At 42.3% G+C, this 230,686-nt stretch carries 213 protein-coding genes, 7 pseudogenes and 2 other annotated features (1 of these 222 cut by a window edge); of the genes and pseudogenes, 164 read left to right on the top strand and 56 right to left on the bottom strand.

Annotation, left to right across the window (positions count from 1 at the left end; genetic code table 11):
• The 5 genes from FJU10_RS05330 to hxlB form a co-directional block, all read left to right on the top strand.
• Positions 1–263: the 3' portion of a PTS sugar transporter subunit IIB gene (locus FJU10_RS05330; RefSeq protein ID WP_087664593.1), read on the top strand. Its footprint begins 34 nt before the window's first position; the window shows 263 of its 297 coding nt (coding positions 35–297); the start codon falls outside the window, past its left edge; it ends in the stop codon at positions 261–263.
• A 196-nt stretch (positions 264–459) separates the two neighbouring features.
• The gene (locus FJU10_RS05325; RefSeq protein WP_140965339.1) at positions 460–1,710 is read left to right on the top strand and encodes a PTS transporter subunit IIC; all 1,251 of its coding nucleotides are present in this window, start codon (positions 460–462) and stop codon (positions 1,708–1,710) included.
• A 41-nt stretch (positions 1,711–1,751) separates the two neighbouring features.
• Positions 1,752–2,399 (top strand): ribulose-phosphate 3-epimerase, encoded by a 648-nt coding sequence (rpe, locus tag FJU10_RS05320; RefSeq protein ID WP_140965338.1) that lies wholly within the window; start codon positions 1,752–1,754, stop codon positions 2,397–2,399.
• Between the two features lie 79 nt (positions 2,400–2,478).
• Positions 2,479–3,231 (top strand): SDR family NAD(P)-dependent oxidoreductase, encoded by a 753-nt coding sequence (locus FJU10_RS05315; RefSeq protein ID WP_140965337.1) that lies wholly within the window; start codon positions 2,479–2,481, stop codon positions 3,229–3,231.
• Between the two features lie 16 nt (positions 3,232–3,247).
• Positions 3,248–3,802 carry a 6-phospho-3-hexuloisomerase gene (hxlB, locus tag FJU10_RS05310; protein WP_140965336.1) on the top strand — a complete coding sequence of 185 codons (555 nt, stop codon included), beginning with the start codon at positions 3,248–3,250 and terminating at the stop codon, positions 3,800–3,802.
• 218 nt (positions 3,803–4,020) lie between these two features.
• Here hxlB and FJU10_RS05305 read toward each other — a convergent pair whose 3' ends face one another.
• Positions 4,021–4,596 carry a helix-turn-helix transcriptional regulator gene (locus FJU10_RS05305; RefSeq protein ID WP_140965335.1) on the bottom strand — a complete coding sequence of 192 codons (576 nt, stop codon included), beginning with the start codon at positions 4,594–4,596 and terminating at the stop codon, positions 4,021–4,023.
• Between the two features lie 548 nt (positions 4,597–5,144).
• On the opposite strand from FJU10_RS05305, the pseudogene FJU10_RS05300 reads away from it, so the two are divergent.
• From FJU10_RS05300 to FJU10_RS05275, 6 genes and pseudogenes are all read left to right on the top strand, one after another.
• Positions 5,145–5,745 (top strand): annotated as a pseudogene (locus FJU10_RS05300) (MptD family putative ECF transporter S component).
• The gene (locus FJU10_RS05295; RefSeq protein ID WP_086337864.1) at positions 5,742–6,443 is read left to right on the top strand and encodes an energy-coupling factor transporter transmembrane component T; all 702 of its coding nucleotides are present in this window, start codon (positions 5,742–5,744) and stop codon (positions 6,441–6,443) included. The pseudogene FJU10_RS05300 and the gene FJU10_RS05295 overlap by 4 nt, the downstream one beginning before the upstream one ends.
• Positions 6,440–7,873 carry an ABC transporter ATP-binding protein gene (locus tag FJU10_RS05290; RefSeq protein ID WP_140965334.1) on the top strand — a complete coding sequence of 478 codons (1,434 nt, stop codon included), beginning with the start codon at positions 6,440–6,442 and terminating at the stop codon, positions 7,871–7,873. The genes FJU10_RS05295 and FJU10_RS05290 overlap by 4 nt, the downstream gene beginning before the upstream one ends.
• A 144-nt stretch (positions 7,874–8,017) precedes the next feature.
• On the top strand, positions 8,018–8,725 hold the full coding sequence (locus tag FJU10_RS05285) for a response regulator transcription factor (RefSeq protein ID WP_008379528.1): 708 nt from the start codon (positions 8,018–8,020) through the stop codon (positions 8,723–8,725).
• Positions 8,715–10,073, top strand: a complete 1,359-nt coding sequence (locus tag FJU10_RS05280) for a sensor histidine kinase (protein ID WP_140965333.1) — start codon at positions 8,715–8,717, stop codon at positions 10,071–10,073. The genes FJU10_RS05285 and FJU10_RS05280 overlap by 11 nt, the downstream gene beginning before the upstream one ends.
• Positions 10,074–10,180: 107 nt before the next feature.
• Positions 10,181–10,819 (top strand): PepSY domain-containing protein, encoded by a 639-nt coding sequence (locus FJU10_RS05275; protein ID WP_010750007.1) that lies wholly within the window; start codon positions 10,181–10,183, stop codon positions 10,817–10,819.
• A 68-nt stretch (positions 10,820–10,887) separates the two neighbouring features.
• Here FJU10_RS05275 and FJU10_RS05270 read toward each other — a convergent pair whose 3' ends face one another.
• Together FJU10_RS05270 and FJU10_RS05265 are read right to left on the bottom strand one after the other, a co-directional pair.
• Complete coding sequence (locus FJU10_RS05270) at positions 10,888–11,058, bottom strand: hypothetical protein (RefSeq protein WP_008379536.1); 171 nt, start codon at positions 11,056–11,058, stop codon at positions 10,888–10,890.
• Positions 11,059–11,148: 90 nt separating this feature from the next.
• Positions 11,149–11,583 (bottom strand): acyl-CoA thioesterase, encoded by a 435-nt coding sequence (locus FJU10_RS05265; protein WP_008379539.1) that lies wholly within the window; start codon positions 11,581–11,583, stop codon positions 11,149–11,151.
• A gap of 189 nt (positions 11,584–11,772) precedes the next feature.
• Positions 11,773–11,977, top strand: a binding site (T-box leader).
• A gap of 402 nt (positions 11,978–12,379) precedes the next feature.
• On the opposite strand from FJU10_RS05265, the gene hisS reads away from it, so the two are divergent.
• The 4 genes from hisS to FJU10_RS05245 all read left to right on the top strand — a co-directional run bounded on the left by hisS (position 12,380) and on the right by FJU10_RS05245 (position 18,564).
• Positions 12,380–13,678, top strand: coding sequence for a histidine--tRNA ligase (gene hisS, locus FJU10_RS05260; RefSeq protein WP_140965332.1), 1,299 nt, complete (start codon positions 12,380–12,382; stop codon positions 13,676–13,678).
• Positions 13,679–13,689: 11 nt separating this feature from the next.
• Positions 13,690–15,465 carry an aspartate--tRNA ligase gene (gene aspS, locus FJU10_RS05255; protein WP_140965331.1) on the top strand — a complete coding sequence of 592 codons (1,776 nt, stop codon included), beginning with the start codon at positions 13,690–13,692 and terminating at the stop codon, positions 15,463–15,465.
• Positions 15,466–15,621: 156 nt separating this feature from the next.
• Positions 15,622–16,497, top strand: coding sequence for a YitT family protein (locus FJU10_RS05250; RefSeq protein WP_005233887.1), 876 nt, complete (start codon positions 15,622–15,624; stop codon positions 16,495–16,497).
• Between the two features lie 198 nt (positions 16,498–16,695).
• Positions 16,696–18,564 (top strand): acyltransferase family protein, encoded by a 1,869-nt coding sequence (locus FJU10_RS05245; protein WP_096741702.1) that lies wholly within the window; start codon positions 16,696–16,698, stop codon positions 18,562–18,564.
• Between the two features lie 77 nt (positions 18,565–18,641).
• Here the strand turns inward: FJU10_RS05245 and dhaL are convergent, their stop codons facing one another.
• The 4 genes from dhaL to FJU10_RS05225 all read right to left on the bottom strand — a co-directional run bounded on the left by dhaL (position 18,642) and on the right by FJU10_RS05225 (position 23,175).
• Positions 18,642–19,247 carry a dihydroxyacetone kinase subunit DhaL gene (dhaL, locus tag FJU10_RS05240; protein ID WP_005233893.1) on the bottom strand — a complete coding sequence of 202 codons (606 nt, stop codon included), beginning with the start codon at positions 19,245–19,247 and terminating at the stop codon, positions 18,642–18,644.
• A gap of 14 nt (positions 19,248–19,261) precedes the next feature.
• Positions 19,262–20,245 (bottom strand): dihydroxyacetone kinase subunit DhaK, encoded by a 984-nt coding sequence (gene dhaK / locus FJU10_RS05235; protein WP_081119301.1) that lies wholly within the window; start codon positions 20,243–20,245, stop codon positions 19,262–19,264.
• A complete protein-coding gene (dhaM, locus tag FJU10_RS05230) occupies positions 20,242–20,646 on the bottom strand; it encodes a dihydroxyacetone kinase phosphoryl donor subunit DhaM (protein ID WP_005228160.1) in 405 nt (134 codons plus the stop codon). Before dhaM ends, dhaK (FJU10_RS05235) begins: the two co-directional genes overlap by 4 nt.
• Before the next feature lie 204 nt (positions 20,647–20,850).
• The gene (locus FJU10_RS05225; RefSeq protein ID WP_140965330.1) at positions 20,851–23,175 is read right to left on the bottom strand and encodes an HAD-IC family P-type ATPase; all 2,325 of its coding nucleotides are present in this window, start codon (positions 23,173–23,175) and stop codon (positions 20,851–20,853) included.
• 258 nt (positions 23,176–23,433) lie between these two features.
• Between FJU10_RS05225 and queG the strand changes: the two genes are divergently transcribed.
• Positions 23,434–24,609 (top strand): tRNA epoxyqueuosine(34) reductase QueG, encoded by a 1,176-nt coding sequence (queG, locus tag FJU10_RS05220; RefSeq protein ID WP_034872140.1) that lies wholly within the window; start codon positions 23,434–23,436, stop codon positions 24,607–24,609.
• Between the two features lie 39 nt (positions 24,610–24,648).
• On the opposite strand, the gene FJU10_RS05215 is transcribed toward queG, so the two are convergent.
• The gene (locus tag FJU10_RS05215; RefSeq protein ID WP_008379558.1) at positions 24,649–25,005 is read right to left on the bottom strand and encodes a hypothetical protein; all 357 of its coding nucleotides are present in this window, start codon (positions 25,003–25,005) and stop codon (positions 24,649–24,651) included.
• 164 nt (positions 25,006–25,169) lie between these two features.
• Between FJU10_RS05215 and FJU10_RS05210 the strand changes: the two genes are divergently transcribed.
• From FJU10_RS05210 to FJU10_RS05150, 13 genes are all read left to right on the top strand, one after another.
• Positions 25,170–26,045, top strand: a complete 876-nt coding sequence (locus FJU10_RS05210; protein ID WP_008379560.1) for an SPFH domain-containing protein — start codon at positions 25,170–25,172, stop codon at positions 26,043–26,045.
• 3 nt (positions 26,046–26,048) lie between these two features.
• Positions 26,049–26,546, top strand: coding sequence for an LURP-one-related/scramblase family protein (locus tag FJU10_RS05205; protein ID WP_005233908.1), 498 nt, complete (start codon positions 26,049–26,051; stop codon positions 26,544–26,546).
• Positions 26,547–26,800: 254 nt separating this feature from the next.
• On the top strand, positions 26,801–27,649 hold the full coding sequence (locus FJU10_RS05200) for a PRD domain-containing protein (RefSeq protein ID WP_140965329.1): 849 nt from the start codon (positions 26,801–26,803) through the stop codon (positions 27,647–27,649).
• A 25-nt stretch (positions 27,650–27,674) separates the two neighbouring features.
• The gene (locus tag FJU10_RS05195; RefSeq protein ID WP_081119296.1) at positions 27,675–27,971 is read left to right on the top strand and encodes a PTS sugar transporter subunit IIB; all 297 of its coding nucleotides are present in this window, start codon (positions 27,675–27,677) and stop codon (positions 27,969–27,971) included.
• 17 nt (positions 27,972–27,988) lie between these two features.
• Positions 27,989–29,347, top strand: a complete 1,359-nt coding sequence (locus FJU10_RS05190) for a PTS galactitol transporter subunit IIC (protein ID WP_140965328.1) — start codon at positions 27,989–27,991, stop codon at positions 29,345–29,347.
• A 230-nt stretch (positions 29,348–29,577) separates the two neighbouring features.
• Positions 29,578–30,612 (top strand): zinc-binding dehydrogenase, encoded by a 1,035-nt coding sequence (locus tag FJU10_RS05185; protein WP_140965327.1) that lies wholly within the window; start codon positions 29,578–29,580, stop codon positions 30,610–30,612.
• 12 nt (positions 30,613–30,624) lie between these two features.
• Complete coding sequence (locus FJU10_RS05180) at positions 30,625–31,104, top strand: PTS sugar transporter subunit IIA (RefSeq protein ID WP_140965326.1); 480 nt, start codon at positions 30,625–30,627, stop codon at positions 31,102–31,104.
• A 10-nt stretch (positions 31,105–31,114) separates the two neighbouring features.
• Entirely contained in the window at positions 31,115–31,945 is an 831-nt protein-coding gene (rhaD, locus tag FJU10_RS05175) for a rhamnulose-1-phosphate aldolase (protein WP_140965325.1), read from the top strand.
• Positions 31,946–32,022: 77 nt separating this feature from the next.
• Positions 32,023–33,783: a dihydroxyacetone kinase subunit DhaK gene (dhaK, locus tag FJU10_RS05170; protein ID WP_140965324.1), complete on the top strand. Its 1,761-nt coding sequence runs from the start codon at positions 32,023–32,025 to the stop codon at positions 33,781–33,783.
• A 149-nt stretch (positions 33,784–33,932) separates the two neighbouring features.
• Entirely contained in the window at positions 33,933–34,805 is an 873-nt protein-coding gene (gene scrK, locus FJU10_RS05165) for a fructokinase ScrK (protein WP_140965323.1), read from the top strand.
• A 98-nt stretch (positions 34,806–34,903) separates the two neighbouring features.
• On the top strand, positions 34,904–35,653 hold the full coding sequence (locus FJU10_RS05160) for an alpha/beta fold hydrolase (protein ID WP_015510359.1): 750 nt from the start codon (positions 34,904–34,906) through the stop codon (positions 35,651–35,653).
• Positions 35,654–35,760: 107 nt separating this feature from the next.
• Positions 35,761–36,723: a rhodanese-related sulfurtransferase gene (locus FJU10_RS05155; RefSeq protein ID WP_010749997.1), complete on the top strand. Its 963-nt coding sequence runs from the start codon at positions 35,761–35,763 to the stop codon at positions 36,721–36,723.
• Between the two features lie 266 nt (positions 36,724–36,989).
• On the top strand, positions 36,990–37,928 hold the full coding sequence (locus tag FJU10_RS05150; protein WP_005228196.1) for a 2-dehydropantoate 2-reductase: 939 nt from the start codon (positions 36,990–36,992) through the stop codon (positions 37,926–37,928).
• 107 nt (positions 37,929–38,035) lie between these two features.
• Here the strand turns inward: FJU10_RS05150 and FJU10_RS05145 are convergent, their stop codons facing one another.
• Positions 38,036–38,824, bottom strand: a complete 789-nt coding sequence (locus tag FJU10_RS05145) for a PHP domain-containing protein (RefSeq protein ID WP_060791485.1) — start codon at positions 38,822–38,824, stop codon at positions 38,036–38,038.
• Positions 38,825–38,956: 132 nt separating this feature from the next.
• On the opposite strand from FJU10_RS05145, the gene FJU10_RS05140 reads away from it, so the two are divergent.
• The 6 genes from FJU10_RS05140 to FJU10_RS05115 all read left to right on the top strand — a co-directional run bounded on the left by FJU10_RS05140 (position 38,957) and on the right by FJU10_RS05115 (position 44,647).
• Positions 38,957–39,823 (top strand): AraC family transcriptional regulator, encoded by an 867-nt coding sequence (locus FJU10_RS05140; protein ID WP_140965322.1) that lies wholly within the window; start codon positions 38,957–38,959, stop codon positions 39,821–39,823.
• 233 nt (positions 39,824–40,056) lie between these two features.
• Complete coding sequence (locus tag FJU10_RS05135; protein WP_005228203.1) at positions 40,057–41,130, top strand: Gfo/Idh/MocA family protein; 1,074 nt, start codon at positions 40,057–40,059, stop codon at positions 41,128–41,130.
• A gap of 30 nt (positions 41,131–41,160) precedes the next feature.
• Positions 41,161–41,913 carry a sugar phosphate isomerase/epimerase family protein gene (locus tag FJU10_RS05130; RefSeq protein WP_077452144.1) on the top strand — a complete coding sequence of 251 codons (753 nt, stop codon included), beginning with the start codon at positions 41,161–41,163 and terminating at the stop codon, positions 41,911–41,913.
• Positions 41,910–42,629 (top strand): ThuA domain-containing protein, encoded by a 720-nt coding sequence (locus FJU10_RS05125; protein ID WP_077452142.1) that lies wholly within the window; start codon positions 41,910–41,912, stop codon positions 42,627–42,629. The genes FJU10_RS05130 and FJU10_RS05125 overlap by 4 nt, the downstream gene beginning before the upstream one ends.
• A complete protein-coding gene (locus FJU10_RS05120; protein ID WP_077452140.1) occupies positions 42,626–43,594 on the top strand; it encodes a sugar phosphate isomerase/epimerase family protein in 969 nt (322 codons plus the stop codon). Before FJU10_RS05125 ends, FJU10_RS05120 begins: the two co-directional genes overlap by 4 nt.
• 24 nt (positions 43,595–43,618) lie before the next feature.
• Positions 43,619–44,647 carry a Gfo/Idh/MocA family protein gene (locus tag FJU10_RS05115; RefSeq protein WP_140965321.1) on the top strand — a complete coding sequence of 343 codons (1,029 nt, stop codon included), beginning with the start codon at positions 43,619–43,621 and terminating at the stop codon, positions 44,645–44,647.
• Positions 44,648–44,924: 277 nt separating this feature from the next.
• On the opposite strand, the gene FJU10_RS05110 is transcribed toward FJU10_RS05115, so the two are convergent.
• Entirely contained in the window at positions 44,925–45,836 is a 912-nt protein-coding gene (locus FJU10_RS05110) for an ArsR/SmtB family transcription factor (protein ID WP_077452136.1), read from the bottom strand.
• A gap of 242 nt (positions 45,837–46,078) precedes the next feature.
• Between FJU10_RS05110 and FJU10_RS05105 the strand changes: the two genes are divergently transcribed.
• The 10 genes from FJU10_RS05105 (at position 46,079) to FJU10_RS05060 (ending at position 58,254) form a co-directional block, all read left to right on the top strand.
• Positions 46,079–47,344: an extracellular solute-binding protein gene (locus FJU10_RS05105; RefSeq protein ID WP_140965320.1), complete on the top strand. Its 1,266-nt coding sequence runs from the start codon at positions 46,079–46,081 to the stop codon at positions 47,342–47,344.
• Positions 47,345–47,406: 62 nt separating this feature from the next.
• Positions 47,407–48,312, top strand: coding sequence for a carbohydrate ABC transporter permease (locus FJU10_RS05100; protein WP_086291699.1), 906 nt, complete (start codon positions 47,407–47,409; stop codon positions 48,310–48,312).
• Positions 48,313–48,327: 15 nt separating this feature from the next.
• Positions 48,328–49,164 (top strand): carbohydrate ABC transporter permease, encoded by an 837-nt coding sequence (locus FJU10_RS05095; protein WP_086291700.1) that lies wholly within the window; start codon positions 48,328–48,330, stop codon positions 49,162–49,164.
• Positions 49,165–49,168: 4 nt separating this feature from the next.
• The gene (locus FJU10_RS05090) at positions 49,169–49,579 is read left to right on the top strand and encodes a hypothetical protein (RefSeq protein ID WP_140965319.1); all 411 of its coding nucleotides are present in this window, start codon (positions 49,169–49,171) and stop codon (positions 49,577–49,579) included.
• 12 nt (positions 49,580–49,591) lie between these two features.
• Positions 49,592–51,385 carry a glycoside hydrolase family 2 protein gene (locus tag FJU10_RS05085; protein ID WP_140965318.1) on the top strand — a complete coding sequence of 598 codons (1,794 nt, stop codon included), beginning with the start codon at positions 49,592–49,594 and terminating at the stop codon, positions 51,383–51,385.
• A gap of 404 nt (positions 51,386–51,789) precedes the next feature.
• The gene (locus tag FJU10_RS05080; protein ID WP_077452123.1) at positions 51,790–53,565 is read left to right on the top strand and encodes a glycoside hydrolase family 2 protein; all 1,776 of its coding nucleotides are present in this window, start codon (positions 51,790–51,792) and stop codon (positions 53,563–53,565) included.
• A 149-nt stretch (positions 53,566–53,714) separates the two neighbouring features.
• Positions 53,715–54,641: an alpha/beta fold hydrolase gene (locus FJU10_RS05075; RefSeq protein ID WP_140965317.1), complete on the top strand. Its 927-nt coding sequence runs from the start codon at positions 53,715–53,717 to the stop codon at positions 54,639–54,641.
• 125 nt (positions 54,642–54,766) lie between these two features.
• Positions 54,767–55,846 (top strand): 3-phosphoserine/phosphohydroxythreonine transaminase, encoded by a 1,080-nt coding sequence (serC, locus tag FJU10_RS05070; RefSeq protein WP_005228215.1) that lies wholly within the window; start codon positions 54,767–54,769, stop codon positions 55,844–55,846.
• On the top strand, positions 55,847–57,031 hold the full coding sequence (locus tag FJU10_RS05065) for a phosphoglycerate dehydrogenase (RefSeq protein ID WP_140965316.1): 1,185 nt from the start codon (positions 55,847–55,849) through the stop codon (positions 57,029–57,031).
• The gene (locus FJU10_RS05060; protein ID WP_140965315.1) at positions 57,031–58,254 is read left to right on the top strand and encodes a DUF1015 domain-containing protein; all 1,224 of its coding nucleotides are present in this window, start codon (positions 57,031–57,033) and stop codon (positions 58,252–58,254) included. Before FJU10_RS05065 ends, FJU10_RS05060 begins: the two co-directional genes overlap by 1 nt.
• Before the next feature lie 43 nt (positions 58,255–58,297).
• On the opposite strand, the gene FJU10_RS05055 is transcribed toward FJU10_RS05060, so the two are convergent.
• Together FJU10_RS05055 and FJU10_RS05050 are read right to left on the bottom strand one after the other, a co-directional pair.
• Positions 58,298–59,647: an Nramp family divalent metal transporter gene (locus tag FJU10_RS05055; RefSeq protein WP_077452117.1), complete on the bottom strand. Its 1,350-nt coding sequence runs from the start codon at positions 59,645–59,647 to the stop codon at positions 58,298–58,300.
• Between the two features lie 156 nt (positions 59,648–59,803).
• Positions 59,804–62,146 (bottom strand): ABC transporter ATP-binding protein/permease, encoded by a 2,343-nt coding sequence (locus FJU10_RS05050; protein WP_140965314.1) that lies wholly within the window; start codon positions 62,144–62,146, stop codon positions 59,804–59,806.
• Between the two features lie 138 nt (positions 62,147–62,284).
• Here FJU10_RS05050 and FJU10_RS05045 point away from each other — a divergent pair, with 138 nt between their 5' ends.
• The 8 genes from FJU10_RS05045 (at position 62,285) to FJU10_RS05010 (ending at position 72,821) form a co-directional block, all read left to right on the top strand.
• Positions 62,285–62,770 carry a MarR family winged helix-turn-helix transcriptional regulator gene (locus tag FJU10_RS05045; RefSeq protein WP_008380390.1) on the top strand — a complete coding sequence of 162 codons (486 nt, stop codon included), beginning with the start codon at positions 62,285–62,287 and terminating at the stop codon, positions 62,768–62,770.
• 160 nt (positions 62,771–62,930) lie between these two features.
• Positions 62,931–64,718 carry a glycoside hydrolase family 13 protein gene (locus FJU10_RS05040; RefSeq protein ID WP_034872136.1) on the top strand — a complete coding sequence of 596 codons (1,788 nt, stop codon included), beginning with the start codon at positions 62,931–62,933 and terminating at the stop codon, positions 64,716–64,718.
• A 304-nt stretch (positions 64,719–65,022) separates the two neighbouring features.
• On the top strand, positions 65,023–66,075 hold the full coding sequence (locus tag FJU10_RS05035) for an aspartate-semialdehyde dehydrogenase (RefSeq protein WP_140965313.1): 1,053 nt from the start codon (positions 65,023–65,025) through the stop codon (positions 66,073–66,075).
• A 122-nt stretch (positions 66,076–66,197) separates the two neighbouring features.
• Positions 66,198–67,880 carry a ribonuclease J gene (locus tag FJU10_RS05030; protein ID WP_010749981.1) on the top strand — a complete coding sequence of 561 codons (1,683 nt, stop codon included), beginning with the start codon at positions 66,198–66,200 and terminating at the stop codon, positions 67,878–67,880.
• 241 nt (positions 67,881–68,121) lie between these two features.
• Positions 68,122–69,561 (top strand): MFS transporter, encoded by a 1,440-nt coding sequence (locus FJU10_RS05025; protein WP_140965312.1) that lies wholly within the window; start codon positions 68,122–68,124, stop codon positions 69,559–69,561.
• 199 nt (positions 69,562–69,760) lie between these two features.
• Positions 69,761–70,444 carry a metal-dependent hydrolase gene (locus FJU10_RS05020; RefSeq protein WP_005233945.1) on the top strand — a complete coding sequence of 228 codons (684 nt, stop codon included), beginning with the start codon at positions 69,761–69,763 and terminating at the stop codon, positions 70,442–70,444.
• Between the two features lie 37 nt (positions 70,445–70,481).
• Entirely contained in the window at positions 70,482–71,813 is a 1,332-nt protein-coding gene (locus FJU10_RS05015; RefSeq protein ID WP_005228249.1) for a DRTGG domain-containing protein, read from the top strand.
• A gap of 54 nt (positions 71,814–71,867) precedes the next feature.
• Positions 71,868–72,821, top strand: a complete 954-nt coding sequence (locus tag FJU10_RS05010) for a DHH family phosphoesterase (RefSeq protein WP_140965311.1) — start codon at positions 71,868–71,870, stop codon at positions 72,819–72,821.
• A gap of 145 nt (positions 72,822–72,966) precedes the next feature.
• On the opposite strand, the gene dapD is transcribed toward FJU10_RS05010, so the two are convergent.
• The 3 genes from dapD to dapA are packed head-to-tail and all read right to left on the bottom strand — an operon-like array spanning position 72,967 to position 75,343.
• Positions 72,967–73,680: a 2,3,4,5-tetrahydropyridine-2,6-dicarboxylate N-acetyltransferase gene (gene dapD / locus FJU10_RS05005; RefSeq protein ID WP_140965310.1), complete on the bottom strand. Its 714-nt coding sequence runs from the start codon at positions 73,678–73,680 to the stop codon at positions 72,967–72,969.
• A 12-nt stretch (positions 73,681–73,692) separates the two neighbouring features.
• Positions 73,693–74,448, bottom strand: a complete 756-nt coding sequence (gene dapB, locus FJU10_RS05000) for a 4-hydroxy-tetrahydrodipicolinate reductase (protein WP_005233953.1) — start codon at positions 74,446–74,448, stop codon at positions 73,693–73,695.
• Between the two features lie 13 nt (positions 74,449–74,461).
• Positions 74,462–75,343, bottom strand: coding sequence for a 4-hydroxy-tetrahydrodipicolinate synthase (gene dapA, locus FJU10_RS04995; protein WP_140965309.1), 882 nt, complete (start codon positions 75,341–75,343; stop codon positions 74,462–74,464).
• A gap of 222 nt (positions 75,344–75,565) precedes the next feature.
• Here dapA and FJU10_RS04990 point away from each other — a divergent pair, with 222 nt between their 5' ends.
• The 8 genes from FJU10_RS04990 (at position 75,566) to FJU10_RS04955 (ending at position 83,152) form a co-directional block, all read left to right on the top strand.
• Positions 75,566–76,735: a M20 metallopeptidase family protein gene (locus FJU10_RS04990; protein ID WP_140965308.1), complete on the top strand. Its 1,170-nt coding sequence runs from the start codon at positions 75,566–75,568 to the stop codon at positions 76,733–76,735.
• 4 nt (positions 76,736–76,739) lie between these two features.
• Positions 76,740–78,056 carry a diaminopimelate decarboxylase gene (lysA, locus tag FJU10_RS04985; RefSeq protein WP_010749977.1) on the top strand — a complete coding sequence of 439 codons (1,317 nt, stop codon included), beginning with the start codon at positions 76,740–76,742 and terminating at the stop codon, positions 78,054–78,056.
• A 23-nt stretch (positions 78,057–78,079) separates the two neighbouring features.
• The gene (gene dapF / locus FJU10_RS04980) at positions 78,080–78,913 is read left to right on the top strand and encodes a diaminopimelate epimerase (protein ID WP_016621701.1); all 834 of its coding nucleotides are present in this window, start codon (positions 78,080–78,082) and stop codon (positions 78,911–78,913) included.
• 93 nt (positions 78,914–79,006) lie between these two features.
• Positions 79,007–79,241, top strand: a binding site (T-box leader).
• A gap of 50 nt (positions 79,242–79,291) precedes the next feature.
• Positions 79,292–80,146, top strand: coding sequence for a MetQ/NlpA family ABC transporter substrate-binding protein (locus FJU10_RS04975; protein WP_140965383.1), 855 nt, complete (start codon positions 79,292–79,294; stop codon positions 80,144–80,146).
• 12 nt (positions 80,147–80,158) lie between these two features.
• Positions 80,159–81,184 carry a methionine ABC transporter ATP-binding protein gene (locus FJU10_RS04970; protein WP_140965307.1) on the top strand — a complete coding sequence of 342 codons (1,026 nt, stop codon included), beginning with the start codon at positions 80,159–80,161 and terminating at the stop codon, positions 81,182–81,184.
• A complete protein-coding gene (locus FJU10_RS04965; RefSeq protein ID WP_081117871.1) occupies positions 81,177–81,836 on the top strand; it encodes a methionine ABC transporter permease in 660 nt (219 codons plus the stop codon). Before FJU10_RS04970 ends, FJU10_RS04965 begins: the two co-directional genes overlap by 8 nt.
• A 181-nt stretch (positions 81,837–82,017) precedes the next feature.
• Positions 82,018–82,350, top strand: coding sequence for a zinc ribbon domain-containing protein YjdM (locus FJU10_RS04960; protein ID WP_005228268.1), 333 nt, complete (start codon positions 82,018–82,020; stop codon positions 82,348–82,350).
• 94 nt (positions 82,351–82,444) lie between these two features.
• Positions 82,445–83,152 carry a zinc metallopeptidase gene (locus FJU10_RS04955; protein WP_016612795.1) on the top strand — a complete coding sequence of 236 codons (708 nt, stop codon included), beginning with the start codon at positions 82,445–82,447 and terminating at the stop codon, positions 83,150–83,152.
• Between the two features lie 56 nt (positions 83,153–83,208).
• Here the strand turns inward: FJU10_RS04955 and FJU10_RS04950 are convergent, their stop codons facing one another.
• The 4 genes from FJU10_RS04950 to FJU10_RS04935 all read right to left on the bottom strand — a co-directional run bounded on the left by FJU10_RS04950 (position 83,209) and on the right by FJU10_RS04935 (position 86,153).
• Complete coding sequence (locus tag FJU10_RS04950; protein WP_140965306.1) at positions 83,209–83,898, bottom strand: hypothetical protein; 690 nt, start codon at positions 83,896–83,898, stop codon at positions 83,209–83,211.
• Positions 83,888–84,373, bottom strand: a complete 486-nt coding sequence (locus tag FJU10_RS04945; protein WP_140965305.1) for an RNA polymerase sigma factor — start codon at positions 84,371–84,373, stop codon at positions 83,888–83,890. Before FJU10_RS04945 ends, FJU10_RS04950 begins: the two co-directional genes overlap by 11 nt.
• Positions 84,374–84,672: 299 nt before the next feature.
• Positions 84,673–85,365, bottom strand: a complete 693-nt coding sequence (locus FJU10_RS04940) for an HAD family hydrolase (RefSeq protein WP_081117874.1) — start codon at positions 85,363–85,365, stop codon at positions 84,673–84,675.
• Positions 85,366–85,367: 2 nt separating this feature from the next.
• Positions 85,368–86,153 (bottom strand): DeoR/GlpR family DNA-binding transcription regulator, encoded by a 786-nt coding sequence (locus FJU10_RS04935; protein ID WP_140965304.1) that lies wholly within the window; start codon positions 86,151–86,153, stop codon positions 85,368–85,370.
• Between the two features lie 236 nt (positions 86,154–86,389).
• Between FJU10_RS04935 and lacG the strand changes: the two genes are divergently transcribed.
• The 5 genes from lacG (at position 86,390) to FJU10_RS04910 (ending at position 93,598) form a co-directional block, all read left to right on the top strand.
• Positions 86,390–87,790 carry a 6-phospho-beta-galactosidase gene (lacG, locus tag FJU10_RS04930; RefSeq protein ID WP_140965303.1) on the top strand — a complete coding sequence of 467 codons (1,401 nt, stop codon included), beginning with the start codon at positions 86,390–86,392 and terminating at the stop codon, positions 87,788–87,790.
• 24 nt (positions 87,791–87,814) lie between these two features.
• The gene (locus FJU10_RS04925) at positions 87,815–88,132 is read left to right on the top strand and encodes a PTS lactose/cellobiose transporter subunit IIA (RefSeq protein WP_010749967.1); all 318 of its coding nucleotides are present in this window, start codon (positions 87,815–87,817) and stop codon (positions 88,130–88,132) included.
• A gap of 12 nt (positions 88,133–88,144) precedes the next feature.
• Positions 88,145–89,818, top strand: coding sequence for a PTS lactose transporter subunit IIBC (locus FJU10_RS04920; RefSeq protein ID WP_140965302.1), 1,674 nt, complete (start codon positions 88,145–88,147; stop codon positions 89,816–89,818).
• Between the two features lie 15 nt (positions 89,819–89,833).
• Positions 89,834–91,465, top strand: coding sequence for an arabinogalactan endo-beta-1,4-galactanase (locus FJU10_RS04915; RefSeq protein WP_140965301.1), 1,632 nt, complete (start codon positions 89,834–89,836; stop codon positions 91,463–91,465).
• 525 nt (positions 91,466–91,990) lie between these two features.
• Positions 91,991–93,598, top strand: a complete 1,608-nt coding sequence (locus tag FJU10_RS04910; protein WP_140965300.1) for a CTP synthase — start codon at positions 91,991–91,993, stop codon at positions 93,596–93,598.
• A gap of 261 nt (positions 93,599–93,859) precedes the next feature.
• On the opposite strand, the gene FJU10_RS04900 is transcribed toward FJU10_RS04910, so the two are convergent.
• Entirely contained in the window at positions 93,860–94,267 is a 408-nt protein-coding gene (locus FJU10_RS04900) for a YehR family lipoprotein (RefSeq protein ID WP_223272973.1), read from the bottom strand.
• 415 nt (positions 94,268–94,682) lie between these two features.
• Here FJU10_RS04900 and FJU10_RS04890 point away from each other — a divergent pair, with 415 nt between their 5' ends.
• From FJU10_RS04890 to FJU10_RS04875, 4 genes are all read left to right on the top strand, one after another.
• Positions 94,683–95,552, top strand: coding sequence for a class II fructose-bisphosphate aldolase (locus tag FJU10_RS04890; RefSeq protein ID WP_005228297.1), 870 nt, complete (start codon positions 94,683–94,685; stop codon positions 95,550–95,552).
• 173 nt (positions 95,553–95,725) lie between these two features.
• Positions 95,726–96,985 (top strand): UDP-N-acetylglucosamine 1-carboxyvinyltransferase, encoded by a 1,260-nt coding sequence (locus FJU10_RS04885; RefSeq protein ID WP_060791464.1) that lies wholly within the window; start codon positions 95,726–95,728, stop codon positions 96,983–96,985.
• Positions 96,986–96,987: 2 nt separating this feature from the next.
• Positions 96,988–98,283 carry a transcription termination factor Rho gene (gene rho, locus FJU10_RS04880; RefSeq protein ID WP_005228301.1) on the top strand — a complete coding sequence of 432 codons (1,296 nt, stop codon included), beginning with the start codon at positions 96,988–96,990 and terminating at the stop codon, positions 98,281–98,283.
• Between the two features lie 99 nt (positions 98,284–98,382).
• A complete protein-coding gene (locus FJU10_RS04875) occupies positions 98,383–98,646 on the top strand; it encodes a type B 50S ribosomal protein L31 (RefSeq protein WP_005233979.1) in 264 nt (87 codons plus the stop codon).
• 187 nt (positions 98,647–98,833) lie between these two features.
• On the opposite strand, the gene FJU10_RS19665 is transcribed toward FJU10_RS04875, so the two are convergent.
• From FJU10_RS19665 to FJU10_RS19280, 3 genes are all read right to left on the bottom strand, one after another.
• The gene (locus FJU10_RS19665; RefSeq protein WP_262984551.1) at positions 98,834–99,037 is read right to left on the bottom strand and encodes a tyrosine-type recombinase/integrase; all 204 of its coding nucleotides are present in this window, start codon (positions 99,035–99,037) and stop codon (positions 98,834–98,836) included.
• 20 nt (positions 99,038–99,057) lie between these two features.
• On the bottom strand, positions 99,058–99,309 hold the full coding sequence (locus FJU10_RS19660; RefSeq protein ID WP_262984553.1) for a tyrosine-type recombinase/integrase: 252 nt from the start codon (positions 99,307–99,309) through the stop codon (positions 99,058–99,060).
• 248 nt (positions 99,310–99,557) lie between these two features.
• Positions 99,558–99,620, bottom strand: coding sequence for a hypothetical protein (locus FJU10_RS19280; RefSeq protein ID WP_241508708.1), 63 nt, complete (start codon positions 99,618–99,620; stop codon positions 99,558–99,560).
• A gap of 392 nt (positions 99,621–100,012) precedes the next feature.
• Between FJU10_RS19280 and FJU10_RS04865 the strand changes: the two genes are divergently transcribed.
• Positions 100,013–100,300, top strand: coding sequence for a hypothetical protein (locus FJU10_RS04865; RefSeq protein WP_140965297.1), 288 nt, complete (start codon positions 100,013–100,015; stop codon positions 100,298–100,300).
• Between the two features lie 325 nt (positions 100,301–100,625).
• Here the strand turns inward: FJU10_RS04865 and FJU10_RS04860 are convergent, their stop codons facing one another.
• Together FJU10_RS04860 and FJU10_RS04855 are read right to left on the bottom strand one after the other, a co-directional pair.
• Positions 100,626–101,510, bottom strand: coding sequence for a hypothetical protein (locus tag FJU10_RS04860; RefSeq protein ID WP_140965296.1), 885 nt, complete (start codon positions 101,508–101,510; stop codon positions 100,626–100,628).
• A 119-nt stretch (positions 101,511–101,629) separates the two neighbouring features.
• The gene (locus tag FJU10_RS04855; protein ID WP_140965295.1) at positions 101,630–102,616 is read right to left on the bottom strand and encodes a choloylglycine hydrolase family protein; all 987 of its coding nucleotides are present in this window, start codon (positions 102,614–102,616) and stop codon (positions 101,630–101,632) included.
• A 303-nt stretch (positions 102,617–102,919) separates the two neighbouring features.
• Between FJU10_RS04855 and FJU10_RS04850 the strand changes: the two genes are divergently transcribed.
• From FJU10_RS04850 to FJU10_RS04845, 3 genes are all read left to right on the top strand, one after another.
• The gene (locus FJU10_RS04850) at positions 102,920–103,285 is read left to right on the top strand and encodes a YopX family protein (RefSeq protein ID WP_223272981.1); all 366 of its coding nucleotides are present in this window, start codon (positions 102,920–102,922) and stop codon (positions 103,283–103,285) included.
• Positions 103,286–103,518: 233 nt separating this feature from the next.
• Positions 103,519–103,668, top strand: coding sequence for a hypothetical protein (locus FJU10_RS18995; RefSeq protein WP_189372243.1), 150 nt, complete (start codon positions 103,519–103,521; stop codon positions 103,666–103,668).
• Positions 103,652–103,867 (top strand): hypothetical protein, encoded by a 216-nt coding sequence (locus FJU10_RS04845; RefSeq protein WP_140965293.1) that lies wholly within the window; start codon positions 103,652–103,654, stop codon positions 103,865–103,867. The genes FJU10_RS18995 and FJU10_RS04845 overlap by 17 nt, the downstream gene beginning before the upstream one ends.
• 1,296 nt (positions 103,868–105,163) lie before the next feature.
• Here FJU10_RS04845 and FJU10_RS18990 read toward each other — a convergent pair.
• The 4 genes from FJU10_RS18990 to FJU10_RS04830 form a co-directional block, all read right to left on the bottom strand.
• The gene (locus FJU10_RS18990; RefSeq protein ID WP_189372240.1) at positions 105,164–105,331 is read right to left on the bottom strand and encodes a hypothetical protein; all 168 of its coding nucleotides are present in this window, start codon (positions 105,329–105,331) and stop codon (positions 105,164–105,166) included.
• Positions 105,332–105,548: 217 nt separating this feature from the next.
• The gene (locus tag FJU10_RS04840; protein WP_140965292.1) at positions 105,549–106,322 is read right to left on the bottom strand and encodes an ABC transporter permease; all 774 of its coding nucleotides are present in this window, start codon (positions 106,320–106,322) and stop codon (positions 105,549–105,551) included.
• 5 nt (positions 106,323–106,327) lie between these two features.
• The gene (locus FJU10_RS04835) at positions 106,328–107,131 is read right to left on the bottom strand and encodes an ABC transporter permease (RefSeq protein ID WP_140965291.1); all 804 of its coding nucleotides are present in this window, start codon (positions 107,129–107,131) and stop codon (positions 106,328–106,330) included.
• A complete protein-coding gene (locus FJU10_RS04830; protein WP_140965290.1) occupies positions 107,128–108,102 on the bottom strand; it encodes an ATP-binding cassette domain-containing protein in 975 nt (324 codons plus the stop codon). Before FJU10_RS04830 ends, FJU10_RS04835 begins: the two co-directional genes overlap by 4 nt.
• Before the next feature lie 390 nt (positions 108,103–108,492).
• On the opposite strand from FJU10_RS04830, the gene FJU10_RS04825 reads away from it, so the two are divergent.
• On the top strand, positions 108,493–109,161 hold the full coding sequence (locus FJU10_RS04825; protein WP_096741662.1) for a CPBP family intramembrane glutamic endopeptidase: 669 nt from the start codon (positions 108,493–108,495) through the stop codon (positions 109,159–109,161).
• Between the two features lie 46 nt (positions 109,162–109,207).
• On the opposite strand, the gene FJU10_RS04820 is transcribed toward FJU10_RS04825, so the two are convergent.
• Positions 109,208–109,999 carry a helix-turn-helix domain-containing protein gene (locus FJU10_RS04820; protein WP_140965289.1) on the bottom strand — a complete coding sequence of 264 codons (792 nt, stop codon included), beginning with the start codon at positions 109,997–109,999 and terminating at the stop codon, positions 109,208–109,210.
• A gap of 233 nt (positions 110,000–110,232) precedes the next feature.
• Here FJU10_RS04820 and FJU10_RS04815 point away from each other — a divergent pair, with 233 nt between their 5' ends.
• From FJU10_RS04815 to FJU10_RS04805, 3 genes are all read left to right on the top strand, one after another.
• Positions 110,233–111,246, top strand: a complete 1,014-nt coding sequence (locus tag FJU10_RS04815) for an acyltransferase family protein (RefSeq protein WP_140965288.1) — start codon at positions 110,233–110,235, stop codon at positions 111,244–111,246.
• 177 nt (positions 111,247–111,423) lie between these two features.
• On the top strand, positions 111,424–112,488 hold the full coding sequence (locus FJU10_RS04810) for a DUF1002 domain-containing protein (protein ID WP_081117899.1): 1,065 nt from the start codon (positions 111,424–111,426) through the stop codon (positions 112,486–112,488).
• A 162-nt stretch (positions 112,489–112,650) separates the two neighbouring features.
• Positions 112,651–113,022: a YccF domain-containing protein gene (locus FJU10_RS04805; RefSeq protein WP_010749951.1), complete on the top strand. Its 372-nt coding sequence runs from the start codon at positions 112,651–112,653 to the stop codon at positions 113,020–113,022.
• Between the two features lie 256 nt (positions 113,023–113,278).
• Here the strand turns inward: FJU10_RS04805 and FJU10_RS04800 are convergent, their stop codons facing one another.
• Entirely contained in the window at positions 113,279–114,130 is an 852-nt protein-coding gene (locus FJU10_RS04800; RefSeq protein WP_005228428.1) for a MurR/RpiR family transcriptional regulator, read from the bottom strand.
• A 149-nt stretch (positions 114,131–114,279) separates the two neighbouring features.
• Here FJU10_RS04800 and gnd point away from each other — a divergent pair, with 149 nt between their 5' ends.
• The 11 genes from gnd to FJU10_RS04745 all read left to right on the top strand — a co-directional run bounded on the left by gnd (position 114,280) and on the right by FJU10_RS04745 (position 123,558).
• A complete protein-coding gene (gnd, locus tag FJU10_RS04795; protein WP_081117900.1) occupies positions 114,280–115,179 on the top strand; it encodes a phosphogluconate dehydrogenase (NAD(+)-dependent, decarboxylating) in 900 nt (299 codons plus the stop codon).
• An 11-nt stretch (positions 115,180–115,190) separates the two neighbouring features.
• On the top strand, positions 115,191–116,192 hold the full coding sequence (locus FJU10_RS04790) for a D-isomer specific 2-hydroxyacid dehydrogenase family protein (protein WP_140965287.1): 1,002 nt from the start codon (positions 115,191–115,193) through the stop codon (positions 116,190–116,192).
• A gap of 15 nt (positions 116,193–116,207) precedes the next feature.
• Positions 116,208–117,311 carry an iron-containing alcohol dehydrogenase family protein gene (locus FJU10_RS04785; protein ID WP_140965286.1) on the top strand — a complete coding sequence of 368 codons (1,104 nt, stop codon included), beginning with the start codon at positions 116,208–116,210 and terminating at the stop codon, positions 117,309–117,311.
• An 11-nt stretch (positions 117,312–117,322) separates the two neighbouring features.
• Positions 117,323–118,156 carry a PTS mannose/fructose/sorbose/N-acetylgalactosamine transporter subunit IIC gene (locus tag FJU10_RS04780; protein WP_081117903.1) on the top strand — a complete coding sequence of 278 codons (834 nt, stop codon included), beginning with the start codon at positions 117,323–117,325 and terminating at the stop codon, positions 118,154–118,156.
• 19 nt (positions 118,157–118,175) lie between these two features.
• Positions 118,176–119,033 (top strand): PTS system mannose/fructose/sorbose family transporter subunit IID, encoded by an 858-nt coding sequence (locus tag FJU10_RS04775; protein ID WP_008380577.1) that lies wholly within the window; start codon positions 118,176–118,178, stop codon positions 119,031–119,033.
• Between the two features lie 17 nt (positions 119,034–119,050).
• Positions 119,051–119,557 carry a PTS system mannose/fructose/N-acetylgalactosamine-transporter subunit IIB gene (locus FJU10_RS04770; protein WP_005228434.1) on the top strand — a complete coding sequence of 169 codons (507 nt, stop codon included), beginning with the start codon at positions 119,051–119,053 and terminating at the stop codon, positions 119,555–119,557.
• 250 nt (positions 119,558–119,807) lie between these two features.
• Complete coding sequence (locus FJU10_RS04765) at positions 119,808–120,536, top strand: hypothetical protein (protein ID WP_223272972.1); 729 nt, start codon at positions 119,808–119,810, stop codon at positions 120,534–120,536.
• Between the two features lie 24 nt (positions 120,537–120,560).
• On the top strand, positions 120,561–121,016 hold the full coding sequence (locus tag FJU10_RS04760; RefSeq protein WP_140965285.1) for a PTS sugar transporter subunit IIA: 456 nt from the start codon (positions 120,561–120,563) through the stop codon (positions 121,014–121,016).
• A gap of 20 nt (positions 121,017–121,036) precedes the next feature.
• Positions 121,037–122,125 carry a mannonate dehydratase gene (gene uxuA / locus FJU10_RS04755; protein ID WP_140965284.1) on the top strand — a complete coding sequence of 363 codons (1,089 nt, stop codon included), beginning with the start codon at positions 121,037–121,039 and terminating at the stop codon, positions 122,123–122,125.
• Complete coding sequence (locus FJU10_RS04750) at positions 122,122–122,739, top strand: bifunctional 4-hydroxy-2-oxoglutarate aldolase/2-dehydro-3-deoxy-phosphogluconate aldolase (protein ID WP_140965283.1); 618 nt, start codon at positions 122,122–122,124, stop codon at positions 122,737–122,739. The genes uxuA (FJU10_RS04755) and FJU10_RS04750 overlap by 4 nt, the downstream gene beginning before the upstream one ends.
• A gap of 96 nt (positions 122,740–122,835) precedes the next feature.
• Positions 122,836–123,558 carry an HAD family hydrolase gene (locus FJU10_RS04745; protein ID WP_140965282.1) on the top strand — a complete coding sequence of 241 codons (723 nt, stop codon included), beginning with the start codon at positions 122,836–122,838 and terminating at the stop codon, positions 123,556–123,558.
• 263 nt (positions 123,559–123,821) lie between these two features.
• Here FJU10_RS04745 and FJU10_RS04740 read toward each other — a convergent pair whose 3' ends face one another.
• Complete coding sequence (locus FJU10_RS04740) at positions 123,822–124,616, bottom strand: AraC family transcriptional regulator (RefSeq protein ID WP_185938616.1); 795 nt, start codon at positions 124,614–124,616, stop codon at positions 123,822–123,824.
• Between the two features lie 266 nt (positions 124,617–124,882).
• On the opposite strand from FJU10_RS04740, the gene FJU10_RS04735 reads away from it, so the two are divergent.
• From FJU10_RS04735 to FJU10_RS04720, 4 genes are all read left to right on the top strand, one after another.
• A complete protein-coding gene (locus FJU10_RS04735) occupies positions 124,883–126,499 on the top strand; it encodes a glycoside hydrolase family 43 protein (protein WP_140965281.1) in 1,617 nt (538 codons plus the stop codon).
• Entirely contained in the window at positions 126,496–127,821 is a 1,326-nt protein-coding gene (locus tag FJU10_RS04730) for an ABC transporter substrate-binding protein (protein ID WP_140965280.1), read from the top strand. The genes FJU10_RS04735 and FJU10_RS04730 overlap by 4 nt, the downstream gene beginning before the upstream one ends.
• A 128-nt stretch (positions 127,822–127,949) precedes the next feature.
• Positions 127,950–128,861, top strand: a complete 912-nt coding sequence (locus FJU10_RS04725) for a carbohydrate ABC transporter permease (protein ID WP_042890501.1) — start codon at positions 127,950–127,952, stop codon at positions 128,859–128,861.
• Entirely contained in the window at positions 128,862–129,695 is an 834-nt protein-coding gene (locus tag FJU10_RS04720) for a carbohydrate ABC transporter permease (RefSeq protein ID WP_005228444.1), read from the top strand.
• A gap of 55 nt (positions 129,696–129,750) precedes the next feature.
• Here FJU10_RS04720 and FJU10_RS04715 read toward each other — a convergent pair whose 3' ends face one another.
• Positions 129,751–130,929: an ROK family transcriptional regulator gene (locus FJU10_RS04715; RefSeq protein ID WP_016621651.1), complete on the bottom strand. Its 1,179-nt coding sequence runs from the start codon at positions 130,927–130,929 to the stop codon at positions 129,751–129,753.
• Positions 130,930–131,179: 250 nt separating this feature from the next.
• Between FJU10_RS04715 and xylB the strand changes: the two genes are divergently transcribed.
• The 8 genes from xylB to FJU10_RS19650 all read left to right on the top strand — a co-directional run bounded on the left by xylB (position 131,180) and on the right by FJU10_RS19650 (position 141,925).
• Positions 131,180–132,676 (top strand): xylulokinase, encoded by a 1,497-nt coding sequence (xylB, locus tag FJU10_RS04710; RefSeq protein WP_077452032.1) that lies wholly within the window; start codon positions 131,180–131,182, stop codon positions 132,674–132,676.
• A 117-nt stretch (positions 132,677–132,793) separates the two neighbouring features.
• Positions 132,794–134,101: a xylose isomerase gene (gene xylA, locus FJU10_RS04705; RefSeq protein WP_008380597.1), complete on the top strand. Its 1,308-nt coding sequence runs from the start codon at positions 132,794–132,796 to the stop codon at positions 134,099–134,101.
• A 141-nt stretch (positions 134,102–134,242) separates the two neighbouring features.
• Positions 134,243–135,709, top strand: coding sequence for a glycoside hydrolase family 1 protein (locus tag FJU10_RS04700; RefSeq protein ID WP_074535428.1), 1,467 nt, complete (start codon positions 134,243–134,245; stop codon positions 135,707–135,709).
• Between the two features lie 36 nt (positions 135,710–135,745).
• Entirely contained in the window at positions 135,746–137,155 is a 1,410-nt protein-coding gene (locus FJU10_RS04695; RefSeq protein ID WP_077452030.1) for a response regulator, read from the top strand.
• Between the two features lie 138 nt (positions 137,156–137,293).
• Positions 137,294–138,193, top strand: coding sequence for an ROK family protein (locus FJU10_RS04690; protein WP_081117913.1), 900 nt, complete (start codon positions 137,294–137,296; stop codon positions 138,191–138,193).
• Positions 138,190–140,460: an alpha-xylosidase gene (yicI, locus tag FJU10_RS04685; protein WP_140965279.1), complete on the top strand. Its 2,271-nt coding sequence runs from the start codon at positions 138,190–138,192 to the stop codon at positions 140,458–140,460. Before FJU10_RS04690 ends, yicI begins: the two co-directional genes overlap by 4 nt.
• Positions 140,461–140,793 (top strand): family 43 glycosylhydrolase, encoded by a 333-nt coding sequence (locus FJU10_RS19655; protein ID WP_262984550.1) that lies wholly within the window; start codon positions 140,461–140,463, stop codon positions 140,791–140,793.
• The gene (locus tag FJU10_RS19650; protein WP_262984549.1) at positions 140,744–141,925 is read left to right on the top strand and encodes a family 43 glycosylhydrolase; all 1,182 of its coding nucleotides are present in this window, start codon (positions 140,744–140,746) and stop codon (positions 141,923–141,925) included. Before FJU10_RS19655 ends, FJU10_RS19650 begins: the two co-directional genes overlap by 50 nt.
• A 58-nt stretch (positions 141,926–141,983) precedes the next feature.
• Here the strand turns inward: FJU10_RS19650 and FJU10_RS19760 are convergent.
• Positions 141,984–143,779: pseudogene (locus tag FJU10_RS19760) on the bottom strand (sensor histidine kinase).
• The gene (locus tag FJU10_RS04670; RefSeq protein ID WP_077452020.1) at positions 143,776–144,381 is read right to left on the bottom strand and encodes a YesL family protein; all 606 of its coding nucleotides are present in this window, start codon (positions 144,379–144,381) and stop codon (positions 143,776–143,778) included. Before FJU10_RS04670 ends, FJU10_RS19760 begins: the two are co-directional and overlap by 4 nt.
• A gap of 234 nt (positions 144,382–144,615) precedes the next feature.
• On the opposite strand from FJU10_RS04670, the gene FJU10_RS04665 reads away from it, so the two are divergent.
• From FJU10_RS04665 to rbsK, 11 genes and pseudogenes are all read left to right on the top strand, one after another.
• The gene (locus tag FJU10_RS04665) at positions 144,616–145,557 is read left to right on the top strand and encodes an ABC transporter permease (RefSeq protein ID WP_005228459.1); all 942 of its coding nucleotides are present in this window, start codon (positions 144,616–144,618) and stop codon (positions 145,555–145,557) included.
• Between the two features lie 15 nt (positions 145,558–145,572).
• Complete coding sequence (locus FJU10_RS04660) at positions 145,573–146,505, top strand: carbohydrate ABC transporter permease (RefSeq protein WP_005234069.1); 933 nt, start codon at positions 145,573–145,575, stop codon at positions 146,503–146,505.
• Positions 146,506–146,526: 21 nt separating this feature from the next.
• On the top strand, positions 146,527–148,275 hold the full coding sequence (locus FJU10_RS04655; RefSeq protein WP_077452014.1) for an ABC transporter substrate-binding protein: 1,749 nt from the start codon (positions 146,527–146,529) through the stop codon (positions 148,273–148,275).
• A 138-nt stretch (positions 148,276–148,413) separates the two neighbouring features.
• Positions 148,414–149,070, top strand: coding sequence for an SGNH/GDSL hydrolase family protein (locus tag FJU10_RS04650; protein WP_096741638.1), 657 nt, complete (start codon positions 148,414–148,416; stop codon positions 149,068–149,070).
• Positions 149,067–150,534, top strand: a pseudogene (locus FJU10_RS04645) (alpha-L-fucosidase). The gene FJU10_RS04650 and the pseudogene FJU10_RS04645 overlap by 4 nt, the downstream one beginning before the upstream one ends.
• 10 nt (positions 150,535–150,544) lie before the next feature.
• On the top strand, positions 150,545–151,354 hold the full coding sequence (locus FJU10_RS04640; protein WP_016621637.1) for an alpha/beta hydrolase: 810 nt from the start codon (positions 150,545–150,547) through the stop codon (positions 151,352–151,354).
• Positions 151,355–151,504: 150 nt separating this feature from the next.
• Positions 151,505–152,518 (top strand): LacI family DNA-binding transcriptional regulator, encoded by a 1,014-nt coding sequence (locus tag FJU10_RS04635; RefSeq protein WP_008380606.1) that lies wholly within the window; start codon positions 151,505–151,507, stop codon positions 152,516–152,518.
• Between the two features lie 140 nt (positions 152,519–152,658).
• On the top strand, positions 152,659–153,579 hold the full coding sequence (rihC, locus tag FJU10_RS04630) for a ribonucleoside hydrolase RihC (RefSeq protein ID WP_081117921.1): 921 nt from the start codon (positions 152,659–152,661) through the stop codon (positions 153,577–153,579).
• Between the two features lie 12 nt (positions 153,580–153,591).
• Positions 153,592–154,962, top strand: coding sequence for a C4-dicarboxylate transporter DcuC (dcuC, locus tag FJU10_RS04625; RefSeq protein ID WP_140965278.1), 1,371 nt, complete (start codon positions 153,592–153,594; stop codon positions 154,960–154,962).
• Positions 154,963–155,016: 54 nt separating this feature from the next.
• Positions 155,017–155,460, top strand: coding sequence for a GNAT family N-acetyltransferase (locus FJU10_RS04620; protein WP_140965277.1), 444 nt, complete (start codon positions 155,017–155,019; stop codon positions 155,458–155,460).
• A gap of 4 nt (positions 155,461–155,464) precedes the next feature.
• Positions 155,465–156,394 carry a ribokinase gene (rbsK, locus tag FJU10_RS04615; protein ID WP_140965276.1) on the top strand — a complete coding sequence of 310 codons (930 nt, stop codon included), beginning with the start codon at positions 155,465–155,467 and terminating at the stop codon, positions 156,392–156,394.
• Between the two features lie 91 nt (positions 156,395–156,485).
• Here the strand turns inward: rbsK and FJU10_RS04610 are convergent, their stop codons facing one another.
• The gene (locus FJU10_RS04610) at positions 156,486–157,700 is read right to left on the bottom strand and encodes an amidohydrolase family protein (RefSeq protein WP_140965275.1); all 1,215 of its coding nucleotides are present in this window, start codon (positions 157,698–157,700) and stop codon (positions 156,486–156,488) included.
• 175 nt (positions 157,701–157,875) lie between these two features.
• Here FJU10_RS04610 and FJU10_RS04605 point away from each other — a divergent pair, with 175 nt between their 5' ends.
• The 15 genes from FJU10_RS04605 to FJU10_RS04535 all read left to right on the top strand — a co-directional run bounded on the left by FJU10_RS04605 (position 157,876) and on the right by FJU10_RS04535 (position 175,390).
• Positions 157,876–159,987 (top strand): glycoside hydrolase family 65 protein, encoded by a 2,112-nt coding sequence (locus FJU10_RS04605; RefSeq protein WP_140965274.1) that lies wholly within the window; start codon positions 157,876–157,878, stop codon positions 159,985–159,987.
• 203 nt (positions 159,988–160,190) lie between these two features.
• On the top strand, positions 160,191–162,071 hold the full coding sequence (locus FJU10_RS04600; RefSeq protein WP_077452004.1) for a BglG family transcription antiterminator: 1,881 nt from the start codon (positions 160,191–160,193) through the stop codon (positions 162,069–162,071).
• A gap of 3 nt (positions 162,072–162,074) precedes the next feature.
• Positions 162,075–162,860 (top strand): tyrosine-protein phosphatase, encoded by a 786-nt coding sequence (locus FJU10_RS04595; protein ID WP_077452002.1) that lies wholly within the window; start codon positions 162,075–162,077, stop codon positions 162,858–162,860.
• A gap of 15 nt (positions 162,861–162,875) precedes the next feature.
• Positions 162,876–164,141, top strand: coding sequence for a PTS sugar transporter subunit IIC (locus tag FJU10_RS04590; protein WP_008380631.1), 1,266 nt, complete (start codon positions 162,876–162,878; stop codon positions 164,139–164,141).
• A gap of 28 nt (positions 164,142–164,169) precedes the next feature.
• The gene (locus FJU10_RS04585; protein WP_010749922.1) at positions 164,170–164,469 is read left to right on the top strand and encodes a PTS sugar transporter subunit IIB; all 300 of its coding nucleotides are present in this window, start codon (positions 164,170–164,172) and stop codon (positions 164,467–164,469) included.
• Between the two features lies 1 nt (position 164,470).
• Complete coding sequence (locus FJU10_RS04580; RefSeq protein WP_061053195.1) at positions 164,471–164,812, top strand: PTS lactose/cellobiose transporter subunit IIA; 342 nt, start codon at positions 164,471–164,473, stop codon at positions 164,810–164,812.
• Between the two features lie 156 nt (positions 164,813–164,968).
• Positions 164,969–166,303 (top strand): hypothetical protein, encoded by a 1,335-nt coding sequence (locus FJU10_RS04575; protein WP_140965273.1) that lies wholly within the window; start codon positions 164,969–164,971, stop codon positions 166,301–166,303.
• A 169-nt stretch (positions 166,304–166,472) separates the two neighbouring features.
• Entirely contained in the window at positions 166,473–166,841 is a 369-nt protein-coding gene (locus tag FJU10_RS04570; RefSeq protein WP_060791427.1) for a type II toxin-antitoxin system RelE/ParE family toxin, read from the top strand.
• Entirely contained in the window at positions 166,828–167,103 is a 276-nt protein-coding gene (locus FJU10_RS04565; RefSeq protein ID WP_005228477.1) for a helix-turn-helix domain-containing protein, read from the top strand. Before FJU10_RS04570 ends, FJU10_RS04565 begins: the two co-directional genes overlap by 14 nt.
• Before the next feature lie 252 nt (positions 167,104–167,355).
• Positions 167,356–168,720 (top strand): guanine deaminase, encoded by a 1,365-nt coding sequence (gene guaD / locus FJU10_RS04560; protein WP_140965272.1) that lies wholly within the window; start codon positions 167,356–167,358, stop codon positions 168,718–168,720.
• Between the two features lie 40 nt (positions 168,721–168,760).
• Entirely contained in the window at positions 168,761–170,044 is a 1,284-nt protein-coding gene (locus tag FJU10_RS04555) for a uracil-xanthine permease family protein (protein WP_077452248.1), read from the top strand.
• Between the two features lie 328 nt (positions 170,045–170,372).
• Complete coding sequence (locus FJU10_RS04550; RefSeq protein ID WP_008380639.1) at positions 170,373–170,990, top strand: LysM peptidoglycan-binding domain-containing protein; 618 nt, start codon at positions 170,373–170,375, stop codon at positions 170,988–170,990.
• Between the two features lie 287 nt (positions 170,991–171,277).
• Positions 171,278–171,679 carry an MmcQ/YjbR family DNA-binding protein gene (locus FJU10_RS04545; protein WP_140965271.1) on the top strand — a complete coding sequence of 134 codons (402 nt, stop codon included), beginning with the start codon at positions 171,278–171,280 and terminating at the stop codon, positions 171,677–171,679.
• A 229-nt stretch (positions 171,680–171,908) separates the two neighbouring features.
• The gene (locus FJU10_RS04540; RefSeq protein ID WP_140965270.1) at positions 171,909–173,618 is read left to right on the top strand and encodes an ABC transporter ATP-binding protein; all 1,710 of its coding nucleotides are present in this window, start codon (positions 171,909–171,911) and stop codon (positions 173,616–173,618) included.
• A gap of 2 nt (positions 173,619–173,620) precedes the next feature.
• Positions 173,621–175,390: an ABC transporter ATP-binding protein gene (locus FJU10_RS04535; RefSeq protein WP_140965269.1), complete on the top strand. Its 1,770-nt coding sequence runs from the start codon at positions 173,621–173,623 to the stop codon at positions 175,388–175,390.
• A 206-nt stretch (positions 175,391–175,596) separates the two neighbouring features.
• Here FJU10_RS04535 and FJU10_RS04530 read toward each other — a convergent pair whose 3' ends face one another.
• Both FJU10_RS04530 and FJU10_RS04525 read right to left on the bottom strand, forming a co-directional pair.
• Positions 175,597–175,914, bottom strand: a complete 318-nt coding sequence (locus tag FJU10_RS04530) for an RNHCP domain-containing protein (protein ID WP_010749914.1) — start codon at positions 175,912–175,914, stop codon at positions 175,597–175,599.
• A gap of 661 nt (positions 175,915–176,575) precedes the next feature.
• Complete coding sequence (locus FJU10_RS04525) at positions 176,576–177,367, bottom strand: L-threonylcarbamoyladenylate synthase (RefSeq protein WP_189372235.1); 792 nt, start codon at positions 177,365–177,367, stop codon at positions 176,576–176,578.
• A 324-nt stretch (positions 177,368–177,691) separates the two neighbouring features.
• On the opposite strand from FJU10_RS04525, the gene FJU10_RS04520 reads away from it, so the two are divergent.
• Both FJU10_RS04520 and FJU10_RS04515 read left to right on the top strand, forming a co-directional pair.
• Positions 177,692–178,612 carry a cation transporter gene (locus FJU10_RS04520; protein WP_140965266.1) on the top strand — a complete coding sequence of 307 codons (921 nt, stop codon included), beginning with the start codon at positions 177,692–177,694 and terminating at the stop codon, positions 178,610–178,612.
• A 65-nt stretch (positions 178,613–178,677) separates the two neighbouring features.
• Positions 178,678–179,515, top strand: a pseudogene (locus FJU10_RS04515) (YitT family protein).
• A gap of 97 nt (positions 179,516–179,612) precedes the next feature.
• Here FJU10_RS04515 and FJU10_RS04510 read toward each other — a convergent pair.
• Positions 179,613–180,281, bottom strand: a complete 669-nt coding sequence (locus tag FJU10_RS04510; protein WP_140965264.1) for a GntR family transcriptional regulator — start codon at positions 180,279–180,281, stop codon at positions 179,613–179,615.
• Positions 180,282–180,469: 188 nt separating this feature from the next.
• Between FJU10_RS04510 and FJU10_RS04505 the strand changes: the two genes are divergently transcribed.
• The 5 genes from FJU10_RS04505 to FJU10_RS04485 all read left to right on the top strand — a co-directional run bounded on the left by FJU10_RS04505 (position 180,470) and on the right by FJU10_RS04485 (position 185,719).
• Positions 180,470–182,065: a mannitol dehydrogenase family protein gene (locus FJU10_RS04505; protein ID WP_140965263.1), complete on the top strand. Its 1,596-nt coding sequence runs from the start codon at positions 180,470–180,472 to the stop codon at positions 182,063–182,065.
• Positions 182,066–182,068: 3 nt separating this feature from the next.
• Complete coding sequence (gene uxuA / locus FJU10_RS04500; RefSeq protein WP_140965262.1) at positions 182,069–183,145, top strand: mannonate dehydratase; 1,077 nt, start codon at positions 182,069–182,071, stop codon at positions 183,143–183,145.
• 16 nt (positions 183,146–183,161) lie between these two features.
• Complete coding sequence (gene uxaC, locus FJU10_RS04495; protein ID WP_140965261.1) at positions 183,162–184,550, top strand: glucuronate isomerase; 1,389 nt, start codon at positions 183,162–183,164, stop codon at positions 184,548–184,550.
• Positions 184,551–184,688: 138 nt separating this feature from the next.
• On the top strand, positions 184,689–185,015 hold the full coding sequence (locus FJU10_RS04490) for an MGMT family protein (protein WP_008380664.1): 327 nt from the start codon (positions 184,689–184,691) through the stop codon (positions 185,013–185,015).
• Positions 185,012–185,719, top strand: coding sequence for a GntR family transcriptional regulator (locus tag FJU10_RS04485; RefSeq protein ID WP_077451974.1), 708 nt, complete (start codon positions 185,012–185,014; stop codon positions 185,717–185,719). Before FJU10_RS04490 ends, FJU10_RS04485 begins: the two co-directional genes overlap by 4 nt.
• A 95-nt stretch (positions 185,720–185,814) precedes the next feature.
• Here FJU10_RS04485 and FJU10_RS04480 read toward each other — a convergent pair whose 3' ends face one another.
• A complete protein-coding gene (locus FJU10_RS04480) occupies positions 185,815–187,014 on the bottom strand; it encodes an enolase C-terminal domain-like protein (RefSeq protein WP_140965260.1) in 1,200 nt (399 codons plus the stop codon).
• A gap of 290 nt (positions 187,015–187,304) precedes the next feature.
• On the opposite strand from FJU10_RS04480, the gene FJU10_RS04475 reads away from it, so the two are divergent.
• Positions 187,305–189,134, top strand: coding sequence for a glucose PTS transporter subunit IIA (locus FJU10_RS04475; protein ID WP_140965259.1), 1,830 nt, complete (start codon positions 187,305–187,307; stop codon positions 189,132–189,134).
• 52 nt (positions 189,135–189,186) lie between these two features.
• Here FJU10_RS04475 and FJU10_RS04470 read toward each other — a convergent pair whose 3' ends face one another.
• The 3 genes from FJU10_RS04470 to FJU10_RS04460 form a co-directional block, all read right to left on the bottom strand.
• The gene (locus FJU10_RS04470) at positions 189,187–189,957 is read right to left on the bottom strand and encodes an ABC transporter permease (RefSeq protein ID WP_005228499.1); all 771 of its coding nucleotides are present in this window, start codon (positions 189,955–189,957) and stop codon (positions 189,187–189,189) included.
• The gene (locus tag FJU10_RS04465; RefSeq protein ID WP_005234114.1) at positions 189,950–190,885 is read right to left on the bottom strand and encodes an ABC transporter ATP-binding protein; all 936 of its coding nucleotides are present in this window, start codon (positions 190,883–190,885) and stop codon (positions 189,950–189,952) included. The genes FJU10_RS04470 and FJU10_RS04465 overlap by 8 nt, the downstream gene beginning before the upstream one ends.
• Before the next feature lie 175 nt (positions 190,886–191,060).
• Positions 191,061–191,309, bottom strand: coding sequence for a helix-turn-helix domain-containing protein (locus tag FJU10_RS04460; protein ID WP_077451962.1), 249 nt, complete (start codon positions 191,307–191,309; stop codon positions 191,061–191,063).
• Positions 191,310–191,502: 193 nt separating this feature from the next.
• Here FJU10_RS04460 and FJU10_RS04455 point away from each other — a divergent pair, with 193 nt between their 5' ends.
• Both FJU10_RS04455 and FJU10_RS04450 read left to right on the top strand, forming a co-directional pair.
• The gene (locus FJU10_RS04455; RefSeq protein ID WP_005228502.1) at positions 191,503–191,766 is read left to right on the top strand and encodes a hypothetical protein; all 264 of its coding nucleotides are present in this window, start codon (positions 191,503–191,505) and stop codon (positions 191,764–191,766) included.
• A gap of 13 nt (positions 191,767–191,779) precedes the next feature.
• Positions 191,780–192,697, top strand: coding sequence for a LacI family DNA-binding transcriptional regulator (locus FJU10_RS04450; protein ID WP_081117944.1), 918 nt, complete (start codon positions 191,780–191,782; stop codon positions 192,695–192,697).
• Positions 192,698–192,757: 60 nt separating this feature from the next.
• Here FJU10_RS04450 and FJU10_RS04445 read toward each other — a convergent pair whose 3' ends face one another.
• Positions 192,758–193,531: a MerR family transcriptional regulator gene (locus FJU10_RS04445; protein WP_096741619.1), complete on the bottom strand. Its 774-nt coding sequence runs from the start codon at positions 193,529–193,531 to the stop codon at positions 192,758–192,760.
• A 116-nt stretch (positions 193,532–193,647) separates the two neighbouring features.
• Here FJU10_RS04445 and FJU10_RS04440 point away from each other — a divergent pair, with 116 nt between their 5' ends.
• The 5 genes from FJU10_RS04440 (at position 193,648) to FJU10_RS04420 (ending at position 199,482) form a co-directional block, all read left to right on the top strand.
• Positions 193,648–194,529: an HAD-IIB family hydrolase gene (locus FJU10_RS04440; protein WP_140965258.1), complete on the top strand. Its 882-nt coding sequence runs from the start codon at positions 193,648–193,650 to the stop codon at positions 194,527–194,529.
• Positions 194,516–194,872: a DUF1827 family protein gene (locus tag FJU10_RS04435; protein ID WP_077451954.1), complete on the top strand. Its 357-nt coding sequence runs from the start codon at positions 194,516–194,518 to the stop codon at positions 194,870–194,872. Before FJU10_RS04440 ends, FJU10_RS04435 begins: the two co-directional genes overlap by 14 nt.
• A 243-nt stretch (positions 194,873–195,115) precedes the next feature.
• Positions 195,116–196,582 carry a nicotinate phosphoribosyltransferase gene (locus tag FJU10_RS04430; protein WP_140965257.1) on the top strand — a complete coding sequence of 489 codons (1,467 nt, stop codon included), beginning with the start codon at positions 195,116–195,118 and terminating at the stop codon, positions 196,580–196,582.
• A 62-nt stretch (positions 196,583–196,644) separates the two neighbouring features.
• Entirely contained in the window at positions 196,645–197,469 is an 825-nt protein-coding gene (gene nadE / locus FJU10_RS04425) for an ammonia-dependent NAD(+) synthetase (RefSeq protein WP_140965256.1), read from the top strand.
• 192 nt (positions 197,470–197,661) lie between these two features.
• Entirely contained in the window at positions 197,662–199,482 is a 1,821-nt protein-coding gene (locus FJU10_RS04420) for an LTA synthase family protein (RefSeq protein WP_140965255.1), read from the top strand.
• 67 nt (positions 199,483–199,549) lie between these two features.
• On the opposite strand, the gene FJU10_RS04415 is transcribed toward FJU10_RS04420, so the two are convergent.
• A complete protein-coding gene (locus tag FJU10_RS04415; RefSeq protein ID WP_140965254.1) occupies positions 199,550–201,199 on the bottom strand; it encodes a MutS-related protein in 1,650 nt (549 codons plus the stop codon).
• Between the two features lie 41 nt (positions 201,200–201,240).
• Entirely contained in the window at positions 201,241–201,690 is a 450-nt protein-coding gene (gene nrdI / locus FJU10_RS04410) for a class Ib ribonucleoside-diphosphate reductase assembly flavoprotein NrdI (protein WP_005228511.1), read from the bottom strand.
• A 136-nt stretch (positions 201,691–201,826) separates the two neighbouring features.
• On the opposite strand from nrdI, the gene FJU10_RS04405 reads away from it, so the two are divergent.
• Together FJU10_RS04405 and FJU10_RS04400 are read left to right on the top strand one after the other, a co-directional pair.
• Positions 201,827–202,204: a VOC family protein gene (locus FJU10_RS04405; RefSeq protein WP_005228512.1), complete on the top strand. Its 378-nt coding sequence runs from the start codon at positions 201,827–201,829 to the stop codon at positions 202,202–202,204.
• Positions 202,205–202,297: 93 nt separating this feature from the next.
• Entirely contained in the window at positions 202,298–202,864 is a 567-nt protein-coding gene (locus FJU10_RS04400; protein WP_005228513.1) for a GNAT family N-acetyltransferase, read from the top strand.
• Between the two features lie 4 nt (positions 202,865–202,868).
• Here FJU10_RS04400 and FJU10_RS04395 read toward each other — a convergent pair whose 3' ends face one another.
• Positions 202,869–203,390 (bottom strand): LURP-one-related/scramblase family protein, encoded by a 522-nt coding sequence (locus tag FJU10_RS04395; RefSeq protein WP_005228514.1) that lies wholly within the window; start codon positions 203,388–203,390, stop codon positions 202,869–202,871.
• A gap of 39 nt (positions 203,391–203,429) precedes the next feature.
• On the bottom strand, positions 203,430–204,299 hold the full coding sequence (locus FJU10_RS04390) for a Cof-type HAD-IIB family hydrolase (protein WP_015510246.1): 870 nt from the start codon (positions 204,297–204,299) through the stop codon (positions 203,430–203,432).
• A gap of 132 nt (positions 204,300–204,431) precedes the next feature.
• Between FJU10_RS04390 and FJU10_RS04385 the strand changes: the two genes are divergently transcribed.
• The 5 genes from FJU10_RS04385 to FJU10_RS04365 all read left to right on the top strand — a co-directional run bounded on the left by FJU10_RS04385 (position 204,432) and on the right by FJU10_RS04365 (position 207,982).
• Positions 204,432–205,121 (top strand): uracil-DNA glycosylase, encoded by a 690-nt coding sequence (locus FJU10_RS04385; protein ID WP_016608882.1) that lies wholly within the window; start codon positions 204,432–204,434, stop codon positions 205,119–205,121.
• A gap of 141 nt (positions 205,122–205,262) precedes the next feature.
• Complete coding sequence (gene pta / locus FJU10_RS04380; RefSeq protein ID WP_005228517.1) at positions 205,263–206,246, top strand: phosphate acetyltransferase; 984 nt, start codon at positions 205,263–205,265, stop codon at positions 206,244–206,246.
• A 214-nt stretch (positions 206,247–206,460) separates the two neighbouring features.
• Positions 206,461–206,934, top strand: a complete 474-nt coding sequence (gene tsaE / locus FJU10_RS04375) for a tRNA (adenosine(37)-N6)-threonylcarbamoyltransferase complex ATPase subunit type 1 TsaE (protein WP_140965253.1) — start codon at positions 206,461–206,463, stop codon at positions 206,932–206,934.
• Positions 206,927–207,451: a GNAT family N-acetyltransferase gene (locus FJU10_RS04370; RefSeq protein ID WP_010749888.1), complete on the top strand. Its 525-nt coding sequence runs from the start codon at positions 206,927–206,929 to the stop codon at positions 207,449–207,451. Before tsaE ends, FJU10_RS04370 begins: the two co-directional genes overlap by 8 nt.
• A gap of 15 nt (positions 207,452–207,466) precedes the next feature.
• Positions 207,467–207,982, top strand: a complete 516-nt coding sequence (locus tag FJU10_RS04365; RefSeq protein ID WP_074535476.1) for a GNAT family N-acetyltransferase — start codon at positions 207,467–207,469, stop codon at positions 207,980–207,982.
• A 75-nt stretch (positions 207,983–208,057) separates the two neighbouring features.
• On the opposite strand, the gene FJU10_RS04360 is transcribed toward FJU10_RS04365, so the two are convergent.
• Both FJU10_RS04360 and FJU10_RS04355 read right to left on the bottom strand, forming a co-directional pair.
• Positions 208,058–208,591 carry a 3'-5' exonuclease gene (locus tag FJU10_RS04360; RefSeq protein WP_010749886.1) on the bottom strand — a complete coding sequence of 178 codons (534 nt, stop codon included), beginning with the start codon at positions 208,589–208,591 and terminating at the stop codon, positions 208,058–208,060.
• 84 nt (positions 208,592–208,675) lie between these two features.
• Positions 208,676–209,427, bottom strand: a pseudogene (locus FJU10_RS04355) (exodeoxyribonuclease III).
• Positions 209,428–209,649: 222 nt separating this feature from the next.
• Here FJU10_RS04355 and murB point away from each other — a divergent pair.
• Positions 209,650–210,534 carry a UDP-N-acetylmuramate dehydrogenase gene (gene murB, locus FJU10_RS04350; RefSeq protein WP_370447898.1) on the top strand — a complete coding sequence of 295 codons (885 nt, stop codon included), beginning with the start codon at positions 209,650–209,652 and terminating at the stop codon, positions 210,532–210,534.
• 116 nt (positions 210,535–210,650) lie between these two features.
• Complete coding sequence (locus FJU10_RS04345) at positions 210,651–211,868, top strand: hypothetical protein (protein ID WP_140965252.1); 1,218 nt, start codon at positions 210,651–210,653, stop codon at positions 211,866–211,868.
• A gap of 66 nt (positions 211,869–211,934) precedes the next feature.
• Here FJU10_RS04345 and FJU10_RS04340 read toward each other — a convergent pair whose 3' ends face one another.
• Genes FJU10_RS04340 through FJU10_RS04325 form a run of 4 tightly spaced genes read right to left on the bottom strand, consistent with a single transcriptional unit; the run spans position 211,935 to position 214,907 of the window.
• Positions 211,935–212,579 carry an ECF transporter S component gene (locus tag FJU10_RS04340; RefSeq protein WP_077451927.1) on the bottom strand — a complete coding sequence of 215 codons (645 nt, stop codon included), beginning with the start codon at positions 212,577–212,579 and terminating at the stop codon, positions 211,935–211,937.
• A 2-nt stretch (positions 212,580–212,581) separates the two neighbouring features.
• A complete protein-coding gene (coaC, locus tag FJU10_RS04335) occupies positions 212,582–213,139 on the bottom strand; it encodes a phosphopantothenoylcysteine decarboxylase (RefSeq protein WP_140965251.1) in 558 nt (185 codons plus the stop codon).
• 32 nt (positions 213,140–213,171) lie between these two features.
• On the bottom strand, positions 213,172–213,921 hold the full coding sequence (coaB, locus tag FJU10_RS04330; protein WP_077451922.1) for a phosphopantothenate--cysteine ligase: 750 nt from the start codon (positions 213,919–213,921) through the stop codon (positions 213,172–213,174).
• Complete coding sequence (locus FJU10_RS04325; protein ID WP_140965250.1) at positions 213,918–214,907, bottom strand: acryloyl-CoA reductase; 990 nt, start codon at positions 214,905–214,907, stop codon at positions 213,918–213,920. Before FJU10_RS04325 ends, coaB begins: the two co-directional genes overlap by 4 nt.
• A 387-nt stretch (positions 214,908–215,294) precedes the next feature.
• On the opposite strand from FJU10_RS04325, the gene FJU10_RS04320 reads away from it, so the two are divergent.
• The 13 genes and pseudogenes from FJU10_RS04320 (at position 215,295) to FJU10_RS04270 (ending at position 228,183) form a co-directional block, all read left to right on the top strand.
• Entirely contained in the window at positions 215,295–215,837 is a 543-nt protein-coding gene (locus FJU10_RS04320; protein ID WP_015510239.1) for a helix-turn-helix domain-containing protein, read from the top strand.
• Between the two features lie 16 nt (positions 215,838–215,853).
• Positions 215,854–216,942: an ABC transporter ATP-binding protein gene (locus tag FJU10_RS04315; RefSeq protein WP_016608869.1), complete on the top strand. Its 1,089-nt coding sequence runs from the start codon at positions 215,854–215,856 to the stop codon at positions 216,940–216,942.
• Positions 216,943–216,954: 12 nt separating this feature from the next.
• Positions 216,955–217,764, top strand: coding sequence for an ABC transporter permease (locus tag FJU10_RS04310; protein ID WP_005234157.1), 810 nt, complete (start codon positions 216,955–216,957; stop codon positions 217,762–217,764).
• A complete protein-coding gene (locus FJU10_RS04305) occupies positions 217,761–218,597 on the top strand; it encodes an ABC transporter permease (protein WP_005228535.1) in 837 nt (278 codons plus the stop codon). Before FJU10_RS04310 ends, FJU10_RS04305 begins: the two co-directional genes overlap by 4 nt.
• The gene (locus FJU10_RS04300) at positions 218,594–219,667 is read left to right on the top strand and encodes an ABC transporter substrate-binding protein (protein WP_010749877.1); all 1,074 of its coding nucleotides are present in this window, start codon (positions 218,594–218,596) and stop codon (positions 219,665–219,667) included. Before FJU10_RS04305 ends, FJU10_RS04300 begins: the two co-directional genes overlap by 4 nt.
• 651 nt (positions 219,668–220,318) lie before the next feature.
• Positions 220,319–220,444: a MerR family transcriptional regulator gene (locus FJU10_RS19805; protein WP_223272979.1), complete on the top strand. Its 126-nt coding sequence runs from the start codon at positions 220,319–220,321 to the stop codon at positions 220,442–220,444.
• A 1,319-nt stretch (positions 220,445–221,763) separates the two neighbouring features.
• On the top strand, positions 221,764–221,925 hold the full coding sequence (locus FJU10_RS18985; RefSeq protein WP_189372233.1) for a hypothetical protein: 162 nt from the start codon (positions 221,764–221,766) through the stop codon (positions 221,923–221,925).
• Between the two features lie 201 nt (positions 221,926–222,126).
• Positions 222,127–223,165, top strand: a pseudogene (locus tag FJU10_RS19255) (AAA family ATPase).
• Positions 223,162–225,402 carry a S8 family peptidase gene (locus FJU10_RS04285; RefSeq protein ID WP_140965248.1) on the top strand — a complete coding sequence of 747 codons (2,241 nt, stop codon included), beginning with the start codon at positions 223,162–223,164 and terminating at the stop codon, positions 225,400–225,402. The pseudogene FJU10_RS19255 and the gene FJU10_RS04285 overlap by 4 nt, the downstream one beginning before the upstream one ends.
• 131 nt (positions 225,403–225,533) lie before the next feature.
• Positions 225,534–225,911: a hypothetical protein gene (locus FJU10_RS04280; protein ID WP_140965247.1), complete on the top strand. Its 378-nt coding sequence runs from the start codon at positions 225,534–225,536 to the stop codon at positions 225,909–225,911.
• 1,185 nt (positions 225,912–227,096) lie between these two features.
• Complete coding sequence (locus FJU10_RS19250; protein WP_223272969.1) at positions 227,097–227,351, top strand: hypothetical protein; 255 nt, start codon at positions 227,097–227,099, stop codon at positions 227,349–227,351.
• Positions 227,348–227,683, top strand: coding sequence for a hypothetical protein (locus FJU10_RS19245; protein WP_223272968.1), 336 nt, complete (start codon positions 227,348–227,350; stop codon positions 227,681–227,683). Before FJU10_RS19250 ends, FJU10_RS19245 begins: the two co-directional genes overlap by 4 nt.
• Positions 227,684–227,733: 50 nt before the next feature.
• Positions 227,734–228,183 (top strand): annotated as a pseudogene (locus FJU10_RS04270) (ATP-binding protein).
• Positions 228,184–228,823: 640 nt separating this feature from the next.
• Here FJU10_RS04270 and FJU10_RS04265 read toward each other — a convergent pair.
• Both FJU10_RS04265 and FJU10_RS04260 read right to left on the bottom strand, forming a co-directional pair.
• Complete coding sequence (locus tag FJU10_RS04265) at positions 228,824–229,531, bottom strand: dihydropteridine reductase (protein ID WP_140965246.1); 708 nt, start codon at positions 229,529–229,531, stop codon at positions 228,824–228,826.
• The gene (locus FJU10_RS04260; RefSeq protein WP_140965245.1) at positions 229,506–230,312 is read right to left on the bottom strand and encodes an alpha/beta hydrolase; all 807 of its coding nucleotides are present in this window, start codon (positions 230,310–230,312) and stop codon (positions 229,506–229,508) included. The genes FJU10_RS04265 and FJU10_RS04260 overlap by 26 nt, the downstream gene beginning before the upstream one ends.
• Positions 230,313–230,686 lie beyond the last annotated feature (374 nt).

The raw sequence follows: 230,686 nt of genomic DNA, 5'->3' as shown, positions 1-230,686 counted from the left end.
GCGGGATCGCAACGTCAACAGTAGCAGCAGATGAAGTGAAGGCTTTATGTAAAGAAAACGATATTCACATCAGTTTAAACAAATGTAGTATGACGGAATTACCATCAATGAGTCAAAATGCCGATATCGTGTTAACAACCAACAACTATAAAGGCGACATTGATGTACCAGTGATGAGTATCATGGGATTTGTGACAGGGATTAATGAAGCCAAATTAAAAGCAAATCTGCTAGAAAAACTAAAAGAGATTCAAAATTCATAAAAAAAGTATACCTGTTCCGCTTTTGCCTCGAAACCAAAGCGGAACGGTATACCAATCTAAAACTGACTTCATAGTATCATATTCAATCAGAAAAGTATTCTGATTAAACATTAAGTAAATAAGACAAGAATTTAAATAATAGCAGTTATTTCAATCTTTTACTCATTAAAACGAAAAACGAAAAAGGAGAATGGGAATGGATACATTAATTAATATCGTACAAACCATTACTAGTATGGGTGCTTCAGCAATCTTACCAATCATAATCACGATTTTAGGGTTAGTTTTCCGAATGAAATTAGGTGATGCTGTAAAAGCTGGTTTAACAGTTGGCGTTGGGTTTATCGGACTAACTTTAGTTGTGGGATTGTTGAATACGTCTTTAGACCCGGCAGTTGATTACTATTCTAGTATGGGTTCAGGATTTACGATCACGGATATTGGTTGGCCAGCCGTTGGGGCGGCATCGTGGATGGCACCTTTTGCCGGCTTGGCGATTCCTATTGGTTTAGTAATCAATTTAGTTCTTGTCCGTTTGAAATTAACTAAAACATTAAATGTTGATATTTGGAATTATATGCATTTTCTAGTACCTGGTGCATTGGCTTACTTTATTTTCGATAACTTCTTTATTGGTCTTGGTGTAACAGTTGCTTTGTCAGTCTTAGCCTTGTTTGTTGGTGACTGGGTAGCACCAATGTGGCAGGAATACTATGGTTTAGAAGGCACGACTTGTACGACGATCATTCATACTGGCTGGACGTTGATCATTGCTTGGTTGTTGAATAAGTTGATTGATTTTATTCCTGGTTTAAATAAATTGGATGTTAGCTTAGAAGGCGTAAATAAAAGGATCGGTGTGCTGGGAGAACCGGTGATCATTGGTACGATTGTGGGTGTTCTCTTAGGATTACTGACGCGTCAAGGAATCACTGAAATCATTCCAATGGGGATGGGCGTTGCAGGTGTAATGGTTCTAATGCCACGAGTAGTAGGCGTGTTGATGGATGGTTTATCGCCAATTGGAAAAGCTGCGAAAGACTTTATGACGAAACAAATGGGTGAAGATGCTGATTTGAATATCGGGATGGACGTAGCACTAGGATTAGGCGACCCGACAACAACGACGACAACTGTTATTTCGATCCCCTTAGTAATGCTTTGTGCATTGGCTTTACCTGGGATCAAAACATTCCCAATCGGAATCTTGATGTCGATTATTTATATGTCCGTCATGACAGTTATGGCGAGCAAAGGAAACTTATTGCGATCGATTATTACAACAGTATTATTTTGTGTCATTGTCATGTACTTGGGAGGTTATGTCGCTCCGGGAGCAACTGAAATGCTGAATGGGGCAGGTGTTGGCCTGCAAGGTCAAGGAACTGACTTTGTATTGACAGGACCTTGGAGTATCTTTACTTACTGGTTATCGACAATTTTTTAAAGAAATGTTCTAGATAAAAAAAGAAAGAGGCGTATATAAAAATGGCACAAATATTACCATCGATTTTTGGAGCAGATATCATGCATTTACAAGACGATATCCAGTTTTTAGAAGAAGAAAAGACAGAAATTTTACACGTAGACTTGATGGACGGCAATTTCGTTTCTAATATTGCGTTTGGTCCGAATCAGATCGCTGAAATGAAAAAGAATTCAAAAATGGTCTTCGATGTCCATATGATGGTTCAAAATCCTAAAGATCATATTGATGATGTGATTGCTACAGGGGCAGAAATGATCTCTGTTCACTACGAGTCAACACCACATATCCATTCGATTTTGCAAAAGATTCGTAAGGCTGGAAGAAAAGCCGGTGTAGTCATCAATCCTGGCACGCCAGAAGCTATTTTAGAATATTTGCTGGATGACATCGATTATATTTTGATTATGACCATCAATCCTGGACAACCAGGTCAAACATTTATTCGCAAAAGCCTAGAAAAAATTTGTCAGACAAAAGAGTTGATTGGCGATCGCAAGATTCAGATCGAAGTCGATGGCGGCGTAAATAAAGAAATTGCTAAAGAATGTGCCGAAGCTGGGGCAGAACTGATCGTAGTCGGTGGAGCACTGTTCTCAGGCGATAAAAAGGCTCAATATCAAGCGCTAAGAGAAGCGATAAATAGCTGATTCTTGATACGATTCCCACTTTTAGTTTTAAGTGGGAGTCGCTATCATCAACAAATATAAGAAATGAGGAGAAAGATCAATGGAAAATTTTGAAGGAAAAGTTGCATTAATAACAGGAGCAGCACACGGAATTGGAAAAGGGATCGCCGAAAAATTTGCAGCCGCTGGAGCGAACACAGTGATCGTGGACTATAATCCAGAAACAGGGACGAAAACGGCTGAAGAAATTACTGAAAAATACGTAAAATCATTGTTTGTTCAAGCGGATGTCTCGAATCCGGATGCTTTGGTAGAAGCTCGTGAAAAAGTTCTCAAAGAATTTGGCCGAATTGATTTCTTAGTGTTAAATGCGGGTGTGGCCTTTGCCAATAAAATGAATGATATTTCTTTTGAAGAATGGAATAAAACGTTAAGTATCAATCTTACAGGGTTGTTTAATACAGTCAAAGCTTTCTACAATGACTTTCTGACAAACGAAGGGTCGATCGTCTATATTAGTTCAGGTTCTGCATTAAGCGGAACGGGCGGCGGTGTTTCCTATCCGGCCTCTAAAGCAGGAGGAGAAGGACTAATTCGCGGATTAGCAAAAGAATTAGGACCAAGAGGTGTCAATGTCAATGCGATCGCTCCACGTTTGATCGATACTGGTGAAATGATGCGAGTGAATTATCCAACACAAGAAAGCTTGGATGCGGTCATTGAAAAGATTCCGGTTCGCCGTTTTGGGACGATCGAAGATGTTGCGAATTTAGCAATCTTTTTAGCTGATCCGGCGAATTCATATATCCAAGGACAAACGATTTTGATGGATGGCGGAAGAACGATCGCTTAAAGGAGAGAATAATCGAATGAAAAACTACACACTGGATATACTGAATGAACTAACTCAAAATGCGAAGAAAATTGATCTCTCTGAAATTGAAAATTTTGTTCATCAAATCAAAGCCGCGAACCACATCTTTTTAAATGGCGCCGGCCGTTCGGGTATCGCGATTCAAGCTTTTGCAAATCGTTTAATGCACTTAGGGTTTTCTGTTAGCTTAGTTGGAGAAATCAGTTCACCCCATTCAAAACCAGGGGATTTATTAATCATCTGCTCTGGTTCTGGAGAAACTGGCAGCTTGAAGAGTCTGGCGGAAAAAGCCAAACAAAGCGGTGTTGATTTAGCATTGGTCACAATGAAGAAAGAGTCGACAATTGGGAAACTTGCCGATGCTGTATTAGTATTACCTGGAACGACGAAAGAAGAAAATGACCGCAACGAAGATGATTTCGCTCAACCAATGGGTTCAGCCTTTGAACAGTTAGCATTTTTGATGTTTGATGGCATGGTATTGAATTTAATGGAAGAAACTGGAGAAACATCAGAAAAAATGTTCGGTCGACATGCGGATTTTGAATAGTTGAGCAATGGTGAGGTTGTTTTTTTACAGCCTCGCCTTTTGTTTATAGAGAAGACCCAGAATTGTTATAGATTTTATGATAGCTAAAGAGTTGATTTTTTAAATTATACTGCAGAGAAACTTGAAATCGGGCCTGTGAAAGCTTACATTGGTGAAGATGAAAAAACACAGGGTGCAGCTGCTCATTTATGAAAAGCAGCTTCAACCTGTGTTTTTTGTCAGCGCATCAGTAAATGCGGCAGTGTACTAAGCCATGCGATGATGCCGACAATCAAGGCAAAGATCAAGACGATGACTGTTTTTGAGAGAAAATCTTTTTTGATGTCCCGCTTTTTCCTAATGGCATCGAGGTCTTGATTTTCCATGAAGGCAACGATCTCTTTATACGTTTTGATATTTTGGGTTTTCTTGATTTTTTCGATCTTCAATGCGGCATACATGGAGACGAGCCAAAAACATAGAGGCGGGGCAATCCACCAGTGTCCTGGTAAAAAGAGTGCAGGCCCAACAGATAATGCGGCCAACAATGTAAAGACCAACATTATTTTCGTGTAGTGATCCATTGCTGTTTTCTCAATCGTTTCTTTCATTTGTTCAACATCTCCTTTGACTAATTCATCTAAAGAAACATCAAATAGAACACTGAGCAATAATAAATTGTGAACATCAGGATAACTTTTTTCATTCTCCCAATTTGAGATCGTTTGTCGGGAGACATAGAGTTTTTCTGCCAGCCCTTCCTGAGAGAGACTTAATCGTTCCCGATGTTTTTTTATTTGTTTGCTTAAGTTCATTTTATCCGCTCCTTCTACCATTAGTGTAGGACAATGTCTGCGTTCTAACGATCAAATGTCTTTGACAATGCCTTGAAATCAAGTGTCAAAATGTTTTTATAGTTGGTTTTATGCTGTTTACATAGCACTACAGCATTGATTTTCTTCAACGAAAAAGCGACAGTCAGCTTGCTTATTGTTTTTTATAGAAGCACCTGCTGGTTTCTTGACAAAGAAAATGATGACGAGTCTGTGCTGATTTTTAGTGTTTGTCCTTATCTATTATTCATTAATTTCGCAAAGATGGGAAGAGGAGAAAACAACTAAGCGTGTGAAAGCATCGTTTTCCATTAGTGGATCTTTAAAGGTTCCTGTGTGTTGAAATGGAGTCATTCAGAAGACACCTCTGTTTGTTGTTTCTGTTCTAGAAGAAAATCGACTGTTGATAAGCATATCTCCCCATAAAAACGTCTGCTTTGTGCTATACTGAGGCTTTGTAAAAATAAGTTTGTACAAGCAAGCAGCAACGGTTTTTTCATTGATTGCTTGCAAGAAGGAGCGTATACGCAGTGAAAAAACTAAAGGTTCAAGATTTAATTGCAGTAGGGATCTATACCGCGATCTATTTTCTTTTAATGAGCGTCTGTCTATTGATTTTGCGTTTTGTGATCCCAGGTTTTCATAATTTATTTATTCCAGCAGTCACCGCTTTGTTTTCTGGCATTATCTATCTGATTTTATTGAATAAAGTACCGAAATTTGGCGCAATCACCATTATGGGTACCGTGGTAGGGCTCTTTTTTTTTGATTTCAGGACATTTTCCATTGGCCTTTTTGCCCAATATGATTTGTGCCTTAGCAGCTGATTTGATCCAATACAAAACAAAGCTCAAGGAGAACGTTCGCGTACTGGCGAGTTATATCGTCTTTAGTTTTGGCTTGATGGGCCCGATCTTACCCCTGTGGTTTATGAAAAATGCCTACATCGATTCATTAGTGGCTCGCGGAAAAGATGAAACCTACATTGCCGGCGTGTTTGCTCATACCTCCAATTTGATGTTAGGGCTTTGTGCATTGGCTGTTTTGATTGGTGCGGTGGCTGGTTTAGGTATCGGCAGTCGCTTGATGGAAAAACATTTTCAACCAACGATCCAATCGCATAAAGGGTGAGGAATGTGTCGAAAACAAGGTTTGATCCCCGCAGCAAATTAGCGGTGATTCTCTTTGCTAGTTTTACTATGATGGTGACCATCAGTTGGATCGATGAGTTTGCCTTTGTCACTTTCTTACTGCTGCTATTTATAGTCAGCGGCTTTTGGAAAAAAGGCTTGCTGCTCTATGGCGTGTTTGTTTTGCTGACAATGGCAGATAGTTTTTTGTTTCGCCAAGGTAACCACGCATTGATCGTGTTGCTGGATTTCTTTTCCGTCGGTTATCGCCGCTTATTGCCAACGATCATGGCGGCGGCTTTTGCCATTAGCGGGACGAAAAACAGTGAGTGGATGGCTGCGCTGCAAAAAATGCACGTGCCCAACGTATTATTAGTCCCGCTGGCAGTCTTATTTCGTTTTTTTCCCACATTGGTACAAGATTTCAAAAGTATTCGCCAAGCGATGCGCTTTCGCGGCATCTCGCTGTCGGCAGGATCGATCTTGCTTCATCCACTGCAAAGTGCGGAGTATTTTTTGATCCCATTACTGATGTCGGCTGAAAAGACCGCAACCGAACTGTCGGCTACGGCGCTGGTTCGCGGGTTAGCATCAGAAACTCCCCATACCACCGTCCACGAACTGAAGCTGCGCTGGTGGGATGGCTTGGTCTTTTTAGCATTATGCGGCTTTATCGTGAAAAGGATGTGGCTTGGATGATCACATTAGAACAAGTGTCAGTGAAACGAGAAAATCGGACCGTATTATCTGAGCTCTCTTTGACGGTCGCAGCTGGGGAAGTCATCGTTTTGTGCGGCGCTAGCGGCAGCGGAAAATCGACCTTGCTCAATGTTTTGAATGGCTTGATCCCTGAGCTGTATCCTGCCGAAGTGCAAGGGAAGATCCGTGTCGGAGAAACAGACTTGCCAGTTGCCGATTTCTCCCATTATGCCCAGACGATCGGCGTCGTCTTTCAAAACCCCAAGACGCAATTTTTCACCACGGATGTCTATTCGGAGTTGGCTTTTTCGATGGAAAATGCGGGCATCGCACCAGAAAACATTCGGCAACGAATCACCGAAGTAGCCCAGCAGTTTTCCCTGACCCCGTTGCTTGATGCTAGTGTCTTTGACCTATCTGGTGGGGAGAAGCAGCTGATTGCACTCGCTGCAGCCACGATGCTGCCCCATGATGTGTTCTTATTGGATGAGCCTTCCAGTAATTTGGATCAAGAAGCGATCCAAAAGTTGACTCAAGGATTGGCTTCTTTAAAACAACAAGGGAAAACCATTGTGATCGCCGAACATCGCTTGGCGTATTTGGCGCCACTGGCAGATCGCTTCTGTCTATTAGAAGCAGGACGATTGCGGGCGTCTTATCCAGCAGCTCAGCTTTTGTCACTATCAGAGGAGGCAATTCACGAGTTGGGATTGCGAAAAGTAGGCGAGGCGGCATTGGAAACTCAGCACTGCCGAGAATCTTTGCCAGAAAAGTCTGGATTAAGGGCAACGCATCTGCAGATCAAGCAATCGAAACGCTCAGCAAACAGCAGAAATTGGGCGCTTAACTTGCCTGAACTACAATTGCCGACGAAGCAAGCGGTGGGGATCGTTGGACCAAATGGTGCTGGCAAAAGTACGTTGGTGCAAGTCCTGTCAGGATTGAAAAAATGCCCAGAAGCAGTATTTGCCATCAATGGACAAAAGCGGACCCAAAAGCAGTTGCTGCAGGAAAGCTTTCTTGTGATGCAGGATGTCAACTTGCAGCTGTTTTTTGAAACGGTGGAAAAAGAGCTGCTGATCAAAGCCCAAAACCCAGCTCGTTTTGAAGAAATTGTCTCATTGTTGCACTTAACACCACTCCTTGCCCGACATCCGCAAAGCTTGTCGGGTGGGGAAAAACAACGAGTTGCCATCGGCAGTGCCCTGCTTTCTGGTAAACGCTTGTTGTTTTTCGATGAACCAACGAGTGGGTTAGATTTGCAGCAAATGGAAGAAGTCGCAAAACTGTTGCGAACAGTCGCTAAAGAAGTTGATCTGTTAGCGGTGATCAGTCATGATCGTGAGTTTTTAGCTGAAACATGTCCTTACGTGCTTCAACTCCAACAAGGGGAACTCGTTGGCACGTATCAGCTAGCAAAAAATATGTAATAAATGAAAGACGGAGTGGACCTTGGTTCATGCCGTCTTTTTTTGTTGAACATGAAAAAATCTTCATGATTTTTTTCTTTCAATCAGTTAGGAAGTTTCGAAAAAATCCGTTATGATAGAAGCAAAACAGGAGGAGGAGCGCATATGGCCTTGAAGATCTTGCTAGTAGAAGACGAAGAAAGTTTAGCCAGTTTTATTCAGACCGAATTGACTTTTGAGGGATATGACACGGTCTGGGCCAAAGATGGGCAAGAGGCATTGACCTTGTTCAATCAGCAAGCAAATGCCTTTGATCTGATTTTATTGGATTGGATGCTGCCAATCTATGACGGCATCACAGTGGCGCGGCGGATACGCAAAGAAAGCGACATCCCGATTTTGATGATGACCGCCAGAAATCAAACCGCCGATGTGGTGACGGGGCTTGATGTCGGATTAGATGATTATTTAACGAAACCTTTTGAAATCGAAGAACTGTTTGCCAGAATTCGGGTGATCGAGCGGCGGTTGCAACGAGAAGCCAAACAACAAAAGAACCAGCAAAACCAATTAGTGGCGGGGGAGCTGATGATGGACATCGCCAAGCACTTGGTTCAGGTTGCCGGTGAAACCATTGAGTTGACGCCCAAAGAGTTTGGGATTTTATATGAATTGATGAAAGAACCCGAGGTCGTCAAAACGAGAGATGACCTATTGAATGAGATTTGGGGCTATGAATACGACGGCCAAACGAATGTTGTAGATGTCTATATCCGCACACTGCGGAACAAGCTGGATGTTTGCGGCAAAGGCAAAATGATCGCAACCGTTCGTGGATTAGGCTATGTCTTGAGGACCGATCATGAAGAATAAGTCAGCCAACCAACGTAGAAAAACAGCCCAGTTTCAATTGACGAGCCGCTTTTCCTTGATTCTCTTTGGTCTGCTGATTCTCTTCAATCTGCTGTTTATTTTATTATCCGTAGGTTATTTGTTTGAACATATCGAAAATCGTGCCAGCAACATTCTCGAAGCCATCGAAAAAGGTGAGGCATCAGGGGATGCCTGGGACTTTCTCGTCAATGCCTATGTCTCGGCAGATGAAGAAGACGCCCTGCAAGTAATCTTAGCCGATGGCAGTGTCGTTTCATCAGAAGATGCGGAAGAGATTTTTGCCGATATCAATCAAGGGCGAGTGATTCCTTTTCTCGAAGACATCGTTTTTACAGAGGAGGGCATCTATTACACGAAAACCCAAGAAGTCGATGGGGATCAGGTGACGATCGCTATCAATGGGGAGGATAGTGTGGAATTAGCCTATGGCCTCTTTATGATCAGCAGTTTCTTGAATCTGATCGCTGTTGTCGTGGGCAGTCTGCTGATTTATTGGAGTGTCGGGAAATGGAGTCAGAAGCTTACGGGTATGGCGCAAGAAATTGCTGCCATTGAACAAAGTCGAACAGGAGAACTGACGGTTTCTGAAGAGCCCATCGAGATTCGTTCGGTGGCATTGGCCTTTAATAAATTATTGAAAGAACAGCGAGAGACGATCGAACGGGAAAAACGGTTCGTTGCCGATGCTTCCCATGAGCTGCGGACACCTTTAGCTGCGATTCGCGGACATGTCCAATTGATCCAGCGGCGTGGAACCAAACATCCCGAAGTCATTCCTTCCTCAATGGCGTTTATCGACAAAGAGTCGAAGCGTTTGGAAACATTGAGCAATCAATTGTTGGACCTAGAAAAAAATCAATCCCAAGATGAAATGACCCTTGTTGATGTTTCCCAGATCGTCCGAGAAGAGTGTGAAAAACAAGCGACGATCGTTCCGCAATCGATTGAATATTTTGTGGAGAACCAATGTATGAAACGTGGGCATAAGCGTGACTTCCAGCAAATCATCCAAAACCTGTTAGAAAATGCCGCGAAGTATTCACCTGCCGATCAGCCGATTCATGTGACCTTGACGCAAGAGCAGAGACAGATGTCTTTGACCGTCGTCGATTTTGGCATTGGGATTCCCGATGATAAGAAACCCTTGATTTTCGAACGGTTCTATCGAGTAGAAGATTCTCGTTCCAGTCAGATTGCTGGTTCAGGCATCGGGCTTTCATTGGTAAAACAGCTGGCAGACAAGTATCATGCCAAAATTACCGTGACAGACAATCAACCGCAAGGCAGTATCTTTAAACTTGCCTTTCCAAATGAAAGAGAAAGATGAAGATTTTTTTAGATTTTCTTCAAGCATTTTTGATTCTTTTTCATGAGGAACTTGTTATTCTAAATATATAGAAAAAAGGAATACACAAACAATTGGAGGAATGAAACATGAAAAAAACAACTATTTTATTCGGAATTGCCGCATTAGGATTATTGGCAGGATGTACACAAAACAACACGGGAAATTCAGAACCTGCGCAAAACAGCAGCTCAAGCACAGCAGTTGCCTCATCGAGTGAAACAACGTCGTCACAAGCAACAGACAGCTCTTCAAGCAGTGCAGCGATCGCCAATGGCGGCTTACCTACGGTGACCGTAGAAGAAGCGATCCAAATATTCCAAGACAAATACCCAGATGCAGCGATCACTTCGATTGATTTGGATACTTCTTTTGGCAATTACTTCTACCAAGTAGAAGGCGTGGATGACACGAATGAGTTTGAATTAAAGATCGATGCAGAAACCAAAGAAACTTCTGAAGAAAGAACGGAAAAATTGGATGCCGATGAACAAAACGGTGTCAAAAAAGATGCCGATCAATTGGACCTAACCAACTTGCTTTCATTGGAAGAAATTTCTGATATCGCCGTGAAAGAAGCAGGCGGTGGTCAAGCAACAGATTGGTCATTAGACAAAGAAATGAATGTAACCTATTGGGAAGTAAAAGTAGAAGATGGCAACAAACAAACAGATGTGAAAATCAATGCCCAAACAGGTGAAGTACTAGAAACCGAATTGGATGACTAATCCTGTTTCGCAGTAAAAAAGATAAGCCGCTATCGTCTATGCGCAAAAGACGATAACGGCTTATTTTTTTACGTATGCTGTTTGACTTCAGTTAACGGTTTGACGCGACCACCAATTTTATCTGCAAATGCTTCGGACTGCTTCCGATCTTCAAAGACCCATAACTTGTCTGGAATTTTTTCACGAGTGCGACGACCATCTTTGCCAATGTAACCATGCAAAACTTTAATCACGTACATCGCCATCATCCTTCCCTGAAATTACTTTTGATTATACGAAAGCCGTTTCAAAAAGCAAGGATTTTGACTTAAATGAGTGATCAGAATTGATTATTCCCCTGACAGGGCAGCATAATCAGCAAATCGTTGATGGATTTCAGGAAAACTACGCTTCAGCTGCACGATGCGATTGGTCTCTTTTGCTAAAAAACAATGCTTTGAAGTCCCCGTCGTTGCCAACTGACCATCACTAGTTTTGTAGATCTCATAGCGAAAATCCAAACGCGTGCCCGTATATTTGTCGACCAAAACATCGATTCGCACCTCATCTTCGTAACGAATCATCGTTTTGTATTGCGCACTGACTTCCAGCACGGGAACGATCAAGCCCGCTTCTTCGATGGTATGATACGGTAAATCCAAAAACGCGAGTAATTCCACGCGGGCTTCTTCAAACCAGCGAATATAATTGGCGTGATGGATGATCGCCATTTGATCGGTCTCATAGTAGTGTGGTTGACGGATATAGCCTGAATATAAAGACATAAAAACAGCTCCTTTCATAGAAACAAAACCTTCGTTATTCAGCATAACGCAAAAAGGAAGAAAAGCAAACAGAAGGAGAGCTTCTTTGTGTTGACCACTAAAGAAAATGCTACTAGAGAGCAGCGGAGTGAAAAAGACAGTGAAACACCTTGACTTTTTCATAGCTTTCTTGTAGTTTATAGATAATATCAAAAATCAGTGAAGGATCGAGTACTTTATTCTATTCCTTAAAAGAGAAAACTGCCCCGGCTGAAAGCAGTTTAGGACGTGTAAAGGAAAGACAATCTGGAGATGAACAGAAGAAAAGCTGTTCCGTGACCGAGCGTTAATCGAGAGGAGAAGAACATTTCTCGAATTTAGGTGGTACCGCGTGTAATCAAAACTCGCCCTTGTATAAAAAACAAGGGCGAGTTTTTTGCTGTGAATCACTATGATTGGCTTGCGGAGCAAGACAGAATAGATGATGAACAGTACTAGGCAACCACAGGGAGCGTAGTAACCAAACTAGGAATCACAATGACTGGTCCGCATAGCGGAACAGAGCAGATGATGAACAGTACTAGGCGACCACAGGGAGCGTAGTAACCAAACTAGGAATCACTGGGATTGTCTTTTGGAGCAAGACAGAATAGATGATGACCAGCAGCAACCAACCACTAAAAGCGCAATAACCCAAAAGTCAAACACGAGAACAACCCACCCACATCAATGAGAAACAAGCAATAGGTGAATAAGCAAACAAGCAATGAAAGCAAAGAACATGGGCAACCATGAAACAAATAGGAGGATGCATACGATGAGTTACCAACGTCCAAAAGGAACCAACGATATTTTGCCAGGAGAATCCGAAAAATGGCAATTTGTGGAAGAAACAGCACGTTTAGTGTTTCGCGATTACCAATTCAACGAGATTCGGACACCGATTTTTGAGCACTTTGAAGTGATCGCCCGCAGTGTCGGGGATACAACGGATATCGTTTCAAAAGAAATGTATGATTTCTACGATAAAGGAGAGCGGCATGTGACGTTGCGTCCAGAAGGCACCGCACCGATCGCTCGTTCTTATGTCGAAAATAAACTATTCGGACCAGAACATACGAAGCCGTATAAAGTGTTTTACATGGGACCAATGTTCCGTTATGAACGTCCGCAAAAAGGCCGTTTGCGTCAATTCCACCAAATCGGTGTCGAAGTTTTCGGTTCAGCAAATCCAGCGACCGATGTTGAGACAATGGCGATGGCAATGGATTTTTATCGTCAATTAGGACTGAGTCAATTGCGCTTGGTCATCAATTCATTAGGCGACAAAGAAACACGCCAAAACTATCGTCAAGCGTTGATCGATTATCTAGCGCCCCATGAAGCAGAGCTTAGTGAGGATTCAAAACGCCGCTTGCATGAAAATCCTTTGCGAGTCCTTGACAGCAAAGACAAGCGAGACCAAAAATTTGTGGCAGATGCGCCATCGATCCTAGACTACTTAACGCCAGATGCCAAGGCACATTTTGAAACCGTAACGAGTATGCTGGATGCGTTGGAGATCCCTTATGAGATCGATTCGAATATGGTGCGTGGTCTGGATTATTATACCCACACGATTTTTGAGATCATGAGTGAGGCACCAAAAATGGGGGCGCAAGCCACCATCTGTGCCGGCGGTCGTTACAATCATTTAGTGGAAGAGCTAGGGGGACCAGAAACACCTGGTTTTGGTTTTGCTTTAGGGATCGAACGTTTATTGATCACTATGGAAGCCGAAGAAGTTGTGATTCCTGCTTTGAATGAGTTAGATGCATATGTGGTTGGTTTGGGACAAGAAACCAATTTAGAAGCGCTGAAAGTCGTGCAAGCGATTCGTAATTTCGGCTTTTCTGCCGATCGTGATTTCATGGATCGTAAAGCCAAAGCCCAGTTCAAATCTGCTGATAAACAAGGAGCACGGTTGGTTCTGACTCTAGGCGAAACAGAATTAGCAGAACAAGTGATCAATATCAAATCCATGGCAAGCCGTGAAGAAAAACAATTTACGTTAGCGGATCTTTATGCCCGCTTCGATGAGATCTACGATGAAATGACAACCAAAATGTTTGAGTGAGGAGAAAAAGAATGACAAAACGTACAGTATATTGCGGGTTAGTAAATGAGACCCATTTAAACCAGACAGTAACTCTAAAAGGCTGGGTGCAAAAGCGCCGTGACTTAGGTGGCGTGATTTTTATTGACTTACGCGACCGGGAAGGGATCGTGCAAATCGTCTTCAATCCTGAGGTTTCGAAAGAAGCCTGGGAAATCGCGGACAAATGCCGCAGCGAATATGTATTAGAAGTAACGGGTCAAGTAATCAATCGTGCACCAGAAGCCATCAATCCGAAAATGGTGACAGGTGCCTATGAAGTGATGATCAGCGAAATCACGATTTTAAACACTGCAAAAACACCAGCCTTTTTGATTGAAGATGATCAAACCGTTGGCGACGAGATTCGCATGAAATACCGTTATTTAGACTTGCGTCGTCCAAAAATGACGAACAACATCGTGATGCGGGCGAAAACGACGCAAGTGATCCGCAATTTCTTAGACACGAACGACTTCTTAGATATCGAAACACCTTATCTAGGAAAATCAACACCAGAGGGCGCGCGGGATTATTTGGTTCCTTCACGGATCTATCCAGGTCATTTCTATGCGTTGCCACAATCACCACAAATTTTTAAACAGTTATTGATGGGTGCTGGCTTCGATCGCTACTATCAAATCGTACGTTGCTTCCGTGACGAAGATTTGCGCGGCGACCGTCAACCAGAATTTACCCAAGTCGATATCGAAACCTCTTTCTTGACGGCAGAAGAAATTCAAACCTATACGGAAGAGCTATTGGCAAAAGTGATGCGAGAAGTCAAAGGCATCGAAGTTACCTTGCCATTCCCACGGATGACCTATGATGAGGCAATGGGACGCTACGGCAGTGACAAACCAGATACACGGTTTGACATGGAGCTTATCGACTTATCAGAAGTTGTGAAAGACGTTGATTTTAAAGTCTTCCAAATGGCTCTTGAAAAAGGCGGCGTTGTGAAAGTCTTAAACGCCAAAGGGGCTGCAGACAAATACTCCAGAAAAGACATGGACAATCTAGGTCATTACGCTGGCCAATTTGGTGCCAAAGGATTGGCATGGGTCAAAGTTGAAGAAGATGGATTGAAAGGACCGATCGCTAAATTCTTGACGGAAGCAACCGACGCGATTATTGCAGCAGCCAATGCGGAAGTTGGCGATATTCTGATGTTTGGTGCCGATTCCTTTGAGATCGTTTCAGCAACATTGGGGGCGATCCGTAATAAATTAGGAAAAGAATTAGGCTTGATCGACGAGAGCAAATTCAACTTCCTATGGGTCACTGATTGGCCGCAATTTGAATACGATGAAGAAGCAGGTCGCTATGTTTCTGCTCACCATCCGTTCACATTGCCAAAAGAAAGCGATCTGCCGTTGTTAACGACAGACCCTTCAAAAGTCTATGCGCAAGCCTACGATATCGTGCTAAACGGTTACGAGCTAGGTGGCGGATCATTGCGTATCCATACACGGGAAGTGCAAGAGCAAATGTTTGAAGCGCTAGGCTTCTCACGTCGCGAGATGCAAAATCAATTTGGCTTCTTATTGGATGCTTTGGATTATGGTTTCCCACCACATGGCGGCATCGCCCTTGGGTTAGACCGATTAGTCATGCTATTGGCTGGTGAAGAAAACATTCGCGAAGTCATTGCCTTCCCTAAAAATGGGAAAGCGGCTGATCCAATGTCGCAAGCGCCAAGTACCGTTTCGCCAATGCAACTGTTTGACTTGAGCATTGATGTAACAACGGTTGAAGAAAACGAATAAGCGTTAAACCCATGATGAAATGAGTGATGAAATAGAAATTGGTGAATGAATGAAAAAAGTTCATGAGAATTCACCCATTTCTTTCATTGCTCGTTTCTTTTTTTATGTGCTGAAGTATAATAAAGGCAAATCAAAAAAGTGAGGCTATGAAATGCAATGACTCCTCTGTTTAAATGGCTCCCTCATCCGGAATATGCCAACAAACTTTCATTCTCGATCGTGTACGCACTGCTGGCATCGATTGCGGTCAATTTTTTCTATCAGCCGGGCAATATTTATTCCAGCGGCATTACCGGTGTCGCTCAGATCATTACTACGATCTCAAGAGAATGGATCGGGTTTTATATCCCCTTATCTCTTGCGCTATTATTGTTGAATGTGCCATTATTTTTTCTTGGCTGGTTTAAGATCGGCCACAAATTTACGATCTTTACTGGAATCACTGTTTTATTGACATCCTTATTCGTGCAAATTTTGCCAGAAGAAACCGTCACGACGGACCCGATGATCTGTGCGATTTTCGGTGGTGCCATCAATGGAGTGGGGATCGGCTATGCCTTGAAGAATGGTCTTTCTTCCGGAGGGCTGGATTTTGTCAGCATTGCCATCCGCAAACGGACAGGGAAGACGATCGGCTCGATATCGATTTTCTTTAACATTGTTATTTTGTTCGCCGCTGGGATCTTGTTTGGCTGGCAATATGCGTTGTATAGTGCGATCGCGATTTTTGTCAGTGGAAAAGTGACGGATGCGGTCTTTACGAAACAAAAGAAAATGCAGGTGACGATCATCACTCGCAACCCAGAAGAAGTCATTCAGACGATCCAAAAACATATGCGGCGAGGCATTACCATCATCAATGAAGCCGAAGGAGCCTACAAACATGACAAACAAACGGTTTTGCTGACGGTAGTCACACGCTTTGAACTGCCGATGCTGCGCAGTGCTATGAAAGAAGCCGATCCAAAAGCCTTTGTTAGTATTGCGGAAAATGTCCAGATTTTGGGTCGGTTTTATGAAGAAGAACTGTAAAAAAGGAGTTGAAAAAAGTATTTCTTTATAGAAGTACTTTTTTTTCGCTAAAAATTAATTTTTTTGAAATATAGCAGATGTTGCTAGCTTTATATGGGGGATTTCTGGTAAATTATGAGAGTATGGAATCAATAGCGTTCATGCTGAAATTGTTTTTTTATGAAACAATTGGATCAATTAGAGAAAAGTGGTTGGAGAATGAACAAACGTTTAAGTACAAGCCGCTATATTACCGGGTTCGACGGCATTCGCACCTTGGCAGTCATCGGCGTTATTTTATATCATTTACTACCTACTCATATGCGAGGCGGGTATTTAGGAGTTCCAGTATTCTTTGTCGTATCAGGTTATTTAATCACTGACTTGCTGAGGCAAGAGTGGGATCAAAACGGCAAAATCAAAGTCAAAGATTTTTATGTTCGGCGGATGAAACGGCTCTATCCAGGAATGGTGGTGATGCTGCTTATCTCAGCAGCGTATATCACTTTGTTCCAGCGAAACCTGCTGAATAATTTGCGCGGGGTTTTTGTTAGCTCGCTGCTGTATTACAACAACTGGTGGCAGATCAATCATGGGTTATCCTATTTTGATCGGTTCGGCAATGAATCCCCCTTTACCCATCTGTGGTCATTGGCTGTGGAGGGACAGAACTATCTGATTTGGCCTTTAGTGTTTATTTTGTTGATGAAAATCGGCAAGCAGAGGCATCGCGCCTTTAAATTTACTGCCGCAGTCACGATTTTATCGGCAATTCTGTTAGCGGTCCTTTACACACCGGGTGCTGATCCAACACGGGTCTATTATGGAACAGATACGCGACTCTTTTCGATCTGGATGGGGAGTGCCTTAGCATTCATTTGGCCAAGTACTCACTTGAAGAAAGAGATACCGCAAAAAGCCAAACGGGTCTTAAATATCTCTGGTTTTGCTTCCTTGGCTGGTCTGATCGCAGCGTTCTTTTTCTTAGATGATCATTTGACCTTTGTCTATTATGGCGGCATGTTCTTGATCAGTATCCTATGTACGATTCTTGTGGCAGTCACCGCTCATCCCGGAGCCAGTTTAAATCGGGTATTGAGTAATCCGATTTTCAGTTATATCGGCAAGCGCAGTTATGGGATCTATTTGTATCAATTTCCAGTGATGATATTTTACGAAGCAAAAGTGGGAAATATCGGTGAGAACGTACTGATGCACACGTTAGTGGAACTATTCTTGATCTTGTTTATCAGTGAATTGTCCTATCGGTTTATCGAAAACCCAATGCGTAAATTCCAGTACAAAGATACATTCAGAACGGTCCGCGGTTGGTTCAGTAAACCAATTTTTAGTTGGAAAAAACCGTGGTTAGTGCCCAGCTTACTCATTACCCTCGTTGCTTTGTTTGGCGTCGTGACTGCACCGACGAATTATGTCGATGCCCAGCAGCAGCAGTTGAGAGACAACATTGCGGCCAATAAAAAAGCGGCTGAGCAATCGCAAAAGAATGCGAATGCTGAAGGCAATGAAACGGATGATGAGGCGAACACGAGTGAAGATGAAAAAAATATCATGGAAAAGTATGATCTAACAGCAGCCCAAGTGAAAAAAGCAGAATCTCTTGAAATCACGGCTTTTGGTGATTCTGTGATGTTGGATGCAACGGCTGACTTGAAAGAAGTCTTTACCCAAGCGGTAGTTGATGGGGATGTTGGGCGCCAGCTGTATGCGAGCCCTGAATTGATCAAAGACTTGAAAGAAAAAAATCTTTTACGGGATACCGTCCTTGTGGGGCTAGGGACGAATGGTTCCTTTACAGAAGCCCAATTTGACAGCTTTATGAATGAGATCGGTGATCGCAAAGTCTACTGGATCAATGTGCGGGTACCGACACAGCGTTGGCAAAATGAAGTCAATCGGATGTTGGAGCGCATGGCGGAAAAATACGACAATATGACCTTGATCGATTGGTATGATTTGAGTAATGACCAAGAGTCCTGGTTTTATGAAGATCGGGTCCATCCAAATCCAGATGGCATGGATCAATACGTGAAGCTAGTTGCCCAAACGATTTTACAAGAGGAATAGGCAAGAAAAAGACAAACCTTATGCAATCATAAGGTTTGTCTTTTGTCTTAAACGGTGCTTTGAAAGAGCATCGTTTTTTAATCTTTTTCTATCACTGTTAACAGTGACTCAAATAAAATCGCACTAGAAGCCGATCCGGGATCGATATGACCGATGGCACGTTCACCAACATAAGAGGCACGGCCTTTTTTAGCAACGAGTTCTTTGGTATGTTCTTTCGCTGCTTCGATCGTGTCCTTGGTCAATTCCCCTTTTTTCAAGGCTTCTGCGACAGGTTGCCAGACATCGACCATCGTTTTGTCTTCAAACTCAGCTTTTCCCCGCATTTTGATGCCGGTCAAGCCTTCTTCAACGATCGTACCTAATTGTTCAAAGGAGTCGATTGTTTCTAGTTCCTTCGTTGCTTTGGTCATATTCATAAACGCCGAACCATAAAGGGGACCCGAAGCGCCGCCGACTTTTGAGATCATTGCCATCGAGAAGACTTTAAAGGTATCACTGATCGTCGTTGGCTGTTGTTTGGCATAAGCTTCTTGATAAGCAGCTACGCCACGTGCCATATTGTTGCCATGGTCCCCGTCGCCGATCGGTGTATCTAAATCGCTTAAATAGGCCTTGTTTGCTTCGATTTCTTTCGTGAAGGTATCTAACCATGCTTGCACCGTTTCTGTTGTCAATTGCATCTCTATTCGCTCCTTTACCAGGCTATTGTTGTGACGTCTTCGTTTAACGCCTCGGTGTGATCCGTTTCGCTGAAATCGATCATGGTCAGTGAAAGTCCCTGCATATCGATGGAAGTCATGAAATTGCCGACCTTATGGAAGGAGACAGGGATGTCTTTTTCTGCGAGTAATTTCGCGACATCATTGGCAAAAACGAACAACTCCATTTGCGGCGTACCACCCATACCGTTGATCAAGACACCGACTTTTTCTGGGGTCTTTTCATAATCCGCTAAGATTTTTTCCACCAACTCTTGTGCTAGTTCACGTGAGGGTTTCAGTTTTTCTCGACGGTAACCAGGTTCGCCGTGGATGCCCACGCCATACTCGATCTCATCATCGGCTAAGTCAAAACCTGGTTTCCCAACTTCAGGAACTGTTGCCGCTTTTAATGCGACCCCAATGGTTTTGATCGATGCAACCAAGGCATCGCCCAGTGTTTTTAATTCACTTAAGCTGGCACCATTACGAGCAGCTGCGCCTAAAATCTTGTGGACTAAGACCGTACCGGCAACTCCTCGTTTGCCAGCAGTATAGGTGCTGTTTTCAACAGCGATATCATCATCAACGACCACGATCTCCGTTGTGATCTCTTCCATTTCTGCCATATCTTTGGCCATTTCAAAGTTCAAGATATCGCCAGTATAGTTTTTTACGATCAACAAGACGCCTTGTCCTTGATCAGAATCTTGGATAGCCGTCAAAATCTGGTCGGGGGTCGGGGAGGTGAAGACATCGCCTAAAACGGCGGCGCTAAGCATCCCATCACCGACAAAGCCAGCATGGGCCGGCTCATGTCCGCTCCCACCGCCAGATACAAGACCGACTTGTTCTTTTTGATTATTTTTAGCGATCACCCGTGAGTCGGCGACTTGATGGACCAGTTCAGGATAACTGCCTACGATACCAGCCAACATTTCTTCTACGATCATTGAGGGATCATTAATGATTTTTTTCATGCTTCATGCCATCCTTTCTCGGCTGCTTTTTTTGCTTCTGCAACGATTTGTGCCAAATCATCACTAAAACCAGCGGTGATCGCTGCAGCAAAGGCACCTTCCACCAGCGGCGCGTCGATCAGGTGATAGCGTTCTTGTTGCTGAGGTTCTAGCATGTCGTAAGCAAGTTCGGCATTCAAAACGGCACTGCCTAGATCGGCAAAGACTAAGATCAGTTCAGCATCTGCGGATTCGTTGACGGCATCTACGATTTTCGTGGCGTCAGAACCCAGCTCTCCTTCTGCTGTCCCGCCTAAAGAATAGATCGTGACTGACTCGCCATCAGCCATTTCTTCGATCATCTGTTTTAATCCTTCGGTGAGTTGCTGACTGTGAGAAACGAGTAAAATACTTTTTTTCATCCAATTTCACCAACACTTTCTGATTAAATTTGGCTGTTTGACAAGGGGGGTGCCTTTTCCAAAGAAACACCGTCCTTGTTGAAACCGCCTACAGGTTCAGTATACCAAATTTCTTTCTTCTTGTATGGTTGCACCTATGGAGAGGGCAAAAAAACAGCATCGTCTTTCTGGACAAAGCAAGAAAGAGCGATGCTGCAAAATCAATTAAGACTGTTTAACAAGCACTTTGGCTGAAAAGCGCTTCGTTAGGAAAGAAAGCCCCACGTACAGGCAGATGTTCAATGCCATCATGCCAAGGAAGTAAGGCAAGGTTACGGCGGTCAAGAAACCGACTTCCAGCAACCCGTGGAAGAGCATTGCTGCGACATAGATCCCCACGGTAGTGGTAATCGCTAAGAACAATCGCAATGGATTTAATGGCAAGCAAGCGCGAATCACAGCGATACAGCTGATCCCGATCAACAAATAGTACAACAAGGTCGTCGTATCAAATTGCGACCAACCGTAGTCGGTTTGTAAAAAGCGGATCGCAAAGTAATTGACTAACACCAACAGGGCGTTTGGCAACGCATTGAGCAAGACTGTCGGCAAGTAGCGCCCCTTGATCGGTGCTTTGTTTTCTTCAAAGGAAAGGAAGAAAGAAGGATAGCCTTCAATTGCTAAGTCGATCAATGTGATTTGGATCGGCAAGAACGGAAAGGCGCTAGATGTCAGGATACAAACCAAAGAGAGCAAGAAGCTGTAAATCGTCTTGATAAAGAAGATTCCCGACGCTTTGGTCACGTTATTGACGACGCGGCGTCCTTCAAATAAAACATCTGGCAACGTAGTAAAGTCAGAATCCAATAAGACAAAGTTAGCGATTTGACGAGCTGCACTGTCGCCAGCAGCCATTGCAATGCTGACGTCGGCTTCCCGTAGTGCCAACACATCATTTACGCCATCACCCGTCATAGCAACGGTTCGTTGATTGGCTTTTAATTCTTGGACAAGCAGTTTCTTTTGTTCAGGGGTCACACGACCAAAGACCGTATAGCGTGTCGCAGCTTCTCGGACTTCTGCTTCGGTCGTTAAGGTAGAAAGATCGATGGCTTGATCGGCATTCGCTAGGCCTGCACGATGGGCGATCGCTGCGACAGCTATTGGATTATCGCCAGAGATCACTTTTAGATCAATGCCTTGATCTGCTAAGTAAGCCAAGGTTTCTTCTGCGTTTTGGCGGATGATATCAGATAAAATCAAAACAGCCACCGCTTGTGCATTGGTTGGGTCAAAGGATGCCGGCGCTTTTGGATCGGTCTCTACGGCTAAAATCAACACCCGCAGACCTGCTTCTTGCGCTTCTTTGACTTGCGGCAAGGCAGCAGAGCCGGCGACTTTTTCAGGTGCACCAAGATAGACATTTCCTAGATGTTCAAAAGCCACAGCACCCCATTTGCGCTGTGAAGAAAAGGCAGCGACTTCGATCGGCTGATGATCCGTTAGCTCAGGGCAGCCTTGACGCAATGCTTGCATCGTTAAATTGTTATCTGTGCTGGCTGCCAAATAATTCCCTAAGAGCATGTTAGGGTCGCTATCGGCTTGGAGAGGAACGATCGAATCGAGAACCATATGGCCTTCCGTCAACGTCCCCGTCTTATCCAGACAAAGGGTATCGACATGCGCCAAGGTTTCAACGGCATACATGTCTTGGACCAAAATCCGTTTTTTGGCCAATTTAATGACACCTGTCGTCAAGGCGATACTGATCAGCAGGACAAGTCCTTTTGGTAACATTCCTAATAAGGCAGCGGCAGAAACGACGACGGATTCCTTGATCCCAGAATCTCGCATCATAAAGGCTTGGAAGAACAAAATCACCCCTAAAGGAACGATCACATAGCTAGTGAATTTGGATACACTACGGATCGAAGCAAGCAGCTCAGAGCGGATCGGTTTGTGGACCTTTGCCTCATTGCTTAGTTTCGCTGCGTAGTTTTCTGCACCGACATGAAGGACTGTTCCTGTCACTTCCCCGCTGACGATGAAACTCCCTGAGAGTAAGGAAGCACCTGCTTCTTTGACAACCAGATCGGCTTCACCAGTCAGCATCGCTTCATTGACTTCGACTAGTCCAGAAAGCACCGTCATATCAGCGGGGATTTGGTCCCCAGCACCAAGAATAACTACGTCCTCTAAGACCAATTCTTTGGCTGAAATCTCATGGATTTGAGCATCTCGAATCACTCGTACCGTTTGCGGTGAAACAAGCGAGAGTTTTTTTACTAAATTACGCGCGTGCAATTCTTGGCTGATCCCAATGGTGATATTCACAAAAATAATCGCTAAGTAGAACATGTTGGAATAGGCGCCTACGGCAAATAAAAAAACGCCAATCAATAGATTGAGAAAATTGAATAACGTCAGTAAATTGTCTTTGATGATCGCAGCAGTTGATTTACTGGTTTTTGTTTCATAATCATTGTGCAGTCCCTCTTGGGTTTTCTTGGCGACTTCTGCTGCAGTCAAGCCGGTGGGTAATTGAGTCATAAGCATCTCCATTTCATTTGTTCATTTCTTTCTAATTCCTTTATCTAGTCTAGCATTCGAAAAAGGCAATGCAATCGTTGCGAGGAAAATAACGATAAAATTAATTAAAATCTTAAACAATCAACACGTGTTCTTTTAAAGAAAGAAAAAACGGGGGGAACAAACCGCACCATCGACTTTTTTCAAGTGCTTACGTATAATAGGGGAAGAGAAAAAGCCGAGAAGCAGATGCTTAGCGGACAAAAGAGGGTAGCGAGCATGTCTTTAAAAGAAAAAATTATTGCAGAAAGCAAGCGGCTTGGCATCGACAAGATCGGGTTTGCTTCAGCGGAGCCGTTTTTGGCATTGGAGCCTTCCTTGCGGGAACAAAAAGCCAAAGGCCATACGTCTGGTTTTGAGCATCCCGTGATCGAAGAGCGTATCTATCCTGAACGGACATTTGAAAATCCGCAAACGATCATTGCGATCGCTCTGGCTTATCCGACAAAAATCAAAGAGAAAGTCCCGCGGGATGAAAAACGTGGCATGTTTGCCCGTGCCTCGTGGGGCATCGATTACCATGATATTTTGCGAGAACGGTTGGATCGCTTGATCGCCTTTATCAAAGAACAAGCACAAACGATGGAAGAACAAGTCGAATGGCGTTTCGCACCGCAAGTCGATACAGGGGAATTGGTGGATGTGGCGGCAGCGCAGCGGGCGGGTCTTGGCTTTATCGGTCGTAATGGCTTGCTGATCACAGAGGAATTTGGTTCGTTTGTTTATCTCGGGGAGATCGTCACTAATATCTCTCTTGAACCGGATGAAGAGGTCCCGTTTGGTTGTGGGGATTGCATGCGTTGTGTGACGGCTTGCCCCACCAAAGCGTTATTGGGCGATGGTCGGATGAATGCCCAGCGCTGTTTGTCCTATCAAACCCAGACGAAGGGCATGATGCCAGAAGAGTACCGCAAAAAGATGCATAACGTGATTTACGGTTGCGATATTTGTCAGCTGGTCTGCCCTTATAATCGGGGGAAAGACTTCCATTTTCATCAAGAGATGGAGCCTGAAGTCGATACCGTTTATCCAAAACTGCAACCGATGCTGTCTTTATCAAACAAAGCCTTCAAAGCACAATTTGGCCATCTATCTGGCTCTTGGCGGGGGAAAAAACCTCTGCAGCGTAATGCCATCATCGCCTTAGCCAATGTGGGAGACCGCAGTGCCTTGCCAGCGATTTGGCGCTGTGCGACAGAAGACGTGCGCCCAGTGATTCGAGGAACGGCTTATTGGGCCATTGGCCAGTTGGGCGTCAAAGAACCAGAAATGTGGTTAGAGCGACTGCAACGGTGTGCAGAGTTAGAACCCGAAGAAGAGGCGCTACAAGAATTGCAGCCTGCCATCGAACGATTGCAAGCAGTCATTACCAAAAAGCAGGAAAAAGAGCTATAAAAAAAGCAAAACGAGCCCGGGGCCGTTTTGCTTTTTTATTTAATCTAGTACGTCATCACTTTCAACGATTTCTTCTGAATCCAGTTCAAAATCAGGTGCTGGATGCACACGTTCAGGCAGTTCCATTTCTAACTCGCCGTCTTCTGTATACTGATTGTCGGTATCGGCAACGTCAATTAAAATTTCTTCAGGAAGCTCTTGTTCTAACCGATAGCCTTCTGCATGACGCGCATCGAGTAATTCCAAAAGATGTTGCCACTCGTCTTTCGAGATCACTACAACGTCAATGCCGTCTTTGTTTTGTACCTCCACAACAGAGGAAAGATCGGTGCCGACCGTTTTAATGATCGATTCCAACGACCATTTACTCGTTTCTAAGTCAATTTTTTGTGCCATAAGAATTACTCCTTTTTGTGAAAAATTTTGTCCTACCTTAATTGTAACGGGAAAGTTGTAGAAAACAAAATAGCTTGATTGGGAATCGTCGCTGATATGCGCAAGAACATTTGCACAGCGGCTTTAACCAAGGTAAGATAAGAGCAAGAAGGGAAGGAATAAAAATGACAGAAAAACAGACATTTCATGTGAATGGGTATTTAGCACTGGTTGTGCTAATCGGGTTATTAGTTGGCGGCGGTTATTTGTTTTATCATGGGTTCGTAAATGAGAGCGTTCTCGAAATCGTTCTCAGTATTCTTTTATGGATCGTTTCGTTTCTTTTCCTTAGTTCGTTAACGATCGTACAACCCAACCAAGCCAAAGCGATCCTCTTTTTTGGGCAATATTTAGGAACCATTAAAGACAACGGCTTGTTTGTGACAACCCCATTAACCCAAAAAATCAATGTTTCATTGAAAGTCCGCAACTTTAACAGTTCGCTGTTGAAGGTCAATGATTCAGACGGAAACCCGATCGAGATCTCGGCAGTGGTGGTATTTAAAGTTGTAGATACCGCTAAAGCATTGTTTGATGTCGATTATTACCAAGACTTCATTGAGATCCAAAGTGAAACAGCGATTCGTCATATTGCGACGCAATACCCTTATGACACGTTCAATGACGATGATCTGACGTTGCGAGGCAATACAAGTGAAGTCTCGGAGGAGCTGGCAAAAGAATTGCAGGAACGATTAGCTGTTGCCGGGGTCGAAGTCATAGAGACCCGCTTAAATCACCTCGCGTATGCGACTGAGATCGCTAGTGCGATGCTGCAGCGCCAACAAGCTAAAGCAATTTTATCAGCACGGCAAATCATTGTTGAAGGGGCCGTCTCCATGACACAAATGGCGTTAGAACAAATCGAAGACGGACAGGACATCAATTTCACAGATGACCGCAAAGTCCAACTGATCAATAATTTATTGGTGTCGATCATTACCGATAAAGGCACACAGCCGGTGATCAATACGGGGGATGTCAAAGAGAAAGGAGTGTAGCATTTGAAGAAACTTTACATCAAACAGAAGGTTTTCAGCATCGGCGAAAAATTTACCGTGACCGATGACTTACAAAACCCTCGCTATTATGTCGAAGGCAGTTTTTTTAAGATCCCGAAAAGTTTTACGATCTTCAATGAGCAGCAGCGACCGATCGCGGAGATCACCAAAAAAGTGTTCAGTTTATTACCGAAATTTTTTGTGGAAGTCCACGGCCAAGAAGCGATCGTTTTAGAAAAACATTTCACATTTTTTAAAGCCCGCTATTCCATCAGTGCAGAAGGCATCGATGTGGACGGCAATTGGTGGGATATGGATTTTGTGGTTAACCGCAACGGTAAGCGAATCGCAGAGATCCACAAAAAATGGATCTCTTGGGGCGATACCTATGAAGTCGTGATCTATGAAGAAGATCTAGATGACCTGATCATTGCATTAGTGGTAGCCATCGATCGCGTCAAAGCAGATGATGCCGCAGCATCAAGTTCAGCAAGTAGTTAATGATTGTTATTTAATACCGATGACAGTTAAAAGCAAACTTATCAAAAGAGTCCTACAGCAAACGGGACTCTTGTTTTTTTAAAAAACTATTGACATTTGTCCAAACTCGAATATATAATGGAAGCGTATTCAGGGTAATTGAATAATTTTCCTTATGTTAGAGTGTTACTGTTTAATCAGGCATTACTATAGGGCTCGATTTGATCGAAACCTATAGTAATGCCTTTTTTTTATTTTGAAAGGATGGGAGTTGGATGAAGGTTACACAGTCCTATAATCAGAATGCTGTTTCAGTACTTGATGATAGTGGCAAAGAACTTATTTTAATCGGGAAAGGAATCGGTTTTGGGAAGAAGAAAGGGGATGTTATTGATATACGAAAAGCTTCAAAAATTTTTCGTTACTATTTTTCAAACTATGAGAAAAAGGTTATTGATTCATTAGTTGAAATTCCTGAAGAGATACTGTTGATGGCAGAAGAAATAACGGTTGGAGCTAGTGAACGACTACAAGAGAAATTAAATCCAGGATTTTTGATTTCATTATCGGCACATATTCAATTCACAATAGAAAGAACAAAAGAATATGGAGAGGTAGTCAATCCATTAAATTATGAACTGAAATATATCTATCCAAAAGAGTACAAAGTAGCAGAATGGGCAGTGAATTATTTACGTAGGGAGTATGATTTAGAACTTTATGATTCAGAAATTACTTTTTTCACGCTTCATTTTGTCAACGGATTACAAAGCAGTGGTGCGATTGCAGAAGTTATGGAAGTTAGCAATATATTAGGCGATATTACCCAAATTATTGATATTGAATTCAAGAATAAATTAAACAAAGAATCTATTTATTATTCGAGATTCATCGTGCACTTACGTTACTTTGTCATCAGAAAATTAGGGGATAAAACATCACCAAATCCAGAAATCCAAGATCTTTATGATTACGTATCTGATAAATTCATCGATGCTAATACGATCGTACAACAAGTAGATCAATTACTAAAAACAAAATATAATTTCGATTTTGGTTATGATGAAAATCTGTATTTATTATTACATGTTCAACGTCTCATAGACGACAACATCAAAAAATAAGTGCAGGAAAGAAAGGATGATAAAAATGAAATTGATCATTGTGGCTTGTGGCGGAGGGATTGCAACGTCAGCAACGGTAGCAACGAAGATAAATGATAAATTGAGAGAATTAAAATTATCCAGTAAAGCTAAAGTTGAAGCGGTTGATATTAAATCTTTGGACACTCATATTTCAACAGCTGATTTATACGTCTCAATCACACCAATGGCCAAAAAGTCAAAAGAATATAGTATCCCCACGGTAAATGGTATTTCATTCTTAACAGGGGTTGGATCGGAAGATACGATGAATCAAATTGTTGAGTTGCTTGATTTAAAATAATTGAAAGGAGAATTTAAATGGAAGTTTTGGCGAATATTTTTCAGAGTATTCTGGATATGGGAGCAGCTGTTTTTTTACCAATCGTACTAACGATTATAGGGATCATTGTTGGTCTTAAGCCAGCGAAGTCTTTCTCCTCAGGTTTGACCCTTGGAGTAGCCTTCATTGGCATTAGTTTGGTCATTGACTTTATGGGAACGACTGTAGGAACTGCTTCACAAGAGTTCGTAACAAACTTAGGTATTCAGTTAAATGCACTGGACATGGGCTGGGCACCAGCTTTAGGTCTAGCCTGGACGTGGAGGTATGCCTTTTTAATGTTTCCAGTGCAAATTGGTTTGAATATTCTTTTGCTAATTATCGGTTGGACAGCAACACTGAATGTAGACATGTGGAATGTTGCAAATAAAATTTTTACTGCCTATATTGTCGCAAGTGTAACAGGCAATGCAATTATTGGTTTTGCGGTAGCAATCATCCAAATAATTGCAGAATTAAAAAATGCCGATGCAACAAAGAATCAATTACAAGAACTTACTGGAATTCCTGGTGTTTCTATGCCGCATCCAATGTTCTTATCGAATATTATCTTTTATCCTATTAGCCGCTTGTTAGATAAAGTGCCTTTTATGAGGAAGACTGTAAATGTTGAGACTTTACAAGAAAAAATTGGCATTTTTGGAGAAACTCATGTCATGGGGTTCATTATCGGTACCCTAGTAGGATTGTTTGGAGGTCAAGGAATTCAGTCGCTAATGACGGGTGTTCAAGCTGGTGCCGCACTGACCTTATTTCCGATGGTTTCCAAATTGTTTATGACCGCACTGACTCCTATTTCTGATGCAGCTAATAACTATATAAAAAAGAAATTTCCTGGAAGGGATTTGGTTATTGGATTAGATTGGCCAATCTTAGCTGGAAACTCTGAGATATGGGTAGCCATCATATTTACCATTCCAGTTGCGTTAGGCCTTTCATTGATTCTACCTGAGAACATTGTCCTTCCGTTTGGTAATCTTATGAACGTCTGTGTCTGTGCAGCTGCATTTATAAGTTGTAAAGGAAATTTGAAAAAAATGTTGTTTATCAGTTGGATTATGGTACCTATTCTGTTGTGGTCAGCTAGTTCGTTTGCTCCTATGCTTACCCAGTTAGCAATCGATAACGGAACTTCTTTGCCCGATGGTCAATTAATGGCTTGGTGGGGCATGGATATTTCAGAAATAAGATGGGCAATTGTTGAGGCGTTGCAGGGGAATATTTTTGGCTATATAGGAGTAGTTGGATTGGCTATCTTAAGTTTCTTTTATTTTAAGTGGCAAAAAGAAGAGGAGCATAATGCAGGAGTCAGAATGGGAATTATTGATAGCAAATAAGGATCGGTGAAGTAAATGAGAGCGGTAACATGGCATGTTCTAGTTGTTTTAGCTGTTTTTTTCTTGATAATAGCTGCTATTACAAAAAGTGTATCAGCCACCACAATCTGCGTTATTTTATGCGTTTGGTTGAGGAAAAGAAGCCATTTAGTAGAGTTACCAACAATTTATCAGAAAAAGGGACTAACAAAATTTTATACAAATAATCTGGTTAGAAAGAAGGAATCCAAATGAAGAAAGTCATGTTCTATGCGCCAAAAGATATTAGAGTAGAAGAAGCCACAATTCCTGAACCCGGTTTTGGAGAAGTAGTGGTAAAAAATCATGTGACTTTAACCTGTGGAACAGATGTCAAAACCTATATGCGTGGCTATCGATATGAGCCACCCTTTTCCATGGGGCATGAAACTGCGGGAACAGTTTTCAAAATTGGTGAAGGGGTGGAAAACTTCAAAGTAGGTGATCGAGTAGTTCCTCATAATTCAGCGCCTTGTAATCATTGCTACTATTGTAAAAATGGATTGCATTCATTGTGTGATGAATTGATTCAAAATCAATTCACAAATGGTGGGTACGCTGAATATCAACTGATTCCTAAAGCGATAGTAGAGCAGAACATGTTTTTGATTCCCGAAAATATGAGTGATAAGCAAGCAGCATTACTTGAACCATTAGCCTGTGCAGTATACGGAATAGATAATGTTCCTATTAAACTAGGAGATACAGTTTGCGTCAATGGCTGTGGACCAATTGGATTAATGTTCATCCGCTTGGCTTATTTAAGAGGAGCAAGAGTGATTGCTTGTGATTTGTCTTTGAGTCGGTTAAGACTTGCAGAAAAATTAGGAGCAGCAGAGATCATTCAAATTGCTAAAGACACCAATCAAGTCGAAGCAGTAAGAAAATTAACGGAAAATAGTCGTGGTGTAGATTCAGTTATTGAAGCAGTTGGTTTGCCTGAAGTTTGGGAGCTTTCGATAGATATGGTTAGAAAAGGTGGTTTTGTTTTATGTTTTGGTGGTACTAAAAAAGATGTTAAGGTACCCATTGATACTACCAGACTACATTATGATCAAATTACATTAAAGGGAGTTTTCCATACGACACCTGAACACGTAAATCAAGCTTTTGAATTATTAAAGATGAATGCAATCAAGGCGGAAGATTTTGTTCAAAAAGAGTACGATATCGAGAACGTTGAGCAAGCAATTCTCGAACATGCGGCTGGAGATGTTATCAAAAACTGTATTTCATATACGAATTAGGATGGTATTGCTATGGAAAGGTTTGAATTTGAAGATTTTTTAGACGATGAATTAATTTTTACAGAATTTGAAGCGGATAACAAAGAAGAGCTGATTTTTAAGCTAAGTAAAATAATAGAAGAAAAAGGTTACGTCACAAAATACTATGCTAATGATGTCTTGCAACGTGAAAAAAAATACCCCACCGCATTACCAACAGAAGTGATGAGTGTTGCTATTCCACACGCTGAATCAAGTGATAATGTGATGACACCCTCGATTGTTATTGCAAAACTAAAATATCCTATCTCATTTATTGAAATGGGAAGTTTTGATCAAAAAGTTGATGTCAATATTGTTTTTTTATTAGCAGTGAAAGGCAGTAAGACACAATTGAAGTTACTTCCTAAATTGATCAGTATCTTTTCAAATAAAGAAGAAATGAAAAAAATTCAACAAGCAAATAATAGCAAACAAATATTTCAACTAATCAAAGATGCTATGCAAGCATGAGGAGGAGAATATGAATTATTATCATATCAGCGATGCACCATTTATAAAAGAAATGAAAGAGATGACACATAATCTATGGATCAATGGTTGGGCGGAGAATCATGCTGGAAATATTAGCTATCTACTACAAGAGGACGAAGTGAAGCTCTATTTGAATACAGGCCAGTATCGATATGAAAAAGATATTGGCTTTGCAGTACCTGATTTAAAGGGAAGCTATTTTCTGGTTACTGGGGCTGGGAAATCATTTAGAAATGTAGCCAAAGACCCATCAGATTCTCTTGCGATTATTAAAATTAATGATGATGGAACAAAGTACCAACTACTGTGGGGGCTAAGCAGCGGAGGAGAGCCTACAAGTGAGTTTGCTTCTCACTTAATGTGCCATTCTGCTCGATTAAAGGTGGATAATCAGCATAGAGTAATTTTGCACACCCATGCGATGGCGATTACCGCTATGACGTTCATCCATTCTCTGGATGAAGATAGGCTTACAAAAACACTTTGGAAGATGATTACTGAGTGTATCATGACCTTTCCAGATGGAGTATCTGTACTTCCTTGGATGGTTGCTGGAACGAGTGATTTAGGAAAAGCGTCAGCTGAAAAAATGGAGACATCCAGAATTGTTATATGGCCTCAACATGGCATTATGAGTGCGGGGATAAGTATGGATGATGCGTATGGTTTAATAGAAACTGCTGAAAAAGCCGCTAATATTTATCTGTTAGCAAAGCAAGGCCAGAGCGAGGACTGGCGAGACATAAGCGATCAGCAGTTGTGGTCACTTACTGATCGCTTTGATTTAATTCCTAAGCAAGGAATTTTAGAACCTAGATAAAATACCTAAAAGTCCTTGTTTTAAGTCATTAAAGCAAGGGCTTTATAAAATATATAGAGAAAGCAGAGGAAATAATAGTGAAAAAAATAATGAATAATGTCGATGACATTGTCTTAGAAATGTGCCATGGGTTAATCTTAGCGAATTCTGAGCTACTTCTTGATGAAAAATACAAAATTATTTATAAAAAACATCTGAAAAAAGATAAGGTTGCACTTGTATCTGGTGGAGGATCAGGTCATGAACCGGCACATGGCGGCTTTGTAGGCAATGGAATGTTGGATGCAGCAATCTGCGGAGACATTTTTGCATCTCCATCGCAAGTACAGATTTATCAAGGTATAAAAAGAGTAGCAAGTGATAAAGGGGTGCTTTTGCTTGTTAAGAACTATAGTGGAGATATTATGAACTTTAAAAATGCAATGTACTTAGCTCAAGAAGATGGAATCAAAATTGACTATGTAAAAATAGATGACGATATTGCTGTCGAAGATAGTCTATACACTGTAGGAAAACGCGGTGTAGCTGGCACTATTTTCATTGAGAAAATTGTGGGTGCAGCTGCCGAAACTGGTTATAGTCTAAAAGAGCTAAAAAAGTTAGCAGAAACTGCAATTGAACGGACCAAAACAATTGGGTTTGCATTGTCATCTTGTACAGTCCCATCAAAAGGCTCTCCTACATTTGATTTAGGTAATGATGAGATTGAGTTTGGGGTCGGAATTCATGGAGAACCAGGAATCGAGAGGATGAGCTTAAAATCTTCAAAAGAGCTTGCTTCAGAAATGCTTGAAAGATTAGTTGAACAATTACCAATAAGAAGTAAAGACAATAAGGTGGCTTTGATGATCAATGGTTTTGGAGGAACCCCTCTAATGGAGTTGTATATTTTGAATCATGATGCCGCAGAGATTCTTAATCAGATGGAAGTCAATGTTCAGCACACATTTGTAGGTAACTATATGACCAGTATTGATATGCAAGGGGCATCGATTACTCTATTGCTTTTAAATGATCAACTAGAAGAATTTTTAACTCTGCCAGTCAGTATGCTTGGATTCCATTCAAAAAATAAGGGTGAAATAAGCAGTGCAAGTTTCTATTCTCTAAAGAAGGCTCCTCTTAAAAAAGGGGTATATCAATTAGAAACGAAGAAATGTAACGGGAAAATTGATGAGGTGATAACCTTAGAAAATATGATTTTTATTATTGATGTTATGGCAGATGTTATTATCAGAAACGAGCAGAAATTTTGTGAACTTGATTCGTATGCTGGTGATGGAGATTTTGGTATGAGTGTAGCAAAAGGATTCCGTAGTTTAAAAGATCAATGGCAAGAACTTTTGGAAGAAGAAGATTTAAGTATTGCAAAGTTCTTAAATGATGTTTCTTTGATAATAATGGAAAATTGTGGTGGAGCGTCAGGTCCTATTTGGGGCTCAGCTTTTCGGGCAGCCAGCAAGGATACGCAGGGGAAACAAACATTGACCATAAGCGACATGGGCTCAATGTTACAAGCAACAGTCCAAGGAGTCCAAGAAACTGGTAAGCGTTCTTTTGGGCGAGGGGCAAAAGTTGGAGATAAGACATTAATTGATGCTTTAGCACCTTGCGCTGATAAGTGGATGAATATATCTGAGCAAAAAGGATCATGGCAAGAAGCTTTCGATCAAGGTGCAAAGAGTGCCATAATGGGTGCTGAGCAAACAAAAGGATTTGCAGCTAAAATGGGTAGGGCAGGTACAGTTGGCAAAAGGAGTGTAGGGTATCCCGATGCAGGAGCATTTGCACTGGGAGTAATATTTACAGAAATATCTAAAAATCTTACTTTCTCTTAATTTCCACTACTTAACAGTTCGAAAAAAGGAAGGATAAAATCGAAGTCATCATTTTAGAAGACTTATTCATAAAATCTCTCAGAGATTGCTAGTAATTTCGCTGCTCTTTGATTAAAATTAGGTATAAATAAAAGAGAGAAGTGATGTGCATGTTATACGGTTCGATTGAAGCAGGCGGCACAAAATTTGTGTGTGCCATTGGCGATGAAGAAATGACGATCAAGGAAAGAGTGAGCTTTCCGACAACGACACCTGAGGAAACAATGCCTTTAGTCATTGATTTCTTCAAACAATACCAAACAGATTTAGCAGGGATTGGGATTGGCTCATTTGGGCCTATCGATATCCATCACGATTCTGCCACTTATGGGTACATTACCTCAACCCCGAAATTGGCATGGCAAAATTTTGATTTCATCGGTACCATGAAAAAAGAATTTCCGATCCCGATTTCTTGGACAACAGATGTCAATGCGGCTGCCTACGGTGAGTATGTCTTCGGCAGTGGCAAAGGATTGAGTAGTGTCGTTTACTACACGATCGGTACAGGTGTTGGCGGCGGGGCCTTACAAGAAGGGCGCTTTATTGAAGGCTTTAGTCATCCAGAAATGGGGCATATGCTGGTCGTCCCTCATCCAGAAGATGACTTTGCTGGCAGCTGTCCATTTCATGGCAACTGTTTAGAAGGGATGGCAGCTGGACCAGCCATCGAAAAACGCTTAGGGAAAAAAGGACAAGAGGTTGCAGAAGATGATCCTTATTGGGAAATCGAAGCCTCCTATATTGCTCAATGTGCCTACAATACAACTTTGATGTTTTCTCCAGATGTGATCATTTTTGGCGGTGGTGTGATGAAACAGCGCCATATGCTGCAAAACGTCCACGACGCATTTGCAAAATTGGTCAATGGGTATGTCGAAACACCTGAGTTAAGCAAATATATCGTGACCCCAGCATTGGAAGACAACGCTGGAACCCTCGGTTGTTTGGCATTGGCTCGAGAAGCGGTCTTACATTCATAAACAAAAACGGATCATACTCTTCGGGTATGATCTTTTTTTGCAGCGTATCAGTGGCGCTTTTGGCGACTTTTTGTATACTTAAGCTGAGGTGGAAAAGAATGAAATTAGCTGTTCGAAAAAGAAAAATCGGGAATATTCCGGTCTTAGAAGTCGTACCAGAAGAAATGATTTATGAGCCGCTGCCATTGATTATTTACTATCATGGCTGGCAGACGAGTAAAGAATTAGTGTTGACACAAGGCAGAAAGTTGGCTAGAGAAGGTTTTCGGGTGGTCTTGCCAGATGCAGCCAATCATGGGGAGCGCAAGACCCAGCTATCGGAGATTCCTTCTTTAACTTTTTGGCAAAGTATCCAAACCAATCTATTTGAGTTTTCTTACTTAGTCGATTTTTTTGAAAATCTTGGTTTGGTCAACGGTCAGATCGCAGTTGGCGGAGTCTCCATGGGAGGGATGACCACGTGCGGTTTATTGTGCCAGCATCCAGAAATCACAGCGGCAGCTTGTATCATGGGTTCTCCTTCCATGTTGAAATACCGTGACCGCATCCAAATGCACGCTGGCGCTGCTGGGTTCTTTGTACCCGAGGATTATGGTCAGCTATTAAGCTGGATGGATGCTTACGACCTGTCTTCTCAACCAGAGAAATTAGGACAGCGTCCTCTTTTGTTTTGGCATGGTACCCAAGACGAGAAAATTCCTTATGGTGATGTGGAAGCCTTTGTGGCAGAAAATCCAGAAGCAAATCTGCAGTTTATCTCGCGAGAAGAACGCCATCTGGTTCGTGGAGAAACGATGGATCAAGTCACAGCTTTTTTCGTGGCAGAGCTCAATAAAACCAATCCATGACACGGTTCGCTCGAAGAAAAAGATTGTGTGAAAAGGTACAAGCATAAAACTCGTTTTTTGTCACGTGATAACCTATACTGTAGGGTGCAAAAAAAGGAGGAATTGGTTTGACATACCGCGTTTTATTATTTTATAAATACACAACAATTGAAGATCCGGAAAGCTTCGCCAAGGAGCATTTAGCATTTGGGAAAGAAATTGGCATCAAGGGCCGTATTTTAGTAGCCAATGAAGGGATCAATGGCACGCTTTCTGGAACGGTTGAAGCAACGGATCGCTATATGGAAAAAATGGAAGCTGATCCCCGTTTTAAAGGGATTTTTTATAAGATCGACGAAGTAGAAGAACATGCGTTTAAAAAGCTATTCGTTCGTCCGCGCAAAGAATTGGTTTCATTGAACCTTGAAGACGACATCGATCCATTAGAAATGACTGGAAAATATTTAGATCCTAAAGCGTTCAAAGAAGCGCTGTTAGATGAAGATACCGTGGTGATCGATGCCCGTAACGATTATGAATATGATTTAGGCCATTTCCGAGGAGCCGTTCGTCCCGATATCCGCAGCTTCCGTGAGTTGCCGCAATGGATCATCGATAATAAAGAGAAATTCATGGATAAAAAAGTCGTTACTTATTGTACTGGTGGTATCCGTTGTGAAAAATTCTCAGGCTGGCTGCTGCGAGAAGGCTTTGAAGATGTGGCCCAACTTCATGGTGGTATCTTTGCTTATGGGAATGACCCAGAAGTTCAAGGCGAGCTTTGGGATGGCAAAATGTACGTCTTTGATGAACGCATCAGTGTGGAAATCAATCATGTAGATAAAAAAGTCATCGGCCGCGACTGGTTTGATGGCACACCTTGCGAGCGCTATGTAAACTGTGCCAACCCAGAATGCAATCGCCAATTCTTAACTTCTGAGGAAAATCAGGCTGCCCATTTAGGTGCCTGCAGCTATGATTGTGCCATCCACGAACACAACCGTTACGTGGAGCAACATGGAATCACAGAAGCAGAAAAAGCTGAACGGTTAAAAAACTTTGCAACAAAAAACGAAACAGTCACTGCCTAAACCGACAACTGTTTCACAGAAAATGAATGATTAAAAGAGTCGCACGTGAGTCCGAAAACTGGCTTAGCTCAGTCAAGTTTTCAATCTTCCGTGCGACTTTTTTGAATGAACAAAGTTGGAAACGACCGTTTTTTAATTATCTGAAAAATCTAACTATTCCAATTGTTCTTTTTTCTTTCCTATCGAGAAAAAACGCAAGGCTCTCGCATATTTCACGATTTTAGAGTAAACTATACCTAATTGTGGAAGAGGAAAGAGGAATTCAGATGAAAATTGTTATTGCTGGTGCAGGTGCTATGGGCAGCCGTTTTGCTATTATGCTAAAAAGAGGCGGAAATGACGTCACGTTGATCGACGGCTGGCCGGCGCATATCGAAGCGATCCGTGAACACGGATTACGAGCGAACTTAAACGGTGAAGAGATCGCAGTCCCTTTTTCGATCTATTCGCAAAATGAGATCCCAACGACTGTACAAGCAGACTTGATCCTAGTCTTTACTAAAGCGATGCAACTGGATCAAATGATGCAAACGATCAAACCGATGATCGGCGAGCAAACGAAAGTCTTATGCTTATTAAACGGGATCGGTCATGAGGACACGATTGAAAAATATGTTAGCACGGATAAAATCTTTTTAGGAAATACCATTTGGACGGCGGACTTGATTGGTCCTGGTAATGTTCGCTTGTTTGGGGATGGTTCTGTAGAACTGCAAAATATCGAACCGGGGAAAGAAGAAGATGCCCGTCAATTGGCGGCAGTCTTGGCTGATGCTGGGTTGAATGCGTCTTATTCTGAGAACATCCGTTACTCCATCTATCGCAAAGCCTGTGTCAACGGCACCCTAAATGGTTTGTGTTCGATTTTAAATGTGAATATTGCCCAATTCGGACAAACCTCAACGGCGCGTGCGATGGTCCAAACGATCGTGGAAGAATTTGCGGCAGTTGCTGCCCATGAATCTGTTGAACTGGATGTATCCGAAGTAGTCCACCATATTGAGGAAACCTATGATCCAGAAGGAATCGGAATGCACTATCCATCCATGTATCAAGATTTGATCAATAATCATCGCAAAACCGAGATCGATTATATCAATGGCGCAATCTCACGAAAAGGCCGCAAGTACCAAGTCCCAACGCCTTATTGTGACTTTTTGACTCAAATGATCCATGCCAAGGAAGATATTTTAGCAGCAGAGTAACCTAAGTAAATATGGTCTTAAAATGAAAAAACGGCGTATCCTTTTAGGGTTCGCCGTTTTTGGTTCATTTATTGAAAATGTGTTGTAGAGTGCATTTAAAGGTGACGCTATTGTGCAGGCAGATCCGCCATAAACCGTTCGCTACCTTGAAAGACCGCTAATTGATTGACACCAAAGGAACGCAGCAGATCGCTCATCGCTGCAAAATCTAACCGATAGTCACTGGCTTTATGGGCATCAGAACCGAGGGTGAACAATTTCCCACCGACACTTTGGTACAGCGGGATAGCATATTGATAAAGGTGGGCATTTTGATAGGGGCCAAAACTCTTAGCGTTGATTTCCATCGCTAAGTCGCGGGCAACGATTTTTTTGAAGATCGTCGTTAACTCTGTTTCAAAATGGGCGGCCAATTCCTCAGCTGTAAATTGGAAACGTCGCAAGCCATAATCAAAGTGGGTCACGATGTGCCCGTCAGAAAACGAGTCCAACACGTGGGCCATTTGGTCAAAGTATTGTTTGGCGACTGCAAATTTGTCCTTGTTCAACACGGCATCGTCCATATAATCAAAGGTACCGTTTTGATGGATACTGATCAATTTCAAGTCATAGGGATGGCTTTCAAGATAGCGCAAGATTTCTTGTTCTTGACCAGGCACGACACCAATCTCGATGCCTTTTAAGAGTTTCGTCGCTGTGGTCTCTTGCAGCTTCTGGTGGGTATTTACTAGTAATTCATAGTCAGGAATATCATCACGGAATCCCGAATAGGGGTTCTTCAAATCGAAATGATCTGTCGCAACGAAGTAGGCAGGCTGGTAAGCAAGATAATTCTCAAACTGTTCATCTGAATCAAAAGACAAAAATGTATGCAGATGTTGATCATAATAATTCATAAACAAGACTCCTTTTCTTGAATACGATACCACAAAAAAGCAGAAGAAACTATGATTGGCTGAGAAAAGGTTTTCTCTTGGACAATTTTTCGCTTATAATAAATAAGAATAGAGCGAAGGAGTCGGTCAGCCATGAGTATGTACCTTGAAATTCCTGAATTTGAAAGTGAATTTCGTTTTCGAACGTTTCTAAATGATGGGTTGACCATCGTTTATCCCCATGTCCATAAAGAAATCGAGATCATTTACGCTAAGGGCGGCACGGTGAATATTGGTGTTGACGATACGATTATTGAGTTGGAGGAAGGGGATCTGTATCTATTTTCCAGCGGGCAACCCCACTACTTTCTTGCATCACCTGAGAGTGAACGCTATGTCTATCAATTTGATATGCAGCTTTTTGAAGAGCCGCTGCTGCGAGAAAATGAAGTATCCTTGATGACACTCTTTGAAGAAGGGGAGCCCCACAGTAAAAATTGGCCAACGAGTTTTACGGAAAAAATAACAGGTCTCTTGATCGAGTTGTATCAGTTGGAAGAAGAAAATGTTGTTGGGAAGCGTTATTTGACTCTCGGGCTGCTTTACCAGTTGATTGGGGAGTGCTATCAAGGTTTGCCAAAGCGCAAACAAGCCGTCAATCCGCTAAAACGAACGGCCGCGCAATACAAAGAAACCTTGCAGCGTCTGAATGATGTCTTTGAGTACATCGAATCTCATTACCAAGAAGTCTTGACGATGGAGGACACCGCAAGACATGTAGGGTTTAGTCCCCATTATTTCACGCGTTTCTTTAAAACCAATACTGGCAAGACCTTCATGCAGTTTTTGACGGAATACCGCATCAATCAAGCCAAATTTATCTTGGCCAATGAAAAGATCCCCATGGCAGAAGTCGCTGAAAAAGCAGGTTTTGCCAGTGTCAAAACATTTCACCATGTCTTTAAGGAAGCCGTTGGTCAATCACCGTTGCAGTACCAGAAACAACTGAATCAAAATTGATAGAAACAGCCGATGAGCCTTTGCTTGTCGACTGTTTTTTTGTCAATTTAGTGCTATTTTTTCTCGATAGTGTTTTTTTAAGCGCTTTGCATAAATTGTGGAGTGGTTCTTTTTGTTAAAGTTTCATAAGATAATTTTCGGGAATTTTTTCAATGGAAACTGGGAAGAACTGCTTTCGATGTTTCGCTATAATGAGGGGGTAGAAAATAATAAGCGTTTTCAGGAGGAAAGATATGACAGTTAAAGTTGGAATCATTGGGTGCGGTGGGATCGCAAACGGCAAGCACATGCCTGCCTTGTCTCAAGTAGAAGAAGTAGAAATGGTTGCCTTTTGTGATCTGCTGGTTGAACGTGCAGTTGAAGCGAAATCAGCATTTGGGACCGAAGATGCCCAAGTATTCAGCGATTATCAAGAGATGTTGGCACAAGCTGATCTAGATGTGATCCATGTGTGTACACCAAACGCCTCACACGCTGAGTTGACGATTGCCGCACTAGAAGCGGATTGTCATGTCATGTGTGAAAAACCAATGGCAAAAACAGCGGCAGAAGCCAAAGCAATGATCGAAGCAGCCAATAGAACAGGAAAAAAACTCACGATCGGCTACCAAAACCGTTTCAGAAAAGATTCTCGTTATCTTCATGAAGTGTGCGCCGAAGGACAATTAGGAAACATTTATTTTGGGAAAGCTCATGCGATCCGTCGTCGGGCTGTGCCAACTTGGGGTGTTTTCCTTGATGAAGAGGCGCAAGGCGGCGGTCCGTTGATCGATATCGGTACCCACGCATTGGATCTGACCTTATGGATGATGAACAATTACAAACCAAAATTTGTTGTCGGAAAAGCGTATCATGAGTTGTCACAAACCAAAAATGCCGCAAATGCTTGGGGCCCTTGGGACCCAGAGAAATTCTCAGTAGAAGATTCGGCCTTTGGTTTTGTGGTCATGGAAGATGGCGCAACGATTTTCTTAGAAGCCAGCTGGGCACTCAACAGTTTGGACGTGAAAGAAGCCAAAACGACACTGATGGGTAGCAAAGCCGGTGCGGATATGAACAACGGTTTGACCATCAATGGGGAAGACCACAGCTTGCTGTATGAAAAAAATATCGAACTTGAAACAGGCGGCGTTGATTTTTATGAAGGAAACGGGGAGACGCCAGAAATTTTAGAAGCACAATCGTGGATCCATGCGATCATCAACGATACCGAACCAGTGGTCAAACCTGAAGAAGCAATGGTCGTGACGGAGATTTTAGAAGCGATCTACAAATCATCGCAAACCGGTGAGCCAGTCTACCTATAAGAACTGCTGGAAGAAAAGGAGCGAGCATAAATGACAAAACCGAAAATCGCTTTACAGCTTTGGAGTATTCAAGAGGACTGCAAGACAGATCTTTTTGAAGCGTTGAAAACAGTAAAACAAAACGGCTATGACGGTGTTGAATTTGCCGGTTATCATGGACACAGTGCTGTTCAGATCAAAGAAATGCTGGAGCAGTTGGATTTGGCGGTCGCGGCTTCCCATATCCCGTTTGAAGCATTGCAAGATCTTTTTGAAGAAACCGTCGCTTTTGAAAAAACGATTGGCAATCAACGGATCGTGATTCCGTATGCCAGCTTTGATTCTTTGGAAAAATGGCAAGCCTTTGCTGCGGAGCTGACCCAGATCACCCAAAAGTTGCAAGCAGAAGGGCTGACTTGCTACTACCACAACCATGCCCATGAATTTACTGAAGTTGCTGGAGAATCCATGATCGATGAACTGATCAAAGACAATCCGCAACTGCGTTTGGAAGCCGACCTTTACTGGTTAGCCTTTGCAAACGTGGCTGTTTTACCTTGGCTAAAGGAACGCGAAACGAAGGTCGGTTTGGTTCATATCAAAGATATGCAAGAGCAGCCGCAGGAAAGCACCGAGATCGGCAATGGGATTTTACCAATCAAGTCGTATGTAGAAGCAGCTAAAGCATTAGAACTACCATGGCTGATCGTCGAGCAGGAAGCGTTTCAAAAATTCGCTCCTTTAGAAGCCAGCGGGATTGATTATCTGCAATTAAAAAACATCGTAGAGGAGGTCTACCAATGATCCATGTTACGGTATGGAACGAGTTTCGTCATGAAAAAACAAATGAGACCGTCCAAAAAATGTATCCAGAAGGAATCCATGGTCAAATTGCCAAGTTTTTAGAAGAGGATGATTTCCAAGTGCGAACGGCGACCCTTGATGAACCAGAACACGGGTTGACGGAGCAAGTATTGGCTGACACGGATGTGTTGGTTTGGTGGGGCCATATGGCGCATGAAGAAGTCGATGATGCTATCGTTGCTCGTGTGCAGCAGCGTGTATGGGAAGGAATGGGACTGATTGTCTTGCATTCCGGCCATTTTTCGAAAATCTTTAAAACCTTGATGGGAACGTCGTGCGATTTGAAATGGCGGGTAGACGATCAGCATGCGCGGATCTGGAATATCAATCCAAGCCACCCAATCGTTGAAGGAGTCGGCGAATGGATCGAACTAGAGCAAGAGGAAATGTATGGCGAGCACTTTGATATTCCAGCGCCGGATGAATTGATTTTTGTCAGCTGGTTCCCTGGTGGTGAAGTTTTCCGCAGCGGCTGTACATTCCGCCGTGGGAATGGCAAGATTTTCTATTTCCAGCCTGGTCATGAGACATTCCCAAGCTATTACAATCCCAAAGTGCAAAAAGTGATCCAAAATGCGGCTCGCTGGTGTGCACCAACAGAAAATCGTTACCCAACATATGGGCATTTTCAAGCAATTGAGGAGGAAAGAAAATGAAATTAGGTGTTTTTACCCCATTATTCAATCAACTTAGCTTTGAAGAAATGATCGATGAAGTAGCGAAAAAAGGGCTCCAAACCGTTGAGATCGGTACCGGTGGTTCTCCCGGCAATGCCCACTTAGACATTGACCGTTTACTAGCAAGTGAAGCAGAGCGAAAAGAATACTTAGCGAAATTAGCTGATAAAGGATTGGAAATCTCAGCTTTGAGCTGTCACAACAACCCAATCTCTCCATTAAAAGCAGAAGCGCAAGAAGCCGATGAACTTTTGCGCAAAACCATCAAATTAGCCAGCTTAATGAATGTACCTGTTGTGAACGGATTTTCAGGCGTTTCAGGCGGAAATGCAACAGATACGCAAGTCAACTGGCCAGTATTGCCATGGCCAACGGAATACGATGACAATTATAATTATCAATGGGAACAAAAACTGATTCCTTATTGGAAAGGCATCAACACGGAAGCGGAAGCGGCTGGTGTTAAAATCGGGATCGAACTTCATGGCGGCTTTTTGGCACATACTCCTTATACGATGTTGAAACTGCGAGATGCTGCGGGGAAAGCCATCGGCTGTAACTTGGATCCAAGTCATTTATGGTGGCAAGGGATCGACCCAGTGGCAGCGGTCAAAATCTTAGGGGAAGCCGATGCGATCCATCACTTCCATGCCAAAGATACGTATTTGGACCAAGACAATATCAACATGTATGGCTTGACGGACATGCAGCCATATAGCAATGTCAAAACCCGAGCTTGGACCTTCCGTTCAGTCGGTTGCGGCCACAGCTTACAAGTCTGGTCAGATATTATTTCTGCGCTTAGAATTTATGGGTATGATTATGTCTTGAGTATTGAACATGAAGATCCAATCATGTCCATTGATGAAGGACTGACTCGTGCCATCAGTAACTTGAAGACGATTATGATCCGTGAAGAAGCTTCATCCATGTGGTGGGCATAAGAAGAAAACCGAGGAGTGTCAGACATGAGTGCAATCAATTTTGCAGTAATCGGATATGGCGGCATGGGTGCGTACCATGTCCACAATATCTTACCAAATGAAAACGAACGAATCCACATCGTAGGAACTTACGATATCAATGAAGAACGTCAAGCGATCTCACAAGAAAAAGGCCATAAGATCTTTAAAAGCTATGATGAAGTCTTAGCCGATGAGACGATCGAAGCAGTATTGATCGCCACACCTAATGACTTGCATAAAGAGTTATCGATCGCTGCGTTGAAAGCAGGCAAACATGTTGTTTGCGAGAAGCCTGTTGCGCTGAATACTACGGAACTAGATGAGATCGTGGCGGTTGCCCAAGAAACTGGCAATACCTTTATGGTTCACCAAAACCGCCGTTGGGATCCTGATTTTTTACTTGTACGCGAACTGTACCGTAATGGACAGATCGGCGATTTGTTCCAATTAGAATCACGGGTCCAAGGGGCAAACGGCATCCCAGGAGACTGGCGTCATGTGAAAAAACAAGGCGGGGGAATGCTCTTAGACTGGGGCGTTCACTTGCTGGATCAAATGCTATGGCTGATCGACAGCCCAGTGAAAGACGTCAAAGCGGATCTTAGCTTTGTGTTGGGGGAAGAAGTCGATGATGGGTTCTTCGCTCTGATTACTTTTGAAAATGGGGTCAAAGCAGTCGTGGAAGTTGGAACCTCCAATTACACGCAATTGCCTCGCTGGTACATCAAAGGAACAGAAGGAACAGCCACCATCACCGATTGGGATCTAAATGGGGAAATGGTTCAGGCAACAGGTCGCGAAGACGTGGCCGCACCAAAACCAGTTCAAGCAGGCGTTGGCTTGACGAAAACGATGGCACCGCCATCGGAATTGGCAGCCAAAGAGATCCCTTTCCCGAAAGCCGAAGCGGATTTTGAACCTTTCTACAAGAATTTTTACAACGTTGTACGCAACGGTGCCGAACCTATCGTTAAAAACGAAGAAGTCCGAGCAGTGATGCAGTTGATTGAACGCATTTTTGCCACAGCGTAAGAGAAAAAGTCCCCGCCAGATAATTGGTGAGGGACTTTTTTCTACTTCATATAGTTTGTTTAAACGAATCTACCATGCAATATAGGCATCATTGACAAGCGAACCGCTTATTATGAATGTTCGGATAGGAGAATAGCCGATATTTCAACATAATAATCAACATATGATAGATACGGATAAAGATAGTTTAAATCACAGTTATTTTTCCTATTGTTAGTTCAATGTTTAGAGGGAGCAATATAAATTATACTGCTCTTTTTGTCTACATGATTGTTCATTAATTATCTAAATAATATACATTCACAAGAATATTTTGGTTGTGATTTCCAAATCCTTTTCCAAACAGGGTCAGCCCTCCTTTATTTTTAGCATTTTCTTCAATTTCTAATCGTAATTTTATAAAAGGGGAATTATGTAACTGCAAATCATCAATGGTAACTTCTGAGTAGCATTCACCATCAATACCAGTATCTAGTTTATTGATTCGAATATGCTTGAGTAAACCGTATTGGCTAAAACGATCGTTCCACCATAACGGAGTATATCGACCTCGAGTATCAGAAAAGTTTCCCGGAACTGTATAAATAGCTACTTTGACATCATTAACAAATATTGAAATATCGCTAGGCCAAATATTGTTCGACAAAGGAAATTCTGAGGCTAATTCCATGCTGATCTCTAACAGTTCAGGGGTTTCAGATTCTTGTAAGAGGTTCGGGATTTTGTACTCCACAAAGCCTTGATTGAACCACAGTAAGGCTGCATTAACTCGATTAGAATCCAAGAAATACTTTGGGTCATCGGACTTTCCTACTACTTCTTTAACTGTCGCCAGTCCACACGTTGGACTGACAGAAAAATCTGTGAAGTGTCCAATGTTTAAATCTGTAGAATGAAGTCTGAATGCTTGGTAGATTCGCTCGGGGAAAGTGATGTGGATATCATCTACTTTCAAAAAAACCATCTTTTTATTTCTATTGGTGCCAATCCCTCGTTCAGAATCGAGGAGTCCAGCATCTTCCATTTTTTGTACATGACGTGTGGTAATCGCACTGCTGATATGTAATTCTTTGGCAATTTCACTAATACTTTTTTTCTCGTTACCGATGAAATGAATTATTTTCAAGCGTGTTTCACTTGCCAACGCTTCATAAACCGGTAGGGAATGTTTCGTTAAATCTAGCTCCATTTCTTCTGTCTCCTTAACTTATTAGTTAAAATGTGTGCTGAGGATGTGGCTCGAGCTTATATCTTCATTAACCAAAAAGTTGTTTTTGTAAAATTACTATATCATAACATTGACAGCGTTTGCAACAGGTGTTAACTTAAATTTTGTAAACGAAAACAATAATAAGAATCTACTGATTGGTTAAATAGTAAATGGCAGTCGAAGGTTAATGGATTAACTAATTAGTAAAACGGAGGGTGACGATGAAAGTGAATAAGATAGCAAAATGGGTAGTATTGGGGGTCTGTACAGGTGTCTTGGCTGGTTGCGGTGGTTCTTCGGGAGGGACAGGAAACAACAAGAATGAAATCACTTTTTGGAATCCATTTACCGGGGCGGATGGATCAAACATGGTTGCAATGATTGATGCTTATAACAAAACTGATCCTGAATTCAAAATTAAAAATGTGTCATTACAAGAAGGCGATATGTATTCAAAAATCCCAACAGTTGTTAATTCGGGGAAAAACATTCCCGATCTAAACATTGTTCACGCAGAACGGATCAAGCAGTATAAAGACAATGGTATGCTAGAAAGTTATGATGACTTGCTAGGCGATTATGAAAATATCAATAAAGATAATTATGTAGCAGAAGCTTGGAATCTTGGAGAGCTAGATGGCACACGATATAGCATTCCACTTGATATCCATAGTTGGGGCACATATTACAACAAAGAATTAGTAGAGAAATATGCGCCCGGTGCATTAGATGATAATATTTTAACTTTTGATGAAATCAAAGAAGCAGGTAAAAAAGCTGCGGCAGATGATATTCGTGGCGTTGCTGTTACTTGGGTAAAGCCTAATTTCTTATCCTTGATGAAACAAAATGGTGGTATTCTTACCGAAAATGGAACGGATCCAACTTTAGATACGTCGGAGTCGAAAGATGCGATTGGTATGTGGAAAGAACTATATGACGAAGGAGTTACAACAAAAGATGGTGAAGATCCTAGTCAGTTGTTCCTTGCTGGAAAATTAATCTTTTTTCCAGAAGGTATTTGGATGCAAAACAATATCAAAGAAGCTGAATTTGAATGGGGATTGACTAACTCACCACAATTATCTAATGACTTGAGTGAAACAGTTAACTGGGCATCTTCTCACCAATTTGTCCTTTTTAAAAGTGAAGAGCGTAGCGCAGAGAAAGAAAAAGGTATTATGGACTTTCTAGAATGGATTCGTACAAACTCGCTTGAGTGGGCGAAGGCCGGTCAAAACCCAGCTACATTGGACATCTTGAACGATGAAGAATATCAAGAGATGCCACAGTCGTTGTTTATCTCGACTCCAGAACAACAAGCAACATTGAGTATTTTTGATTATAAATATAATGGTTATGTCTCCGAATATATAGATGCACACGGATTTGATACGATTTTTGGCAAGCAAGAAGTCGATGATTTTACTTCTGGTATGCAAAAAGAAGTAGCTGATAAGATTTCAAAAGACAGTACAAATAATTAACCATAAACAGTATCAGCTTAGATCTGTGCTGATACTGTTTTCTTTAGAAGGGAGCAAAATGTATGATTACGTCAATAGAAAAAACAAAGACGAAAAAATCTACCAATAAAGAATGGTCAGCATGGCTTTTCATTGCACCTCATTTAATCATTTTTCTGATTTTTTTTCTGATACCTATAATTTTTGGTGTGTACATCTCTTTTACTGATTGGGATTTGTTCAATACACCGACATTCGTTGGTTTGGATAACTATAAAGAATTATTTTTCAATACTGAGTCTACTTTTTATACCCAGTTAAGAATAGGTTTGACCAATACTTTTATTTTTGTTATTTGTACTGTTCCTTTTTGTATCATGGTTCCTTTATTGTTGGCAGCGGCATTGAATACAAAGCCATTTTTAAGCAAACTTTTTCAGTCTATCTTCTATATGCCGTCACTTTTCGCAATTTCAGCTATCGTGATTATTTGGACACTGATTTTTAATGTCAACTATGGGCCAATCAACACACTATTCAATACAACGACACCTTGGACTGGTACACAGCCTTATGCTTGGATTGCTTTGGTCGTGGTAACGGTTTGGTGGACGATTGGCGGTAATATGATTATTTATCAAGCAGCTTTGAATGGGATTCCCAAAGATTATTATGAAGCTGCGGATATTGACGGTGCAACTGCCATCCAAAAGTTTTTTAAAATCACCTTACCATCGATTCGTGGACAGCTTTTATATACGGTAGTAATGACAACGATTGCTCAATTCAATGTTTATGGACAGCCACTGATGTTGACTGGTGGTGGTCCAAACAACTCGACACGAGTTTTACTGATGTATATTCAGCAAAATGCTTTTGGATCAGGTCAATCAATCGCTGGTATCGCTTCGGCAATGGCAGTTATCCTAGGTCTCTGTATCATGGTTATTTCCGCCATTCAGTTCAAGTTTTTACGAGTGAAAAGCTAAGGGAGGTCTGTAAGAATGAAAAAAAAATCTGTTTCATCGTTTGTTGCATTTGTTTTTCTTTTGCTAATGTCCACAATCTGGCTTGTTCCTTTGTTATATGGCGTCCTAACTTCGTTTAAGTCAGAAATGGAATTGATGACTGCTGGATTCAAAATTTTGCCTATAGAATGGGTGCTAACTAACTATACAGAACTCCTTGTCAACAATACGAGTACACCTTTGGTTAGATGGTTTTTGAACTCGATGTTGATCGCAATCAGTCACACTTTGTTAGTGCTGATTGTCGTTTCTTTTTCTGCATTTGCATATAGTCGTTTACATTTCAGAGGGAAGAATGTCTTGTTTTCTTTTCTATTAGCAACAATGATGTTTCCTTCAGTTGTTAACCTAATTCCACTTTATAAAATTGTTGATATTTTTGGCTGGGTCAATACACCATTGGCGATGATCGTACCTGGTGCGGCCGGAGTATTCAATATTTTCTTAGTCAAGCAATTTATGGACAATATTCCTAAAGATTTTGATGAGGCTGCTCAAATCGATGGAGCAAGTGAATTTACAATTTTCACGCGTATTATTTTACCTTTGATCAAACCAGTCTTGCTTGTTGTCTCGTTATTTTCATTCACAGGATCTTGGAATGATTTTTTGTGGCCGTCGATTGTCTTCAATGATATCGAGAAAATGCCAATTACTTCGGGATTGCGTTTGCTTCAAGGAATGTATCAAGCACAGCCAACATTATTGATGGCAGGTGCATTGATTGCCATCATTCCAACATTTCTATTGTACTTATTTGCTCAAAAATACTTCTTGCAATCGATGTCACTTTCGGTTGGAGTGAAAGGATAAAGTGATGAAAAGAAGAATCGAACGACGATTAGTCCTGATTATGGGGGGATGGCAAATCTTCGATGGACTGATTACAATCATCTTTTACGGTTTAGGCAACCAATTGAATCTCTTGGGGGTAAATAGTGACAATCAGGTTCACCTTGAACAATTGAATGTAAGCTATGGTAACATTTTTTTATTTGTTAGTAGTTTTGGTGTCATGCTAATTGGTTTGGGGATTAGTAATATTTTGCTGAGCAAAAAGTATATCAAAGATGATCGCGTTCATTTCAAAATAGGCGTTTATCTGTTGATCCAAGGATTGTTATCATATTTCATTCTAGATATTTTAAGTTTAATTTTAGCAATGGCAGCTGGGGTGCTGTTAATAGCAAAAAATAAGTCTATTCAAATGAAAGAAAAGATGATTTAGCAGGAGGTAAGTATGAAGAGAAAAGAATATCCAAGGCCGCAGTTTGTCCGTGATACATGGACGAACTTAAATGGTGAATGGCTGTTTATGTTTGATGACGAAAACGAAGGTATACAAAATGGGTGGATCAATGATCCCATGATCTATCAGCAGAAGATTAATGTGCCTTTCGTTTACCAAAGCAGAGAAAGTGGAATCGGTGACCGCACACCGCACGATATTGTTTGGTATATGCGTGGATTTGAGGTGGAAGCCAATCAAGGAGAATCTGTGATTCTGCATTTTGGAGCTATTGACTATGAGGCAGATATATATATAAATGGTCAACATGTCAAAAATCATAAGGGTGGACATACCTCTTTTGATTTAGATATTACTCCTCAGCTGAACGGAACTGGTTGCCAGCAAGTGGCTGTCCGAGCATTTGATCGCCATGACGACGAAAGTACTCCTCGTGGGAAACAATTTTGGGAGCCAGAGTCATCGGCGATCTGGTACACAAATTCTACTGGCATTTGGCAGACCGTCTGGCTAGAAGTGGTGAACGAGATTCACTTATTAAAATCCAAGTTCGTTCCTCGATTCGATGATGGGAAAATTGAAATTACAGCTGAGGTGAGTAAGCTAGTCAGTGATTTATCTTTGAACTATGAGATTACATTCGGAGAGGTCCTGGTAGCTGTAGGATCTGTTTTTTTAAATAAAGCAAAGATTGTTTTCGACGTTGAATTATTTCAAGAACATATTTTCCGGACAAATTTTCATAATGACGGATGGGCTTGGACGCCAGAAAATCCAAAATTATTTAACGTTCAGTTTATATTGAAGCAAAAAGATATGATTCTCGATACTGTAAAAAGTTACTTCGGAATGCGTAAAATCCATACTGAAAAAGGGATGGTTTACTTAAATAATAAACCATACTATCAAAAATTGATTTTAGATCAAGGTTATTGGCCAACTGGCTTACTAACTGCACCAACGGATGAGGCTTTTAAGAAGGATATTTTGCTGGCGAAAGAAATGGGATTCAATGGATGTCGCAAGCATCAGAAAACCGAAGACCCACGCTTTTTGTATTGGGCTGATTCCTTAGGATTTCTAGTCTGGGGAGAATGTGCTGCACCGGCAATTTATAATGAACGATCCGTTGCTAGTTTGATGCATGAGTGGACCGAGATTATTGATCGGGATAGCAACCATCCATCAATCGTTACCTGGGTACCGATCAATGAGAGTTGGGGAGTTCCCTCGATTGGTCATGATCGTCAACAACAGCACTTCTCTCAAGCGATGTATCACATGATCCATGCTTTGGATCCAACTCGCTTGGTAATTTCGAACGATGGGTGGGCGATGACGGAAACTGATATTTGTGCACTCCATAATTACTCTCATGGAACGGAAGCAGAACCTGAGAAATATGAATATTTTAAGGACTCGCTGAGTACAAGGGAAAATTTGATGTCACGAATGACTTCTGCTTGGCCTATCTTTGCTAAAGGGTTTACTTATCATGATCAGCCTATTTTATTGACGGAATTTGGTGGTATCGGTTTTGATGTGTCTGGTCAGCCTGGCTGGGGATACACATCTGCTGAGAATGAAGTAGATTTTCTCAGAAATTATCAAAGAATTCTATCTGCTGTTTATCAATCTGTGGGGTTATGGGGCTATTGTTACACGCAAATTACGGATGTAGAACAAGAAATCAACGGATTGCTTACCTATGACCGCCAGCCAAAAGTTTCATTATCTGAAATAAAAAAAATCAATGATCAGTTTCACGTACCTCAAGTCGATTAGCTATCGTTCTAAAATTGACGCTATCGCTGTAGGCGAATAAAAAGTGATTTGGGAAATGTCAAATGATCTTGAGAATGTTTGGGCGACTAAGCTTCATTATAAAACGATGCATTATCTATTTCGGCATCAAAAATCAACTAAGATCTCATCGTATGCCAGCTATAGTTAATGATCAAGTGAAATCATCTGAATGCATTAATTTATCAGAATCACTACAATGAAATACTGATAAAAATGATGTGGTACAAACGGAAATCATGGATCCATCTAAATACTGTCAAACGGTTCCGGCTAGTCTATTTCTATCAAGAGGTAGAATAAAAATCAGTCTTAAAAATAGTTTGCTGTGAATACTGCTTAGGTCGTCCGAGAGGAAATTATTCAAATAGATGAGGAGTAAACATATGAAAATTGAGCGTAAAACACATCCAAGGCCACAGTTTATCCGTAAAGAGTGGTTATCCTTAGACGGGGAGTGGGCATTCGCCTTTGATGATGATAATAAGGGTAGACAAGAAAATTGGTTTCAGGGATTTGAGAAGTGCCAGATGATTAACGTACCATTTACCTATGAAACTCAGGCAAGTGGGATACATGATGAGAGTCATCATGCTATTTTATGGTATCAAAAAACATTTCAAGCTGAAGCAAAACAGCCACTCACACTGTATTTTGAAGGTGCGGATTATTTAACAGAAGTTTGGGTCAACGGGCAGAAAATTGGATGCCATCAAGGGGCATATAGTCGTTTTTCTTTTTTAATCGACAGTGAACTACGAGATGGGGAGAATCAATTGATTGTTCGAGTAGAGGATTCATTGGCCAATGACCAACCAAGAGGAAAACAACGTTGGTTGAAAGATAATTTTGGTTGTTGGTATGTCCAAACGACAGGAATTTGGAAATCTGTCTGGCTTGAAAAAACACCAATTTATTATTTAGAACAAGTCAAAGTAACACCGGATCTAGATAATGACCAAATGATTTTTGAACCGCAAGTGAAAAAAAGAGGAAGCTATACGTCGTTAATCGAAGAAAATCTGTCTCTAGAAATCAATCTGAGTTTTGCTGGAGAACTAGTTAGTAAATCATTAACTACGCTTACTCACAACAATACACCCGTGATGATGGACACAAGAGTTCATGAAGATGCTTGTTGGGGGACAAGGGTATGGCACCCACTCCATCCGGAGCTATATGATATCCAATATCGGTTACTTGATGAAGACGCTCTCGTCATCGATGAAGTCATTAGTTATTGTGGAATGCGTAAGATAGCGATTGAAGAAGGGCAAATTTTACTGAATAATGAAAAATTGTATCAACGTTTGATTTTGGATCAAGGTTATTGGCCTGAATCTGGGATCACCCCACCTTCGATAGATGCAATGAGAACTGATTTAGAAAAAATATTAGAGATGGGGTATAACGGATTAAGAAAACATCAGAAAATTGAAGATGAACGATTCTTGTACCTATGCGATGAGATGGGATTACTTGTTTGGGTTGAAATGCCATCTACGTACACTTTCAACGATACTGCGATTCAACATTTGGCAAAAGAGTGGTTATCAATTGTGGGGCAGCAATACAACCATCCTTCCGTGATTACGTGGGTTCCTTTCAATGAATCATGGGGTGTTAAAGGTATTCATTCATTGATAAAACCCCAACAATTGACAGAGGGGATTTATCATATGACCAAAGCTATCGATAGCCATCGACCAGTTATTACTAATGACGGATGGGAACATACTATTTCAGATATTCTAACGTTGCATGATTATGAAGAGGTAGGTGGATTGTTTAAACAGCGTTATATGGATAAAGATTCGATAGTGAACAATCAACAAATGTTCAACAACGATTGGTTTGCTTTTGCTCATGGCTACCGATATCAAAACCAGCCAATCATTATTTCTGAGTTTGGTGGGATCGCATTTACGTCAGATTCTGAGAAAGATTGGGGTTATGGTCATCAGGTAAAGGACGAGAAGGCATTTATAGAAAGATTTGATGCAATCCATCAGGCCATACAAGATCTACCATATATCACTGGCTATTGTTATACCCAATTAACGGATGTAGAACAGGAAGTCAACGGTCTACTGGATTCTCAAAGAGTATCTAAGGTGGATTTAGCTAAAATCAAAAAAATAAATCAACGGCGGAATAAATAATGATTTTAGTACTTTGTAAATTGGAGATAGATGCGAATCATTTAGATTTGTGTCTATTTTTTTGTGGAATTTAGGAGCCGACTTTTTTCGTGAGGTGAGTTATATGTATAATGTAGGAAGCAACTAAAGTGAGTTGAAGGAGGAGCCAGATGAGTCGGTCAAGTAAAGTATTAATATCATCTAATAAAAAAGATTCAATCTATGTCCTATCTTGGATCCCAGATACCAAACCAATCGGTGTAGTTCAGTTGGTCCACGGAATGATTGAGCACATTGAACGTTACCACGAGTTTGCGGAATGTTTAACTGCGCAAGGCTATGCGGTGGTCGGTCATGATCACTTAGGGCATGGGCAATCCGTGAAAGAAACACAGGCCTATGGGCATTTTGGTGAAAAAGAGGGCGCCAAACATTTAGTGGCAGATGTGGGAATAGTCCATCAGTACGCCGCTGCTTGCTATCCAGACCGACCATACTTTATCTTAGGTCACAGTATGGGATCGCTGGTTTTGCGGAATTATTTGTTTAGTCAGCCATATCCATTGACAGGAGCGATCATCATGGGCACCACGATGGAAAAAGCTGCGCTGATGCAAGGAGGCAAACTTGTCACGAACTTGTTGCGCCCGTTTGCCGCTCAGCAATGGCCTTATCACGTAATGGAACAGCTAGTTTTTGGTCAGCACAACCGGCGTTTTCGTCCCAATCGGACCGCTAAGGATTGGTTGACCAGTGATCCGCAACAAGTGGATCGCTACTTGAAGGACCCTTACACGCAATTTCATTTTTCCTTAGCGGCTTACAAGGATCTCTTTACATTGACGCAAGCTGCCAGTGATCCGGACCAACTGCGAAGGATTGATCCAGAATTGCCGCTGCTCTTGATTTCAGGTGCAGATGATCCTGTGGGGCACTATGGCAAAAGCGTCCGACAATTGGCTCAGCAGCTGAAGCAAAATGCTGACGTGACGATGTATATGCTCGAACATGGCCGTCATGAGATTTTGAATGAGCGCAACCGCGAGATCGTTTACAATGAAATTTCTCGCTGGCTATTTGAAAAAATGCCGAAATGACGAACGTTAAGAAATTGGTAGTCTTTTCTGAAAATTCAAAATTATTTTCTCTTTTAAGGCTTTTTTCATTTTCAGCTATCTGTTATAATGATTTTCACATCTAACATAAAGGAGAGATTTTTTGTATGACAGTTTATAACTTTTCAGCTGGTCCTGCCGTATTGCCCCGTCCCGTATTGGAGAAAGCACAATCCGAACTTTTGAATTACCGCGGAAGTGGGATGTCCGTTATGGAGCTGAGTCATCGATCCTCCTTGTTTGAAGCGATCATTAAAGATGCAGAAGCACTTTTACGAAAATTAATGGGAATTCCTGAAAACTATCAGGTACTGTTTTTACAAGGCGGCGCGAGTCTCCAATTCAGTATGATCCCTTTGAATCTTGCACAAAACAAAAAAGCCTTATACGTAAATACCGGTTCTTGGTCGAAGAAAGCTATTGAAGCAGCAAAAGCGCTTGGAAACGTGACGGTGGAAGTCGTTGCCTCTAGTGAGGATCAAAACTTTACCTATATTCCAGAAATTTCAGAAGATGCGATCGATCAAGAAGCGGCTTATTTGCATATCACCACGAACAATACCATTGAAGGGACGGCCTTTCAAACGATTCCGCAGGCTGGCAATGTGCCGATCGTAGCAGACATGTCCTCAAATATTTTAGCTAATGACTATCGTGTAGAAGACTTCGGTGTGATTTATGCTGGGGCCCAAAAGAATATTGGCCCTGCAGGGTTGACGGTAGTGATCATCCGAGAAGATTTACTCAATGATGATGCTGTTTTCGCTCCAATGCTGGATTATCGTCTACAGGCTAAAAATGACTCATTGTACAATACACCACCAACGTATGCTATCTATATTGCTAAATTGGTGTTTGAATGGTTGGAAGAATTAGGCGGCATTCCTGCAATTTTAGAACAAGACCGCCAAAAAGCGGCGCTTTTATACGAAACGATCGAAGCCTCTGCTCTTTACAGTAGTCCTGTGGCTGTTGACAGCCGTTCATTAACGAATATTCCTTTTGTAACAGGGGATAAAGCATTAGATCAGCGCTTCAATGAAGAAGCTGTTAAAGCTGGCTTTGAGAACTTGAAGGGGCATCGTTCCGTCGGAGGAATGCGAGCAAGCTTGTACAATGCCTTTCCATTAGCTGGCGTTCAAGCGTTAGTCGACTTTATGAAATCATTTGAAGCGGAGGTCAAATAAATGTTCCAAATCAAAACATTCAATGCGATCGCACCAGAAGGATTACAGCGTTTAGAAAAAGAAAAGTATGCCATCAACGAAAGCGACCAACCGCAAGGGATTTTGCTGCGCAGCCAGAAATTGCACGATTACGCTTTTCCTGAAAGTGTCTTAGGTGTTGCCCGTGCAGGGGCTGGGACCAACAACATTCCCGTCAAAGCATGTACTGAAAATGGGATCGTCGTCTTTAATACGCCAGGTGCCAATGCCAATGCGGTCAAAGAATTAGTGATCGCTAGTCTGCTCTTAAGCGTCCGTCCGATTTTACGAGGTGCCCAATGGGTGCAAACCTTGAGCGGTGATAATGTGGAAGAACAAGCAGAAGCACAAAAAAGTCAATTTGCTGGAACAGAGTTAGAAGGCAAAAAGTTAGGAATCATCGGCCTTGGTTCTATTGGAGCGATGGTCGCCAACGATGCTTATCGTCTAGGGATGGAAGTAGTCGGTTATGATCCTTACGTGTCAGTGGATACTGCTTGGACGATCTCTCGTCGGGTCAAGCGTGCCAATGATATTGCGGAAGTCTTTTCAACCTGTGATTTTATTACGGTTCATGTGCCGCTAATGGAAAACACCCATCATCTCGTTGGGGAAGCCGAACTCGCGAAAATGAAACCAACAACGAAGCTATTCAACTTTTCTCGTAAAGAAATCGTCGATACAGATGCCGTTTTACGTGCGTTAAAAGCCGACCGTTTAGCGGGCTATACGACTGATTTTGCGGATGAACAATTGCTGCACAATGAAAAAGTCCTCGTCTTGCCGCATTTAGGTGCATCAACAGAAGAAGCTGAAGTCAACTGTGCCAAGATGGCAGCCCGAACATTGAAAAAATTCTTGGAATTCGGGACCATCAAGCGCTCGGTGAATTTTCCAACCGTTGAGATGGCCTTTCATTCGCCTTATCGTCTGACGATCATCAATCGCAATGTACCGAATATGTTAGGTCAGATTTCGTCGATCATTGCGGAATCTGGGATCAATATCGACAATATGCTGAATCGTGGACGGGAAGACTTTGCTTACACCCTAGCAGATGTCGCTTCTGAAGATGAAGCCTTGTTGAATCAATTAGCCGATAAACTGCGAGAGAACGAAAATATCGTTCGTGTGCGGGTCATCAAGAATCAGGAGGTTGGGTATTAATGGTTCAAGTATTTCCGTTTAAAGCCATTCGTCCAGAAGCCTCATTGGCAGAAAAAGTGGCCGAGCTGCCTTATGACGTGGTCAATTCACAAGAAGCCGCAGCGTTTGCGCAAGGCAATCCTTACAGCTATTTCCACATCGACCGTTCGGAGATCGACTTGCCAGGAATCGATCCTTATGATCCACAGGTGTATCAAAAAGCGGCAGAAAATCTTGCATCTTTTCAAGAAGCAGGCTGGTTGATCCAAGAAACGACGCCCGCATATTATTTGTATGAATTGACGATGGCTGGTAGAAGCCAAACGGGGCTTGTCGCCTGTACCTCGATCGATGATTACGTCGCTGGGAAAATCAAGAAACACGAGTTTACCCGACCAGAAAAAGAAATCGATCGGATCAATCATATTCTGGCATGTGATGCCAATACAAGTCCGATTTTCTTGAGCTATCGCCAACCAGCAGCAGTCAAAGAAGCAATCGATGCCTGGCAAGCAGAGCATGCGCCGATCTATGATTTTGTCAGCTATCATGAAGTGCAACATCGTGTTTGGCTAATCGATGATCCAGCGCTAGTCGCCTCTTTTGCCCAGCAGTTTCAAGCTGTAGATGCCCTTTATATTGCGGATGGGCATCACCGCACAGAGTCAGCAGTCAAAGTCGGCTTGCAAAAGCGAGCCGATGGCCAAAACAGCCAAGAAAGTGACCGCTTTTTAGCGATCTTATTCCCAGAAAATGAATTAGCGATTTGGGAATACAATCGGGTCTTGCGGGTACCGGTGCCAGAAACTTTTTTTGAGCAGGCAGCCCAGCATTTTACGATTCAAGAAACTACAACGAAGAAACCAGCGCAACGTGGTTCGATTCATCTGTACCTAAACCATGCGTGGTGGGAGTTGACCATCAAACCGGAAGCTGTGCCGCAAGATGCGGTAGGACAGCTGGATGTGTCGCTTTTACAACAATACGTGCTGGCTGATATTTTCGCGATCCAAGATGTGCGGACAGACAAACGCATTGATTTTGTCGGCGGGATTCGTGGTCCAGAAGAATTGGAACGTTTGGTGGATAGCGGAGAATGGACATTGGCTTTTTCCATGTATCCAACGCAAATGGCCGATCTTTTGGCAGTAGCCGATGCGGGAGAAATCATGCCGCCAAAATCAACTTGGTTTGAACCAAAACTGTTGAGCGGTCTGTTTTTACATGATTTAGAAACGAATTAACCAAAAAAGCTTACGAAGCAGCCTCGTAAGCTTTTTTTCGCTATTAGAAGTTGCCGAGTGTTTCGATGATCAAGCGGACATTCAAGACCGTCAATGCAATGGCACAGATCCAGCCTAAGGTAGAGACCCATAGCGGATTCTTGAAACGTTCCCCCATGATTTTTTTTGAGCTGGTAAAAAGAACCAACGGAATCATAGAAACGGGTAAGGCGATGCTTAAAAAGACTTGCGAATAGATCAGCAGATCGTCCAGAGCTTGTTCGTTGCCGCCAAAGTAAATTGTACAAAGCAAGACGGGGATCACCGATAAGCCACGGGTGATCAGACGTCGCGCCCAAGTAGGGATCTTCATATGGATAAATCCTTCCATCACGACTTGCCCCGTCAGTGTCCCAGTGATCGTTGAATTTTGACCAGATGCCAAGAGCGCCACGGCAAACAGAACGCTCAAGACTGGACTGGCGACAGCACCAGCAATGGAGGAATCTTGCAATGCATCAAACAGCGCGGAGAAGGTGCCGACTTCTTCACTATGACCAAAGAACAAGGCGCTTCCTAAGATCAAAAGCAGGCAATTGACCAAAAACGCAGCGGATAATTGGATATTGGAATCCCAAGTAGCGAACCGCACGGCCGTTGCCACTTCTTGGGTATCGCTGCGATCGATTTTTCGTGACTGGGAGATCGAAGAATGCAGATAGAGATTATGTGGCATCACAGTCGCACCAACGATCCCCAACGCCATTGTCAGCTGCCCATGGTTCAAGACTTGTTTTTGCGGAATAAAGCCTTGCAAGACAGCCGGTAGATCCGGTTGAGCAATAATGACTTCGTAACAAAAGACTAGCATAATGACCAAAATCAGTGTCATGACGATCGCTTCGATTTTACGGAAACCTAGTTTCATTAAAAAGAGCAGAAGCAATACATCGAAAATCGTTAAGATGACCCCAACTAATAACGGTAAGCCGAATAGTAGATTGAGAGCGATCGCTCCTCCGATCACTTCCGCGATATCCGTTGCCATGATAGCCAATTCGGTGACGATCCACAAGACAAAGCCTAAACCTTTGCTGGTGTGTTTACGAGTTGCTTGCGCAAGGTCCATCTGGGTCACGATCCCTAGCTTGGCTGCCATGTATTGCAGTAGCATAGCGATCAAACTGGAAATCAAGATCACAGAAAGTAAGAGATAGCCATATTCAGCACCGCCTCCGATCGAGGTGATCCAGTTTCCTGGGTCCATATAGCCCACGGCTACCAATGCCCCAGGACCAGAGAACGCTAAGAGATTGCGCCAAAAGCTGCCGTTTTTTGGGATGGCAACTGTATTATTTATTTCTTCCAAGCTAGGACCGTTGGCCGCTTGGATCAATTTTTTTTCTTCATTCATCGTTTCACGTCCTATCTTTTTAGGTATACCTAAAAACAAATCTATTGTATTCCTCATTTATGAATTTTTCAAGAGAAACCTTTTGGAAGTCAGAAGGAAGGACAAAAAAACAGCAGCCAAGGGGATGGCTGCTGCCTGTTAGGTTTTCTTATAAAATTAGTCGGCGCGTAAAGCAATCGCTGCATCTTTCTTCGCTGCCATTCGAGCTGGAATGTGGCCGCCAATCATCGTTAGGACGGTGCTGACGGCAATCAAGATCAGGCCGTGGACCGGATTTAATTGAGCAACATTTTCGAGATCAGTCATGCTATATAAGATCGCGTTGATCGGGAATGTGGCTAACCAAGCAATTAGGACACCTAAAGCCCCTGAAGCGATCCCTAAAATACAGGTTTCGGCATCAAAGACGCGGGTGATGTCTTTTTTACGAGCACCTAATGCTTTTAAGACCCCAATTTCTTTGGTACGTTCTAGCACAGAGGTGTAGGTGATGATACCGATCATGATCATGCTAGTTACCAAGGAGATCCCTGCAAAAGCGATCAAGACGTAGGTGATCGCATCCATCAAGCCACCAGTCAATTGAGTCATCGTACCCGCTAAATCGGAATAAACGATTTGGTCTTCTTTGTCTTTGCCTTTGTTGAAGTCATCCAAGTAATCAAGGATTTTTTCTTTGGCACTGAAATCATTCGGATAGATCATAATGCTGTTTGGTAAATCACTGCCGCCAAGATAAGCGATCAATGAATCTTTGGCACTTTCGTCAACGGGTTCATTCGTCATCACGTTGGTGTCGCTGTCTTTTTGTGCTTGGACGATCGCTGAGTCTTGGTTTTCTTTGATGACTTCTTGCGCGAGGGCATCACTGTAAGCAATACCGGTTGACAGCAAGTTCATCGTAGAGTTTTGCTTGATACGTAAGATTCCGCTGATCGTTAATTCTTTGTTGTTGCTGTTATCGAAAACTTCATTTAAATCTTGGTTTGGAATGAAGTTTCCAGTCGGCAATTCGGTGTAAAAGGCATCATTATACGCCAATGTGATTTTTGTTCCCACGATATCGTCGAAGGAAACCGTGTCACCATCTTCAATATCAAAACCGAGATTGATCAATGCATTGACATTCGTTACGTTGTTTTCATCGACGATCAAAACGACATCTGTGCTGGCACTTGGGTAGCTGCCTTCTAAAAGGTCATAGTTGTCTTTTAAGAAATTGCCGTTATCCTCTGATAACTGCTCAGGGAAAGTCGACACCCCAATACCGGTTGAGGCACTCATGGCAGACATCATGGCATTGGTCTGTTCATTGTCAGGCGACGCGTTGGAGAAGCTGACTTGTTCCACATTGTCATCGATCTTGCGGAAAAGATTCAAGGAAGTGGAACGAGTGTAGCCGATATTGTTGCTTAATTCAGGATCAATGTCGTTGATGTAATCGAGAAACTCTTGATCGATTTTGTTGATATGAGTTGCACGATCCGTATCACTTAATTTGGCAGTGACCTCTTTATCTGAAGGGAAATCTTCCGATTTATCCCGCGTACCCATCGCTGATGGATCTTGTTCAGTGGCCACTTGTGAGATCGTGATCGGAAAACGAGCTAATGTTTCTGACTGGGTATTGTCGATTTGTTTTTGGAATCCCGTTGACAGTGACAAAACAATGGCGATTCCGATGATTCCGATACTAGAAGCAAAGGCTGTCAAGAAGGTGCGCCCTTTTTTTGTGCGGATATTGTTAAACGACAAACGTAAGGCCGTCATGAAACTCATTTTTGTGTGCTTTAATTCGAATTGGTCTTTCTTTTGTCCTTCGACATGGGGGTTTGAATCTTTTATGATTCGTCCGTCTTTGAACTCAATGATCCGTCCAGCGTATTTGTGGGCCAATTCAGGATTATGGGTAACCATGATGACCAATTTTTCTTTTGATAGTTCTTGGATCAGTTCCATGATTTGGACACTGGTCTCTGAATCCAAGGCACCTGTTGGTTCATCACAAAGAAGGATATCAGGATCATTTGCTAAGGCACGAGCGATCGCTACCCGCTGCATTTGACCACCAGAAAGCTGATTTGGTTTTTTGTGCATATGCTCAGCTAAGCCCACACGCGTCAAAGCATCGGTTGCTTTTGCGCGTTTTTCTTCTTTTGACACACCGCTCAAGGTCATCCCAAGCTCGACGTTGTCGATGATGCCTAAATGACTGATCAAATTGTAGCTTTGGAAGACAAAGCCGATCGAATTGTTCCGATACGCATCCCAGTCACGATCTTTAAAGGATTTCGTTGATTTGCCGTTGATGATCATATCACCAGAATCGTAATTATCTAAGCCGCCGATCACGTTCAACATGGTTGTTTTCCCAGAGCCGCTTGGCCCTAAAATGGCAACAAACTCTTGTTTACGAAAGGCGACGGAGACACCATCGAGGGCTTTTGTAGTACTGGAGCCAACCGTATAATACTTCTTGATATCTTTTAATTCTAACATGCTGTCACTCTTTTCTTGCCGTTTTCACGATTATTTTCATTATGTAACCACGCTATCATAATGGTTAACAAAAATCAACGATTATCATTGTTTAAACAAATAATTTATACTAAACTAAAGACAGAAAAGAGGGAGAGTATGGAAAAAGCGTTAGGAACATTCAATATGGCGGTATTTGCGGAAATCTTTTCGCTGATGGGAAACATATTGTTTGAAGAAATCGGTCTGGAAGATTTAAAATTGACCAAAATGGAAATCTTGGAACTCGTGGTGATCTCTAGTAATGAAGGAATTACGATGTCCGAGTTGGCCCAACAAATCGGTACATCAAAAGTCCAAATCAGTCGTTCGATCTCGGGGTTGGAAAAGGCTGGCTTTGTGGTACGCAAAACCAACGGCGTCAATCGTCGCAACGTCAATGTTTATTTGGAAGAAGCTGGGAAGCAGTTGTTTGTCCAAAAGAAAAAACAAGTGGAAGACCGCTTGAATGCCAAAACCGCTCAAATGGCTGTGGAAGATATCCAGCAGTTGAGTCAGTCGTTGACGGAGGCAGTGGGGATCTTGCGGAAATATGACATTTTACGGACTGGCAATCAATGTGAGAAGAAGACACCGTTTGATTAAAAATGGGTGAAGCAATCGTTTGCTTTTTAATTACTGAATTAATTTCATATTAACTTATATTATCGATTTTTTAGATAAAGCAACCGATTGCGTTTTTCTCTTGTTTTGACTTCTGATTTGTGCGACAATGAGTATATCAAACAAGTCAAAGGAGTCTGCTATGAATACTACTGCCATCTATCATCGTCCCGAAAGTGAATTTGCGTATTTGTACGAGAAGGATAAAATGCATATCCGTTTGCGTACCGCCCGTCAAGACGTCCGCCATGTCCAGCTGCTTTGCGGTGATCCTTACACACTGTATAAAGAAGCGTGGTACCAACAAAGAATTGAAATGCAAAAAATTCTTTCCACGGACTTGCATGATTATTGGCAAGTATCGGTCGGAGCAGAATTCCGCCGTTTGTCTTACGGCTTTTCCATCGAAAGTTACGATGGGTTGCATGTCTTCTATGGGGATCACGGGGTCTATCCCTTTGAACAGCAATATTTAGAAATGAACAACAATTATTTTCGGATGCCTTACTTCCAAGAAGCCGATCGTTTCAAAATTCCCGAGTGGGCGAAAGAAACGGTTTGGTATCAAATTTTCCCTGAGCGCTTTGCGAACGGGGATCCATCAAATGATCCAGAAGGTGTATTGCCGTGGGGCTCAAAAAATCCCGATCGCCAAGACTTTTTCGGTGGGGACCTACAAGGGGTCATCGATCATTTGGATTATCTTGTCGATCTAGGGATCAATGGGATCTATTTCTGTCCGATTTTTGAGGCCTATTCGAATCACAAGTATGATACCATCGATTATTTGGCCATCGATCCTGCTTTTGGTGATAACGATACCTTTAAACGATTAGTGGAGGAATGCCACAAACGCGGCATCAAAGTTATGTTGGATGCTGTTTTCAACCATATGGGGGATACTTCGCATCAATGGCTAGATGTCATTAAAAACGGCAAAGATTCGCCGTTTGCTGATTGGTTCCACATCAATGAGTTTCCTGTCAACTACAAAGAAGGGGAAAACTTTGAAGACGCTTATGACATCACCTATGATGTTTTTGCCTTTACGCCGCATATGCCGAAACTCAATACGGAAAATCCCGATGTGCAAGATTATTTGTTGAAGATCGCTCGTTATTGGATCGAAGAATTTGATATCGATGCTTGGCGCTTGGACGTGGCGAATGAAGTTAGTCACTTCTTCTGGAAAAAATTCCGCCAAGTGTGTGATGAGGCCAAAGATGATTTTTATATCCTTGGGGAAATTTGGCATTCTTCTCAACGCTGGTTACAAGGCGACGAGTTTCATGCAGTGATGAACTACGCCTTTACAGATGCAATTATTGAATATTTTGTCAAAGACGAGATCTCCATGACGAAAATGGTCTCGGAATTAAATAACCAGCTGATGTTGTATCGGGAGCAAACCAACCAAGTGCAGTTCAATATTTTGGATTCTCATGATACCCCGCGTTTGTTAACTTTGGCTCGGGGAGACAAAGACTTGATGCGCCAAGTGATGGCCTTTACGTATCTGCAACAAGGCGTTCCTTGCCTGTATTACGGTGATGAGATTGGTTTGACCGGTGATATGGATCCGGATTGTCGTAAATGTATGATTTGGGATGAGGAAAAGCAAGATCGTGATTTGCTGCATTTCACCCAGTCATTGATCAAACTACGCAAAGACAACCAAAAAGTCTTATCTGAAGGTTCCTTGAGTTGGAACTGGGTTTCGGAAGAAGATGGCCTGATCATTTTCGAACGAGAGTTGGGGGCACAGCGGATCATCGGTATTTTCAACACTGGCGAGGACCAACTTACACTCTCTCGTCCTGATTCAATTTTGATGGAACAGTTTGTCCAACTGGAAGATGAGACGATGATCATTGATAACAAAGGCTTTGCTATCGTGAAAGTAAATAACGAAGAATCGAATGAAGCATAAAAATGAGGCAAGAATTGCATATGCAATTCTTGCCTCATTCAATGTTTTGGGTATTTTTAATTTCCCCATGCACGTTGGAAAGAATCTTCCCCAAAATTCCTTCTGTCGGTATTATATCCTATAACACCTAAATGTGACAAATGATAACCCTTAAATATAGGTAGTTTTTTCCAAAAACGGGGAAAACGATTGAAAATTTAGATAGTTCTGCCTTCTTTTTGCGCTTCTTTCCACGAAAGGTCTTTTCTTTTTTACAAGATATGATAAACTAGTAAAAATGTATTTTTATTCGAGGAGTGATTTGATGAGTACAGAGTATCACATAGCAGTTGTCGGAGCTACCGGCGCAGTAGGAACAAAAATGATTGAGATGTTGGAGAAGACCACGTTGCCGATCAAAAAAATAACGTTGTTGGCATCCAAACGTTCTGCTGGGAAGACCCTTGTGTTCAAAAATGAACCGCTCGTTATTCAAGAGCTGACCGCAGATTCCTTTGCGGGAGTCGATATTGCATTGTTCAGTGCCGGTGGTGGCATTTCAAAACAATTTGCTCCAGAAGCAGTCAAACACGGTGCAGTCGTGATCGACAATACCAGTCATTTTCGGATGGATCCGAATGTTCCTCTAGTCGTTCCTGAGGTGAATCCTCATACATTAGCGCAACATAAAGGAATCATTGCCAATCCGAATTGTTCAACGATTCAAATGATGGTGGCATTAGAACCGATTCGTCAAAAAGTCGGTTTATCGAGGGTCTTGGTTTCAACGTATCAAGCAGTTTCCGGTGCTGGCGCACAAGCCTTGGCTGAATTGACTCGTGAATCTCAAGAACTATTAGCCGGCAAAGCCGCTGATGAACTAAACCCTGAGATTTTACCAGCAGGCAGCGATAAAAAGCACTACCCAATCGCGTTTAACGCTTTGCCGCAAATCGATGTTTTTGCCGAAGAGGATTATACTTACGAAGAGTGGAAAATGATCAATGAAACGAAGAAGATCATGGAAGATACGCAGATCAAAGTAGCAGCTACGTGTGTGAGAATCCCTGTGTTTAGCGGTCATTCGGAGTCGATTTATATCGAGACCAAAGACCATGCCAGTGTTGAGGAAGTTAGGCAGTGGATCAGCGAAGCGCCAGGAGCTGTCTTACAAGATGATCCGAGTCAACAAGTATATCCGCAAGCTTTGACCAGTGTGGACAAAACGGAAACCTTTGTTGGTCGGATTCGCAAAGACTTGGATGTCGAAAACGGCTTGCATTTATGGGTCGTTTCTGATAATTTACTGAAAGGTGCGGCATGGAACTCCGTTCAAATCGCCGAAAGCCTGCATCAGCAAGGATTAGTTCATGTGTAAACCATAAGTTTTTCAGAAAAGTGTGGTGAATGCCACGCTTTTCTTTTTTTTGTTGTATAATAATAGGGACGGCTTATGCTTGGGAAATAATACAGTAGAAAAAAATTAAGAGGTGAATAAAAGTGGAAACGATAAAAATCATTCCTCTTGGCGGTGTACGCGAAAACGGAAAGAACATGTACATTGCTGAAGTTGGCGAGGATATATTTGTGCTGGATTGCGGTGTCCGTTATCCAGAAAATGAATTATTAGGGATCGATACAGTGATTCCAGACTTCACATATTTAGAAGAAAATGCCGACCGTGTGGCGGGTGTCTTCTTGACCCACGGGCATGCAGATGCGATTGGTGCATTGCCTTATTTCTTGGAGAATATCCAAGTACCGGTCTTTGGGACCGAGTTAACGATCGAACTAGCAAAATTGACCGTGAATAAAAATGAAGCTACCAAGCGCTTCAAAGATTTTCATGTGATCGATGAACATTCGGAGATCGACTTTGGCCATGCGACCATCAGCTTTTTCCGTACGACCCACTCTATCCCTGATTCTGTTGGAATCAGCGTAAAAACAGAAGCTGGCAATATCGTTTATACAGGAGATTTCAAGTTTGACCAAACAGCGATCCCTATGTATCAAACCGATTTTGGCCGCTTAGCGGAAATTGGAAAAGAAGGCGTCTTAGCATTGCTAAGTACGTCTTCAAATGCCGAAAATCCAACGCCGATTGCTTCTGAATTGACGATCCAAGATGAAGTTTATGACAATATCCGTTACTGGGAAGGTCGGATCATCGTCGCTAGCGTTGCTAGCAATTTACAACGGGTGCAACAAGTACTAGATGCGGCATTTCGTTCTGATCGCAAAGTCGTTTTGACCGGGCAAGATTTTGGTCGGATCATCAAAACGGCCATGAAGTTAGGGAAATTAAAATTACCTGCCGAAGACTTGCTGATCACCCAAAAAGAAATGAAAAAATACTCAGACGAACAGTTGTTGATTTTAGAAACAGGTCGCATGGGGGAACCAATCAAAGCGTTGCAAAAAATGGCCAACGGCTCTCACCGGACGCTGCGCATCAAAGAAGGAGATCTTGTTTACATCACAACGACGCCGACAACGGCAATGGAAACGGTGGTTGCGAAAACGGAAGATATCATCTATCGCGCTGGCGGTACCGTAAAACAGATCTCAGATAATTTCCGTGTTTCTGGTCATGCCAACCCGAATGATCTGCAGCTGATGTTGAATATGATGAAGCCGAAGTACTTTATCCCTATTCAAGGCGAGTACCGCCAATTAGCCGCCCATGTGGACTTGGCGCAAGAAGTCGGGATTCCGATGAAAAATATCTTCATTACTGCACGTGGAGATGTGTTAGAATACAAAAAAGGCGAAATGCTTGCCGCAGGTGCGGTTCCAGCTGAAAACGTCATGATCGATGGGATCGGTGTCGGTGACATTGGGAATATCGTCCTGCGAGACCGCAAAGTCTTATCTGAAGACGGAATCTTCGTTGCGGTAGTGACGATCAATCGTCGTGAAAAGAAAATTATTTCTGCCCCTCAAATCACTTCTCGCGGGTTTGTCTACGTGAAAGCCAGCCGTGACCTGATTCGTGAAAGTGGCGAGATCGTAGAAGAAATCGTAGAAAAACACCTTCATGATGAAGAGTTTGAATGGAGCAAATTGAAACAAGATATCCGTGATCGTTTGAGTCGTTTCTTGTTTGAACAAACCAAACGCCGTCCCGTCATCTTGCCGGTCATCATGGAATCAAGCCAAAGAAATCGCAACCGTAAATAATTCGTTTTGACCTACTGACAAAAGCAGGTGAAAGAATAGCCGTTTGACGGCCGATTTCTTTTCACCGAAGCTTTTGTCTTTTTTTGTGAAGAAAACAAGCGGCGGTTTTTTTACAAAATGACCTTTATTTTGGTTGTGATAAGCAGATAAGGATTGACGACGAATGGATTTCGATCAATAATACAAAGTTGTCCCCCTAAGACTAGAGGAACAAAACAAGCAAAGAGAGGATGGTCGATTTGTGAATAGTTATCAAGAAAATCCCGTAGTACAACAGAGAAAGTGGTGGATTCTCATTGCTGTTTCGATGTTTACCTTTATGTCAACATTGGATGGGAGTATCGTAAATATCGCTTTGCCGACGATCTCGGCAGATATGGGTGTACCTATGAATCAAGCGGAATGGGTCGTATCCGTCTACTTGATGATCGTTTGTGCCTGCCTTTTATTATTCGGTAAGGTAGGGGACAGTTGGGGCAAAATCAAAGTATTCCGCTTGGGGATGCTGATCTTTATTATCGGTTCGCTGTTATGCGGGTTTAATCACTCCTTAGCATTTCTGCTATTTGCCCGAGTGGTGCAAGCGATCGGTGCTAGCATGACAATGGCGACGAATACCGGAATTATTACTGAAGTCTTTCCTATGAGTGAACGAGGACGCGCCTTAGGGATGATCGGTGCCTTTGTTTCGTTAGGCTCCATCGCCGGTCCTGGATTAGGCGGAGTGATTTTGGCGCATTTTTCTTGGCCGTTTATTTTTTGGATCAATGTTCCTGTCGGTATTCTGACGATGATTGCTGGAGAAAAGGTGTTGCCAAAAGATATCACCATGAGTCATGATTCCATCGATAAAACCGGGTTTGTGCTGTTTTCAATTGCAATTATTAGCTTCTTCGGCGGCATTTTTCTTGGACAAGAGCGTGGCTTTCTAACGTGGCTGCCGCTGCTGTTGGTGGGGATCGCCTTAGTGGCATTCATCGTCTTTTTGCGAGTAGAAGCGCGTGTGAGCAAACCGCTGATTACCTTTGGGATCTTTCGTAATAAAATTTTCACCATGAGCCTGATTACGGCGTTGCTGATCTTTTCTGCAAACTTTTTTGTCAATGTCGTGATTCCCTTTTACTTGCAAAGTGCCCGAGGCTTAACGCCGAGCGTGGCAGGAATGCTGATGATGGTCTTTCCTTTGATGATGGTCATTGGTTCACCACTTAGCGGGTATTTGACGGACCGCGTAGGACCGGAGATTTTGGTCTTAGCTGGCTTAGCGTTACTATCCATCACTCAGCTGATGTATATGTTTATGAATCAGCATACGCCGATTTGGTATTATATCGTTGCCACTGCCATCATGGGGTTAGGCAATTCGTTGTTCCAATCCCCCAACAATACGATGGTGATGAGCAGTGTCACCAAAGAAAACCTTGGGGTGGCAGGTAGTCTAAATTCCTTTGCCCGCAATTTGGGCATGGTCTTAGGGATATCCTTAGCAACGACGATTCTTTATGCCGCAATGAGTCAAGCGTATGGGAAGCATGTGACGACCTATATCGCAGGTCGGGCAGATATTTTTGCCTATGGCATGAAAATTACCTTCTTTGGGGCGTTTCTTCTTTGCATCACAGCGTTATTCTTAACAGTCTGGCGCATCTATAAACAAGGCGGACGTAAGAAAACGCTATGATTGCTTGAAATCATCAGGTCGAACTGTTCTATTCCTTATTCAGAGAGGGTAGAACAGTTTTTTTCATTTTTCTTGACAAGAACCAGAAAAAGGACGGATGTATTAAAGTTGCCAGAATTTGTGCTTTTGGATTTCTGGCGTTATCTGTTATAATGAAAAATATTAGACTGTATTACTTAGATGGAAAGGGGAATGTTGTATGAAACTCACGTATCACGGACACTCAGTGCTTGCTATCCAATTAGCGGATGGCCAAAAATTGTTGTTTGACCCTTTTATTACTGGAAATGCTCTGACTGATTTGGATGCAGAGACAGTGGAAACCGATTGGCTTTTGATCACGCATGGTCATAGTGATCATATTGGAGACATGGTGCCGATCGCCAAAAGAAACGAAGCGCCAGTGATCAGTGTCGTTGAAATTTGCCGCTATGCAGCCCGCAAAGGCGTTGCTGAGACGCATGGCATGAATATGGGAGGCTCTTTTGAGTTTCCGTTTGGCAAAATCTCAATGGTGGAAGCAAAACACAGCTCTGGTCTTGAAGAAGACGGTACGATGATCTATATGGGCAATCCTGTTGGAATCATTTTAGAAGCAGAAGGAAAAACCATCTACCACGCTGGAGATACTGCACTCTTTAGCGATATGGCGATGATCGGTGAACGTTTCGACATCGATGTGGCATTTTTACCGATCGGGGATAATTTTACGATGGGCGTTCAAGATGCCGCAACAGCAGCGGCGCTTTTAAACGCGAGCAAAGTAGTACCGATCCATTACAATACGTTTCCAATGATCAAGCAAGATCCGCAAACCTTCGTGAATTTATTGCCGGCAGGAGTGGGCCAGATCCTTGCAGTCGGTGAGACATTAGAAGTTTAAGCAACAGGAAGATTCGTAGTAGGAATAGGGGATAATTATGGCGACAAAACACGATTTGATTTTAGCGCATATCGAGAATCTGCCTGTAGGCGATCGCATCTCGGTGCGGGGAATCGCAAAAGACTTGAATGTCAGTGAAGGAACAGCCTATCGGGCGATCAAAGATGCGGAAAATATCGGCTTGGTTTCAACGATCCAGCGTGTCGGAACCATCCGTATCGAACGAAAACTAAAAAAACACATTGAAAAACTAACTTTCGGCGAAGTCGTCCAAATCATTGAAGGTGATGTTTTGGGCGGCGCAGCCGGTTTAGACAAAGACTTGAACAAATTTGTTATCGGCGCCATGAAGGAATCGGCAATGGAACGCTACATCACGCCTGGTTCCTTAGTGATCGTCGGAAACCGTAACGAAGTCCACAAGTTGGCACTGGAAGATGGCGCAGCCGTCTTGATCACGGGGGGCTTTGAAACCTCAGAGGAAATCTGTCGCTTAGCAGACGAATTGGAGCTGCCGATTTTACAAACGACCTATGACACCTTTACCGTGGCAACGATGATCAACCGTGCCTTGAGCGACCAGCTGATCAAAAAGGACATTATGCTGGTGAGTGACATTTATATGCCATTGGAAAAAACCAAGTATCTGCACACCTTTGATACGGTCAAGGATTACAAACTGCTTTCGGAGTCTACCAATCACTCCCGCTATCCAGTCGTCAACAAGAATATGCGGGTCGTTGGGATCATCACAGCCAAAGATGTCCTAGAAAAGCCTGACACGCAGATCATCGAACGAATCATGACCCGGGAACCACGGGTCGTAAAAAAAGAGATGAGTGTGGCCTCTGCCAGCCATCAGATGATTTGGGATGGCTTAGAAGTGATGCCCGTCGTAGCAGATGACCTTTCTTTGATTGGGATCGTCACACGCCAAGACATCATGAAAGCGATGCAGATGGTCCAACGACAAACACAAATTTCAGATACGATTTCAGACCAAATCTCGGGACAGATGCAAGTCATCGAACAAGATTTTGAAGGGAACAAATTGCCGCAGCCGCATTTCAGCTTTGCGGTGACGCCTCAAATGGTCAATGAAGTCGGAACGATCTCTTTTGGTGTCTTGAGTGAAGTGATCGCTAATACGGCAAAACGTACCATGCAGTTGAATCAACGGCGCAATAGTTGGATCGAACAAGTCAATCTGCATTACTTCCGTTTGATCCAATTAGAAAGCGAGATCATCATTCAACCGAAGATTCTAGAACTGGGGCGACGTTCGGCGAAAATCGATATTGAAGTATCGATCGAAAATTCCTTAGTGGCAAAAGCGATCGTGGTATGCCAAGTAATGGAACGCCCATAAATCATCGAAAACGGCACTTATGGTAAAATTTTAGAGAGAAAGTTGAGACCATTCATGAAGGTACAAGAAGAAATACTTGCAACAATCAAAGCATTCGACCGAATCATTATCCATCGGCACCAACGCCCTGATCCAGATGCATTAGGATCACAAGTGGGCTTGGCAGAAATTTTACGAGCTAGTTTTCCAAAAAAAGAAATCTATCAAGTCGGCGGACCTGTTGAAGGATTGGATTACTTGGCGCTGATGCAGACGATCCCTGATGATTTGTATAAAGGGGCACTAGTGATCGTTACAGATACGGCCAATGCACCACGGGTCAGTGACCAACGCTATGATCAAGGGGCGAAATTGATCAAAATCGATCATCACCCTAATGATGAGCCTTACGGAGAGCTGGTCTGGGTCAATACGAAAGCCAGCAGCTGTAGTGAGATGATCGTTTCGTTTTGGCAAATGTTTCAAAACGAGCTGACGATGACCCAAGAAGCGGCTCGTCTACTGTATGCGGGCATTGTTGGTGATACTGGACGGTTTTTATATCCGGCAACGACAGCGACAACCCTGCGCTTAGCGGCTGAACTATTGGATTACGGCTTTGATGCAGCGAAGATCAATCGGCAATTGGATCAAGTCTCTCGCAGTGTTGCCCGCCTTTCAGGGTATGTCTACGAAAACATCGAAATCGATGAGATTGGTGCTGGCAAAGTGATCCTATCACAAGAATTGCAGCAGCGTTTTGGCGTAGTGGATTCGGAAACCTCAGCAGTCGTTTCCTTACCAGGGAAAATCGATGAGGTGCTGGCTTGGGCGATCTTTGTCGAACAACCAGAAGGCTATTACCGAGTGCGGATGCGTTCGAAAGGTCCAGTGATCAATGAGATCGCCAAACGTCATCATGGCGGCGGACATCCCCTTGCCAGTGGAGCAAACGCAAAAGACCTTGAAGAAGTTGCAGTAATCTATCAAGAGATCCAAGCAGCGATCAAAGAATTTCAAGCAGAATAAACACTTTCACAAGAACATTTGCCAATAAAAAAAAGGGCGTGCCAAAAGCTTTCGGCATGCCCTTTTTTAGACAAAACGCAGCGCAGGCTCATCACTGAACCGGCACTGCGTTATTTTGTTGCGTATTTACGAGAAAATAAGAAGTTTAGCCCCGTAGATCGTCTAAAAATTCAGTTTTGCTTTTCGTTTTCTCGTCTTTCATTTTGATGACTTTGGCTGGTGAGCCAGCAACGACTGCTCCAGCAGGGACATCTTCAGTCACCACAGAACCAGCAGCGACGACTGCACCTTCGCCAACACGGACACCTTCAAGGACGACGGCATTTGCACCGATCAAAACATTGTCTTCTATGATGACTGGGCTTGCTGAAGGTGGCTCAAGAACGCCAGCCAAGACAGCACCAGCGCCAATATGGGCTTTTTTCCCAACGGTTGCCCGGGCACCTAAAATCGCACCCATGTCGATCATGGTTTCTTCACCAACGACGGCACCAATGTTGATCACGGCCCCCATCATGATAACGGCATTTTTTTCAATGATGGCTTGGTCACGGATAAAGGCACCTGGTTCGATACGGGCATCGACTTTCGTCAAGTCTAACAAAGGGATCGCTGAGTTGCGGCGATCATTTTCCAGATAGTGATCGGTGATTTTGTCTTGGTGCGCGGCTAAAAACTCATCTACTTTTTGACTGTCACCAACCACGAAATAGAAGGTGCCGTTACCAAACAATTGGATGCCATCTGCTTGGACGTCTCCAAGATCTCCATTGATATAGACTTTTACAGGTGTTTGTTTATTTGCTTCTTTGATATATTTTGCTAATTGATAAGGATCGGAAAATTGTAATTCTGTCATGAGAGACCACCTTTACTTGTCGATTAGATTTTGCATGGAATAAAAACCGGCTGGTTGATCGGCTAAAAATTCCGCTGCTTTTAGCGCACCATTGGCGAAGATTTCGCGGGAGAGCGCAGTGTGTTTTAATTCAATGATTTCATCCTGCCCAGCATAGATGACAATGTGTTCCCCAGGGATCGTTCCGCCGCGAACGGCATGGATGCCCATCTGCTTGCGGTCATTTACTAGATCACTGCCTTCACGCCCGTAGAGATACTCTTTTTTTGTTTCACAGCTGTCATTGATACTATCTGCTAACAGCAAAGCTGTACCGCTTGGCGCATCGAGTTTTTGATTATGATGCTTTTCGATGATCTCAATGTCAAAGTCAGCTTCTAATGCGGGGGTGATACTTTGTAGTGCTTTGATCAGCACATTGATCCCCAACGACATATTGGCAGAATAGAAAACCGGAATCACTTTAGCAGCTAACGGCAGCATCATCTGCGTGTCTTCCGTCAAACCAGTTGTAGCAACCACGATTGGCAGCTGCTGTTCGACACAATAGTTCAACAAGGCAGGGACATTGCTATAATGAGAAAAATCAATCACCAAATCGATTGGCTGCGTGATTTTTTCTGGACGATCATAGATTGGAAAAGGACCATCTAATTGCTCGGTACGATCCAAGCCGGCGGCCACTTCTAACTGAGGGTGCTTTGCGATCAGGCTTTGCAACACTTTGCCCATGCGACCGTTTGCACCGCTTAATAAAATCTGTTTCACCAAAAACTCCTCCTTACAGCAATCCGTAATTGGTCATTTCTTCTTCTAAATGAACGAGGGTCGCATCTTCTGGGACACCCAAAGGCAAACGATAATGCAATTCGCATTTGCCTAGCAAGGAGACCGCTGCTTTGATCGGCACAGGATTTACTTCACTGAAAATCGCATCGATCAACGGTTTTTGTCGCAATTGCTCTTTGATGGCTGCTTTTACATCACCATTTAAGAAATCAGCAACGAGTTGTGCCGTTTGTTTCGGTGCAATATTGCCGATCGTTGAAATCACTCCAGAGCCACCTAAAGCTAGAATTGGGGTTACTTGATCGTCATTTCCTGAATAGATCGCAAAGTCATCATCCGCAAGACGAGCGATTTCTGCGATTTGCGAAATGTCACCGCTGGCCTCTTTGATGCCTTTGATATTGGGTATTTTTTTTAGTTCTGCCACGGCTTCAGGTGTTAAATTTAAGCCGGTTCTTGAGCTGACGGAGTATAAGATCACTGGCAAATCAACGCTTTGACAGATTGCTTCATAGTGAGCGACTAAACTTTTCTTGGTCGCTTTGTTGTAGTAAGGTGTTACAACCAATAATGCGTCAGCACCAACGCGCTGTGCTTCTTTTGAAAGATGGATCCCATGTTGGGTGTTGTTGGAGCCTGTTCCGCCGATGACGGGGATTCGACCAGCAACTTGTTTTACCACCGCTTCGATCACCGCGATATGTTCTTCATCGTCTAACGTGGATGCTTCACCGGTCGTACCACATGCAATGATTGCATTCGTTCCTTGCTGCACATGCCACTCCGCTAACTCCTTCAGCTTATCGAAATCCACCGAACCATCTTGAAGCATAGGGGTGATCAACGCAACGCCAGAACCTTTGAATATTGTCAAACTACGACACATCCTTTCAACCAATTTATTTTTCGTAACTCTACGTATAACTGTACCAAAACGAGGGGTAAATTTTTCAATAAAAATCGAAACATTTCGACAATTTATACTATAGATTATTCGAATTATATACTATAATATTAAACAATATCAATGAAAAACTGAATATTCGTTGGTTTTTATGGATATTTTTAAAAGGAATGAATAGAAAGGTGTTTTAACATGCAAGTATCGCAAGCAGTCAAAAAATTAACCGAAGACGTGGTTCGTTTTCGTCGTGAATTACATACAATCCCTGAATTAGGGTTAACTGAGTTCAAAACAAAGGAATACTTGCTGCGTCAGTTGCAATCCTTTGGAATCAAAGAAATCTATCCAGTGATTGAAACCGGCTTGATTGCGGTCTTTCGCAGCGATCGTCCAGGAAAGACGCTGGCCTTTCGAACGGATATCGATGCACTGCCGATCAAAGAAGAGACAGGTGTTTCCTTTGTTTCCAAACATGAAGGGAAAATGCATGCCTGCGGTCATGACGGCCATATGGCAACGATGCTAGGGTTTGCTAAATATTTAGCAACACATCCTGAAGTGATTCGTGGAACGATCGTTTTGATTTTCCAACCAGCCGAGGAAAGCCCCGGTGGCGCTCAATTGATGATCGATGAAGGCATCTTACGAGATTTTGGCGTGGAAAAAATCGTGGGGCTGCATGTCTTCCCAGACTTTCCCGAAGGAGTCATTGCGAGTCGGAAAGGTCCGATGATGGCCCGTAACGGCGAGATCAATCTAACGATCAACGGCACGAGTGCCCATGGTGCCCAGCCTCATCAAGGACATGATGCCATTTTAGCCGCGGCTGCGATCATTCAAGGATTGCATTCGATCATTTCACGCAATATCAGCCCGCTTTCTGCTGGGGTCATCACTTTTGGGAAGATCCATGGGGGAGATGCGGAAAATATCATTCCCGGCAAGGTCGTTTTAAAAGGAACGATGCGGGCGTTTGAAGATGAAGTCTATGAAACGATGACGCGCAGAATCACCACCGTCGCACAAGAAATCGCCAAAGGATATGATTGCACGGCGGATGTCGAATTCGAGCACCTTTATCGTGTCGTGGACAATGATCCTGAGATGGTGGAAGTATTGGAAAAAGTGGTTGGGGAGAGCTACCGAGAAACACCGCCATATATGTTGGCAGAGGATTTTTCGATGTACCAAAAGGAAATCCCCGGCGTCTTTTTCTTTGTCGGTACCCGAAATGAAGAAAAAGGTTATGTCCACCCTTTACACAGCAGCAAAATGAATTTTGACGAAAAAAATCTATTGCAAGGCATCGAATGCTACGTTCGTTTGATCGAGGCGTTGAACGAGCCGACAGACAAGGAGTAAAGCGATGGCAAAAGAAATCAAGAACAATCACTTATACATTGACGGTTGCGATACCGTTGAGCTGGCAAAAACCTTTGGAACTCCCCTTTACGTGTATTCCGTTTCGGAGATTCGCGAAGAATGCCAAAAGATTCAGGCGCAGTTTTTGACGCGCTACAGCAAGACACGGGCAGCCTATGCCGCTAAAGCTTTCTGTACTACAGCGATGCTGCAAGTGATCAAGTCAGAAGGACTTTCATTAGACGTGGTTAGCGGTGGGGAACTGTATACAGCGATCCAAGCTGATTTTCCAGCAGAACACATCGAGTTTAACGGCAATAACAAATCCATTGAAGAATTAGCAGCCGCCCTTGATTATGGCGTGGGACGGATCATCGTTGATGGCATTCAAGAAGTCGGCTTGATCCGCGCGTTATGTCAAGAAAAGCAAGTCGTTGCTAAAATTTTGTTGCGCATCACACCCGAGGTTTCGGTCAGCACCCATCAATTTATCTCGACCGGACAAAAAGATTCAAAATTCGGGATTCCTTTAGATGAAGAAATCTTATTTCCGTTAGTGGAAGAAGTGATTCAAGCACCTGAATTGGATTTCTATGGCCTGCATTTTCATGTCGGCAGTCAATTGTCGGACAATCGCTCACATCTAGCGGCAGTTGATGCGGCTTTGGCCCTTGTCCAAACTATTCATGAACGTTTTGATTATTGGATCAAAGAACTAAATGTTGGCGGCGGCTTTGGCGTTCGATACACAGATGCAGATATTCGCCAACCCTACAGCTACTTTTTAGATCCTGTGATGGAAAAAATCGACGCCTTTTATGCGCAGCACCAGAGCGAACGTCCGACCATCGTTATTGAACCCGGTCGCAGTATCGTCGCAGAAGCAGGCATTAGTTTGCACACCATCGGCAGTATCAAGACATTGCCGGGAATCAGAACATACGCCAGCATTGACGGTGGCATGACAGACAATATTCGTCCTGGTCTTTATCAAGCAACTTATACTGGTATCTTAGCCAACCGCGCTTCCGAAGCTGCGACACAAAAGATCACCATTTCTGGCAAAGCTTGTGAGAGTACGGACATCTTAGTAAAAGATCTTGCATTACCGCCCGTTGAAACTGGGGATCTGTTTGCTACGTTCGCAACAGGAGCTTATGGCTATTCGATGGCCAGCAGCTACAATAATTTACAGATTCCTGCAGTCGTCTTTGTGGAAAACGGCCAAGCGGAATTAGCCGTTAAACGCCAGTCCTACGAGCAAATGCTGCAAAATGAAGTGGTTCCTTCGTTTCTAAAAGAGGGAGCTTCCAGCAAGTAAAATTTTGAAAAGCAGGTGACAACATGACGATTCCTTATACAAAAATGCAAGGTGCAGGAAATGATTTTATCGTAATCGATAACCGCACATTGAAATTCTCCCATGAACAACTGTCGCAATTTGCTGCTCAGGTTTGCCATCGGAAATTTTCTGTTGGCGCGGATGCAGTCATGGCAGTGGATTTTCCCACAGGAACCGCTGATTTTCGGATGCGGTTTTACAATGCTGATGGGACCGAAGCAGAAATGTGCGGCAACGGCGCTCGCTGTATTGCCCGTTATGCCTTTGAGAAGGGAATTGCTGGCGAGCAGATGACCATCGAAACAGTTGCTGGCGATGTCCCCGCATGGCGCTTGTCGGCAAAACACTACAAAGTAACCTTGAATCCACCCACCGTGACTACATTTGATCAAGCGTACCCGAATCCAATGGTTTCTTTCGTGGACTATGTGGAATTGGGTGATCCAGGAATCCCTCATGCGGTGGTTCACTATCCTGGTCTGGCAGAAACTGAGTTGGAACAGCTGGCTGAACTTGCCAAAGAGATACGCTATTGGGAGGTTTTCCCCAAAGGGGCGAATGTCAATTTCTATGAAGAAGATGACAAGGGTGATCTGATCGTTCGCACGTATGAACGAGGGGTGGAAGGTTTTACCTATGCGTGCGGCACAGGTTCTGGTGCCACTGCGTATGTCGTGACCAAACGTCACCAGCAAGCGGCAGCGAATGTCTTGCTGCACGTGTTAGGTGGCGAGTTAACGGTAGAAGTTGATGTTGATCAGGGCGCATTAGAATTGATCGGCGATGCGGTTATGGTCTCTGAAGGCTTGATTCTAGATGAGAATTTGGCTCTGTAAACACTGTGAAAATTATTGCAAAAAGATGATATTTTCGTGAAAAAAAGAATTGACATTCATTTGAGGCTATCGTATAGTTAAACACAAATTAAAAAACACGCGATGATAAGAAGAGTAAGTCAGTTTCGATTGGATCAGAGAGCTCGGATTGGTGAGAAAGAGCACAGCCGTTTGACTGAAGATGGCCTTGGAGCGTTTGGACGTGAGCAAAAGCAAGCGTGCAGCGGAATTGCCCGATACAGCAAAGCAGTTGATAAACTGATAAGGTTGGCAGCTTGTGCCAATGAATTAAAGGTGGTACCACGAACATGGTTGTTTCGTCCTTTCTCTATGATGGAGAAAGGACGTTTTTTTTATTATAAAAAGGGGGAACTAAAAATGAAACAGTTGAAAAAGGGAATCGTTGGGTTAGTTGCTGCTGTCTTAATTACATTGGCAGCTTGTGGCAATACTAGCAGCACAGAGGATACACAGTCTGGTGAAAACAGTGTAGATGCAGTGGAAGAAAAAGTCGTTGGAGTGGCACCAGGACCATATGGGGATATGGTGACAGAGGTGATCTCTCCATTACTGGAAGAAAAAGGGTATCAACTCACGACCAAAGTGTTTAATGATTATATTCAGCCGAACAATGCCTTGGCGAATGGCCAAATCGATGCCAATTTGTTTCAGCATACGGCCTATCTAGAAAAATTTTCGGCAGATAACCAGTTATCTCTTACGGCATTACAAAAAGTGCCAACATTGGGAATGGGCATCTATTCGAAGCAATTGTCCAGCTTGGATGAGTTAGCAGACGGGGCGACTGTTTCGATTGCCAATGATGCCTCAAATTTAGCGCGGACCTTGCAACTGTTAGCTGCCAATGAGTTGATCACCATCGCAGACAATATCGACGAAACGAAAGCAACAGTGAATGACATCGAAGAAAATCCGAAGAATCTGACATTTAAAGAATTAGACGCAGCTCAATTGGCTCGTTCGTTAGATACAGTCGATTTAGCTTTAGTACCAGGAAACTTCGCTTGGGCGGCTTCTCTTGATCCTGCAGATGCTTTGGCGTTGGAGTCATTGAAAGAAGAATATAAAAATGTTTTTGTGGTGTCCTCCGAAGAAGAAGACAGTGATTTTGCTAAGGCAGTTACGGAAGTATTAGAAAGTGACGCATTTAAAGAAGCGATTGCCGAATCACCGTTCAGCAACTTTGATCAACCGAAATTTTGGACTGAGTAAGAAGGGGATCCTATGGCAAAAATAGAAGTGAAACAAGTATCAGTGGCCTTCACTCATAAAAAACAAATCAAAAAAGCAGTTGATTCCATTGATTTTTCCGTTCAGGCTGGAGAAGTATATGGGATCGTCGGATTGAGCGGGGCGGGGAAAAGTACTTTGGTTCGTACGTTGAATCTACTGCAGGTGCCATCTAGCGGTCAAATTCTGATTGATGGTCAAGACATCACGCAAGCTAAAGGCAAACACTTGCGTGAAGTACGACAAAAAATCGGGATGATCTTTCAGCATTTCAATCTGATCCATAATCGAACCATCAAGGAAAATTTAGCCTTTGCTTTGCGTGCTGGACATTATCCGCAAGAAAAGCAAGAAGCGAGGATCAAGGAACTGTTGGAAATGGTAGATCTGCCTCACAAAATTCACGAGTATCCGAATAATTTGTCTGGGGGAGAAAAGCAACGGATCGGCATTGCACGAGCGATTGCCAATGAACCTGAGATTTTGTTGTGTGACGAAGCTACCAGTGCGTTAGATGTTGAAACGACTGAAGAAATTTTGAAATTATTGATCCGAATCAAGGAACAGACAGGCATCACCATCGTCTTTATCACCCATGAATTGGATGTTGCCCGCAAGTTTTTTGATCGGGTGGCAGTGATGGAGAAGGGTCGGATCGTTGAAGAACAAACGACCTACGGCTTGTTCAGTCAGCCTAAACAGCCTATGACGAAAAAACTGGTAGGTCGTTACTTGGATCTGACGCTTCCCGAGGAGATTCTAGCATCCTTCACGGAAGGCGACTTGCTGGAATTGCGCTATCAAGGGGAGTATACGTTAGAACCACTGATTTCGACTGTAGCCAAAGCCTATGATGTGTCGATCAATATTATCCACGGAAAAATTGAGTATATCAAAAAAGATGTGATCGGTATTTTGTATATCTATTTGACTGGCCCCGCCGAAGAAGCAGCAAAAGCCCGAGCACACCTAGCTGCGAACGTCTTTTCTCTAAGAAAGATAGGTGAGAAAAATGGCTGATACGCTTGAGATTTTAAAAACAAACCTGCCCCAAGCACTATGGGAAACATTCTTCATGGTGGGAACTTCAGCAATTATAGGAGTAGTTTTCGGCTTATTGATTGGATTAGTCCTGTTTTTAGTCGGCAGTAAACTTTTTCATAAAAATGTTTTCTTGCATCATCTGGCCGATTTTGTCGTCAATGCAATCCGTTCGCTACCATTTTTGATCTTATTGATTACGTTGATTCCGTTATCAGCGATGCTGATCGGTGATCCTTATACCCCGGCCGGCGGAGCGATTGCCTTATCGATTGCCGCGATTCCTTTTTACGCCCGAATCGCTGAATCCGCATTTGCCGAAATCGACTATGGCGTCCTTGAAGCTAGTGTCGCTTCCGGAGCATCGACGGGGCAAATTATTCGCGAAGTGATTTTACCAGAAAGTTTGCCAGCCTTGATTCGCGGATTTGTGCTAACTTTGATCAGTCTTTTAGGCTACTCGGCGATGGTGGGAACGATTGGCGCAGGCGGCATTGGTGATTTAGCAATTCAGTATGGTTACTACCGCTATGAAACGGCGATTTTGATTGTGGTGATTCTCTTGTTGATCCTTTTGGTACAACTCATCCAGTGGATCGGCGATGCTTGTGCAAATTATTTCTCGAAATAAAAATGAATTCTGTGTAGTTCCTTTTCGGATACACGTGAATTATCGCTTCTGTTATTACTCTACAGAAGCGATTTTTTTGCTTATCGGTCACTGATTTTTGGTTGCGCCACTAGTGGTTTTTCGGTATGCTGATGGTGAGTTGTTTTTTACAGCGAAAATTATATTTTAAAGGAGCAACATTATGACTCAAATTCCTAACTGTCCAAATTGCCAATCTGAATACGCTTATGAAGATCGCGGGCTGTTTGTTTGTCCTGAATGCGGAAACGAATGGCAAGAGCAACAAGCGGCGGAAGAAGCACCCGTATACAAAGATGCTAATGGCAATATTTTAGTAGATGGTGATACAGTGACAGTCATCAAAGACTTGAAAGTCAAAGGCGCATCTGGCGCCATCAAACAAGGAACGAAAGTGAAAAACATCAAATTAGTCGAAGGCGACCACAACATTGATTGCAAGATCGATGGCTTCGGCGCGATGAAACTAAAATCAGAATTTGTAAAAAAAGGTTAAAAACAAAATCTTCCAGTCATCTTCATAATTTTTTCACCACTTTAATGGTAAAATAAGGTCAAAGATTAAAAGGGGGAATTTTATCGTGTATGGTATGGGCGGATACGGGTTCGGCTTTTTTTATGACCCGACTTTCATTCTCGTAATTATCGGTATGGTGATATCGCTAGCAGCGTCAGCGTACGTCAAAAGTACCTTTAACAAATATGACAAAGTCAGAAGTAAAAATAATATTACCGGCACAAAAGCGGCGCAGTACATCTTGCAGAGCCAAGGAATCAATAATGTTGGTGTGCAAGCGATCGCTGGTGATTTGACGGATAATTACAATTCTGGCAACAAAATGCTGAGTTTATCACAATCCACCGCACAATCAACTTCGGTAGCAGCAATCGGTGTTGCAGCCCATGAGTGTGGTCACGCAGTCCAAGATGCCAAAGGTTATTTTCCTTTGCGTTTGCGTCATGCGATCGTGCCGATCGCCAATATCGGAACTAGCATCTCGATCCCGTTAATTTTGATCGGGGTACTGTTACGAGGCTCGTTTCTGATCAACTTAGGTTTGTTGGCTTTCTCATTGGCGTTTATTTTCCAATTAGTGACCTTGCCAGTCGAGTTCGATGCCTCAAAACGGGCGATCCGTATTTTGGCAGATGGTGGCTTGTTAACAGAAGAGGAAGTGCCACAAGCGAGAAGAGTGCTCTTTGCCGCAGCGTTGACCTATGTCGCAGCTGCCGTAGCAACCTTATTGCAGCTCTTACGTTTGATTATTTTATTCGGTAATAACAACCGTCGGAATTAATCGACAGTATGACAGAAAAAAGACCAGCTCAGGCATCCTGAACTGGTCTTTTTTCGTTATTCTACTATTAAGTAAATGTAATAGACGTTTTCAACGCTTTTTAAATTTTCTTCGGACAAGTTATTTTCCATCACATCATATAATTTTAGGTCGCCACCTTGTGCAATATAAATCAAAGGAATCTCAACATTTTTTTGGATTTCTAGGGGATCTTCTTCAATGTGGTAGATTGCTCCCCCGGGAAGATCATTGTCTTCTCCAAGAGAAATATACTGAAATGCCGTAAGATCTGTCGTTGTTTCTGATGCTCCGCCATTGGAAGATAAGTTTACGAGCAGCTTTTTTTCCCCTTTAGAAATGCCAATCGTTAAATAACCGTTATAATTGCTTTTGGTATCTGTCATTAAGGAAGCAATCAACTTGTGGGTTGTTTTCTCCCCTTTGTGATAGTGATCAAAGTAAACCGTCATCGCTTGAGCTTGGGTATTAAATTTTAGCTGCGAACCAAAATCAAATAACAGTCTGGAAAGATCCATTTGATTTTCGACTTGAACTAGATGATTATCTGGAACACCCGCTATTTTTTCTCCTCGAAAAGGACCATAATTGTAATAGTTTAAATAAAGCCCCCCTGGTAGACCAATCAATACGAACAAAGACAGTACAGCAATAACAATTGTCCTACGTGTGTTTTTTAGCCGAGCTTTTTTCACGATTTTTTTAAAATCTTGCTCTTTAATAGCCATATTTCTTTTCCTCCATTCGTTTTTTCAGTTGTTTTCTTCCTCGATATAATGCTGTTTTGATACTATCTTCCGAGCGATTCAGTAAGAAGCTTATTTCTTTTAAGCTCAAATTTTCTGCATACTTCATGATCAAAAGGGTGGAGGTAGAAACGGGTAATTCTTGAAGTGCCTCATAAAGATCATCATCAGTTTCTTGCCAGTTGATACTAGAAGCAGTCACTGGCAAATACTGCCTGACGATTTCTCGCCGTCGCTTTGTTTGTTTATACAACGTAAAGTAACCATTGATCCCCACACGAAACAGCCACGGACGAATCGCTTCTGCGGATAAGACCGAATCGATTTCAAGGATTTTAACAACTGCTTCTTGAGCAATATCTTCGGCATCCTGTTGTGAAGCGCCGAGGGACTGCAGGTAATGAACCAAGTCATTTGTTAACTGCAGTAAATAATGTTCGTAAGCATCCAAACGCATTTTTCCCCCTCCTTAACAATACAACAACTGAAAATAAAAAAAGTGGACATCTTTCAACTGAAAAAATCGAAAAAAATCGATAAAATGTTAAATTAATCGATTGAGTTGTGCTTATTTTCTCAAAGAACAAAAAGAATGACAATGATTGGTTGGAGAAAATCTAGAAATTTTTAGCAGAATGAGTAAGAACTAAACGAAAATGAAAAAAACTGAAGTGAAATGACATGAAGACAAGTGTCATTTCACTTCAGTTTTTTATAAAAGGAGATATGCATCTCAGTTGTTTTTAATAGAATCGCTTAAGAATTAACGGATATGACAGATAGGTACTCTGTCCAAAAATCAGTAAAATCTTTGATTGTTCCATCTTTATTTAGCTGTGCCTGTTCAAATACTGCATTATTTTTTCCGAATGGATCAATTGCGATAATTGTTCCAATCCCAGCACGCTTGGCAGCAAGCAAACCTGAATAAGCATCTTCGATAACAAGACAATCAGCAGGAGCTAAGCCCAATTTGCCAGCCGCTTTAAGAAAAATATCCGGTTGCGGTTTTCCAGGAAAAGAGCCATCGTCATAGACGATCTTATCCCAATCAAACCAGCGTGCTAAATCGAAAGTATCAAAATAAAAAGCAACATTCTCTTTAACAGTAGCCGTGGCAATCGTTAATGGAATCTGCTGGTCAGTCAGCTGATCAAGAGTCGCTTCAAGCCCCTTTGTCAATTGGAGATCGTTCTCATTTTGCAAGCAAAGCATACGATAATAGCTTTCTTTTTCTTCTGACAAGACGGCGATCTCAGAGACAGTCAAATGTTCTGAAATGAAATGTTTTAAAATCTCCGTATTCGTTCGACCATGGATATTTTTTAAAATATCCTCATCTGATAAACCATCTTTTGTATGATCATGAATCATGTGCAGCCAAGCAGCTTCATGTAGATGAGAGTCCAAAAACATTGTTCCGTTAAAATCAAAAATAATCCCTTTCATAGTTACACTCCTATAGTGGTATTTTCGGTTGAATCAGCAATTTGCAGATCGACATATTGTGCATAGTGCTCTTGTAGCTCAGGTGATATTTGACGATCCGTAATGAGTAGGTCGAAGTCATGCAAATTATAAAATACATAAAAATCATCACGGTTGAACTTTTTGTTATCAACGAGCAGATATTTCTTACGGGAATTATTTAATGCGATCTGCTGGGCTTCTCCTTCTTCTGTACTATAAGTAGAAATGGCTTCGTTGTGTACCCCGTTTGAACTGATAAATGCTTTTGTAAACTTTAATCTTCTTAAATTGTCGTTAGTAATCGGTCCAACAAATGCACCGGTATTTTTACGAAAATCGCCGCCAATTAGTAAAATTTCCGGTCCATCTGCTTGCGCAAGAATATCAAAAACCGGGTAATTATTAGTAATGATCCGGATTTTCTTGTTCAGTAAATGTGTCGCCAATAGTTCGATTGTTGTACCTGGTCCTAAGAAAATCGTTTCCCCCTCGTGAATCAATGAGGCTGCTGTGGCAGCAATTTCTTTTTTTTCTTGAATCTGTAGAGTGGCTTTTTCGGTGTGAGAAAGTTCTTGATCTAAAGTATAGGAAAGACTTTGAGCCCCTCCATGGATACGTAGCAGCTTGCCCGATTTTTCTAATTCATCTAAATCTCTGCGAACGGTCATATCAGAAACATCTAATTGATTGATGATCTCGTTAACAGTAAGAATTCCTTTTTTATTGACCATTTCTACGATAGTAAACAATCTTTCTTTTTTCAGCATCGTCTTCACCTCTAATTTAAAGATAATCTATCATATAATCGGCTAGCAGTCAATCTAATTCGAACAAAAACAAACATTTTAAACATATTCTATGTTTGTTTCAATAAAAACCATCATTATTTTCCGATTTTTGTGATTATTTATGTTTGTTTTTGTTGACAAATGTTTTGGATGCGATTACAATTCAATCAGTTAGAAAATGCGGAAACTGATTATAGATTTGAGGAGAGATGTACATGCTTAAATTACCAGAAGATTTTATTTTTGGTGGAGCCACAGCAGCCTATCAGGTTGAAGGAGCCACTAAGGAGGGCGGCAAAGGCGCTGTTGCTTGGGATGATTTTTTAGAGGAACAGGGTAGATTCAGTCCTGATCCGGCAAGTGATTTTTATCATCAATATGCAAGGGATATTGAATTGTGTGAACGATTTGGTGTGAATGGGCTAAGATTATCCATTGCATGGAGTCGAATTTTTCCTGATGGAACAGGGGAACCGAACCCAGAAGGAATCGCTTTTTATCATCGTGTGTTCGAAGAATGTGCGAAAAGAAACGTAACGCCGTTTGTGACACTGCATCATTTTGATACCCCTAAACGTTTGTTTGACCAGGGAGATTTTTTGAATCGAGAAACAATAGAAGCATTCGTTTCCTATGCCATTTTTTGTTTTCATGAATTCAAAGAAGTGAAAGTGTGGAGTACCTTTAATGAAATCTATCCTGTTGCGACCAATCAATATTTGTTAGGCGTTTTCCCACCAGGAATCAAATACGATTTTACAAAAATCATCGCCTGTCTTCATAATATGATGGTTGCCCATGCACGTGTAGTGAACTATTTCAAAGAAAACGAACTTCCAGGCGAAATCGGTGTCGTTCACTCATTAGAGACGAAATATGCGGCAACAGACGCGCCAGAAGACAAGCATGCAGCCTTTTTAGACGATGCATTATCGATCCGTTTCTTATTAGATGCTACTTATTTAGGCAGTTATTCGACTGAAACCTTAAATGCTCTTGATGAGATATGTGAAGCAAATCAGGCGAGCTATCATTTTCCAGAAGAAGATTTTGTTGAATTGAAAAAAGCCTCCACGCGTAATGACTATTTAGGAATCAATCACTACCAATGCCACTTCGTTAGAGCTTACGATGGAGAAAACGCGATCCATCATAATGGCACGGGTGAAAAAGGAACCTCTGTTTATAAAGTGAAGGGGATCGGAGAACGCATTTATAAAGAAGGGATTCCTCGAACGGATTGGGACTGGCTGATTTATCCAGAAGGTCTTTATGATTTGTTACTGCGAATTAAAAGCGATTACCCGCATTACAACAAAATCTATATCACTGAAAACGGCATGGGGTATAAAGACCAGTTTGAAGATGGCATCATTATGGATCAGCCGAGAATCGACTATTTGAGAGTCTATTTGGAATCCTTAAGCAAGGCGATAACAGCTGGGGTAAATGTGAAGGGATATTTTTTGTGGTCGCTTATGGATCTTTTCTCATGGACAAATGGGTATAACAAAAGGTATGGCTTGTTTTATGTTGATTTTGAAACCCAGAAGCGTTACCCGAAAGAGTCAGCATACTGGTACAAATTAGTTAGTGAAACTAAAACGATTATTTAATAAGTAATAACGGAGGAAGAAAAGATGAATAAAGAGGAATTACAAATGCTTGGTTTTGAGATCGTTGCTTATTCAGGGGACGCTCGCAGTACATTATTGAAATTATTGAAAGAAGTAAGACAAGGGAACTTTGAGCATGTTGATTCAGCACTGAAAGAAGCCGACGAAAATTTAACCCTTGCACACAATTCGCAAACGAAAATTTTAGCGGAAGAAGCATCGGGAAAAGAGATGGAGATGGGATTCATTTTTATCCATGGACAGGATCATTTAATGACCACTTTGTTGCTGAGGGATCTGATTCAAGACTTTATTGCACTGTACAAGCAGAATCAAGGATAGGAGAAGAACGCTATGGATGGAATCATTAAACAAATCGAAAAAGGAAAACCGTTTTTTGAAAAAATCTCACGCAATAGTTATCTGGGAGCCGTTCGTGACGGTTTTTTAACAGCGATGCCGGCTATTTTATTCTCAAGCATATTCATTTTGATTGCTGCGGTTCCTGAAATTTTTGGTTACCAATGGCCTGAAGCTGTCTCCACTTGGTTATGGAAAGTCTATAATTATTCGATGGGGGTTGTAGGATTACTTGTTTCAGCAACCACTGCTCGCTGCTTGGCTGATTCGATGAATCGCCGCTTACCGAAAAACAAAGTGATCAACACGACTTCTGTGATGCTGGCCTCTGTGGTAAGTTTCCTGTTGCTAAGTGTCTCTCCGATTGAAGGTGGATTTTCAACGGAATACATGGGGACAAAAGGACTACTGGCTTCCTTTGTCGCTGCATTTTTGACAGTTAATTTATATAAGTTTTGTGTACTGAGAGACATTACTATTAAAATGCCTAAAGAAGTTCCTGGAACGATTTCACAAACCTTCCGAGATATTTTTCCATTCTCTTTTTCAGTATTTGCGGCCGTTTTAATTGATTTAGGCATTCGGCAAATTTTCCAAATCTCATTTGCAGAAGCAATCATTACTGTGCTGCAGCCATTATTCACAGCAGCCGACGGTTATTTAGGAATCGCTATTATCTGGGGAGCGATGGCGCTATTTTGGTTTGTCGGTGTTCATGGACCGTCGATTGTGGAGCCGGCAATTGCGGCAATTATCTATGCCAATGTGGAAACCAATCTGCAATTGTTCAATTCCGGTGAACAAGCTTCTAAAGTACTAACGGTGGGTTTAGGGAATTTTGTAGGAACTATGGGAGGAACTGGGGCAACATTGGTCGTTCCTTTTATCTTCCTACTCTTTGCTAAGTCCAAACAATTGAAGGCAGTCGGGAAAGCTTCCTTTATTCCAGTAAGTTTTGCTGTCAATGAACCATTGTTGTTTGCAGCACCTATGATTTTGAATCCCTATTTTTTCATTCCGTTTTTATTAACACCTGTTGTAAACGTTTGTTTGTTTAAGTTTTTTGTCGATGTGCTAGGCATGAACAGTTTTATGTACGTTTTACCTTGGGCAACTCCGGCACCAATCGGTTTGGTTCTAGGAACGGGCATGGGGGTGTTAGCCTTTGTTTTAGCAGCGGTTCTAATCGTCGTTGACTTCCTGATCTATCTGCCATTTTGTAAAGCATACGATGCTGTCTTAGTAGAGCAAGAAGCACAAAAAGCAGAAGTGATCGCAACCGAGGAAGGTACTTCTGCCGCTATACCTGAGGAAGTACCTGTGGCAGCGAGCCAAGTCATCAACGATGCAAATAAAGAAATCAATGTGTTGGTACTTTGTGCTGGAGCAGGGACAAGTGCGATGTTAGCTAATGCTTTAAAAGAAGGCGCATCTGAATCGAAAGCACCGATCAGTGCAATGGCGGGTGCTTATGGTTCTCATTACGAAATGCTGCAGGATTTTGATATGGTGGTCTTAGCACCGCAAGTCAATTCTTACTATGATGATATCAAAGAAGATACCGATCGCTTAGGAATCAAGTTGGTTGCGACAAAAGGAGCAGAATATATCGGATTAACGAGAGATCCTGAAAAAGCCGTTCAATTTATTCTGAACCAATTTCAATAAAGGAGGAGCAAATGAATGAAAAAGGGAGCTTGGTTGCGTAAAGCCGCTTTATTTGCAGCTGTGATAGGGACTTTGGGGGCTGTTTCAAAAACAGTTGAAGCATCTGCCAGCGAATTTATTCGCGGAGCAGATATTTCAATTTTGTCAGATATGGAAAAATCTGGTGCAAAATATTATGAAGATGGTATTTCAAAAGATGCCTTAGAGATTCTAAAAAACAATGGTGTCAACTATGTGCGACTGCGTTTGTGGCAGGATCCTTATAATAGTAACGGAGAAAGTTATGGGGCAGGGACAAATGATCTGGAAACGACGGTTGCCCTTGCAAAACGAGCAAAAAATCTTGGACTCAAAGTGTTGCTAGATTTCCATTACAGTGATTTTTGGGTTGATCCTGGGAAACAGAATGTTCCTAAAGCGTGGCAAGATCTGACCTTTGAAGAAATGAACACGGCATTGTATGACTATACAAAGAACGTTCTGTCGGAAATGAAGCAGCTAGACGTTTATCCTGATATGGTTCAGATCGGCAATGAACTGAATAGTGGAATGCTCTGGCCTTATGGCAAGTCTTGGGGAGAAGACGGGGGTGAGTTTGATCGATTGACTACTTTTTTGAAGTCCGGTGTCCAAGCTGTTCGAGACACTCAACCTAAAACAACTCCAGTAATGCTCCACTTAGCTGATGGTGGCGATACAGGAGCATTTACTTGGTGGTTTGATGAAATCACCAGTCGGGGTGTGTCATTTGATTTAATTGGAGTATCGTATTATCCGTATTGGCACGGTTCAATGAATGAACTTCAAACCAATATGAATACGATCAGCCAACGGTATGGCAAAGAAGTGATCGTAGTTGAAACAGCTTATGGGCATACAACAGCGAATGCCGATACTATGCCAAATGCTTTTGGCGAAGCCGAAGCAACGGCGGGGGGATATGAACCAACACCGACAGGACAAGCAGAGTATTTGCTGGATCTAGCCGATCGTATTCAAGCGGTGCCGAATGATCGCGGGGCGGGCTTCTTTTACTGGGAACCTCTTTGGTACAACGGAAACGTGAGTTGGGCAACACAAGCAGGTATGAATTATCTCGGTGTTCAATCCACTATGGGAAACGAATGGGACAACCAGGCGCTGTTTGATTTTGCTGGAAACGCCTTGCCAAGCTTGCGTGCGTTTAAACAAGCAGGGGCGCAAACAAATCTGGTTAAAAATGCAAGTTTCGAGAGCGATGGACCAACGACTAGTCCTTCCGATTGGCAAACGTGGTTTCAACAAGGAACAGCTGAAGGTACGATCAAAACGGAAGCTGGGACTTTTTTTGGAGACTACAAATTAACTTTTTGGCAGGACCAAGCTTACGAGGCATCAGCTTATCAAAATGTTAGTGGTATAAGCAATGGTACTTACACATTAAGTGCCTATGTAATGTCTGGGGGAGAGTTTGATACCAATCAGTTATATGTCAAAAATTATGGTGGAGCGGAACTAAATACTGCGGTTGTTAAAACAAGTGAATGGACAAAAATTACAATCAAAGACATTCCAATTACAACAGGTGCTTGTGAAATCGGGGTTTACAGCAAGGCTTCAGGAAATGCTTGGACGAACGTTGATTTTGTTTCATTGGTGAAACAATAATCTAAGGATTACTACCATTGATTCTCAGAGCCCTCTTTCAACCGCATCACTAGCGTAGAAGGCAGGAATCGAACCTGCACCTCGTCTTTGCCAAAAATAACCAGAAATACGTTCCGATCATTTTTACCAAAACGAGTAAAGCGCCAGACTTCATCTACACTTTGTATTATGCCAAAGAGAGTTCAACGATTTCGTAAGAAGCAATGAAAAAATTGCAAAAAGTTGTGCAGAAAACATGAAGGTTGTTTAAGAAAGAGTAACCTTAGAATGCCGGCGTGAAAAAGGAGGAACTAGCTGCATCGAAGCGTAAAGCGCTTCGTTTGGAAACCTCCGTTTTTTCTGAAAAAATCAGATAAAGTTTTCTTGACATTTGCTAGGTGAGAATGTATCATTCTGTTTGGGCACTCTTTACAAGAGTCAGAAAGTGATTTAGAATTTTCGCTCCCTATTCATTTATGGATAGGGAGCTTTTATTATTTTCTAAATGCTTTTCCTGTAAAATAGATTAAAGGAGTTTTTCAGTTTATGACAAAATATATTTTTGTAACCGGCGGTGTGGTTTCTTCTATTGGTAAAGGGATCGTAGCAGCATCATTAGGACGTCTGTTGAAAAATCGCGGCTTGAAAGTAACCATTCAAAAATTCGATCCGTACATCAACGTCGATCCAGGAACGATGAGCCCATACCAACATGGTGAAGTATTCGTAACCGATGATGGAGCAGAGACCGACTTAGACTTAGGTCACTATGAACGCTTTATCGATATCAATTTGAACAAATACTCAAATGTAACAACTGGAAAAATCTATTCAGAAGTTTTGCGGAAAGAGCGTAAAGGAGAATACTTAGGCGCGACTGTTCAAGTGATCCCGCACATTACCAACGAGATCAAAGAAAAAATCATGCGGGCAGCCAAAATGACTGATTCAGATGTGATCATCACAGAAGTCGGCGGTACAGTAGGGGATATTGAATCATTGCCGTTTCTAGAAGCTTTGCGTCAAATGAAAGCAGACGTAGGTTCAGACAATGTGATGTACATCCACACGACGCTGATTCCTTATTTGAAAGCAGCGGGCGAAATGAAAACCAAACCGACCCAACACAGTGTGAAGGAACTGCGCGGCTTAGGGATTCAACCAAATATCTTGGTCGTTCGGACAGAACAACCCGTAGGACAATCAACAAAAAACAAATTGGCACAATTCTGTGATGTGGCACCAGAAGCCGTGATCGAATCTCGTGACGTTGAGACCCTTTATTCGATCCCATTGGCACTGCAAGCGCAAGGCATGGATCAAATCGTGTGTGATCATTTGAAACTGACCGCACCAGTTGCTGACATGACTGAATGGCAAGCATTGGAAGAAAAGGTGCTGAATTTGAAGAAAAAAGTACGCATCGCATTAGTCGGAAAATATGTGGAATTGCCAGATGCTTATCTATCAGTTGTCGAAGCCTTGAAACATTCTGGTTTTGCCTTTGATGCAGACATCGAGATCGATTGGATCAAAGCCCAAGAAATCACACGGGAAAATGTGGAGTCTTACTTAGGTGAAGTAGACGGGATCCTTGTTCCTGGTGGATTTGGTGATCGTGGGATTGAAGGGAAAATCGAAGCGATCCGTTATGCTCGGGAAAATGATGTGCCATTCTTAGGGATTTGTCTAGGGATGCAAATGGCTTGTGTGGAATATGCCCGCAATGTCGTTGGCTTGGAAAATGCCAACTCCGCAGAAACGGATCCTGAAACAGCCAATAACATCATTGACTTGATGGCTGACCAAGAAAACATCGAAAACTTAGGTGGAACATTGCGTTTAGGCTTGTATCCATGTAAAGTGAAAAAAGGCACCAAAACAGCTACAGCTTATGATGGGGAGGAAGTTGTTCAAGAACGTCACCGTCATCGTTATGAATTTAATAACAAATACCGTGAAATCTTTGAAGCAAATGGTATGGTCTTCTCAGGTGTGTCACCAGACAATCGTTTGGTTGAGATCGTTGAGATTCCAGAAAACAAATTCTTCGTGGGTTGCCAATTCCACCCAGAATTGATTTCTCGTCCAACACGCCCACAACGCTTGATCAAAGCATTTGTTGGTGCTTCATTAGACAACCGTCAAGCGTAATAATCGCTAGCCGAAAACCAAAAAATGAATGTGCGAAACTCCTCATCTCAAGATGGGGAGTTTTTTGAGTTGCGCGATCCCAGTAATCCGTAAAAGGTTGACACTTGCGTGAGCGTTGGTGGAAATCATCTGTTTCTGCATACAAAAAACTTCCGTCAAAACGACCGGAAGTTTCAGGCTGATGCATTATTTTTTTCGCTAACAGTTCGAATGAAATCCGCCAGCGGAAACGCGTGTTGATTTGCTGGTGCCTAGAGAGAATTATTCTTTTAATTTATACCCTTGATCCAAGAGCATTTCCTCTGTACGTTCCATGCTGATCCCATTTTCGGTATTTCCTTCAAAACTAACCCCAGGCAATTGTTTTGCTGAATCATAATCCAACTCGTCGTAATTGATCTTCAAGGATTCAGTCGCTTCACTATCTGTATAGTCGAGGGAATAGTCCAACCCTTTGACTTGCTGATACTGTTCTGCGATCGGATCAAGTACCGTCTGTGCTTCTTCTTTGGTCGTTACCCCAATTGCTGAATAAGGCATGACATTGTTCGCAGTCTGAGTTTTTACTTTATCGCCTTCATAAGTGAAGACCAGTTCCATCGAAACCCCATTTTGATTCATTGTGAATGTTTTGGTTTCTTCTTTGGCCCCCGAGCTGCAACTTGCCAAGAAAAGAACCCCGATGACTGCCAAAAATCCAATAAGCGCTTTTTCATTTTATCCCTCCTTTTTTACATAATAATATAGCCGCTTTCACAAGGCTATTCTTATGCTCAGAGGAGAAGAAGGAAGGATTTACTGGAAAATTATGATAAAATGACGAAAAAATATGTGAAATTTTTCTCGAATTTTCACATGCTGATTTGTTATCTAACGACCGCTTATAGGAGAGCAAAACCTTACAGAATCGTAGACTTTCAGAAAAGATGATGAAAATGCTGGATTTTTATATTTGTGCAATCTTTTTTTGAAAAGAGAAATTCCTCTTTTTAGTAGCAAATACCGCAAATCTTTGCTAAAATAGCATTGTCGGTTAAGCATTGCTTAACAAATAAAGTTTTTCAAAACTTAGGAGGAATTTTTTATGCCAGTAGTATCAGGAGCTGAATTCTTAAAAGCTGCTCGTCAAGGCGGATATGCAGTCGGCGGATTCAACACAAACAACTTAGAATGGACACAAGCGATTTTAAAAGCTGCTGAAGCGAAAAAAGCGCCAGTTCTAATCCAAACTTCAATGGGTGCTGCCAAATATATGGGCGGATACAAAGTTGCTAAAGACATCGTTACAAACTTGGTTGATTCAATGAACATCACTGTTCCAGTTGCAATCCACTTAGACCATGGTGATTATGATGCAGCAATGGAATGTATCGAAGTTGGTTACACTTCTGTTATGTTTGATGGCTCTCACTTACCATTTGAAGAAAACTTGAAATTGGCTAAAGAAGTTGTCGAAAAAGCACACGCAAAAGGCGTTTCTGTGGAGTGTGAAGTTGGTTCAATCGGCGGAGAAGAAGATGGAATCATCGGTTCTGGCGAATTAGCTGACATCGAAGAATGTAAACAAATGGTTGCAACTGGTATTGATTACCTAGCTTGCGGAATTGGTAACATTCACGGTCAATACCCTGAAAACTGGAAAGGCCTTGCTTTTGACCACTTACAAGCAATCGCTGATGCAGTAGGTTCTGATGTACCATTAGTATTACACGGTGGTTCTGGTATTCCTCAAGACCAAATCGAAAAAGCAATCTCAATGGGTGTTTCTAAAGTAAACGTAAATACTGAATTCCAATTATCATTTGCTAAAGCAACTCGTGAATACATCGAAGCTGGCAAAGATAAAGAAGGTAAAGGATTCGACCCTCGTAAATTATTAGCACCAGGTGTTGCTGCAATCGTTAAAGATGCAGAAGAACACATCGACTGGTTCGGTTCAGCTGGTAAAGCTTAATCTTAATCAAAGATCAAAACTCTTAGAATCACTGATTCTAAGAGTTTTTTTGTTTTCCAAGAAAATATTCTTGATGCGGGGATCAAAAATATCCTGCATCTTTTTTCTTTGAGGGATCTGTGCTAAAATTGGAATGATACACATAAATTAAAAAAGAGTATAGGTGGAATTCCATGAAAAAAATTGTCATCAACGGCAATCGTCCCTTAAAAGGTGAAGTCACCATTAGCGGCGCAAAAAACAGTGCAGTCGCATTGATCCCGGCAGCGATCTTAGCTGATTCACCGGTCATTTTAGAAGGAGTGCCTGACATCCAAGATGTGCACTCATTAATTGAGATTATCGAAATCATGGGTGTGAAGACCCATTTTGAAAACAATACGCTTGAGATCGATCCGACAAACATCGTTTCGATCCCGATGCCTAACGGAAAAATCAATAGTCTACGAGCTTCTTACTATTTCATGGGGGCATTGTTGGCGAAGTTTGGTGAAGGCGTCGTTGGATTGCCTGGCGGCTGCTTCTTAGGCCCGCGACCCATCGATCTGCATATTAAAGGCTTCGAAGCACTTGGCGCAAAAGTCACCAATGAACATGGTGCTATGTATTTGCGTACCGAAGAAGAAGGCTTGACTGGCGAACGGATCTTCCTAGATATGGTCTCCATCGGAGCAACCATCAATGTGATGCTGGCAGCAGTAAAAGCCAAAGGCAAAACGATCATTGAAAATGCCGCACGGGAACCTGAGATCATTGATGTTGCCACCCTTTTAAATAATATGGGAGCGAAAATCAGAGGTGCAGGTACCAATGAAATTCGTATCGAAGGCGTGGAAGAATTGCACGGTTGTCGTCATTCCATCATTCCAGATCGGATCGAAGCAGGAACCTACCTTTCTTTAGCCGCAGCAGCGGGGGAAGGCATTACTGTCAAAAATGTGATTTATGAGCATCTAGAAAGCTACATTGCGAAATTGGAAGAAATCGGCGTGCGAATGGATATTAGTGAAGATGAAATCTATGTGCATCCCTCAAAAGACTTGAAACCAGCGACTGTGAAAACTTATCCTTATCCAGGATTTGCCACAGACCTGCAACAGCCGATCACACCATTATTGCTAAAAGCAAAAGGAACGTCGGAAATCATGGACACGATTTACGCCAAACGGGTCAACCATATTCCTGAATTAGCACGAATGGGCGCACAAGCAACGACAGAAGGCAACATGATTTTTGTCAGCGGACCAAGCCAATTGCACGGAGCAGAAGTTGTCGCTTCTGATTTACGAGCAGGAGCTTGCCTTGTCATTGCCGGATTGATGGCGACTGGCACGACCAGCGTCTTTAATGTCGAGTACATTTTGCGCGGCTATGATCATATCATCGAAAAACTAACGGCTCTTGGAGCTGATATTCAAATGATAGAGGAGTAATTATGAGCGATTATCTTACGATGGCAGAGTTGGAAAACAAAACCTTAAAAGAAATCTACACCTTTGCCAAAGAGTTTCGAATTCCTTATTACAGCCAAATGAATAAAAAAGAATTGTCATTGGCTGTGATACGGGCGCAGGCGGAAAAACAAGGCTTCTTTTATATGGAAGGAATCTTGGATATCGTAGGCCAAGAAGGCTACGGTTTTTTACGCCCAATCAACTACGGACCGAGTGCAGAAGATATCTATATTTCTTCGTCACAGATTCGTCGGTTTAGTTTGCGTAATGGCGATAAAGTCGCCGGTAAGGCGCGCCCGCCCAAGGAATCTGAGCGCTATTATGGATTGATGCACGTTGAGTCTGTTAATGGCAAAGATCCAGAAGATGCCAAAGAGCGTCCGCATTTTCCAGCGTTGACGCCGCTTTATCCGAATCGTCATTTAAAATTAGAAACAACGTCAGGACGCCTTTCTACTCGGATGATCGACATGCTGTCGCCAGTGGGTTTTGGACAACGGGGACTGATCGTTGCTCCGCCTAAAGCTGGGAAAACCAGTATATTGAAAGAAATTGCCAATGGGATCACTGACAACTATCCTGAGGTGGAATTGATCGTTCTTTTGATCGACGAGCGCCCAGAAGAAGTGACTGATCTGGAACGCAGTGTCAAAGGCGATGTTGTTTCTTCAACCTTTGACCTGCAGCCTAGCAATCATACCCGTGTCTCTGAATTGGTACTAGAACGAGCGATGCGTTTGGTAGAAGACAAGCGTGATGTCGTGATTCTGATGGATAGTATCACTCGTTTGGCAAGAGCCTACAACTTAGTGGTACCTCCAAGCGGACGTACACTAAGCGGCGGGATCGATCCAGCTGCTTTGTACAAACCAAAGAAATTTTTTGGTGCTGCCCGTAATATTGAAGAAGGCGGCAGTTTGACGATTCTTGCCACAGCACTGGTGGATACCGGTAGCCGCATGGATGATGTCATCTATGAAGAGTTTAAAGGAACCGGCAATATGGAGCTGCAGCTTTCTCGCAGCTTAGCAGAACGTCGAATCTTCCCTGCGATCGACATCAAGAAATCTGGTACCCGTAAAGAAGAATTGCTGATGAGCAGTGAACAATTGGAAGAAACTTGGCGCTTGCGCAACAACATGTTAGGGGATTCCTTGGAGTTCACAGAACAATTCATTCAATTCTTGCGCAAAACGAAGAACAATGAAGAGTTTTTAGCGGCTTTTCATGATGTCCATTTCGGAGACAAGCGGCAAAAAAGAAATATAAAAAGATAATTGCATCTAAAAACTAAACATGGTAAGATAGTCATGTTGTAAAATCGACAAATCAACTCTGGTGAAGCAAATGAGCCAGGGCAAAGGAGAGAAGAAGAAATGAAACAAGATATCCATCCAGATTATCATCCAGTTGTATTCATGGACTCAACTACTGGTTTCAAATTCTTATCAGGTTCTACAAAGAATTCTCAAGAAACTGTTGAGTGGGAAGACGGCAACACGTATCCATTGATCCGTGTCGAAGTAACTTCTGATTCACATCCATTCTACACTGGACGTCAAAAATTCACACAAGCAGACGGACGTGTGGACCGTTTCAACAAAAAATACGGTCTCAAAGACACAAACGCTGCAGAATAAGACAAACATTGTCCAAGGGCTGTCTTATCAGCTTTCTAGAGGTTTTCCTATTTATAGGGAAACCTCTTTTTTTACATTTGACTACCCCTAGTATTTTTATCTGGATCTGGGCTGCCGTTTGCCATGAAGTTTGCAAAGTCATGAGCAGTTTTTTCTTTTCTTTGTTCAGTTACGTGAGCGTATATGTTCATAGTAGTTTAATATCAGTATGGCCCATTCGTTCCTGCACGTCTTTTATTGAAACACCTGCTTCAAAAAGTAAACTACAATGAGTATGTCTAAATCCGTGGACAGTCATTTTAGGTAAAATGTTTTCTTTCAGGATTTTTGAAAGATTATGGTTCAGGTAATCTAGATAAAGCGGTTTGTTTTCAGTAGAAGGGAAGAGCAATTGCTCTTGAGATAATGAGTTTATGCCAAACTGAAAAAGAAATTTTTGTTGGTGTAACTTCCATTTTTTATCAGACCCAGCGTCTCATCATCCAAAGAGATAGTACGAATACTTTTTCTTGTCTTCGGCGGCTGAAAAACTAACTCCCAATTCTGAATAGTTGCTAGTGTTTGTTTGACGGTAAGAGTTTTCTTATCGAAATCAATATCTTTCCAACGTAAGGTATGCAATTCTCCTTTGCGAAGACCCGTATACCCAAGAATGCGAAACATCACAAATAATTTTTCTGAATAGTTTTCTTTTACTTCTATTACCACCGACAAAAAGTAAGCAACTGTTCACGATCATAGAAAGGTGCGATGTAGTCCTCTTCATCTACTTTTTGCTGTTTCTTAGGTCGAATTACACCATCCATTGGCTTATTATTGAGTAACCGGATATTGATAGCATAATTGAATACTGATGCCGTGATACCGATTAAGTTGGAGTACTTTTTATAGCAACTAAACCAATGATTTACCTATTTTTGGCAAAATTGAATAGTAATCTTACTCATTCGGATATGACCAAATAAAGGGAGAATGTGTTTGTCTATAGCAACTTTTTGAATATTTTAAGTGTCACGATGAAGTTACGGAGACTACCCACTTTGTTATCAAGAATGGCTACATTTACGTTTAGCGATACCTAAACTTCAAGCGTTGGTTCTCAGAAGACGGTACGTTACAAGCTTTGGAGAAGGACTTGCATGAATACATACAGCTAGGAACTTTCGCTAACGGTACAAACGGTTATGGCGGTGTGTATTGCCAACACTGGAGCTATCCTGAAGAATCAATGAAGGTTATTCAACAAAAAGTTATTGATATTGGTTTTTTTCAATACCATTGTCGAAGACCTTTTTAACTATAATTAATCAGTAATCCACCAGAATAGTTGATTGGTGGAAGAAATAGAATAATAGGAGGGATAAGAATGAAATCAGAACTTGAATATGATTCTTCGAGACCGTTAATGCGTTTGGAAAAGGGCGACAAAGTTTTCATTAAATATAGAGAAGCTATCTACGAAAATGAAAAGGATAGATCAATGTACAAAAATGTGCCAGATGGGTATTATAACGGAACTTACATGGGAAATTACACTGTTAAATGTAGTGAATACCCAGAATTAAGCGGAAAGTATAACTACTGGCGAGGTGATCGCTGGGGTTCTTCTTCGTTCTTGTTCGCTGACGAGAGCCTTTCTAGTAACAAAAACTAATTACAATAGTGACAGAGATTAACAACTTAAATACCAGTTTTTTGAGAAAACAAAAAGGCAACTCAAGAGTTACCTTTTGTAGGTATATTCTGCTTATTTTTTCTTCCTATCAATGCCGTAAGTAGCGAAAGCAGGAATAAAGAGGACCGCTAAGAATACACCAACCCATTTAAATGCTTTAGGAACTTTTTTCAAAGAAACCGCCTCCTTTATAGATATGATTATAGATTATAGAGGAGAAAAATAGTCTGATATGACAAAAATGATAGAAAGATTTATAGTTTGAGCAGTCAGCAATCCACCAAAATAGTTGACTGTGAAGCGGTCATAAAACAATGGATCCTAACCAGTTAGAGAATAGTGCAGTTATCCATTCAGAATCTTTTCTTCTGTTATCAAATGGAGTATAGCCGTTATAAGAATAGTTATAATCAGTTTTCCATCCACCGGAAGATGTTTGTTTTTTTCGGAGCACTTCCAACAGTGGGGAAACTTCTGGTCGATTAAAACTATTTGTTTTACTGACTATATAAACAAGATCCGTAAAGGAGAGCATATAACTTTGAGGAAACATAATGTCGGTAATATGGGCGCTAATCGGTTGACGATTACTTAGGCGTTGGAACATATTGTGCTGTAACATATATTCTAATCCGATATGAATTAAATGTTTTACCTCTTTATCTGGAACAGGAGAAAATTCACGATAGGTAATTAATGCTCGGATTGTCTTACCTATACCAATATAACAAGGAACATTATTCATACATCCGCCATGTTTACAAATACCACTGTACGGCCAAGTAGTTTTCGTAACACGATCAAAAACTTGATAGTTTTTAATCCAATAAAGCGCATTTTGAGCCTCTGTAGATTGATGTAAACCAAGTCGGCAGTAAGCTTCAAAAATCATTGCATTGTAACAAGGAACAATATCATTAATTGATCCGGTGTAAGAAAAACCTTTGTCAGTGGATAAATTTTTATTAATAAAGAGCAATAAGTTTTGTGTGTATTCTAGGTAAATTGAATTCGGGATTTCTGCTATTCCGATTAAATTCCAGATATAACTCAATAGATTTTTATGTTCAATACTCGTCAGCTTTTCAATAAGCTTTGAGTCTGTTAATAGATGCATCACTTCTATATGAGTTTGGTCTTTGAGTAAATTTTTTTCTTTGAGCAATCGAAGTTTTGATGCAGTATCCATTCTTTACACCTGCTTTTTACTTTAATTATAGCAAATAAAAGATATTTTATAAGTCAGCTATCCGACGAAATAGAAAAAAAGAACCCTATAAAGGATTCTAGTTTAGAAAAGCCACCTTTTTAGCAGTTCATAAATTGGATCTGAAGTTCTTCTTCAAAAAGGAATTCAGTAGGTTCTACTGCATTCAATAGTTCTTCCGTTAGTTTAACTGCAAAAATGCTATTTGTATCATATGGGTTAAAGTAATAGATTTTGTTTGAAGCATCCATTACTGCTCGGTATTGTGTGTAATCATCTAGTCCATCGTCCTTGATATTTACTCCTTTTGGAATAGTCACACCGTTTAAAATTTTCAATATCGTATTTACGGCTTCAGTGGAATCAGCAGCTTGTTTGATCAAGTGTTTCATATAGACTGTTCGAACAAATCTTTCAGGAGAAGTAAAGCCGCCTGGCAATCCGAATGTTCCTGAACCTTGACCGAAAGGATGTAGGGTGAGTTCGCCTACTTGTCTATTTTTTACATTTGTTGGTTTTAACGAGAGAAAATTATTTAAATTTGTTAAATGCCATTCGAATTTTGGGCTATTTGTCATTACTCCTACTGGGTTCTCTTTGATGACTAGCTCTTTATCTTCGGTCTCGATTACAATCGACTCTCCAGTGGAATCGGTAATGATGTAGTGTAGTGGAGGAACATCATCCAACAGTGAGACTTTTTTATTGATTAATCGGACACCGCCGATATTTTCTTTTATTTCGGCAATGGATTTATTTTCTCCCATCACCCACATTATGAATTCATGTGGAGCTAAGTTAAGCTTGCCTGGTTTTTTAGAATCATGATAGGTTGCTTCATTTGGATGATATAGTTCGGCCACCGACAATCCAAATTCATTCACACCATCAGCAAAAAAGTACCCATCCAATTTACGTCCAGTTCCGACGAAACCGTATCTTGTTTTAATTTCTTTGCCATTTTGTCTTTCCCACACATAGTTTCTAGGGATTGCGACAGGTCTACCTTCTAACTTAACCCCAAAATCCATTGTTCTTGCAAGAAAGAATGTATGGGTCTTTGCTTCATAAGTTAAGCTTGTACACATTGTTGATCTACCTCCTCGGATTAATTCTAGTTCGATTCTGATTTTATCATACGTAGGTTTTGTATAGATGGAAATGTGTATTTTATAATAAAAAGTTGAAGGGTAATGAAAAAAAAGAGCGTATTTACTAATTTTAGATTTTGATAGCTTGTTATCATCGACAGTAAACAAAAGAAATTGAAGAGAAGGAGCGATTATATGGTCAGAAAAATAAGAGTGGATATTGAAACGACTTGGTCAGGTGTTGGTGAAACCGAATATTTTGAAGTGGAGGATGATGCAATCGAAGATGAGGGATAAGATATACCAAAATTAAGAGCTTGGGATAAAGGGTTAGAATCTATGATGCCGCTTGAAAGTATCGACTTTGAATACGGAATGATAAATGTAAATGCCGCTTGGCGGTGGTTCGAAGAAATTGAACACATGCAATCACCAGGCTTGAAAGACAACAACGGCGTGGAGATTTTCGAAGGGGATATTATCTTCTATACTTATTTTGAAAAGAATGCAAACAATCGCCTAGTAATGTTTGTGAATGGCCAATTTATTACTGAGTTAATTAGACATGGTTACTACAAACCTTTAGTTAATGTGAGTGATGATGCAAAGAAAATCGGCAACATATACGAGAATCCAGAACTATTGGAGCCGGCCGATGAAATCTAAAATTATCTTTCTAGACCTACACATTGAAAATAGAAAGAAGGCGATTATTTTGGATTCTAAGCTAATTGAATCGAGAATGAAGCAAGAGGCTTGAAAATAGGGTGACCCAGGTTGATGTAGCAATTAGGAATCTCTAGTAATTATTATGGAAGCATTGAAAATGGTAAAAATCCACCTGCTGTTTAGAAGCTAAGTTCAATAATAAAAGTACTTGGATGTCGCTTACATATTACATGGATGACATGGAAAAGCGTGTGACAGAAGAAAAGGATCGTCTTCAACAAATGTTCAATACAATTCCTCGTGACAAACTTAGTATGGTTGAAGAACTAATTACTCAAGCTGCAAGATTAAGAGTTTTGCTAGATGATAATTGGATCTGACATTATTCGTACAATCCAAATGGGGCTTAAATCTAGAGGAGGATATTATTCTAGTGTAATGGATGGTTTATGTGGCGAAGCAACAATCAAACCGATGCAAAAAGTATTGGGAACAATGGTTGACGGTATTGTCAGTCAGGTTTCTGATATAGTTAAGGAATTGGAACGAGCGATGAACGATAATAAGCTTCCATGGTAGACTCTTTCTTGGATAAGTATAATCTTGCAAAAACAGGATAATTGAAAGTGTAGGAACTCGTGGAAATATGTTATATAATTAAGTCACGGATAGAACATAGATTAGTGCTAGTCACAATCTCCTTACTTTGGCCCCCTCATTATGAGGGGGTTTTGTGTTATGTCCCAAGACTTTTTATTCCAAATTCAACCATGATTTTGTATTGGAAGTATCAAAATGCTTTCTTGGAATTTCCCGATTTAGCAAAATTTCGCAAAAATAAGATAATGGATGTTATTGAAAAAAATTATTCTTCTTATATAATGTATTTATGAATAATAGTCATAACCTTACTATTATTACATCCTTTTTTCTGTCCTCCTCAAACGAGGGGGATTTTTTTTTAATTGCTTGCAGTAGCTAAGTTTAGGATTTAAATTAGTAAGTGCATGCAAAAGAAGCTGAGGAGTATTAGGCCGGAATGCTTGGGGAAGTGTACCTGATACTCTTCAGTTTTCTTATTCTAGCACTATTCACGACAATGAATATTTATATTTTGATTGTCGGAAAATTTTTATGTGTAACAAAAAGATTCTAATCATAACCTAATGTCAAATAGTTCATTCTCTCTACCTTTTTAGCTTCTGTACTTTTTCGCAAATAATTAACTATAGTGGGATTGTGCACAAAAGAAATAAACACCTTGAATGTCTAATGAAATGGTATTTACAAATGTTAGTAAGTAAGAGATATTTTTTTATAAGGCAAATAGAATTACATGATTAAAATTACTATGCCAAAATCTCTTGCTAAGTACACTATAAACAAGATTTCGATGGCTGTTTTGATCAAAATCTTCGCCCTAAAGATAACAAATTTGCTATAAATAGAAAACTGCGTTCTGTTTAGTCCTTCAGGATTAAATGATGGGGCATTGGCGGCAACCGGTGCTCCTTTTTATTTTACCGAAAAAAATCGCAAGAAATGAACGCTTTCTCTTCATTTCTTGCGGTTTTCTTTTATGGACTTATGTCAAAGCCTCTTTATTTAGGTGTAATTTAAACAAACTCGTTCCATACGAATGTTCCATCATGCAGTCGGAAGACTGAGTGCCTAACTCTATGGGTTGCAAAATGTTTTGGAAAGACGAGGCGGTAACGAACGCGTATATGATACTTTCGGCAGATTAAGTGATCGAAAAAGCAGCGATTTTTTGAAGCAGGACGCAATTTTGGTATGTCCTACTGCTTCTAAACAGGGGATAATGAGTAAATTAGCTACGGTTATTTTGAAGCCAGCTACCGTGATTTAGACGATTTAAAGTGTATTTGAATAGAAGAAAACATAAGAAATAGCGATCAAACACACCAATAATAAACCAGAAAGCGACAGAAAAAGCAGCATGATCCGTTTCTTCTTCAATCCTAGTACAAGTATCAATACATTCAATAGAAAGAAAACAAGTAAAATCGCTAAATATTCCATAACTGGTCCTCTTTTACGTTTTTATTTATCTTACCAGAGATTGGCGGCTTTTCCTAGCCAGTTTTTGTCTTTAAAACAATAATTATTTACTGCATAAGACAGGTGTAGTTATGCAATCAAAAAAGCGAAGCAATTTCACAACTATTGGAAAGTAAAAAAAGAGCATCACCCATAAAGTGACGCTCTTTTCCCGCAAGATGCTTAATAAGGGAGAGGCTTATGAACCCGTTGAAATATAATTCTTCAAACCTACTCGCCAAAAGAAGAAGGCGGGAAAGGCAAAGAGCAGACAAACCAACGGCGATAAGATCCACCAAGGATTAGTTACGAGACCAATGACATACAAAAACGGGTAATACTGAAACCAAGCCATCGGCACGACGTAGGTCAACAAACGCAAGACATGTTTTCCGTAGATACTAAATGGGTAGCGACCAAATTCTCGGGCACCATCGGTAAAAATATTCATAAATTCAAGTCCTTGGATCGTAAAGAAGGAAATGGCAGCATACACTAAGAACAATAGGGCGAAAAAGAGGGCGCCGCAGACGATCATTAGAAAAAGAGTCAGGACATTTCCAAAATGCCAAGCAATTCCACTATTGGGAATCGCATACGCAAACAACAGCAAGGCTTGAATAAAACGACCGAGACGCGAGAACTCCATTTTGGAAGCTAAGACTTGAAAGATCAAGGAGCGGGGGCGCACGAGTGCCCGATCGAACTCGCCATTACTGATCATTTGTGGAAAAAGATCGAACCCGCGAAAGAAGCATTCCGCAATCGAAAAGGCAAACAAAACCGTCGCAAAGGAAAGCAGGACTTCCTCAAAGGTAAAGCCATCCACTTGATGAAAACGGGTAAACATAAACCAAATGCCTAAAAAAGCAGTAAAGGAACCTAGAAATTGTCCCAAAGCAGTTAACATAAAGGAAACTTTATACTGCATCTGACTTTTGAGATGGATACAAAAATAATGCCAATAAACCATATTCCTTAACCTCCTTGCACAACGACACGCTTGAGTGCCTGCTGCAGCCAAATTTTTCCGATCACGATCAAAAGTACGAGCCAAAACGCTTGTAAGAGCAATGCGGAAACAAGCGCAAAGCCAGTCAGATCCCCGTTGTAAATTCGCAGCGGGACGTTTTGCATGGAAGCAAAAGGCAATAGTTCCACGAATTGGCGAAAAGGCTGCGGAAAGAAAGGCAGAGGAATGACCCCGCCAGCTAAAAATTCACCGATGGAGCTGATGACGATCCGCACCCCGATGGAGGATAATGTATAAAAAGTTGAGATGTAGACCAGCTGCGACATAGCGATCACTACACCTAAACTCAGCACCATAGACAAAAGAAACAAGAACAGGGCAGCGACGTTTGTTGGCAGAATCAAGCGATAAGGGGCTGGCAGTAAAAAGGCAATCACAAAAATTGGTCCGCAACGCAAGAGGGCTTTTGCTAAGCGATTGGCAGCCGACTGGCAAAACCAGCGATTGTATAGATCCATCGGCCGCACAAGTTCGTAGGCGATCGACCCTGTGGTGATGGTATCGAAAATTTCTGACTCAAAGAACCACAACATAAATAAGGATAAGAAGGCTTGCTGGAGCCAAACATAGGAGACGGTTTGTTGAAAGGTCATGGGAAAGGAACTAGGATCTGCTTGGTAAAAGGCGTGGAATGCCAGAATTTCCATCAAGCCCCAAGCTAGTTGTGTAGCCATCCCGGCAATCGCCGCCGAGCGGTATTGCAAGGTATTGATAAAGCGAATGCGGAAAAATGCCTGATACTTCCTCATATTTGATACTCCTGATACAGCTTGGCGACCATTTCTTCGGCGGTGATACTGGCAACGGCCAAATCGGTGATCTCGACTTGATTGCTGAGCAGACTGAGGAGCTGAGCGACTGACACTTCTTTGGGATTAAGCTTCAGAACCAAGCGACCAACGTCTTTTTGAAGCAGCTGGACATTTTCTGGCAGATGGGGCTCCTTCCCTTGATAGTCGATCTCCAGCGTTTTGACATCAGAAAAACGATGCTTTAGTTCATCGAGGCGACCATCCAGCAAAATTTGCCCTTTGCCGATCAACAGAATTCGTTGTGTCAGCGCCTCGATGTCTTGCATATCGTGGGTCGTCAGGATAACTGTGGTGCCTTTTTCTTGGTTTCTTTTTTTGATGAACTGACGCACAGCAATTTTTGATACAGCATCTAAACCGATGGTGGGTTCATCAAGAAATAAGATTTTGGGGTCATGGAGTAAGGAGGCGGCGATCTCACAGCGCATACGCTGACCGAGACTCAAGGACCGAGCAGGGGTTTTTAAGATCTCACCTAAATCTAGTAAGGTGACTAATTCTTCTAGGTTGCGCTGATAGCTAGCAGCGTCTACTTTATAGATATCACGGATCAAATCAAAGCTGTCGTTGACGGGGACATCCCACCAGAGTTGACTGCGCTGACCGAAGACGACGCCGATGTCTTTGACATGTTGGATACGTTCTTGCCAAGGGGTACGACCATTGATGTGACAAACGCCTTGATCAGGGGTCAAAATCCCACACATGATTTTGATGGTGGTACTTTTTCCAGCACCATTAGGCCCGATGTAGCCAACCATTTCGCCCTCATTGATGGTAAAGCTGATGTCTTGCAACGCATGGACGGTGGTGGTTTCACGAGAAAGAAAGGCTTTGGCTGCTTGGCGAAAGCCGCTTTTTCGCTTGGATACTTGGAAGGTCTTGCTGAGGTGTTCTACTTGGATCATTTGGATTCACTCACTTTCTTTTGACAAACGCGACAAAAAGAGCATTCGAAATCGAATACTCGCAACGAGTTGGTCCAAACGAACATGGTTGGGGCAGCGGTTCGTCAGCCAAACAAAAGTAGGAACAGTGTAGCATAAGAGAGCGCTTTTTTCAAACATTACTTATATTTTTTTGAGAGCAGCAAAAGAAAAAACGTGGTTTATTGGATAAAATACGCAAAATAACTGTTTTTATTTTTTATTTGTTGTAAATACTGAAGAAACTCAGTATCATTAGAAACAAGCCGATAGCGGCTTGCTTCTGGATATATGGGGAACCAAGTGATGAACTGTGTCATGATTTGTCGTAACCCAATCCTGCAAAATGCAATGAGAAAAAAGGAGGAGAGCATGAAAGCAGTAAAGAACTTATTTATTTTGATTGGCTTATTCTTACTTAGTCAAGTAGGGATGACCGTATTCAGTGTGGTAAAAATCTATTATTTGGAAGCCGGAGAGCCGAGGATTCCTGCGATGATGAGCTACGGATTGATTGCCTTGCTTTTGGCAAACATTGGCCTGATGATGTATTTGGCTTGGAAGCTAGGACTTGCCACCTTTGACTTTGGCTGGTCAACGAAGCGCAACTGGTTATGGATCATCGGTGGCTTTGTTTTAGGACGAGTTATTGCTGTTGGTGGTACCATGTATCTGCAGCATATTTCCGATCAAGAAGCGACCGCCAATGATGCAGTGTTAGGGGAACTGTTTACAGGCGAAAATCCGCTTTTGATCTTTCTATTGATCGCCGTGGCGGCGCCAATCATGGAAGAGATCGTTTTCCGGGGTGGATTCATCGGCCTTTTATTCAAGAAATACCCGATAGTCGGGATCATCTCAAGTGTGGCGGCTTTTAGTATCATCCATTCCGTCACCAATCTGGTCGAGTTTCTAATTTACGGTGCTATGGGATTGATCATGGCGCTGATTTATGTAAAAACTAAGCGCTTAGAAACAGCCATCGCCATGCATTTTCTCAATAACGCCTTGGCAGCGATCGCAATGATCTTGTTAGGATAAGAAGTCAGCAAAAAACCACCGATCAAAACGATTCGGTGGTTTTTGTTTACTCTGGCAGTTGTCCTTGTTCAAAGGGTAATTGTTCCAGTTCTTCTGCAGTAAAGAGGAGATCGCCTTCGTCTTCGATAGAAAATGTGTCACCTGCTGCAGATTTTTGATAGGCGCGTGCTTTATTCATATTACGAAGATAAAGATCCTTGCCTGCATTTAATTCTGGTGCAGCTAAATTGTCTTGGCGATTGCTGCGAATGACGATTTTACTTGTTTGCGTGCCAAAATGAAAACCGCGATGACCAAAAGCCATTAATTGGCTGGCATTTTCGCTGCTGTATTCTTTATAACCCGACAGACGGCCCGTTTTTACCAATGGCCGATCGATCGTATAAGTGATCAAGTATTCCGTATCTTCAGGCAGCTGAATCACTTGTCCGGTTTCCTGATTCGTTATCTCAGTGGCAGGCAAGTGGTACTTTTTAATAGAAGTGATCGTTAGGTCTTCTTTTGTGAAAAAGACTGGATCGATCCAAAATCCTGCCAGCAAAATCGTACTTAAGCTAATACTGAGAACAGTCAAAAGGGCGATCAATACAAGGCCAATTCGTTTGCGGTGGGTGGTCAGATTGAGTTCTTGCACCATCTGCTGATCTTCTTTTAATAAATAGTCCAAGGTCAATTCAAAATAGTTGCTCAGCTTGACTACTTGATCTAGATCAGGATAGCTCTTGCCGTTTTCCCATTTTGAAATTAGTTGCCGAGTGACAAAAAATTCCTGCGCCACTTGTTCTTGTGTGAGATTTCGTTTGGTGCGTTCTTCTTTAATAATTTTCCCAATATCCATGTGTCTGTTTTGCCTCCATCATTCTTCTTATATTATAGCAAACTCTTTTCTATGCGAACGAGGATCTATGAAATTAGCGATGCAACAAAGGGTAACATCCTTTATTTATCAATGTTTCTACTTGTTGCACTGTCTTTCTATCCTGGAAGCTTTCCGTGCTGGTCATAAAAAGAAAGGGCCAGTAAAGTGAAGGATGGTTGATCAAATTTGACAGAGAAAGGAGAAACGATCGAATGAAGACAAAACAACCAATGGTTCAAATTGGCTACATCCAATTCATCGCTTCCTTACTGGTGATTCTCGTTCATTGTGGTCGACTGGCAGAAAACAGTGGCCTTCATTTCCTATTAAAGAGTCTCCTATGTCGTTTGGCGGTTCCTTTTTTTCTCCTGCTGAATGGCTATTTTTTTCAAAAGAGCACCTGTTCATGGCAGCAATGGTGCAAACGACAACTCAAGCTTTATTTGCCTTGGTCGATCGTGTATCTTCCCTTAGGCTGGGTTTATTTAGGGCAGCAAAATCTTGCCGATCCATTACGGGACATCGGTTTGGCTGCTGGCTTTTTTACAGTAGGGGTCTGGTACCATCTTTGGTATTTTCCAGCGTTGCTCTTTGGCATGTGGTTAGTACGGAAAACCCGCTTTCTTGGCTATCGGCGGCAGTTTTTACTGGCGATCAGTTTGTATGTGATTGGCTGTCTTGAAACGTACAGCAGTTATTTAAGTGGACCTTTATTGGTATTTTATCAAAATTATCGGACCCTATTTTTTACAACGAGAAACGGTCTTTTTTATGGGTTTCTTTTTTTGCTGTGCGGGTTTTGTTTAGGTGAACACCAGAAACGTCCTTTTTTCACGAAGCATCTTGGCAGAAAATTCGCGGTCTCTCTTTGTTTATTAGGCATTGAAGGTCGACTGGTGTATCTCAATCAGGGGGACGATAAGAATTTCATGCTGTTCTTTGTGCCGACGACTCTTTTTTTCCTTGCTTGGCTGATCAAGCAGCAACCACAAAAGCGGACTTGGCAAGCAAAACAAGCAGCTGAGGCTAGTCGATTGATCTTTCTGAGTCACCCGCTGTTTCTGGAATCCGGGAAAGTCTTTTTTTCACTCGTAGGGTTTCCGTTGTTTTTTTATACGATAGCTTTAACGGGAACCTTTCTCGGCTTGAGGAAAGTGGGCAGCCGTTTAAAATCCTATACTGTTGGTTTTGCTAAAAAAACAGTTGATGAAAAGAAAAGCGTCTAAAGTATTGCTGTACCAAGGATAAAACCAAGTTTCCCCTTTTTTAAATAGCAGTAGAGTTCTAAGTTTTTCTTCATTTCAGACCCTAGACGTAGGCTTTGCAAGAAAACCTATAGTACAATAACAGCAGTAAGAGGGAAAACTCCCTGAAAAAGAGATCAACACTTGGAGGATATAGTGATGAAAAAACAGACTCGAAAACCAGCGATGATTTTAGCGACTCTCTTGGTATCTAGCCAAGTTTTATTAGCAGCACCACAAGTTTTTGCTGACGAAACCAATTCAACGACCAGCAGTTCCACTGCAACAAGCAGTTCTACTGCAACGACAGCCACTACCGACAGTCAGACGAGTACTTCTGACAGCAGTTCAGATCGTTTGCAAGTCAATGCCGTGGCGATCGGAAATGCCTTGACGAAAGCACAAGAAGACTACACACTTGAACGCCTGGGCATTCAAGGCGAAACACCGATTTATACGACAAACGGTACTGACTTGATGAAATACATTCCCGATGGTGGCTTTACCGCAGATTGGGCGGTCTATAGCTCGGTCAGAATGCAGACGCTAGAAAGCGGGGCAGGAATCACTGTCGATATCGCGACACCAGATAACATTACCCGCATCACCGCAGCCCAGTATCAAAATGCGGCGCTGACGGCAGGGATCACTGATGCGAAGTTAACGGTTGCTTCTGCTGTACCGATCGACGGTTCCGGTGCTTTAGCTGGGGTTTACAAAATCGTTGAAGAATCAGGCGGCGTCATCAATCAGAATCGAGTAGCTGTAGCTCAAGATGAGATGGATGTGCTTTCGACGATCACCGAAGAGAACAAAGACAAAGAAGGCTACTCCGATGAAGCATTGAATGCAGCGCAAGAACAAGCGAAAACCGATTTGGCTGCTCAAACCGCAGATGGTACGGAATTGACTCAAGCAGACATTCAAGAGACAGTAGAAAAAGCCTTGAAGGACAACGGACTTGAAGGAATCGTTACGGAAAATCAAATTTCTGAATTGACCTCTTTAATGAGCGACATGCGAGACAACAATATCTTCGATGACTTCATCAAAGAATTGGATCTATCAGAAGCCCGCAAGCAAATCGAAGAAACCTCTAAGGGCCTTTGGGAAAATATCAAGAGCTTCTTTAGCGGCATCTGGTCTTCGATCACCGGTGTCTTCGGCAATGACTCAAATGAGTCCAACAATAGCAGCGAATCAACCGTTGATTCTGGGCAATAAGCATTTTACAAAATAACACATTTTGCTTGTATTAAGAAAAAAGAGAAGCGCGCAGGGGAAGGAGCATCAGACGATAGCGCACGTCTGAGGGCTTTCGATGTCCTCTGCTTTCTTTGCTAAAACAGGAGCAGTCTTTATTAAAAAAAGAAGGAGGGCAATCAGATGAATTTTTTAGGCAACGTTATTTGGTTTGTCTTTGGCGGCTTGATCGGTGCGATCTCATGGTTTTTGGCTGGGTGTTTATGGTGTATCACCATCATCGGCATTCCCATTGGTCTGCAATGTTTTAAGTTTGCGACGTTGTCACTCGCACCATTTGGGAAAGACATCGTTTACCGTGGCGGTGGCGTGTCCGTGATTCTAAATATTTTATGGTTGATTTTTTCTGGTATACCACTGGCTTTAGGCCATTTAGCTAGCGCAGTCATTCTAGCCATCACGATCATCGGCATTCCATTTGCGGCGCAATCATTGAAAATGGCGCGCTTAGCGTTGATGCCCTTTGGAGCAGAGATTGTGTCTAGTCGTTATTGATTTACCTAAAAAAAGATAGTCTTAAAAAACCACATTACAGAGCGGATAGCTTTGTGATGTGGTTTTTTGCGACCATCAGCAAGAGTAAGGGACAAGATTTTTGGCAGGCTCACCGCAGTTGAATTTCAGAACTGAAAAAGTTGATAAGAAACCAAAGAAGAGTACAGAAAAAAGCACAAGTTTTTTTGCATATCAACTGTGATTCACAAAAGATTTAGCGAAACACAGAAAAATGTTAAGTTTTTTTCTTCCCTTCTCAGGGTTCTTTGATTTTTGAAATGGAGCGCCGAATTTTGGCAATCGATTGTTGCGCTTTGTCTCGATTAATAAACATTAAGATGACATAGAGGGAATCCATGATGCTCAGTTGAGCGATTCTGGATGCCAATGCCTCTGAGCGAAACTCAGTTTCTTCGGAAATAGAGATGAAAACCACGTCGCCGAGTTTGGCTAAAGGGGAAGCAGCATGGCTAGTAATGACGATAATTTTGGCACCATTGTTTTTGGCAACTTGAGCTAGTTCAATGGTTTCTCTTGATTTTCCAGTATGAGAGATAAAAATGCCGCAATCATCTGGCGTCAACAATGAAGCCTCCATCAGTTGGATGTGATAATCACTGCTGTGAAAAACAGTGATCGGCGAGCGCAAAAATTTGTGATAGGCATCGGTTGCCACGATCTCTGAACCACCAACGCCGAAGAAAAAAAGTCGTTTAGATTGATTGATCATTGCAGCAGCAAGCTTTAAATCTTCTTCTTTCAAAAGATTTTTAGTATCAGTCAATGTGGTCATATTGGAATCAAATACTTTTTGAGCCATAGTCAATTCATTATCAGACTTCTGGATATTTTCATGGATCGAAATGGCAGAAAAATCATTTTCCTGCATTAGCATTGCCATTTTGAAGTCTTTAAATCCGTTGTAACCGAGTTTTTTTGTGAATTGAAAAAAGGTCGAATCAGCGATGCCTAATTCATTGGATAAATCACTGATTGAACTGTGGCTGACTTTACTAGGATTTTCCAAAATGTAGTCGGCAATCGCTTGTTCTTTGAGACTTAAGTCTTTATAAAGCGTTTTTATTTGCAGGCGAATCGAAACAGTCAAAGACGGTTACCTCCTTTATATGAACATTATTATCTTTGTATTGTTACGTTACCTCTTTTAAAGAAAAAAAGCAAATAAAAATTATTTTTATTTTTTATGTTTACAAAAAATATTTTTGTATAATGAAAGTATGAAATGGAGGCGCTGTCATGGAGATAGGAATTATCGGACTTGGAAAAATGGGATTGAACTTGGCCCTCAATTTAAAAGATCAAGGTTATCAAGTAAAAGGGCTGGATCTTTCGATACATGCGCAGAAAACAGCGCAAGAAGCTGGAATTACACTCTATCAAACGCTAGCTGATTTGACGAATTCTTTTAGCGGCCGACAGATTTTATGGTTGATGCTTCCTGCGGGAACGGTGACTGAGGGGATTCTTGAAGAACTATGGCCCCTTGTATCAGCGAAAGATATCGTGATTGAAGGCGGAAATTCTAATTACAAAGATTCGATTCGCCGAGCAGCCTGGTTTAAAGAAAAAGAGGTGCATTACTTTGATTGTGGGACTTCTGGTGGGGTTTCCGGAGCTAGAAAAGATGCATGTTTGATGATTGGCGGGAATGAAATCGCTTTTTCAGAAGTGGAATCTTTGTTTGCAGATGTGGCTATTTTAGGAGGCTACCTTTACGCAGGGGAATCAGGAAGCGGTCATTTTCTAAAGATGGTCCATAACGGTATCGAATACGGAATGATGCAAGCGATCGGTGAAGGCTTTCAATTGATTGAACAAAGTGCCTATGACTTTGATTTGGCTTCCGTCGCAGAGGTATGGAATCATGGATCTGTTATTCGCAGCTGGCTGATGGAAATCGCAGCGGCCCAATTTAATGAGAGCCCTAAGTTGGAGGAATATCGCGGGGTTGTTGCAGCTTCTGGTGAAGCTAGGTGGACAGTGGAAACGGCTTTGGAGATGAATGTTGCTGTACCGACGATCGCTATGAGTTTGTTTATGAGAAATTTGTCCCAAGAAGAAGACAGTTTCTCAGCAAAAGTCGTCTCTGCGCTAAGGAATGGTTTTGGTGGTCATGAGATTGTTGCAAAAGAGTAAGGAGGAAGAATATGGAACAGTTTAAGATCGCTATAGTGAATTCCAGCAGCTTTGGAAAAATCTTTCCGCAACATATCGAGCGGTTGCAAGCAATCGGAACTGTCAGTCATTTCACGTTCGATAGCGAAATCAATGGGAAAGAATTAGCAGAAAAGCTTAAGGGATACAACATCATTATAGCAAGTGTTACCCCGTTTTTTACCAAAGAGTTTTTTGAGTACAAAGATGAATTGCTACTGATCACACGCCACGGGATCGGCTATAACAATATTGATTTAGAAGTAGCGAAGGACCACCAAACGATTGTTTCGATCATTCCAGCTTTGGTCGAGCGAGATGCAGTAGCAGAAAATAATGTGACCAATCTATTGGCGCTTCTGCGCTGTACAGTTGAATCGAATACAAAGGTCCGCGAAGATCAATGGGAAAAACGAGCGGACTTTGTCGGACGGGCATTATTTAACAAGACGGTAGGAGTGATCGGTGTCGGCAATACTGGAAGTTGTGTAGTAGAAATATTGAGAAATGGTTTCCGCTGCGAGGTTTTGGCATACGATCCATATAAGTCCGCTTTGCATATTCAAAGCTATGGCGGAAAAAAAGTCGAGCTAGACGAGCTGCTAGCAAAATCAGATATTATTTGTCTATGTGCTAACTTGACGGAGGAAAATTATCATATGATTTCCTTTGAAGAAATTTCAAAAATGAAAGATCAAGTGTATCTCTCCAATAGTGCCCGTGGCGCACTTTTGAATGAAGAGGCAATTGTAAGCGGATTAAAAAGTGGGAAAATCGCTGGTCTTGCCACCGATGTCTTAGAGGAAGAGCCTGGTCATAAAGATCATCCGTATTTAGCTTTTGAAAATGTAGTTATGACACCGCATACATCAGCTTATACTATGGAATGCTTAGAAGAGATGGGAAACAAATGTGTCACGGATATTGAACGAATCGTTAAGGGACTGCTGCCAGACCGTGCTGTTCAAGCGGAAAGTCGGTTTTTAGCTGTATAAAGGAGAGTGAAACTCGTGCTAACGGATTTAAAAGTAAAGGTTGGACCGCAAGTTTATCGTTACCATGAAGGCGCGATCGACTATGTGCCGGAAGTATTAAAAGAGTACAAAGTAAAACGCCTGCTGCTCGTACATGGAACGGTTTCTTGGGAAAAAGCGAAACCAAAATTACCCTTTTTAGAAGATGCGCATTTGGAAATTTTTTATCATCGCTACACAGGAGAATGTAGTTATTATGGCGCTGGACTGATTGCTGATCTTGTTGAAGAACTGGCGATCGATTTTATTCTGGGGGTTGGCGGCGGAAAGTTAGCCGACTTAGTGGGGTATGCAGCACATGTAGTCAATCGACCCTTTGGACTGATCCCAACATTGGCCAGCAATTGTGCACCATGGACACCCTTGTCTGTCATGTATAAAGAGTCAGGAGAATCTGAAGGAAAGTCGGAACACTATTTAAGACAGGCTGCTTTTTTGATTACCGATCCGACGTTAGTGATCGATGCACCAGTCTCCTACTTTATCGCCGGTTTAGCAGATACGTTGGCAAAATGGATTGAATCGGAAGCAATCTTAGCCCAACCACATTTGGAAAATGAGCCCTTCTTGCAAATGGCAGGCTATACAGCAAAATTATGCGAAACAGCTATTTTGACACAATCGAAACAAGCGATTGAAGATATGAAGCGGCAGGAAGTGACAGACGCCTTTTGTCACTTGTCGGAGATCGTTATTGCAGTTGCTGGAATGGTAGGCGGGCTAGGCGATAAATATGCCCGCAATGCAGCGGCGCATGCGATGCATGATGCCATCAGTAAATATCTGCCTGAAAGTCATCGTTTTCTTCACGGGGAAAAGGTTGCCTATGGGATGTTTTATCAATTAGCCCTTGAAGAAAAATGGACGGTCATCGATCAGTTGATCCCCTTTTATCAAGAATTGCACTTACCAATGAGTTTACATCAAATGGGTATTTTTCCTGAAGATGCACAAGTCATCGATCAGTTGGTGCAGTTCATAGATTCGAAAGAAAAAGTCCACTTGATTCCAGTCTTAATCACCAAAGAACGCTTGAAAGAAGCTGTTCTTGATTTAGAAAACTATTTGAAAGAAGTTTAGGAGGAGGAAAAATGGATACATTAAGTGTTACACAAAGTTTACTGATTGCGCTATGGGTTGCAGCAGTCATGTCTCGTTGGCTCGGCGGAGGCGCCACACTGACTTTACGTTTTTCACCATTGATGACGGGATTAGTTGTCGGACTGGTGATGGGAAATGTGGCTCAAGCCATGATCGTTACTGCCGCTTTACAAATGATTTACATGGGGGTATTTTCTCCTGGCGGATCCATGCCAGCGGAACCTTCGATTGCTGCGGCGATTGCCGTACCGGTAGCTTTGCTAGGAAATCTGCAACCAGAAGCAGCGATTGCTGTTGCCGTTCCTGTTGGGTTGCTAGGGAGTTATTTGTATCAGTTCCGTTTCTTTATCAATACCTTCTTAGGAAAGTATACGGATAAAGCAGTAGAAGATCTTAATGCCAAGGCAATGACGCGTTCAATTATTTTATACCCAACGCTGGCTTCATTTATTTTATTTGTTCCGCTGGTATTTATTGCACTTTATTTAGGCGCTCCACTGATTGCTGATGTCATCAATGCTCTTGAGGGGACAGTCGTTATTCATATTTTAGAAGTAGTCGGTGGCGGATTGGCAGCGATCGGGATTGCAACTACCGTCTATGTGATCGGTCGAAAAGATTATATGGTTTTTTTCTTCTTGGCCTATTTCATGAGTGTAGTTTTCAGTTCGCTGGAAATTACCATGGTCACCTATGCGATTTTTGGTATTTTGATCGCGTTGATTTTTGTTCAGTCACAAAAAGGAAAATTGGCCCCAGCCCCAGAAACGAATACAGCATCACCATCCTTTGATGATGACGATGACTATGATGACGGGTTCTAATCGATAAGGAGGAGCAGTAATGACCGAAATAATTCAAAAAGCGCAAGGCGCACCGGAAGAAATCACGAAGAAAGATGTCACAAAAGCATACCTAAGATGGCATTTCGCCAATGAGATCCCGCATTCATTTGAACGGTATTTATCACCCTCGCTTTTATACGCCATGATGCCGATTTTGCGCAAACTTTACAAAGACGATGAGGCACTGAAAGCTGCCTACAAACGCCAACTGCTGTTTTTCAATACCCAGCTGAGTTGGGGTGGCGGAGTCATCACTGGGCTGATGTCATCAATGGAACAACAGCGGGCCGAGGAAGAGCATGAGAAAAAAGAGATTTTGATGCAAGATGATCTAATGTACAACACGAAAGCTGGTTTGATGGGGGCTTTAGCAGGAATCGGGGATGCCATAGACTCAGGAACCGTTCAATATATCTTTATTGCGATTGCTGTTCCTTGGGCACAGCAAGGAAGTCCGCTAGGTGCGTTGTTCCCATTCATTTGCTTTGCACTGTATCAAGTTTCTCTAGGAATGTTTTTCGCCCGTCAAGCATTTTCGATGGGGCGCAATGCAACTGGTTTGATGCAGAGTACAGGCGTCCAAACCGCAATTGAAACACTGTCGGTTCTCGGTTTATTTATGATGGGGGTTCTGGCTGGAAACTATGTCAAAGTCAGTTCTTCGCTACAGTTTGATATTTCTGGACGAGAATTTATTATCCAAGATATCCTTGATCAGATTGTACCAGGGATTTTGCCGTTAGCAGTTGTAATGGGCGTCTACTGGTTCTATACAAAGAAAGGATTAAAAGTCACGCAAGCATTACTATGGCTGACCTTGATTCTGATTATTTTAGCCGGTGTCGGTATTTTATAAGAAAAGGAGTGTCAAAAATGGGTGTAGTAAATTTAGCACGAGTCGACGAACGATTGATCCATGGGCAGGTCATGATGACCTTATCGCAAAAAAGCGGAGTCAACTCGATCTTTGTAGTGGATGAGGTAGTAGCTAAGGATAAGTTCATGCGGGAATTATACAAAAATGCCGGTAGCCGCACAGGACAAAAAACGATCGTCGTGACACCAGAAAAAGCCAAATTTTACTGGGATGAATACAACTTCAAAGATTACAACTGTATTTTGATCGCCAAAACTGTCAGTGTGATGTACGACTTAGTCAAACACGGCGTGCCGATGAAAGAATTAAACATAGGCGGTATCGCCCAAAAAGATCCTGAAAAGGACCTTCTCGTTACAAAATCTGTTTATTTAAATCAAGCGGATGCGCAAAAACTCAAAGAAATGAACGAAGCGTACGGTGTGGAATCAATCTATTTTCAAGCAACACCTTCTGCACCGAAATCAACCCTTAAAGATGTGTTGAAGCAGTTCAATTTGTAATCATTGAGCGAGTTCGTCATCTGTTGAAGAGGAAGGCGGAGGATCTTATAAAAAAAGAGTTCCTCCTTCCTTGTCGGTAATTTGTGAATAGGAGAATTCGCCATGAATCAAACAGAAGCATTTCGTGATTGGCTGTTTCGTTATCGGTATGTCTATCGGTCGCGATCCACGGATAAAAGCAAACAAAGATTTTTGAAGGCACTCATCGCGGATATCATTCCATTTCGCAAAGACCTTCAGGTGATCGAGTATGATCACACGAAAAAAAAACGCCTCACGCAATTTGTATGTTGGCGATCTGACCAAAGCAAAACGGATCATCTGCACATATTATGATACACCGCCACAGCATTTCGGTGATTACCATTTTTTTGATCGGCAGGAGCAAGGGCGCAAAACAAATCAATTTATTCTGACTGCTTCAGCAGTGATGATTCTTTTAGGGTTGTTGGGTACCTGGCTTTATATCCACTTTGCCTCAGGGAGATTTCCCTTGCTCTCATGGCAAACAGCGCTTTTTGCTTTAGGAGTCGGTATTTATTTTCTGCTATTAAATCGCGTAAGCCGCGGGGCAGGATTTGAGCAAAATTTGACCCGCAATACCTCCTCTATCTTAGCGCTGCTGTCACTGATCAGTCAAAACAGTCAAACAGCGACTGCCTTCGCATTTCTTGATGAAGGAAGTTACGGAGAACGCGGGTTGGAAGTGTTACGTGATTCAGCAAGGCCGAATGCGAAGATTTATTATTTAGATTCTATTGGTGCCGATGCGCCGATTCGAGCTATCGGCAAGCAATTCAATGAAGGGCAACTGCAGCAGTTGGCGATCGAACACAGCAGTGAAGCAATGGGCAGCATCAACTATCTGTTTTGTGCAGAAAAGCAACAGGATCAGACGTATGTGTTGCCTAGAAAACAATTAAAGCAAAAAGAGCTGAATCTGAGGAATATGCAAAAAGTCCTTGCATTATTTGGTTAGGAAGCGAAAAAGGAGGAACAACATTTGTTAGGAATCGTATTGGCAACTCACGGACAGCTGAGTACTGGTTTTAAAGATGCCGCAGAGGTGATCATGGGCAGTGTCGAAAATATTGCGGTCGTTAATTTGAACCACGGAGAGGATATTCAACTTCTGGGAAACAAAATCCATGAAGCAATCCATGAAACAGATCAAGGGGACGGTGTAGTGGTGTTTGTTGATCTATTGAGTGCGAGTCCCTACAATCAGTCGGTTGTAACGATCAATCAATTAGATGAACCACTTCAGGAAAAGACGTATGTGATCGGCGGGGTGAATTTGCCAATGGTATTAGAAGCGATCAATCACCAATTTTTGGCGACACCGATTGAACAGGCGGTGGCAGCAGTGATCCAGCAAGGAGAAAACAGTGTAGCGCTTTGGCACAATTCTTCGGCAGGTGATAGTAGCGAAGAGACTGATGAGGACGATGATTTTTAAAAACGAAAGGATGACAGCAAATGCAATGGGGGTTTCGATGGTACGGGGAAGGGGATACAATCCCGTTAACGAATATTCGACAAATTCCAGGAATGCACGGCATTGTAGGAACACTTCTGAATAAAATGCCCGGAGATGTCTGGGAGATTTCCGAAATCAACGCACTAAAAGCATCAATTGAAAAAGAGCATCTTTCGCTATTAGGGATTGAGAGTGTGGCGATCCACGATGCGATCAAAGCTGGAACAGAGGAACGGGATCACTACATTGATCAATATATTCAAACGATTCGGAATTTAGCAGCTTGTGATGTACATATGATCTGCTATAGCTTCAAACCGATCTTCGGCTGGGCCAAAACAAATCTATTTTATCAAAACGAGGATGGCAGTTTCTCCTTACTCTATGATCAATCCGTTGTAGATGATATGGAACCTAGTGAGATGTATACGTTGATCCATAGCCAATCAAAAGGCTTTAAATTGCCAGGCTGGGAAGAAGAACGACTGAAAAAGTTCCAGCGTTTGATGGCAACTTATGAAGGGATCACTCAAGAGATCCTCTTTGATAACTTAAGCTATTTCTTAAAGCGAATCATTCCTGTATGTGAAGAAGTAGATGTGAAAATGGCGATTCATCCGGACGATCCACCTTGGGAAATTTTTGGCTTGCCACGGATCACCAAAAATTTAGAGGACTTGAAAAAAATCATGGCCATCGTGGATTCACCTTATAATGGGGTGACGTTGTGCACCGGTTCGTTAGGTGCCGATCCAGAAAACGACATGGTGGAGATCGTTCATGCCTTAAAAGGCCGCATCAACTTTGTTCATTTCCGCAATGTGTTGTTTATGGGGGAACACAAATTTAAAGAATCTGCCCATCTTTCCACTGAAGGATCGTTAGACATGTATGCCATCATGAAAGCCTTGGTTGAGGTCGGTTTTGATGGCGTCATCCGTCCTGATCACGGACGGACGATCTGGGGGGAAGTGGCGATGCCAGGCTATGGTCTGTATGATCGCGCGATTGGAATCAGTTATCTTCAAGGGCTTCATGAAGCCGTCTTGAAAGAGCAAATGCAATCGAAGGGAGGAAAGAGTGTATGACACTCTATGAACAATTGGCAAAAACAAGGGTGTTGCCTCTTTACACGGCAACAGACCTTACCTATTTGCCAGTAGTAGAATCACTGCTGATTGAGCATGAACTGTATTTTATTGAAGTGACCTTCCGCAGTGACCTTGCTTTAGCAGCGATTGAAGAACTCTCTCAATCGGGCAAATTGATCGTAGGCGCAGGCACGGTACGCACCTTAGAACAAGCGAAAGCAGCAGTTGAGAAAGGGGCGCGCTTTATTGTTTCCCCTGCTCTTGTACCTGATGTGGTGGAATTTTGTCTTGCCGAAAACATTCCAGTATTTCCGGGGACAGCTACCCCCAATGACATTCAACGAGCAGCGGCATATGGCTTATCAGTTGTGAAATTTTTCCCCGCGGATATCTACGGGGGCTTGCCGGCGATCAAAGCCCTCAGCGGTCCGTTTTATGATATTCGATTTGTCCCAACTGGCGGAATCACTCTCGAAAATGTTCAAGACTATTTATCTGATCCGCAGGTGCTAGCAGTTGGCGGCTCCTTCATTCTTTCAGAATCATTAGTAAAAGAAGGTCGGGAAAAGGCTGACAGCCATTTGGCGCATGTAAAATCATTGCTAAGTTGAGCAGTCAGCTGTAAATAAACAAGATGAAGCAATGGGTGCCAAAGGATTTTGGTACCATTGCTTTTTTATTCGCAGAAAAGCAAAGGAGGCCATAGGATGGAGAAGATAAAACTGGTGATTTTTGATATGGACGGTTTGATGTTTGAAACAGGTCGTCTAGCTTACCGCGCCTATTTAAGCGCCGCGGAGGAGTATGATTTTGAAGTTTGCCAAGATGTTTATTATTACCTGACTGGCAAAACGGAAGCCGATATTCGTAGAGGGATGCAGGAACTTTATGGCAGTACGGTACCAACGGATCGGTGGCGAGCAGCGATGAATCGTCAGAAAGAAGTGATTTTAGCTGAAGAAAAACGGGTGTTCAAAAAGCCCGGCCTTCTTGAACTGTTGGAAGCATTAAAAAAACAAGATTGCTTGATAGCCGTGGCGTCCTCTTCGTCGAAAGAAAAAATCAAGGCGTATTTTGAAATGGAACAGATGCCAGATTGGTTTGACACGGTGGTTTCTGGGGATCAAGTGCGAAAGGGCAAACCTGATCCAGAAATCTTTCTAACAGCTTGCCAACAATTAGGCGTAAAGCCTGAAGCAGCCTTGGTATTAGAAGATTCTCTCGCCGGCATAAAAGCCGCAAAACAAGCCGAGATCCCAGCTTTTCTGATTGCGGATGATTTGAGTGCTTTGCCAGTCAAAAAAAATGGGAAGTATCCTTTGCTTAAACAGCCAAAACTTGAGCAAGAAATAGCTACACAGGTGAAAACTTTTTCTGATCTGACGGAAGTCAGAGACTGGCTAGTCGTGAATCATTTTTCTTGGGCTTGATCGATATTTAAAGAAGCTTCGATCAAGCAAACGGGCATTAAGCAAGAACATACAGTGCTGTAAATCAGGGATAGTGTTGCGGAATCGGTAAAACAACAAAGGTTGATTTTGGCAATTGGTTTTTTCCTGCTCCTTTCTCTATAAAGAAGGGGAGCGTTAGAACGTTTTTCACTACTTTCTGGGAACGTGGCAAAAGGTTGACTAGAATAACGAGTAAGATTGTAGCAGCTCACTTTATAGGTAAGTGAAGCTGCTTTTTTACGCTATTCCTTCAGCAACGAAAAATGAGCATTGTGTTTTAAGCGGTATTCTTTCGGAGTCAGTGAGGTCAATGCTTTGAAATTTCGATTGAAGGTTCGCACGTTTTGAAAGCCAGCTTGTTCTGCTACTTCCGTAATCGGCAAGAGACTATGGGTCAGCAAAAAAGAGGCATGGCGAATTCTTGCTTGATTCAAAAGCCGAGGAAAGGTGCTTTTCAATTTCTCAGTGATCATTCTGGAAACGTAGACGCTACTATAACCGATACTGCTGCTTAGTTTTTCGAGCGTCAGCTCTTCTTTGAAGTGTGACTCGATATAGGCAAGCAGCTGGATCAGGATATCCTCTTGGTTTTTGGCTGGTAGTAAAGTCGTTTGGTGCTCAAAAAGGTAAAGGACTTGATACAGTGCCGATTTTCGTAAATAGAGGGAATCCGTTTCAAATAAAGGATAATACAGCTGATTTGCGACAGACGGATCAATGGTGATAACGGGATCTGACAAAGCGAAATCTTTGGTTTTGGCATAAAAATCTGGAATAAACTCCGGCGAAAAAACCAGAATATGTAGTTGTGATTCCTTAGGGGTTTCGATGGCATGGGTCTGGTAAGGCATGACTAATAACACTTGGCCAGTTGTAAGGACATAGGGACTTTCTTCGATTTTGACAACCGCTTCGCCGTCACTACAAAAAAGCAATTCAAAGGAACGATGAAAATGTTCCATGTAATTAAGCGAGTAGGGATGGTAACTGGAAACGCCTAGGTATTCGCCAAAATGGTATTCTTCTAAAATGGTCACGCAATCTTTCCTCCATTTTTTGTCTATCGATGTGTGGAAATCGTCCTGTGAATGATAGCGATTTCATTTTATAATTATGACAGTTCAGCTGAAGAAAGTAAATAGAACAATGATTAGTGAATATTTTTAAAATGGACTACAGCAGCAAGTTTCTTTTTTTAGTTAGGTATATTAGTAAAGAAAACTTACTAACTGAAAGATGCTCATTCCTATTGACTCTCAGTTGAATCACAAAATGCCAAAAAGGGAAAGAGGAGGAAATTTTTTTGATTACCAATCCAATACTAACAGGCTTTCATCCAGACCCGAGTATTTGTCGTGCAGGAGAAGATTATTACATTGCTACATCGACCTTTGAATGGTTTCCAGGTGTGCGCATCTTCCATTCGAAGGATTTGAAGAACTGGCGCTTGATCAGTACACCAGTCAATCGTGTCAGTCAGTTGAATATGCTGGGAAAACCTGATTCTGGGGGCGTTTGGGCGCCAAACTTAAGTTACAGTGATGGTCGTTTTTGGTTGATTTATTCAGATGTCAAAACACAATCCAATAGCTGGAAAGATGTGAACAATTATTTGATCACCTGTGAAACCATTGATGGGGATTGGTCAGAACCAATCTATATGAATTCTTCTGGTTTCGATCCCTCGTTATTTCATGACGACGACGGCAAAAAATATTTTCTGAACATGGTATGGGATTATCGCCCGACAAACCATTCCTTTTATGGGATCGCTCTCCAAGAGTTTGATTGGCAAGCCAAGAAATTGGTGGGGCAGCCCAAAATTATCTTCAAAGGAACAGAGCGCAAATTGACTGAAGCACCGGTCATGTATAAAGTGAACGGCTATTATTATTTATTGACGGCAGAAGGCGGCACCAAGTTTGAACATGCAAGTACCATCGCTCGTGGGACGCACATCGAAGGGCCTTATGAAGTTCATCCTCAAAACCCTCTGATCAGTTCCTGGGGACAGCCAGAGATCCTGCTACAAAAAGCTGGCCATGGTTCATTTGTGAAAACGCAGACCGATGAATGGTATTTTGTTCACTTAACAGGGCGAGCGCTGAAGTATCCAGAAACGCCCCTCTTAGAAAATCGCGGCTATTGCCCGCTCGGACGGGAAACAGCGATCCAGTCTGTTTATTGGGAAAATGATTGGCCGTATATCACAGGCGGAAACTTTCCAAAAGAGGAAGTCCCACAGCCACAGCTGCCCGAACATCCGTGGGAAACAGAATCAGGCTTTGATGATTTTGAAGAGGCGTCGTTGGCACCAGTGTTTCAAACCTTGCGGATTCCTTTTTCTGAGGAAATAGGTAGTTTGACCGCACGACCAGGGTACTTGCGCTTGTATGGGCGAGAGTCGTTCAATTCCTTGTTCCATCAAGCACTGGTGGCAAGAAGATGGAGCGATTTTCGTTTCGAAGCAACGACTGCCGTCGAATTTTCACCGACCTCGTTTCTACAGTTAGCAGGCATGACGAATTACTACAATACACAAAACTGGTCGGCGATCTACATCACTCATGATGAGACGAAAGGCAGAATCATCACTGTATTGGCAAGCGAAAAGGGCCAACTGAAGAGTCAAAAAGCACCAGAAGTTGTGATACCAGCCGATGTACAAACAGTCTACTTCAAAACGATCGTTAATTATGCCCACTATCAATACGCGTACTCCTTTGATCAAAAAGAGTGGCAGGTCATCGATCAGCTATTTGACAGCTTGCAATTGTCTGACGACTATGTAGCAGAACATTACGGTGGGTTCTTTACAGGGGCTTTTGTAGGGATGTTTGCGATCGATACGACTGGCAATCGTTTGGCGGCTGATTTTGATTCATTTGACTATCAAAAAATCGAGGAGGAAGAAAGATGAAAAATTGGAAACGGGTCTTACAAACAGCGTCAGTGGCGGGCTTAGCGGCTTTTATGCTTAGTGGCTGCGGGAATGGTTCAGGAAACAGCGGCTCGGATAACAGCGCAACGGGAAGCAGTGGCAAGAATGAACTCGTGGTTTGGACCTTTACTTCAGAATTATCAACGATGATCAATGATTACTATTTGCCGGCGCATGACGATTTGGCCTATGACATTCGGATCGTGGAGATTCCTTCTGACCAATTCGAGACCAAGCTCGATCCGATTCTCGGTTCCAAAGATGCACCAGATGTGATTGCTTTAGAATCTGCCTTTGTCAAAAAATATGTGGAATCAGGGATGATGGCAGACCTTGGTTCACTGGGACTTGATGAAGCCGCGGCAGATACGTATCAATATGTCAAAGACGTAGGAACTTCAAAAGACGGGGTTCTTCATGCCTTGGCTTGGCAAGCTGCTCCTGGCGGGTTTTATTACCGGGCGTCGATGGCAGAAGAGCTGCTAGGGATCGATGATCCAGCGGCTGCGCAAGCGGCCTTGTCAGACTACGACAAGTTCTATGAGGAAGCCAAAGCAGTCAAAGAAAAAAGTGGTGGAACCACCTATATGATCTCTAGTGTCCAAGATTTGGCGAAGCCTTTTTATGGTCAACGCGAACATGGCTGGGTTGAAGACGGTAAATTAGTGATCGACGACAGTTTGTATGATTTGTTGGATATATCACGAAAATTTGTAGAAGAAGGCCTGACACAAGATACAGAAGGACAATCAGAAGCTTGGTTTGCTGGAATGAATAGCGACAATGTATTCGGTTATAGTTTGCCGACATGGGGGCTGCACTATTGGTTAAAACCAAATGCGACAGCTGCCGATAACTCCAGCTCAACAGAAGGGGACTGGCGCATGATCCAAGGACCGTCGTCTTGGTTCTGGGGCGGCACATGGATCGGTGCTACGGCAAATTCTGAGATGCAAGAAGAAGCGGCGCAATTGGTGGCTTACTTGACCACAGATCAAGCATTTTTAAAACAATGGGCCGAAGATACCGGTGATTTTGTATCGAATGAGCGAGTCGTTGAAGAAATTAAAAGCGAATACCAAGAGGAGTTTTTAGGCGGTCAAAACCACTATGCAGAATTTGCCGATATGGTTCAAGACATCAACGCGAAAATTCTGACCGAGTATGACCAGACGATTGAAACCCTCTTTACGGATAGTTGTTTGACACCATATTCAAAAGGTGAAGTGGATCAGGAAACGGCGATCCAAAACTTTAAAGATGCGGTCGTCAATGCTTATCCAGATGTTCAAGTAGATTAGGTGTTGTTGAAACCGGCACCGAAGACGGGGTCGGTTTCAACCTTTTCTAGGTACTAGGCGCTGCTTAAATGGCTTGTCTTTATAGGCAGAAGTTGACAGTGGAAGAAAAAAATATCAGGGGGATTACGATGCAGAATAAGAGAAGATTTGAACAGTATCATCGCTATGGGCTATTATTTATCGCACCATTTTTTCTAGCATTCTTGGTTTTTCAGCTTTATCCAATTCTCTATACGATTTACCTGAGCTTTACAGATCTAAAAGGGTGGAATCCGACTGCCAATCTTGTCGGACTGGATAACTATCTTGCGATTTTTCGCAACCCGTTATTTTTAAAATCGATCAGCAATACCTTTATTTTGTGGGGCGTAAACTTTGTTCCTCAAATTGGCTTGGCTTTGTTGCTGGCGGCATGGTTTACCAATATCAAGCTGCGCTTGCGGGGGAAAGGCTTCTTCAAAGTCGCTTTTTACTTACCCAACATCATTACTGCCGCTTCAGTAGCAATCTTATTTTTTGTTTTGTTCAGTTTTCCGTTAGGTCCGATCAACCTAGTCTTGCAGCATTTCGGTGTTTTGGACCAGCCCTATGACTTTTTCCGTAGTGAAACGGGTACTCGGCTGATCGTTTCCTTTATCCAATTTTGGATGTGGTATGGTCAGACCACGATCGTTTTGGTTTCGGGCATTTTGAGCATTGATGATGCTCTTTTTGAATCAGCAATGGTCGATGGAGCCAATGATGGTCAAATTTTCCGCAAGATTACGCTGCCTTTGTTAAAACCAATCTTGCTTTATACATTGGTGACGTCCTTGATTGGTGGCTTGCAAATGTTCGATATTCCTTTTTTGCTGACAAATGGCAATCCCAACAATAGCGTCTTAACGATCACGATGTTTATCTACAACCAGGCCTTTACCGGGAGTCGGAATTTCAACGTTGCCGCAACCGCGTCGGTACTATTATTGGTACTTTCAATCGTATTAAGCACGTTATTGTTTCAATTTTTCAAAGAAAACAGCAAAGTGGGGCGAAAATAAATGGAAAATAGCTATCGAGCAAAACGATTGTTGATCTATGTCTTTTTGGTGTTGCTGACCATCTTAAGTATTCTGCCGTTTTGGGTCGTCTTAGTCAATGCGACCCGTTCAGCAGAACAGATCCAGCAAGGGCTTTCCTTGTGGCCTGGCGGTAATCTCCAATACAACTGGTCCGTCTTAATGGGCAGAGGCTTCAATGTTTTCAATGGGTTTAAAAATAGTTTCCTGATTGCTGCTGGTGCTACCGTTCTCAATGTGTATTTTTCGGCGCTGACGGCTTATGGCGTGATCGCCTATGAATTTCGTGGCAAGAAAGTCCTGTTTGCTGTCATTCTTGGGCTGATCATGATTCCTCAGCAAATTAGCATGATCGGTTTTTATCAATTTATGAATCGCTTAGGGCTCTTAAATAATTTTCTGCCATTGATTTTACCAGCGATCGCATCACCCGCTACCGTTTTTTTCTTAAAGCAATACTTAGAAACGATCTATCATCCTGATTTGGCAGATTCTGCTCGTTTGGACGGAGCCGGCGAAATCAAAATTTTCCATCGCATCATGTTGCCCTTGATGAAACCGGGCTTAGCCACCATGGCGATTTTCTCGTTCGTAACCTCGTGGAATAATTTCTTGATGCCCTTGATCTTGATCAACGATACGGAAAAGTATACGTTACCGATGCTGGTCCAATTGCTGAAAACCGATGTTTACCGTACTGAATTTGGCAGTATGTATCTAGGGATCTCATTAAGTATTATTCCTTTACTGCTGATTTACCTGTTTCTATCGAAATACATCGTGGGCGGTGTGACGGCTGGCGGAATCAAAGGATAGCGAGACCTTTTTACCAAAAGAAAACGCTGGACTGAGTTTTCAGTCCAGCGTTCATTTAACGGATCGCATGGGAGAGATCAAGTGCTGCAAAGCGCAAATCGTTGATATTCAAGAAATGTTTTGCCACTAGAACGTTACCGCCAAACAGCGGGGCTTGATCGCCTAATCGACTGTTTTTGATCTTTGTGTTTTTGGTGAACTGACTGGTCAATTTTTGCTGCAGCGCCAGTAATAAATCAGGAATTTTGCGATAGACCGAGCTGTTAATATAGACTTCTTCGGGATCAGAAAAAGTGATGACATTGTTTAGCCCAATGCTAAGAAACTCAACATTTTGTTGCGCCAATTCGACTGCTGATTTTTCTCCGGCATGGTAGGCTTGTGCGAAGGTATCCGAATTTACGAAGGCAGTTTTTGTATAGTGACTGTAGGTGTCAAACAAGACTTTGTTCGAGGCATATTGCTCTAAGCAGCCTCGATTGCCGCAAGGACACAAGTTGCCGTGAGGAAAGAGCGTAGAATGGCCAACTTCCCCCGCCATACCGTGAGTACCGGTTTGCAACTGCCCATCAACGATGATTCCGACACCGATCCCGCTATGGACGCTGACGCTCAGTAAATTCGTGGAATCAGAAGAAAAACAGTACTCGCCTAAAGCCGTCAGATTGGCTTCGTTCTCTATATAGACCGCCGTATTGTATTTTTGGCTCAAAGGGGCGATCAAATCAAAGTGTTCCAAGTCGTAGTAGGGGGCAAAGGTGATCGTCTGATTGTGAACGATGCCGTGGATCGCCAAACAGATTCCTACTAATCCATGAGTGGTTTGCGGCATTTGCGGCCAAAATTCTTTCATCATAGAATCGATCGTCGCCAGTACATTTTCTTTGGTGATCAATTCATGGGAATGATCGGCGGAGGCGATCATCTCGCCATTGATATAAGAAAGCATTCCACGAACATAGTTATAGCCGATGTCAAAGGTAACAGCTAAGCTGCTGCGGTGATTGAATTGCAATTGAATCGGTTTGCGACCACCGATCGAAGTGGAATCCCCAATGCCGACTTCGCGCACGAAGTCCGTGTCGATCAGTTTTTTGGTTATTTGAGAAACAGACGCTTTATTGAGATGGGTCAAATTTGACACTTCCGCTCTTGACACATTTTCATTGTCAATGATTGTCTTCAATACAGCCGCTTCATTTTGTTCGCGTATGCCCATTTTATTGATAATCATGTGTTCTCCTCTTCGTAGATGTGATTAGTGTTAGTTTACCGTGCAAATTAATATTGTGCAAGCTGAAGAATAAAGAAAAAACGAAGAATGTAGGAACAGTAGTTTGAGAACGAAAAACCATAAAAGAATCGTTGAAAGCGCTTGACAGGAATGTGAGAATCGTTTACTATCCAATTAGTTAGTTTTGAATGCTAATCAACCGATTGAGGATCAATGGTTAACTGCTTCAAACAGAGGAAGGAGAGAAGAGATGGCTTATTTTTTAGGGTTGGATCTAGGAACAAGTGCGTTAAAAGGCCTAGTTTTTGATCAAACCGGGGAACTCCAAGGAACAGCAAGTGCTGACTATCCATTGTCATCCCCTAGACCGGGGTTCAGTGAGCAAGAGCCGGTGCATTGGCAAGAGGCGGCAGATGAGGTAATCAAAACCTTGATCCAGCAGCTTCCAACGCTGCAGAAAGAATTGATCGGCATCAGCTTTTCCGGACAAATGCATAGTCTTGTTTTACTGGATGAAGAAAACCGGGTCATTCGCCCGGCAATATTATGGAATGACGTTCGAACCACCAAACAATGTCAAGCGATCATGGCATCCTTTGGAGAGGAAATAAAAGCAATCACCAAGAATGTTGCTTTGGAAGGGTTCACCTTACCAAAAGTTTTATGGGTTCAAGAACATGAGCCTGAACATTGGCAACAAGTTCGTCACATGATGCTGCCAAAAGACTACTTGGCTTTTTGGCTGACTGGTAACTATTCGATGGATTATTCTGATGCGGCGGGTACGTTACTGCTGGATATCGAAAAGAAGTGCTGGTCTGAAGCCATTCTAGAAAAATTCGCAATCGCATCGGATTTACTGCCGCCGCTTTTTGAATCAGCAGCGCCAGTAGGGCAAATGCGAAAAGAACTGCAAGAAGCCTTTGGCTTTGAACAAGAGGTGACGATCTATGCAGGTGGCGCAGACAATGCCTGTGCTGCATTAGGGTCAGGGATCATCGCCGAAGGTGTCGGCATGGTGTCGATTGGCACGAGCGGTGTGTTCTTATCCTTTGAAGAAGCGCAAGAGGTTGATTATCAAGGCGATCTACACCTTTTCCGTCATGCGATCAAAGACAAGTTGTATTCAATGGGGGTCACGTTAGCCGCTGGAAATTCCTTAAGCTGGTATCGTGATACGTTTGCCCCAAACCAATCGTTTCAGGAATTGCTTTCAGCGATCAGTGAGGTAAAACCGGGGGCAGAAGGCCTGCTGTTTACGCCTTATATCGTGGGCGAACGCACACCACATACCGACAGCCAAATCAGAGGAAGTTTTATTGGCATTGACACACGGCATCGCGAAAAGCATTTCAGTCGTGCCGTCTTAGAAGGGATCACCTTCTCTTTGAAAGATTCCCAAATGATCATGGAAGAACGAGCACAGCGGAAATTCACCCAGATCGTTTCTGTGGGGGGCGGTGCGAAAAATGCCGAATGGCTGCAAATGCAAGCCGATATTTTTAATGCAGAAATGCTGACTTTATCTACTGAACAAGGTCCAGGTATGGGCGCAGCAATGCTGGCAGCAATCGGCAGTGGCATTTATCCAGATGCAGGTGCTTGTGTTAACGCCTTTGTCAAATATGGCAAAGCCATTGCACCGATTCCTGAAAATGTCGCCAAATACCAAGAAATCTATGCGATCTACCGGACCGTCTACCAGCAGACCGCGCCTATCTGCCATGCGCTGGCGCAAATCGAATAGCGTAATGGCAGCAGGCAATCTGCTTGATCAAAGCGAGGAATCGTTTTTGGTTCTAAATGATTGGAAACAAGTAAGTTAGTTTATTACACTAAAAAACATAAAATGGAGGCAACAACAATGACTTATTTCCCAGAGATCGAAAAAATCCGCTACGAAGGTCCTAAAACAGACAATATGTTTGCATTTCGCCACTACGATGCCGAAGAAGTTGTTTTAGGCAAGAAAATGAAAGATCATCTACGTTTTGCAATCGCCTATTGGCATACGATGACGCAAGACGGCTCTGATCCTTTCGGCGCACCCGTCAACAAACGGACGTGGATCGGTGACACCGAAATGGAAACAGCGAAAAATAGAGTAGAAGCCTTCTTTGAGATTTGCGAAAAATTAGGAGCAGAGTTCTTCTGTTTCCATGATGTTGACGTGGCACCTGCGGGAGAAACGTTAGAAGAATTTTTCCAAAACTTAGACGAAATCACCGATTTAATCAAAGAAAAAATGGAACAAACGGGAATCAAACTATTATGGAATACAGCAAATATGTTCTCACACCCTCGTTTCAACAACGGCGCTGCTTCCACCAATAATGCGGAAGTTTACGCGTATGCAGCAGCCCAAGTTAAAAAAGGCTTAGATATCTCGAAAAAATTAGGCGGTGAAAACTATGTCTTCTGGGGCGGCCGTGAAGGCTATGAAACCTTGTTGAATACAGACATGAAATTTGAACAAGACAACATCGCCCGTCTATTCAAAATGGCGATCGCTTATGGCGAAAAAATCGGTCATAAACCGCAGTTCTTATTAGAGCCGAAACCAAAAGAACCATCAAAACACCAATATGATTTTGATGCAGCGACAACGATGGCCTTCATTCAGCACTACGGCTTAGAAGGAGATTTCAAATTAAACCTAGAAGCCAATCATGCAACATTAGCTGGTCATACCTTTGAACATGAAATCGCTGTTGCCCGCAGCTATAACGCATTAGGCTCACTGGATGCCAACCAAGGAGATATGCTGTTAGGATGGGATACGGATGAATTCCCAACTAACGTTTTTGACTCGACACTCGCTTTATACGAAGTCTTAGAAAACGGCGGCATCGCACCGGGAGGAATCAACTTCGATTCTAAAGTCCGTCGTTCGTCATTTGAAATGGAAGATCTGTTGTTAGCCCACATCGCTGGTATGGATACGTATGCCCGAGCGTTGAAAGCAGCAGCCAAACTAAAAGAAGACCGCTTTTTAGACGAGTTGAAGGAAAAACGATACGCCTCTTTCCAAGAAGGCATCGGAGCGAAGATCGTTGCTGATGAGGAAAACTTAGAAACACTGACAGATTACGCATTGGCGCATGATCAAATCGAATTAGAATCCAGCCACATTGAATATGTGAAATCTCGTTTGAATGATTACCTGTTTTAATAAGAAACGACTGTCGTTCTGAGGAGCGACAGTTTTTTCACCTAAAAAATATCTTTTGGCAATTGTTACGAATCAACCAAATTATGATACGATAAAATGTAACCGATTTAACTCGGTTTAGGAATTGAAGGAGGCAAATTGATGTTTCACACAAACTTAGATCCTTTCCCAGAAAACTTCTTATGGGGGGCGGCTTCGGCGGCCTATCAAATTGAAGGTGCGTGGGCAGAAGACGGCAAAGGTCCATCGATTTGGGACACCTATGCTCAAATTCCCGGCAATACCTTTGAGGAAACCAACGGCAAAGTAGCGATCGATCATTACCATCGGTACAAAGAAGATGTTGCTCTGATGAAACAAATGGGCTTGAAAGCCTATCGTTTCAGTGTGGCATGGTCACGAATCTTACCTGATGGCGAAGGCGCGGTCAACGAAGCGGGTGTGGCGTTTTACGAAAAGCTGGTGGACGAATTGCTTCGGCAAGGAGTAGAGCCGATTTTGACGCTGTATCATTGGGACCTTCCCCAGGCTTTGCAAGACAAATACTTAGGATGGGAAGGCCGAGAAACAGCAGAAGCATTTGAACGGTATTGTCGGATCCTTTTTGAACGCCTAGGAAAGAAAGTCACCTATTGGGTCACCATGAATGAACAAAATGTCTTCACTTCTCTTGGGTACCGTTGGGCGGCACATCCACCAGGCTTGAAGGACTTAAAACGGATGTATGCAGCCAATCATATCATCAACCTTGCCAATGCTAAGGCGATCAATTTGTTCCATGAGCTGGTTCCTCAGGGCAAGATTGGTCCAAGTTTTGGCTATGGTCCGATGTATCCGTTTAGCTGTGACCCAGAAGATGTGCTGGCTGCAGAAAATGGCGAAGCCTTCAACAACGCGTGGTTTTTAGATGTCTATTGCAAAGGCGAATACCCGAAATTTGTCTACAAGCAATTAGCCAAAGTTGGCTTGGCTCCTGAAGTCACTCCAGAAGATCAAGCACTATTAAAACAGGCAAAACCTGATTTCTTAGGAATCAATTACTATCACGGTGGGACGGCCCAGCAAAACAATTTGCAAAAGCAGTCAGCTGAAAAGAAAGAATTTTCTAAAGTCGATCCGTATTTGATGCAAGCGGCAGCTGGTGAGTTCTCACCCGAAGAAACCATGTTTGCGACAGCAGAAAATCCTCACTTGAAAAAAACGGATTGGGGCTGGGAGATCGATCCCGTTGGTTTCCGCGTAGCCTTGCGACGCATCCAAGCCAATTATGACTTGCCGATTTTTATTACTGAAAATGGGTTAGGCGCTATCGATCAATTGACAGAAGACAAACAGATCCATGACCCCTACCGCATCACCTATTTGCAGGAACATCTGGTGGAACTGCAAAAGGCCATCACGGATGGGGTTGAGCTGATCGGCTATTGTGCTTGGTCCTTTACAGATCTACTGAGTTGGTTGAATGGATACAAAAAACGCTATGGGTTTGTTTATGTCGATCGCGACAATCAAAGCGAACGTCAGTTGGCGCGCATCCCGAAAGATAGTTTTTATTGGTATCAAGAGGTGATTCGCACCAACGGGGCAAGTTTGACAAGTGAAACATGATGTAACGAAGGAGTAGCTGAAAATGGAGGTTGGAAAATGCGTAAAGTGTTGATCGTTGACGATGAAGCATCGATCCGAAATGGACTGCCTCTGATCATCGATTGGGAACGTCTGGGGTATCAAATCGTCGGGTCGGCGGAAAACGGCGAAGCTGGCTTGGCGATGATCCGTGAATTGAAGCCAGACGTTGTGATCGCTGATATCCGTATGCCGGGAAAAAATGGTCTTGAGATGGTGCAAGCAGCATCGGAGGAAGGTCTTTTGTTTTTTGCCATTATTTTGTCCGGCTACTCAGATTTTGACTATGCCAAGCAAGCGTTGCAACTGGGCGCTGTGACCTATTTGCTGAAACCAGTTGATGAAGAAGAGCTGATCGGTATTTTGACGAAAATCGATCAAAAAGCCAAGACCGATCAGCAGAAAAATCAGAAGAGTCAGTTGATGGAGAAATTGTTTGGCGGGGATCAAACGGGGATCAAAGAGGCACAAGCCATCAAGCTATTGCGACTTCCCGAGGAGGCAGATGCCCAAAAGCTGGTTGAGAAATTGCAGGAGCAAGTGGCGCAAGTCATCACCTTGATCCATCGGCATCATCGGTATTTGGTTTTGTTAAACGAGGAACGCTTTCCCGACGAGGCGATCGATACGTGGTGCCGCAAAAAAATGGCTCATCAAGAAATCTTGATTTCCCGCTGGTTTGCGGCGCAAGATAACTTGAAGCCATTGATGATCGACATCCAGACATTGAGTAAATTGATTTTCTTATTTCCCAATCAAGTCATTTCTCACCATGTTTTGGATACGACCCAAGAAGCAGAAGAACGAAGCGATTTGCGTGAAGAATTAGTAAAAGCGATTTTGGCAAACGATCCGTTGGAACAGCCGTTATTCCGCTATTATCAAACCTTTTATCATTCATTGGCATTGGAAGAAGAGATCAAATGGCAAATCAATGGTGACATCGAATGGTTGCAGCATCAAATCAGTGAAAAAGTAGCCTTAGCAATCGAATGGTCGACAGACGAAGTGCATCAGCAGATTTTTCTCGCCCAAACGTTTCCGATGCTGCAAGAGGTCATCGCCGAAAAACTAGCAGCCTTGCAAGCAACAGTCGCCAGCAGTTTGAACCAAATCGATATCATTGCAGAATTGATCCAATATACAAAAAAGCATTATCAAGAAGATTTGACCTTGAAAAAAATCGGGGAACGTTTCAATTACAATAGTGCCTATCTAGGCAAGAAGTTTCGCAAAGAAACCGGTAAAAATTATTTGGCGTTCTTGGATGAAGTGCGAATGGAAAAGGCGGTGGAAATCTTGCGTCATTCCAATCTAATGGTCTACGAAGTCGCTGAATTGGTAGGCTACAGCAATGTTGATTATTTCTACAAAAAGTTCAAACAATACCATCAGGTTTCACCAAATGAGTTTCGGAAAAATGAATAACCACAAAGATGTCCGTGATTTTCTACGGACATCTATTTTTTAGGGTAACGATGACTAAATTGCTTGGTAGGCTTTCTTTTTTTTTCTTTTATATAATTTAGATGAAACTGTAAGCGCTTTTCGAACGGAGGAGGAGAAATGACAGATGTACGCCTGTGCTTTGATGTAGGCGGGACCTATATCAAATTCGGGGTTTTTACCGAGAAGAATCAATGGCTGGACCGAGGCAAAATCAAAACCCCGAGTAATACCCGGGATGAATTTTTTGCTGCCTTAGCTGCCAAAATACAAGAAGTCGAGCAAGCGCATGTTATCGAAGGGATCGGGCTGAGTTTTCCTGGTTTCATTGATTCAGTCAATGGCCGAGCGATCATGGCGGGGGCGTTGGCTCCTTTACACGGCTGTGCTGTCGTACAAGAGCTGCAGCAGCGTTTAACTAAGTCCTATCCGATCTGGATCGAAAATGATGCGAAATGTGCTGCTTTAGCAGAACTTTCGACCGGCAATGCTACTGACGTACAAGATTTTGTCATGATTACATTAGGCACCGGTATTGGTGGCGCGCTCGTTCATCAGCGCCAGTTGATTCACGGGAATGGGTTTCGGGCAGGAGAATTCGGGATGATGATCACTGATTTTCAAGCATCTTCTTTTGCGACCCTCCATGATCTAGCTTCAACGAGAGGACTGATTGCTGCCTATCGACGGGCAAAAGCGATTCCTGAATCAGAGGAGATTTTAGGCGAAACCATCATGCAGCAGCGGTCGAGTGACCCTGAAACGCAGGAGATTCTGAAACAGTGGGCACGTTATGTCGCACTTGCGATTTACAACCTAGCTGTCACGATGAATCCAGAAAAAATACTGATCGGCGGCGGCATCAGCCAAAACCCTGATCTATTAGCTATAATCAAACAAGCAATCAATGAGAACCCCCATTGGCCGGATTTCCAAGTGCCGATCGAGACTTGTCGTTACTATAATGATTCTGGTCTGTTAGGGGCGTTGACATTGATCCAACAAGGAGGAAAAAAATGAAATTTTCAGATGGCGGTTGGTTATTTCGTGAAGGATTTGATGTGAAATTTGCGGTGCATGTCTACGATGCCCGTAAAGAAGAAAACAAATTGGTCTTATATCTGCCTTATAGCTATGTCGGGCATAAAGGGGCAACACTGGATGGCGGATTGTTAACGATGGAAGTCACTACCCCTAGAACCAATATCATTGGGATCACCCTCTATAATTATAAGGGAGTCCAAGCCAAAGCCCCCGATTTTGAATTGATGACAGAAGAAATCACTCCTGATATTTCAGAAGATGAGCAATCGTATGTTTTTCGCTCGGGAGACTTGCAAGTCGTGATTAGCAAAGAGGAAAATGTGACAGCTTCGTTTTATTACAAAGACCAGCTGATTACCCAAAGCAAACCTCGCAGTAAAGCCTTAGTGATTGATCCGCAAGCAAATACCCATATCAGCGAACAGTTGACCCTGGATGTGGGAGAAACGATCTATGGTTTAGGGGAACGCTTTACTAATTTCGTGAAGAATGGCCAAAGTGTTGATATTTGGAATGCCGACGGGGGCACTGGTACGGAGCAAGCTTACAAAAATATTCCGTTTTATGTAAGTAATAAAGGGTATGGCGTCTTCGTCAATTCACCAGACCGGGTGCAATTTGAAGTGGGGAGTGAAAAAGTTTCTCGTGTTCAATTCAGCAATCCAGGACAATCGCTGCAGTACTTTGTGATCGCCGGTGATGAGTTAAAACAAGTGATCCAGCGCTACACTGATTTGACGGGGAAACCGTCGCTGCCACCTGCGTGGTCCTTTGGGTTGTGGCTAAGTACCTCGTTCTTGACGGATTATGATGAACAAACCGTAACATCTTTTGTAGACGGTATGGCAGAACGTGAGATTCCCCTTGAGGTCTTTCATTTTGACTGCTTATGGATGAAAGAATACGAGTGGTGCAACTTCACGTGGGACGAACGAACTTTCCCAGAACCGGAAAAAATGCTGCAGCGCTTGAAAGCCAAAGGATTGAAAATCTGTGTCTGGATCAATCCTTACATTGGGCAAAAGTCCCCCTTGTTTGACGAAGGGATGGCCAATGGCTACTTTTTGAAACGCGCCAATGGAGATGTCTGGCAATGGGACAAATGGCAAGCAGGTTTGGCGATCGTCGACTTCACCAACCCTGAAGCGGTCGCTTGGTACAATAGCAAGCTGCGTGCCTTATTAGACATGGGTGTGGATTGCTTCAAAACGGATTTTGGGGAACGGATTCCCACCGATGCGGTGTACTATGACGGCTCTGATCCAGAAAAAATGCACAATTATTACGCCTACCTATACAATAAAGTCGTCTTTGACTTGCTGAAAGAAGTCAAGGGAGCAGAAGAAGCCATCGTTTTTGCGCGGGCAGCTTCGGTTGGTTCGCAACGCTTGCCTGTACACTGGGGTGGCGACAGTACCTCAGATTATCCATCGATGGCAGAGTCACTGCGGGCAGGTCTGTCCTTTGGGTTAGGCGGCTTTGGGTATTGGAGCCACGATATCTCAGGGTTTGAAGCTGGTTCAACCCCAGACCTTTACAAGCGCTGGACACAATTTGGTCTGCTGTCTTCCCATAGCCGTTACCATGGCAGCTGGGAATACAAAGTGCCATGGGTTTATGACGACGAAGCCGTGGCGGTAGCCAAAGCCTTCACCAAGTTAAAATTGTCCTTGATGCCTTACTTGCAAGCCCAATCGGTGCTAACCGCCCAAACGGGGATTCCGATGATGCGGGCGATGGTCTTAGAGTTTCCTGAAGACGAGATGACCCATCATTTGGATCGCCAATACATGCTGGGGGAACACCTTTTAGTTGCACCCATTTTTAATGATCAAGGAACGGTCTCCTTTTACGTACCGAAGACGAAGGGGCATTGGATCGACTACTTATCTGGCAAAGCCTACGAGGGCGGACACTGGTACCAAGAAACCTATGACTATTTCCACTTGCCACTGTTAGTCCGACCAAATCAACTGATTGTCGAAGGCCATGAACAAACCAAAGCAGTCTATGACTATGCTGAACATCCAACGATCCATCTCTTTGATCCGCAAGACAAGACCGCTGCCGCTATCTATGATCACCACGGTGAATGGCTTGGCGAGGTAGCTGTCGAAAGAGTCGCTCAAGAACTGATCGTCAAGCTGACTGGCATCCAGCAAGCATCCTTGCAGATTCACACGACTGCTGGAAAAACGAGCCATGAGCTGACCGCTGACCAAACCACGATAAAGGAGTTCTAGATGCCCATGCGAACCATCACGAATCCAATTTTGCCTGGATTTCATCCAGATCCCAGTATTTGCCGTGTCGGTGAAGACTTTTATCTGGTGACGAGTACCTTTGAATATTTTCCTGGATTACCAATCTATCACAGTAAAAACTTGGCAGACTGGCAGCTGATTGGCCATGGACTTTCGCGACCTGAGCAGCTGCAGTTATCGACTGAAAATCCCAATGCTTTTGGTCTGTATGCCCCAACCTTGCGTTTTATCAAGGACCGCTTTTACCTCGTTTGCACCAACGTTGGCGCAAAACGAAGGAGGAGAAGGCAACTTTCTGATCTGGACGGATGACATCGCCGGTGAATGGTCTGCCCCGATTTGGCTGGACACTCCTGGGATCGACCCGACGATTTTCGCAGATGACGATGGACAGACCTATTACTTAGGCACCCATAAGGAGATCTATCTGCGGACGATCGATTTGGTTTCTGGAGAACTAGGCCCGCGCCAAAACATTTGGACGGGCAGCGGAGCGGCTGATCCAGAAGGCCCCCACTTGTATAAAAAAGACGGCTATTACTACCTGTTGATCTCCGAAGGCGGAACGTCCTATGGGCATATGCTGACCATGGCCCGCAGCCGTTCCTTGACGGGACCCTACGAAGCATGCCCCAACAATCCAGTGATGACCAATCGCAGTACGAATTTGCCACTGCAAGCCGCAGGGCATGCGGATCTCGTGCAAGATACTAAAGGCAACTGGTGGGCAGTCTGTCTAGCAGTACGCCCCATCAGCTATCCTTTGAGGCATTTGTTAGGGCGGGAAACATGTTTGCTGTCAGTAGACTGGTCAAACTCATGGCCGGTGTTTGGCGAAAAAGGTCATTTGCCAGAAACCATTCAGGTAGACACAGCGGCAGCATCAAAGGAAACACGAAAGGAGAGCAGCAAGCCTGATTACGTGACTTTATTCGAATGGGACCCAACATTGATTGAAGAAGAGCCACATGGCTTCTTGCTGCATCCTAATCAGACGGGTCTGTCTGATCAAGGCAAACTCGCGGCTGTGTTCCAACGACAAACCGCCTTTGAGCAACAATTTCAGGCAACCTTTGATTGTCGGCAACTAACGGATGGACAAGTGGGATTGACGGTTTTCTTAAATGCCACCCATCACTATGAGGGATACCTGGAAAAAACAGCAACCAGTCAGCAGCTGGTTTTCCGCCGACAAATCGGTTCCTTATGGAAAGTGGAAAAGAAACTGTCTTATGCAGCGGATACGGTCACCTTTCGGCTGAGCGCCGATAATGAAACCTATCGTTTTTCTGTTCTTGATGAACAAGGACAAGCACAGCCTTTAGGCAGTGGAGAAACAAAATATCTGACCACTGAGGTCGGTGGTGTCTTTACTGGAATCATGGTGGGCTGTTACGCCAGTGCTTCTTCACCACAACAAACCGTTCGTGTGCGGGATTTCTAATCAATCAAAAGCCCCCCTTCGATTTCTGTTTCAGAAGTCGAAGGGGGGCTTTACTGTTTTAGCGAGGAGAAAATGAATCTTGGCTTAGATCGTGGATCCGCAAGGTGACTTGTGTGCCGCTGCCCAACACACTCTCGATCGTTAAGCCGTATTCAGGTCCATAAAACATTTTGACCCGATGATTGACATTGGCTAGCCCAATGTTCTTTTTGGCATGGGTGGAGGGCGTCTTGATTTTTTGCTGCAAGTGTTCGAGTTTTTCTGGCGGTATCCCGCTGCCGTTGTCTTGTACCACGATCACCAGATCATGGCCGTCTTTGGTGATCGTCAAACGGACAAATCCTGGATAGGTGATGCCTTCCAAGCCATGGGAGATGGCGTTTTCCACCAATGGTTGAATCAGGAGGGGCAATATTTGGACCTCTTTTTGGTCGATCTCATTGGAGACTGAATAGGAAAAGTTGACTCGATCGCCAAAGCGCATCCGCTGGATCTTGACATATACGTGAACGGCATCTAAGGACTCTTCTAAACTCGTTCGCTTGGTTCCGTGGGCTTCTAGCGTATAGCGCATCGATTTTGCCAGTAATTTGATGGCATAAACGACGTCAGAATTGCCGGAAGTCAGCGCCATCATACGAATCGTTTCTAATGTATTGAACAAGAAGTGGGGATTGATCTGCCCCGCTAAGATATTAAATTCCATTTGCTGCTGCTGAGTCAACAGCTCTTGCTGTGCCAAACGTGAACGGTAGATCTCTTCTTCTTTTTTCTTGATTCGTTGAATGATCTTGTGGAAATCAAGAGAGATCTGTGAAATCTCGTCTTCGCCGCTAATATTTTGAAAGAAATCATAATCCTCGATCGAGCAAAGTAGACCGCCTGCTGCAGTTGAGAAATTCGTTTGGTAAAGAATCGAGCAAAGAGAAAGACGATGATGAAAGTAGTGATCAAAATCACCAAAACGATCGTGCTCCACCGGATCAGATTGGCGCGTAGATTGCGATAGGCATTGGTATCCGCACTATAAATCGTGATGATGTCTTCTTTGTTACTCATGGGTAAGGTGCTTTTGGTCAGCATCACCTTGGTACCATCATTTTTTAAAAAGGCAGCACTCGTTTGCGGCTCAGAAAGAGCTGTCAGCTGTCCCGGTTCCCCAACTTGATTGATTTTGTCGCTATAAAAGATGACATCATCATTTAACTGTAATTCCAATTCATAGGATGAATTACGAAGTCGGTTACTGAGATAATTGTAATCGACTTGGATCTCCAAAACGGCAGTTTCTTTTGATAAAGGCAAAGGCAACGTTTTATAAAGACTCAAACGATTTGCTTTGTAATCCTCTGGCATCGTCATCAAAAAAGCATCGGGTTGCTTGAGAGCTCTTTGGTACCAGGCGGTCGCTTGAATCGTGTCATCTGCCTGTTGAAAATATTTATAGTTCGGAATGGTTTGATTCGTCATATAGATGGTTAATTTCGCAATCGAGGTTTGAAGATTTCTGATCTCATCTAGCTGATCATAGCTATTGATGTCCACGATCGCTTCTTGGTCGTCAAGGTAATTGGCAGTTAAAAGCTGACGTAGATGAGTATCGTTTGATAAGGAACTCGCCGTGTTGGTCAGCGTGTTTGTTGTATCAAAAAGAACAGATTTGACACGCTGAGCATTTAACTCAGCCAAGTGTTGGTAATTGCCTGTCAGCTGTTTGGTTGAATCGTAGACCAATAAGAGACCAATAGTCACTGTGGATAAAAAAACAACAGGTAGATAAAGAATGAACAATTGTCGCCGAATGGAAAACTGACTCAGACGACGAAAAAGTGAGAGATGACTGATTCTTTTCATGCTTGTTGATTACGAAAGATAGAAAGCAACAGGAACGAGCTACAATAAATAACAAAAGAAAAACCAAAAATCAACAAGAGGAATTTAAACAACGGAAATAAAACAACAAAACAAAACGCAGCGATAGGAATAAGCGCGAGGGCTAACGAACGGATAGGGTCCGCGATCGGTAACAGAAACGCGTTTTTTAATGTTTGCCTAAAGCTGTTTTCATAACGTCCAATTAACGCGAGGCAATAGACTAACACAATAAACAGATAAATAGCTGTAACTATTAGAACGAAGGCAAAAATACTGGCAAGAATGGTTTTTGAGGAAAACCAAAACAAGCTACTATACAGTAGTGCTACCATAGGCAACCCAAGAAGGAGAAAACTACCGGTTGCTTTCATGAAGTTTGCTCGTAGCGCTCGGACATAGCCCACGATCAATTCACCACGCTCTTCATCCGCATAACGAATCGTCACTTCATAAAGGGCAGCTGTCGCAGCTCCAATCGTAATAATTGGCAAACAGCTAACGATATATAGTAAATTTAACAATGTGAATTGTGAAAAAACGGTGGTTATTTTGTACAGTTGACCATCAGGATTGTACTTCATTTTTATCCCTCCAAAATTGATATATTCCTATAGTACTCGCAAAAAACAAATATTGAAAGCCTTACCATTTAGGTGTCTTTTATCTGAAACCTTGATATATCAGCATTCTTTATAAATAAAAGAAAAATAAAGTCTAAAATGTACGGATTGACCTCTATTTTTAACAGGTGGCAAATAAGATTTCAGGTGCTAGTATTAAAAATGTAAAAGCGGTTACAAAAAAGGGGGAGGAAAATGGAAAGTAAATTAAGCAGTGTCCCAAGAAAAAATAAGCGGGTGACACGAGAAGGGAAGATTTTGTTTTTATGTATCGTTCCCTTCCTGATTCTCGTGTTTTTGTTCTCTTATTTTCCTTTGCACGGATGGATTTATTCACTTTATGATTACAAACCAGCATTAGGTTTAGCGCGCAGCGAGTTTGTAGGCTTCAAATGGTTTCGACTTCTTGTCTCTAGTCCAACACAAGTGGATCAGATCGTACAAGTAATGAAAAACACCTTTGCCATGAGTTTTTTAGGGATCGCTACTTCGATCCTACCAGTAGGCTTCGCCATTTTACTGAACGAAATCAAGTGCAAATGGTTTAAAAACTTGGTCCAAACGCTGACCACGCTGCCAAATTTTATCAGTTGGGTTTTGGTGTATACGATCGCCTTTAGCTTGTTTTCTTCAACAGGGCTGGTAAACACGTTGCTGCAAGAATGGGGCTTCGTTACCGATCCAGTCAAATTTTTGGATAGCGGCAATCATACATGGCTGATGATGTGTCTTTGGAATATTTGGAAAGGCTTGGGCTGGGGTGCCATCATGTATCTGGCAGGCATTTCAGGAATTGACCCCGAATTGTATGAATCGGCACGAATCGATGGGGCGAATCGTTTCCATCTGATGCGTCATATCACACTACCTGCCTTGATGCCGACGTTCCTTGTGATGCTGATGCTGTCTATCGCCAACTTGCTGAACAACGGGATGGATCAGTACTTTGTTTTCCAAAATGCATTCAATCGAAATACGATCCAAGTCCTCGATTTGTATGTCTACAATTTGGGGATGGGCGGAAATAGTCTATCTCTGGCTACCGCGATCAGTATGCTAAAAAGTGTCATTTCTGTTGCCTTGTTGGCCATCGTCAATATTGCTTCGAAAAAAATTCGGGGGACTTCCATTATTTAGGAGAGGAGGATATCTATGGAACTATCGATTAGTGAAAAGAAAAAGGCGAAAAAAGTACCCAAACGTGAAAACCTGACGTTTAGTATCCTCAATTATACCTTTTTCTTTCTGATTACGTTGATTTGCGCGTATCCTTTTTATTACTTGATTATTAATTCAATCAGTAATAATGAGTTGAGTGCGTTAGGACAAATTCGCTTTTTTCCACAAGAGATCCATTTTGAAAACTACAGTCAAGTGTTACAACTAAAAGGGTTGCCATTAGCCGCAACCGTTTCGGTGGCTAGAACGGTGATCGGAACAGCAGCAACCGTCTTAGCTTCAGCCTTCTTAGGCTTTATGTTTACCCAAGAAAAAATGTGGAAACGAAAATTTTGGTATCGCTTTGTCGTGATTACAATGTATTTCAATGCAGGGCTGATTCCATTATTCATCACCATGAAGACATTAGGTTTAACGAATAATTTTTGGGTCTATATTTTGCCGGCTGTCGTTCAGCCTTTTAACATCATCTTAGTGAAAACCTATATTGAGTCAATCCCCAAATCGTTGCAAGAAGCAGCTGAAATGGATGGAGCTGGCATCATTCAAGTATTCTTTCGGGTAATTTTACCCAACTGTACGCCGATTTTAGCAACAGTTGCGATCTTCTCGGCAGTTGGTCAATGGAATTCTTTCCAAGATACACTGATTTACATTACGGATCAAAGTCTCTACTCCTTGCAATACCTTCTTTATACGTATATCAATCAAGCCAATTCGTTGGCACAAATGGTCAAAAATACATCGGGATCACTTTCCAGCATCGCTTCAGCAGCGACAACGCAGACGCCGACTTCGATTCGCATGACCGTTTCAGTCATTGTTGTTTTACCAATCATGTTCATTTATCCGCTATTCCAGAAATATTTTGTCAAAGGAATTATGTTGGGTGCGGTGAAAGGTTAATAAAAAGAAAGAGGGAAGAAAATGAAAAAAATGTCGAAATATGTAACAACAGGTTTGTTAGGCATGACATTGCTAGGTAGTTTAGCCGGCTGTGGAGGAGCGGCTGAATCTGACACAGACGCTGCTTCTAGCGAAAGTGGTTACGATGAGACGATCACGATCGATGTCTATAATGGGTTAGCCAACTATATGGGGATGCAAGAAGGTTGGTTTGCCAAAATCGTGCGAGATAAATTCAATATGGAATTGAACATCATCGCACCAAACGTTGCTGGAAACGGAGACACTCTTTATCAAACGAGGACGGCAGCAGGTGATTTGGGCGATTTGATCATTGTTGATAATGGCCAACAATACAACGAATTGGTTGAAGCTGGCTTGTTGACCGATGCGAGCGAGTATTATGAAACTATGGAAAATGTTCAGCGCTTTGATGCGGCTGTTCAAAATCTAAACAAAGATGCCGATGGTCTATATGGCTTTCCAACTTCCGTTTCTACATTAAAAGCCACCGATCCTTCAGAAGGATTAGATCCTACATTTGGTGCTTATGTGCGTTGGGATCTTTATGGGGAGCAAGGATATCCAGAAATCGGTACATTGGAAGACCTACTTCCTGTGATTCAAAAAATGCAAGAAGACAATCCAACAACAGATTCTGGGAAAAAAGTTTATGGGTTTTCTCTATTCAGCGATTGGGACGGCAACATGATGAATGCAGGCAAACAGCTGGTCACCTATTATGGGTACGATGAATCAGGATTTGTCTTGGCAAAAGCGGATGGTTCTGATTATCAAAGCATTCTCGATAGTGATTCTGAATATATTCGCGCACTTAAGTTTTATTTCCAAGCCAATCAAATGGGCTTAGTGGATCCAGAATCAACGACGCAAAATTACGATACACTTTTTGCCAAATTCCAAGAAGGACAAGTCTTATTCTCATGGTGGCCTTGGTTAGGTCAAGCGGCCTTTAATACGACCACGAACTTGACTGAAGGAAAAGGCTTTATGTTGGCACCGATTCAAGACCAAAAAATCTTCTCTTATGGTGCGGAAGTTTACGGTGGCAAACAATTTATCGGGATCGGTTCAAATGCCGAAGACCCAGAGCGAATCGCAGCCTTTATTGACTGGCTCTACTCTTCAGAAGGCGTGTTAGCAAATTCTTCTCAAACAAGCGGTAGTAGTGGCCCTGAAGGCTTAACTTGGGAAATGAAAGATGGCGAGCCTGTCTTAACTGAGTTCGGAAAACAAGCGTTGCTAGATGGCGATGGGGATGTGCCAGAAGAATATGGTGGCGGAAGTTACAAAGATGGTGTATCCGCACTAAACGTCAATACGGTATTACCGATCGATATTAATCCTGATACCGGCTTCCCATATGCTTACACAATGTGGGAAAGCTATCAAAATGAAACAACCGATCCTGTAAAAGAAGATTGGTCAAAAAATATGGGTGGTGCAGAATCGACCATTGGCTATTTAGAGGAGAACGACCAATTGTTAGTTGCCCCTGGTGCCAGCTATGTAGCGCCAGAAGATAGTTCAGAGATCTCTACGTTGCGGAATCAAGCCAAAGCGACGATCATCGAGTACTCTTGGCGAATGGTTTTTGCCAAAGATGAAGCAGAATTTGACCAATTGCTAAAAGAAATGCAAGAAACAGCAGACGGCTTAGGCTATCAAACAGTGCTAGAATTTGACATGAATAATGCGAAAGATCAAAACGAAAAACGGGTAGAAGTAGCAAAAGAATTTGGGGACTAATCAAAAACAAAGAATCATAAAAATGGTTGGTCAATGGTTCCTTGACAAAAGTGAGTAAACAGCGTTTGGTTAAGCAATCACTTAAGAAGATTGATCCAGCACCAGCGGATCAGTCTTCTTTCTTTAAGGAGGAAAACAATGATAGTGGATAAAAAAGATCGTCTGCTTTTTATGGGGGATTCGATCACAGATAGTAATCGAAATTATCAAGCGATACCTGCGGGATGGTCGTCATGGGGGGACGGCTATGTTCATCTGATCAACGCCTATACCACAGCATTACTCCCACAAATGGAATTAATGATCGTTAACCGAGGCATCAGTGGAGATACAGTCGTCGATTTGAAGAAGCGTTGGAATGATGATGTATTAGCATTTCAACCAGATTGGGTAACGATCATGATCGGTGTAAATGATGTGTGGCGGCATTTTGATGGCACATTTGCTCAAACGGAATTGGTGGGGATTGAAAGATTTGAATCAGAGTTGCGTGATTTGATCGCTCAGACATTACCGAGTGTCAAGGGAATGATTCTCTTGACCCCATTTATGGTTGAAGCCAACAAAGAAGATCCACTAAGAAAAATGCTTACCAACTACCAACACGTGCTTGCTAAAGTAGCGCAAGAGTATGGTATCCTTTTAGGAGATACGCAGGAAAAGTTTGATGATTTTTTGCTTTATCAGTCATCCTATGTCTTAAGCAGTGATCGTGTGCATCCGTCGACTGCAGGACATGTGTTGATTGCAAAAACATGGCTGGAAACAGTCGGTATTTTGGAGGAAAAACCATGATCACAGTAGAAACGATCCGCCAAGTCGCGCACCAAGGTCCCTTTTTCCCAAATTGGCAGTCATTGGGTGCTTTTGTTCTACCAGAATGGTTCCCCAAAGCAAAATTCGGGGTCTTCATTCATTGGGGATTGTATAGTGTTCCTGCATTTAATAACGAGTGGTACTCCAGAAATATGTACATCAAAGACCATCCGGAATACGATCACCATATCAACACCTACGGTCCACAAAAAAAACTTTGGCTACAAAGACTTTATTCCCATGTTTACTGCAGAAAAATTCGATGCAAATGAGTGGATTCGACTGATCAAACAAGCCGGTGCCAATTATCTTTTTCCCGTTGCAGAACATCACGATGGGTTTCAGATGTACAAAAGCGAGCTGTCTGAATGGAATGCGGCAGTTATGGGACCGAAAAAAGATATTCTTGCGGAATTAAAAGAAGCAGCTGAGGAACAAGGCCTGCATTTTTGCACATCATCTCATCGTGCCGAACATTGGTTTTTTATGGGACACGGTAAGGAATTCGACAGCGACATCAAGGAACCGTTAGAAAAAGGCGACTTTTATTGGCCTGCTATGCCAGAACCTGATAATCAAGATTTGTATAGCGAGCCATATCCATCAAAAGAGTTTTTAGATGATTGGCTACTGCGAACCTGTGAACTCGTCGATAACTATCAACCAGAGCTGCTCTATTTTGATTGGTGGATCCAACACGAAGCCTTCAAGGAGCACCTGCAACTTTTCGCTGCTTACTATTACAATCGTGGGTCTGAATGGGGCAAACAAGTTGGTATCTGTTACAAACATGATGCCATGATGTTTGGCAGTGGTATTGTGGAGATCGAACGGGGAAAATTTGCCGAACCACAACCTTTTTACTGGCAAACAGATACAGCGATCGCTCGTAATTCATGGTGTTATACCACAACGTTGGATTACAAAACAACACGTGAGATTTTACAGGATTTGATCGAAGTCGTCAGTAAAAATGGCAATCTTCTTTTGAATATCGGGCCGAAAGGGGATGGTTCGATCCCAGAAAAAGATCAAACGATCTTAAAAGAAATCGGTGCGTGGCTGGATGTAAACGGTGAAGCCATTTATGAAGCGAAACCATGGTGCAAAGCCGGTGAAGGACCCACGACCGTTGTCTCAGGACAATTTCAAGAGGCACAGGCGACGACATACACGAGCCAGGATTTCCGCTTTACGGTTCAGGGGGATTCGTTGTATGCTATTGGCATGGCAAGTCCTGAGAATGGACACGCAAGGATCCAAGCACTGGCCCAGTCTAAAGATCAAAATTTGCCAGAATTTCACGGCATCATCCAAACCGTGACGATTCTAGGATACGAAGAACATTCTGTTGATTGGCAAGTGACCGATGAAGGCTTGCAACTAACTTTTGAACCAATTGAAACCGACCAACCAATTGTCTATAAAATTACAATGAAATGAGGCGCAATCCGTGATACATGAAAAAATAACCGCACTTTTACCAGAAAGCCAAGCCAGTTTAACTACCTATGTCGTCGAAAATTCTCCTGAAATGGAACCAGATCGTGTCCGACCGGCGGTCATCATCTGTCCTGGCGGCGGCTATGAAATGTTGTCGGATCGTGAAGCGGAACCCATCGCCATCAAAATGATGAGCTTTGGTTTCCAAGCCTTTGTGTTGCATTATAGTATCAAACCGGCTGTCTATCCGTTAGCCTTAAAGGAATTGGCGGCTGCCGTTCGTCTTGTGCGCACCAATCATGAGGTCTGGCACGTCGATCCTGAAAGAATCATTGTTGCCGGTTTTTCAGCTGGTGGTCACTTAGCTGCTAATCTGGGTGTGTCTTGGCAGCAACCTTTTCTAGCAGAGGCTTTACAAGGAGCCAATGAAGAATGGCGACCTAACGGGTTACTGTTGAGTTATCCGGTCTTATCTAGTGGTGAACTTGGACACCAAGATTCCTTCCGTTCATTATTAGCAGATCGCTATGAAACAGAAAAAGCCGCCTTGTCTTTAGAGACTTTAGTCAATGAACAGACACCGCCGACGTTTCTTTGGCATACGTTAGAAGATGGATTAGTCTTGGCGGAAAACAGCCTCCTTTTTGCCGAACAGCTGCGCAAATTTAATATACCTTATGAGCTGCACATTTTCCCTCGCGGTGGTCATGGACTAAGTTTAGGAACACCGGAAACCGCCAACGGCAATCAACACGGGATCGAAGCATCGGTTGTCCGTTGGCCAGAATTGTTTGCTGATTGGGTGAAGTGGAACATCTAAGAGGAATGCAAAAAACAGTATAATCTTTAATCAATCATCTTTGTCGAATTCTCAAATCCGTTTTTTCAGCAGTATAAAAAGGATTTACTGAAAACATAAGATTGAGTGCTTGGTTCATTTACAAAATTAGGAAAGCGAAAGGGGTATTCAGTGAAAGTCAGATTAAAAGACATTGCAAAAGAAGTAGGTGTATCGATCGCAGCCGTTTCTCAAGTGTTAAATGACAAACCGATTCGGATCACAGAAGAAAAAAAACAGCAAATCAAGCGCTTGGCGGCAGAAAATAATTATACGCCGAATGCTGCGGCTAAAAGCCTGGTTTTGAAAAAAACCAATACGATCGGACTGATCATCCCAGATATCAACAATCCTTTTTTTGCCAACTTGGCCAAGGTCTTAGAAGATTTGCTGCGAAAACAGGGGTATCTGCTGATTTTGGTCAACTCAGATGATAAAGTTGACGTTGAGAAGGAATTGATTCAGCTCCTGATTGACCGCAACGTTGATGCGTTGATCATCGCCCTTTCAACCGAATCCTACGCGGATGAGGTACAAACCAAAGAACGATTGAAGAATCTTTCGGTTCCAATCGTTTTGGTTGATAGAGGAATAGATAACTTTGAGGTCGATCAAGTCTTTTATAATAATCGGCATGGGGGATATATTGCTACCAGTGAGCTAATAAAAAAAGGACACAAAAAGATCGGCACGATGATGAACCCTGATAAAAATATCAATTGTGTGTATCGATACCAAGGCTATTTAGATGCGCTGAAGGAATTCAATCTCCAACGAAAAGACAGTTGGCATGTGGTAACAAAGTTCCAATTTGAAGACGCCTATGAAAAAGCAGACATTCTCTTAAAAAACCGAGATGTAACCGGCATTGTTGCTGGCAACGACTTGATTGCATTGGGAATTATGAAGCGTGCCAAAGAACTAGGAATCAAGGTTCCAGAGGATGTTTCGATCGTAGGATACGACAATCTTGTTTTGAATGATCTTTTAGAAGTATCTCTAACGTCTGTGGAACAAGATGTAAATGATTTAGGTGAAAAAACGGTTCTTGCCTTGATGAATGCAATCAGCGGACAGAAGCCACGTTACGTCCAATTGACACCTAGATTGATAAAAAAGAACAGTGTGACTGAAAGAGTTTCCTAGCGAAACTCTTTTTTTACTATTGACAGCGCTTTAAAACGATGTTATTCTTTGTGTGAACATTAGATAAAACGCTTTATCAGATGTTCGCTTTTTTTAGAAAAATGATAAAACGTTTTATCAAAGGTGAGAGGAGAATACGTATGTCAAAAAAAGAAGTCATTATTGATACGGATCCGGGGATCGATGATGCAGTTGCGTTGGGAATTGCTCTATTTAGTGAAGTCTTGGAGGTCAAGTTGATCACGACAGTGGCCGGAAATGTCGGTATTGAACATGTCACCAATAATTTACTGAAACTGCTTTCCTTTTGGAATTTGTCGATTCCAGCAGCACAAGGTGCATCTCAGCCACTAACGCGAGCAGTCAAAGATGCCAGCGATGTTCATGGGGTCACAGGAATGGCCGGCTATTCATTTCCAGAACCAGATCGTTCATTGCTGCTGGAAACTTCAGCTGTGGAAGCGATGTATCAAACGATCAAAAAGAATAAAGAAAAAATCACAATTGTCGCATTAGGTCCTCTAACGAATATTGCTCTTTTGCTTAAGATTTATCCAGAAGTCAAAGAAAAAATCGATGAGATCGTTTTAATGGGCGGAGCCTTAGGTAGAGGAAACTTTGGTGTATTGTCAGAGTTCAATATTGCGATTGACCCCGAGGCTGCAACGATTGTTTTTGAGAGCGGCTTACCACTTTCTGTAGCACCATTAGATGTGGGCGCCAAAGCGCTTGTTTACCCAGAAGACAGCGCAAAAATCAAAGAAATGAATCAAACCGGAGATATGATGGTTCAATTATTCAAAAAATATCGTGGTGGCAGTTTTGGCACGGGGCTGAAAATGTATGACAGTTGCGCGATCGCTTATCTTTTGTGTCCAGAGATGTTCACTGTTCAAGAGACTTTTGTTGCGATCGAAACACAAGGAGCCTACACAGCAGGTGCGACAATTGTCGATCTCAACAATCGTCTGAAGCAGAAAAACAATTGCCGTGTTTGTGTCGATATCGATGAAGCGCTCTTTAAAGAATGGTTTTTACAGGCAATCAGCAAGTGTAAATAGGAGGGGAAAGAAATGATAGAAGCGATTTTAGTACTCGTTGTTTTGGGGATCGTCGGATATTTTATTATTAAGAGTTATAATCCAGCATTGATTTTGATTATTGGGGCACTTGTCTTGCTTTGTGCATCCGTTGCTTTAGGAAATCCGCTTTACCCAGAAGGCGAAGGGACTGGCTTGGCCTTATTCGATATTTTTTTAAAGCTTAAAGATACGATCATCTCTCAAGTAAGTTCTGCTGGTCTAGTGATCATGATCTTATTCGGATATTCAGGTTATATGAATCTCATTGGTGCCAATCAAAAAGCTGTCAATATCCTAGTTCAGCCAATGACCAAAATCAAGTCTAAGGCATTATTTATTCCGATCGTTTTCTTATTAGGGAATTTGATGTCGTTAGTCGTCCCAAGTGCATCTAGTTTGGCAATAATTTTGATGGCAATCCTTTATCCACTGCTTCAAGGGATTGGTATCTCTTCCTTAACAGCAGCCGGAGTTATCGCAATGACTGCCACGATCATGCCGACGCCATTAGGTGCGGATAATGTGATTGCGGCTCAGACATTGAATTACAACATCTTAACTTATGTTCTGTACCATGCGAAAATTTCCATCCCAACATTGCTGATCATGGCCATTGTTCATTACTTTTGGCAAACGTATTGTGACAAAAAAGAAGGCAAAGATGCCTTTGTAGAACTAAAAGAAATTGAAAGTAAGTCAGAAGAAACGGCTGTTCCTAGATTTTATGCAATTTTACCACTCCTTCCTTTGGTGTTGATCATTATCGTTGGTATAATCGGTATATTCAAAGAAGGTGTAACAATGGATATTTTCGTCCTAACGATGATTTCCTTTTTTGTTGCATTAATGATTGAATGTTTGAGAAAGAAATCTTTCAAAATCGCGCAAGAAAGTGCAGTGGAACTATTCAAAGGAATGGGACAAGGGTTTAGTCAAGTAGTCATGTTGGTTGTGGGTGGATCATTATTTACCACAGCTATCCAAAGCTTAGGGGTGATTGATTCACTAATGAGTGCGGTAGAAAATTCTCAATCTGCTGGCGTGTTAACGGCATTGATATTCAGCGGCGCAACCGCATTGTTCGGTATTTTGAGTGGCGGAGGATTGGCGATGTTTTACGCTGTGATTGAACTGATTCCCGATATTGCCGCTAAAGCGGGAATTGACGGGATTTTGATCGCCTTGCCAATGCAGATGATCGCCAATCTTGGCAGAACGATCTCACCAGTTGCCGCTGTAATTATGATTGTGTCTTCTTCAATCGACGTCAGCCCTGTTCGGTTACTGAAACGAACCAGCGTTCCAACGATCGTTGGGATTATAGCAGTGGTCATTTTGTCGTTGGTATTGCTCCCTTACTAGAGTCATGAATGAACTTCAAAGGGCGTCACGACAAGAATTAGCAGAGATTTTCAAATGTTCATCGAAGCAAAGCAGCAGATGAATAGAAGGAAAATCTATCAGTGGACTGATACTTATCCCTCCCTAGAAATCTTAGCGAAGGATATCGAGAAAAAGGAACTGTTTGTGTTGAAGGATGAAAATAAAAACATTGTAAGTGCCGGTGTTTTGTCAGTTGACTCATTGTCAAATTGTAGCAAAGAATATCATGGGATAAGAACGATTCAGCGACTCGTTGCGAGACCATCTCAAGCGGGGCAAGGCTTTGGCCGCCAGTGGATCAGAAGCTGTTTGGAACAACAGTGTGATGAAGGGGAAACACTTCTTTCAATCACAAATCATACCAATCTGCCCATGCAGCGATTATTTGTAAAAACAGGGTTTTTAAAGGTTGGTGAAACGACCATTGAGGGTCGGGAAGCCTTTGGTCCTTTTTATATATTCAAGAGAAATAGGTGATTTTTTGAGTAAGATAACGATTTTAGGTAGTGTGAACATGGATATCGTGATCACGACAACACGAATGCCGAGGATCGGCGAAACGATCATTGGGGAGCAAATTGATTATTTTGTCGGGGGAAAAGGAGCAAATCAAGCAGTGGCAGCTTCTCGTTACGGTGCATCAACAAAATTTTTAGGGAAAATCGGGGAAGATACTTTTGGGGAAAAGGTTCTTCAGCACCTCAGCAGAGAAGCTCTCGATTTATCGGCTGTTTCCCGTGAAAAAAATATGTTCACAGGAATTGCGAGTATTTTTAAATTAGCAGAGGATAATTGTATCACTGTCGTCCCCGGTGCGAATGGGCTGATCGATGAAGCCTACGTTCAGCAAACAATCAGTGAACTTTCACAAGGGGATATCTTACTTACTCAACTGGAAATTCCTGTGGAAACAATCAAAAAAGCATTGATTCTTGCCAAGAAAAAAGGAGTTCTAACGATTTTGAATCCTGCTCCTTACAATGAAATCGTACCGGAACTCCTGCCATATATTGATATTTTGACACCAAATGAAACGGAATTTGCCGCTTTGATCGGTAAAGAGGCCATTTTGGAAGACGAAATTGAGCAGATCATTGCTGATTGGCAAAAAAACTACGCTACGCGAATCGTTGTCACACGAGGAAGCAAAGGGGTAACATTTGTAGAAAAGTCACAAGTTGTGACGATTCCATCGAACAAAGTTTCAGTTGTAGACACTACCGGTGCGGGGGATACCTTTAATGGCATCTTGGCAGCCGCTTTAGGGGAAGGAGCGGATTTTTATAAAGCCGTTTCTATGGCGAATAATGGAGCTAGTCTGTCCGTTCAAAAGCTGGGGGCTCAAACAGGGATGCCACTGAAAAGTGAAATAGAAGAGTTTATGAAGCAGCAGGTTGATTCATTTACCTGAAAGACTATGTACAATTAACAAACGACTATTCCTGAAAAAAGGCATCTGCAGCTCTAAAAAGAAGCGCAGATGCCTTTTATATAGGTAAGATTTATGCGGTGAAAACAACTGTTCCTTGATAAAAGCTTTTGCTAACGAAGCCTTTGCGGGCAACGAATTCTGCCGTACAAGCAGCTGGTGTCAGTAAGAAATCAGCCGAATCACCAACCTTAGGCCATTGCTGCGCACCGTTTTTATCCAATGGCACTTTGCCATCCGTGACTAAACCTAATGCTTGCGTCAAGTCTTCCTGACTTTTGACGGCAAAAATCTCTAAATAGCGGGCCAGTTTTTCTTGTAAAGAACCATCTCCTAGAGAAGACCAGGAATCATAGACGTTGTCGCAACCAATATGAACAGCAACGCCATAGCTTTGCAATTCTTTAAGCGGTGGAATCGTGCAAGGGCTGATGGGAATACTTGAAATGATATGGATCTCTAAATCTGCTAAGGCTTGAAAGACTTCTTTGCGTTCTGCGCCTTCAAAGTCATTTAGACCAAAGGCGTGACTGATCGCCACTTTTCCTTGCATATTGAATTCCTTCGTCAAACGAATCATTTCTTTGACGGTCGCTCTGCTAGCTTCTTGCCGATCATGAAGATGGAGGTCAATCCCGACATGCCCTTTTTGAGCAAGTTCAAAAGTTGTCCGTAAGGAAGTTTTATAGTCTTGATCGAGTGTATACGGATCAACACCGCCAAGAAAAGAAGCTTTGCCCGTTGCTAAGGCTTCTTCAATCAAAGAAGCAGCATTTGAGCGCAATAAGCCATGTTGTGGGAATAAGACCAACTCCGAGCCAAAAGGTTGTTCGGCAACTAATTCGGTAATCGTATCAAAATAACGCAGCTGAGTCATTGGTTCAATATCAATATGTGAGCGGAACATCACCGCACCATGAGGCAGTTCTAAATCGATCAGCGCTTGTCCGCGTTCTTTGATCGATAACGGCAAGGCATCTAATTGGGGAATCTCAGTTTCAAATCGTTCCACCAAGCTAGCTGCCGGCGTTACTGGACGCCAAGGAGTACCTAATTTACTTTTGTCCAAATGACAATGTTTTTCGATCAATCCTGGCAACAATAACTGATTTTCCCCATCAATGATCGTCGCTTCGCTTGATGCCTGCCATTCGGTCATCGGCACGATCTCCGCTATTTTTCCATCATTGATCCCGATTGCTTTATTTTCTGTTTTGGTTCCATAAGACCAATCGCCTTCTTTTAAATAACTCGTCTCAAGTTGTACGTTTGTAAGCCATAAATCCAAGAAATCGCCTTCTTTCGTGTTTGCTTCATGGTATCATACATTCGCTGCTCGGCTCTAAAGAGATGCTTGTGGCAAAAGGACGAAGTGCTGAGCCTTGCAATCATTGGCTAGAAGTGTAGGATAGAAACTAAGTGAAGATAACGAGGAATAAACCAAAAGACTTGGAGGATAAAGGATGAAGAAAAACGACTTTCTATTGACAGCTGATGAGCTGTCCCATCAGAAAATGGAGTATCTAGAAACATTGTTCGCTTTAGGAAATGGGCAAATCGGCGTCCGTGCAGGGCATCCTTTGAAGGTCAATCAACTGTATCCAGGAAATCCTGGGGCGTTTGTCAACGGCTTTTTTGACAGCGAGCCGATTCAGTATGGCGAATGGGCTTACGGGTATGCAAAAGAACATCAAACGATTTGCAAACTGCCCAACTTGCGTGGAGTTATTTTGAAAATCGGCGAGGAGGATTCTTCGGTTGAGGAATGGCAAGTCGAACGAACCCAAATGAGTCTTAAATTAGCTGATGGGGTTCTAACGGAGAGTTACCAGATCACTACTCCGACTGGAAAGTCTTTTGAGTTGGGGTTAACTTCGTTTGCGTCAATGACGCGCAGTGAACTCTATGTTTGTCGCTATGAAGTGATAACAGCCGATTTTTCAGAACCGATCGAACTCTCCCACACATTAAATCAGCAATTCTCTGTCAATAAAACAGATGATCCTCGAGTTGCCAGTAAGAATCATCAATTGGAAAAAGAACAAATGGGCGCATACCAAGTATGGACAGCACCAAATAGTCAAAAGAAAATCGCTATTCAGCTACATCAAGAAAAGCAGCATTTGACTGTTGGAGAACCGTCAACTTCGATTTTTCAGGTCAAATTGTTGCAAAGGATTGGTGAGACACCATTTCAGCAGAGCGTCGACAAGTTTTCTGTCTTATTAAAAGAACAAGCGGATTACTATCAATCTTTCTGGCAAGCCAGCGATATTCAAATTGTGGGTGATGACTATTTGCAAAAAGGGATTCGATTCAATTTGTTTCATTTGAATCAAGGTGCTGGGCGTGATGGGAAAACGAATTTTGCCGCAAAAGGGCTGACGGGTGAAGGATATGAAGGCCATTATTTTTGGGATACAGAAATGTATCTGCTGCCGTTCTTCATTTATACGAACCCCGAGATAGCCAAAAGCTTGCTTTCCTATCGTGCAAGTATTTTGCCGCAAGCCAAAAAACGAGCACAAGAATTGAATCAAGCAGGGGCCTTGTTTGCTTGGCGCACGATTGACGGGAATGAAACGAGTGCCTATTATCCAGCAGGTACAGCACAGCTGCATATCAATGCCGATATCGTGTATGGCTTTCAATTATATGAACGTATCACGGGTAATCAAACCTTTATTGAAGAAATTGGTCAAGAAGTCGTTTTTGAAACAGCGAAATTCTGGTTTCATTATGGCACGTTTGCTATAAAAGAAGGACAAGAGCGATTTTGTATTCATGGAGTGACAGGACCAGACGAATACAGCGCTTTGGTAAACAACAATTTTTATACAAACAAAATGGTACAAAATAACTTACGCTATGCGGTCGAACTGGCAAAACGCTACAATGTCTATCAAGAAATGATTGCCGATTGGGAAAAAGCGGCTGACTTTATGTACTTCGGCTATGACGAAGAGCGGCAGTTAACGAAACAAGATGATTCGTTCTTAGATCAAGCGCTGTGGCCATTTGAGGAAACACCATCTGAGAATTATCCGCTTCTGCTTCATTATCATCCAATGATTATTTATAAGTATCAAGTATGCAAGCAAGCAGATACGGTTTTAGCAGAGATGCTGTTTACCCATGAATTTTCAGCAGATCAATTAACAAGAGACTATGACTATTACGAGCAGGTGACGACCCATGACTCCTCGTTGTCTCGTTCCATCTTTAGTGTGATGGCTAGCCGAATCGGCGACACTGAAAAAGCGTATCGCTACTTCATGGATACTGCACTGATGGATCTCAACGATTTGCAAAAGAATGTTGTAGATGGTGTTCATGCAGCCAATATGGGTGGCAGCTGGTTGAGTTTGATTTATGGTTTTGCTGGTCTGACCTATGATCGCGGACTTCATCTGGCGAATCATTTGCCGCAGAAAATCGAATCATTGACGTTTACGATCACTTATCAGCAAGAAGCAATCAAAGTGAAGCTTCAAGGAGGAGAAATCGAATGCTGGCTGCTGCCTGATAGCAAGCTGCACATTGTCAAAGAGAAGCATGGACTTTGGATCCAGTAATACACCTCGATTATCGCTGTTTAGTTATAAGAAGCTTGTTCCATTAAATAGAACCAGTCCCGTCGCAAGGATTTTCGCTTGCGGCGTTTTTTTTTGACTTATTTCATAAAACTTCTTGTAGAAATTTCCCTTAATGAAAGGGAAGATATACCTATGGAGGTTGTTTGGGTTTGACTCTAAACTAGTAAGCGAGGGAGAGAGAGATGGAAAAATTAAGCCTATTGTTGTTAAGAACACTTTCGGAGCATGACGGTTTTATGACGAGTAAAGCGGCTGCTGCCGAGTTGGGTGTTAGCAGGAAAACCGTTCGCCGTTATGCAGAAGAAATCAACCAGCATCATGAACGATACGGTTGTATGATTCAAGCGAAAAAAGGGAGTGGGTTGTATTTACAAATAACGAACGAAGAAGCTTTTCAGCGAAGGAAAGAACAAGCGTCCCACAATGACGACTTTGTTTCTAGAATTATTGAATTCTTTATTCAAGAAGAAACGTATATTAAGTCCGAAATGCTTTGCGAACGCTTATTCATTTCTCAAAGCAAGCTATCTCAAGAATTGAAAAAGCTGCGACGGATACTAAGCCATTACCAGCTCTCCATTCAAACGAAGCCGTATTACGGAATGAAACTTAGCGGTAGCGAATTTGATTTGAGACGGTTTATGGCTAGTAATTATTTGCAAAGAACCCATATCAAGCAGTTAGAAGAGGGCACAATCAGCGAAGATACACCGTCGCTTCTTCACCAGCAGATAAAAGCGATCGTTTCGTCGGAGTTTTCGCAAAAAGCCTACCCCATGTCGGAGGCTATTTTGAACAATCTGGTAAATCATTTAGCGATCGCTGTCTTACGCATGCAAAGCGGCCGCTACTTAGATCGAAACCTACCGATCAGCGGCAGGACCAATGATGAACAGACATTACTAGGAGAGCGAATCATCGCCAGAATTGAAAAAGAGTGTGCTGTACAATTTACCGAATACGAGCGAAATTATGTTTTAGGGCAAATCGTTGGCAAACGAGTAGTCCCTAGAAATGAAAAGATGACTGTTTCAGATGAAGCAGCAGAATTGGTCAGCAAAATTTTAAAAGCGATCAAGGAAAGCCGCCAAATCGATTTCAGTAAAGACTTGGATCTGCAAACGATGTTGATGTTGCACTTTGCTCCGCTGATCGATCGGATCGAATTGGGGATCGAGCTGAAAAATCCTTTGTTGAATGAGGTGAAGGTACACTGTAATGTCGCTTATGATTTAGCCATCATTGCCGGTCAAGTCATTGCAAAGCAATTTGAAAAGACCATCAGTGATCATGAACTCAGCTATTTGGCGATGCACTTTGATGTGGCTTTAAATAAGAAAGATTCGCAAACACAGCGCAAATATATTTTAGTGGTCAATGACCTCGGCCGAGCGGCCAATACCTTCCTTAAAGAGAAATTTGAGTTTTATTTTCGCAATTATATCAAGAAAGTCACGGTATGCAATCCATATGAATTTTTGCAAATGATCGAAGAGCAGGAGTTCGATTTTATCTTTTCTTCGATTCCACTTCCTTACGAAGGAACGATTCCTGTTATGAATGTTGATTATTTTATGCAACCGGATATGATCAAAAAGATCGAAGCCGCATTGGCCGCTGTCTTCACAGAAGAAGTGCTTTTGAACTACTTTAAGGAATCGTTATTCATCTGTGAACAAGAATTTGAAACAAAAGAAGCGGTGTTGCATTTTTTATGCCAACAAATCAAAGAACAGTATTCAATGCCTGAGAATTTTGAAACCTTAGTTTTTGAACGAGAAGCCTTTTTTGGAACCGATTTCTTGCCGTCAGTCGCTTTCCCTCATCCCAATGCACTGATTGGTTCAGAAACGGTGATTGCCGTTGCAAACTTGAAAAAGCCAGTGTTCTGGTACAAACAGACGGTTCGTCTCGTTTTCTTATTAGTGATTGCTGAACAAGATCACTTAAAAGTGAAACCGTTGAATGATCATTTGATCAAACAATGTTCTTCGTTGGATAAAGTAAACAAACTAGCTGCGACAACGGACTTTATGACGTTCATAAATTATTTAAAGGAGTAGTATATGACAAATGAAAAAGTAACCTTAGAAGGTGCGTATAATTTTCGCGATTTTGGCGGCTATCGGACCAAAGAGGGCAAATACGTAGTGACTGGAAAACTATACCGCTCAGACGAATTGAGCAAATTGACAGAAGCCGATCAGAAAAAATTAGCAGCTCTGGGAATTGAGAAAATTATTGACTACCGCAATGCCCAAGAAAGAGCAGACAATGAAGACAAACCCATTGGGAATGCTCAGATCCTTTATTTGACGCCAATTGCTGATATTGCTGCTTTAGCTTCTTCAGAAGAAGGGGAGCCAATGGCGCTTTCTGCAGAAAAAATCACCGCCGAAGTTGCAAAAGAATTGATGATTCGGCAAAATTATGAATTTGTTGAAAACAGTCAATGCAAGACCGTTTTTAAAGAAGTATTGGACATTCATTTGGAAGCTGAAGGTGCAGTGGTTCAGCACTGCCGTGGTGGCAAAGACCGCACCGGGTATGGGGTTGCCCTGATTCAGTTACTGTTGGGTGTCAGTTATGAAGAGGTCATGGAAGATTATCTGCTGACCAACGAGTACAAAAGGGAGAAAAATACCAAGAGTCTCAAGCTGATACAAGAAGAAACGAACAACCCCGATTTTGTGGCAGCAATGCGATACTTCAAAGAAGCTGATCGGTGTTTTTTACAAACCGCTTTGGATTTGATTGAGGCTCATGGGGGGATTGAAACGTATGTAAAAGAAGAACTGGGTTTTTCACAGCAGAAAATCCAGCTGCTTAAAGATAAATACTTGCGGGATTAAGTGAAGGAGGACCTTATGAATACACTGAAAGATAAAATACTAGCTGCAGCCGTTCAAGTACAAAACAATATTTATATGAAAGCCATTGCCAATGCAATGATGGGCTTAATGCCCGTCATGATGATCAGTTCCATTGCTTCCTTGATCAATGCGATCGACATCGGGGCAACGCAACAGATAATGGAACAAATCGGTTTGAAAGCATTATTAACCCAAGTCAACGCGATGACGATCGATGTCGTTTCCGTTTATGTCGCCTTTCTAGTTGGCTATAAATTAGCCGAGCATTTAAATGCGGATCAACTAAATGCCGGTATCATGAGTTTGGTATCATTTTTGATCTTGAGTCCGATTTCGACTTTAGAAGAAACCCGTACGATGGAGTTGTCGACCCTTGGTTCCGGTGGGATGTTTGTCGCCATGTTTGGCGGATTGTTGGGTGCCAGAATTTACATTTTATGTGTACAGAAGAATTTGATGATCAAAATGCCGGATTCGGTACCGCCGATCGTCAACAAATCCTTTGCAGCGATCGTGCCAGCAATTATTGTTTCCGCCATTATGGGCATCATTTACGTGGGCATGGCGGCAACTCCTTACGGCACGCTGACAGATATGATCTATACTTGGGTACAAGCTCCATTGACCTTGCTAGGAGCGAATATTTTTGCTTGTATGATCATTGTGGCGTTTATCGAATTTCTTTGGTTCTTTGGCATTCACGGAGTGTTGGCTGTTTATCCGATCTTGATGTTGGTCTTTTACCAACCAGGGCTTGATAATCTGGCGGCGTACAGTGCCGGCCAAGCATTACCACATTTGTTTACGATTGGGTTTATTTTGAACAATCGCGGGGCTCGTTCATTTGCAGTCGCTTTATTGGCTATTTTTGGCTGCAAATCAGAGCAGCTAAAAGCTGTTGGTAAAATTGGTTTGATCCCTTCCATGTTTGGTATTTCTGAGCCAATCAAATTTGGGATTCCTCAGGTGATGAATATCAGAATGCTGCTTCCCTTGATGGTAACACCGGCTGTTTCCGTGTTGTCAGCATATCTCTTAACAATTGTCGGCTTTTTGCCTTATCACAATGGAGTCAATATCCCAACTGGATTTCCGATTATTTTCGGTGGCTTCTTAGTGAATGGCTGGCAAGGGATCATTGCACAATTGATTCAATTTGTCTTATGTGTCATCATCTACATCCCTTTTATGCGTCTGCAAGACAAAGCAGCACTCGCTGAAGAAAAGAATCTGCAAACCCAAGCGGCAGTCGTTGAGTAACAAATAACGAGAAAATGGAGGAACAATGATGAAAAAAATAGTATTAGTTTGCGCTGGCGGCATGTCTACTGGCGTCTTAGTAAATAATATGAAAAAAGCAGCGCAAGAAAAAGGAGAAACGGTGGCGATCGATGCGTTCTCCATTGAATCGGTCACGACTGCAGCCAAAGATGCTGATTGCGTACTGTTAGGACCGCAAGTTTCTTACCGATTAAATGAAGTCCAAGGCTTAGTTGCTTGTCCAGCAGCCAGTATCGACATGCGCACCTATGGCATGATGGATGGAAAAAAAGCATTGGAACAAGCACTTGAACTAATAGGAGAGTAGAATGGAAGAAAAAGAACAAATTTGTTTTCAGATTATCTCGCAAGCGGGTATGGCAAGAAGTTGCTTTTTTGAAAGTATTCAAAAAGGAAGAGAAGCCCAGAATCTGGCTGCACTGCAAGCAATCGAAAAAGGAAAAGAACACTATCATGAAGCCCATTTGGCACATCGGAAGTTAGTTCAACAAGAAGCACAAGGGGACAAAGTTTGGATGTCCTTACTATTAAGTCATGCGGAAGATCTTTTGATGAGCGCAGACATCATGAGTGAGCTTGCAAAAGAGTTTCAAGGGTTGTATGAAGAAATTCAGGCAATTAAGCAAACGATTCAGTCTACTGGCTCCTAACCGAAAATCGCAATAAGAAAAAGAAACGAAGTGTCAGTCCTTTGACAACACACTTGGTTTCTTTTTGCTTAAATTTGACACGCAAGTTGACAGGATTGCTTGAAGGTGTAGGATAGAAGAAAGATGGAACCTTAAATCAAACCAAGGAGTCGGACGATGAAAGCTTTCAAATCCCATACCGCACTTTTGATCATCAGCAATACGATCACGATCATCCCGTATCTTTATTTTTTATCTTTGAGCAAAGAGCAGTCGCTAAGTGCAGCATTAGCCTTTGCGCTCTTTTATACCTTTCGCATGACAGGGGTCTTTTTCTTACAGACGCTTACGGCGCTTTTCGCACCATCGCTCTTAGCAGCCAGTGTCTTGATCGGCGGCGCCGGCGCATTGGTAGGTATCTTGAGCACTCGGTGGAGCGCTGCACTCTTGCCAGCTGCTGGTTTGTTGGGGATCAGTGCTTCTTGGTTGCCGCCAGCTGACCTGATGGTACGCCAAAAAGCCAAGCTCACTGAACAGCCGCTGAAAAATGATTGGAAGGAGGCGCTGTTCTTTCTTTTCGTTTTATTGTTTGCCTTACGGTTGCCTGATGACCTTCAAGGCATTGGTCTATTTGGCAGTTATCTTGCACTCTTTGTGCTTGCGGCTAAGAGTAGTCAAACCTTCAAAAACCTACCGAAAAGACCGCTGATGCAGCGCAACCAGTTATTCAACAAGCAATTTTTGTTGTATTTCTTTTTCTTTCTCTTACTGTTTGGCTTGCGAGCAGCCAGGCTGATCAAGTCGAATGCCCTCTTTGAGTGGGCGATCACTGGTTTCTTGTTTCTCTTTGCTTTGCTGCTGATCACTTTAACGAAACGCAGTAAGTCGTGGAGACAGCCGCTTCACTTGAACATCCTCACCTTTATTCGGGGAGTGATCGGTAACTTTCTTTTTCTTTTCGGCTCGGTCTATGTTACCGGTCGATTTGGGGCACAAGCGCTCAGTACTCACGTTTACTTGCCTTATGCACTGGGCCTCTTTGGCGCAATGTTTCTCGGAGGAAAACTCGCACGCTTGCTAGAAAAACAGTTAGTACCGGCGTATTTGCTTGGATTGATGGTTGGTGTTCTTCTATTTAGCAGCGATCTTTTGATCCCAATAAGTTTATTTGTCATTAGTTTCTTTAATGCGGGATTGAATCAATGGCTCACGAAACAGTATTTGGCGGCAAAACCGGAAGCAATTGAACAGCAGAGCTTAGCCAAGTATGCCACACAAAGCAAAGGAAGTCTGGTACATCAATTTCTTTTGATGACACTCCTATTTGTCATTCTTCGTTTTGAACATCAGCCGCTGGCTTTCTTGTTTCAGCTATCAGGAACGACGGCAACGAATCAAACCTCAAGGATCCAAAGCTTTTTAGAGCCAGCAAAATGGGGCTCGATTGCAGGATTACTGTGTTTGCTAGTAGGTGGACTGGTGGTTTTTCGTAGGAATCGTAAAGAAAAATGATGGAGAAATGATTTGGAGTTGATTCGGTTTCATCGACAAAGAGAATGTTAAGTAGTTTTGTATCAACTAGAAAAAAAGATGAAACCAATTATAGGGAATAAAGTCTAAGAAAGAATAATGAACGGTAACTTGAATCGACAAATGATGGCATATATGCTATCATTTGTATATGGACAAACCTAAGTTTGAGTTTTATGAGCGACCAAATGGACACAATGAATTTATTGAGTTTTTTGAACAGTTACCTGAGAAAGACCAGAAAAAAATGTTAGCAGTCATTGCGAATGTGGAAGAACATGGAATACTGATCGCTCAAAAAATGAAATGGGTGAAAAAACTGGGAGATAACCTATTTGAGCTGAGATCAGGAATTGGAGGAAACATTCAAAGAGCTTTATATTTTCATTGGCTAGGTTCTAAATTCATTATTACCCATGGTTTCACCAAGAAAACGCAGAAGACGCCAATTCAAGAAATAGCAAAAGCGATAGAGATCCGAAAAGAATTTGAGGAGGAGATCAAAGATGCCAACAGTTAAATTCAATGATTTTTTAAAAGAAAAAATGAAAGACACTGAATTCAAAGCTGAATATGAAGCTGAAAAAGCGAAACTTGCTAGTGCTGTAGCATTGATGAAAGCGCGAGAAAGTGCAGGACTCACACAAAGAGAACTTGCAGAGCTCGCCGCTGTTCCTCAGTCAACCATTGCACGTATTGAGAGAGGGGATAATACAAGTTTCGAAACATTATCCAAACTTGCTTCCGCCCTCGGAAAAACCCTGACCGTTAGTCTAGTTTAGGTAACGCCTTAGTTATAGATAAACCAAGCGAATATTCTCAAAAAGCAGACACTGTCTTATTTCTAGACGGTGTCTTTTTTTGAAATCGCATAAAAACCGAACGTTCAGCGTTTTATCTTCCTTTATGATAGTGAATTTTATTGCACTATTTTCGAATAGCGTTAAAATAAGAACATCGTGTTAGTGAAAAAGGAACATTAAATGAACGGCTTTTTCCTGACAATGTCTTAGAGAACGGGGGAAATCAAACAAATGGCAACCATTCGCTATTTTAAAGGAGATGTTTTCCATACGCCAAGTGATGGAAAATTGGAGTATATAGAAGAAGCTTTGATTCAAGTCGATGACGCAGGGATCATCACAAAAGTCACTGCTAAAACAGATCAAGGGTATGAGTCAGAGCTGGCGAAAGCATCAGAGAATCTGCAGACTTTATCTGCAGGCCAGTGTTTTTTACCAGGGTTTGTCGATCTGCATGTCCATGCACCACAATGGCCGCAAGCAGGGATCGCGTTAGATGAACCGTTAAATGTCTGGTTAGATGAATGCACGTTTCCGCTGGAGGCAAAATATGCCGATCCAGCATTTGCCAAAGCTGTCTATCAGGATTTGGTGGCACAGCTGTTAGCTAGAGGAACGACAACGGTTCTTTATTTTGCAACGATCCATCTAGAAGCGAGCCTTCAATTGGCGAAGACTTGTGCCGCTCTTGGTCAACGGGGATTAGTCGGAAAAGTCGTTATGGACGATCCCCAAGCCAATCCTGCTTTTTATCGGGACGCGTCAACAGAAGAGGCATTAGCGGATACAGAACGTTTTATTCAAGAAGTACAAGCAATCTCAAAGACTGCACCTCAAGGCGTTTATCCTGTGGTTACTCCGCGATTTGTCCCCAGCTGTACCGATAAAGGCTTGGCAGGGTTAGGCGCATTGGCTGAAAAGTATGATGTCCATGTTCAGACCCACTGCAGTGAAGGGCAATGGGAACATGACTTTGTTCAAGAACGATTTGGCAAAACGGATACCGAAGTGCTGCAAGATTTCGGCTTGTTGCGAGAAAAAGCAGTGATGGCTCATGGCAATTTCATCAGCCCAGCTGACGGCGCCCGTTTTGTCGAAAGCGGCGCCGCAGTTGCGCACTGTCCCATCTCAAATGCCTACTTTGCCAATGGTGTGATCCCAATCAAGCGCTTGAAAGAGCAAGGGGTCACGATTGGGTTAGGGACGGATATCTCCGGTGGTTTTTCACCGAGTTTGTATGACAACATCAAACAAGCTGTGATGTCTTCGAGAATGTTAGAAGATGGTGTAGACGTCACGCTTCCCCAAAACACACGAGGAGTAGCTGATTCTCGTATATCCGTGATCGATGCGTTCTCATTGGCGACAAAAGGCGGCGGTGAGGCACTGAAATTACCTGTAGGTGTCATCAAAGAAGGTTATGCGTTTGATGTGCAAGTGATCGATACGCGACAAAAAGAAAATCCTTTGCCTGACTTCGGTGTGTTCACCTCACCCGAAGCAAGATTACAAAAAATCCTGTACTTAGCAACGATGCAAAATATTCGCCAAGTCTGGGTCCAAGGAAAAAAAGTACACGAAAAACGAGGAGAATGAGACAGTGGAATCAACGAAAAACAAACATTTAACGATCGGAATGAATGAAGACATTCCCTTTGGTCAAGCAGTACTTTTAGGGTTGCAGCATGTGTTGGCAATGGACGTGTATGTGCCGCCATTTATTATCGCAACGGCGGTGGCGATGTCCTCTTCAGACGCATCAGGTTTGATCCAATCGACCTTTTTAGGAGCAGGGATCGCTTCTTTGATCCAAGTCCTCTTTTTCTTGAAATTACCCGTATGTCAAGGACCATCCTTTGTACCCGTTGGAGCGATCATCGGTATTTATTTTGGTGCCAACGGTATGGACACGGTGTTAGGAGCTAGCATTGTTGGTGCTGCAGCAGTCATTTTACTAGGTTTTACGGGCATTTATAAGTATATCGTTCGTCATTTTATTCCTACGATCGTGAGTGGGACGATCATTATGATCGTTGGTTTGACGCTGCTGCCAACGGCATTTACCAGCAATATCTATCCTGCCACTGAAACACTAAGTGCCAATCAAAACATGTTGTTAGCTGCGATTACTGCGGCGATTTTGATCTTGTTTTCTATGTTAGGTGATTATTTTCCGGGAATGGGAAAATACTTCCGAATCAGTTCAGTCATTATTGCATTGGTTATCGGTACCGTGATTGCTTCCTTTATGGGGGGCGTTGATTTTCAGTCGGTGGCGGATGCTTCTTTCTTTAGTCTGCCAAAACTGGTATTTCTAAACTATGGCCTGCACTTTGATGTTTCAGCAATCTTAACGATGCTAGTGATCTATATGGTGCTCCTAGCAGAAACAACAGGAACTTGGTATGCGGTCAGTTCTGTGACAGAAGAACCTGTTACGGATGAACAGATCAATAAAGGCGTGATCGGCGAAGGATTAGGCTGCTTGGTTGCCGCCTTAGTAGGAACGACCCCTGTGACTGGTTATTCTACCAATGCAGGGATCATTTCGATCACAGGGGTTGCTAGTAAAAAAGTCTTTGTGATGGCATCTGTCTGGTTTATCCTATTGTCCTTCATGGGAAAACTTTCAGCCTTGATTCACGCAGTACCTTCTGCTGTCATCGGCGGCGTGTTCGCGGTCGTCTGCGTCATTATTTTGTTGAGCGGCTTTCGGGTCATTAAGAATGAAGAGTTTTCCGAGCGGGAGTTGTATATTATCGGGGTACCGTTGATTATTGCCATCGGCTTGTTGTTTCTGCCAGCAGAAATCAAAGAATCTGCGCCTCAATTCTTACAATATTTATTAGATTCACCGATTGCTTTAAGCGCTATTGCGGCGATCGTCATGAATAAATTGATCCCAGTGAAGAAAAAATAGGAAGTAAATGAGGAATGAGACCTTGTCTCGTTCCTTCTTTTGTTACAATCCTGTGTAAAAAGAGGGTTTTTTGTAATATAGGAAAGGTTTTCTAAGGTTAACTGGTTTACCTAAAAACAAAATAACTGTAATGTTAAAAATTACAGCAGAGAAAAGCTTGATATGATAGTCTTTTCCGATTCTTACGAAACGTAAGGCAACTGTCGTTTTCGTAATCATCTGTAATGATTTCTTTACCTATGAAATATTCTTCGGTGTTAGACTTGTTTATGCGCTTGAGTCATCTCAAATGACGCAAAATGAGTTTCAAAGAAGGAGATTTAATTATATGAAGTCTTTAAAAACTGTTTTACTTAGTACAGCTGTCCTTGCCGGTTTCGGCCTTTTCTTAGGTGGGAAAGACGCCTTTGCAGACGAACAATACACTGTTCAATCTGGTGATACATTATCAACAATCGCTACTAACTTTTATGGTTATAGCTCTGATGATACGATCAATGCGATCGTTGAAGCAAACGAGATTGCTGATAAAAACTTGATTTTTGTTGGGGAAGCATTGATCATCCCTACAGATGGCACTGCAACTTATACAGAATCTGCAAACACGACTGCTGCAGCAAGTGTCCAACAACCAAGTGAACCAGCAGCTTCACAATCAAGCAACACACAATCTGCTGCTGCAAGCACTCAAAGCAGCTCAAGCTATAGCTCTTCAGCTAGCGGCTCAGAAGCTTCAGCAAAAGAATGGATCGCAAACAAAGAATCTGGTGGTTCTTACACAGCGACAAACGGACAATACTACGGTCGTTACCAATTAACCAACTCTTACTTAAATGGTGACTATTCAGCTGCTAACCAAGAAAAGGTTGCCGATGAATATGTTGCATCACGTTATGGTTCTTGGTCTGCTGCCAAAGCATTCTGGGAAGCAAATGGTTGGTACTAAGATTCTAAAATGAATCTTGTCCATGACATCTAGTAATCAATTGCCCTTATTGGCGAGTACATCTTACTCGCTGATGAGGGCTTTTTTGTATCTTCTGAGAGAGATGAATGAATGTAACGCCGCATGCCACTCTCAAGAGTCATTTTCAGGCGACATGCCATTGATAAAAAATCCCTTTTTCCACGACAACCATGTATAATAGTAGGAAATAGAGCAGAAAGCGATTCAATCTGTCAAAATTGAGACAGAAAATGGCGGTTTTGATAGCAGAAAGTGGGGGAAACACAATGAGTACATCGATTGAAGATAAAATTGCACAAAAAATGCAGCGATTTCAAGCATTTGGGGAAGGTTTGCCGGGAGCCAAAGTCTATTACCGCGAAGATTGGGATGCAATCTACTTTGATTTAGTAGGAAAACAGTTTGGGATCATGAGTCCGCAAGCAGAAGAAACAGCGTTTTTGACTTTGAAAAATCTGCCCGAGGTCAACGAAACGCTGCGAGAGCAATTTCCTGACGTCATCATTCCGGGGTATTATGCCAATAAGACCCATTGGAATACCATCAAGTTGGCATCTGATGCCTTGATGGAAGAAAACATCGAACAAATGATTTTGGTTTCCTACGATCTAGTCAAACAAAAACTGACAAAAAAACAAAAAAGTGAGCTGGAAAACAGCGAATCGTAAGTCAAAGATTTAGCGACAGAAAATAAGGAAGACCCTCTTGAGGATCATCATAATCCCTTTATTATTCGTTATTTTCGCCAACATTTATGCAATATTTTCAAAGAGCTTTCATGAAAGCTCTTTTTGTTTTATTTGTTCGCTTGTTTCTAGTCGTGATCCATGGTAAATTGTTGTGCAACCGAAATTTTTTGGCAGTCTTTTCTGCTAAACACAAAGGAGTGGTACGTATATGGATCTGGTCTTACGCCATGTCAAAAAGTACAAAGCGGCAACTGGCATTGCCTTATTATCGGTCATTTTAATGGTCGTTGCTGCATTATGGCAGCCAAAGCTCTTGCAGCAAGTGCTAGAGTCAATTATTACCGAAAACAATGATGAAATGAAAAAAATTGGTGTGCAGTTGATTGGGCTAGCATTGCTAGGCCTTGTTGCAGGGATCATCAATACGGTTTTTTCTGCGAAAGTGGCGCAAGGCGTTAGCGCCGATATTCGAGAAGAAATGTTTCGGAAAATCCAGACCTTCTCATTTGGTAATATCGAAACCTTCTCGGCAGGAAACTTAGTGGTGCGTTTGACCAATGACATCACGCAAATTCAAAACTTAGTGATGATCTCACTACAATCGTTGTTTCGCATCCCGTTCTTATTTATCGGTGCCTTCATTTTGGCGATGGCAACCATGCCACAACTGTGGTGGATCATCGTCTTACTGATTATCGCTGTTCTAGTGATTACGGCACTCTCCTTTACACGGATGGGGAAACACTTTATGATCATCCAAAACTTGATCGACAAAATCAACGGGATCGCCAAAGAAAATTTGATGGGGATTCGTGTGGTGAAATCCTTTGTCCAAGAAGACAACCAACTGCAAGGCTTTTCCAAAGTCAGTGAAACGTTAACGAAGCATAATATTATTGTAGGAACCCTGTTCTCTGTAATGATCCCCTCCTTTATGCTGGCGGCCAACTTAGCAGTGGTCGGCGCGATTTTCTTTGTCAGTGATCTAGCGAAAGATGACCCAACCTTGATTGGGGGAATTGCCTCATTCATGAACTATTTGATGCAAATTATGATGGCGATCATTATCGGCGGCATGATGATGATGATGACATCACGGGCTGCAGTTTCGCTAAAACGGATCAAAGAGATTCTAGATACCGAACCGGATCTGCAATACCAAGATGTCCCAGAACAAGAATTGTCTGGAAGTGTCGCTTTTGAAAACGTCAGCTTCCGTTACCCTGGGGATGAAAAAAATGCCCTAACGGATATCAGTTTTACCATCAAACCTGGCGAAATGATTGGGATCGTAGGAGCGACTGGTGCCGGCAAATCAACACTGGCGCAGCTGATTCCCCGTTTGTTTGACCCAACGGAAGGTGTCGTGCGGGTTGGCGGCGTTGACCTAAAAGAAGTCAATGAACAAAGCTTGCGTAAAACGGTCGCCTTTGTCTTGCAAAAAGCGATCCTCTTTTCAGGAACGATTGCCCAAAACTTGCGGCAAGGGAAAAAAGATGCTTCAGAGTCTGAGATGTCTCGGGCAACAGAAATCGCCCAAGCCAGTGAATTTATTCAAAAATTGACAGCGGGTTTTGAAGCGCCGGTCTCCGAGCGCAGCAGCAATTTTTCTGGAGGACAAAAGCAACGCTTATCGATTTCTCGAGGCGTGATCGGTGAACCGAAAATTTTGATTTTGGATGATAGTACGAGTGCATTAGATGCGCGTTCGGAGAAATTGGTTCGCGAAGCGTTTGAAAAACAATTAAAAGACACGACAACAATCATTATCGCGCAAAAGATTGCCTCTGTTGTGAAAGCCGACCGTATCTTCGTTTTAGATAATGGACGTCTGGTTGGTGAAGGAAGCCATGAATTTTTAGCCAATAACAATGCCATCTATCAAGAAATCTTCGCAACACAGAAAGGAGAGGAGTAACCATGACAGATTTGTTCAAAGCGAGTAAATTTTTCTATCATTACTTAAAACAATACAAGTGGTCGTTTCTATTCATTTTTGTAACGGTGATTCTGGCAACGTATCTGCAAGTGCAAGCACCAGTTTTTGTCGGAGAAGCGTTCCAAGAGTTGGCGAATTATGTTGGTGGTTTGATGCAGGGGATCGATGATAAATCGGCTTTTCTATCAATCATTTGGAAATTGTTGATTTTTTATGTCTTAGCCAGTGCAGCCAATTTTGTTTATAGTATCTTGTTCACGCAAGTGGTGGGAAAATCAACCAACAGAATGCGGATCGGCTTATTCAATAAACTGGAAAAATTGACGATCAAATTCTTTGATTCCCATCAAGACGGTGATATTTTGAGCCGTTTCACCAGTGACTTGGATAACATCCAAAACAGTCTGAATCAAGCATTGTTGCAAGTGCTGACCAATGTAGTCTTAATGGTCGGAATCTTGATCATGATGTTCCGTCAAAACGTTGAATTGGCATGGGCAACGATTGCTTCTACCCCGATTGCGGTATTGATCGCGGTGATCGTGATCCAAAAAGCCCGCAAATATGTCGATCTGCAGCAAGATGAAGTCGGAAAATTAAACGGCTATATCGATGAAAAAATCAGTGGTCAACGAATCATCATCACCAATGGACTGCAAGAAGAAACCATCGACGGTTTCTTGGTCCACAACCAACAAGTCCGCGAAGCTACCTACAAAGGGCAAGTCTACTCTGGGCTGCTTTTCCCCTTGATGCAAGGGATGTCCTTGTTGAACACGGCAATCGTGATTTTCTTTGGTGGCTGGTTAGCATTGAACGGTGACTTAGAACGTTCCGTTGCCTTAGGATTAGTTGTGACCTTTGTCCAGTATTCGCAGCAATATTACCAACCGTTGATGCAGATCTCTTCTGGTTACAGCATGATTCAGTTAGCGATCACCGGTGCGCGCAGAATCAATGAAATGTTTGATGAACCTGATGAAGTCAAACCAAAAGACGGGATCAAAGTGAAGGGCATCAAAGAGGCGGTTGCTTTGAATCATGTGGACTTTGGGTATGACAGTCAACAATTGGTCCTGAAAGATGTGTCGATCACGGTCAACAAAGGGGAAATGGTCGCATTGGTCGGGCCGACTGGTTCTGGAAAAACGACCATCATGAACTTGTTGAATCGGTTCTATGATGTGAATGGTGGTTCTGTGACCTTTGACGGCATCGACATCCGGGAGCTAGACTTGGATCTGCTGCGTTCTCAAGTGGGGATCGTTTTGCAAGAATCCGTGTTGTTCTCAGGGACGATTCGTGAAAACATTGCTTTTGGGAAACCAGAAGCGACTGAAGCCGAAATCATTGCAGCAGCGAAACAAGCCAATATCCATGAGTTTGTTATGACGTTGGAAAAAGGCTATGACACGGAGATCACCGAAGAGAACAATCTTTTCAGTACTGGTCAAAAACAATTGATGAGTATTGCCCGAACGATTTTGACCAATCCAGAATTGTTGATTTTGGATGAAGCCACCAGTAACGTTGATACCGTGACCGAAGCGAAAATTCAACGAGCAATGGATGAAGCGATCAAAGGACGAACCAGTTTTGTGATCGCCCATCGCTTGAAGACGATTTTGAATGCCGATCGTATTGTTGTCTTGAAGGACGGCGAAGTCATTGAAGAAGGCAATCACCATCAGTTGGTGGCTGCCGACGGCTTTTATGCGGAACTGTATCACAATCAATTCGTTTTTGAATAAGCGCAAACCAACGTAAAATCATTAAGAAGACACTAGCAGGACAGCCCGCTGATTTCGTCAACCAATCGACGAAACAGCGGGCTGTTTTTTAGGTTAGAGTAAGCGCTTCTTATGACCACAATGTCTATGAGCAGTTAGTGGTATAAGGGGTCCGTTGTTCTGATAACCAAAAAAAGACCAGCCTGAAGCATGGTCTTCTTTGGTTTTTAGTGATACGCAGCGGTTTGTGCCAACCACTCAATAAAATGGTCTGGCTGTTGCGTATCCTGTGCCACGATATTCCACTGCTGGTTTTTGCAACGAGTGCATTCATGCAGCAGCTGATAGCCTTTTTTGGAATGTTGGCGATAGTCGATCGGTCGCATCAGGCCATGGCAAGTATTTTGACGATCACCCGGGCGAATATCCACGTGTAACGAGTAGAGGCATTGGGGACAATGGTTGCGGTAAGAACCATTGGTCAAGGGGGCAACAGGCGTACTGCAGTTTTTACAAACAAAGGTCGTGTTTTCATCTTTTCTCATTTTGCTTTCCTCCAAAAGAATGATTTCTTTTGAGAGAAAAGGGTACCGTTCGTTCTTCATCAGGCTTCTTTGGCTAGGGACACATTCACCGTCCGTAACGATTACTTCTGCTTCCAGCTTCATGCGATTTCGCAATCCGTACCACGCTTAGTTTTTTCGTTTTGTGCTAAGCACTGTGTTGCGGCAGCCCACAACCCAGCAGTAAGTGTAGTTCAAAGTCACTGTCATTGGCGTCGTCCCCTAGAAAGCAATTGAGGAATGCTTTTTCATAGAGTCCCTCCTATGTGTTTATGAGGATATTATAGCAGAGAAAGAATTGGAATTCTAAAACAGATAAAAATATTGATCCTAATTATGGATTCGTTTTTCGTAAAAAATATAATGATTTATATATAATGCTCATATTTTTTGTATAAGTAGATAGCTTCCAGTTGAATTTTATTCATAAAAGAAGAGACACTGACTCATAGCCTGGAGAAAGGGTAATTGAATGAAAGGAATGCCATGAGGTCTTCCGCTAACTAGAAAGCTGAAGATTCAAACGGAACAGTAGCAAAAAAATGTATGAGGCGCGATAGAAAAACCGAAGAACGAGCTGAGCGTTTTTTCCTTGAAAGGAGGCAGCTAGCTGGTTCTTCGGTTCTTTGTTGACGATGAAAGATTAATAGTACTCCCCGTGGCGATAGTCCCATGAGTTGAACTGATCAGAAAGGTACATTTGGATTTTTTCAACATCGAGTCCTTTACGGATCAAGACAGGTGCTGGCGTGATGGAGCGTTGGTCTCCTTGCTCTGGAATCAAGTTGCCGTCTTGATCAACGAAAGAAACCATGACTCCTTGCTCATAGCGGGTTTCCAGCGTTTTGTCTGGTTGGATCGATGCAACATAGTCGTTGCCTTCGATGATCAGATCGGCTTCTTGAGCGATTTGTTCGCCGATCCCTTCAACAAGTCCGCGATTTCCTTTGCCTGAAGGATTCGCTGAGCTGGCGAAAAGCAACTTCTTATTCTGCTCCCAAAGCTCTTTAGAAATCTGCTCGCCAGGAACTCCAAATTTAATCACGAAGCAGCTAGTTCCCCGAACGTCCGTCATCAATTCCTCTGAGCCATCGTTTGGGATATAGGCTTTTCCTGATTCTTTCCAAGGCAAAATCGCGCCGAATAACACGTCATTGTTCCAACACGTTTCATAAACAGCGGCGGTTTCCGCATTTAATTCAGCTAGTTCGTGTAGCTGCTCCAATGAGCTGCAAAGAACGACACCTGGTTTATTACGTTTGCGATTCTTTGCCGAAAACTTGCGTTCCAGCCCTTTTTTATCAGAGACGGCAATAATATAGCCGACTTTGGTGGGGCAGACGATCACTTTGCCTTCTTCATTCAAATAGTTGATCGCTCGTTGGTTGGGTTCTCCTGTCCATGGGACTTGTTTTGCTTCATTCACTCTCTTCATCCTCCCTGTCTTCCAATGAATCGCCGTTATGAAAAATATAACGGAATATTCTGAAAATTCTGATTGAATATGGTTACCCTTGATGATAAGGGAATCAATCTGCGTAGTCAAGGGGATTTACACCAGAATGTAAAAAGAATAGGCCGGGGAAATCGAGGATCTGTAACGAGGACTAGGAAGAGTGAGTGACAGCAACACTATTTTTTTCCGCTTTGTAAATGAAAAATGACTGTTTTTTATGTTATTTATATGGGAAGATAGGCTTATAGATAGAAGAATGCAATCAAATTGATAGTTTTTTTGAAAAAAAGAAAGAGGAATATCATGAGTGAAAAGAAAAAAATACGCAAGCTCTTGCTGGCCTCGATTGTCGCTGGGAGTATCTATGGCGGCGGTGCCTTGCTTTTTGGGTTACTGGTCAGTTATAACGTTCTCTTGTTAGATGGAGTTTATACATTGATTGGTGCAGTGATGTCGCTAATTGCTTTATATGTAGCAAAATATATCCAAGCCCAAGATTTTGAACGTTTCCCATTCGGTAAAGAGGCATTGATGCCATTAGTGGTATTTATTCAATATAGTATCATCCTGCTGATCTCAATTTATGGGATTATTGAGTCTGCCTTTAGTTTGTTACACGTTAGTGACGGCATGATTGATCCAATCGGTTTGTATTTCTCACTGGTTGGAACGATCTACTGCTTTTCCTTTTACCTGTACTTAAAAAAGAAACCACTGACTCATCCCTTTTATTGGGTGGAACTAGAACAATGGCGTTTCGGCTTTTTCTTTAGTCTGGGTGTTGTCGGTTCGTTTCTTTTGTCCTGGCTGATTCAAGCCAGTCCCTATGGAGATTTCGCGATGTATGTCGACCCAATCATCTCCATCGGGATCACCCTATTCTTTATCCAGCTTTCGATAAAAGAGTTGAAAGCAGCGATTTTAGAATTGACTTCTTCTACTCCAAAAGAAGAACTGCGAGAAACGATCATGACGATCGTTGAAAAAGAATTGCGCGCAGAAGAAGTGGTGGACTTTGTTTTACGTACCGCCAAAGTCGGCAATCAAGTCATTGTGGAATTAGATGTAGTGATTTTACCTGCAACTCCTCTCGATACAGTAGGGCGGCAAGATCCCTTGCGAGAACGATTGAATCAAGCAATCAGCCAACAGATTTCCGGTTATTCCCTCTGGCTAAACATAAATTTTGTCGGAGACATCAAATGGGCGTATAGTGAGGAGTAAGAATGGCTGCTAGGCGGTCGCTGACGGAATCAACTTGTGAAAATGACAGAGAAAAGAGGAAACAAATGACAATTCTGAAAACTTATGGAAAAATTACCGCAGCACTTTTTTTTGCTAGCGGCAAGCATCAATTTATTTTTAGGCCCGCATCATGTGGCAGCTGGCGGTGTCAGCGGAATCGGTATTTTATTAGAGTCAGCACTCGGTTGGGATCGAGCAGCTGTTATTATGGTGTTGAATATTTTTATGCTTATTCTGGCTTATGCTTTCTTAGGGAAGGGGCCTTTTTTGAAAGTCCTCTATGGTAGTTTTGCTTTTCCAGTAGCAATTGCCTTAGTACCAGAATATATGGTTGCTGAAGACCGGCTGCTTTCCGTGATATTTGGCAGTGCGATTTTTGCTCTAGGTGTAGCGATTTTGTACAAAAATCAATCTTCCAGCGGCGGCACAACGATTCCACCGCTGATTTTCAAGAAATACTTTAATTTGAATCCAGCGATTGGCTTGCTGGCGACCGATGCGATCGTTGTTTCCATGAACTTGTTCGTTTTCGGGTTTGAAGAGTTCTTGTTTGCGATATTATCGATCGTGATCACCTCTGGTGTGATGACCTACATTGAAACGGGCTTTAACCGGAAGAAATCCATTATGATCTTAAGTGAGAACCACGTGAACGAGATTCGAGAAGCGGTCTTTGATAAAACAGCTCGTGGTGCCACTCTATTGGCTGCCCAAGGCGGTTACCAGCAAGCCGACAAGCAAGTGTTGCTGATCGTGGCCAGCGACCAAGAGTTTATGCAGATCAGACAAATCATTGAGACCATTGACCCAAAAGCGTTTGTGATCGTCAATAATGTCTCAGAAGTACTGGGCCAAGGCTTTAGTTATCACCCAATCGAATGAGCGTATTCTCGCTTGTTCAGCGTATGAAACCACCCTCGTCAAGTAGGCTATCTACTCGACGAGGGTGGTTTTTAGGGTCCATGATTTTCAAATAGCTTTACTCCGTAAAGTAATCGGGAAAGGCCTTTTCCACAAAAATCAAATCGTTATCAATGACATCAATGTGTTGTCCGACCAAGGGAGCAATTTTGGCTTGGTCTTTTTCTTTTAAAGTGTCTAAGATTTCTTCGTGATCCCGCAAAATAATTTCCCAAGACAATTCCTCCACCTCTAAACGTAAGAAGCGGAAGCGATTTAAAGGCAGATTGATCGTTTGTAGCCAATTCCAGACATTTTCTTTGTCGGCGATTTTATAAATCAACTGATGGAAGGCCTCGTCGAGTTGGAAAAACTCGATTTCATCCTTCAATTGGGCATAGGTCCGCTGCAAAATAACGAGTTTTTCTAATTCTTTCAGCTGTTCTTCTGTAACGGCTTGGCAGGCAGCTACGAATACTTCTTTTTCAAGCGTCTCTCTGACAAAACGAGCTTCTTCAATTTGTTTGATACTGATTTTAGAAATATAGGTGCCGCTTTGGGGAACGACATGGATCAGTGCTTCACGGCGCAGACGAATAATTGCTTCACGGATCGGCGTCCTGCCAATGATTAGCCGTTGCTCCAATTCCTTTTCAGATATTTTTTGACCGGGAATCAGTTTGGCGGTTAAGATCAACTCTTTGATTGATTCATAAGCTTGTGATTGAAAATTTGTAGGGTTCAACATAAACGCTTCTTTCTGTATCAGGCATTCAATTCCCTTCTAAAGAAAAACTCTGAAGGAAGGTGCCTAGGGATAGTTTTGAGTAATAAAACTAGTATATAAGTTGAATAACCTTTTGTAAAGGCTTGCAATTCAGTATAGAGTGAACTAGAATACTAATATATCAGTTTGAAGGAAAAGGAGGAAGTAGGATGTTTGATTTTGCTGCCTTGAAGCAGGCAGGAGTTACGATGCCGATCGTTCCCAAAGAAGTGACGGATCAATCAGATACTCAGTTTCAATGGCTACACTTTGGTGGGGGAAATTTGTATCGGGCATTTCACGCAGAAGTAGCCCAAACGTTGATCGATCAACAAGCGCTGACAAAAGGAATCGTAGTTTGTGAAACCTTTGATGAACAGGTGATTGATCAAGTATATGCCCCTTACGAGAATGATATTTTAGAAGTGATCATGCACGAAGGGGGACGGCTGGAGAAAAAATTGCTCCAGTCAACGGCGGCTAGTTATTATTGCCATCCTTCCCGTGCTGCGAGTTATAAGCAAATACGCAAAGTATTTCGTGAGCCGTCACTACAGTTGGTTACCGTAACGATCACAGAAAAAGGCTATGGCTTAAAAGACAGTCAGGGGAATTTTTTACCTGTTGTCCAAGCGGATCTCACTGCGGGTCCCCATCAGGTCAACCATACAATGAGCATTTTGGCTAGCTTTTTATGGGATCGTTTTCAATCAGGGGCACTTCCGATCGCTATGGTTTCCACCGATAATTTTTCGCAAAATGGGCTCCGTTTCCAAACGGCGATTGTCACCATTGCAAAAGAATGGCAAAAGCTGGGGCATGTTTCAGAAGCGTTTGTCCGATACTTAGAAAACAACGCGCAGGTGACGTTTCCGTGGTCAATGATCGATCGGATCACGCCAAATCCTTCAACAGCAGTTGCAGAAGATTTAGCAGCAGCTGGGATCGAGCAGCTGCCAGTCATCCGGACCGATAAAGGAACGAATATCGCTCCGTTTGCTAACACAGAGGCGACTCATTACTTGGTGATTGAAGATGATTTCCCGAACGGTCGCCCGAATTTAGATAAAGCGGGGGTGATCTTGACGAGTCGAGAGATCGTCGACAAAACCGATAGTATGAAAGTCACAACTTGTTTGAATCCACTGCATACCGCAATGAGTTTGTTCGGCTGTTTACTCGGTTATACATCCATTGCTGCGGAAATGTCCGATCCTGATATTGTTGCTTTGATCAAAGGAATCGGCTATCGTGAAGGCTTGCCGGTAGTGGAAGATCCTGAGATCATTCAGCCAAAGAAATTTATCGATGAGGTGGTTGGTCTTCGTTTACCCAATCCGCTGATTCCTGATACCCCACAGCGGATCGCCGCAGATACCTCACAGAAAATCGCCATCCGTTTTGGCGAAACCATCAAAAAGTATGTGGAAAAAGAAGGCTCGGCTTCTGAGCTGACTTTCATTCCCTTAGCGATTGCAGGCTGGTTGCGTTATCTATTAGCGATCGATGATGAAGGCCATCCATTTGGCCCAAGTCCTGATCCCCTCTTAGCAGAATTACAAGAGATTTTATGGGAGTGTCAGTTAGGGACAGCCGCCGATGTTCAAGGGATCATTCGACCAATCCTAGCAAATCCGCAGATTTTTGGTTTGGATCTCTATCAAGCAGGGATCGCTGAAAACGTGGGTCACTTGTTCGCTAAGATGCTAACAGGAACCGGCGCAGTTCGTAAAACATTACATGAAACAGTAGAAGGGATCGAATAAAAAATGGAAATGACATTTCGTTGGTATGGAAAAGAATACGATAAAATCAAGTTAGCAGATATCCGGCAAATTCCTGGGATGAAAGGCATCGTCGGTACACTCTTTGATTTGCCTGCTGGGGCAGTTTGGCCGAAAGAACTGATCAAGGCGCTCGTGGAAGAAGTCGAAGCAGCTGGACTTTCCCTCAAGGTGATCGAAAGTGTCAATATTCATGATGACATAAAGATTGGCTTGCCTTCGAGAGACCTGTATATCGAAAACTACAAAGAAACGATTCGAAATTTGGCAGCATATGGGATCGAAGTGATCTGCTATAATTTTATGCCGATTTTTGATTGGATCAAAACGGATCTCGATTATCGCTTAGCCGACGGTTCTTCTACGATGGCATTTGAAAAAGCAGGGATTGACAAAGACCCAGAAGAGATCGTCAAAGAAGTTGAGGAGTCAAGCTCTGGCTATACCTTGCCAGGCTGGGAACCAGAACGTTTGGCACATGTCAAAGAATTGTTTGCTGCGTATAAGGATGTCGATGATGACAAATTAAGAGAAAACTTTGCTTACTTCCTAAAAGCCATCATTCCCACCTGTGAAGAGGTCGGCATCAAGATGGCTGTTCATCCAGATGATCCCCCCTATTCGATTTTTGGTCTGCCGCGTATCGTTAAAAACCGCGATGATTTGGATTGGGTCTGCAACGTGGTCGACAGTCCGTCAAATGGGATCACACTTTGTACTGGCAGTATCGCCGAAGACCCAGACAATAATGTCTATGAGATTTTGGCTGAGTTTTGTCGCCGGGACCGGATTCCTTTTGCCCATGTTCGTAACATTCAATACTTGGGTAATGACAAAGACTTTTATGAAGCACCGCATCTCTCCTCTGAAGGTTCGTTAGACATGTATCAAATCCTAGAAGCGATGTACAAAAATGGCTTTGACGGCTATATTCGACCAGATCATGGGCGAATGATCTGGGGAGAGACGGGACGTCCAGGCTATGGCTTGTATGATCGGGCGATCGGCGCTTCTTACTTATTAGGGTTGTGGGAAGCCATTGACAAGAGCGTGGGGCGTTAAGAAAAGGAGCGAAGAAATGTTTTTAACTGATGATTTTATTTTGAAAAACAGCTTTGCCAAACAGTTATACCATGAGTATGCAAAAAAGCAGCCGATCATTGATTACCATTGCCATTTAGATCCGAAAGAGATTTTCGAAAACCAAAACTTCACCAATCTCACCCAAGCGTGGCTGGCGGAAGACCATTACAAATGGCGCTTGATGCGAGCCAATGGTGTTGCGGAATCATTGATCACTGGCGATGCTGACGACTACGAAAAATTCTGTGCTTGGGCGCAGACCTTGGAGGCTTGCATTGGCAATCCCTTATATGTCTGGACCAATTTGGAATTGAAACGAATCTTTGGTATTGATGAGCGGTTGACACTAGCCAATGCAGCAAGCATTTGGGAAAAAGCCAATCAACAGCTGCAGACGAAGGAATTTTCACCACGAGGACTGATCAAAAAGATGGCCGTTGAGGTGATCTGTACGACGGATGATCCCATTGATTCGTTGACGTATCATCAAAAGCTGGCAGAAGAATCCTTTGCCGTGTATCCTACCTTTCGTCCTGACAAAGCAATCAATCTGCAGAATCCAGAATTTTCAGCATACCTTAAGCAATTGGCTGCAGCTGCGAGTAAAGAGATCACTAGCTATCAAACGCTAGTTGAAGCATTGACCGTACGTATTTCTTACTTCCAGCAACAGGGCTGTCGTTTAGCAGATCACAGTCTGTCATGTCTTGGAGAGGAAGCTTATGATGTCGCTGCACTTGAAGCGATTTTTCAAAAGCGTTTGACCACTGAGACACTGACTAATGAAGAAATCAGACAGTTTCAAACCGGTTTGCTGATTGACTTGATGCGCCAATACGCAAAGCAAGGCTGGACCGCGCAATTGCATCTGATGGCGACTCGCAACAACAGTCAAAAGCTTTTCCAACAACTAGGGCCTGATAGCGGTGGTGATGCGATGGGAGACGATCGTCTAGCGAGGGGCTTAAGTCGGACATTGGCGCAGCTTCAGGCGGAAAGCTTACTGCCGAAGACGATTTTGTATTCACTGAACCCCAAAGATTATCCAGTGTTGACTGCGCTGATGGGGGCGTTCCAAGAAGAAAGCAAAGGCAAGCTGCAATTAGGCTCTGCTTGGTGGTTCAATGATACGTATTCTGGCATGCGGCATCAGTTGACGACCCTAGCAGAAGGCGGAATTCTCGGAAACTTCGTCGGCATGCTGACGGATTCCCGCAGCTTTTTGTCTTACCCACGCCACGAGTATTTCCGGCGGATTTTGTGTCAGGTGATCAGTGAATGGGTGGAAGACGGTCAACTGCCAGCAGATGAAATGTATTTAGGGCAGATCGTCGCAGACATCTCCTATCATAATGCGAAAACCTACTTTGATTTTCCAAACTAATGACTACTCGATTCGTTCTTGGCTTGCTAGAGAAGGAATCGAGTGTTTGTATGGCTATTGTTAAAGTTGCGTCTGTTCATTTACTATTGGTAGGGAATCCAGTACTATGATAGAAAGATCAAAGAAGGAGCGAACAGTATGAATCCATTCTATGAAGAAGTCTATGCGCTGGCGCGGCAGATCCCTTTTGGTAAAGTCGTCTCCTATAGTCAGATCGCATGGAAATTGGGACAAATCAACGGTGCGCGGGCAGTCGGTCGAGCGATGCGCTTGAGCCCTCAGGATGTCCCTGCCCATCGAGTCGTGCGGGCAGATGGCGTCTTAGTTGGTCCTACCGCCAATGTGCGAAAAGCAGCACTCGTCGATGAAGGGGTGGTCTTCAAAGCCAGTGGTCGTATCGATATGAAGGCTTGCAGTTGGTCCATGAGCGAGATCGCTCCCGCTCAAATGAAGGAGCCGTTATGAAAAAACGTGAATTTATCGTACAAGATCTGTTGAGTAAAATCTATCAGGAAGAATTTTCTGCCGGCAAACTACCCAACCAAAGAACCCTTGCGCAAACCTATGGCGTTTCTCGGTTTACGATCCAGCAAGCAATCAAAAACCTTGAAGAGATCGGGATCGTCAAAGTGGTACAAGGTTCAGGGATTTTTATCCATGAAAAATGGGTCAAAAACCCAATGATCTTTAATTCCTTGACCCGCACCCCTTATGACCGAATCCGCTCCAAAATGATTTCCTTGAATAGGGCGGCAGCAACGTTGGATGAACAGCAGATTTTCCAAATAGGCCCAGACGAGGAGGTCTGGACCTTTGAACGAGTGCGGATCGTTAATTACAAAATCGAACAGCTGGAAACCTCTAAATTGCCTGTCAGCCTATTTCCCGAATTGACACAAGAAATCGTGGAGCACTCGATCCAACGCTATGTCGAAAGCTGCGGGTACCGCATTTCCCACTACATCACCAGCTATACTCCCATCACCACATCGACCGCGCAATCCGGCATTTTATTGTGCAAGCGGGGGACGCCAGCAATGCAGATCAGCAATAGGGCGATTTTAGAAGACGGTCGCGTGTATGAGTTCAGTAATATCGTTGCCATTGATTATGCCGTGACCTACATCCGTCCCTTTGACCGTGAGATCCATCGCTCACGCATCGATTGATTTTGGGAAAGCAACGGTGCCAGTTGCGTCGTCTTTACCCACAGAGAACAAAAGACATCCCCTGTCGGTTGGACAGGGGATGTCTTTTGTTTTGCTTAAGGAGTGATCAATGTGCCGTCTGGTGTACGGCTCTGGGTCCATTCATGAGGACGGTACACCACAGGGAATTCCGCAGCTGCTGCTTCATCAAACGTGATCCCGATCCCACTTTTCTCGATGGGATAAAAATAGCCATTTTTTGGTTGGGGACTGCCACCAAAGACCGATTGGGTATTTGCTGGGATCGCAATCGTTTCTTGGATCGCGGCATTGTGGAGATGGATATTTAGATGGGTGTTGACGGCTAAGCCGACAGGGCTGATATCAGACGGCGTGTGCCAAGCGATCCGAATGCCCATCGCATCGCAGAAGTGAGCCAATTTCAATGCTGGCGTGATCCCACCGATTTGCGAGACATGGGCACGCATAAAGTCGATCTGTTGATTTTTGACTAGCTCTTGCCATTCCATCGGATTATTGAACAATTCGCCGGTCGCGATCGGGGTCACCGACTGGCTGCGGAGTTGCTGCAACCACTTGTTTTGATCCGGCGGCAAAATATCTTCGAGGAAAAAGAGATTAAAAGGTTCAGCGGCTTTTGCAAATTGAATCGCTTGGTTTGGATGCAGCCGTTCATGCACGTCATGCAGCATTTGGAATTGATTGCCGTATCGTTCTTGAATCGCAGCAAACATCTTCAGTGTTGTGTCCATGTAGTCTGTTTGATCAAAATAGGAACCAGCGATGGGCTGATCGGGTGTTTGCAGTTGGCTAGGATTTCCACCATAAAAGCCTAATTGGCAACGGATATAGCGATACCCCTCAGCCAAGAAGCGATCGATTTCTTGGTAAAGGTCTTCGAGATTATCTGCCACGGCATGGGTATAGGCGGGAATCGCCGTACGTGCTTTTCCACCTAACAGTTGATACAATGGCATGCCGGCTAATTGTCCCTTGATGTCCCACAAAGCCATGTCGACTCCTGAGATGGCATTGTTGGTGATTGGACCATTCCGCCAGTAAGAATTGACATTCATCACTTGCCAAAGATCTTCGATTTGATTGGCATCGCGGCCAAGTAAGAGGGGGCGTAAATACTCGTCAACGACGGTTTTTACGGCTAGTGGGCGAAACTGGAAGGTTGCGCAACCTAACCCAGATACGCCTTTGTTCGTTTCTACTTTAACGACAACAAGGTTATGACGATCAGGTTTGATCGCAAAGGCTTTGACGTCGGTGATGATCGTTGGTGTCATTTCATTCACTCCAATTTTTGTCTCTAGTTGCTATAGCCATTGAAACATGCTTGGCAACCGCTGTCAATTTGGTCTAATAAAAACTGGATATACACCATAAAACCAGTCCAATTTTTGACTGTTTTATAATAAAACGTTGATATATAGCGTTTTTATTCTGTTTTTATAAAAAAAGGACTGGTTTTACAAGTCTGTGTGAGCATGCTACTATGTGTGTGAAAACGGAAACACCTGAAAGGGCGCCCGTCAAAAGGATCAGGACCGTTAGCAAACAACAGGGGGAAAGAAAGATGACCAAAGAAGACATCGTAAAACAGATCATTAAAGATGTTGGCGGATCAGACAATATCAACAATGCATGGCACTGTATGACTCGCTTGCGTTTTGATTTAAAGGATGAGAAAAAAGTCGACTATGCGGCGTTAGAAAAAACACCCAAAGTCGTAGGAACAAAATATCAAAGCAATCAGCTGCAAGTAGTGATAGGAACAGATGTTGCTGATTATTATGCACCTTTAGCCAAAGAATTAGGTCTTGATGAAGCGAACCAAGGGGAAACATCAGAGAAAAAAGGGGCGGTCTCCTTATTTATGGATACCGTTTCTGGCGTTTTTGGTCCGATCGTTCCAGCTATCGCTGGTGCAGGAATGATCAAAGGATTGATGGCTGGATTGGTGGCTTTGAATGTCATCTCTAATCAAACAGATACCTATTTAGTGATCGACATGATCGCGAGCGGCGTATTCACATTCTTGCCATTTTTTGTTGCTGCCTCAGCCGCTCGGATTTTTAAAACCAATCAATATTTAGCGATCGCAATCGCGGCAACGCTGCAATTTCCGACGATGACCAATGCGGTAGCCGAAGGAAGCATTTCCGCCTTTCGCTTGTTCGGCGTACTGCCAGTACCCGTCTTTAACTATGCAGGGACAGTGATTCCCATTATCTTTGCCGTGCTGGCGCTCAGTTATATTTATCGTTGGGTCGATAAACTCTTACCACAAGTGCTGCGTACCGTGTTTACACCGACGATTTCGTTGTTTGTCGCTGGTATTCTGACATTAACGGTCATTGGCCCAATCAGTATCCATCTAGGAAACTTACTGGCTGCTGGCGTGGCTGGGTTATTCACTATCTCGCCTGTCCTAGCAGGAATCGTGGTAGGGGCGATTCGACCAATTGCAATCTTCACGGGACTGCACCATGCCATGACCCCGATCGCTTTGCAAAACTTCGCCAATCAAGGGTATGACATGCTGATGCCAATGATGTTTATGGCAAATATGGCAATCACCGGCGCAACAGCAGCTATCTATTTCAAAGTCAAAACCAAAGAAGAAAAATCGATCATTCTATCTTCGGCTGTTTCTGGCTTGTTAGGGATTACAGAACCTGCGTTATTCGGGATTTTGTCGAAGTATAAAAAAGCCTTTATCGCAGCAACAGTTGGTAGTTCTGTGGCTTCTGCTTTCATCAGTTTCTTCGGTGTTCGTATTTATGGGTACATTCTTTCAAGTATCTTTAGTTTGCCAGCCTATATTGGGGAATACTTTATCTATGCCGTTTTAGGGATCATCTTGGCAATCGGCTTATCCTTCGCAATGAGCTGGTTCTTAGTACCAACTCAAGCAGCAGAAGGCGATCGTTACACCAACGAAGTGGATCTGCATGCCGTGACTCATGGAGAATATGTCCCATTAGAAGATGTACCAGATGAAGTTTTTTCAACGAAAATGATGGGAGAAGGCTATGCCATCGAGTCACAAGATGGCCAAATCTTTGCACCAGTCAGTGGCGAAGTGACCACTGTGTTCCCTTCAAAACATGCCGTTGGGATCAAAACCCAAAACGGCGTGGAAGTTCTTGTGCATATGGGGATCGATACAGTTTCCCTTGGCGGTCAAGGCTTTGATGTCTTTGTCCAAGTTGGGGAGCAAGTCACTCCGCAAACCAAACTGGCACAAATGGATCTGCCTTATATCAAGCAGCAAGGCAAAGAAACCATGGTGATCGTTTTTATCACCAACATGGATCGCGTGCAGCAATTTTCTGGAAGTACTGATTTAGAAGGCAGACACCAAGCCGGTGCATTACTGGAAAAAGTCGTTTTGAATGCCTAATAAAAGAAAAAAGATGAGCTTCGTTAACGAAGTTCATCTTTTTTCTTTGCAATTAACTACGCAGCCCGCGGCCTTTTTGGATCAAGTACCAGCATACGCTGTATAAGACAACAATGAACAAGACCAAAATACCGATGGATAGGAAAATTGGGACATCGATGGTGCCTAAAAAGCCGTAGCGGAAACCAGAGATCATATACACGATCGGGTTGACTTTGGAGATCGTTTGCCAAATCGGCGGTAGCATGCTGATGGAGTAAAAGACGCCTCCAAGATAGGTCAATGGTTGTAAAACAAAGGTTGGCACGATGGAAACATCGTCAAAGGATTGGGCGAAGATCCCATTTAGCAACCCTGCTAATGAAAATAAGATGGCGGTCATGACTAGGGTTAAAACAACGATGACCCAAGAATACACATGTAATGGCACGAAGAAAAGGGAAATGATGGTCACCAATGTGCCCACCAAGATACTACGGCCAAGTCCGCCAAAGACAAAGCCCCAAATGATGACGTGGGTAGGGACCGGAGCCACTAAGAGTTCCTCAATGTTTTTTTGAAACTTCTGTGAAAAGAAGGAAGAAGACACATTAGAGTATGAACTGGTGATCGTCGACATCATGATCAGCCCAGGAACGATAAATTCCATATAAGAAAAGCCGCCCATTTCGCCGATACGGCTGCCGATCATTTTCCCAAAGATAATAAAGTATAAGGAAGTAGTGATGACGGGTGGGACGAGGGTCTGCACCCAAATCCGTAAATAGCGGTTGGTCTCTTTGACCGCTAAACTTTTTAAGGCTGTAAAATAAAGACTAAACATGGTTTTCCTCCGCTTCGTGTGCTTCTTCGGTGATTTTCAAAAATAGTTCTTCCAAGCGATTGGATTTGTTGCGCATGGAGAGGACATTGATCCCTTGCTGGCTGAATTGAGCAAAAAGATCGTTGACGCCTTGGTCTCGAGCGACTTCAACGGCGATGGTCTGTTCATCTTCCATTTGGATCGGATATCCAGTGATCGTTGGGGCTTGTTTGATCGGTGCGATATCAAAAAGAAAGGTTTCAAATTGCAGTTTTGCTAACAAAGATTTCATACTGGTGTTTTCGATCAGTTCACCAGATTGAATGATCCCGATGTTGCGGCAAAGCATTTCCGCCTCTTCTAAATAATGGGTCGTCAAAATGATCGTTGTGCCATTTTGGTTCAGCTCCCGCAAAAAGCTCCACATTTCCCGACGCAATTCGATATCGACACCTGCCGTCGGTTCATCCAAAATCAATAGCCGTGGTTCATGCATCAGGGCACGGGCAATCATCAAACGGCGTTTCATCCCGCCCGACAGCATCCGCGCACGAACATTGCGTTTTTCCCACAAATTCGACTGCTTCAAGTATTTTTCGCTGCGCTTGATGGCTTCGTTACGGGGGACACCATAATACCCGGCTTGATTGACCACGATCTGCTGGACCGTTTCAAAGGGATTGAAATTGAATTCTTGGGGAACCAGACCAATCTGTTGTTTGACTTGGACCAATTCTTTGTCTAAATCGTAGCCGAAGACTTTGACGCTTCCGGAAGATTTATTGACAAGAGAGGTGATAATGCCGATGGTGGTGGACTTTCCAGCGCCGTTTGGGCCTAACAAGGCATAAAAGTCGCCTTCTTCCACCGTCAAATTTATGCCCCGCAACGCTTCAACGCCGGTAGCATAGACTTTGCGTAAATCGGTTAGTTCTAGTGCATAGGTCATGTTTATTTGAACTCCTTCTATGTATGATGGTTTATTCTATCATTTTTTTTCAAGAAGAACCGCATGTTTTGATTTTTTCATTCGATTAGATAACGATTGTTGCTAATTGATTAAAAGTGGGAAAGAGACAAAAGAAAAAACGACCGTTTGATCGTTTTTTCGATAAAGTCGATTGTTAGCATAAATACCGTTCTGGTCGTTCTGTCTGTCCTAGTAAGTAATCGACAGAGACATTATAGAGGGAAGCTGCGTGTAGCAGCGTCAATACATCGGGTAAGCGATCGCCTGCTTCGTATAAGGTGTAATCGGGGTAAGGCACATCGAGATGCTGGCATACTTCTTTTGGGCTCAATCCGCGTTCTTCTCTTAAAAATTTGAAGCGGCATCGCAAGGTGTCTAATAAAAAAGCTTCTTCTAATGTCACTTTGCGGTCCTCCTTAAAAAAATCGCGCTTCCTTTCGCACTGTTCTCTTTTTATTGTACCAACAAAAGCAAAATATGCGAAGTAATTCACATGAAGGTCGATCGGTTTTTGTAAAAAGTGAAACAAATGACTTGCTCTGAGACGCGTTTCATACAGTATGCTTGATTCATAAAAAGGAAGGCGGGATGAAAAGATGAATACGTACATGAAGAAAAATGGTGCGGAATGTTGTTATGTAACGTTGGCTTTTGATGGACAACAATTGGTATTGACGAAACCAAAAGGGTTCTTTCAAGAACGCTTGGTAGAAATTCCGGTGGATGAGATCAGTCATTTGACATGTGATGAACACTTCGGTTCTCAGCGGATCGGTTTTATTCATCACAATGATTACTATGAATTTTATACATGTGGGTTAAGTGTGATAGACTATATGAAAGAACAATTATTCGTTTAAGGAGCAGTGAGTCATGGCAAACATTCGGGATATTGCACGCTTGACCGGTTATTCGGTCTCCACAGTTTCACGAGTCATTAACAACAATCCGTATGTCAGTGAAGAAAAGCGTCGTAAGATCCTGGCTGTCATGGAAGAGGTCAACTATATTCCGAATTACACGGCACGGGCATTGAGTGTTGGCAAAACCAAAAATATTGGTGTGATTCTGCCATTTGTCAATCATCCGTACTTCGATCGCTTGTTGAGCGGCATCACGACAGCAGCGTTTGCCCGGGGTTATAAGGTGACGCTTTTAGCCACGAACTATGATCCGCAAGTAGAGGAAGCGTATTTGCAAGAATTTGCGGCGAAAAGCTTTGATGCCTTGATCATTGCCTCGCGGGCGAATCCGATCGAAACCTTATTGCCTTATCGTTCTTACGGTCGCATCGTCTTTTGTGAGAATATCCCGTATTTGACTGACGGCTGCACCTATATCGATCGAGAGGAATCGATCAAAGAAGTCTTTACGTATTTTAAGGAACAAGGTATCCAGAAAATCGGCGTGACATTGGGACGTAGCCGTAAGCTAAGCAGCAATTCAAAAATCACGGTCCGTTTGGCTCATGACTATTTTCCGACCTTTTCCGAAGACTTGATCTTTTGGGATTGTTTGACGGAAGAAGATGGCAAAGAAGCAGCTGCTTATTTTGCAGATAAAGGGGTCGAAGCGATCTTCACCAATGGGGATCATGTTGCAGCTGGGATCCAGTCGCAGGCGCCGGGAGAATGGCTTGTGATTGGACGGGACAATTTATACATCAGCGAGCTGCTGCAGCTTTCAACGATCGATCATCACTTGCAAGCTTGCGGGGAGACTGCCGTCCAATTGGCGATAATGGAAAAAAGCGGCAACTATCGCATGCCCTATGAGTTCATCAAACGATAGCATAGACGAAACGATGCGCAAACAAAGCCCCTGAGCGGGCAGTGCTTGCGCATCGTTTTTTTAATGGGATTTGGTGTAATGGTCAATGATCTGTTTCAACAGCTGGGCGCTGCCGACACCCGCTTTTTGATCGTAATAGGCGGTAAAACGCTCGTCTTGAACGTACATTTCCCCTAAAGATCGGTGATATTCTGCTGAGTAAAAGGGCGCTGCTTGTTTGAGCCATGCTTGATGCGCAGCAAAAGCCATTTGGGCTTTGTCAGAAGGGATTCGTTTCCCTTCCTTTTCATTCAACAGCTCTTTTATCAGCTGCAATAAGCGGTTTTCGTTGTCGGTCAGTGCTTGATAATCGACTTGGGTCATCTGCTGCCACTTTTGGTTGCTTTGTTCGATGATTTCCTCACCGTAGGCTTCTCGTAATTCGGCACCGTAGTTCGCTTCGTTTTCACGAATTTTTTGTTCCTTAAAATAACTGAATTTCTCTTGATCGGTCATGGTCTTTTCTCCTTCATAATAATCAATTGTTTGCGCTAAGGTGGTCAAAAGACTGTCCAGGGCTGCTCGTTCTTGTAAAAGCTGTTGGTAATGCTGCAACAAGACCGTTTGGATCGATGCTTGCGGCTCATCCAAGATTCCGCGGATCGTTTCTAATGACAGCCCAAAAGACTTAAAATACAAAATCTGCTGCAGGCGATCGACTTCCTGCCTCCCGTAGATACGGTAACCAGCTGAGTTGGTGCGTTGCGGTTGTAACAACTTGATCTGATCATAATACCGCAGGGTACGACTGCTGACTCCTGACAGTTTGGCTAAGGCACTGATCGTATATTCCATCGGCTTTTCCCTCCTTACACCTGTATCCTAAAGGTTGACGTAACGACAAAGTCAAGAAAATTTTTTTTGCGTTTTTTTAAAATGTGCTATAATTATAACAAAGAAAGGAAGATAAGATGCAAATAGTTTTTTCTGATATTGATGGGACGTTTCAAGAAATGGGGCACCCGATTCATGAGATCAATAAAGAAGCCATCCGTTGTTTGCAAGCCCAAGGGGATCACTTTGTGTTTGTCACAGGGCGAGGATTTGAGCTTGTTCAAGATATGATGGCGGAAGAAGGCCTTTCCTGCGATGTGATTTTCGGAAACGGCGCCGGTCTGATGATAAAAGGAGAAGCGCCTGTTTTGACGCATACCTTACCCTATAAGACATTGGCACAAGTGATTGGTATCTTAGAGACAGAAGAGGTTTTTTATTTCTTACATACTGACCATGGCATCATTTCCCCACAAGCGCATTTGTATGAAGCGCAATTTCAAGAAAGCCGTAAGCAGTTACTCGCGGAGTTAGGGGAGCGAGGACAAATCATCGCTGACTACAAATATGAGTTCTTTTACAACGAATGTCTTCATAAAGACGACGTGCTGCAGTTTATGAAGGAACATCCAGAGATAAAGGTCATCAAAATCGAACTGATGGAAGCGTCAGACGAAAAAAGAGAACGGCTGCGGGCGATGATCCAATCAGAAACGGCTGCGATTTTTCAATCCTTTGTCCAAACATTGGAGATCGTTGATCCATTGGCGACCAAAGGTGCCGCGATCCGTTCCTTCTTAGAAGCTTTTCCCGCTGCCAAAAGCTACGGGATCGGTGATGGTGAAAATGACCTTGCGATGTTTGAAGCGGTGGATGTTTCTTTGGCTGTAGCAAATGCCAGCCCAGCGATCAAAGCAGTTTGTGATCGAACCATTGAGCGCGCGGAAGACGGCGGTGTTGGCCGCTTTATTTTAACAGAATTAGTTTCGAGAGAGGATGTTGTGCATGAAGTTGATTGAAACCCCAGTAAACCAAAATCTAAATATGGAAACTTTTTACCCGAACATCTCCAAGTACCTATTCGACAAAATAGCGATCAAATACTATAAATTGTACTCGCTTGATCGGACGCAGATTCTCTATGTGGATAGTTTTGATACGATTTCTTTAGTATTGATCAACAATAAAAAGAAAATCAGTCGGGAAGAAGTCGACACAGCGATTCATCGTTTGCTGAAGGTCGATCGCAAAGACGTGACCGTCAATGTTAATATTCGTAAAGAAATGGAAGCAAGAGGCATTACCTTTTCTAAACCGAGAAAAGATGTCATTCTTGTTCAATTGCCTGTGAAAGAACACTAGTTGAAAGAAGTTGGGACATGCACGTTGCAAGAGTAATCAAACGTTGAACAAAGGGGCGACCTTATACGAGCGCGTAAATAATGCGCAATAAGTAGGAGGTTGACCCATGCTTTGAGCAATTTGTTCTCAGGTGGATTGTCTTGTACTGGCAAAAACCCAACTTTTTTTTGAAAAAACAAGATTTTCTGTCTTTTGTGTTTTTTTTGCTATAATGAGAAGAAGTAAGCTAGAGGGAGTAAGAACATGCAGAAATTATTTAAAGATGACAGCTTGACGCTACACACCGATCTCTACCAAATCAACATGATGCAAACCTATTGGGAGTTAGGCAGAGCCGATCGTAATGCGGTGTTTGAATGCTATTTCCGTGACATGCCTTTTGAAAACGGCTATGCGATCTTTGCCGGTCTGGAACGATTGATCGATTATTTGAACGATTTATCCTTTTCAGAAACGGATATTGCCTACTTGCGAGAAATCGGCGGCTACCCAGAAGCCTTTTTAGAGTATCTAAAAGAGTTCAAGTTTGCTTGTACCGTTCGTTCAGCGTTAGAAGGCGATTTGGTCTTCAACAATGAACCGATCATTCAAGTAGAAGGGCCGTTGGCACAAGCGCAGCTGATCGAAACGGCGTTACTAAATATGGTCAATTTCCAAACCTTGATCGCCACGAAAGCTGCCCGCATCAAATCCGTGATCGGCACGGATCCCTTGTTGGAATTTGGTTCACGGCGGGCACAAGAATTGGATGCAGCCATTTGGGGGACTCGAGCGGCCTATATTGGCGGAGCGGATGCGACGAGTAATGTGCGAGCAGGGAAGATTTTTGGCATCCCAGCCAGCGGAACCCATGCCCATTCCCTCGTGCAATCCTACGGCAACGACTATGATGCATTTATGGCATATGCCCAAACCCACAAAGATTGCGTATTCTTAGTCGATACCTATGATACATTGCGTTTAGGTGTGCCAAATGCGATTCGTGTGGCCAAAGAGATGGGGGATAAAATCAATTTCTTAGGTGTGCGGATCGACAGCGGCGATATGGCGTATATCTCGAAAAAAGTCCGTGAACAGCTGGATGAAGCGGGATTCACGGAAGCCAAAGTCTATGCTTCCAATGATCTAGATGAAAATACGATTCTAAGCTTGAAAATGCAAAAGGCTAAAATCGATGTGTGGGGTTTCGGCACCAAGCTGATCACCGCTTACGATCAACCGGCATTAGGTGCGGTTTATAAACTGGTTGCCATCGAAAATGAGCAGGGAGAAATGATCGACACCATCAAATTATCCAGCAATGCCGAAAAGGTTTCGACCCCTGGGAAAAAACAAGTCTGGCGGATCACCCGTAAATCGGACGGCAAGTCCGAAGGCGATTATGTCACGTTATGGGAAGAAAATCCCCAAGCAGCAGACGAACTGTTCATGTTCCATCCTGTTCACACTTTTATCAACAAAACAGTGACGGACTTTGATGCGCGACCATTGTTGCAAGACATCTTTGTAGATGGCCAGCAAGTGTATCAAGTGCCTGACTTAGAACACGTCAAAGCCTATGCGACGAATTGCTTGGATTCCCTTTGGGATGAGTACAAACGTGATTTGAATCCACAGAAATACCCAGTCGATCTCTCGCAAGAATGCTGGGATCATAAAATGCGCACGATTGAAAAAGTACGCAAACAGACCAATGGCGCGATTTTGTAATCCGCAACTGCGCTGGTCCTAAGATCAGTCAGCTGCTTCAAAAAATAAGAGGAGGCGTTTCTATGACCATGCAACAAGAAATTATCAAAGAATTAGGAGTCTTACCGACCATCGACCCGAAAGAAGAAGTTCGTAAGAGTATTGATTTTTTAAAGGCGTATCTGCAAAAGAATCCGTTCTTGCATACGTTTGTCTTGGGGATCAGTGGTGGACAAGATTCGACGTTAGCCGGCCGAATCGCGCAATTGACGATGGAGGAAATGCGTAGCGAAACCGGGAATCCCAACTATCAGTTCATAGGGGTACGCTTACCTTATGGGGAACAAGCAGATGAAGAAGATGCCAAAAAAGCCATTGAATTTATCAAACCAGATATTGAGCTGCGGGTAAACATCAAAGCCGCCGTCGATGCCCAAGTGCAAGCGGTGGAAGAAGCAGGCTTAGCGGTTTCTGACTTTAATAAAGGCAATATCAAAGCCCGTCAACGGATGATCACACAATATGCCATTGCGGGTGAAAAAGCAGGGGCTGTTCTGGGAACAGATCATGCTGCGGAAAATATCACCGGCTTCTTTACGAAATACGGCGATGGCGGTGCCGATATCTTACCACTGTTTCGTTTGAACAAACGCCAAGGTCGTCAACTCTTGCAATACTTAGGCGCGCCAGAAGCGTTGTATACAAAAGTCCCAACTGCGGACTTGGAAGATGGCAAACCTTTAGTGGCAGATGAAGCAGCTTTAGGAGTGACCTACAACGACATCGATGACTATTTAGAAGGCAAGGAAATTGCGGATGAAGCCCAACAAACCATTGAAAACTGGTGGAACAAAACGCAACACAAACGCCACTTGCCAGTCACGATTTTTGACGATTTTTGGAAATAAACGAAACCAGTGATTCCGTTCCATTCAGATAGAAAGAAGAGTCTAGGGGGCAAGAAACCTTAGACTCTTTTTATATGAGGGTTGCTTTCTTTAAAAATAACAAAAGCTTCTTGCCCTGGCTTTACTTTCTTGTCCTGAAAGCATAAAATACGGGGGTACCTAGAACGTGTAGAAAAGGAGGAATGTTCCTTCGTGAAAATAAATAGCCATCCTTATCTGAAGATCGCATTAAAAGGCATCGCCATCGTCCTGTTGATCATTTTCAGTAATTTATATTTGCAATGGTGTCAAAACAATCTTTCCGTTGAATTAGCCTTGAAATTTGCCTTTTCGTGGCATACAGCAAAGTTTTTCTTGGCTTGTGGGGTGTTACTGCTGGTGTATGGGGTGTTTGCCAGCTTGGCAGGTTCGGTACTGATCGGGGGCATCTTTTATAGTGTCGTCATCGGAATCTTAGGATATGCCAACCACACGAAGATGGTCTATCGCCAAGAACCAATCTATCCCGATGATTTAAAGATGGTCACTCAATTCGACCTTCTACGAACTATGATCGGCAATGGCGCCTTTTTCTTAGCCATCCTCTTCGCTCTGGCGGCGATCGGAGCGATCGGCTGGAGTATCTATCGCAGCCGCAAATTAAACCGGCGTTTGCAAGTGATGCGAGGGGCAGTGCTGGTCGTATGCTCGCTAGGCTTAGTCTATGTTTCTCACTTCAACGACAGCAACAACCTTTTACGCACAGCCTACAATCAGACCGCACTTTGGATTCCTTATTCACAAAAAATGAACTATTACAATACGGGATTTATCGGTGGTTTTTTGTACAACTTGCGGGTAGATGCCATGACGAAGCCTGAGGGGTATTCAAAAGAAGCGATCCAAGCGATTGCGGACACCTACAATGCACAGGCGGCGGAGAAAAACCAAGACCGTGAAAGTGAAGCACCAAATATCGTTTATGTGATGAGTGAGAGCTTTTCCGACCCGAGCCATTTAAATGGCTTGTCGATCACCGGCGATCCGTTGAAAGACTATTACCACGTCGCCGATCAAACCATCAGTGGAAAAATGCTTTCGCAAAATTATGGGGGCGGTACGGCAAACATCGAATTTGAAGCGTTGACTGGTTTTGCCATGGGCCTATTGAATCCGCAAATGACAACGCCTTACACGATGCTGGTGCCGAAATTGACGCAACTGCCATCCTTGGTTTCTTTCTTGGAACAATCAGGGTATACGGCAACGGCGATCCATCCTTACGATACATCAATGTACAAACGCAAGGATGTCTATGGGGTGATGGGGTTTGAACAGTTTATCGATCAAGATACGATGACCTATACCGACAAAATCGAAAATAATCCTTACATCTCTGATGAGGCGGCCTACAAAGAAGTGCTGGCATTGTTGGAAAACGATCAGCAACCGCAATTTGTCCATTTAGTGACGATGCAGACCCATATGCCCTATGCTGGCAAATACGATACGTTGAATTACCAAGCGAGCGGTCCTGGCAATATGGCTTCTTTGGAAAACTACCTGCAGGATATCTCTTATAGCAGTACAGCGTTGAAAAACTTTGTGGCTGAATTAGAGCAGCTGGATCGGCGAACGCTGGTCGTCTTTTGGGGCGATCATTTACCAGGCATTTATGCCGATGAAATCAAGGATCAAAATGAAACGGCTGCCCTGCATGAAACCGAGTTTTTGATGGTTGATTCGCAAGGGAATTTTGCGCCAGAAGATGTACCAGTAACAAGTCCTTTTTATTTTGCACCGAACCTATTAGAAGCCAGTGATCAACCAACCAGCGGGTTTTACCAGTTGTTGTTGGCCTTGCAAGATGAATTGCCGGCTTTTGAACTGGGTCAATATTATCAAGAGGGACAATGGCAGACGACTCTTGCGTTGGATCAAGAAGCCCAAGAAATCTATGATGCCTATAGTTTGATCCAATATGATGTGCTACAAGGAGAGCAATACAGTTTAACGACTGGTTTGTTTGACTAAATGAAACATAAAATAGCGCCTTATCCTGTGACTGACACTGGGATAAGGCGCTTTTGTTTGTGTGAAGTTATAATTCCTGCCATTTACGATTTTGATCAAAATCATTGGCGGCGTAGTAGGCGTCTTGAACGATCGTTTCAGGGTAGCCCATGACTTTTAAGAGGGCGATCGCGTTGCGGCTCAAGGCAGGACCGGATTTGACCTTATAATCAAAGGAGATGCCGTCATCTTCCGTGACTTGTTCAGAAAAATGAATGTTGCGGCAATCATTTTTCAAAATTTCAGTCAGCTCAATATCATGAGTAGCGACAAAGGCCAATGATGGGTAGGCTCGCAACCAATGGATGATGCTGGCAGAAGAAGCGATTCGTTCCACCGTATTGGTTCCTTTTAAAATCTCATCAACAAAACAGTAGCAGCGCTGTTTCGTGGCAACGGTATCTAGCAGGCGTTTGATGGATTTGATCTCCGCCACGAAATAGCTGTCGCCTTCAAATAAATCATCTTCGACAGCCATCGAGGTAATAACGTGACCAGGAACCATCGTAAAGGTTTCAGCTACTGCTGTCTGGATCGTTTGTGCCAAAATACAGTTGATGGCGACACTTTTGACATACGTCGATTTGCCTGAGGCATTGGAGCCAGTTACAAGGGTATTGTGGGTCCAAGTGACATCATTCATGACTGCTTCACTCAGAAGGGGATGATACGTACCCGTTGCTTCTACACCTCCGCTTGTTTGGAAGGTCGGTAGGCAAGTGATGGGCATATACGTGCGAAAATTTAAAATGGCAGCTGCGACTTCCAATTTTCCCAGCAAATTCCACAGATCGATGGCTGCTTGTTGGTGTTTGGACAGAGTAGTGGTGACCGTTTGATAGGAAATAAACGGCAGCATAAAAATGATATTGATGTATTCAAACAACATGTCTCCTTCGCTGCCGTTTTTGGCACGAAATGAGAAAGCGAAACGAGTAATCTTCTTTAATGGTGCCAAGGATTGTTTGATCTCATCTTGGAGGGGTGTGTTGATTTTAGCAATCTGACTGCCACAGGCAATCGTTTGAACCAAATAACGCATACTGTTCAGTTCTGTTTCCAGCTTGGCTTTTTTGATGGAGTAATAGATCGTATTGAAAACGACACTAACCAACGTCAACAGGATGCCTTGGACAAACCCCAGCAGGAGCAGCAAGATGCCGACTAACGGCAGCAAACCTAAAAAGACAAAGAAAGGCAGAGAACCGATGGATTGCGCCGCTTCATTGGCCAAGTAGGCTTTCGAAAAATTATCATCTTGTTTTCCTAAACGAGCAAACGTATATTGGGATTGTTCGCGTGCGGCACTGTCAGCAGCAAAAAAGTCGATCAATTTGGTCAGCTGTTTGTCCGTCTTGAAGCGAAAATTGCGTAATTGCTGGTACAATGCTTCTGACCCAACACTAGAAAACGTCAGATTAATGGACTCAAACAACGAAAAGCCATCCAAGTCATACCAAGTGATGTCATCGATCTCACTATCAAAATCGTGAAACTTCTTCTCAGTCAGCCAAGCCTTTTTCAAACTCGCTTCTTTATCAAAGCGGGGCTGACGGGGAAGCTTTCCCCAAGCAAGCCGAACGTAACGGCGTACTTTGTATCGATTCCAGATATCTAGTGCGGTCAAGATGAGAATGCTGGCGAGTATGATCAAAATGACCATCGTTTGTGGTTCCATATGCAAAAGTCCTCCTAATGGCTAATGAATGCTGGCTAAAGTTAAGTGTTGCTGTGGGCAGGATCGATTTCTTTCAAACAAGCATAGATCCGTTCAATATCTTGGGTCGTGCCTCGCAGCTCGAAATCCGCTAAGAACGGGATCGAAAATTGTTCCGCATATTGCTTTGCGGTCAAGCAATATTGATAATTGAAGTTTTTGTTGCCACTGCCGATCACGCCTAAGCAAAGAGCTGCGTTGTTTTCATAGTCAATGTATTCCCGCATGGTTTCTGTGAGAATCTCCTGATCGCCGTTATCGACGCCATTTCCACCTTCTAAATAGGTAGGGACAAAAACCACATAAGGTTCGTCTTCTTGTTCAAACACACTGTTGTCATGAATTTCTTTGGCTTCCCAAGTACTCGGAGTGTCTTGCTGATCCGCATAGGCCAACAAGCGGTTGACGAATGCACGAGTATTTCCAGAGATTGAAATATAAAGTAGTTTCATTTTTTTCATCACCTTCCGCTTTCTAGTATAACAGAAACCATTTATGAAAAGAGGAGAACTTCGGCAGTCTTTTCTAGTAAAATGCAGCCAAAGGCTTTAAACTGAGAGAGGAGTCCAATACAAAGGAGTGACAATAATGTTTTCAAAAATGCATCATGTGGCGATCATCGCCAGTGATTACCAGCAGACCAAAGAATTTTATGTAGAGAAATTAGGCTTTGAAGTGATTCGTGAACATGCGCGCCCAGAAAAGAAAGATGTAAAAATCGACCTGCGCTTTGGGGAATCAGAAATAGAACTGTTTGTGGTGGAAAACCCACCAGCAAGACCAAGTTTCCCCGAAGCAGCTGGCTTGCGGCATTTGGCATTTGCGGTGGAAAATATTGAAGCAGTCGTGGCAAAGTTAGCCGCCAAAGGAATTGCGTGTGAACCGATTCGTTTCGATACCTTTACGAATAAGAAAATGACCTTTTTCCAAGATCCAGACGGCTTGCCGTTGGAATTGCATGAATAAATAAGGAAAACTTTGTGTGGATCCTTTGTCGATTCAACTTGGTTTTTCTTGAGAGAATTGTTATTCTATGTATAGAAGCAAGGAGGAGAAAACGTGATAAGATTTGCAAAAAAAGAAGATCGCTTTGTCATGGCTGAACTCGTTTTAGTCATTTTAAAGGATATGGAATTGCCCTTTGTCAAAGAGATCGGTGAAGCAAAGACCTTAGAGATCTTGGCAGATGCCATGCTAGAACCCGACTATCGTTACGGCTTTCGCCGTGCGTTGGTCAATGAGATCGACGGGGAGGTTGCTGGGGTCGCCTTTGGATATCCAGACAAAGAAGAGGCGACGATCGATCAGCCTCTAGATAAAGTGCTGGAACAGTACGGTTTGAGTAAAGACATGAAGCTGTTTATCGATGAAGAAACCTTACCAAATGAATGGTACTTAGATACCATCTGTGTGGCTGAGAAATTTCGCGGTAAAGGTGTCGGCTCAGCCTTATTAGAAGCGTTGCCGAAAATTGCTTCTAGAGATGGCTATGAGGTGATCGGCTTGAGTGTTGACCGAGCAAATCCCCATGCGAAGCGGCTCTATGAAAAGCATGGCTTTGAAGTCGTGGCCCAAAGAGAGATCAGTGGCCACCTATACGACCATATGCAAAAAAGAACCAGCTGATTTTTCAGCTGGTTCCATTTGTTAGTCGAAGCTCAAGAGGATGGTCTTTCTTGCGGTGCCGATTGTACAGCCAGTAATCCATGACGGCAGCGATACAGATGCAGACCGGTGCATCCCGATCATCGACGACATCCAGTACATAATAATCCCCCGTCAATAAGGTCGCCTTATCCATTTCCATGATCTTTTTATTGAAATGATGGATCCCATAGCGATGATTGTAGATATCGCCGTGGACCGCCCAGTGAAGCTGCTGGATATAGTAGAAATCACCCGGCCAGTTAAAGATTTTTTGCAGTGTACCGACTTTCTCAAAGTCTTTGTAGATCTCAAAGCGCGTACCAAAAGTAAAACTGATTTGTTTGATACTAGCGACCATTTGCCCATTCAAGCGGTAAAGGGAAAGAGCATCGCCCTTAGTTCCCCAACGGCCCACCATTAAAAACAGTGATTTGCCTGTTTCATCTTTGACAATGGTGCGTGTGACTCTACTAAGTTGTCTGTCTTGGATGAAAAATTCTGACATACTTACGCCTCCTCATGTATCCCCAAAAAGCTGCGTGATTTAAAGATTTTCATCAATTGCCCGAACGATCGCTTTGCCGACACCAGACTCAATATTGGTGTCTGTCAAATACTTCGCGGCTTCTTTTACCTCTAGCTCGCCATTTCCCATTGCAAAACTAACGCCTGCCAGTTGCAGCATACTTACATCATTTAAGTTGTCACCGATCGTCATCACTTCCTCCAGTGAGATCATCCGATCCTCAGCGACATGCGCCACTGCGATTCCTTTTTGCGCGTTTCGGTGGTTGATCTCAATATTGTTTTGTCCAGAAGAAGTCACCACTAAATCGCCGTACCCATCGATGATTTTCGTGATAGGACCCAATACCCGCGCACCATCTTGATGGAAGCAGATCACTTTCAAAAATTCTAATTCTTCGATCGAAAACAACTCACTGAAATCATCGACATAATTGATCGGTAAAAATTCCAAACGGGCTGCTGTCATAGCGATCGCCATCTTATGGGTTAAATGGGGCATTGCTTCTGCCGTGTGGATCGCAAAATTTTCGATCCGACGTGTTTGGCTTTCCGAATAGATCCCATTGCTTGTTGAGATCTCAAAATAGATGTCGTTTTCTTTTAGTAGGTCGATCAACGAACGAGTTTGTTCATGGCTGATCGGCACAGTGAATAATGAATTGCCCGCTTCGTCGTAGACTTGGGCACCATTCAAGGTGATCATTGCACAGTCGATCCCGGCTTCTTGCAGCGGCGGCAAAGCCTCTTTGCGGTTACGGCCAGTTGCGACCATAAATTCGATTCCTTTGGATTGGGCATATTTGATTGCTTGGATATTTTCTTCTGAAATCTGCATACTAGCATTTAAAAGCGTACCATCCATATCAGAAGCAATTAATTTGATCATTGTCAGCGTCCTTTCTTAATCGTTTCTACAAATAGTGTACCATAAATAGCGCATTTTTTTTCTTTCGAAGAGTAATTCTTGTTTCTAAGGGGAGGGATTTGTTATCCTAGAAGAAAACAAAGGAGATTCGCCATGAAACGACTATTGGACAATGATTGGCAAGAACAATTGCAGGAATCATTTGAGCAGCCGTACTACCAACAACTGCGGGCTTTCTTAAAACAAGAATATGCCCAGCAAACGATCCATCCAGCAATGGATCATATTTATGAAGCCTTAAAACTGACACCATACCATGACGTGAAAGTTGTCATCTTAGGTCAAGATCCTTATCATGGCCCTCACCAAGCCCACGGACTGTCGTTTTCCGTGCAGCCGGGTGTCAAAATACCGCCTTCGTTGCGGAATATTTACAAAGAATTAGCTGATGACTTAGGGATTCCACCTGTGTCCCACGGTTATCTCGTACCTTGGGCGCAACAAGGGGTCTTATTGTTGAATACCGTGTTGACAGTACGTGAAGGGCAAGCCTATTCACATCACGGGCATGGCTGGGAGCAGCTGACTGATACGATCATCGAAAAATTGAATCAACGAGAAGAACCGGTCATTTTTGTGCTTTGGGGCAAACCCGCCCAAAAGAAAGCCGCTTTGCTAGATACTAGCAAGCATATTATTATAACAGCGCCTCATCCAAGTCCGTTATCAGCGCATCGAGGATTCTTTGGTTCGAAGCCTTTTTCTAAGATCAATCAAGCATTGCTGGCGTTAGGGGAAGAACCGATTTCCTGGGCGTTGCCAGAAAAAATAACACAGTTGTAAAACTGTGTTATTTAGAATGAGTGAATTTGTGAAAAAGGTAACTATATTTAAAATAATCGACTAATACAGGATTTTTATCTGTTCTTTTTTTCGCAATTATTGTACAATGGAAGGGTATAAAAAAACTGGAGGTCTTTACCCGTGGAATTATTCGAAAGTTTAAAATTTAAAATCGTGCGTCGTCATATCAAAATCGTTTTTCCTGAAGCAACAGATCCTCGTATCCTAGGTGCTGCTAGCCGTTTACGTTCAGAAGAATTGATTGAACCTGTTTTGATCGGTAACCCGGTTGAAATCGAAAAAGCAGCGGAAGCTCGCGGAATCAACGTATCAAACTTTGAAATTTTAGATCCTGAAAATTATGATCGTTGGGATGAAATGGTTGAAGCTTTTGTGGAACGCCGCAACGGCAAAGCAACCAAAGAACAAGCAGAAGAAATCTTAAAAGATGTCAACTATTTCGGTACAATGTTGACTTACATGGGCATTACTGAAGGAATGGTTTCAGGAGCGATCCATTCTACGGGTGATACAGTAAGACCCGCTTTACAAATCATCAAAACAAAACCAGGTGTGAGCCGTACAAGTGGTGCTTTCTTAATGGTTCGTGGTCGTGACCAAGAAAAATACTTGTTCTCAGACTGTGCCATCAATGTAAACCCAACTGCACAAGAATTGGCAGAAATCGCTGTTGACTCAGCGAAAACCGCTGAATTATTTGAAATCGATCCAAAAGTTGCTATGTTAAGCTTCTCAACGAAAGGGTCTGCGAAAGCACCAGAAGTAGATAAAGTCGTTGAAGCAACAAAAATCGCCAAAGAATTGGCACCAGAATACCAAATCGATGGAGAATTGCAATTCGATGCTGCGTATATCTCAGCAGTTGCGCAATTGAAAGCTCCTGAATCTGAAGTAGCAGGTAAAGCAACCGTCTTTGTTTTCCCAGATTTACAATCAGGAAACATTGGTTACAAGATCGCCCAACGTTTCGGTAACTTTGAAGCGATTGGACCAATCTTACAAGGGTTGAACAAACCAATCTCTGATTTGTCTCGTGGTTCAAATGAAGAAGATGTCTACAAATTATCAATCATTACTGCGGCACAAACACTAATGGAAAAATAAGTAGCCAATCGCTGCACTTATGAAAAACTGATCCCTTGAGGGTCAGTTTTTTGTTTTGCTCTTGGAAAGTTGAGGGCAGCAAAGGAGGAAGTGTGCGCAAAAGCAACGATCCAGTGATCGTCGGGAAATTTTCCCTAAGCTCCTTCTTTACAATTCCTTGAAAAACAAGCTATACTAGCAACTAGTAAATTAGATTGATCAAAGGATGGGGACTATGTTTACCATTAACGACTTAGAAGCAACCGCAGCATTTGCAAAAATCATTGGAGAGGCAGCCGAGCCAGGGGATAATCTGGTATTGACGGGCGATTTAGGTGCTGGCAAAACAACCTTGACGAAAGGCATCGCCTTGGGGCTAGGGATCGAGCAACTGATCAAAAGTCCGACCTATACGATCATTCGTGAATATACCAATGGACGGCTACCGCTATACCATATGGATGTCTATCGGGTGGAATACGGTGCAGATGATTTAGGACTGGATGATTATTTCGAAGGGGATGGCTTGTGTGTGATCGAGTGGGGCAATCTCTTAGAAGCCTCCCTGCCAGAGGATTATTTAGAACTGATTTTGGAAAAAGATGATACAGATGAACAAAAACGTCTTGTGAAATGTCATGCATATGGCACCAAAGCAACCGCCTTTTTGCAACGGATCACAACAAAATGGCAGGCAGTCCATGAGTGAGATCCAATTACAGATCAAAGAAGCCACGGGTGCTGATGCCAAAGCTGTGTTAGCAGTCAGTCAACAGCTAGGAGAAGAAACGGATTTTCTTTTGATGGACGAAAGCGGCTTGGCGTTGCCAGAAGCCTTATTGGCAGAACAGCTGGACGCTATCTATGAACGGGACGACTATTTGCTGTTGTTGGCATTTGATCAAGAACAATTGATCGCCATGGCATCAGTCAAAGGCCATGAAGAGTGGCAATTAGCCCATGTCGGGGAGATCGGTATCTCGATTTTAAAAGACTATTGGGGCTTGGGCTTAGGTTCGCTCCTGATTGAAGAATTACTGGACTGGGTAGTAGAAGTTGGCGAATTGACCCGCATCGAGTTGACCGTCCAAGCGAGAAATTTACGGGCGATCCATCTGTATCAAAAATTTGGTTTTTTAACAGAAGGCTGTATGAAAGAAGCGGTGCAAACTCGTGAGGGGCAAAAAGTTGACGTCTTGATGATGGCACGTCTTTTTGAATCATAAAAAGGAGTGAAGGAAATGGAGTTTCGGGAACCGACGATCGCAGACTGCGATCAAATCGAAGCGTATCGGCAAGCCTTCGAGAAGAATCAAGAAGTCATTCACGGTGGGGCAGGACTTGTAGAAAGTCCCACAGCCAAAGACTGGCTAGAGGGATTGGCGGATTTTAAAACAGCAGAAACGGTACCAGAAGGATTCGTTCCCGCCCGTACCTATCTGGCTATCCAAGATCAAAAAGTGATCGGTCTCTTGAATCTACGTCTGACACTTAATGCGTATTTGCGCCAAATTGGCGGACACATCGGGTATTCGGTGCACCCAGACCATCGAAAGCAAGGCATCGGCTCGGCAATGCTGGCACAGTCATTGGTAAGTGCCAAACAATTTGGCTTGAACAACGTGTTAGTAACCTGTGAAGAAGCCAATCGCGCCTCCGCCAAAGTCATTGAAAACAATGGAGGTAAATTGACAGAAAAAGTCATTGATCCTGAAGATGGCGCTATAATCTGTCATTATTGGATCGATCTGACTTAAAATGAATCCTTCCTTAAATGAAAACGTGCGTCCTAAAGGCTAGCGCAATGCTGACTTTAGGACGCACGTTTTCATTTATTTGACTAAAACCAATTTTTTTAATGGATCGATACCAAATTCTTCTTCTTGACGCAATAAGATTTGGGCACATGCCCGACTATCTTCTAGTGCATCATGGTGGTTTAGTAAAGGAATCTGTAATTGCTCACAAACCGTATTTAATTTGTGGTTCGTAAATTCTGGGTACAGTTTGCGGCTTGTTCGTACCGTGCACAAGGAAAGATAGTTTGGTTGTGACAACCCATAATAGTCAAGACACCCCGCCAAAACGCCGGTATCAAAACCAGCATTATGCGCAACGATCAGACTGTTTAATTGATAATATTGTTGGATTTGTTTCCATACGTCAGGAAACTTAGGCGCTTCTTGCACATCTTCTGGACGAATGCCATGAATTTGAATGTTTTTCCAAAAAAATTCCGTTTCCGGTTGGATCAATGTGTAATATTCGCCCACGATTTTGCTATCTTGTACCATGACTAGTGCAAGGGAACAGGCACTATGCTTTTGATAATTTGCTGTTTCAAAGTCCATTGCGATAAAATTCATCAGACTCACCTCATTGCCATTCTAGCACAAAATCAAAGAATGAAAAGCGAACAAACGTTAAGAAAAACTGAAGTTTTCTTACGGTTATTTGAGATCCAGTTCCACCGGACAATGGTCACTGCCGATGATATCTGTATGGATCTTGGCATCTAGCAAGCGCTCATTTAAGTCATCCGAAACGACAAAGTAATCGATGCGCCAGCCGGCATTGTTTTTGCGAGCGTTGAAACGGTAGCTCCACCAAGAATAAATGCCTTCTGCATCTGGATAGAAATAACGGAACGTATCGGTAAAGCCAGCAGCCAAAAGAGTCGAAAACTTTTCCCGTTCTTCAGGTGTAAACCCAGCATTTTTTTGATTGGTTTTCCAGTTTTTGATGTCGATATTCTTATGGGCAACATTCAAATCACCACAGAGAATCACTGGCTTTTGTTGTTTCAATTCAGTCAAGTAACCCAAAAAGGCATCTTCCCAAGTCATGCGATAATCCAAACGACGCAATTCATTTTGGGAATTCGGTGTGTAGCAAGTAATTAAGAAAAATTCAGGATACTCTAGTGTGATGACGCGACCTTCCGTATCATGTTCTTCGATCCCTAATCCATAACGGACGGATAGTGCAGGTTCTTTTGCGAAAATCGCTGTGCCAGAATAGCCTTTCTTCTCCGCATAATTCCAGTATTGATGATAGCCTGGTAAATCCAATTCGATCTGACCTTCTTGCAGCTTTGTTTCTTGTAAACAAAAGAAATCAGCATCGAGGGCTTCAAACACTTCAGAAAAATTTTTTTAACGATGGCCCGTAAACCATTCACATTCCAAGAAATAAATTTCATTGAGACTCCTCCTTATTTTCCACTACGCCTCCCATTTTACCTAAAAAAATCAGAAGCGCAAAGCAAGTGAGCGGAATAAGGAAAACAAGGAGGAATGCTTGCCTTCAAGAGGGGGGATTGGTTGAAGATCATATTCACCAGAGGTAGCAACTTTTCCTTGAACATGCTAAAATAAGTGAGATGTTTATTGTGAAAGGAAACCTTCTCGTGAATAAAGACTTGATGATTGCGCAATTCCCTGAAATTGCCTTATTAAAAGATGAACCCTTATTGAACTATACGTATACAAAAACTGGTGGACCGGCAGACATTTTGGCTTTTCCCAAAACAGCGGAAGAGGCTAAACAGCTGCTTGATTATTGCCGAGAACAAGCGATTCCTTGGATCGTCTTAGGAAATGCCAGCAACTTGATCGTCCGTGATGGTGGTATTCGTGGCGTGGTGATCATGCTATCAGAAATGAACCAAATCGTGGTGGACGGCACTTCTTTGATCGTCGATGCTGGAGCAAAGTTGATCGATACTACCTATGTCGCTTTGCATGAATCGTTGACTGGTTTTGAATTTGCCTGCGGGATTCCCGGCAGTGTCGGCGGTGCCGTCTTTATGAATGCAGGCGCCTATGATGGCGAGATCCAAGATGTCTTTGCGTCATGCGACGTTTTGCTGGCTAATGGTCAAATCGTGACTTATACCAAGGAAGAAATGGAATTTGCTTATCGTCATAGCAAATTGCAAGAGCAAAAGATGATTATTTTGAGCAGTCGCTTTGATTTAGCAAAAGGCGATCAAGAACAAATCAAAAAGCGGATGGATGAACTGACAGAATTGCGGCAATTGAAGCAACCGCTAGAATACCCCTCATGTGGGAGTGTCTTCAAACGCCCAGTCGGTCATTTTACCGGCAAGCTGATCCAAGATGCAGGCTTACAAGGATTGAAATGGGGCGGAGCCCAAATTTCGGAAAAACATGCGGGCTTTATCGTGAATGTCGATCAAGCAACAGCCACGGATTACGTTGAACTGATCGCTCATATCCAACAAGTCATCAAAGAAACCTTTGATGTCACCTTAGAAACAGAAGTCCGAATCATCGGCGAAGAATAGATTAGCGAAAAGATTGTCCCGAGGGGCAATCTTTTTTTCATGAGAGCTAATAAAAAGAGCTTAGGATTGTAAGCTTTCGCAGTCTTCGGTACAATAAACGAAAAGGAGTGAGCAGGATGAAAAAGTGGGGACGCGTCATTTTGTTTGTTGGGTTTGCCTTTCTTTTCGGTGGTTGTACGAAATTACCGCAAGAACAGTTTGCCGAACAGTTGACGAATCAGCAAGCAACGAATGCTGGTGAATTCCAAGCGACGATCGATACCTTTGAGATAGGCAATAGCAGCGAATACGGTCAAGAAGCCGATAGGTACGCCTCTATGTTGATGTCACAGTTAGTCGGCTCGTCATTTAAAGGGGACTTCGTCCAAGACAAAGAAACCAAAGCGATTTTACTCAACCTGGCAGTCGCTTTTGGGGGGCAGGAGCTGCCGATCAAGCTGATCGTCGATCCAGAAAAACAAGAAGCATATGTGTCAGCTGAAATCTATGAAACACTGCAAGGGTATATCAGCGCATTTGGTGATGACAGTTATGGAACAAAACCAGACGCTGGGGAATATGAGGGCAAATACCTGCGCATCGATCAAGAAACCTTAGATTCTTACTTTGGCGAAGGAACTTTTGCAGAGGACGACGAGGGGACGACCGAAGCAGAAAAAGAGCCTGAAAACCTCTTTACCATGAACAGTCTTTTTCATAATGAGACATTTGCAGACTATTTGAAAACCTTTGAACCGGATGCTTTCAAAAGAGATGGAGATACGATCAGCCACACGTTTACCAAAGAAGAATTGGCAGATTATGCAACCTATGCTCAAGAACACGGCGCTGATCAAAAGCAAGTCGCCGAATTAGAAACGATGCTGGAAGAAGTCGAGCAGTTTGACTTAGCTATGACCGTCAATACGAAAACAAATCAGCAGAAAATGGCTTTTCACTTCGTGCAAGCAGATGAGCTGCAAACCACTATCGGAGCCACGGTGACTTTTACAGGGAAGAAAAGTGATACTGCGGTTGCGATTCCCACAGCGGAAGAATTGATCGACCCAGAAGAATTGTTTTCTCCCTATGATTATGGTTGGAATGACAGCTATGACGATGGGGATGAAAATGATTATGATGATGAGTACTGGGATAGCTATGATGAAGCCGATGATTGGTCTTCTTATATGCTGACGGATGAGGAGTTTGAAGAACTGCTGATGCAAATCAAGCAAGAGCTGCCTTATTTGACCCAAGCAGATATCGATGATTATCTGACATTTTATGAAGAGTACTTGACCCAAGAGCAGTATCAAGAGCTTGTCGAAGCACTCCAAGTGCGAAGTCTATGAGTCACTCAAAAGGGAAGCGACCGCCTAAGTTAGCCAAAAAGCTAACTTTGGGCGGTCGCTATTTTTTTAGATACGATTTTTTTTGCGGTTCATGACTAAGCGCAAAAGGACGCTTCCAACTGCCATCGTGGCGATTCCTGCTACAATGGCTTCAGGCACGCCTTGGGCGAAGATCACACCCAAAATCGCTGCATAAACAGCATTGCCGGCTTTTCCCACAACCTCTGCATATTCTTGCTGGAACAAGAAGTAGATCAAGTTCATTACCAGAATCGTATTCGTCAAGCCTCCGGCAACACCAGCAATTAGTAGTGAAAGACTTTGCTGTTTGTTTTTCCAGATTTTTTGACAGCCCTTATAAACAAAGTAAGGAACGACACCAATCAAAATACGGGGAATCAGCGCTACGAGGATCGCTTTCCAGCTTCCTTGATCACTCCCATAAATCGGTACGAAAGGAGAGAAGACAAAAGAAAGCGGGGTGATGATCCAGGTCGAACGCACCATACTGATGATCCCAAAGGCGCCGCCTAAAAAGCCGCCGATCCGAGGGCCCAATACAATGGAAGCAATGATGACAGGAATGTGCATCGTTGTCGCATTGATTGGTCCTAAGGGAATAAACCCAAGAAAGGGAACCGATGCTAAAAGAATCAAGATTCCTAAAAAGAAAGCTGTTAAGACAAGTTCAAAAGTTGATATTTTTTTCATTGTTAGACACTCCGTACTTCCAAAGCAGTCAATGCTTTTTCAAGAATCGTTTCTGTTGCTGCTAATGCGCCTCTGCCGAAATCACCGCAAGCCAGTAACGCTTCACGAGGTTCAATCTCTTGGAAGCCGACTTCTTTCAAAATCCCCAAATTTCTTTGAACAATCGGGTTTTCGTACATGATGGTATTCATGGCTGGTGCAATCAAACGGGGCACGGATAACGGCAACGCTAAGGCAACTGTTGAGATCAAATCATCGGCTATCCCATGCGCCAGCTTGCCAATACTGTTGGCACTGGCTGGGGCGAGCAAGAAAAGATCGGCTTGTTTGGCTAGTTCAATATGGTTGATCCGATCTGGTTGGCGCTCTTGCATAACATCCACATGGACTGGGCGTTTGGATAATGACTGTAGAGTCAAAGGCGTAATAAATTGTGTGCTATTTTGGGTCATTAAGACATCCACTGCATAGCCCTTTTTGGTTAATTCATTGGTCAGGTCGGCTGCTTTGTATGCAGAGATACTGCCGCTGACGCCAAGCAGAACGTGTTTTTGTTTCATGATTCTTTCTCCTTTTCTAAAAAAACATCTAGCTAAGCACGCAGGTCATTGCGTAATGTGTCAACGATCAAGGTTGCGATCTCAGCTTTTGTGCGACCAGTCCCGATTTGTCCTTCTTGTGTCAAAAGGTGGCCAACATGCTGGTTTCCTGAAATTTGCGTCAAGTCGTTGGCCAACACATAGTCCGCTTGGCTAGCCAGTAAACTTTTTCGTGCGACCGCAAACAGTTCGGTTTCCGCTACGTCTACTAATAATTTGAATCCGACTAATAAGGTTGTCGGCTGTAATGCTTTGATGGTTTGGATCACTTTCGGGGTTTTCTTCAACACTAAAAACAAATGATCAGTATTGGAAGAAACTTTGCCTGCCGTTGCTTCAGATTGTGCGAGCACGTGTGCCATCAATGCCGGAGTGACCTGGTTGTCATAAGTCGGTAGGGCATCGTTGATTGCTTCATAAAAGGCTGCTTCTGAAAAATGAGCAGCAGGAGTAAAATCACTAACTGCCATACTGTGGATCACGGCAGCATACGAATGGGTCGTCAATAAATCGGTCAACTGCGCCAACAAGTCCGTGGTCCCTTCAATGAAATGACAGGTAACGCGTGGATCGGTCGGCGGTTGCTTGGCAGTTTTCGTCGTAACGTAATCGATGGTCACCTCAGGGGACTGCAGCCATTCCTTGGCAATGGCTTGACCAAGTGAACCCGTGGAATGATTCGTAATTGCACGGACATCATCGATTTTTTCGGAAGTACCGCCAGCCGTAATCAAAATTCTCATTGCCCTTTTGACACCTCAACGATCGTTCGTCCTTGGTGCGTGCCTGCTAATAAAGCTGCCAACGTTTCTGGCAAGTCTTCCAAAGTGATGGCTTTCGTGTAAAGCTGATCGATCACATTCCACTCACCCGCTAATTTCTCCCATAATGCCGTGCGGATCTCATGAGAAACATTGACTGAATCGATCCCAATTACGCTAATCCCACGCAAAATAAAGGGTAAGACAGTCGTTTCGATTTTGATTCCACCAGCATTGCCGCATAAGAAGGCACCGCCCCCATAAGCGATTTGCGGAAGCACTGCCGCAAGTAATGGACCGCCAACTGTATCAATGACCGCTGCAAACGATTGTTTTGCTAATGGTTTGACCTTTTCGGGTACCACTTCATCAGGACTGACGATTTTTGCTGCGCCTAGGTCCAACAACCATTGCGCATCGGTTTTCCGAGATAGCGCCACTATATTTGTATAGCCCAGTTTTTTCAATAAAGCAATGCTGACACTGCCGACGCCACCGCTCGCACCTGTCACCAAAATAGCAGCGTCTTTTGCTAAGTGCAGCTGTTCTAATTCTTGCACCGCTAAAGCTGCTGTGAACCCAGCAGTGCCATAGGTCATACTGTCTTTTGCTGAAAAACCAGCAGAACGTTTCACGAGCCACTCGGCTGGGACCCGTTGAAATTGACTGTAACCGCCTGGGTGAGAAACCCCTAAGCCATAACCTGTCACTAAGACTTGGTCGCCTGGGGCAAAATCAGCAGACTGACTGTCCACGACTTCCCCTGCTAAATCGATTCCCGGCGTCATCGGATACGTGCGAATCACGCCGCCATTTTCTTTTGCTGCCAAGGCATCTTTGTAATTGACATCTGAGTAATCAACCCGGACAAGCACATCGCCTGCTGGCAGCTCGTCAAGGGTTGCAGTTGTGAGTGAAGCAGTAAAATTTGGTTCATTCATGACACGAAAGGTAGAGAAATTCGTCATTTCAGACACTCCTTTGATGGTTTGTACTCATAATACCATAAGTTTTATTTTTTTAACCAGTGAAGCAAGAAAAGACAGGGCTTCTTATCAAAAAAATCAGCAAAAACAGATCATTATTAAATCTACCTTTTCTTCGTTAAAATAGAAGTTGTTCTTTTAAACCTGTGAAAAGCGAAAATGACGGGATCGCCAATCCTTTCCTTTATAGCACAAGCATTTAGCGTCACTCCTTTTTTTGATCAGGAAGAAAAGAATTCAAAGAAATACAGAAAAAAGGCTTGTGTTTTTTGCAATTATTTGTATACTAGAAAAAGTGAAATTAAACATGAAGTTTACTTATAGCAAACTTTTTTATTTGAAGTTGTGTCAATCAAAGGGGGAATGAACATGGAGATTGGCGAGAAGCTGCGCAATTTGCGCGTTCAAAAGAATTTGACCCAAGAAGAATTAGGCGAGCGGACCGATTTGACGAAAGGCTATATCTCACAGTTGGAACGTGATTTGAGTTCGCCTTCTATGGAAACTTTTTTTACGATCTTAGAAGTTTTAGGCGTGACACCAGAGGAATTTTTCCGAGAAGAAAATGCGCAGCATCAAGTGGTTTATCGCGAAGAAGACAGCACGCTCTATTATGATGAAGAAAATGGCTATGAATTGAAGTGGCTGATTCCCGATTCCAATGAAAAAGAAATGGAGCCCGTCTTGCTGACTTTTGATAAAGCGGGCGAATACAAGACCTTTGAACCATCGTTAGCAGAAACATTTATCTATGTCTTAGAGGGCAGTGTGGCGTTGACACTTGGAGAAACGCAGTACAAGGCTCGTAAAGGCCAATCGATTTATTATCAGGCGACTGAGCCGCATCAATTAAAAAATATTGCGGGCAAAAAAAGCCGTGTGCTTGTAGTCGTGACAGATTCTTATTTATAGTACAGGAGGAAAGAGTGTGGGAAAAACAATAATTTCATTCAACAATGTGGTGAAGCGATTTGATGATGATGAAACAGTTTTGAAAAAAGTGAGTTTTGATATTGAAGAAGGTCGCTTTTATACATTGTTAGGTCCTTCAGGTTGTGGAAAAACAACCATCTTACGCATCATTGCGGGTTTTTCGGACGCAACAGAAGGCGACGTTTATTTTGATGGACAAAGAATCAATGACGTTCCTGCCAATCAACGGCAAGTGAATACTGTCTTTCAAGATTATGCCTTATTCCCACATATGAACGTTTTTGAAAATGTGGCATTTGGTCTGCGAATCAAAAAATTACCAAAAGATGAAGTGAATAAAAAAGTCTTAGAAGCGTTGCGGTTAGTACAACTTCCTGGTTATGAGAATCGTGAAATCAGCGAGATGTCTGGAGGTCAACGCCAACGGGTCGCAATCGCACGGGCGATCGTCAATGAGCCCAAAGTATTGCTCCTGGATGAACCATTGTCCGCATTGGACTTGAAATTGCGAACCGACATGCAATACGAGCTGCGGGAATTGCAGCAACGACTAGGCATCACCTTTATTTTTGTCACCCATGACCAAGAAGAAGCGTTGGCCATGAGTGATGAAATTTTCGTTATGAACAAAGGGAAGATCGTCCAAAGCGGCACACCAGTGGATATCTACGATGAACCAATCAACCATTTCGTGGCGGATTTTGTCGGTGAAAGCAACATCGTCACAGGTACGATGATCGAAGACAACTTAGTGGAGTTTGTCGGCAAGCAATTTGAATGTGTCGATGGCGGGATGCGGCCGAATGAAGCCGTTGAGATCGTGATTCGTCCAGAAGATTTGAATTTGACGACGGCGGAAAATGGCAAGCTGGTCGTTGAAGTAGACACGCAATTGTTCCGAGGCGTGCATTACGAGATCATTTGTTATGACGAACAAGGCAACGAATGGATGGTTCACTCTACAAGAAAAGCTACTGAAGGAAGCAAGATCGGGCTTTCCTTTGAACCAGAAGATATCCACGTCATGCGTTTCAATGAGTCCGAAGAAGATTTTGATGCTCGTTTAGAGAGCTACGAAGATTAGGAGGGAAAGCTAATGACGAAAATGCGTCGTTTTTATGCGATACCCTATGTCTTTTGGTTATTGCTATTTGTTATTGCACCAGTCTTATTGATCATCTACCAATCCTTTTTTGATATGAACGGCAACTTTTCGCTGGTCAACTATCAAAGCTACTTAGGTTCTGGCAAATATTTGATCATGACCTTAAACTCGGTTTGGTATGCCTTTTTGATCACCTTGATTACCTTAGTGATCAGCTACCCGACAGCCTATTTCTTAACTAAGCTGCGTCACAAAGATTTGTGGCTGCTGCTGATCATCTTACCGACGTGGGTCAACTTATTGTTAAAAGCCTATGCGTTTATTGGGATTTTCGGCATTCATGGCAGTGTCAACAACTTCCTAGAAATCATGGGTGTTGGACCAAAGCAGATTTTGTTTACCGACTTCAGCTTTTTGACGGTTGCCGTCTATATCGAACTGCCCTTTATGATCATGCCGATTTTTAATGCCTTAGAAGAAATGAATCCCTCTTTGATCAGTGCCAGTCGCGATTTAGGGGCAAACAGCTATGATACTTTCCGACGAGTGATTTTCCCTCTGTCGTTAAACGGTGTGAAAAGCGGCGTCCAAGCCGTCTTCATTCCGTCGCTCTCCCTCTTCATGTTGACCCGTTTGATTGGGGGCAATCGCGTGATCACGCTTGGTACAGCGATCGAGCAGCATTTTCTCGTTACCCAAAACTGGGGCATGGGTTCGACCATCGGCGTCATTTTGATCATCGCCATGTTCCTCGTGATGTTGTTTACGGGAGAAAAGAAAAAAGGAGGGCAACGTAAATGAAAAAATTTCGCTGGTCGAATCTTTATCTGATCGTCGTCTTTATTCTTTTGTACGTGCCGATCTTTTATTTGATTTTCTATTCCTTCAATGAAGGAGGCACCATGAATGCTTTTACGGGTTTCACTTTTGAACATTACCAATCCGTCTTTCAAGATACCCGCTTGATGATCATCGTGTTGAACACCTTTATGCTGGCATTTTTATCAGCATTACTGGCAACGATCATCGGCACATTTGGTGCGATGGGCATCTACTATACCCGTAAACGCCGAACGAGAACGGCATTGTTGAGTTTGAATAATATTTTGTTGGTTTCACCAGATGTCATCATTGGTGCCAGCTTCTTGATTTTCTTTACGATGATCGGCAACTTGTTCCGTGGGTTTAGCTTAGGCTTTTTCAGCGTATTGCTTTCGCATATCGCCTTTAGTATCCCGATCGTGGTGTTGATGGTCTTGCCGAAACTGCAAGAGATGAACGATTCAATGATCGATGCTGCCCGTGATTTAGGCGCGAATAATTTTCAAGTCATTAAAAATATCATTTTGCCTTTCTTGACACCGGGCATCATCGCCGGCTATTTCATGGCCTTTACTTATTCACTCGATGATTTTGCCGTGACATTCTTTGTGACAGGCAATGGCTTTAGTACCTTATCGGTAGAGATCTATTCTAGAGCACGTCAAGGAATCAGTTTAGAAATCAATGCATTAAGTACACTTGTCTTCTTATTCTCCATGATCCTGGTGGTAGGTTATTACTTTATCAGTAAAGAAAACGGCGCGAAGAAATTGCGTAAAAACCGCCGTGTGGAGGTGGCAAATCTGCGATGAAACGACTACAATCTCTGATTATCGGTATTGTTGCGATCGTCCTGATCTTGCTCTTTGGTGTCCGTGAGTTGGAACGCTCCTCTGGTATGGCAGGCGCTGAAGTCGTCAACATCTACAACTGGGGCGACTACATCGACCCAGATTTGATCAGTAAGTTTGAAGAAGAGACTGGATACAAGGTCAATTATGAAACCTTTGACTCAAATGAAGCGATGTTCACGAAGATCCAACAAGGCGGTACGTCCTATGACATCGCCATACCGAGTGAATACATGATTGAGAAAATGATGGAACAAAATCTTTTAAAACCATTGGATCACAGTAAAATCAAAGGGCTAGACAATATCGACCCTCGCTTTTTGGACCTGAGTTTTGATCCAGGCAATCAATATTCCATCCCTTATTTCTGGGGAACACTGGGGATCGTCTATAACGATAAGTTCTTTGATGAAGGTGAGATTACCCAATGGGACGATCTTTGGAAACCCGAATTAGCAAATAGCATCATGCTGATCGATGGCGCGCGTGAAGTAATGGGATTAGGTTTGGACAGCTTAGGCTATTCTCTTAACAGCAAAGACGATGATCAGCTGCAAGAGGCATTCAATAAGCTACGGACCATGACCCCAAACATCAAAGCCATCGTCGCAGATGAAATCAAGATGTACATGGCAAATGAAGAAGCATCGGTTGCGGTCACATTTTCTGGGGAAGCAGCCGACATGATGTACGAAAACGAGCACATTCATTACGTGATCCCTTCGGAAGGCTCCAACCTGTGGTTCGATAATATGGTCATTCCTAAGACCTCACAAAACGAAGCCGGCGCTTATGCCTTCTTGAACTTTATGCTGGAACCCGAGAACGCTGCACAAAACGCAGAATACATCGGCTATTCCACACCTAACCAAGAAGCCATGGCATTACTGCCTGACGAGATCACCGAAGACGAACAATTCTATCCATCCGATGAATTGATGGAACACCTCGAAGTCTATGAAAACTTAGGTGCTGAGTATCTGGGCATCTATAATGATTTGTTCTTGGAATTGAAGATGTATCGGAAATAGTGGTAAAACTCAGTAAGAATGGCGTAAAATCAACCAAATAATACAAACCCTTTCAACCATTTTTATTGTCAGTTTTCCAATTTTCTTCCAAAAAATCGTAAAATAACATATTATCCGCCGTTATTTAAAGCTTTCTTCCAGAAAAATGTCATTACATCTTATGATTAATTGTTGATAAATAATTTAGAACAGTTGATTATTCTCTTAGTTTCATATCAATATATAATTAACCGAACCTTCTAGAAAATGTGCAGATTAGCTGCCATTTTTTCGGCTCTTCGACATTTAGTGTTGGTGGAGAAAGATACAACTGAAAGTTTAGTAATAACCAGTTAGGCATAGTGCTTAGCTGGTTTTTGCTTATCTTGAAAAATCAAACCTCGAATGACGTTAATTCTTGCTCTAAAGTTGTGGAAATTTTTATAGACGACGCCTAATTGTTTTATTACTTTTAACAAGTTATTTTTCCATTCTGGTGCTCCGTTACTATATAGTTTTTTCAAGCGTACCGAATCCCGGAAATGTGATTATTTAAAAATATTTCAAGTAGGATTTTATACATATAACGAGATAAACATTATTATTCTATTGACTAATACTTAGGGGGAGGGGGTATCCTAGAGGTAGGAGGGATTAAAATTGAAAATAAGAGTGGTCTCAGAAACAACAAAACTAACAAAGAAAGCTATTTTGTATTACTCTGATCAGAAACTGGTTTCTCCAAGAATATTAGAAAATGGCTATAGATACTTTACATCGGAGGAATGTTGTTATTGAAAAAGAAAAAGAATCAAAAAATTTAATTGATACATTGACTATATTGAATATTCTTAACGAAGGAGAGTGTATAAAAGTTTTAGAGAAAGATATTTTATTTCTATCAGATAATAAGAAGATATGAGAAAGTTTGATGGAGCTATTTCTAGGAAGCTATGGATCATTTTTCTATTTGTATTTTTTAATTATCCAAGTGGGACAACAGAAACAAAAGAACAGTAAAAATATTTTGATCAACTTATAAACTTTTTAGACAAAACTCAAATTTTCGTTTATCAAAAGAACTACAAGATTATCTTGATTCAAATAGTAAATTATTTTTGGGAAAGGAAGTTGAAAAAAATTGATTCTAAGGAAAAGAGTATAACCAACGTTGATGAGTTTTATAACAATAATAGAAAGGTGATTAATAAATATTTATCATACAAAAAGAGCACTGAATATTTGAAATCACCAATGAGAGAAATAGAGGTACAGATTAAGTAATTTTGTCATACGAATGGATACTATGAAGAGTTTGTCCCAGATATTAGATTTTTAAGTCCTTCATATGACGAATATTAAAAAACAAACGAATATGAGAGAAAATTTACTGAAAAAATTTTACTTGATAATCTTTGAGGAGATTTTCATTAAAAATAAAACTAAGATGAACTATTCAGTTTAACCTTAGGAAGGTTAATGAGAATTTTTTAGTTTTTTATGAAATTTTATCGATATAGTAATTATGTCGCAGAGGATTATTTGTAGTCCATAAATTACTTAGAATCTATCTCGTAAGATGAAATATCTAGAGTGGATTTCTTGAGTGATAACATCGGTTGCTAATTTTTTTGAATTTCAATGTATAGAAATGAGTAGTCTTTTGTTTGTATAATACTCATTGGATCTAACGATTATTCTCGGTTATTTAATCTTAACTGTCATCACTGTCAAACTTTAAAAGGAAAGTCTTTATGAAAGAAAATAAGAAACAGATAACGAAGTTTATTTCTAACTTTATATCGGCATTATTGTCATCCTATTTATTTTATATGTTCTATTTCTTAAGTAAAAAATAGGAATGTAGAAAGAAAAAACTTTCGTTCTTGTTATCGACACTTGCTCTTGCTTTATTTGTGTTTTTGGGGACGCCAGAGGTTAAATCTGAGGAAACCTCCACTTCAGAAGCAGTTGCTTATTGATTAATGGTCAGACTGGAGAAAGACATATTAAAGTGTGAAAGAGGTATCTCCAACACAAGATTTGTTGAATAAATACCATCGGCGTAGTTTTAGCTATGAATCTACTCTAACTAAAAATTTTAAGGGGTTGATGAAATGTCTGACGGAACCATTACTACTTTTGATAGATATGTTGGAAACAAAACTGTTAGCGGCGTAATCGAAAAAATTATTCTAACCTATGGTATTAAAGGAACTGACAAAAATAAAGATATCAGAGTAAATAGTTTAGAAATCAAAGAAATATCAGTAGCATAGTAAATATAGTGGAGAAAGATTATTAGCTAAGTTCATCTCTATCTTTGTATAAAAATTTACTAAAAATTTACTTTTATACATATTAATTGTATCTAATTTATAGTAACAAGATATTTATAATATTTTATATTTTTATTTTTGTCCCGTAAAAAGTCTTTTTGTCCCTTATTTGTGATATAATACTGCTACGGAGGTGAGAATATGAAAAAAGCGGATGTTTTAGATTTAATTAAATATCATTTTGAAAATAAAGAAATAGAATTTAGAAACCAAGCAATAAATATTGCAAGAGAATTTGATAGAAGAGGAGAATATGAACTATCTCAATATATTATGGGATTAATTTCTCAGTCTGATAGATTTGTTCCTCAAGAGTCTGAGCTTGGGGATAATCTAATCCCTATTAAATTAGATGTTGGCCCGTTACCGCTCCCATCATCCATTTTGAATGATTTAAAAGGAATACTTAATGCTGTTAATCATAATATTGGTATAAATAAGTTTTTATTTGTTGGATCACCAGGAACTGGAAAAACAGAAAGTGCCAAACAAGTTGCTCGGTTGCTAAATCGTGAATTGTTAATGGTGAACTTTAGTGAATTGGTAAATAGCAAATTGGGGCAGACAGCCAGAAATTTAAATCAAGTTTTTAAAGAAATCAATCAGCTTCCTTTTGCTAAAATTATATCATTCTTTTTGACGAACTGGATACAATTGCGTTAGATAGGATCAATCAAAATGATATAAGAGAAATGGGGCGTGTTACTTCCACGTTCTTAAAAGAGCTGGATACTTTAAATCCTGAGGTAGTAATTATCGCGACAACAAATTTATATGATGATATTGATAAAGCGTTGATACGCAGGTTTGATGCGACGATAGATTTTGACCGATATACTGATGAAGATTTAGTAGAGGTAGCAGAGGTAATTCTTAATGTATTTCTAAAACAATTCAAGAGTGCAACACGTGACATGAGATTATTCAAGAAATAATAAGAAGTTCAAAGAATATTCCAAATCCTGGGGATTTGAGAAATTTGATTAGAACTTCTTTAGCTTTCAGTGATCCTAACGATCCTGATGATTATCTAAAGCGATTGCTTAAAGGGATGCATAATGGCAAAACACTAAGTATACATCAACTGTCAAAACGCGGCTTTACCGTTAGAGAAATTGAGATTTTGACTGGTGTCTCTAAAAGTAGTGTTTCAAGAGAATTAAGCGAGGATAGGCCATGAATAATATACTGACATTAAAAGGAAACAGATTTGAGCAGAAACAAAGAGAAGGAACGGTAGGACCAATCACTATTCTTAAAACATCAGTAATTGAATTGAAGAGAATGATTGAGATACATGAATCTTTAATTAGAGTGCAAGAATTCTGGAAAGGCAATAAGGTGATTGAAGGTGCGCTAATTAGTGTTTACTATGATAGAATTGTTGCAAAGAGTAATCGTTTGCAAGGATATCTTAAAGTGAGCTCAAAAGGTGCTCCTAATGATACAGTCGTTGGCGCAAAGTTTAATGATGAAAAAACCAAACATATTATTACGCATTACGTATCTAAAAAAAATTTGGATAAAACGATTGAAAATTCAAGTAAAGCAATAAAATTGTTCAAAGATACATTTAAGGAAAGAATTGATTACGAGGAATTTAGTGACTCTAAATTATTCAATACAATACCATATAAAAAATATGGTATTGCAAAGACAACCTTTCGACAAATTCTTCGTGATTCTTGTTTTGTAGAAAATTTTGGAATAGAACAAGCTTCAAAAGAAAATTTAAGGAATTCTATCATTACGTTTTATGATACAAAAACGGATATAAACAAAGTATTAGTGAAACTTGGTATTGATATTGACGATGCAAATATACTAGACCAGACTACAGTTTTATTAGATGAAAGAAGGGTTGAGCTGGTTTTATCTCGTGCGCCTTATCTAGTGTCTATGGCTGTTGAAGATTTCACTAAGTTATCTCCAGAAGAGTTTCACTCTCCAAATCAAGAAATTGATACGCTGATCCCGTTACCAACTAATGAACCGACAATTGGAGTTATAGATACATTATTTGAAACATCCGTCTACTTTAGCGAGTGGGTAGAGTATTATGATATGATCTCAGATGAGATCAGAAGACAAACAGATGACTATAGACATGGTACAGCTGTGACTTCTTTAATTGTTGATGGTCAAAATCTAAATAAAAATTTAGATGATGGATGCGGAAGATTCAAAGTAAGGCATTTTGGAGTTTCGCTTCATTCTGGATTTAATTCATTTTCAATTATCAAGCAGATAAAAGAGATTGTTTCACAAAATACAGATATAAAAATCTGGAACCTTTCTTTAGGTTCTAATGATGAGATAAAGGACAATTTCATTTCTGCTGAAGGAGCGGTTTTGGATGATATTCAGTTTGAATACGACGTTCTTTTTGTTATTGCTGGAACAAATGCAGCAGTAAGTAAGAATAGAACCAAAAAAATTGGAGCGCCGGCAGATTCTTTAAATTCTGTAATTGTGAATTCAGTTGATTTTGACAAAAAACCAGCAGATTATTCTAGACAAGGAATAGTTCTTTCATTTTTTATTAAACCAGATATTGCGTATTATGGCGGAGGTAATGGAAAATACATCAATGTTTGTGAGCCGTTTGGATTAGCTCGAGTTTCTGGAACTAGTTATGCAGCTCCTTTAATTGCTAGAAAACTAGCTTATTTGATTCATATCATTGGTTTGAGTAAAGAAGAAGCAAAAGCGCTTATTGTTGACTCTGCAATTGGCTGGAATGATAAAAAGACGTATGCAGAGAAAACGTTAGTCGGAAATGGCATAGTTCCGATTAGCATTGATGATATTTTATCAACTCCAGATGATGAGATTAAATTTATTGTTTCTGATGTATCTGAAAAATATGATTCTTTCAACTATAATTTTCCTGTCCCTGTATCAATGAAAAAGCATCCTTTTGTAGCTAAAGCGACAATGTGCTATTTTCCAAAATGTTCTCGGAATCAAGGAGTAGATTATACGAATTCAGAGTTAAACCTTGTATTTGGACGTTTAACTGAAAAGGGTATTAGTCCAATAAATAATGACAATCAAAATATGGATGACGCTCCAGGTTATATCAAAGAAGAATCTGCACGAAACATATTCAGAAAATGGGACAATGTTAAGCATATAGGAGAAACATTTACACCCAGAAAAAAGGCCAAACCTATATTGAATACAGCAAATCCTCAATGGGGAATGAGTGTGAAAACCGTTGAGCGGTTGAAAAAGCGAGATGGTCAAGGGATTAGATTTGGAGTTGTAGTTACTTTAAAAGAAATAGACGGAAAAAACCGTATAGATGATTTTATTAGTCAAGCTCAATTGAGAGGATGGCTTGTAAATAGAATTCAACTTGATAATAAAGTCGATTTGTATAATAAGCTAACAGAAGAAATTGAGTTTGAATAGAAGTGAATAAAGGGAGGAGGGGTACTTTTTGGTAGATCTCCCTTTATTTTTTTAGAATGATCTAGAATGTGTCATTTCATATTTATAGTTGTGTAAAATTTCAAGAATTACTGCTTGAGAGGAGGTTCCCTGTGAGAGAGTTTTTTTCAGTAATGATTATATTTTTTTGTGTATCACTATATACACCTATTTGGCTGAGCATGTTTAGTTATTTTGAAGAAAGAAGAAAAAGAAGAAAAGAAGGAGATACATATAGATATTTTAGAATGGCATTTAATGTAGTGGTGATGTTAGTAAGCATATTCATTCCAGTTTTTATATTGTTACTTGTACCAAAACCAAGTCAGGAAGGAAATTCTTTACAAAAGTTAGTCAAAGTGGATTTAGCCACACAGTTTATTATTCAGTACATTGGTGGATTACTAGTTAGTTATTTATTGATATTTTTTCTTATTTCATTTTTACAGCGAAAACTTACAGCAAAAAAATTCAACAGATCTTTTTATTAGATAAATATGGATATAAAATAGTCAATGGTTTTTATGGATTAGTGTTTTCGATTTTCTTATTTTTGTATTCAAATACAGATTTAGAAATTGTCATTTTTTTCAAGTTCATGCCTTTTTGTTTTACGGCATCTAACTTTTTTTATCTGATTTGTGAGTCAAATCTTAAACAATTTAAAAGTACCAATTTCGATAAAGATAGACCTATCATGAAGTATCATGAATAATAAATTGAAACTATGCACATCAATAAAATAGTGATAAAACAGAATATAACAAACATAAAATAGCTTCGATGTATGTGCTTATGTCGGTGAAAACATTCGATCTTATCAGAATAGAATTAAGTTTTTAGAGTACTAAATAACAACGTTTTTCTAAAGTCTATAAACAGTAAGGTATAGGAATATGAGATCTGTTGTGGAGAAAAATCCGAATTATACGCCAAAGCAGATTTCAAACTTATCCGCGGTTTTCTTTTCGGTTGTTTCTGTCACATGTGTGTAAGCAAATTTATCCCGTTGTTAATTATCCCGTATAGTGCCTCTTTAACGTTGATTTTTTAGGAGGTTTAACAATTTCTTTGGTCTGTTTCTCTTCAATTAAGATATCTATGGCATTTGGGGTGTTCAATTTTTGTTTTAATGATCCTTTCCAGTTATTTCTATTAGCAATGAAATCTGACATACTAATTTCATAGTTTGAAAGATCTGGATAAATCTCTGTGCCAAAAAATTTTTTATAAAAAACTCTGTCTTTTTATAGATCATTTAGTGTATAACGAATTAAAATGGATTCTCATACAAATGCAGACAAGGTAGTATTTGTGTATAGGAATCCTTGAAAATGAATATCATCGGAATAGATTTTTCTGGATTTTTGGAATGGATAATAATACATAGAGTTCTTCTGAATTATGAGATGTTTGTAGCAGAATTTTAACTACACATCCCTAATGCAGCCGATGAGTCTCCCAGGATCCTATCGAACCGTTTGCGCTTATATTTCTTAATGGGAAAAACAGCGTTATGCGAAATAAATTATAAAGTTGTAGATCGACTTGATCATTTGATCGGAGAAGAGCAGGGCGATTTTGGAACAATGGAAATTATGCACGAAGATCACATGAAAGACATGTAACTTCTTATCATGTAATTTTTCTATAGTAATACGACATTCGCAAGTGCTATGCCAGATCAAAACCAAGAATGTTTTCTGGAAGCATTAAAACGACTATTTAACCAATTCGGCGGCGTTCCAAAAACAATCAGAATAGATAACTTAACTACAGCAGTGAAAAAAATAAAATCCAAATTTGAAGAAACACAACTAACTGATAAATTCTTAGGGTTTACCATTCATTATGGTTGTGAGGTTCAAGTCTGTAACCCACGTAGTGGGCATGAAAAAGGGGATGTCGAAAATAAAGTGTGCTATGTTTGATCCAATTTTTCTCGACTTCCCCAATCATAGATTCTTTTGACTCCCTAAATAAACAGCTTGAGGAACAACTGAAAACAGATCGAAAAAGGACGCATTATTCAAAACATCAATTAATTGAAGACTTTTGGAAGAAAGAAAATAAGGTGATACATTCTCTTACAGAAGAGGACTATCCAATTTTTAAAGAAGTAGAAGCTAAACTTAATCGTTATCACGAAATAAAATTTGATCAAACAATTATTCATATTCCTAAAGCATATGGATATTCTCAATTGACCGTTGCTTTTACTTGGAATATATTCAAAGTCCTTACGCCTTATGGAGAACTCTGAATGAATATCGCCCCTATATGAACAAAAAATAATTGATCCTATGAAGTGATATCTTCAAACAAAAGAGACAAAAAAACATTGTTCGTGTTGGCTCACTTGATACAGGAAAAACACATCTAGCGATCGCATCAGGGAGAAAATCCTGTAGTGAAGGTATTTCAACCAAGTTTTTCCAAGTAAACAGCCTCGTTGAGCAATTAGAAAGTGTCTTGAAAAAACAACAGCTAACCAGTTTCAAGAAACGATTCGAGACAACAGAATTAATCAGTCTTGATGAAATGGGGTACCTACCATTGACGAAAGAAAGAGGTGAATTGCTCTTCCAACTGATTTCAGATTGGCATTAGCAAAAGAGCATTAGTATTACCTCTAATTTATAGTTCAGCCAATGGAATCAAGTGTTTATGAATTCTCATTTAACGGCCGATCTCGTTGATTGGATCATCTATCGTGTCCATATTATTAGCATTAAAGGCGAAAGTTTCAGGTTGAAAAACTAATTGCCTAAAACATATTGAAGGAAAAAATTAGTTGCAGCAAAACTCTGCACCATCGGCTGTATTTTTTGTGAAAAGCTATTGCACAACACAGACTGTTCATGAGACCTTTAGACAACTTGATAACAGAGCAAAAAATTAAAACAAGTATGTATTGTTTGCTAAACCTTGTGTGGTATTCATCATTATCTTATAAATGAGAGTGTTCTCAAAATGAAAAAGACGACATCAAATTCCAACTGTATGGAAATCGATGTCGTCTTTATACCTATGCTACAAGCTAATACAGTCGGATGGTAGTAAAGAAACCTTAGAACGAGCACACCTCTTTCAAGCAATATTAGCTTTTTTGAAAGAAATATCGCTCTGAATCAGAAGTGTTGGCTCATATATGATTTATTAAATAGTAGCTGATAGAATGAAACATTTGAACAGGGGTATCAATACATCGCTTTTGGCTTCAATTGTTCTGCCACTTTTTATGCGTTCGATAATCTAATAACATAAACATCACGCAAAAAAGAAAAAACAGCATCTCCCTTAAAAAATTTAACTTAAACAACACAATCGGGCTTAGAATGATTTGAACATCTGAATGGCAACATGCCTATCTATGTAGAATAATGGAATATTAGCATACATTCTACAAAAAATCCCCTTGTTTAAACTCATGCTTGTCGATCATAATTTGTGATGATTTAACACCACTATGAAGCAATAAATCAATATTTTGTCTCAAGAAGTCATCGCTGCCCACAAGATAATACATTGCCTCAGTATCGCCTGCAAGGGATTGTGCGTGTCTGTAATAGGTTGCTCGATCATTGACGTACGTTGCAGTTAGTGAATTCCCAGGGGCTGTTTGAAAAAGATTCGCAAATAATCTATCATTAGCCGAATCAACATTTAGGGAATGAACAGCCTTAATGGCACTTTGATCAGCTAAAAAATCTAATATTAAGGGCCTCAATGTTGCAATCCCTACCCCTGAAGAAAATAAAAATAGCTTTTGATTGTTTCTTTTTAAGGGAAGATTGCTGCTAGTACCGAATAAGGCAACTTCATCGCCAATGTTTAATGTCCGTAAGACTTGTTTATATCGAGAGCATGTTTCTTTGATTCTGGTTGTGATGGCGATATGTCCTTCATTAGGTAAACTAGAAATCGACATGTGACGGACCAAACCCCGGTCCGGTTTTTCCCCAATATTAAATCCTTTCATAGCAAAGTGGGTGTGTGCGCCTGCGTCCCAAGTGAAATCGCTATGATTTTTTGTCCAACTTAGATGAAACGTTTTGACATCGGAGGATTCCTCAATAATATTTTCAATGGTTGTCCAATAGATGTTCATATGTTTCTCCTTTCATGTTGCGTCTAAATAGCCATTTGATAGCATGCAAAAAATGTGCGCTAAAGAAGTAGGCATCGTGTGTTCCTTCTTGACAGGTTTCGATGCGCATCTGCTCTTTGGGAAAGCCTTCCTCCTGCAAAAGACCAAAGGCTTTTTTTGAAAGTGTAGTCATTTGCTGTTGCCGTCCTTGACGATAAATGCCTTCTATTTCTCCCACATAGCCATAAAGTTTATGCATGGATCGCTTTATTTTAGGTTTCTTGTATACCATTTGGTCTTTAACAATTGTTTTTCCTTCCAAATATGGGATTACGTCTTCAAACCAAAAGGAAGCAGACAGCAAAATATAATTGCCAAAGACTTCTGGAAAATAGTAAGACGCAAAGAGAGCGGCCAAACCGCCATAGGAACACCCGCCAATCGTGGTGCTAACCGCTAAAGGATCCGTTGCATAGTGTGTATCAATATAAGGCTTGATTTCAGTTGCTAAAATCGTCAAGTATTCTTTGACCTTCCCCGCTAATTTGGGGGTATGAGGTAAAAGTGCATCAGCTGGCCATGGCGTATAGTCATCGTTCCGGTTGACTGGTGCGATACCGACAAGGATAAAAGGACTGATCTGTCCAGTGGCAGTTAAGTGATCAATGTAATTAAGAACTTGTTTTGCCCCATTGCCGTCATCTTGCATGTACACAGTAGGATAGTGCTGATCGACATGATAGCCTCGTGGCAAGACAATCGATACTTTGTAAGTTTGAATCTCTGTAAAATGATACTCCATTGTCTATGTACCTCCAATCAAACAATCTAAATGATAATCATTATCAATTAGATTATAGTACAAAATGTGAAAGAAAGATAGACAAAAGGAGAGGGAGGAAACGTAAAGTATGTTTAAATGTGATAAAACGTACAAAATTCTAAAAAAACATTGTAAAAAATCGGGATTATGATAAAATATTTTCTAATGATAATGATTATCAATTAAAAGGAGTGGTTTATTTGAAAAAATAATGGTGGACAATTGGCGTCTTTGGTATTGTATTGTTGCTATCAGCTTGTGGTACGACAAGTTCTCAAACGGCAGCATCAACTGCGGCAACAAACTGAAAATAGTTCGGCTTCGATAGCACAAACACAATCTCTGACTTATCT

Origin of the sequence: Enterococcus sp. OL5 (assembly GCF_006491895.1) — a bacterium.
Lineage (GTDB): Bacteria > Bacillota > Bacilli > Lactobacillales > Enterococcaceae > Enterococcus_D > Enterococcus_D innesii.
Note: the sequence above shows the minus strand (reverse complement) of the source record. Positions and strands in the feature narration are given on the sequence as shown.

What these genes read in the sequence shown, in the direction of transcription:
- FJU10_RS05055 (WP_077452117.1), bottom strand. Translation starts at nt 59,647, where the DNA reads ATGAATGAAGAAAAAAAATTGATCCAAGCGGCCAACGGTCCTAGCTTG.
- FJU10_RS18985 (WP_189372233.1), top strand. Translation starts at nt 221,764, where the DNA reads ATGTCTGACGGAACCATTACTACTTTTGATAGATATGTTGGAAACAAA.
- hisS (WP_140965332.1), top strand. Translation starts at nt 12,380, where the DNA reads ATGAGTTACCAACGTCCAAAAGGAACCAACGATATTTTGCCAGGAGAA.
- FJU10_RS05125 (WP_077452142.1), top strand. Translation starts at nt 41,910, where the DNA reads ATGATCCATGTTACGGTATGGAACGAGTTTCGTCATGAAAAAACAAAT.
- FJU10_RS04595 (WP_077452002.1), top strand. Translation starts at nt 162,075, where the DNA reads ATGACAAATGAAAAAGTAACCTTAGAAGGTGCGTATAATTTTCGCGAT.
- FJU10_RS05325 (WP_140965339.1), top strand. Translation starts at nt 460, where the DNA reads ATGGATACATTAATTAATATCGTACAAACCATTACTAGTATGGGTGCT.
- FJU10_RS05280 (WP_140965333.1), top strand. Translation starts at nt 8,715, where the DNA reads ATGAAGAATAAGTCAGCCAACCAACGTAGAAAAACAGCCCAGTTTCAA.
- FJU10_RS04540 (WP_140965270.1), top strand. Translation starts at nt 171,909, where the DNA reads ATGGATCTGGTCTTACGCCATGTCAAAAAGTACAAAGCGGCAACTGGC.
- FJU10_RS04935 (WP_140965304.1), bottom strand. Translation starts at nt 86,153, where the DNA reads ATGCTGAAAAAAGAAAGATTGTTTACTATCGTAGAAATGGTCAATAAA.
- FJU10_RS05160 (WP_015510359.1), top strand. Translation starts at nt 34,904, where the DNA reads ATGAAATTAGCTGTTCGAAAAAGAAAAATCGGGAATATTCCGGTCTTA.
- tsaE (WP_140965253.1), top strand. Translation starts at nt 206,461, where the DNA reads ATGTTTACCATTAACGACTTAGAAGCAACCGCAGCATTTGCAAAAATC.
- queG (WP_034872140.1), top strand. Translation starts at nt 23,434, where the DNA reads ATGTCTTTAAAAGAAAAAATTATTGCAGAAAGCAAGCGGCTTGGCATC.
- FJU10_RS04875 (WP_005233979.1), top strand. Translation starts at nt 98,383, where the DNA reads ATGAAACAAGATATCCATCCAGATTATCATCCAGTTGTATTCATGGAC.
- FJU10_RS05130 (WP_077452144.1), top strand. Translation starts at nt 41,161, where the DNA reads ATGACAAAACCGAAAATCGCTTTACAGCTTTGGAGTATTCAAGAGGAC.
- FJU10_RS04955 (WP_016612795.1), top strand. Translation starts at nt 82,445, where the DNA reads ATGGGCGGATACGGGTTCGGCTTTTTTTATGACCCGACTTTCATTCTC.
- FJU10_RS05285 (WP_008379528.1), top strand. Translation starts at nt 8,018, where the DNA reads ATGGCCTTGAAGATCTTGCTAGTAGAAGACGAAGAAAGTTTAGCCAGT.
- FJU10_RS04600 (WP_077452004.1), top strand. Translation starts at nt 160,191, where the DNA reads ATGGAAAAATTAAGCCTATTGTTGTTAAGAACACTTTCGGAGCATGAC.
- FJU10_RS04430 (WP_140965257.1), top strand. Translation starts at nt 195,116, where the DNA reads ATGCAGAAATTATTTAAAGATGACAGCTTGACGCTACACACCGATCTC.
- FJU10_RS04855 (WP_140965295.1), bottom strand. Translation starts at nt 102,616, where the DNA reads ATGTGTACAAGCTTAACTTATGAAGCAAAGACCCATACATTCTTTCTT.
- FJU10_RS05225 (WP_140965330.1), bottom strand. Translation starts at nt 23,175, where the DNA reads ATGACTCAATTACCCACCGGCTTGACTGCAGCAGAAGTCGCCAAGAAA.
- gnd (WP_081117900.1), top strand. Translation starts at nt 114,280, where the DNA reads ATGGAGATAGGAATTATCGGACTTGGAAAAATGGGATTGAACTTGGCC.
- FJU10_RS04585 (WP_010749922.1), top strand. Translation starts at nt 164,170, where the DNA reads ATGAAAAAAATAGTATTAGTTTGCGCTGGCGGCATGTCTACTGGCGTC.
- FJU10_RS19660 (WP_262984553.1), bottom strand. Translation starts at nt 99,309, where the DNA reads ATGTTTCGCATTCTTGGGTATACGGGTCTTCGCAAAGGAGAATTGCAT.
- FJU10_RS05115 (WP_140965321.1), top strand. Translation starts at nt 43,619, where the DNA reads ATGAGTGCAATCAATTTTGCAGTAATCGGATATGGCGGCATGGGTGCG.
- guaD (WP_140965272.1), top strand. Translation starts at nt 167,356, where the DNA reads ATGGCAACCATTCGCTATTTTAAAGGAGATGTTTTCCATACGCCAAGT.
- dhaK (WP_081119301.1), bottom strand. Translation starts at nt 20,245, where the DNA reads ATGAAAAAAATCATTAATGATCCCTCAATGATCGTAGAAGAAATGTTG.
- FJU10_RS04510 (WP_140965264.1), bottom strand. Translation starts at nt 180,281, where the DNA reads ATGTTGAACCCTACAAATTTTCAATCACAAGCTTATGAATCAATCAAA.
- FJU10_RS04670 (WP_077452020.1), bottom strand. Translation starts at nt 144,381, where the DNA reads ATGAAGTACAATCCTGATGGTCAACTGTACAAAATAACCACCGTTTTT.
- FJU10_RS05185 (WP_140965327.1), top strand. Translation starts at nt 29,578, where the DNA reads ATGAAGAAAGTCATGTTCTATGCGCCAAAAGATATTAGAGTAGAAGAA.
- FJU10_RS04990 (WP_140965308.1), top strand. Translation starts at nt 75,566, where the DNA reads ATGCAAGTATCGCAAGCAGTCAAAAAATTAACCGAAGACGTGGTTCGT.
- FJU10_RS04910 (WP_140965300.1), top strand. Translation starts at nt 91,991, where the DNA reads ATGACAAAATATATTTTTGTAACCGGCGGTGTGGTTTCTTCTATTGGT.
- FJU10_RS04555 (WP_077452248.1), top strand. Translation starts at nt 168,761, where the DNA reads ATGAATGAAGACATTCCCTTTGGTCAAGCAGTACTTTTAGGGTTGCAG.
- FJU10_RS04650 (WP_096741638.1), top strand. Translation starts at nt 148,414, where the DNA reads ATGATAGTGGATAAAAAAGATCGTCTGCTTTTTATGGGGGATTCGATC.
- xylA (WP_008380597.1), top strand. Translation starts at nt 132,794, where the DNA reads ATGACTTATTTCCCAGAGATCGAAAAAATCCGCTACGAAGGTCCTAAA.
- FJU10_RS04505 (WP_140965263.1), top strand. Translation starts at nt 180,470, where the DNA reads ATGTTTGATTTTGCTGCCTTGAAGCAGGCAGGAGTTACGATGCCGATC.
- dcuC (WP_140965278.1), top strand. Translation starts at nt 153,592, where the DNA reads ATGATAGAAGCGATTTTAGTACTCGTTGTTTTGGGGATCGTCGGATAT.
- FJU10_RS05075 (WP_140965317.1), top strand. Translation starts at nt 53,715, where the DNA reads ATGAGTCGGTCAAGTAAAGTATTAATATCATCTAATAAAAAAGATTCA.
- FJU10_RS05315 (WP_140965337.1), top strand. Translation starts at nt 2,479, where the DNA reads ATGGAAAATTTTGAAGGAAAAGTTGCATTAATAACAGGAGCAGCACAC.
- FJU10_RS04940 (WP_081117874.1), bottom strand. Translation starts at nt 85,365, where the DNA reads ATGAAAGGGATTATTTTTGATTTTAACGGAACAATGTTTTTGGACTCT.
- FJU10_RS04310 (WP_005234157.1), top strand. Translation starts at nt 216,955, where the DNA reads ATGACGAAAATGCGTCGTTTTTATGCGATACCCTATGTCTTTTGGTTA.
- FJU10_RS05290 (WP_140965334.1), top strand. Translation starts at nt 6,440, where the DNA reads ATGATCACATTAGAACAAGTGTCAGTGAAACGAGAAAATCGGACCGTA.
- murB (WP_370447898.1), top strand. Translation starts at nt 209,650, where the DNA reads ATGATTGCGCAATTCCCTGAAATTGCCTTATTAAAAGATGAACCCTTA.
- FJU10_RS04845 (WP_140965293.1), top strand. Translation starts at nt 103,652, where the DNA reads ATGATAATTGGATCTGACATTATTCGTACAATCCAAATGGGGCTTAAA.
- aspS (WP_140965331.1), top strand. Translation starts at nt 13,690, where the DNA reads ATGACAAAACGTACAGTATATTGCGGGTTAGTAAATGAGACCCATTTA.
- rpe (WP_140965338.1), top strand. Translation starts at nt 1,752, where the DNA reads ATGGCACAAATATTACCATCGATTTTTGGAGCAGATATCATGCATTTA.
- FJU10_RS04520 (WP_140965266.1), top strand. Translation starts at nt 177,692, where the DNA reads ATGAGTGAAAAGAAAAAAATACGCAAGCTCTTGCTGGCCTCGATTGTC.
- FJU10_RS04775 (WP_008380577.1), top strand. Translation starts at nt 118,176, where the DNA reads ATGACCGAAATAATTCAAAAAGCGCAAGGCGCACCGGAAGAAATCACG.
- FJU10_RS04915 (WP_140965301.1), top strand. Translation starts at nt 89,834, where the DNA reads ATGAAAAAGGGAGCTTGGTTGCGTAAAGCCGCTTTATTTGCAGCTGTG.
- uxuA (WP_140965262.1), top strand. Translation starts at nt 182,069, where the DNA reads ATGGAAATGACATTTCGTTGGTATGGAAAAGAATACGATAAAATCAAG.
- FJU10_RS04665 (WP_005228459.1), top strand. Translation starts at nt 144,616, where the DNA reads ATGGAAAGTAAATTAAGCAGTGTCCCAAGAAAAAATAAGCGGGTGACA.
- FJU10_RS04320 (WP_015510239.1), top strand. Translation starts at nt 215,295, where the DNA reads ATGGAGATTGGCGAGAAGCTGCGCAATTTGCGCGTTCAAAAGAATTTG.
- FJU10_RS05085 (WP_140965318.1), top strand. Translation starts at nt 49,592, where the DNA reads ATGAAGAGAAAAGAATATCCAAGGCCGCAGTTTGTCCGTGATACATGG.
- FJU10_RS04620 (WP_140965277.1), top strand. Translation starts at nt 155,017, where the DNA reads ATGTTCATCGAAGCAAAGCAGCAGATGAATAGAAGGAAAATCTATCAG.
- FJU10_RS04970 (WP_140965307.1), top strand. Translation starts at nt 80,159, where the DNA reads ATGGCAAAAATAGAAGTGAAACAAGTATCAGTGGCCTTCACTCATAAA.
- FJU10_RS04695 (WP_077452030.1), top strand. Translation starts at nt 135,746, where the DNA reads ATGCGTAAAGTGTTGATCGTTGACGATGAAGCATCGATCCGAAATGGA.
- rhaD (WP_140965325.1), top strand. Translation starts at nt 31,115, where the DNA reads ATGAATTATTATCATATCAGCGATGCACCATTTATAAAAGAAATGAAA.
- FJU10_RS05145 (WP_060791485.1), bottom strand. Translation starts at nt 38,824, where the DNA reads ATGAATTATTATGATCAACATCTGCATACATTTTTGTCTTTTGATTCA.
- FJU10_RS04790 (WP_140965287.1), top strand. Translation starts at nt 115,191, where the DNA reads ATGGAACAGTTTAAGATCGCTATAGTGAATTCCAGCAGCTTTGGAAAA.
- FJU10_RS04820 (WP_140965289.1), bottom strand. Translation starts at nt 109,999, where the DNA reads ATGGATATTGGGAAAATTATTAAAGAAGAACGCACCAAACGAAATCTC.
- FJU10_RS04450 (WP_081117944.1), top strand. Translation starts at nt 191,780, where the DNA reads ATGGCAAACATTCGGGATATTGCACGCTTGACCGGTTATTCGGTCTCC.
- FJU10_RS04525 (WP_189372235.1), bottom strand. Translation starts at nt 177,367, where the DNA reads ATGAAGAGAGTGAATGAAGCAAAACAAGTCCCATGGACAGGAGAACCC.
- FJU10_RS04395 (WP_005228514.1), bottom strand. Translation starts at nt 203,390, where the DNA reads ATGTCAGAATTTTTCATCCAAGACAGACAACTTAGTAGAGTCACACGC.
- FJU10_RS04890 (WP_005228297.1), top strand. Translation starts at nt 94,683, where the DNA reads ATGCCAGTAGTATCAGGAGCTGAATTCTTAAAAGCTGCTCGTCAAGGC.
- FJU10_RS04260 (WP_140965245.1), bottom strand. Translation starts at nt 230,312, where the DNA reads ATGGAGTATCATTTTACAGAGATTCAAACTTACAAAGTATCGATTGTC.
- FJU10_RS05040 (WP_034872136.1), top strand. Translation starts at nt 62,931, where the DNA reads ATGAATACTACTGCCATCTATCATCGTCCCGAAAGTGAATTTGCGTAT.
- FJU10_RS04770 (WP_005228434.1), top strand. Translation starts at nt 119,051, where the DNA reads ATGGGTGTAGTAAATTTAGCACGAGTCGACGAACGATTGATCCATGGG.
- FJU10_RS05100 (WP_086291699.1), top strand. Translation starts at nt 47,407, where the DNA reads ATGATTACGTCAATAGAAAAAACAAAGACGAAAAAATCTACCAATAAA.
- FJU10_RS05200 (WP_140965329.1), top strand. Translation starts at nt 26,801, where the DNA reads ATGAAGGTTACACAGTCCTATAATCAGAATGCTGTTTCAGTACTTGAT.
- FJU10_RS04325 (WP_140965250.1), bottom strand. Translation starts at nt 214,907, where the DNA reads ATGACGAATTTCTCTACCTTTCGTGTCATGAATGAACCAAATTTTACT.
- FJU10_RS05190 (WP_140965328.1), top strand. Translation starts at nt 27,989, where the DNA reads ATGGAAGTTTTGGCGAATATTTTTCAGAGTATTCTGGATATGGGAGCA.
- FJU10_RS04535 (WP_140965269.1), top strand. Translation starts at nt 173,621, where the DNA reads ATGACAGATTTGTTCAAAGCGAGTAAATTTTTCTATCATTACTTAAAA.
- FJU10_RS04530 (WP_010749914.1), bottom strand. Translation starts at nt 175,914, where the DNA reads ATGAGAAAAGATGAAAACACGACCTTTGTTTGTAAAAACTGCAGTACG.
- FJU10_RS04825 (WP_096741662.1), top strand. Translation starts at nt 108,493, where the DNA reads ATGAAAGCAGTAAAGAACTTATTTATTTTGATTGGCTTATTCTTACTT.
- FJU10_RS05195 (WP_081119296.1), top strand. Translation starts at nt 27,675, where the DNA reads ATGAAATTGATCATTGTGGCTTGTGGCGGAGGGATTGCAACGTCAGCA.
- scrK (WP_140965323.1), top strand. Translation starts at nt 33,933, where the DNA reads ATGTTATACGGTTCGATTGAAGCAGGCGGCACAAAATTTGTGTGTGCC.
- uxuA (WP_140965284.1), top strand. Translation starts at nt 121,037, where the DNA reads ATGCAATGGGGGTTTCGATGGTACGGGGAAGGGGATACAATCCCGTTA.
- FJU10_RS04370 (WP_010749888.1), top strand. Translation starts at nt 206,927, where the DNA reads ATGAGTGAGATCCAATTACAGATCAAAGAAGCCACGGGTGCTGATGCC.
- FJU10_RS04300 (WP_010749877.1), top strand. Translation starts at nt 218,594, where the DNA reads ATGAAACGACTACAATCTCTGATTATCGGTATTGTTGCGATCGTCCTG.
- FJU10_RS04265 (WP_140965246.1), bottom strand. Translation starts at nt 229,531, where the DNA reads ATGAACATCTATTGGACAACCATTGAAAATATTATTGAGGAATCCTCC.
- coaC (WP_140965251.1), bottom strand. Translation starts at nt 213,139, where the DNA reads ATGAAACAAAAACACGTTCTGCTTGGCGTCAGCGGCAGTATCTCTGCA.
- dhaL (WP_005233893.1), bottom strand. Translation starts at nt 19,247, where the DNA reads ATGCAATTGACAACAGAAACGGTGCAAGCATGGTTAGATACCTTCACG.
- FJU10_RS04730 (WP_140965280.1), top strand. Translation starts at nt 126,496, where the DNA reads ATGAAAAATTGGAAACGGGTCTTACAAACAGCGTCAGTGGCGGGCTTA.
- nrdI (WP_005228511.1), bottom strand. Translation starts at nt 201,690, where the DNA reads ATGAAACTACTTTATATTTCAATCTCTGGAAATACTCGTGCATTCGTC.
- dapF (WP_016621701.1), top strand. Translation starts at nt 78,080, where the DNA reads ATGACGATTCCTTATACAAAAATGCAAGGTGCAGGAAATGATTTTATC.
- FJU10_RS19250 (WP_223272969.1), top strand. Translation starts at nt 227,097, where the DNA reads ATGCCAGATCAAAACCAAGAATGTTTTCTGGAAGCATTAAAACGACTA.
- FJU10_RS04580 (WP_061053195.1), top strand. Translation starts at nt 164,471, where the DNA reads ATGGAAGAAAAAGAACAAATTTGTTTTCAGATTATCTCGCAAGCGGGT.
- FJU10_RS04660 (WP_005234069.1), top strand. Translation starts at nt 145,573, where the DNA reads ATGGAACTATCGATTAGTGAAAAGAAAAAGGCGAAAAAAGTACCCAAA.
- xylB (WP_077452032.1), top strand. Translation starts at nt 131,180, where the DNA reads ATGGCTTATTTTTTAGGGTTGGATCTAGGAACAAGTGCGTTAAAAGGC.
- dapD (WP_140965310.1), bottom strand. Translation starts at nt 73,680, where the DNA reads ATGACAGAATTACAATTTTCCGATCCTTATCAATTAGCAAAATATATC.
- yicI (WP_140965279.1), top strand. Translation starts at nt 138,190, where the DNA reads ATGAAATTTTCAGATGGCGGTTGGTTATTTCGTGAAGGATTTGATGTG.
- FJU10_RS04360 (WP_010749886.1), bottom strand. Translation starts at nt 208,591, where the DNA reads ATGAATTTTATCGCAATGGACTTTGAAACAGCAAATTATCAAAAGCAT.
- FJU10_RS05010 (WP_140965311.1), top strand. Translation starts at nt 71,868, where the DNA reads ATGAAGGTACAAGAAGAAATACTTGCAACAATCAAAGCATTCGACCGA.
- FJU10_RS04440 (WP_140965258.1), top strand. Translation starts at nt 193,648, where the DNA reads ATGCAAATAGTTTTTTCTGATATTGATGGGACGTTTCAAGAAATGGGG.
- FJU10_RS05215 (WP_008379558.1), bottom strand. Translation starts at nt 25,005, where the DNA reads ATGGCACAAAAAATTGACTTAGAAACGAGTAAATGGTCGTTGGAATCG.
- FJU10_RS05275 (WP_010750007.1), top strand. Translation starts at nt 10,181, where the DNA reads ATGAAAAAAACAACTATTTTATTCGGAATTGCCGCATTAGGATTATTG.
- FJU10_RS04840 (WP_140965292.1), bottom strand. Translation starts at nt 106,322, where the DNA reads ATGGTTTATTGGCATTATTTTTGTATCCATCTCAAAAGTCAGATGCAG.
- FJU10_RS04810 (WP_081117899.1), top strand. Translation starts at nt 111,424, where the DNA reads ATGAAAAAACAGACTCGAAAACCAGCGATGATTTTAGCGACTCTCTTG.
- FJU10_RS04815 (WP_140965288.1), top strand. Translation starts at nt 110,233, where the DNA reads ATGAAGACAAAACAACCAATGGTTCAAATTGGCTACATCCAATTCATC.
- FJU10_RS05060 (WP_140965315.1), top strand. Translation starts at nt 57,031, where the DNA reads ATGGTTCAAGTATTTCCGTTTAAAGCCATTCGTCCAGAAGCCTCATTG.
- FJU10_RS04385 (WP_016608882.1), top strand. Translation starts at nt 204,432, where the DNA reads ATGAAACGACTATTGGACAATGATTGGCAAGAACAATTGCAGGAATCA.
- FJU10_RS04340 (WP_077451927.1), bottom strand. Translation starts at nt 212,579, where the DNA reads ATGAAAAAAATATCAACTTTTGAACTTGTCTTAACAGCTTTCTTTTTA.
- FJU10_RS05035 (WP_140965313.1), top strand. Translation starts at nt 65,023, where the DNA reads ATGAGTACAGAGTATCACATAGCAGTTGTCGGAGCTACCGGCGCAGTA.
- FJU10_RS04570 (WP_060791427.1), top strand. Translation starts at nt 166,473, where the DNA reads ATGGACAAACCTAAGTTTGAGTTTTATGAGCGACCAAATGGACACAAT.
- FJU10_RS04830 (WP_140965290.1), bottom strand. Translation starts at nt 108,102, where the DNA reads ATGATCCAAGTAGAACACCTCAGCAAGACCTTCCAAGTATCCAAGCGA.
- FJU10_RS05015 (WP_005228249.1), top strand. Translation starts at nt 70,482, where the DNA reads ATGGCGACAAAACACGATTTGATTTTAGCGCATATCGAGAATCTGCCT.
- FJU10_RS04480 (WP_140965260.1), bottom strand. Translation starts at nt 187,014, where the DNA reads ATGACACCAACGATCATCACCGACGTCAAAGCCTTTGCGATCAAACCT.
- FJU10_RS05050 (WP_140965314.1), bottom strand. Translation starts at nt 62,146, where the DNA reads ATGTTAGAATTAAAAGATATCAAGAAGTATTATACGGTTGGCTCCAGT.
- FJU10_RS04490 (WP_008380664.1), top strand. Translation starts at nt 184,689, where the DNA reads ATGAATCCATTCTATGAAGAAGTCTATGCGCTGGCGCGGCAGATCCCT.
- FJU10_RS04745 (WP_140965282.1), top strand. Translation starts at nt 122,836, where the DNA reads ATGGAGAAGATAAAACTGGTGATTTTTGATATGGACGGTTTGATGTTT.
- FJU10_RS05110 (WP_077452136.1), bottom strand. Translation starts at nt 45,836, where the DNA reads ATGGAGCTAGATTTAACGAAACATTCCCTACCGGTTTATGAAGCGTTG.
- FJU10_RS04565 (WP_005228477.1), top strand. Translation starts at nt 166,828, where the DNA reads ATGCCAACAGTTAAATTCAATGATTTTTTAAAAGAAAAAATGAAAGAC.
- coaB (WP_077451922.1), bottom strand. Translation starts at nt 213,921, where the DNA reads ATGAGAATTTTGATTACGGCTGGCGGTACTTCCGAAAAAATCGATGAT.
- FJU10_RS04575 (WP_140965273.1), top strand. Translation starts at nt 164,969, where the DNA reads ATGAAAGCTTTCAAATCCCATACCGCACTTTTGATCATCAGCAATACG.
- FJU10_RS05095 (WP_086291700.1), top strand. Translation starts at nt 48,328, where the DNA reads ATGAAAAAAAAATCTGTTTCATCGTTTGTTGCATTTGTTTTTCTTTTG.
- FJU10_RS04865 (WP_140965297.1), top strand. Translation starts at nt 100,013, where the DNA reads ATGAAATCAGAACTTGAATATGATTCTTCGAGACCGTTAATGCGTTTG.
- FJU10_RS04465 (WP_005234114.1), bottom strand. Translation starts at nt 190,885, where the DNA reads ATGACCTATGCACTAGAACTAACCGATTTACGCAAAGTCTATGCTACC.
- FJU10_RS05140 (WP_140965322.1), top strand. Translation starts at nt 38,957, where the DNA reads ATGAGTATGTACCTTGAAATTCCTGAATTTGAAAGTGAATTTCGTTTT.
- FJU10_RS04455 (WP_005228502.1), top strand. Translation starts at nt 191,503, where the DNA reads ATGAATACGTACATGAAGAAAAATGGTGCGGAATGTTGTTATGTAACG.
- FJU10_RS04545 (WP_140965271.1), top strand. Translation starts at nt 171,278, where the DNA reads ATGAGTACATCGATTGAAGATAAAATTGCACAAAAAATGCAGCGATTT.
- FJU10_RS04720 (WP_005228444.1), top strand. Translation starts at nt 128,862, where the DNA reads ATGGAAAATAGCTATCGAGCAAAACGATTGTTGATCTATGTCTTTTTG.
- FJU10_RS04715 (WP_016621651.1), bottom strand. Translation starts at nt 130,929, where the DNA reads ATGATTATCAATAAAATGGGCATACGCGAACAAAATGAAGCGGCTGTA.
- FJU10_RS04285 (WP_140965248.1), top strand. Translation starts at nt 223,162, where the DNA reads ATGAATAATATACTGACATTAAAAGGAAACAGATTTGAGCAGAAACAA.
- FJU10_RS05135 (WP_005228203.1), top strand. Translation starts at nt 40,057, where the DNA reads ATGACAGTTAAAGTTGGAATCATTGGGTGCGGTGGGATCGCAAACGGC.
- FJU10_RS04475 (WP_140965259.1), top strand. Translation starts at nt 187,305, where the DNA reads ATGACCAAAGAAGACATCGTAAAACAGATCATTAAAGATGTTGGCGGA.
- FJU10_RS04655 (WP_077452014.1), top strand. Translation starts at nt 146,527, where the DNA reads ATGAAAAAAATGTCGAAATATGTAACAACAGGTTTGTTAGGCATGACA.
- uxaC (WP_140965261.1), top strand. Translation starts at nt 183,162, where the DNA reads ATGTTTTTAACTGATGATTTTATTTTGAAAAACAGCTTTGCCAAACAG.
- rho (WP_005228301.1), top strand. Translation starts at nt 96,988, where the DNA reads ATGAGCGATTATCTTACGATGGCAGAGTTGGAAAACAAAACCTTAAAA.
- FJU10_RS05265 (WP_008379539.1), bottom strand. Translation starts at nt 11,583, where the DNA reads ATGTCTTTATATTCAGGCTATATCCGTCAACCACACTACTATGAGACC.
- FJU10_RS05270 (WP_008379536.1), bottom strand. Translation starts at nt 11,058, where the DNA reads ATGTACGTGATTAAAGTTTTGCATGGTTACATTGGCAAAGATGGTCGT.
- serC (WP_005228215.1), top strand. Translation starts at nt 54,767, where the DNA reads ATGACAGTTTATAACTTTTCAGCTGGTCCTGCCGTATTGCCCCGTCCC.
- FJU10_RS04945 (WP_140965305.1), bottom strand. Translation starts at nt 84,373, where the DNA reads ATGCGTTTGGATGCTTACGAACATTATTTACTGCAGTTAACAAATGAC.
- FJU10_RS04390 (WP_015510246.1), bottom strand. Translation starts at nt 204,299, where the DNA reads ATGATCAAATTAATTGCTTCTGATATGGATGGTACGCTTTTAAATGCT.
- FJU10_RS04690 (WP_081117913.1), top strand. Translation starts at nt 137,294, where the DNA reads ATGACAGATGTACGCCTGTGCTTTGATGTAGGCGGGACCTATATCAAA.
- FJU10_RS04305 (WP_005228535.1), top strand. Translation starts at nt 217,761, where the DNA reads ATGAAAAAATTTCGCTGGTCGAATCTTTATCTGATCGTCGTCTTTATT.
- FJU10_RS05245 (WP_096741702.1), top strand. Translation starts at nt 16,696, where the DNA reads ATGAACAAACGTTTAAGTACAAGCCGCTATATTACCGGGTTCGACGGC.
- FJU10_RS04860 (WP_140965296.1), bottom strand. Translation starts at nt 101,510, where the DNA reads ATGGATACTGCATCAAAACTTCGATTGCTCAAAGAAAAAAATTTACTC.
- FJU10_RS04550 (WP_008380639.1), top strand. Translation starts at nt 170,373, where the DNA reads ATGAAGTCTTTAAAAACTGTTTTACTTAGTACAGCTGTCCTTGCCGGT.
- FJU10_RS05090 (WP_140965319.1), top strand. Translation starts at nt 49,169, where the DNA reads ATGAAAAGAAGAATCGAACGACGATTAGTCCTGATTATGGGGGGATGG.
- FJU10_RS04470 (WP_005228499.1), bottom strand. Translation starts at nt 189,957, where the DNA reads ATGTTTAGTCTTTATTTTACAGCCTTAAAAAGTTTAGCGGTCAAAGAG.
- FJU10_RS05020 (WP_005233945.1), top strand. Translation starts at nt 69,761, where the DNA reads ATGAAACTCACGTATCACGGACACTCAGTGCTTGCTATCCAATTAGCG.
- FJU10_RS05210 (WP_008379560.1), top strand. Translation starts at nt 25,170, where the DNA reads ATGACAGAAAAACAGACATTTCATGTGAATGGGTATTTAGCACTGGTT.
- FJU10_RS18990 (WP_189372240.1), bottom strand. Translation starts at nt 105,331, where the DNA reads ATGGAATATTTAGCGATTTTACTTGTTTTCTTTCTATTGAATGTATTG.
- FJU10_RS04605 (WP_140965274.1), top strand. Translation starts at nt 157,876, where the DNA reads ATGAAGAAAAACGACTTTCTATTGACAGCTGATGAGCTGTCCCATCAG.
- rihC (WP_081117921.1), top strand. Translation starts at nt 152,659, where the DNA reads ATGTCAAAAAAAGAAGTCATTATTGATACGGATCCGGGGATCGATGAT.
- FJU10_RS04805 (WP_010749951.1), top strand. Translation starts at nt 112,651, where the DNA reads ATGAATTTTTTAGGCAACGTTATTTGGTTTGTCTTTGGCGGCTTGATC.
- FJU10_RS04965 (WP_081117871.1), top strand. Translation starts at nt 81,177, where the DNA reads ATGGCTGATACGCTTGAGATTTTAAAAACAAACCTGCCCCAAGCACTA.
- nadE (WP_140965256.1), top strand. Translation starts at nt 196,645, where the DNA reads ATGACCATGCAACAAGAAATTATCAAAGAATTAGGAGTCTTACCGACC.
- FJU10_RS05080 (WP_077452123.1), top strand. Translation starts at nt 51,790, where the DNA reads ATGAAAATTGAGCGTAAAACACATCCAAGGCCACAGTTTATCCGTAAA.
- lacG (WP_140965303.1), top strand. Translation starts at nt 86,390, where the DNA reads ATGCTTAAATTACCAGAAGATTTTATTTTTGGTGGAGCCACAGCAGCC.
- FJU10_RS05045 (WP_008380390.1), top strand. Translation starts at nt 62,285, where the DNA reads ATGGAAAAAGCGTTAGGAACATTCAATATGGCGGTATTTGCGGAAATC.
- FJU10_RS18995 (WP_189372243.1), top strand. Translation starts at nt 103,519, where the DNA reads ATGGATGACATGGAAAAGCGTGTGACAGAAGAAAAGGATCGTCTTCAA.
- FJU10_RS04750 (WP_140965283.1), top strand. Translation starts at nt 122,122, where the DNA reads ATGACACTCTATGAACAATTGGCAAAAACAAGGGTGTTGCCTCTTTAC.
- FJU10_RS05305 (WP_140965335.1), bottom strand. Translation starts at nt 4,596, where the DNA reads ATGAACTTAAGCAAACAAATAAAAAAACATCGGGAACGATTAAGTCTC.
- hxlB (WP_140965336.1), top strand. Translation starts at nt 3,248, where the DNA reads ATGAAAAACTACACACTGGATATACTGAATGAACTAACTCAAAATGCG.
- FJU10_RS05120 (WP_077452140.1), top strand. Translation starts at nt 42,626, where the DNA reads ATGAAATTAGGTGTTTTTACCCCATTATTCAATCAACTTAGCTTTGAA.
- dhaM (WP_005228160.1), bottom strand. Translation starts at nt 20,646, where the DNA reads ATGAAAAAAAGTATTTTACTCGTTTCTCACAGTCAGCAACTCACCGAA.
- FJU10_RS05180 (WP_140965326.1), top strand. Translation starts at nt 30,625, where the DNA reads ATGGAAAGGTTTGAATTTGAAGATTTTTTAGACGATGAATTAATTTTT.
- FJU10_RS04405 (WP_005228512.1), top strand. Translation starts at nt 201,827, where the DNA reads ATGTTTTCAAAAATGCATCATGTGGCGATCATCGCCAGTGATTACCAG.
- FJU10_RS04485 (WP_077451974.1), top strand. Translation starts at nt 185,012, where the DNA reads ATGAAAAAACGTGAATTTATCGTACAAGATCTGTTGAGTAAAATCTAT.
- FJU10_RS04445 (WP_096741619.1), bottom strand. Translation starts at nt 193,531, where the DNA reads ATGGAATATACGATCAGTGCCTTAGCCAAACTGTCAGGAGTCAGCAGT.
- FJU10_RS05250 (WP_005233887.1), top strand. Translation starts at nt 15,622, where the DNA reads ATGACTCCTCTGTTTAAATGGCTCCCTCATCCGGAATATGCCAACAAA.
- FJU10_RS04765 (WP_223272972.1), top strand. Translation starts at nt 119,808, where the DNA reads ATGATCACACGAAAAAAAAACGCCTCACGCAATTTGTATGTTGGCGAT.
- FJU10_RS04975 (WP_140965383.1), top strand. Translation starts at nt 79,292, where the DNA reads ATGAAACAGTTGAAAAAGGGAATCGTTGGGTTAGTTGCTGCTGTCTTA.
- FJU10_RS04960 (WP_005228268.1), top strand. Translation starts at nt 82,018, where the DNA reads ATGACTCAAATTCCTAACTGTCCAAATTGCCAATCTGAATACGCTTAT.
- FJU10_RS04780 (WP_081117903.1), top strand. Translation starts at nt 117,323, where the DNA reads ATGGATACATTAAGTGTTACACAAAGTTTACTGATTGCGCTATGGGTT.
- FJU10_RS04365 (WP_074535476.1), top strand. Translation starts at nt 207,467, where the DNA reads ATGGAGTTTCGGGAACCGACGATCGCAGACTGCGATCAAATCGAAGCG.
- FJU10_RS04920 (WP_140965302.1), top strand. Translation starts at nt 88,145, where the DNA reads ATGGATGGAATCATTAAACAAATCGAAAAAGGAAAACCGTTTTTTGAA.
- FJU10_RS04435 (WP_077451954.1), top strand. Translation starts at nt 194,516, where the DNA reads ATGAAGTTGATTGAAACCCCAGTAAACCAAAATCTAAATATGGAAACT.
- FJU10_RS04925 (WP_010749967.1), top strand. Translation starts at nt 87,815, where the DNA reads ATGAATAAAGAGGAATTACAAATGCTTGGTTTTGAGATCGTTGCTTAT.
- FJU10_RS04345 (WP_140965252.1), top strand. Translation starts at nt 210,651, where the DNA reads ATGAAAAAGTGGGGACGCGTCATTTTGTTTGTTGGGTTTGCCTTTCTT.
- FJU10_RS05105 (WP_140965320.1), top strand. Translation starts at nt 46,079, where the DNA reads ATGAAAGTGAATAAGATAGCAAAATGGGTAGTATTGGGGGTCTGTACA.
- FJU10_RS04885 (WP_060791464.1), top strand. Translation starts at nt 95,726, where the DNA reads ATGAAAAAAATTGTCATCAACGGCAATCGTCCCTTAAAAGGTGAAGTC.
- lysA (WP_010749977.1), top strand. Translation starts at nt 76,740, where the DNA reads ATGGCAAAAGAAATCAAGAACAATCACTTATACATTGACGGTTGCGAT.
- FJU10_RS04835 (WP_140965291.1), bottom strand. Translation starts at nt 107,131, where the DNA reads ATGAGGAAGTATCAGGCATTTTTCCGCATTCGCTTTATCAATACCTTG.
- FJU10_RS04700 (WP_074535428.1), top strand. Translation starts at nt 134,243, where the DNA reads ATGTTTCACACAAACTTAGATCCTTTCCCAGAAAACTTCTTATGGGGG.
- FJU10_RS04725 (WP_042890501.1), top strand. Translation starts at nt 127,950, where the DNA reads ATGCAGAATAAGAGAAGATTTGAACAGTATCATCGCTATGGGCTATTA.
- FJU10_RS04415 (WP_140965254.1), bottom strand. Translation starts at nt 201,199, where the DNA reads ATGGAACCACAAACGATGGTCATTTTGATCATACTCGCCAGCATTCTC.
- FJU10_RS05065 (WP_140965316.1), top strand. Translation starts at nt 55,847, where the DNA reads ATGTTCCAAATCAAAACATTCAATGCGATCGCACCAGAAGGATTACAG.
- FJU10_RS05150 (WP_005228196.1), top strand. Translation starts at nt 36,990, where the DNA reads ATGAAAATTGTTATTGCTGGTGCAGGTGCTATGGGCAGCCGTTTTGCT.
- FJU10_RS04950 (WP_140965306.1), bottom strand. Translation starts at nt 83,898, where the DNA reads ATGGCTATTAAAGAGCAAGATTTTAAAAAAATCGTGAAAAAAGCTCGG.
- FJU10_RS19655 (WP_262984550.1), top strand. Translation starts at nt 140,461, where the DNA reads ATGCCCATGCGAACCATCACGAATCCAATTTTGCCTGGATTTCATCCA.
- FJU10_RS04590 (WP_008380631.1), top strand. Translation starts at nt 162,876, where the DNA reads ATGAATACACTGAAAGATAAAATACTAGCTGCAGCCGTTCAAGTACAA.